This is a genomic window from Enterobacter cloacae complex sp. 370H10, from assembly GCF_050031535.1.
Lineage (GTDB): Bacteria > Pseudomonadota > Gammaproteobacteria > Enterobacterales > Enterobacteriaceae > Enterobacter > Enterobacter intestinihominis.
The window spans coordinates 5005655-5181994 of sequence record NZ_JBLGWG010000001.1; the positions used below are offsets into that span (position 1 = coordinate 5005655).

Sequence of the window (176340 nt, forward strand, 5' to 3'; positions counted from 1 at the left end):
AGCTGAATGCCGCGGTTCGGAATGTCGATTTCGATCAGGTCGCCATCTTCGATGATCGCGATATTGCCGCCGCTTGCCGCTTCCGGGGAGACGTGGCCAATGGAGAGGCCTGACGTGCCGCCAGAGAAACGACCGTCGGTGATCAGCGCGCAGGCTTTGCCGAGGCCCATCGATTTCAGGAAGGTAGTCGGGTAGAGCATCTCCTGCATGCCCGGACCGCCTTTCGGCCCTTCGTAGCGAATGACCACCACGTCGCCTTCCACCACTTTGCCACCGAGGATAGCGTCTACCGCCTCGTCCTGGCTTTCATACACTTTTGCCGGACCGGTGAATTTGAGAATGCTGTCGTCCACGCCTGCGGTTTTCACGATGCAGCCGTTTTCCGCAAAGTTACCGTACAGCACGGCCAGACCGCCGTCTTTGCTGTAGGCATGTTCCAGCGAGCGGATGCAGCCTTCGGCGCGATCATCATCCAGCGTGTCCCAGCGGCAATCCTGCGAGAACGCCTGCGTGGTGCGAATACCTGCCGGACCGGCGCGGAACATCTTTTTCACCGCGTCGTCTTTGGTCAGCATCACGTCGTACTGGTCCAGCGACTCCGGCAGCGTCAGGCCGAGCACATTTTTCACGTTGCGGTTCAGCAGCCCTGCGCGATCCAGCTCGCCGAGGATACCGATGACACCACCAGCACGATGCACGTCTTCCATATGGTACTTCTGGGTACTCGGCGCGACTTTACACAGCTGCGGCACTTTGCGGGAGAGCTTGTCGATGTCGCTCATGGTGAAGTCGATTTCGGCTTCCTGCGCGGCGGCCAGCAGGTGCAGAACGGTGTTGGTGGAACCGCCCATGGCGATATCCAGCGTCATGGCGTTTTCGAACGCCGCTTTACTGGCGATGTTGCGCGGCAGCGCGCTGGCGTCGTCCTGCTCGTAGTAGCGTTTGGTCAGTTCAACGATGCGCTTGCCCGCGTTAAGGAACAGCTGCTTACGGTCGGCGTGGGTCGCCAGCAGCGAGCCGTTACCCGGCTGAGAAAGGCCCAGCGCTTCGGTCAGGCAGTTCATGGAGTTGGCGGTGAACATCCCGGAACAGGAGCCGCAGGTCGGACACGCGGAGCGTTCCACCTGGTCGCTCTGCTCGTCAGAGACTTTCGGGTCCGCGCCCTGGATCATCGCATCGACCAGGTCGAGCTTGATGATTTTGTCGGAAAGCTTGGTTTTACCCGCTTCCATCGGGCCGCCGGAAACGAAGATCACCGGAATGTTCAGGCGCAGGGAGGCCATCAGCATCCCCGGGGTGATTTTGTCGCAGTTGGAGATACAGACCATCGCATCGGCGCAGTGGGCGTTAACCATGTACTCCACCGAGTCGGCGATCAGCTCGCGCGACGGCAGTGAATAGAGCATCCCCCCGTGGCCCATTGCGATACCGTCATCCACCGCAATGGTGTTGAACTCTTTCGCCACGCCGCCGGAGGCTTCGATTTGCTCGGCAACCAGCTTACCGAGATCGCGCAGGTGCACATGGCCCGGCACAAACTGGGTGAAGGAGTTCACCACGGCGATAATTGGCTTGCCGAAATCGGCGTCGGTCATTCCGGTGGCGCGCCACAGTGCGCGGGCCCCCGCCATATTACGGCCGTGGGTGGTGGTGGCTGAACGATACTTAGGCATGCTTTATTTACTCCCGTCTGACTATTAAATGGGACGGTGCGTGCCGTCCCAAATTTATATTTAGTGATTAACCTGATCCAACCAGCCGTATTTGTCTTCTGTTTCGCCGGTGAACAGGCCGAAGAAGGCTTGCTGAATGCGTTTGGTGACCGGACCACAGCGGCCTTCGCCCACCTGAATGCCGTCGACGCTACGCACCGGTGTAATTTCAGCCGCGGTACCGGACATGAACACTTCGTCAGCCAGGTACAGGGATTCGCGGGACAGCACCTGCTCGCGTACTTCGATACCCAGATCTTTTGCCAGCTTGATGATGGCGTCGCGGGTGATGCCCGGCAGCGCGGACGAGGTGAACGGCGGGGTGAACAGAATGCCGTCTTTCACTTCAAACAGGTTTTCGCCCGCACCTTCGGAGATGTAGCCATTTACATCGAGCGCGATACCTTCCTGGTAACCGTGACGGCGCGCTTCGCTGCCGACCAGCAGTGAGGAAAGGTAGTTACCGCCCGCTTTAGCCGCGGTCGGGATAGTGTTTGGTGCCACGCGGTTCCAGGAAGAAACCATTGCGTCGATCCCCTGATCCAGTGCTTCCGCGCCCAGGTAGGCGCCCCACGGGAACGCAGCAATGATCACATCGGTGTTATAGCCAGCGGGCGGATTGACACCCATGCCGACATCACCCACGAAGACCAGCGGACGAATATAGGCACTGGTCAGTTTGTTCTGGCGGATCACCTCGCGGCAGGCTTCCATCAGCTCATCAACGCTTTGGGAGACCGGGAAACGATAAATTTTGGCTGAGTCATGCAGACGCTGCATGTGTTCGCGATGGCGGAACACCACTGGTCCTTTGTGAGAATCGTAGCAACGGATGCCTTCAAACACGGAGGTGCCGTAGTGCAGCGCGTGGGACATCACGTGAACTTTCGCGTCTTCCCAGCGAACCATCTCACCATTGAACCAAATGTAATCAGCTTTTTTTGTCGTCATTTTTTTCGTCCTGTCACGCTTAAGCGCGGATTTGTTGTGATGTGGTTGTGCTCTGGCAGATGGCAACATGGGCAACGTCTACCAGTTTTGATAACTGACTAAACAGTAAGTCGACCGGCCGCGGGCTGGCAACGGTTAATTCGATACTGATATTTTGTGCATCCGTGGCCGTTTCCATATTCATAGAGCAAACCTGAAAACCACGGTGACGGACCACACGCAATACGCGTTCTAACGTTTCCGGGTTGAAGCGAGCCTGCACGGCGACCTGATGTTGCATCATGATAATTTCTCCAGCATTTGTGAGTTACTGGCACCGGGCGGTACCAACGGCCAGACGTTCTCAAGCTCGTCGATTGAGACATGAAGCAGGTATGGCCCTTCGCTTGACAGCATGGTGTCGAGTGCCGCTTCAACCTGGTCTTTACGGGTGATGTGCTGGCCAGGAATGCCGAAGGCGCTGGCCAGGGTGAGGAAATCGGGGTTGTCGGTCAGGGTCGTTTCGCTGTAACGCTCCTGGAAGAACAGCTGCTGCCACTGGCGAACCATGCCTAAACGCTGGTTATCGAGCAAAACGATTTTCAGCGGTAACTGCTTACGCTTCACGGTGCCGAGCTCCTGGACGTTCATCATGAAGGAGCCGTCACCGGAGATACAGATAACGGTATCGTTCGGGCGGGCAACCTGTGCGCCCACGGCAGCGGGCAGGCCGAAGCCCATCGTGCCTAAGCCGCTCGAGGTGATGAAGTTCTCCGGGCGGGTGTAGGTCATGTGCTGGGCTGACCACATCTGATGCTGGCCGACATCCGTCGTCACCACGCTGTCTGCGGGTTTGCGGTCGGACAACTGTTTCAACAATAGCGGCGCATAGATGGCCTCGCCGGGGTGATCGTAACGCCAGGCGTGTTCAGCGCGCATATCGGCGGTGTGCTGACGCCATGGGTTGATATCCAGCGGCTGCTCCAGCGCCGGTAACAGCGCGTTGAGATCGCCCTGCAACGCGACATGCGCCTGACGCAGTTTGTTCATCTCCGCCGGGTCGATGTCCATATGGATCACTTTGGCGTTCGGCGCAAAGGTGTTCAGCTTGCCGGTGACGCGGTCGTCAAAACGGGCGCCGACGGCGATGAGCAGGTCACACTCCTGCACTGCCAGGTTTGCCGCTTTGGTGCCGTGCATCCCTAACATGCCCAAATAGTATGGATAGTCCGCGTCGACCGCGCCCAATCCTTTCAGCGTGCAGGTGGCGGGCATTTGCGTTACTGCGATAAATTCGCGCAGGGCAGGAACAGCCTGCGCCATGCCCACGCCGCCGCCTACATACAGCATCGGCTGTTTCGCCTGCGCCAGCATCTGGCGAGCCTCTTCAACCTCCGCATGGGGAAACACGTTTTCGCTTTCAACGGTGGAGAAGTGCGGTTCCAGATCGCCGAGTGCAACCTGAATATCTTTCGGGATATCTACCAGAACCGGGCCAGGACGGCCAGAGCTGGCAACCTCGAACGCTTTGGCCATCACGCGCGGCAGCTCTTCGAGAGACTGAACGAGGAAGCTATGTTTGGTGCAGGCAAGCGATAAACCGAGCACATCCACTTCCTGGAAAGCATCGGTGCCGATGAACGGAGAGGCCACCTGGCCGGTGATCGCCACCACGGGTACGGAATCGAGCAGCGCGTCAGCCAGGCCGGTGATCAGGTTCGTTGCGCCCGGACCGGAGGTGGCCATACAGACGCCGGTTTTACCGGTCGCACGGGCATAACCGATGGCGGCCATCGCTGCGCCCTGCTCGTGTCGGCACAAGAGGTGTTCCACGCCGCCGTCATACAGTGCATCGTAAATCGGCATAATTGCGCCACCCGGATAACCGAATACGGTTTCGACTCCCTGCGCGCGCAACGCATGTACTACCCATTGTGCCCCATTCATAGTTAGTTCCCCGTCATAAATCTGGAGAAACAGAATTTTGTGCTAGTCGTCATTCTCTGCTCCTCATTTAAGTTTTTTAGTCATAAAAAAACCCCCGGACCTTTCGGTGCGGGGGTCTTAGTTCGTTAAGGCTTGATTTCTAAGCCTTTCCTCGTCCAAGTGCAGCCCCGCACGGTGGGATAATAATCACCACCACGCTAATCACGACCAGGCTAATCACTCGTAGAAGGGCTGTCATTTTCAGTTCTTTTTGCATCTTGTTCGAAGGAATACCTAAAGAGTTACCACAGATATTTCATCTGACACAAGATTTTTTTATGACCCATTTCTGTAGCAGGCGAACTATTTATTTCAAAATCGTTGTTTTATATAGGGAAAAAATAGAAATGAAGATTTTTCATTTTTTTGTCCTGTTTCATCAGGCAAGGCGCGCATGATTTCTTTTCTGCGAGGCCGATTCCACCGACATGTAATGATTACATTTAGGCGCTAAAAGGGTGGAACGAGCGCCGTAATTCAGTGAATTAGCGCTAAACAGGAAAAAATGATGCTGGCATAGTCACCGCCAAGGAGGGGCTTATGTCACTGTCAGTTGTTTATACACGCGCGGCCATCGGCGTGAAGGCACCGCTTATTTCTGTAGAGGTTCATTTAAGTAATGGACTGCCCGGACTGACGCTGGTCGGCTTACCCGAAACGACCGTTAAGGAGGCCAGGGATCGCGTGCGCAGCGCAATTATTAATAGCGGTTATGCTTTTCCGGCGAAGAAGATCACCATCAACCTTGCGCCCGCCGATTTGCCAAAGGAGGGAGGGCGATATGATTTACCTATTGCTATAGCGCTTCTCGCGGCTTCTGAACAGCTCAATACGCCAGGGTTAAGCTCGTGCGAGTTCGTGGGTGAATTAGCGCTTACAGGCGCGTTAAGAGGCGTTCCCGGAGCAATCTCGGGTGCGCTTGAAGCCATACGCGCGGGAAGGCAAATCATTGTGGCCAATGAAAATGCCTCTGAAGTCAGCCTTATCGCCGAAAAGGGGTGTCTTGTCGCGGGACATTTGCAGGAGGTTTGCGCCTGGCTGGAAGGCCGACATGAGCTTGCCGAGCCGCAGGAGAATGAGGAGGTAGTGGCATATTCACCCGATGACCTCAGCGATATTATGGGTCAGGAACAGGGTAAGCGGGCGTTAGAAATAACGGCCGCGGGTGGGCATAACCTGCTACTGATAGGTCCGCCAGGCACGGGGAAAACGATGCTGGCGAGCAGGTTGAGCGGCCTGCTGCCCCCCCTCAATAATCACGAAGCGCTGGAAAGCGCCGCGATATTTAGCCTGGTCAGTTCAATATCGCTGCATAAACAGTGGCGCCGCCGTCCTTTCCGCTCGCCACACCACAGTGCGTCTCTTACCGCGATGGTGGGCGGGGGCTCAATTCCCGGACCGGGTGAAATCTCACTGGCACACAACGGCATTCTGTTCCTGGATGAATTGCCAGAGTTTGAACGCCGCGTGCTGGATGCGTTGCGGGAGCCGATTGAATCCGGCGAAATCCATCTGTCTCGTACACGCGCCAAAATAAGCTACCCTGCGCAGTTTCAGCTGGTCGCCGCGATGAACCCTAGCCCAACGGGCCATTATCAGGGCAACCATAACCGCTGTACGCCGGAGCAGACGCTGCGCTATCTGAGTAAGCTGTCCGGCCCCTTCCTCGACCGTTTTGATTTATCTCTCGAGATCCCCCTGCCACCGCCCGGTCTGCTGAGGCAAACCGGTATCAAAGGCGAAAGCTCAGCAGTGGTGCGAGAACGGGTTATTGCGGCTCAGGCGCGGCAGTATGCCCGTCAGAACAGGCTGAATGCCCGGCTGGATAACAGCGGGATCCGACAGTTTTGCTCTCTCAACGCCGAAGATGCAGGCTGGCTGGAAGAGACACTGACGCGGTTTGGGCTATCCATTCGCGCGTGGCAGCGTTTGTTGAAAGTTGCGCGCACGGTCGCTGACGTGGAGGGCTGCCCCGGAATAGAGAGGCGACATTTGCAGGAGGCATTAAGCTACCGTGCGATCGATCGGCTGCTGTTGCATCTGCAAAAAATGCTGGCATAAAAAAAGGGGCCGTAGCCCCTTCTCTTCTTAATCGTCAGACTCGGTGTAGTCTTCTGCACCTTCCATCTGCGGCTTGCCGCCAGACAGCGTATGGAAACGCTTAGGACGCTTAATGCGAGCCATATACTTGATCCATACACGTTCTGCATCAGACTGCGGCTCACGCTCACCACGACAAACAGAGACAAATTGTTTTTCATCTTCGGTTGCCGGTTCGCGCTTACCCAGATCCAGCTCGTTAAAGGCATAACCATGGCGCTCAAGAAGTTGAGCTTCTTTGATAGTGAAATCGCCGTGACGAGAGAACCCGCGCGGATAATGTTTATTATCGAAAAAACGATTAGTCGTCGTAAAGCTTTCCGCCATCCTACACGCTCCTAATTCTTTGGCCGAGCTATTTATGGCGCGGAGTATTAGTTACGCTTGACAGAGTGTAAAACAAAACATTTAAATCATAACGACAAATAATTTTGTGGAGAAAGATGTGGATACGGAATTGCTAAAAACTTTCCTCGAAGTGAGCAGAACGCGACACTTTGGGCGAGCAGCTGAAGCCCTCTACCTGACGCAGTCAGCAGTCAGTTTTCGTATTCGACAGCTGGAAAATCAACTGGGTGTGAACCTTTTTACCCGCCATCGCAACAATATTCGTCTAACCCCGGCCGGTGAAAAGCTATTGCCTTATGCAGAAACCCTGATGAATACCTGGCAGGCAGCGCGAAAGGAGGTTGCGCACACATCCCGGCATAATGAATTCTCGATCGGTGCCAGCGCTTCACTATGGGAATGCATGCTCAGCCAGTGGCTTATGCGGCTATATCGCACACACAACCATCTGCAATTTGAGGCGAGGATTGCGCAACGCCAGTCGCTGGTTAAGCAACTCCACGAGCGGCAGCTTGATCTGCTGATCACCACAGAAGCCCCCAAGATGGATGAATTTAGCAGCCAGATTGTTGGACAGTTTAGCCTGGCGCTCTATGCATCCGAGCCTGCAATGATGAAGGCCGACCTGAATTATTTACGCCTGGAATGGGGGCCTGATTTTCAGCAGCACGAGACGGGGTTAATTGCCAGCGATGATATCCCGCAACTCACGACAAGCTCTGCGGAGATCGCATGCCAGCATCTTCCCACACTGAAAGGCTGTACATGGTTACCTGTTCGCTGGGCGGATAATAAACCTGCACTCCATGTTGTCACCGATTCAACAACGCTCTCCAGGCCGCTGTATGCCATTTGGCTGCAAAACAGCGATAAGCAGTCGCAGATAAAAGATCTGTTAAAAACCAGCATACTGGATTAACGCAAAAGCCTGCGGAAACGCAGGCTGCTTATTCTTCAGGAAGGTGTTGAGCCGTTTTACAGGCAAAAAAAAATCCTTTGCCGAAGCAAAGGATTCTATATGGCAGGGGCGGAGAGACTCGAACTCGCGACACCCGGTTTTGGAGACCGGTGCTCTACCAACTGAGCTACGCCCCTAAATTTTTTTGCCATTAAGCCTGCCCTTTGGGCAGGCTTAATGTCTTAATAAGTGGCGGAACGGACGGGACTCGAACCCGCGACCCCCTGCGTGACAGGCAGGTATTCTAACCGACTGAACTACCGCTCCACCGAATACTTCTGTAACCACCGGATTAATGCACCGGCTTACTACTTAATTTGATGCCTGGCAGTTCCCTACTCTCACATGGGGAGACCCCACACTACCATCGGCGCTACGGCGTTTCACTTCTGAGTTCGGCATGGGGTCAGGTGGGACCACCGCGCTAAAGCCGCCAGGCAAATTCTGTTAATCTGTATCAGGCTGAAAATCGTGTCTGTCTCTCTTCGCCAAAACAGCTTCGGCGTTGTAAGGTTAAGCCTCACGGTTCATTAGTATCGGTTAGCTCAACGCATCGCTGCGCTTACACACCCGACCTATCAACGTCGTCGTCTTCAACGTTCCTTCAGGAGACTTAAAGTCTCAGGGAGAACTCATCTCGGGGCAAGTTTCGTGCTTAGATGCTTTCAGCACTTATCTTTTCCGCATTTAGCTACCGGGCAGTGCCATTGGCATGACAACCCGAACACCAGTGATGCGTCCACTCCGGTCCTCTCGTACTAGGAGCAGCCCCCCTCAATTCTCCAGCGCCCACGGCAGATAGGGACCGAACTGTCTCACGACGTTCTAAACCCAGCTCGCGTACCACTTTAAATGGCGAACAGCCATACCCTTGGGACCTACTTCAGCCCCAGGATGTGATGAGCCGACATCGAGGTGCCAAACACCGCCGTCGATATGAACTCTTGGGCGGTATCAGCCTGTTATCCCCGGAGTACCTTTTATCCGTTGAGCGATGGCCCTTCCATTCAGAACCACCGGATCACTATGACCTGCTTTCGCACCTGCTCGCGCCGTCACGCTCGCAGTCAAGCTGGCTTATGCCATTGCACTAACCTCCTGATGTCCGACCAGGATTAGCCAACCTTCGTGCTCCTCCGTTACTCTTTGGGAGGAGACCGCCCCAGTCAAACTACCCACCAGACACTGTCCGCAACCCGGATTACGGGTCTACGTTAGAACACCAGCCATTAAAGGGTGGTATTTCAAGGTTGGCTCCACGCAGACTGGCGTCCACGCTTCAAAGCCTCCCACCTATCCTACACATCAAGGACCAGTGTTCAGTGTCAAGCTATAGTAAAGGTTCACGGGGTCTTTCCGTCTTGCCGCGGGTACACTGCATCTTCACAGCGAGTTCAATTTCACTGAGTCTCGGGTGGAGACAGCCTGGCCATCATTACGCCATTCGTGCAGGTCGGAACTTACCCGACAAGGAATTTCGCTACCTTAGGACCGTTATAGTTACGGCCGCCGTTTACCGGGGCTTCGATCAAGAGCTTCGCGTTGCCGCTAACCCCATCAATTAACCTTCCGGCACCGGGCAGGCGTCACACCGTATACGTCCACTTTCGTGTTTGCACAGTGCTGTGTTTTTAATAAACAGTTGCAGCCAGCTGGTATCTTCGACTGATTTCAGCTCCGCCCGCAGGGGCTTCACCTACCTATCAGCGTGCCTTCTCCCGAAGTTACGGCACCATTTTGCCTAGTTCCTTCACCCGAGTTCTCTCAAGCGCCTTGGTATTCTCTACCTGACCACCTGTGTCGGTTTGGGGTACGATTTCGTGTTACCTGATGCTTAGAGGCTTTTCCTGGAAGCAGGGCATTTATCACTTCAGCACCGTAGTGCCTCGTCATCACACCTCAGCGTTAATAAGGTACCGGATTTACCTGGAACCTCCGCCTACATGCTTAAACCGGGACAACCGTCGCCCGGCTGACATAGCCTTCTCCGTCCCCCCTTCGCAGTAACACCAAGTACAGGAATATTAACCTGTTTCCCATCGACTACGCCTTTCGGCCTCGCCTTAGGGGTCGACTCACCCTGCCCCGATTAACGTTGGACAGGAACCCTTGGTCTTCCGGCGAGCGGGCTTTTCACCCGCTTTATCGTTACTTATGTCAGCATTCGCACTTCTGATACCTCCAGCACCCCTCACAGGACACCTTCAACGGCTTACAGAACGCTCCCCTACCCAACAACGCATAAGCGTCGCTGCCGCAGCTTCGGTGCATGGTTTAGCCCCGTTACATCTTCCGCGCAGGCCGACTCGACCAGTGAGCTATTACGCTTTCTTTAAATGATGGCTGCTTCTAAGCCAACATCCTGGCTGTCTGTGCCTTCCCACATCGTTTCCCACTTAACCATGACTTTGGGACCTTAGCTGGCGGTCTGGGTTGTTTCCCTCTTCACGACGGACGTTAGCACCCGCCGTGTGTCTCCCGTGATAACATTCTTCGGTATTCGTAGTTTGCATCGGGTTGGTAAGCCGGGATGGCCCCCTAGCCGAAACAGTGCTCTACCCCCGAAGATGAGTTCACGAGGCGCTACCTAAATAGCTTTCGGGGAGAACCAGCTATCTCCCGGTTTGATTGGCCTTTCACCCCCAGCCACAGGTCATCCGCTAATTTTTCAACATTAGTCGGTTCGGTCCTCCAGTTAGTGTTACCCAACCTTCAACCTGCCCATGGCTAGATCACCGGGTTTCGGGTCTATACCCTGCAACTTAACGCCCAGTTAAGACTCGGTTTCCCTTCGGCTCCCCTATACGGTTAACCTTGCTACAGAATATAAGTCGCTGACCCATTATACAAAAGGTACGCAGTCACCCCATAAAGAGGCTCCCACTGCTTGTACGTACACGGTTTCAGGTTCTTTTTCACTCCCCTCGCCGGGGTTCTTTTCGCCTTTCCCTCACGGTACTGGTTCACTATCGGTCAGTCAGGAGTATTTAGCCTTGGAGGATGGTCCCCCCATATTCAGACAGGATACCACGTGTCCCGCCCTACTCTTCGAGTTCACAGCAAGTGTGCTTTCGTGTACGGGACTATCACCCTGTACCGTCGGACTTTCCAGACCGTTCCACTAACACACAAGCTGATTCAGACTCCGGGCTGCTCCCCGTTCGCTCGCCGCTACTGGGGGAATCTCGGTTGATTTCTTTTCCTCGGGGTACTTAGATGTTTCAGTTCCCCCGGTTCGCCTCGTTAACCTATGTATTCAGTTAACGATAGTGCAACGGATTGCACTGGGTTTCCCCATTCGGACATCGCCGGGTCAAAGGTTCATATCACCTCGCCGGCGCTTTTCGCAGATTAGCACGTCCTTCATCGCCTCTGACTGCCAGGGCATCCACCGTGTACGCTTAGTCGCTTAACCTCACAACCCGAAGATGTTTCACTTCTGATTGCGAAAATTTGAGAGACTCGAACACACATGAGCTGTGTGTCGTTTCAATTTTCAGCTTGATCCAGATTTTTAAAGAGCAAAACTTCGCAGTGCACCTTTTCAGGTTCACTCTGAAGTTTTCTTGTGTTCGCAGTAAAGGATGGTGGAGCTATGCGGGATCGAACCGCAGACCTCCTGCGTGCAAGGCAGGCGCTCTCCCAGCTGAGCTATAGCCCCATCGTTTGTAATCTCTGTACCGCTCATCCTTTAAAAGGAGTTTGGTAGGCCTGAGTGGACTTGAACCACCGACCTCACCCTTATCAGGGGTGCGCTCTAACCACCTGAGCTACAAGCCTGCAGAGATTTTTTACTGCTGTTTTTCATCAGACAATCTGTGTGAGCACTGCAAAGGCAGGTTCTTTAAGGTAAGGAGGTGATCCAACCGCAGGTTCCCCTACGGTTACCTTGTTACGACTTCACCCCAGTCATGAATCACAAAGTGGTAAGCGCCCTCCCGAAGGTTAAGCTACCTACTTCTTTTGCAACCCACTCCCATGGTGTGACGGGCGGTGTGTACAAGGCCCGGGAACGTATTCACCGTGGCATTCTGATCCACGATTACTAGCGATTCCGACTTCATGGAGTCGAGTTGCAGACTCCAATCCGGACTACGACGCACTTTATGAGGTCCGCTTGCTCTCGCGAGGTCGCTTCTCTTTGTATGCGCCATTGTAGCACGTGTGTAGCCCTACTCGTAAGGGCCATGATGACTTGACGTCATCCCCACCTTCCTCCAGTTTATCACTGGCAGTCTCCTTTGAGTTCCCGGCCTAACCGCTGGCAACAAAGGATAAGGGTTGCGCTCGTTGCGGGACTTAACCCAACATTTCACAACACGAGCTGACGACAGCCATGCAGCACCTGTCTCAGAGTTCCCGAAGGCACCAAAGCATCTCTGCTAAGTTCTCTGGATGTCAAGAGTAGGTAAGGTTCTTCGCGTTGCATCGAATTAAACCACATGCTCCACCGCTTGTGCGGGCCCCCGTCAATTCATTTGAGTTTTAACCTTGCGGCCGTACTCCCCAGGCGGTCGACTTAACGCGTTAGCTCCGGAAGCCACGCCTCAAGGGCACAACCTCCAAGTCGACATCGTTTACGGCGTGGACTACCAGGGTATCTAATCCTGTTTGCTCCCCACGCTTTCGCACCTGAGCGTCAGTCTTTGTCCAGGGGGCCGCCTTCGCCACCGGTATTCCTCCAGATCTCTACGCATTTCACCGCTACACCTGGAATTCTACCCCCCTCTACAAGACTCTAGCCTGCCAGTTTCGAATGCAGTTCCCAGGTTGAGCCCGGGGATTTCACATCCGACTTGACAGACCGCCTGCGTGCGCTTTACGCCCAGTAATTCCGATTAACGCTTGCACCCTCCGTATTACCGCGGCTGCTGGCACGGAGTTAGCCGGTGCTTCTTCTGCGGGTAACGTCAATCGACAGGGTTATTAACCCTGTCGCCTTCCTCCCCGCTGAAAGTACTTTACAACCCGAAGGCCTTCTTCATACACGCGGCATGGCTGCATCAGGCTTGCGCCCATTGTGCAATATTCCCCACTGCTGCCTCCCGTAGGAGTCTGGACCGTGTCTCAGTTCCAGTGTGGCTGGTCATCCTCTCAGACCAGCTAGGGATCGTCGCCTAGGTGAGCCGTTACCCCACCTACTAGCTAATCCCATCTGGGCACATCCGATGGCAAGAGGCCCGAAGGTCCCCCTCTTTGGTCTTGCGACGTTATGCGGTATTAGCTACCGTTTCCAGTAGTTATCCCCCTCCATCAGGCAGTTTCCCAGACATTACTCACCCGTCCGCCACTCGTCAGCAAAGCAGCAAGCTGCTTCCTGTTACCGTTCGACTTGCATGTGTTAGGCCTGCCGCCAGCGTTCAATCTGAGCCATGATCAAACTCTTCAATTTAAGTTTGATGCTCAATGAATTAAACTTCGTAATGAATTACGTGTTCACTCGTTGAGACTTGGTATTCATTTAGTGTCCGAGGACATTAAGAATCCATGTCACTTTGAGTGCCCACACAGATTGTCTGATAAATTGTTAAAGAGCAGTGCAACGCGGCTTTTGCTCACCGTTGCGAGGTCCCGTATATTACGTTTTCCTCATTCAGAGTCAAGCAATTATTTTCACTTTTCTCTGTTGGCGTTCATCTCTGAACCCCGCTGTCCCGGCGGCTTGTAAGCCGTTGTTCCGTGTCAGTGGAGGCGCATTATAGGGAGTTCTCCGACGTTGACAACCCCTCTTTGAAAAAAAACGTTCAACCGTCTCTTTTTTGCTCAAAACCGTGCTACAGCGCCAGTTTTTCGAGCGTTTCGAAGCCATAACGACGTAAAACGGGCAAAAGTTGTTCGGTTTCTTTTGTTATCGCCATACAGAAAGCGATGTTCGCATCCGCTGATTTCGCATCCGGCGCCTCGTGCTCCAGTAGCCAGGCCGTCCGACGCGCAATCGCAGCACCGGAATCCACCAGCCGGGTCCCTTCAGGCAAAACCTTTAACAGCTCTTCCTGTAATAGCGGGAAATGGGTGCAGCCGAGAACAACCGTATCCGGTGGTTCCTGCATCCGCAGCCATGGACGCAGAATGCGACGCAGCTCTTCAAGCGATACCGTCTCGCCGTGCAGTTTCGCTTCCGCCATTTCCACCAGCTCCGCGGAGCCGAGCATGGCGATCTGGCATTCATTGGCAAAGCGCTCAATAAGCTCACGCGTATAAGGACGTTTTACCGTACCGCGTGTCGCCAGCAACCCCACGATACCGTTCGCCGTCAGACGCGCCGCAGGTTTGATTGCCGGGACAACGCCCACAACCGGGAACGGGAATTTTTCGCGCAGGGCAGGAAGAGAGACCGTGCTTGCTGTATTACAGGCAATAACCGCCAGCGCCAGGGGATAGCGCTTTTGTACCGCAGTGACGATTTCAATCACACGCTCAACGATAAAGTCTTCACTCTTTTCCCCATACGGGAACGCGACGTTATCGAAGGCGTAGATGTAATGGAGATCCGGCAGGAGCTGCCGAATCTCATCATAGACCGAAAGCCCACCGACGCCGGAATCAAACACCAGCACGGTGGGACGCGGATCAGAAGGTGTAGCTGCCAGACAAGGTGTATTCCCGTCCTGCAGTTTGGTAGCCATAAACTGTCTCGTAATCTTTATCGAACAGGTTGGCTATTTTACCACGAACTGTGAGATGTGAGGTGACAGGATATGAAACCGCGACGTCCCACAGGCTGACGCCGCCCATTTTAACTTTCTCTGACGGATAGGTTCCAAAGTCGGTGTCGTAGCGCGTGCCGAGATAGTGATACGTCAGGCTCCAGTCAACATCATAGATCTGCGTATCAAGCTGATATTTCACCTGCTGTTTAGCACGACGGTCCAGAAGTTGATTGGTTGCCGCATTGCGGGCATCCACATAGTCGTAGCCCACAGTATGCGTCAACGGACCCGTATCAAACGACGCTGTCGCTTCTACACCTTTAATGCGTGCTTTGCCGACGTTGTAATATTGCTGCAGGTTATTGTTGAAGTCGATGAGATTATCAACGTCATTACGATAGCCGGATACGCGCCAGCTTACGCCTGCCGTCAGGCCTTCAAACGCCCCTTCCCACTGCTTGCTCTCTTCAGGATCAAGATGGGTATTGCCGTAGAAGCCATAGAGCTGACCCAGATTCGGCGCTTTATAGGCCGTGCCATAAGAGGCTATGAAGCGGTAACCGTCAACGAACTCCCAGGCTGCGCTACTTTGCCAGGTACCATGGCGACCAAACTGAGAGTTGTCATCGCTGCGGGCTGCCGCCTCCAGAGTGAAATCTCCAAACTGCTGCAACCCAGTCAGGTAGACGCCAGTGTTACGCAGGTCATAGGCGTTGGTTACGTAGTTGGTACCCGGCTCGGTGCTCTGTTTCTGCCAGTCAACGCCCGCGCCGATGTTGCCATGTCCCACGTCAACTGAGTTAGTCCACTGAACATTATACTGTTTGATTTCATCCAGGGTTGCTGTGGAGTCATAGCGTCCAAGGTGCGGATCGTAATTGTAGTCTTTGCTGTGACTGTAGCTGGAGAGCAACTGTGAATGGAAAATATCCCGGTTAAACCGCAATCCGGCATCCCAGGTCTGGCTATAGAGTTGGCGGGTATCAACCAGCACATCAGGGGTAAATGAACTGTAATAGCCGTCATAGGCGGTACGGTTGCTGTAACCATAGCCGCGAACGAAACCACTCCATTGCTCAGAGAAAGCATGCTCCAGTGCGCCGTAGAGCGTTTTATTCATAAAGCCGTCGCGATCGGTCTGGGCAAGGCCGCCGTTATTACCGTCAGCAACGACGTCAAAGCCTTTTGTGTAGGTGTAATCCCCCGCCAGCGTAACGCGCGTACTTTCACCCAATGTTTGCTGGGTGCTGCCACCATAATTCTGGAAGCCGTGTGTCCCAACGCCAGCATTCAGCGTTGTGCCATCCTTCGCACGCGTAGTGATAATGTTGACTACACCACCGATCGCATCCGAGCCGTACACCGCCGAACGCGGTCCACGAAGATATTCGATGCGCTGCACCAGGGAGATCGGAAACTGGCTGAGATCGGACGACCCCGTGACGCCCGCCTGGTTAAGGCGGATCCCATCGACGAGAATCAGGACATGGCTGGAGTTCGTACCGCGTATAAAGAGAGAAGAGAGCTGCCCCATCCCGCCATTTTGTGCCGTATCTACGCCAGGCAGGCGACGCATGACATCCAGAACCGTGGTGGATTGCCAGCGGTCGATATCGGCCCGCGTCACGACAGAAGTCGCAGCCAGAACAGATTTTTCAGGTTGTTCGAAACGGTTTGCTGTCACCACCAACGAGTCGGCGCTTTCCTGCGCCCAGCCCGAAAATGCCGTGACGGAAAACGCCGTCAACAGCGATACTTTTTTAATCATTGTTAAAGCATCCACAATATAAGAAGGATGCCGCAGGCCTCATCGATAGCACGCGATGATGAAACCAAATGCGACGTGATCCCGGCAGGTCTTCGGGCTGGGTGGCGTTATACGGATGAAGACTTCCCGTTTTCACAGTGTCTACAACTCTCATCCCGCCAGTCTTTACCGCTGCGCGTCAGCTCCAGATTTGCACTGGATTCCCTTTTCACTCTCAGGAGACCGGAAACAGAATGCTACAATTAGACACGTATAGATGTCCAGATAGCTATTAGCCATTAAATCTGGACATCCACTGCACAATCCCTACAATCCCCGCGTAATTCTTTATCACTCAGGACGCATCATGACCCCCGAACACCTCCCGACAGAACAGTACGACGCACAGCTGGCAGAAAAAGTTGTCCGCCTGCAAAGTATGATGACGCCTTTCAACGCGCCCGTTCCCGAGGTGTTTCGTTCTCCGGTCAGCCACTACCGTATGCGCGCTGAGTTTCGCATCTGGCACGATGGCGATGACCTGTACCACATCATTTTCGATCAGCAGACGAAATCCCGGATTCGCGTAGACAGTTTCCCGGCGGCGAGTGAGCTTATCAACCAGCTAATGACGCTGATGATCGACGGTGTGCGCACTAATCCGGTGCTGCGCAACAAGCTGTTCCAGATTGACTACCTGACCACCCAAAGCAATCAGGCCATTGTCTCTCTGCTCTATCACAAAGCGCTGACCGACGAGTGGCGCGAGCAGGCAGAAGCCCTGCGCGATGCGCTGCGCGCGCAGAACATCAACGTGCACCTGATTGGCCGCGCGACCAAAACCAAAATCATGCTGGACCAGGATTACATCGACGAGCGTTTGCCGGTGGCAGGAAAAGAGATGGTTTACCGTCAGGTGGAGAACAGCTTCACCCAGCCGAATGCGGCAATGAACGTGCAGATGCTGGAGTGGGCGCTGAATGCGACGGAAGGGTCGACGGGGGATCTGCTGGAGCTCTACTGCGGTAACGGCAACTTCTCGCTGGCGCTGGCGCGTAACTTCGAACGCGTGCTGGCGACGGAAATCGCCAAACCGTCGGTGGCCGCCGCGCAGTACAACATCGCCGCTAACCATATTGATAATGTGCAGATCATTCGTATGGCGGCAGAAGAGTTTACCCAGGCGATGAACGGCGTACGTGAGTTTAACCGCCTGCAAGGGATTGATTTGAAGAGCTACCAGTGTGAGACAATTTTTGTCGATCCGCCGCGCAGTGGCCTGGACAGCGAAACCGAGAAGATGGTGCAGGCGTACCCGCGTATTTTGTACATCTCCTGTAACCCGGAGACGCTGTGCAAGAATCTGGAAACATTAAGCCAGACGCACAAGGTTGAACGTCTGGCGCTGTTCGATCAGTTCCCATATACGCACCATATGGAGTGCGGCGTACTGCTCACGGCGAAGTAATGTGGGCCTTGTAGGGCAGGTAAGCGAAGCGCCACCTGCCAAAAAAGCCGGATGGCGCTTCGCTTATCCGGCCTACAATGACAAAACCCTTTACTCTGGTAACTGGCTCTTGCGGCTACGCATGCGCGAGCCAATCCAGAACACCAGCGCCACAGACAGCACCGCAGGCAGGAAGTTAGAACCGATATCCGGATACTCTGCACGCACCACGGTGCTGTACAACAGTACACCCAGAATAAAACAGGCTGCGGCCAGCCCCGGTAACCCAACCGGCATGGTGCGGTTCAGATAACGTTGATGCAGGCAATACACCGTCAGCACCAGCGCGATAATCGGGAAAATCGAGAACGGTACAATTGAGCTGAAAACCGCCGCAAACGTACCATTGATGGATAAGCCAGCGATCAATGCCAGCAACAGCGTTCCTTTATCCTGACCTGACTGTTTCATTACTCACCTTCACTCATCGTTTTGATGTGCCAACTTCTCTTGTTCACGGCGATACCAGTAGTACGCACCTTTAGAAATCATTCGCAGCTGCAATACCAGTCGCTCTTCGAGTTGCTTACGTTGTTCAATGCTGACATCCAGCGCTTCGGCACCCGCACTGAAAACAATGGTCACCATCGCCTCGGCCTGTGCTTCAGTAAACGCACGCGGCATATGGTTTTCGAGTTCAAGATAGTCGGCAAGTTCCGCGATGAAATGCTGAATTTCACGCGCGACGGCGGCACGAAACGCCGCCGACGTGCCAGAGCGCTCGCGCAGCAAAAGGCGAAACGCGTTAGGGTTATTGCCGATAAATTCCATAAATGTCGACACGGAGGTGCGGATCACGCTGCCGCCTTTGGCAATACGCTGACGCGCCTGACGCATAAGCTGGCGCAGCATCAAACCGCTCTCGTCGACCATGGTCAGGCCCAGTTCATCCACATCACGGAAATGACGATAGAAGGACGTTGGCGCAATCCCGGCCTCGCGCGCCACTTCGCGCAGGCTTAAACTGGCAAAACTCCGCTCAGCACTCAGTTGACTGAATGCGGCTTCCACCAGCGAACGCCGGGTTTTCTCTTTTTGTTGTGCTCTTACGCCCATCACGATAGTTGAATCCTTCCAAAGGCCCGTTGGCACTATACCAGAGAATAAAATTAATCTGTTTACCTGGCTTTGTGAATGATTGTTTACGCGCGGTTTGTGCTCCACTGCCCGAAAAAAGCACAACGATAATTGGGTTACCCAGGCAATGATGTTATGATTCTGTTGCTTTTATGTATAAGAACAGGTAAGCCTTGCCATGCCACATTCCTACGATTACGACGCAATAGTTATTGGTTCCGGCCCCGGCGGCGAAGGTGCTGCTATGGGTCTGGTAAAACAGGGAGCCAGAGTAGCGGTTATTGAGCGCTACCATAATGTCGGCGGCGGTTGCACCCACTGGGGCACCATCCCTTCGAAAGCCCTCCGCCACGCCGTTAGCCGCATTATCGAATTTAACCAGAACCCTCTTTACAGCGACCACTCCCGACTTCTTCGTTCTTCTTTTGCCGATATCCTGAATCACGCAGACACGGTCATTAACCAGCAGACGCGCATGCGTCAGGGTTTCTATGAGCGCAACCACTGTGAAATTCTGCAGGGTAACGCGCATTTTGTGGATGAACACACCCTGGCGCTGGAGTGCCGCGACGGTTCGGTTGAGACGCTCACCGCTGAAAAATTTGTGATCGCCTGCGGATCGCGCCCATATCATCCGGCAGACGTGGACTTCTCTCATCCACGCATTTACGACAGCGACTCCATCCTCAGCCTGCACCACGAGCCACGCCATGTGATCATCTATGGCGCGGGCGTGATTGGCTGTGAATATGCGTCGATTTTCCGGGGAATGGAGGTCAAAGTTGATTTGATCAACACCCGCGACCGGCTGCTGGCGTTCCTCGATCAGGAGATGTCAGATTCCCTCTCCTACCACTTCTGGAACAGTGGCGTGGTGATTCGCCACAACGAAGAGTACGAGAAAATCGAAGGCTGCGACGACGGTGTGATCATGCACCTGAAATCTGGTAAGAAGCTGAAGGCGGACTGCCTGCTGTACGCCAACGGCCGTACCGGCAACACGGATTCATTGCAGCTGGAGAATATCGGGCTTGAAACCGACAGCCGCGGTCAGCTCAAGGTCAACAGCATGTACCAGACTGCGCTGCCGCACGTTTACGCGGTCGGCGACGTTATTGGTTACCCAAGTCTGGCCTCCGCTGCTTACGATCAGGGCCGCATCGCCGCACAGGCGCTGGTGAAAGGTGAAGCGACGGCGCATCTGATCGAGGACATCCCGACGGGCATCTACACCATCCCGGAAATCAGTTCTGTCGGCAAAACCGAGCAGCAGTTGACGGCCATGAAGGTGCCTTACGAGGTGGGTCGTGCCCAGTTTAAACACCTGGCGCGCGCACAAATTGTGGGGATGAGCGTGGGTACGCTGAAGATCCTGTTCCATCGCGAGACGAAAGAGATCCTCGGTATTCACTGCTTTGGTGAACGTGCCGCGGAAATCATTCATATCGGCCAGGCGATCATGGAGCAAAAAGGTGGTGGCAACACCATCGAGTACTTCGTTAACACCACCTTTAACTACCCGACCATGGCGGAAGCCTATCGGGTAGCTGCGCTGAACGGCTTAAACCGCCTGTTTTAACGCGTTGTCGAAATGGCCATCCATTGCACCACGGATGGCCTCTGCCAGCTGCTCATAGCGGCTGCGCAGCGGTGAACCCGGACGATAAACCAGGCCGATCGTGCGACGCGGCTCTGGCTTAATACACGGCAGATAGACCACGCCATCACGCTTACGCTCGCGCGGCACGGCCAGCGCAGGCAGCAGCGTAATGCCACTTCCCGCCGCGACCATGTTACGCAGCGTTTCCAGGCTGGTTGCGCGGAAATGGGTATCTTCATCTGCACCCGCTTCGAAGCAGAAGCCCATCGCCTGATCGCGCAGACAGTGGCCGTCTTCCAGCATCAGCAGCTTTTCTCCGGCCAGATCGGCCATCGGCACGCGATCGCGGTTCGCCCACGGGTGATCTTCATAGATCGCCAGCATCATCGGCTCATCGAACAGCGGTACTTCAATAAACGCTTCACTCTCTTTGACCAGCGCCAGGATCGCGCAGTCGAGCTTGCCGCTGTCTAACTGCGCCAGCAGCTGATGGGTTTGCGCTTCATGCAGGTACATTTCGAGTTTCGGGAACGTCTGGTGCAGCAGCGGAATGATTTGTGGCAACAGATACGGGCCAACGGTTGGGATCAGGCCAATATGCAGCGGGCCGGACATCGCCTCCCCCTGCTGGCTTGCCATTTCCTTGAGCACTTTGACCTCGCGCAGTACGGTGCGCGCCTGATCCACCAGCAGCAGACCTGCCTGCGTGAACAGTACCTTACGACTGGTGCGCTCCAGCAGCATCACGCCCAGCTCATCTTCCAGCTTGCGGATCTGACCGCTCAGCGTTGGCTGGCTGACGTGGCAGGAGTCTGCCGCGCGGCGAAAATGGCGATGCTCAGCTAACGCTACCAGGTATTCAAGATCACGAATATTCATTATTCATCCTCCGTCGCCACGATAGTTCATGGCGATAGATAGCATAGCAACGAACGATTATCCCTATCAAGCATTCTGTTGAATAATACATCACATAGACGAGGCGGCACGTGTTTGACCCAAAACGACCCCGCACCGTCAGCGAGTTTCTCTCAAAACTCGAAAAACTAAAGCCAACGTGAACTTTTGCGGACCCCGTGGTCCGCTTTTTTTTGCGTATAAAAAAGCCCAGCACTAAGCCAGGCTCCGTTTTTCTCCCTCTCCCTGTGGAAGAGGGCCGGGGTGAGGGCACCAGCCCGCACAAATCAAACCAACCGGTTTTTCGCGTCCGCAATCGCCTGCGCTACCTGCTTCGGCGAGACTCCACCTTTCGCCGCACGCTTATCCAGGCAGGATTGCAGGGCCAGAATCGGGTAGACATCCTCCTCAATAACCGCACTGAATTTCTGCAGGTCGGCAAGCGCCAGCTCTTCAAGGGCTTTACCCTGACGAATCGCTTCCACTACCGCTTCACCCACAATATGGTGCGCCTCGCGGAACGGTACGCCTTTCGCCACCAGGTAGTCCGCCAGCTCAGTTGAGTTAGCATATCCCTGCTGCGCCGCTTCCTGGCAGCGAGGACGTTTCACCTGAATGCCGTCCAGCACCAGCGCGCCCATATGCAGACAGTCCAGCCAGGTGTCGAGCGCGTCGAACAGCCCCTCTTTGTCTTCCTGCATGTCTTTGTTGTATGCCAGCGGCAGCCCTTTCAGGGTCATCATCATGCCGGTCAGCGCGCCCTGCACGCGGCCACACTTACCGCGGATCAGCTCCAGCGCATCCGGGTTTTTCTTTTGCGGCATCAGGGAGGAGCCGGACGTCACACGGTCGGACAGCTCCACAAACCCGGCTTCGCCAGAGTTAAAGAAGATCAGGTCTTCGGCAAAGCGCGACAGGTGCACCATCCCGATAGAGGCATTCGACAGCAGCTCCAGCACGTGGTCACGGTCAGAGACGCTATCCAGGCTGTTGCGGGTGGCGGAAGCAAAGCCCAGCCAGCCTGCCAGCTGCTCACGGTCGATTTCATAAGCCGTACCGGCCAGCGCGCCGCTGCCCAGCGGGCTGACGTCCAGACGCGTTAAGGTATCCTGTAAACGGCTCTCATCACGCGCCAGCATCTCAACGTAGGCCAGACACCAGTGCGCAAAGGTCACCGGCTGTGCGCGTTGCAGGTGGGTATAACCCGGCATCACCGCATCCTGATTGTTCTGCGCAGTGTCCACCAGCGCGCTCTGCAGCTGACGATTCGCCGCCAGCAGTTCGCCGACGGTCTCTTTACACCACAGCTTCAGGTCGGTCGCCACCTGGTCATTACGGCTACGCCCGGTATGGAGCTTTTTACCCAGCTGGCCGACTTTGTCGATCAGTTTGCCTTCCACCCAACTGTGAATATCTTCGGCATCGCTCTGGAGGATTTGCTGCGGATCCAGACGCACCTCTTCCAGCAGATTATTCAGCGCCTCTTCCAGCTGCTGCTGTTCCTCTGCGGTCAGCACGCCCACGGTCACCAGCGCTTTGGACCAGGCCACAGAGCCGACAATATCCTGTTCGGCCAGGCGGTAGTCGAAGCGCAAAGAGTCGTTGAACTGTTTGAACCGCTGATCCGCTGCCTGTGTAAAACGCCCACCCCAAAGTGCCATAACGAATTTCCTTAATGATGATATTTTTGCCCGGTGGCGCTGCGCTTACCGGGCCTACAAAATTCACGTAGGCCGGATAAGCGAAGCGCCATCCGGCACAGAATCTTAAGCCAGAATACGCGTACCAATCGGCGTACCGTTAAACAGCGCCGGGAGTTGCTCCGCGTGACGCCAGGAGGCGATATCCACCGGACGACCCAGCGTGCGCGCGGCATCCAGCGCCGCGTTCACCTTAACGATCATGCCGTCGGTGATAATGCCCTGATCGATCAGCTGTTCGGCTTTTGCGGCGGTCATTTCCGCTATACGCTGGCCTTTGCCGTCCAGAATACCGCTCACGTCGGAGAGCAGGATCAGGTCTGCGCCCAGCGTGGCCGCCAGCGCGGTTGCCGCCTGGTCCGCATTGACGTTCATCAGCTCGCCCTCTTCGGTCACGCCGATTGAGCTCACCACCGGCAGGAAACCACCTTCCAGCAGGGTGTTAATCAGCTTAGGCGAACCTGGCTGCGCCAGTCCAACATGGCCAAGCGCTTCGTCGAGCTGGGTCACTTTCACGCAATCGCCATCGCCCAGACAGAGGCCAACGGACGCGATGTGGTGCTTCTTCGCCCACGCCAGCAGCGTTTTGTTCGCCGTCCCCGCCAGCGCACCAGTAATAATGTCAATCTGGTCGGCAGGCGTGACGCGCAGGCCATTTTTCTTAATCACCGGCAGGTTGAGCCCTTTCATCAGCTCGTCCACCACACAGCCGCCGCCGTGGACAATCACCAGCGGACGTTGATGTGATTCACGATAGTTCACCAGCGCGGTAAACAGGCGCTCCAGCGCTTCTTCGCTGTCCAGCAGTACACCACCGAGTTTGATAATTAATGGGTTCATCATCACACCTTAAATAAGAGCCTGCGTTTCAGGGAAGCCGAAACGAATATTTGCACACTGCATTGCCTGTGCGGCAGCGCCTTTGAGTAAGTTATCTTCTGCGGCGACCACAATCAGGTGCTCGCCCTGCACGGCAAAGCCGATGTCGCAGAACGGCAGGCCGACCACGTTTTTTAGCGCTGGTACGCCTTTGTCATACAGACGCACCAGTGGTTTATCCGCATACGCCTGCGTGAAGACTTCGCTCACCTGTTCTTTGGTCACACCCGGCTTCAGGCGGCAGGTAATGGTTTCAAGGATCCCGCGCGGGAAGCTACCGAGGTGCGGGGTGAAGATCACCTCCGCGCCCAGATGGGTGGTGATTTCAGGGTGATGACGGTGATTAAACACGCCATACGGCTGAAGGCTCACTTCGCAGAAACTGTTGGAGATCGCGGCCTTGCGCCCGGCGCCGCTCACGCCGCTGGTGGCGTTGATCACCGGCCACTGGTCAAGATCCAGCAGACCCGCGTCGATCAGCGGCTTAAGGGAGAGCTGCGCCGCCGTCGGGTAACAGCCAGGCACGGCAATCAGATTCGCTTCTTTCAGTTTATCTGCGCTCCACTCCGCCAGGCCGTAGACCGCTTGCTCAAGCAGTTCCGGGTGCTGATGGGTGAAGCCGTAATATTTTTCGTAGAACGCGCTGTCGTTAACGCGAAACGCGCCGGAGAGATCGAAGACCACGCAACCGGCTGCCAGAAACTGCGGCGCCAGGTCGTGACTGACCTCGTGTGCGGTGGCTAAAAACACCACGTCAACGCCGTCGGTAAACTCGCTGATGTCAGACATGGCCTGCAAAGGCAAATCAACCACGCCCTTAAGTTGTGGATGCAAATCGGAAATTAACTTTCCGGCATCATTGCTTTGCGCTGACACGGTCAAAGCGGTTATGGTCATATGTGGGTGGCGATTCACGTAGCTTACAAGCTCTGCGCCCGCATAACCGCTAGCGCCTACAATCAGCGTATTCAACATCGGGTTCCTTTATGCTCAACGTTAATGTATTTTTATTCACATTTATTGCATGAATATTGATACTATCACGACCTAAGGTGTGTCAACAATGAAAATGAACTTACCGCCATTTATCGAGATTTACCGCGCCCTGATTGCCACACCTTCCATCAGCGCAACGGAAGAAGCGCTGGATCAGAGCAATGAGTCTTTAATCAATCTGCTGGCGGGTTGGTTTAGCGATCTTGGGTTTAACGTTGAGGTTCAGCCCGTCCCCGGAACACGTCACAAATTTAACCTGCTCGCCAGCACCGGACATGGCGCTGGCGGCCTGCTGCTGGCTGGTCACACTGACACCGTGCCGTTTGACGATGGCCGCTGGACCCGCGATCCGTTCACCCTGACAGAGCACGACAACAAGCTCTACGGTCTCGGCACGGCGGACATGAAAGGCTTCTTTGCTTTTATCCTCGACGCGCTGCGTGACGTGGACGTGACAACGCTGAAAAAGCCGCTCTACATTCTGGCGACCGCCGATGAAGAGACCAGCATGGCGGGCGCACGGTATTTCTCTGAAAACACGTCGATTCGCCCGGACTGCGCGATCATCGGTGAACCTACCTCTCTGCAACCGATTCGGGCGCACAAAGGCCATATTTCTACCGCAGTGCGCGTGCTGGGCCAGTCTGGTCACTCTAGCGATCCGGCGCGCGGCGTGAACGCCATTGAGCTGATGCATGACGCGATTGGCCGCATCATGACCCTGCGCGACGATCTGAAAGAGCGCTATCACTACGAGGCGTTCACCGTGCCGTATCCGACGCTGAACCTCGGCAGCCTGCACGGCGGTGATGCGTCCAACCGTATCTGCGCCTGCTGCGAACTGCATATGGATATCCGTCCTCTGCCGGGTATGACGCTGAGCGATCTGGATGGCTTACTGAACGAAGCGCTGGCCCCGGTCAGCGAGCGCTGGCCGGGACGTCTGACGGTCTCCGAACTGCATCCGCCGATTCCAGGCTACGAATGCCCGCCTGACCACCAGCTGGTTCAGGTGGTGGAAAAACTGCTCGGAGAGAAAACCGACGTGGTGAACTACTGCACCGAAGCGCCGTTTATTCAGACCCTGTGCCCGACGCTGGTTCTGGGCCCTGGCTCCATCAACCAGGCCCACCAGCCGGACGAATATCTCGAAACCCGCTTCATCAAGCCCACCCGCGAACTCATTACCCAGGTTGTGCATCACTTCTGCTGGCATTAAAACGGCCCCTCACCCTGCCCTCTCCCCAAAGGGGAGAGGGTATTCAAGTTCCCTCTCCCCTTTGGGGAGAGGGTTAGGGTGAGGGGAGTAAATCCCGCGATCTCCGTCACATTCCCATAAGCATCTCTTATCTGACGCAATACGAATTAAATTTCGTAAATTGCCCGCATTTATTCATCTGCTGAACCGTTTTCGCAGCAATTGACGACGGGGGTTTTACGTGGCTTTATAAAGGGAGGTGACAAAATAATGTCCAGAAAATTTTCGCCTGGGCATAAACAAAAATGATGGGGTGACTGGGTTTTTATGAACGAACAATATTCCGCGTTGCGTAGTAATGTCAGTATGCTCGGCAAAGTGCTTGGAGATACCATCAAAGATGCGTTGGGGGAGAACATCCTCGACCGTGTTGAAACCATCCGCAAGCTGTCCAAATCTTCCCGCGCCGGTAACGAGGCCAATCGTCAGGAGCTGCTCACCACCTTGCAGAACCTCTCTAATGATGAGCTACTGCCCGTTGCCCGCGCCTTCAGCCAGTTTCTGAACCTGGCAAACACCGCTGAGCAATACCACAGCATTTCGCCAAAAGGCGAAGCGGCCAGCAACCCGGAAGTCATTGCCCGCACCCTTCGTAAACTCAAAGACCAGCCCAACCTCAACGAAGCGACCATCAAAAAAGCGGTAGAATCCCTTTCGCTGGAGCTGGTGCTGACCGCACACCCAACCGAAATCACGCGTCGTACGCTGATCCACAAAATGGTGGAAGTGAACAACTGTCTGAAGCAGTTGGATAACAAAGACATTGCCGACTACGAACGTAACCAGCTTATGCGCCGCCTGCGCCAGCTGATTGCTCAGTCCTGGCACACCGATGAAATTCGTAAGCATCGCCCAAGCCCGGTCGACGAAGCCAAATGGGGCTTTGCGGTGGTGGAAAACAGCCTGTGGGAAGGGGTGCCAAACTACCTGCGCGAGCTGAACGAACAGCTGGAAGAAAATCTGGGCTATCGCCTGCCGGTCGACTTTGTGCCGGTTCGCTTCACTTCCTGGATGGGCGGCGACCGCGACGGCAACCCGAACGTGACGGCGGAAATCACCCGTCACGTCCTGCTGCTGAGCCGCTGGAAAGCAACCGACCTGTTCCTGAAAGATATTCAGGTGCTGATCTCCGAGCTGTCGATGGTAGAAGCGACGCCGGAACTGCGCGCGCTGGCCGGTGAAGAAGGCGCCAGTGAGCCGTACCGTTTCCTGATGAAAAAACTGCGCGGTCAGCTGATGGCCACGCAGGCCTGGCTGGAAGCGCGCCTGAAAGGCCAGCGCCTGCCGAAGCCGGAAGGTCTGCTGAGCCAGAACGAACAGCTCTGGGAACCGCTGTACGCCTGTTATAAATCGCTTCAGGCCTGCGGGATGGGCATCATTGCCAATGGCGAACTGCTCGACACCCTGCGCCGCGTGAAGTGTTTCGGCGTGCCGCTGGTGCGTATCGACGTCCGTCAGGAAAGCACCCGTCATACCGAAGCGCTGGGCGAGCTGACCCGCTATCTCGGCATTGGCGACTATGAAAGCTGGTCCGAAGCCGACAAACAGGCGTTCCTGATCCGCGAGCTGAACTCCAAGCGCCCGCTGCTGCCGCGCAATTGGGAGCCAAGCAATGACACCCGCGAAGTGCTCAACACCTGTAAAGCGATCGTGGATGCCCCGAAAGGATCGGTGGCCGCCTATGTGATCTCCATGGCGAAAACCCCGTCCGACGTGCTGGGCGTTCACCTTCTGCTGAAAGAAGCGGGCATCGACTACGCTCTGCCGGTAGCACCGCTGTTTGAGACTCTCGACGACCTGAACAACGCCAACGACGTGATGACCCAGTTGCTGAACATCGACTGGTATCGCGGCTTTATTCAGGGCAAGCAGATGGTGATGATTGGCTATTCCGACTCCGCGAAAGATGCGGGCGTGATGGCAGCCTCCTGGGCGCAGTATCAGGCGCAGGATGCGCTAATTAAAACCTGCGAAAAAGCCGGTATTGAACTGACCCTGTTCCATGGACGCGGCGGCTCCATTGGTCGTGGCGGTGCGCCTGCACACGCGGCGCTGCTCTCCCAACCACCAGGAAGCCTGAAAGGCGGACTGCGCGTGACCGAGCAGGGCGAGATGATCCGCTTCAAGTACGGCCTGCCGGAAGTGACCATCAGCAGCCTGTCGCTCTATACCAGTGCGATCCTGGAAGCCAACCTGCTGCCGCCGCCGGAGCCAAAAGAATCCTGGTGCCGGATTATGGACGAGCTGTCTGACATCTCCTGCGATCTGTATCGCGGCTACGTGCGTGAAAACAAAGACTTTGTGCCTTACTTCCGCTCAGCCACGCCTGAGCAGGAGCTGGGTAAACTGCCGCTCGGCTCGCGCCCGGCCAAGCGTCGTCCTACTGGCGGCGTTGAATCCCTGCGCGCCATTCCGTGGATCTTTGCCTGGACGCAAAACCGTCTGATGCTGCCAGCCTGGCTGGGTGCCGGTGCGGCGCTGCAAAAAGTGGTGGAAGACGGTAAGCAGAGCGAACTGGAAACCATGTGCCGCGACTGGCCATTCTTCTCTACCCGTCTGGGCATGCTGGAGATGGTCTTCTCGAAAGCCGACCTGTGGCTGGCGGAATACTACGATCAGCGTCTGGTGAAACCCGAGCTGTGGGCGCTGGGTAAAGAGCTACGCGAGCTGCTGGAAGGCGACATCAAAGTGGTGCTGGATATCGCTAACGACTCCCACCTGATGGAAGACCTGCCGTGGATCGCCGAGTCTATCCAACTGCGTAACATCTACACCGACCCGCTGAACGTTTTACAGGCTGAACTGCTGCACCGTTCGCGTCTGGCGGAAGAGGAAGGTAAAGAGCCGGATCCGCGCGTTGAACAGGCGCTGATGGTGACGATTGCGGGCGTTGCGGCGGGGATGCGTAACACCGGTTGATCGGTTTTGCCGGGTGGCGCTTACGCTTACCCGGCCTACAATAGGCTTTTCGTAGGCCCGGCAAGCGCCAGCGCCGCCGGGCAATACCCTGGTATCCACACCATGCACCACGATATCCCCCACATCCTGAATGACCTGATCAACGGCACCTTGCCGCTGCGTCAGGTGCATTTCCCCCCTTCGGCTAAACCGCTCCCCCGAACGTCACCTTGCCTCGTGCTTAGCTTTGATACGGCCTGCGAAGCGTTATTTTTTTCATCCGGTAATATTCCGCTTCAACCCGCCTTTTCGCTCAACATCAGCTTCGGCAAGCAACAACTGACTCTTCAGCTCGAGCGCGACAACACGCTTTTGCAACAGCAACAGGTTGCCAGACGCGGGCCGCGAGTGGGCGCATTCCTTTTGCAGACGCTCGCTGAATTGCAAATGCAGCCAGACGATCGGGAAACGGCCAGACTGGTGGTATTAAGTTTGCTCAGCCACTGTCGCGATCTGCTGGGCAGCGATATCCATACCGCCAGCCGCAGCCGTGCATTATTTGAAGCGATTCGTCACTACATCGAAGAACATCACGCCTCTGCACTGACCCGTGAATCGGTGGCGCAGGCGTTTTATATTTCACCGAACTACCTTTCTCATCTTTTTCAAAAAACAGGCAGCGTGGGGTTCAACGAATATCTTACGCAAACACGCCTAGAGCACGCGCGTCAGCTTCTTAAAGGCTACGAGTTTAAAATCAAAGATATCGCTGCAAGCTGCGGATTTACGGACAGTAACTACTTTTGCCGTCTCTTTCGCAAGCACACTGAACGTTCCCCTTCCGAATATCGACGCCAGTATCACAGCCAGCTGATCGCCAAAAAGTAGCATTGTGATCGCTCTCTCACTTCGCCAGGGACATTACATTTATCCAGTATTTGGCAAAATTGACCTGTATTCGCCGCGACTGGGTGCGCCGTATCCTTTATTCAACCTTTCTGACTTAAGGAAAAATAATGGAACTGTACCTGGATACTGCCAACGTGGCAGAAGTTGAACGCCTGGCGCGCATTTTTCCCATTGCGGGCGTGACCACCAACCCAAGCATCGTAGCCGCCAGCGGCGAATCTGTCTGGGAGGTGTTGCCGCGCCTGCAGCAGGCTATCGGCCCGGAGGGCAGGCTGTTTGCCCAAACCATGAGCCGCGACGCCGAAGGAATGGTGGCGGAAGCAAAACGGCTGAACAATGCCCTGCCGGACATCGTGGTAAAAATTCCCGTCACTGCACAGGGGCTCATCGCGATTAAAACGCTGAAGAAAGAGGGAATTACCACGCTGGGAACCGCCGTTTACAGCGCCGCTCAGGGGTTACTGGCCGCGCTGGCAGGAGCGAAATATGTCGCACCGTATGTAAACCGCGTCGATGCGCAGGGCGGTGACGGAATTCGCACGGTACAGGAACTGCAATCCCTGCTGGAACAGCATGCGCCAGAGAGCATGGTGCTGGCTGCCAGCTTTAAAACGCCGCGCCAGGCGCTGGATTGCCTGTTGGCAGGATGTGAGGCAATTACGCTTCCCTTAGACGTAGCGCAACAAATGCTCGGCACGCCAGCGGTAGAGTCAGCCATAGAGAAGTTTGAGCAGGACTGGAAAAACGCGTTTGGTAACCTCAACCTCTAAGGGAGAAATGTTATGGACCGTATCATTCAATCGCCGGGGAAGTACATCCAGGGCGCTGATGTTCTCACTCGTCTCGGCGACTACCTGAAGCCGCTGGCGGCTCGCTGGCTGGTGGTAGGCGATAAATTTGTGCTGGGTTTTGCCGAAGAAACCCTGCGTCAGAGTTTTAAAAAAGCCGGACTCCATGCCGAAATTGCACCGTTTGGCGGCGAATGTTCGCAAAATGAAATCGATCGCCTGAAAAAACTGGCCGACAGTACCGACTGCCTGGCGGTGCTGGGTATCGGGGGCGGAAAAACGCTGGATACCGCCAAAGCGCTGGCGCACTTTATGGACGTGCCGGTGGCTATTGCCCCGACCATTGCCTCCACCGATGCGCCGTGCAGTGCCCTTTCCGTGATTTATACCGACAGCGGCGAGTTCGATCGCTACCTGATGCTGCCGCACAACCCGAACATGGTGATTGTCGATACCAGGGTGGTGGCGGGCGCACCTGCGCGCCTGCTGGCCGCCGGGATTGGCGATGCCCTGGCAACCTGGTTTGAAGCGCGCGCCTGTTCGCGTAGCGGCGCCACGACCATGGCGGGTGGCAAGTGCACGCAGGCAGCGTTAGCGCTGGCTGAACTGTGCTACAACACGCTGGTTGAAGAGGGCGAGAAAGCGATGCTGGCGGCGGAACAACACGTGGTGACGCCTGCTCTGGAACGCATTATTGAAGCCAACACCTATCTGAGCGGCGTGGGCTTTGAAAGTGGCGGGCTGGCGGCGGCACACGCCATTCACAATGGCATGACGGCGGTGCCGGATGCGCACCATTTCTACCACGGTGAAAAAGTGGCATTTGGTACGCTGACGCAACTGGTACTGGAGAACGCGCCGGTAGAAGAAATCGAAACCGTTGCGGCGCTGTGCCATAGCGTCGGGCTGCCAATTACGCTGGCGCAGCTGAATATCAAAGAGGATATTCCGGCTAAAATGCGGCTGATCGCGGAGGCGTCCTGTGCCGAAGGGGAAACCATTCACAACATGCCTGGCGGCGTAACGCCGGATCAGGTCTATGCGGCGCTGCTGGTGGCGGACCAGTATGGACAGCGATTCTTGCAGGAGTGGGAGTAATAGAAAAACCGGGTGGCGCTGCGCTTACCCGGCCTACATGGCACTTTAATTTGTAGGCCGGGTAAGGCGTAGCCGCCACCCGGCACAAGGGTTACTTCACGTCAAACCGATCCAAATCCATCACTCGCGCCCATGCGGCAACGAAGTCGCGGACAAACTTCTCTTGTGCATCGCTGCTGGCGTAAACTTCGGCCAGCGCGCGGAGGACAGCGTTGGAACCGAAGACCAGATCGGCGCGGGTGGCGGTATATTTCACTTCCCCGCTGGCGCGATCGCTACCGGCAAACAGCTCGTTTGAGTCGTCGGTCGCTTTCCACTGGGTGTTCATATCCAGCAGATTGACGAAGAAGTCGTTGCTCAGCACGCCCTCGCGGTTAGTAAACACGCCATTCTTGCTGCCATCGAAGTTTGCACCCAGTACGCGCAAACCGCCGATCAACACCGTCAGTTCCGGCGCGGTCAGGGTCAACTGCTGGGCTTTGTCGATCAGCAGCGACTCCGTGGTGGACACATCCACCTGCGCGCGATAGTTACGGAAACCGTCGGCAATCGGTTCGAGCAGGTTAAACATCTCGATATCCGTCTGATCCTGACGCGCATCCACACGACCTGGAGTGAACGGTACGTTGACGTAAACGCCTGCCGCTTTCGCCGCCTGCTCAACGCCCACGACACCCGCCAGCACAATGATATCGGCCAGTGACGCTTTGTTGGTGGTGCGCTGGATCGCTTCCAGAGCCGGTAATGCCCGCACCGCCGCGGCGTTAACGTCCCAGTCGCGCTGAGGTGCCAGCGCCAGACGCGCGCCGTTAGCGCCGCCACGCTTGTCGCCGCCGCGGAAGGTCGATGCCGACGCCCAGGCCACGGAAACCAGCTCGCTCACGGAGAGACCCGAGGCCGCGATTTCCGCTTTCAGGCTTTCAATATCTTCCTGCGTCGGATGGAACACCGGCTGAGGCAGCGGATCCTGCCAAATCAGATCTTCTTTCGGTACTTCCGGGCCGATGTACCGCGCTTTTGGCCCCATATCGCGGTGGGTCAGCTTGAACCACGCGCGCGCAAAGGCTTCGTTGAAGGCCTGCGGATCGTTCAGGAAACGACGGGAAATTTTCTCGAATTCCGGATCAAAACGCAGCGTCAGGTCGGTGACCAGCATGGTTGGCTTGCGTTTTTTCGACGGGTCGAACGGGTCAGGCATAATTTCCGGCGCATCCACGGCTTCAAACTGAATTGCGCCCGCCGGGCTACGCGTCTGCACCCATTCGTATTTGAACAGGTTCTCGAAGAAATAGTTGCTCCACTGGGTTGGGGTTTGAGACCAGATAACTTCCAGCCCGGAGGTGATGGCGTCAGCGCCAATACCGGTGCCGTGCGTGCTGGCCCAGCCCAGGCCCTGCGCTTCAATAGGCGACGCTTCAGGGTCAGTGCCCACGTGCGTGGCTTCGCCTGCACCGTGCGTTTTACCGAGCGTATGGCCGCCTGCAATAAGCGCAACGGTCTCTTCGTCATTCATGCCCATGTTGCCAAAGGTAGCGCGGATCGCCGCCGCCGCAGACAGCGGTTCACCACTGGCGTTTGGCCCTTCCGGGTTAACGTAAATCAGGCCCATTTCTGTGGCGGCCAGCGGGCGCTTCGCCAGCGCTTCCGGGTCACGGTGAGTCAGCCAGGCTTTTTCATCGCCCCAGTTCACGTCCAGATCCGGTTCCCAGACGTCTTCACGCCCGGCACCGAAACCAAAGGTGCGGAAGCCGGAGTTCTCCAGCGCCACGTTACCCGCGAGGATAAACAGGTCGGCCCAGGAGATTTTTTGTCCGTATTTTTGCTTAATTGGCCACAGCAGACGGCGAGCCTTATCCAGGCTGACGTTGTCAGGCCAGGAGTTCAGCGGCGCAAAACGCTGCTGACCGCGACCGGCACCGCCGCGACCATCAACGGAGCGATAGGTACCCGCACCGTGCCAGGCCATACGGATAAACAGGCCCGCATAGCTGCCCCAGTCGGCAGGCCACCACGGTTGTGAGTCGGTTAACAGTGCTTTGAGATCGCCCTTAAGGGCGGAATAGTCGAGCTTACTGAATTCTTTGCGGTAGTCGAAGTCTTCACCCAGAGGGTTTGAACGGCTGGAGTGTTGATTAAGTAAATCGATGCGGAGTTGTTTAGGCCACCACTCTTTGCTGCCGGTACCTGCACCCGCGCTGTGATCGACGCCGCCCTGGTGGAACGGACATTTGCCGGCGGATGCCGCGTTATTGGTCTCGTCTGACATGCTCATCGCTATGCTCCCTTTACAGTGTTACCGTTACGATATACACCACTAGCGATAAGAGATAGTTGAATTAATCCACAGATTCGATAGCTAATACCTTTTAACTTTCTGTTCGAGTAAAAAACCCTCACTTTATGAGGGATTTTTACTTTATAACGCCGGGCGGACACCCAGCGTATGGCAAATGGCGTAACTCATCTCCGCGCGGTTAAGCGTATAGAAGTGGAAATCCTTCACCCCTTCACGGCTTAAAATCTTCACCATATCCATCGCGATATTGGCCCCCACCAGCTTGCGTGTTTCCGGGTCATCGTCCAAACCTTCGTACATTTTGGACATCCACAGCGGAATGCGCACGTTGGTCATATCCGCGAATTTCTTCGCCTGTTTGAAGTTCGAGACCGGCAGAATGCCAGGGATGATTTCGACATCAATACCCGCCGAGACGCAGCGGTCGCGAAAGCGTAAATAGCTTTCCACATCAAAGAAGAACTGAGTAATGGCGCGATTGGCACCTGCGTCCACCTTACGCTTCAGGTTAAGCAGATCCGCCTGGGCGCTTTTCGCTTCCGGGTGAACTTCCGGGTAAGCGGCAACGGAAATATCAAAGTCAGCAACGTCTTTCAGCAGGGCAACCAGATCGGTGGCGTACATGTCCGGCTTACCGCTCCCCGGCGGCAGGTCGCCGCGCAGGGCAACGATATGACGAATGCCGTTGTTCCAGTAGTCCTGAGCAATCGCGCGCAGTTCATCAGGGGTGGCGTCGATACAGGTGAGGTGCGGTGCCGCTTCCAGACCGGTTCGGTCTTTAATGCCCTTAATGATGCTGTGCGTGCGGTCACGCTCACCGGAGTTGGCGCCGTAGGTCACGGAGACGAACTTCGGCTTCAGGCTGCTCAGGCGATCGATAGAGCTCCACAGGGTTTGCTCCATTTCACTGGTGCGCGGCGGGAAAAATTCAAAAGAGACGTTAATCTGGCCGTTTACTTCGGCCAGGCTCTGATTCAGGGCTTCCCGCTGGTTGGCGTGAAAAAAGCTCATACCTTACCTCTATCTTTCGCGTGTCATTGTTTGTTGTGTTGTGAACTTCTATACGTTTAGACGTCCAGATGTAAAAATGACGGAAAAGCGGGATGACGTCAACAGAAATAATCAACATTAACGGTGAGGTTTGTTCAGGGAAGATGAAGGGGATTCATGATGGGGGGTGAGAAGGCCCCTCACCCCAGCCCTCTCCCCAAAGGGGCGAGGGGGGAAAGACCGCACCGAGCAGTCCCCTCTCCCCTAAGGGGAGAGGGTTAGGGTGAGGGGTTACAGTAGCTTAGCCAGGCGATTAATGTCGGACTGAATGGCTCCGGCGGTCACATCGCGCCCCGCACCCGGGCCACGGATCACCAGCGGGTTATCGCGGTACCAGCGGCTTTCGATGGCGAAGACGTTATCGCACGGCAGCAGCGCCGCCAGCGGATGTTCAGGACGTACCGCCTCCACGCCCACGCGCGCTTTACCGTTCGCCTCGAAGCGCGCCACGTAACGCAGCACCAGGCCCATCTCGTTTGCCGCTTCCAGACGTTGCACCATCTGCTCGTTCAGCTCGTCGCCGTTCTCAAAGAAGTGATCGACAGATCCTTCCTCGCAGCCCGCAGGCACCAGAGACTCAACGCGAACCTGGCCAGGCTCAATGTCGTAGCCCGCTTCACGCGCCAGGATCACTAGCTTGCGCATCACGTCTTTACCGGCAAGGTCGACGCGCGGATCCGGCTCGGTTAAGCCCTGCTGCCACGCCTGATCCACCAGGTCGGTGAACGGCACGGTACCGTCAAATTGCAGGAACAGCCAGGAGAGCGTGCCGGAGAAGATCCCGCTCAGCGCCAGAATGCTGTCGCCGCTATCAATCAGATCGCGCACGGTATGGTTAACCGGCAGACCTGCGCCAACGGTGGCGTTATACAGCCAGTGACGACCCGTTTTTTCGAACGCGTCGTGGATCTGGCGATATTTATCAGTGCTGCTCGCGCCTGCCAGCTTGTTGGCGCTGATGACGTGGAACCCGTGGCTGGCAAAATCCAGATACTGATCGGCCAGTTGCTCGCTGGCGGTAACGTCCAGCACCACCAGATCGTCGTACGGGTGCGCGCGCATCCACAGGAACAGCGACTCTTCGTCCTGCTCAACCGCTTCATCGTTAAAGAAGGCCAGCGCCCGACTGGCGTCCAGCCCTTCGTAGTTCAACAGGCTGCGGCGGCTGTCCACCACGCCTGCCAGAATAAACTCAAATCCGGTACGCGCCGAAAGCGTCACCTGCTCGCGGGCGAACAGCTCCAGCCAGCGGGAACCGATGTTCCCTTTCCCGAACAGTACCAGGCCGATGCGTTTTTCCGCGCGGAACAGGGAGGTGTGCAGGCCCTGAATCAGGCTTTCGGTTGGCCCCTTGCGCAGAACGGCAACCAGGCTGATGCCCTCTTCCGACTGCCAGGTGAACTCCACCGGCTGCCCTTTCAGCTGCTGCCAGAAGCGGTGGCAGTGCAGCGGGTTACGGGTGACGCCCGCGCCCACCATTGCCACCAGCGCCAGTCCCTGACGCAGGCGAAGCTCGCCCGGCAGTCCCGCTTCATCCAGAATCTTCAGGGCGCTGTCCACCACTTCAGCGGTATAGCAGAACTGCAACAGCTGGCGATCGTTATGCACGCCAACGGCCAGCGGACGCACCTGGGCACGTTTCAGGATGGTGTCGATATCTTTGTGCGCCAGTTTGAAATCCTGGCCCGCAGGTACCTGGAACTCAATCAGGCAGATGTCATCGTGGCTGGTGACAATGCGCGCGCCCGTACCGGATGCCAGCACGCGCTCGATGCGAGTGGAACCCTGATCCGGCGTGTAGCTACAGCGTAGTTGCAGGTCGATGTCGCTGCCGGAAACCGGCTGTAGCGTGCGCGCGTGCAGCACTGGTGCCGCCAGACGCGCCAGCTCGCTCGCTTCGTCGAGACGCAGCAGCGGCAGCAGGCAGGCATCTTTTACTTTGCGCGGGTCCGCGCTGTAGACACCGGCCACGTCGCTCCAGATGGTGACGCGGGACACGCCCGCCAGGGCGCCAATCTGCGTTGCCGAGTAGTCAGAGCCGTTACGGCCCAGCAGTACGGTTTCACCTGCGTTGCTGCGACTGATAAAGCCGGTCACTACAATACGTTTACCCGGATGTTGCACCAGCAGCTGTTGCAGCAGCGGGTAGGACAACCCTTCGTCTACCTGCGGCTGTGCGGCGCGTTCGGCACGCAGGAAATCACGCGCGTCGAGCCAGGCGGCTTCCACGCCAAGATGTTGCAGCACGGCGGCCATCAGGCGCGCAGACCACACTTCACCATGGCCAACCACTTCCGCATACACCGCATCGGTAATGCCGCTGTCCAGCAGAGCTGCCAGACGCTCAAGGTCGTGAGTAAAGGCGCTTATCAGCCCGTCCGCCACGTCCGCAGGCAGCAAACCGGCAATCAGTTCACTCTGGTAACGACGTAAGGACTGTTGCACCTGATGCGCAGAGAGGCGATCGGTCTGGCTCAGTTTCAGCCAGCTAATCAGCTGGTTGGTGGTGCTGCCCGCCGCAGAGACAACCATCATGTCCCCCGGCTGTGAATACTCGGTCATGATCCCTGCGACACGCAGATAACATTTCACATCAGCAAGACTACTACCACCAAACTTGTGCAGCTGACGACCCTTCGCCCCTGCCTGCGCTATCACACTCATGATTACCCCTTGGCTGCGACCCGGAAGCCATTTTCCAGATCGGCAATTAAATCTTCAGAATCTTCAATACCGGTCGAGATACGCAGCAGCGTCTCGGAAATCCCGGCGGCGGCACGTGCTTCGGGTGCCATACCTGCGTGCGTCATGGTTGCGGCGTGGGAGATCAAGCTTTCTACTCCCCCTAAGGATTCCGCCAGCGTAAACAATGACAACCCGCTCAGGAAGCGACGCAGCGTTTGCTCGTCACCGTCCAGTTCAAAACTTAACATCGCGCCAAATCCTTTCTGTTGGCGCGCGGCAATCTCGTGCCCCTGGTTTTCCGGCAGCGACGGGTGATAAAGCTTCTTCACCAGCGGCTGGGTTTTCAGGAAATCCACGATCGCCTGGGCATTACGCTGCGCCACGTCCATACGCGGTGACAGGGTGCGGATACCGCGCAGCAGCAAATAGCTGTCGAACGCGCCCGCGGTGACGCCAATGTTATTGGCCCACCATGCCAGTTCAGTGACAACATCAGGATCTTTGGCAATCACCACACCCGCTACCACGTCAGAATGGCCGTTCAGATATTTCGTGCATGAATGCAACACCAGATCGGCACCCAGTGCCAGTGGGTTCTGAAGGGCCGGACTGAGGAACGTATTATCCACTACACTTATCGCTCCCGCATCCCTTGCGAGCTGACAAATTTTCGCAATATCGACTACGCGCAACAATGGATTGCTTGGACTTTCCACCAGAACCAGCTTCGGCTGTTCGGCTAACGCCTGTTTCAGCGCCTGTTCGTCGTTTTGATCGACAAACAACACGCGGTAGCAGCCACGTTTCGCCAGGCTATCAAACAGACGATAGCTGCCGCCGTAGCAGTCGTGCGGCGCCACCAGCAGATCGCCAGGTTTCAGGAACACCGTGGTTACCAGGTGAATGGCAGACATGCCGGTATTGGTTAATACCGCCCCTGCGCCGCCTTCCAGTTCCGCCAGCGCGCGCTGGGTAACGTCACGCGTAGGATTGCCGCGACGCGAGTAGTCATGCGCGCGAGGTTCATTAAATCCGGTGAAATTATAGGTGCTGGAGAGATGAATTGGCGGGACAACGCAGCCGTACTGCTCGTCATCATTCAATCCGCTACGCACTGCGATGGTGGCCTGTTTACGCGTCATGGTGAGGCTTCCTGGCGAATGAGGTGAAAAGTCAGGCACCAGAGTAAACATTGAAAGTATGGACGTCAATACATCTGGACATCTAAACTTCTTTGCGTATAGATTGAGCAATGCGCAAATAGCCGTTAAAATTATATGCTTTAGGACACGCTACAGCGGCAATATCCGTGCCTCGGTATCGTCTCTACGGTAAACTACGAAAGATTACGGTTCAAAACTGATGGTTACCGGTTTTGCACCTTTAGATTAATGACTGAGAGGATTAAAGGTATCTCATGGCTGAATGGAGCGGCGAATATATCAGCCCATACGCTGAGCACGGTAAGAAGAGTGAGCAAGTCAAGAAAATCACGGTGTCCATTCCTCTGAAGGTGTTGAAGATCCTCACCGATGAACGTACGCGTCGTCAGGTGAACAACCTGCGTCACGCCACCAATAGCGAACTGCTGTGCGAAGCGTTCCTGCATGCGTTTACCGGCCAACCGTTGCCGAACGATGACGATCTGCGCAAAGAGCGCAGTGACGAAATTCCAGAAGAGGCGAAGGTGATCATGCGTGAACTGGGTATCGACCCGGATACGTGGGAATACTGATAAGCGGATACAAAAAAGGCACCTTGCGGTGCCTTTTTTTCGGGAAACTTATTTAGCGCCCGGGATGCTGAAACGCTTGTTGAAGCGGTCAACACGGCCACCGGTTGCAACATCACGCTGCTTACCAGTGTAGAACGGGTGGCATTTGCCGCACACGTCCAGGTTCAGATCGTGACCCACGGTAGAGCGGATCTGGATAGAGTTACCGCAAGAGCAGTTTGCAGTAATCATTTCGTATTTCGGGTGAATATCTTTTTTCATGGGAGAACCTCAGTTAAGGCCGCGTCGCTCTTCCAGCCCTAACGCCAGACACCACGCGATGTTGAATGTAAGTTCTTTGGCGTAAAGTACACCAAAGGCGGCGAATCATACAGAATTTAACCAACGTATGCAAACTGATCCGCACGCCGCTTTCACTAATGTGTATACTAACGCGCCACTTTTCAAGTCAGGAAGATTCGATGCCCGTCGCTCACGTTGCCCTGCCCGTTCCGCTTCCCCGCACCTTTGACTACCTGCTGCCCGACAGCATGAGCGCCAAAGCGGGCTGTCGCGTGACCGTGCCGTTCGGTAAACAGCAGCGCGTGGGGATCGTCGTCTCCGTCAGCGATAAAAGCGAGCTGCCGCTTACCGAGCTGAAATCGATCGTTGAAGTGCTGGACGATGAACCTGTTTACTCTCACAGCACCTGGCGACTGCTGTTGTGGGCGGCAGATTATTATCACCATCCTATTGGCGACGTATTGTTCCACGCCCTGCCGATTATGCTGCGTCAGGGTAAGCGCGCCAGCCATGCGCCAATGTGGTACTGGTTTGCCACCGAGCAGGGTCAGGCGGTCGACATTAACAGCCTGAAGCGCTCGCAAAAACAACAGCAGGCGTTGGCCGCGCTACGCCAGGGGAAAATCTGGCGCCATCAGGTCGACGAGCTCGAGGTGAGCGAAACCGCGTTGCAGGCATTAAGGAAGAAAGGGCTGAGCGAGCTGGCCAGCGAAGCACCTGCCCTTCACGACTGGCGCGACGGCTTTTCCGTCTCGGGCGATCGCCTGCGTCTGAATACCGAACAGGCCACCGCCGTGGGCGCGATTCACAGCGCCGCCGATCGTTTCTCCGCCTGGCTGCTGGCGGGCGTCACTGGCTCCGGTAAAACCGAAGTGTATCTAAGCGTACTGGAAAATGTGCTCGCGCAGGGTAAACAGGCGCTGGTAATGGTGCCGGAAATCGGCCTGACGCCGCAAACCATCGCCCGTTTCCGTGAACGCTTTAATGCGCCCGTTGAGGTTCTGCACTCCGGCCTGAACGACAGCGAGCGCCTCAGCGCCTGGCTGAAAGCGAAAAACGGCGAAGCGGCGATTGTGATTGGCACCCGTTCCTCACTCTTTACGCCGTTTAAAAATCTCGGCGTTATCGTGATCGATGAAGAGCATGACAGCTCCTATAAACAGCAGGAAGGCTGGCGCTATCACGCCCGCGACTTAGCCGTGTACCGCGCCCACAGCGAGCAAATCCCCATTATTCTGGGGTCCGCCACCCCCGCGCTTGAAACGCTGCACAACGTTCGCCAGCGTAAATACCACATGCTGCGCCTGACGCGCCGCGCGGGGAATGCCCGTCCGGCCATTCAGCATGTGCTGGATCTGAAAGGCCAACAGGTGCAGGCCGGGTTAGCGCCTGCGCTGATTAGCCGCATGCGCCAACATTTGCAGGCGGGCAACCAGGTGATCCTGTTTCTGAACCGCCGCGGCTTCGCGCCTGCGTTGCTGTGCCACGACTGCAGCTGGATTGCCGAGTGCCCGCGCTGCGATCACTACTACACCTTCCACCAGGCTCAGCGCCATTTACGCTGCCACCACTGCGACAGCCAGCGTCCGGTACCCCGTCAGTGCCCGTCCTGCGGCTCAACGCACATCGTGCCGGTGGGTCTGGGGACGGAGCAGCTCGAACAGGCGCTGGCACCGTTCTTCCCTGATGTGCCCATTTCGCGTATCGACAGGGACACCACCAGCCGCAAAGGGGCACTGGAGCAGCAGCTGGCGGAAGTGCATCGCGGCGGCGCGCGCATCCTGATTGGCACTCAAATGCTGGCGAAAGGGCATCACTTCCCGGACGTGACGCTGGTCGCCCTGCTGGACGTCGACGGCGCGCTGTTCTCCGCGGATTTTCGCTCCGCCGAGCGTTTCGCACAGCTTTATACCCAGGTTGCTGGTCGCGCCGGTCGAGCGGGTAAGCAGGGCGAAGTAGTGCTGCAAACGCACCATCCTGAGCACCCGCTGCTGCAAACGCTGCTGCACAAAGGCTATGACGCCTTCGCCGACCAGGCGCTGGCCGAACGTCAGACGATGCAGCTTCCTCCGTGGACCAGCCACGTCATCATCCGTGCGGAAGATCATAACAACCAGCAGGCGCCGCTATTCCTGCAACAGCTGAGAAATCTCCTGCAGGCCAGCCCACTGGTGGATAATCAGCTGTGGATTTTAGGCCCGGTACCCGCGCTCGCCCCGAAACGCGGCGGCCGTTTCCGCTGGCAACTCTTACTTCAGCACCCTTCGCGTATCCGTTTACAGCAGATCGTCAGCGGCACGCTGGCGCTGATTAATACCCTGCCGGAAGCACGAAAAGTGAAGTGGGTTCTGGACGTCGATCCGATTGAAGGCTGAAGACGGATCGAAAAATTTAATGCGCCTCACACTTTTTATGAAAATTCTGTAACCGATTCCATTAACTATCTGTAAAAATGGTGCGGTCCGCAGTTCGGTGTTCAGGCGAGGAGAAGACGTTGAAGTCCAGGAAAGAGGTTGCCTCGGCGACCATGAAAGACGTTGCCGAGAAAGCACAAGTCTCAACAGCAACCGTGTCCCGCGCATTGATGAACCCTGACAAAGTCTCCCAGGCGACCCGAAACCGGGTTGAAAAGGCGGCGCTTGAGGTCGGTTATTTCCCGCAAGCCATGGGGCGCAACGTTAAACGCAACGAATCCCGCACCATCCTGGTGATCGTGCCGGACATCTGCGATCCCTTCTTCAGCGAAATCATCCGCGGCATTGAGGTCACGGCCGCCGCCCAGGGCTATCTGGTGCTGATTGGTGATTGTGCCCACCAGAACCAGCAGGAAAAAACGTTCATCGACCTGATCATCACCAAGCAGATTGATGGCATGCTGCTGCTTGGCTCACGCCTGCCGTTTGATGCCAGCATTGAAGAACAGCGCAATTTACCGCCAATGGTCATGGCGAACGAATTCGCGCCGGAGCTGGAGCTGCCGACCGTTCATATCGATAACCTCACCGCCGCGTTCAACGCCGTGAACTATCTTCAGGAGCTGGGGCATAAGCGTATCGGTTGTATTGCCGGACCAGAAGAGATGCCGCTGTGTCATTACCGGTTGCAGGGCTACGTTCAGGCGCTTCGCCGTACCGGGGCTGTTGTCGATCCGCACTACATTGCGCGCGGTGATTTCACCTTTGAAGCGGGCGGGCAGGCGCTGGAAAAATTGCTTGCCTTGCCAGAACCGCCTACCGCGGTCTTCTGCCACAGCGACGTGATGGCGCTGGGGGCGTTATCCTACGCCAAACGTCACGGCCTGCGCGTGCCAAAGGACCTGTCGATAATCGGTTTTGATAATATTTCGCTTTCGGAGTTTTGCGATCCGCCGCTTTCGACTGTTTCGCAGCCGCGGTATGACATTGGCCGGGAAGCGATGCTGCTTTTGCTGGATCAGTTGCACGGTCAAACAGTTAGCAGTGGGTCACGACTACTGGATTGTGAGCTGATTGTGCGCGGCTCTACCCAGGCATTAACTTAAAGTAAATACCTTTCGACACCCTTATCTGGTCAAAGCCCCGTCGCTTAAGTAACATGGCGGGCTGACGAACGAATAAATACAGCGAAACGATAGTGGCACAACGAGATTATGTACGTCGCGGCCAGCCGGCACCTTCGCGACGCAAAAAGAGTAGTTCAAAAAGCAAGCAACGTAGCCTGTCTGCTGTCTCCCCAGCCATGGTCGCCATTGCTGCGGCTGTGCTGGTGGCCTTTATTGGCGGCCTCTACTTCATTACGCATCATAAAAAAGAAGAGTCTGAAGCCCTTCAGGGTAACAAGGTCGTCGGCAACGGCCTTCCTCCGAAGCCTGAAGAGCGCTGGCGTTACATTAAAGAACTGGAAAGCCGCCAGCCTGGCGTACGTGCGCCTACCGAGCCTTCTGCCGGGGGTGAAGTGAAGAATGCCGATCAGCTGACGGACGAACAGCGCCAGTTGCTCGCTCAGATGCAGGCGGACATGCGCCAGCAGCCTACGCAGCTGAACGAAGTACCGTGGAACGAACAAACCCCGGCGCAGCGTCAGCAAACGTTGCAGCGCCAGCGTCAGGCACAGCAGCAAACGCAACAGCAGCAGTGGACGCAGACGCAGCCGGTACAACAGCCGCGTACACAACCGCAGCAGCAGACGCGTACCGTACAAACGCAGCCTGTTCAGCAGCAGCCGAAAGCCCAGCCGCAGAAGCAAACAGCACAGCCGTATCAGGATCTGTTGCAGACGCCTGCACATACCACTGCGCAACAGCCAAAAACGCAGCAGGCTGCGCCGGTCACTAAAGAGACCGAGGCACCAAAGCAGACGGCTGAGAAAAAAGATGAACGCCGCTGGATGGTTCAGTGCGGTTCGTTTAAAGGCGCTGAGCAGGCAGAAACGGTGCGAGCTCAGCTGGCATTTGAAGGATTTGACTCACGCATTACCACCAATAACGGCTGGAATCGCGTGGTGATTGGACCGGTCAAAGGCAAAGAAAACGCAGACGGCACCATTTCCCGTTTGAAAGTGGCTGGCCACACAAACTGCATTCGACTCGCCTCCGGGGGTTGAAACCCCCAAAATCCCCCCCATCTATCATTTAATTCAGCCCTGAGCACAGGCTCAGGGCTTCTGTTTCCCGAATCTGTAACCAGGGGGTCTGCTCGTGACAACAATAGTAAGTGTACGCCGTAACGGCCAGGTGGTAATTGCCGGTGATGGCCAGGCCACGCTGGGTAATACCGTCATGAAAGGCAACGTGAAGAAAGTACGTCGTCTTTATAACGACAAAGTGATCGCCGGTTTCGCAGGCGGCACGGCTGATGCCTTCACGCTGTTTGAACTGTTTGAACGCAAACTGGAAATGCATCAGGGACATCTGGTGAAAGCCGCCGTTGAGCTGGCAAAAGACTGGCGTACCGACCGCATGCTACGCAAGCTCGAAGCGCTGCTGGCCGTTGCTGACGAAAACGCCTCGCTGATCATCACCGGTAACGGCGACGTGGTTCAGCCTGAAAACGACCTGATTGCCATCGGCTCTGGCGGCCCGTACGCCCAGGCCGCAGCCCGTGCGCTGTTGGAAAATACCGACATGAACGCGCGCGATATCGCGGTGAAAGCGTTGGATATTGCAGGTGATATCTGCATCTATACCAACCACAATCACACCATCGAAGAATTGACCTCCAAAGCGTAAGGATCGCCCATGTCTGAAATGACCCCACGCGAAATTGTCAGCGAACTGAACAAACACATTATCGGCCAGGACAACGCCAAGCGCTCCGTGGCTATCGCACTACGTAACCGCTGGCGTCGCATGCAGCTCGACGAAGAGCTCCGCCATGAAGTGACGCCAAAAAATATTCTGATGATCGGCCCGACCGGGGTGGGTAAAACCGAAATCGCTCGTCGTCTGGCCAAACTGGCTAACGCGCCGTTCATCAAAGTTGAAGCCACCAAGTTCACCGAAGTGGGCTATGTGGGTAAAGAAGTGGACTCCATCATCCGCGACCTGACCGATTCAGCGATTAAGATGGTGCGTGTCCAGGCGATTGAGAAAAACCGCTATCGCGCCGAAGAGATGGCCGAAGAGCGTATTCTCGACGTGCTGATCCCACCGGCAAAAAATAACTGGGGACAGGCTGAACAGCAGCCTGAACCTTCTGCTGCGCGTCAGGCATTCCGCAAAAAACTGCGCGAAGGCGAGCTGGACGACAAAGAGATTGAGATCGATCTCGCTGCCGCGCCAATGGGCGTTGAAATCATGGCCCCTCCGGGCATGGAAGAGATGACCAGCCAGTTGCAGTCCATGTTCCAGAACCTGGGCGGGCAGAAACAGAAAGCGCGTAAGCTGAAAATCAAAGACGCGATGAAGCTGCTGATTGAAGAAGAAGCCGCGAAGCTGGTTAACCCGGAAGAGCTGAAACAGGACGCTATCGACGCGGTTGAGCAGCACGGTATCGTGTTTATCGACGAAATCGACAAAATCTGTAAGCGCGGCGGCAACAGCTCCGGCCCGGATGTTTCCCGCGAAGGCGTTCAGCGCGACCTGCTGCCGCTGGTGGAAGGTTGCACCGTCTCTACCAAGCACGGCATGGTGAAAACTGACCACATTCTGTTTATCGCGTCAGGTGCGTTTCAGGTTGCCAGCCCATCCGATCTCATTCCGGAACTGCAGGGTCGTCTGCCAATCCGCGTTGAGCTGCAGGCGCTGACCACTGAAGATTTCGAACGTATCCTGACTGAGCCAAACGCTTCTGTGACCGTACAGTACAAAGCGTTGATGGCGACCGAAGGCGTGAATATCGAGTTCACCGACGATGGGATCAAACGCATCGCTCAGGCCGCATGGCAGGTCAACGAAACCACCGAAAACATCGGTGCGCGTCGTCTGCACACCGTGCTGGAACGCCTGGTGGAAGATATCTCTTACGATGCGAGCGACCTTAACGGTCAAACCATTACCATTGACGCAGAGTATGTGGGCAAACACCTGGATGCGTTAGTGGCAGATGAAGATCTGAGCCGTTTTATTCTATAATCGCGTTCAATGCATTTTCATCACTGTTGATGGGGGCTATGGCCCCCATTTTTATTGGCTAAATAACTATGACTGATATCAGCCGTACGCAGGCGTGGCTCGAAAGTCTGCGTCCAAAAACGCTTCCTCTGGCTTTTGCCGCCATTATCGTCGGTACCGCACTTGCCTGGTGGCAGGGGCATTTCGATCCCCTGGTGGCTGGTCTGGCGCTTGTCACCGCCGGGCTACTGCAAATCCTCTCTAATCTCGCCAATGATTACGGCGATGCGGTAAAAGGCAGCGATAAACCTGATCGTATCGGGCCGCTGCGCGGGATGCAAAAAGGGGTGATTACCCAGGCACAGATGAAGCGGGCGCTGATTATCACCGTGGTGTTGATTTGCCTGTCCGGCCTGGCGCTGGTGACGGTCGCCTCGAAAACCACCAGCGATTTCATTGGCTTCCTGGTGCTGGGCTTGCTCGCCATTATTGCAGCAATTACCTATACCGTCGGGACGCGTCCTTACGGGTATATTGGTCTGGGCGACATCTCCGTACTGGTGTTCTTCGGCTGGCTGAGCGTCATGGGAAGCTGGTACTTGCAGGCGCATACGGTGATCCCCGCTCTGTTCCTGCCCGCGACCGCCTGCGGTCTGCTGGCGACGGCGGTGCTGAATATCAATAACCTGCGCGACATCGACAGCGACCGTGAGAACGGTAAGAACACGCTGGCCGTGCGTCTGGGCCCGGTGAATGCCCGCCGCTATCACGCCTGCCTGCTCATCGGCGCGCTGGTCTGCCTGGCGCTGTTCAATCTGATCTCTCTGCACAGCCTGTGGGGCTGGCTGTTTGTGCTCGCCGCACCGCTGCTGGTTAAGCAGGCCCGCTATGTCATGCGTGAACTCAGCCCGGCTGCCATGCCGCCGATGCTGGAGCGCACGGTAAAAGGCGCGTTGCTGACTAACCTGCTGTTCGTCATCGGGATTGTCTTAAGCCAGACGCTGAGTTAGCTGACAAATATCAATTAACAATTGATGATTTTGCCAACAAGGCATTTCGCACGATATACTGAACACATTCGCAGCAACAGAGCGTTAAACCTATGAAATACGATACCTCCGAGCTTTGTGACATCTACCAGGAAGATGTCAACGTCGTTGAACCCCTGTTCTCCAACTTTGGTGGACGGTCGTCGTTTGGCGGACAAATCATCACGGTGAAATGTTTCGAGGACAACGGGTTGCTGTACGATCTGCTCGAAGAGAACGGCCGTGGCCGCGTTCTGGTGGTCGACGGCGGCGGTTCCGTGCGCCGTGCATTGATTGATGCTGAACTGGCGGGAATTGCCGTCCAGAACGAGTGGGAAGGCATTGTGGTGTACGGTTCCGTGCGTCAGGTGGACGATCTCGAAGACATGGATATCGGGATTCAGGCCATCGCGGCCATACCGGTAGGCGCAGCGGGCGACGGCATCGGCGAAAGCGACGTGCGCGTCAATTTCGGCGGCGTGACCTTCTTCTCGGGCGACCACCTTTATGCTGACAATACCGGCATTATCCTTTCCGAGGATGCGCTGGACATTGAGTAGTTAATCGATAAGCGAGATGCATAAAAAAACCGCCAACAGCAATGTGGCGGTTTTTTTGTCCCTCGGGATTCGCGGTCCGTTGGGTGATATTGCAACCTTTAACCAGGATTTTTATCTTACCCTGATTCATTCCTCAGGTAACCCCTGTCGACCCTTTATGAATTCCTAATTATGTGTGGAAACCTTAACTCCGCAGCTGTTGCTCATTATGATGCTGTGTCCCTTTCCGCCATCTCGCAAATGGGCGCCGGTCCAGGGAAAGGTGTATTCACAACCGTAAAGCAACCTTTAACCGGGCTTGTGTCCACCGACTTATCACCGGTGGTGAACGGTGGAGCGGTAAGCAGCAGGGACCGCATAATGAAACGCTATTTATGTATCGCGTTCATTGTCGCCAGCGTACTCGTTGTAAAGAGCGATGAACCTGTTGGGTTTGTTGCTTTTGCTACGACAGCGCAGGACAAGTAGCGTTAAGGCCGCCTCAGGCGGCCTTTTTTATGGTTTGATATCGGTTAGCGAAAACCATAAAAAAGCCGGGTGGCGGCTTCGCCTTACCCGGCCTAATCAGTTAACCCCACCGGAATTAAACTTCTTCCATACGTCCCAGCAGTGCCTGCAGGCGATCCTGCCAGCCGTTCTGCTGTTCGCGCAGCTGGTTGTTTTCGCGCTCCAGTTCTTCACGGCTGTGCTGAGCATTCTGAACTTCCTGGGACAGGGAGTTGTTTTTCTCTTTCAGCTCTTCAATTTCCATCTGCAGCAGGGTGATGGTGTCGATCGCCTGCTGTACTTTCGATTCCAGTTTCTCAAACACTTCTAAAGACATGATGCTACCTCTCCTGAATTGCAAGGCGACGCTTTAACGTAAACGCGCACGACATATACCGTCGATTGTATGGAGCGCGGCGCTCTGTGTCCAGCGACACACCGCGCAGATCGCGGTTTGCAACACTTTTAGGTCTGGTCCTGGTGCGTTCGCGGCATATACCCCTAAATTGTTAACTCTTTAGTTAATGAAATGATTCAGCTCACATTATACCGTTGATGCAAAAACGCGCTTTATGGCGCGAAAACGCTCATTTTATTGACACAGACCACACATTTTGATTTCGATATTTCTCGTTTGTGCTCGTTAACGATAAATTAACACTATGTCTACAGGACATCGTGGCTGTCACGGGCGGTCACGCAAACAATAAACATTACTCTTTTGCAGGATTCCGATTATGAGTCAGACATCAACCTTAAAAGGCCAGTGCATTGCCGAGTTCCTGGGTACCGGGTTGTTGATATTCTTCGGAGTAGGCTGTGTCGCTGCACTGAAAGTGGCAGGTGCCAGTTTTGGTCAGTGGGAAATCAGTATTATCTGGGGTTTGGGCGTGGCGATGGCCATCTACCTGACCGCAGGGGTTTCCGGCGCACATCTTAACCCGGCGGTGACCATCGCGTTGTGGCTATTCGCGTGCTTTGACGGACGCAAAGTTGTCCCTTTCATCATTTCACAATTTGCCGGCGCCTTTTGCGCAGCGGCGTTAGTTTACGGGCTTTATTACAATCTTTTCACCGACTTCGAACAGACGCATCATATGGTGCGTGGCAGTGTCGAAAGTCTGGATCTGGCAGGCATTTTCTCAACGTATCCGAATCCGCATATTAATTTTGTGCAGGCGTTCGCAGTTGAAATGGTGATTACCGCTATTCTGATGGGCGTCATTATGGCGCTGGGCGACGACGGAAACGGCATTCCGCGCGGCCCGCTGGCACCACTTTTGATTGGCCTTCTGATTGCGGTAATTGGCGCATCAATGGGTCCGCTGACCGGCTTTGCGATGAATCCGGCGCGTGACCTGGGTCCAAAAACCTTCGCCTTCTTTGCAGGATGGGGCGATGTCGCCTTTACCGGCGGCAAAGACATTCCTTACTTCCTGGTTCCGCTGTTCGGGCCAATCGTAGGGGCGGCGCTGGGCGCATTCGGCTATCGCAAATTAATTGGTCGCCACTTACCGTGCGACACCTGTGTGGAAGAGGAAAAAGAGTCGACTTCCACCACACAACAAAAAGCTTCGCTGTAATCTGACTACGGGACACATACCATGACCGAAAAAAAATATATCGTTGCGCTCGACCAGGGCACTACCAGCTCCCGCGCTGTCGTAATGGATCATGACGCGAACATTGTCAGCGTGTCTCAACGCGAATTTGAGCAAATCTATCCGCGTCCAGGCTGGGTTGAACACGACCCGATGGAGATCTGGGCGTCACAAAGCTCCACGCTGGTGGAAGTGCTGGCGAAAGCCGACATCAGTTCTGACGAGATTGCCGCTATCGGTATCACCAACCAGCGTGAAACCACCGTTGTCTGGGAGCGCGAAACCGGTAAGCCCATCTACAACGCCATTGTCTGGCAGTGCCGCCGCACCTCAGAGATCTGCGAAAAACTGAAGCGCGACGGAATGGAAGAGTACGTGCGCAGTACAACCGGTCTGGTCATTGACCCGTATTTCTCCGGCACCAAAGTGAAGTGGATCCTCGATCACGTGGAAGGTTCACGCGAACGTGCACGACGCGGCGAGCTGCTGTTTGGCACCGTCGATACCTGGCTTATCTGGAAGATGACTCAGGGACGCGTTCACGTCACCGACTACACCAACGCCTCGCGCACCATGCTGTTCAACATCAACACTCTGGAGTGGGATGACAAGATGCTGGACGCGCTGGACATTCCGCGTGCGATGCTGCCAGACGTGCGCAAATCTTCAGAAGTATACGGCCAGACCAACATCGGCGGTAAAGGCGGCACCCGTATTCCTATCGCCGGTATTGCCGGTGACCAGCAGGCGGCGCTGTTCGGCCAGCTGTGCGTCAAGGAAGGGATGGCGAAGAACACTTACGGCACCGGCTGCTTTATGCTCATGAACACCGGCGAGAAAGCGGTGAAATCAGAAAACGGTCTGCTGACCACCATCGCCTGCGGCCCACGCGGTGAAGTGAACTATGCCCTGGAAGGGGCGGTATTCATGGCGGGTGCCTCCATTCAGTGGCTGCGCGACGAGATGAAGCTGATCAGCGATGCGTTTGACTCCGAATACTTCGCGACCAAAGTGAAAGACACCAACGGCGTATACGTGGTGCCAGCGTTTACCGGTCTGGGCGCACCGTACTGGGATCCGTACGCCCGCGGCGCGATTTTCGGCCTGACGCGCGGTGTGAACTCAAACCACATTATTCGTGCGACCCTGGAATCCATCGCCTACCAGACGCGCGACGTGCTGGAAGCGATGCAGGCGGACTCCGGCATTCGTCTGCACGCCCTGCGCGTGGACGGCGGTGCGGTAGCCAACAACTTCCTGATGCAGTTCCAGTCCGACATTCTGGGTACCCGCGTTGAACGTCCTGAGGTGCGAGAAGTGACGGCGCTGGGCGCGGCGTATCTGGCAGGTCTGGCGGTTGGCTTCTGGCAAAACCTTGACGAGCTTCAGGAAAAAGCGGTGATCGAACGCGAATTCCGTCCAGGCATCGAAACCACCGAGCGCAACTACCGCTACAGCGGCTGGAAGAAAGCGGTGAAACGTGCCCTGGCATGGGAAGAGCACGACGAGTAAGACAGACTCACCCCTCACCCTAACCCTCTCCCCTTTGGGGAGAGGGCCGGGGTGAGGGGCTCAGACCGCACCCCCCCTCCCCCTCCCCACTCTGTGATAAACTTCGTGCAATTCCTTTTGATTGTACGAGTACCTCATGAAACGTGAACTTGCTATCGAGTTTTCCCGCGTCACCGAAGCTGCCGCCCTCGCAGGCTACAAGTGGCTGGGCCGTGGCGACAAAAATACCGCAGACGGCGCAGCCGTCCACGCCATGCGCATTGTGCTTAATCAGGTCAATATCGATGGCACTATCGTCATTGGCGAAGGCGAAATCGACGAAGCCCCGATGCTCTTCATCGGTGAAAAAGTCGGGACGGGCAAAGGCGATGCGGTGGATATCGCGGTCGACCCGATCGAAGGCACGCGCATGACGGCGATGGGCCAGGCCAACGCGCTGGCGGTGCTGGCGGTGGGCGATAAGGGCTGCTTCCTCAACGCGCCAGATATGTACATGGAAAAGCTGATTGTCGGTCCTGGTGCTAAAGGCGCTATCGACCTTAGCCTGCCGCTGGATGCCAACCTGCGCAATATCGCAGCGGCGCTGGGTAAACCGCTCAACGAACTCACCGTGACCATCCTGGCGAAACCGCGCCACGACGCCACCATCGCTTATCTGCAAGCACTCGGCGTGCGCGTATTTGCCATTCCTGATGGCGACGTTGCCGCCTCTATTCTGACCTGCATGCCGGACAGCGAGGTCGACGTGCTTTACGGCATCGGCGGCGCGCCGGAAGGTGTGGTCTCTGCGGCAGTGATCCGCGCGCTGGACGGCGATATGCAGGCGCGTCTGCTGCCACGCAATGAGGTCAAAGGCGACAGCGACGAGAACCTTCGCATTGGTGAAGACGAACTGGCGCGCTGTGCGGCGATGGGCATCGAGGCCAATAAAGTGCTCGCGCTGAACGAGATGGCTCGCAGCGATAACGTGGTCTTCTCCGCAACCGGCATCACCAAAGGCGATCTGCTGGATGGCATCACCCGCAAGGGAAACATGGCCACCACTGAAACCCTGCTGATCCGCGGCAAATCCCGCACCATTCGCCGCATTCAGTCCATTCATTATCTCGACCGCAAAGACCCGGACGTACAGACGCACATTCTGTAAAACCGTTTGATCGATAGAGCTTTCCGGCCCGAATGGGCTGGAAATATTTCCCACAAGTACGGAAGATAGAAGAGAGAAACAGCACAGGAGAAGATCATGGCGGACTGGGTAACAGGTAAAGTCACAAAGGTACAGTTCTGGACCGATGCGCTATTTAGCCTCACGCTGCACGCTCCCGTTCATCCGTTTACCGCCGGGCAGTTTGCCAAGCTCGGGCTGGATATCGACGGTGAACGCGTACAGCGCGCCTACTCTTACGTTAACGCGCCTGATAACCCGGATCTCGAATTCTATCTGGTCACCGTCCCGGACGGTAAGCTCAGCCCGCGCCTCGCCGCGCTGAAACCGGGCGATGAGGTGCAGATTGTCTCCGACGCGGCGGGGTTCTTCGTGCTGGATGAAATCCCCGACTGTGACACGCTCTGGATGCTGGCGACCGGCACGGCCATCGGCCCGTATCTCTCTATCCTGGAGTACGGCAAAGATCTGGAGCGCTTTAAGAATATCGTGCTGGTCCACGCCGCGCGCTACGCCGCAGACCTGAGCTATTTGCCGCAGATGCAGGCGCTGGAACAGCGATATGGCGGGAAGTTAAAAATTCAGACGGTGGTCAGCCGCGAAACCGCAGCTGGCTCGTTAACCGGTCGCGTTCCGGCGTTGATTGAAAGCGGCGCGCTGGAAGAGGCGGTGGGTTTACCGATGAATACCGAAACCAGCCACGTGATGCTGTGCGGTAACCCGCAGATGGTGCGCGATACGCAGCAACTGCTGAAGGATACCCGGCAGATGACGAAACACCTTCGCCGCCGACCGGGCCATATGACCGCCGAACACTACTGGTGATCAGCGGTACTTCACCTCAAGGGTATCTTTTCCGTATTTGTTCTCGCTCTGGGTGCCAATAAACGCGCCCAGTTCGACAACCATCATCACAAAGATAACCGTCGGCAGCAGTCTGCCCACCACCCACGGGAGGATGGAGGGCAGCATTGACCAGTTCCCCGCCACCAGCATCCACGCCAGAATAATCAGAAAAGCCCAAGCGCCGGAGCGACCGCGATCGTGCAGACGTTTCACCACCACGGCGGCGGTTGGCCACAGTAAACAGACCAGCGCAAAAGCCGCAGTTTGCGTGCTCAGCCAGGCGTTATAGGCAACAAAAAACAGAAGCAGCATGGCGACAACCCACGCTGCCATCCAGATCCAGAAGTCACGGCGTCCAATACGCCCTTTGAATGAAAACAACCACTGCTGTATGGTCATGTAAGGTTCCTTATTATTGTTTAGCCCGCATTTTACCCTGGAGTTGTGACCTTTTGACAAGCCGACCAGATATCGTTTTAATCATGGGCAATAACGGCCAGGGGCAATGTTGATGAAAAGTTCGGCACACTCTCTTTATTTGTGTTTAGCGATGCTGAGCGCCAGTTTTTCTCTGCACGCCGCGGAACCGGCTTCCCCGGTCACCGCCCCCTACCTTCTGGCGGGCGCCCCCTCTTTCGATCAATCTATCAGCCAGTTCCGCGAAGCCTTCAATAAAGAAAACCCCTCGCTTGCGCTGGGGGAGTTCCGTGCGATTGACGGTGCCCGCGATACGCCAACCCTGACCCGCGCTGCCAGCAAAATTAACGAGAATCTATATGCTTCCACTGCCCTTGAGCGCGGAACGTTAAAAATCAAAAGCATGCAGATCACCTGGCTGCCGATTCAGGGCCCAGAGCAGAAAGCGGCGAAAGCGAAAGCGCTGGAGTATATGAGCGCTATTCTGCGCGCCTTTACCCCCACCTTCACGAAAGCGCAAAGCCAGCAAAAGCTGCAAAAACTGCTTACCGCCGGGAAAAACAAACGCTATTACGCCGATACGGAAGGTGCCGTTCGCTATGTCGTCGCAGATAACGGCGAAAAGGGGCTGACCTTCGCGGTTGAACCGATTAAGCTGGCCCTATCAGACGCACTCGAGGGGGCGAATTAATGACAAAAAGCAAAGCCTTTCGAGGGAAAATCTCTATACTGATTCACAGACCATGCTGCCCTTAAGGGCGGCCATATTCCTTAATTCGCTTATTGAGCGTGGAGAATTGAAATGCGACATCCTTTAGTGATGGGTAACTGGAAACTGAACGGCAGCCGCCACATGGTAAACGAACTGGTTGCTAACCTGCGTAAAGAGCTGGCTGGCGTGACCGGCTGCGCGGTTGCTATCGCTCCGCCGGATATGTACCTGGATCTGGCTAAACGTGCCGCTGACGGCAGCCACATCATTCTGGGCGCGCAGAACGTTGACGTTAACCTGTCTGGCGCGTTTACCGGTGAAACCTCCGCTGAAATGCTGAAAGACATCGGCGCGAAATACATCATCATCGGCCACTCTGAGCGTCGCACCTACCACAAAGAATCTGACGAGTTCATCGCGAAGAAATTCGCTGTGCTGAAAGAGCAGGGTCTGATCCCGGTTCTGTGCATCGGTGAAACCGAAGCAGAAAACGAAGCGGGTAAAACCGAAGAAGTGTGCGCACGTCAGATCGACGCTGTGCTGAAAACCCAGGGCGCGGCAGCGTTCGAAGGCGCGGTTATCGCTTACGAGCCAGTCTGGGCGATCGGTACCGGCAAATCTGCAACTCCAGCGCAGGCACAGGCGGTGCACAAGTTCATCCGTGACCACATTGCAAAAGCAGACGCGAAAGTGGCTGAGCAGGTCATCATTCAGTACGGCGGTTCCGTTAACGCATCAAACGCAGCTGAGCTGTTCACCCAGCCAGACATCGATGGCGCGCTGGTTGGCGGCGCATCCCTGAAAGCAGACGCTTTCGCGGTGATCGTTAAAGCGGCAGAAGCGGCTAAGCAGGCGTAATTGCCTTTGGGGCGGGTGGCGCTTCGCTAACCCGCCCTACAAAACCACTACAAACGTCCTAATACGCTAAACCACAAATAATCCAGCGGCAGCAGTACCAGATACGTCGCAATCGCCAGCGCCAGGCAGAGCAGCATCCCCGCCTTCGCAGGCACTTTCCCTAAGCCCATCGCCACCACAATCGGCGACGCCTGATACGGCAGCAGCGGCGTGGAATACCCCAGCACCTGAATCATGATCACCGACAGCAGCGGGAAGCCGGTCGCGTCGGAGAAGCTCTGCGCCAGCGTGGTGTACAGCGCCGGAACGCCGTTGGCGGTCATAATGAAGTTGAGCGCCGTGGTGATCCCCGTCAGCGCCAGGAAGCTGGTAAACGGGCGGTCTGCATCCAGCGGCATGATATGGAGCAACGCCTCGCCTACGGCCGCACCGATACCGGTCTGCGTCACCGTAATGGCCAGCCCGAGTATACCCGCGACGTAAATACAGGTGCGCATATTCACCCCCGCCGAGAACTCCTCGCCGGTGATAAATCCGATGCGCGGCAGCATAACGATGACCGAGGCCGCCAGCCCTGTCCACGCTGGGCCCACGCCATGCCAGCTCTCCGTTACCCACATCGTCAACACCACCGCCAGCAGCCAGGCGAGTCGTTTTTCGTCACGCCCCATCGGTTCAGACGGCGTCAGATCCTTCGCTGGTTTCGGGCTACCGGGGAACAGCCAGCAGATCAGGCCAATCAGAATCAGGCCTTTGAGAATACCCAGCACCGGCGTGTGCAGCAGCAGATACGGGACATAGTTGAGGTGGATACCGTATGAGCCCTCCGCCGCGCCGCTCATCACCAGGTTTGGCACGTTAGCGGGCAAAATAGTGGCTGAGAGCTGGAAAGTGCCAAACCCGACCGCCAGCGCCAGGCCAAACCAGGCCCGCGAGCCATCAGGAATGCAGGCCCGCTTCGCCATCGCGGCGACAATCGGCATCAGCAGCGCAATACGTCCCATGTTCGACGGCATCACGAATGCCAGGGCATAGCTCAGCAGCACAACGCTTGCCACCATCAGCACCCAGGAGTCGGTAAGCTTTGCCGACAGCGCCCGGGCGGCCCTGTCCGCCAGGCCGGTTTTCCGAATCGCCACGCCCAGCACAAAGCCGCTGAACACCAGCCAGAAGGCTGACGAGGCGAAGCCGCCAAAGATCACTTCCGGCGGGGCGATTCTGGCGGTCATCGCCGCCGTAAAGAACAGCAGCGCGGTGATAAATTCCGGCAACAGCGACGTCGCCCACAGCACGATGGTGACGCCGACGATCAGCGAGGGAAGCAGCAGAGGATGCGTTAACCAGAGCGACATACCTGTCTCCTGTAGAATTTTTCAGCAAGTCTACGGCGACAGGCAGGGCGAGTAAACGCTATTTATGGTGGGGTCACTTCAGGATATCGCATTGATGATCCTGCAATTCCTCAGCCGACGCACGGTTAAAGGTCAGCAGGTTACGCTCCGTCGCCAGCAGTACAAACGAGCCGTCTGACTGCTGCGCCATCGCCAGCGCGAAGCGTCCCATATGGTCGCGCGCTTCCGGCAGCTCTTCCGCCAGCATCATAAACGGGCTGCGCTGCACCAGTTCGTTCTCCGTCACCCGACGGGCAAGGTACTCATGCCCTTCCAGCCCGCCCGGAAGCGGTAGCCACTGGGTGCTGATTTGCCCCTGCGCCGCGTTCAGCTTCTCGCGCACGTCCGGGCGCAGGCAGGAGATGTGGATATGAAAATGGTTCTGCGTGCGCCCGGTCGGGGAGTTGATGGTCAGAGAAACAGCGCTGTCAGGCACGTCGGCTCCCCGTTTCATGCTCATAAAATGACGAGACTGCCATGCCAGCCAGAAGAAATTCGGTGTCTGAGGCTCAGTCAGCAGCGGGCTTTCGGTGCCGTTGATACGGTACGTGGGCATCAGCAGGTATTGCAGCGGTCCGTTGCGGTCCTTGAACACCACGTAGCCCGCATCTGGCATCACCTGCGCACACGGTGCCGGGTTACGGTTATGCAGCTGGTTGGGCACACACTGGTCGAGAACGATATGACGCAACGCATTCGGATTACCCGCTTTCATCCAGTACACGCCGCCTGCGGCAAGGGCGATAACGATCAGAATCAGTAAGATAATTTTTTTCACAACGCGTTCCCTGTTTTCAATAGAGGCAAAAGAGTAACGCAAAATGATGACCAAATAAAAAACCCGGTGGATTTCTCACACCGGGTTACCGTGTCGTTCTTTGTAAAACGCTTAGCGCTTGCTGATCTGGTCGAAGGTGCCGCCGTTAGAGAAGTGCTCTTTTTGCGCTTTGGTCCAGCCGCCAAAAACATCATCGATAGTGAACAGCTTCAGTTTCGGGAAGGCGTTTTCGTATTTCTTCGCGACGGCCTCATCGCGCGGGCGGTAGAAGTTTTTCGCCGCAATTTCCTGCCCTTCCGGTGAGTAGAGGTACTTCAGGTAGGCTTCCGCCACCGCTTTGGTGCCCTTCTTATCAACAACCTTATCGACGACGGAGACGGTCGGCTCAGCGAGGATGGATTCGCTCGGGGTCACGATCTCGAACTTGTCTTTACCCAGCTCGTTGGTCGCCAGCAGGGCTTCGTTTTCCCAGGCAATCAGCACGTCGCCGATACCGCGCTCGACGAAGGTGTTAGTTGCGCCGCGCGCGCCGGAGTCCAGCACTTCGACATTTTTAAACAGCGCTTTCACGAATTCCTGCGCTTTAGCCTGGTCACCGTTGTTGTGGTGCAGGGCGTAGCCCCAGGCCGCCAGGTAGTTCCAGCGTGCGCCGCCGGAGCTTTTCGGGTTCGGCGTGATGACAGACACGCCCGGCTTAATCAGGTCGTTCCAGTCTTTAATCTGTTTCGGGTTGCCTTTGCGCACCAGGAAGACAATGGTCGAGGTGTATGGCGCAGAGTTGTCCGGCAGGCGCTTGATCCAGTTTTTGTCGATACGGCCACGCTCCGCGATCGCGTCTACGTCATAAGCCAGCGCCAGGGTAACCACATCGGCTTCAATGCCGTTGATCACCGATGTCGCCTGCTTACCTGAACCGCCGTGAGACTGGCGAACCACCACGTTATCGCCGGTTTCCTGTTTCCAGTGCGCCGCAAAAGCTTTGTTGTACTGGTCGTACAGTTCACGCGTCGGATCGTACGACACGTTCAGTAACTGAATGTCCTTTGCCAGAACGCTGGTCGATGCCAGCAATAATGTTAACCCCACGCCCCATTTATTCATCGCCCGGCTCTCTTGTGTAGTGTTTTGATGAATGCAGCGTGCCAGAAAGCTAACCGATGATTAAAGAATAAAAAAAGATTGGCTATAACGTGGAGGAATAAAAAAAGGATGGGCACAAAAAAGCCGGGTGGCGGCTACGCCTTACCCGGCCTACGATCCGTGCTTTTGTAGGCCCGGTAAGCGCAGCGCCACCGGGCAACAGAGCCGATCAGTACAGTTTTTTCGCGCAGTCCAGCCAGTCACCTTTGAACGGACGCTTCATGTTTTCAATGGCGTCGATGATGTCATGGTGAACCAGTTTCTCGTTCTGAATACCGACGCAGCGGCCGCCGTGGCCCTGTAGCAGCAGCTCGATCGCGTACGCACCCATGCGGGACGCCAGGATACGGTCGTACGGGCCTGGGGAACCGCCACGCTGAATGTGACCCAGAACGGTCGCGCGGGTTTCGCGTTTGGTTTCGGTTTCGATGTACTTCGCCAGCTCGTCAACGTCACAGATGTGCTCGGTGATAGCAACGATGGCGTGTTTCTTACCTTTCGCGATGCCGGCTTTGATCTCTGCGACCAGATCTTCACGGCTGAACTCTACTTCCGGAACTACCACGAACTCACAGCCACCGGCAATGGCCGCTGCCAGGGTCAGGTCACCGCAGTAACGGCCCATCACTTCAACAATGGAAATACGCTGGTGAGAGGAAGAGGTGTCACGCAGGCGGTCAATCGCTTCCACAACGGTACCCAGCGCAGTGAAGTAACCGATGGTGTAGTCAGTGCCTTTGATGTCGTTGTCGATGGTGCCAGGCAGGCCGATGCACGGGAAGCCCATTTCAGTCAGACGTTTTGCACCCATGTACGAGCCGTCGCCGCCGATAACCACCAGCGCATCCAGACCCCGTTTTTTCATGTTTTCGATAGCCACTTCACGGATGTGTTCGTCACGGAATTCCGGGAAGCGCGCGGAACCGAGGAAAGTACCGCCACGGTTGATCATGTCAGACACGCTGTAGCGGTCGAGCTGAACCATGCGGTCTTCATACAGACCCAGGTAACCGTCATAGATACCAAAAACTTCCAGACCTTCCGTCAGCGCTGCACGGACAACCCCACGGATTGCCGCGTTCATGCCCGGCGCATCACCGCCGCTTGTCAACACACCGATTTTCTTAATCATGACTACCTCTGAACTTAGGAATGCAAAATTGAAATCTGCTGCCGGAAGAAACTGTTCAACCGTCGAATACTGCAAATAGTATATCAATCCCTTCCAGCTGAATTGATTCAGGTCAGGCCATATGGTGGTAATTTATCCACAAAATGCTGGTCTGGCTCACTTTTTTACAACGAATTACGAAAGCTCAAAACGCCCTGGGGACGACAGAGCACGGATCCTGGTGAATAATGACGTCTGACCCAGGGAAACGCTGCAAAATCGCCTGCTCCACCTGTTCAGCGACCATATGCGCCTGAACCAGTGGCAGGTTGTCTTCCATTTCCAAATGAATCTGAATAAAGCGGGTCGGCCCTGACTGCCGCGTACGAAGATCGTGAGCACCACTGACGCCAGGCCAGTGGGTCACGATGGCATAAATTTCATCACGTTCTGCATCCGGAAGCGCACGGTCAAGAAGCGACTGTACCGCGTCATACCCCATCCGCAACGCGCTGTATAAAATATAGATCCCTATCCCTAACGCAAACAACGCATCGGCACGATGCCAGCCATACCAGGCCAGACCGAGCGCAATAAGAATTGCCCCATTCATCATAACATCAGACTGATAATGAAGCATATCGGCCCGTACAGCCTGGCTTTGTGTTTTGCGTACAACCCAGCGCTGGAACGTTACAAGAACAAGTGTGCTTATAAGTGCAACTACGGTTACGACCACACCAACGCCCGGATCGTTCATCGGAGAAGGCGAAATAAGATGCTGAATGCCGGTCAAAAACAGGAAAAGCGCGGAGCCAGAAATAAACATACTTTGTGCCAGCGCGGCCAGCGATTCCGCTTTGCCGTGGCCAAAGGTATGCTCTTCATCCGCCGGTTGCAGCGAATAGCGCACCACCAGCAGGTTGGTCAGCGAGGCGGCAATATCCACAAGTGAATCCACCAGCGCCGCCAGAATACTAACCGACCCGGTGTACCACCACGCGAAAATTTTAATAATCAGCAAACACGACGCCGTCACCGTCGCGGCTATTGCGGCCCGGCTTACCAGCCGTCCATAGGATTGATTCATAAACACTCCTGTCATGCCATGGCGCTAGTATAACGGATGGCGGTGGAGTGAAAGGATGAATAAAGCGTTAACAACACTGAACGATGGGCAAAAAAAACCCCCACATCATGTGGGGGAAGACAGGGATGGTGTCTATGGCAAGGAAAACAGGGTTTACTGGTTACTACGGGTACTGCTATTGCTACTGAAAAGCGTCATATCTGAGCTTCGCTGCATCCGTGCAACCTCACGCAACTGGTTCATACGTTGCTGATGTTTGGTATTCAAAACCGCTTGCTGCTCGGGCGTTAGCAGGTGGAACATCTGGTTACGAACCTTCGCCATTTCTACCTGGCGGGCAACCTGTTCCTGCGCCATTTTTTCTGCCTGAGCGCGTACAGCGCTTTCGTCAAAATTTTCTGCGGTGACAAGGCGATGCATTGTCTCCATTTCGCTAACATTAACAGGGGGCTGGTCGTGTCGTGCCCTCTGCATCAGATCTCGCATCTGTTGACGCTGATGTTCGGTTAAACTTATGCCGTCAAACATATGGCTTTGGCTGCTGTGCTGCGTTGCGCCCTCTACTGAGGAACCGTTATCGCTGTTGATAGCTACAGCAGCCTGGCTAAACGCACAGAAGGCCAGCGTTGAGGCCATGACGGCAGCGGTAACTTTGCGCATCACTTGCTCCCAAAATCTTTCGTGTCGCGATTCAACGAGAGACAGTCTACGATTCAGGCTGCAAACATGCGTCAGGGGGTGTAAAACAACGTAAAGTCATGGATTAGATAGCCTTGATGTCGTAATTTCTGCCTCGGAGGTATTTAAACAATGAATAAAATCCTGTTAGTTGATGATGACCGAGAGCTCACATCTCTTTTAAAGGAGTTGCTCGACATGGAAGGTTTCAACGTCCTGGTTGCCCACGATGGGGAACAGGCGCTGAGTCTCCTTGACGACAGCATCGATTTACTTTTGCTCGACGTCATGATGCCGAAGAAAAATGGTATTGATACGTTGAAAGAGCTTCGCCAGACACACCAGACCCCCGTCATTATGCTGACCGCACGCGGCAGCGAGCTTGACCGCGTACTCGGCCTTGAGCTGGGTGCGGATGACTATTTACCTAAGCCGTTCAACGACCGTGAACTGGTGGCCCGTATTCGCGCGATCCTGCGCCGCTCTCACTGGAGCGAGCAGCAGCAGAATACCGACAACAGCTCACCTACGCTGGAAGTGGACTCCCTGAGCCTGAACCCGGGCCGCCAGGAAGCGAGCTTCGACGGTGAAACGCTGGAGCTAACCGGCACCGAGTTCACCCTGCTGTATCTGCTGGCGCAGCATCTCGGCCAGGTGGTGTCGCGTGAACACTTGAGCCAGGAAGTGCTGGGCAAACGCCTTACCCCGTTTGACCGCGCCATCGATATGCATATCTCGAACCTGCGCCGTAAACTGCCGGAGCGTAAAGACGGTCACCCCTGGTTTAAAACTCTGCGTGGTCGCGGTTATCTGATGGTTTCCGCTTCATGATAGGCAGCTTAACCGCCCGCATCTTCGCCATCTTCTGGCTGACGCTGGCACTGGTTTTAATGCTCGTTTTGATGTTGCCAAAACTCGACTCACGCCAGATGACGGAGCTGCTCGACAGCGAGCAACGTCAGGGCGTGATGATCGAGCAGCACGTGGAAGCGGAGCTGGCAAACGATCCGCCGAACGATTTAATGTGGTGGCGCAGGCTGTTTCGCGCTATCGACAAGTGGGCGCCCCCCGGACAACGTCTTTTACTGGTCACCAGTGAAGGCCGCGTGATTGGGGCCGATCGCAATGAAATGCAGATTATCCGCAACTTTATTGGCCAGGCGGATAACGCCGATCACCCGCAGAAAAAGAAATATGGTCGGGTAGAAATGGTGGGCCCTTTCTCGGTGCGGGATGGGGAAGATAACTACCAGCTCTACCTGATTCGCCCCGCGAGCAGTTCCCAGTCCGACTTCATCAACCTGCTGTTTGACCGTCCGCTGTTGCTGTTGATTGTCACCATGCTGGTTAGTTCCCCACTGCTGTTATGGCTGGCGTGGAGCCTGGCGAAACCGGCGCGTAAGCTGAAAAACGCGGCGGACGAAGTGGCGCAGGGCAACCTGAGGCAGCATCCGGAGCTGGAATCCGGGCCGCAGGAGTTCCTGGCCGCCGGAACCAGTTTTAACCAGATGGTGAGCGCGCTTGATCGAATGATGACGGCCCAGCAACGTCTGCTGTCGGATATCTCCCACGAGCTGCGTACGCCGCTCACGCGTTTACAGCTGGGTACCGCCCTGCTGCGCCGTCGCAGCGGTGAGAGCAAAGAGCTGGAGCGTATTGAGACGGAAGCGCATCGCCTGGACAGCATGATCAACGATCTGCTGGTGATGTCGCGCAATCAGCAGAAAAACGCGCTGGTGAGCGAAACGGTGAAAGCCAATCACCTCTGGCATGAGGTGCTGGATAACGCGGCCTTCGAAGCGGAACAGATGGGCAAATCCTTCACCGTCAATTTCCCGCCGGGCCCGTGGCCGCTGTACGGTAACCCCAACACGCTGGAAAGCGCGCTGGAGAATATCGTGCGTAACGCCCTGCGCTACTCGCACACGAAGATTGAAGTGGCGTTTTCGGTGGATAAAGACGGGATCACTATCATCGTGGACGACGACGGTCCAGGCGTCAGCCCGGAAGATCGCGAGCAGATTTTCCGTCCGTTCTACCGTACCGACGAGGCGCGCGACCGTGAATCTGGCGGTACGGGGCTGGGTCTGGCGATTGTTGAAACCGCCATGCAGCAGCACCGTGGCTGGGTGAAAGCCGATGACAGCCCGCTGGGCGGGCTGCGGCTAACGCTGTGGCTGCCGCTGTATAAGCGTTCGTAATCCCCTCACCCTAACCCTCTCCCCATAGGGGAGAGGGGACGGCTCGGTGCGGTCTTTTCACCCTCGCCCCTTTGGGGAGAGGGCCGGGGTGAGGGGCAATTATTTCCCCCACAATCTCCGCGAACTGCTCTCGATCTTGCCGCTTATCCGCCGCTTCTGCATCGTTCTGGTCCAGCTAGTGGATAATCCTGCCGCTGACAGCAGGCGGTGAAACTGTTCATCGTCGAAGGGCATATGCCAGGCAATGGCACAGGCCTCGAATACCGACACCTCACTCAGGCGCGAAGCCAGCTCAATCGGCGCATCCGCCGAAACCTGTCCCGCCTGCACAACGCGATACAGCCAGCCGGTTTTACCCGCGTTTTGCAGCTGGGCCGACATATCCTGAATGCCAAAATGGTAGTTAAGTTTGAAGCACGGCGAGCGCGGCTGGGTGACCTGAATCAGAGCATCGCCCCAGCGATAAATATCGCCAATAAAGACGTTCTTCTCCGTCAGCCCTTCCGTTGAGAGATTTTCGCCAAACGCGGGGGCGACGAAAAGGTCCGCCTGTTCAGGAAATTCGGTTTTCCAGTGCTGATAGTGCTCGCGCGGATAGTGGCACAGCGCGCGATCGGGCCCGCCGTGGATTTTCTTTTCGGCCTGCTGGTCGCCCGCCAGACCAAGCTCGGTAAGCGTCAGCTCACCGTCGACCTGCACTTTGGCGATAGCGCTCGGGCGACTGCCTTCGTACTCCCTTACCTTGCCTGTAAACACATTCACCGGGTAATGCATCTCCACTCCTTCAGATACAAAAAAAGCGAGTCATCAGACTCGCTTCTCACAGGCGTCAATGCAACCTTATTTTTTAGCGGCGAAACGCGCTGCTGCTTCGTCCCAGTTCACTACATCCCAGAAGGCTTTGATGTAGTCAGGGCGACGGTTCTGGAACTTCAGGTAGTAAGCGTGTTCCCACACGTCCAGACCCAGAATTGGGAAGCCGGATGCGCCAGAGATAGCTTCACCCATCAGCGGGGAGTCCTGGTTTGCGGTTGAAACGACCGCCAGTTTGTCACCTTTCAGGACCAGCCACGCCCAGCCAGAACCGAAACGGGTTGCAGCGGCTTTTTCGAATTCCGCTTTGAAGTTGTCAACGGAACCGAAGTCACGCTCGATAGCCGCTTTCAGGTCGCCCTGAAGGGTGGTGCCGGTTTTCAGGCCTTTCCAGAACAGGCTGTGGTTAGCGTGACCGCCCGCGTTGTTGCGCAGCACGGTTTTCTTGTCTGCTGGCAGCTGGTCCAGTTTGGTGATCAGCTCTTCAACAGGCAGATTAGCGAACTCTGGCAGGCTTTCCAGCGCAGCATTCGCGTTATTCACGTAGGTCTGGTGGTGTTTAGTGTGATGGATTTCCATCGTCTGCTTGTCGAAATGCGGTTCCAGTGCGTCGTAGGCATACGGCAGGGATGGCAGTGTATAACTCATAATCCTCTCCATTATTGTCGGGCGGCACAGCTGTTAATGCCGCGTAAGCAGTTGGTTCATTATAGTTAATTAAATGATATTGAAAATGATTATCAATGCCGTAGTTTTTATAAGGTTATTCGGTTTTTGAGAAATGAAGGAATTGTGAGTCTGCTCACGCGGTTAACGTGCTGATTGCCATTCAAAACAAAAGTGCGGCAACCTTCTGAAGGTTCCCATACCGCCTAATTTTTACACTCATCAAGTCGGCGGGAAGCCTCCGGCTATAAAAACGATGAGGATGTAAAAATGAATCATGCGATTACGATGGGTATTTTCTGGCATTTGATAGGCGCGGCCAGTGCAGCCTGTTTCTATGCCCCGTTTAAAAAGGTGAAAGGCTGGTCATGGGAAACCATGTGGTCCGTTGGCGGTACTGTGTCCTGGCTGATTTTGCCGTGGACAATCAGCGCCATGCTGCTGCCCGATTTCTGGGGTTACTTCTCCTCCTTCAACGCCTCCACCCTGCTGCCGGTATTCCTGTTCGGCGCGATGTGGGGTATCGGTAATATCAACTACGGCCTCACCATGCGCTACCTCGGAATGTCGATGGGGATTGGCATCGCGATCGGCATTACGCTGATTGTTGGCACCCTGATGACGCCAATCCTCAACGGCAACTTCGATGTGCTGATCAACACCCAGGGTGGGCGAATGACGCTGCTGGGCGTGCTGGTAGCGGTGATCGGCGTGGGAATTGTCACCCGCGCGGGCCAGTTGAAAGAACGCAAGATGGGCATCAAAGCCGAAGAGTTCAACCTGAAGAAAGGGCTGCTACTGGCGGTGATGTGCGGCGTCTTCTCGGCGGGCATGTCGTTCGCGATGAACGCCGCCAAACCGATGCACGACGCCGCTGCAGCGCTGGGCGTCGACCCGCTGTACGTTGCCCTGCCAAGCTACGTGGTGATCATGGGCGGCGGCGCACTGGTAAACCTCGGCTTTTGCTTCATTCGTCTGGCAAAAGTGAAGAATCTGTCGGTAAAAGCCGACTTCTCGCTGGCAAAACCGCTGATCGTCACCAACGTCCTGCTTTCCGCCCTCGGCGGTCTGATGTGGTATCTGCAATTCTTCTTTTACGCCTGGGGTCACGCCAGTATTCCGGCGCAGTATGACTACATGAGCTGGATGCTGCACATGAGCTTCTACGTGCTGTGCGGCGGGCTGGTTGGGCTGGTGCTGAAAGAGTGGAACAACGCCGGGCGTCGTCCGGTTGGCGTGCTGAGCCTGGGCTGCGTGGTGATTATTATTGCGGCCAATATCGTCGGCCTCGGCATGGCGAACTGATTACGCTGCCTTTCGACTGCGATGACGCCACTGAACCGGCGTCATCCCCACCTCACGGTTAAACACCACCGAAAAGTAGTTACTGTCCTCAAAGCCGCAGCGCATCGCCACTTCACTCACCATCAGCTCCGTATGCTGTAACAGATACTGAGCGTGGCAGATGCGCAGCTGGCGCAGATAGTGGTTTACCGTCATCCCCGTCTGGGTGCGGAACTGCTGGCGCAGCGCGCGCTCGCTGCACTGCTCCTGCTCGCAGAATTTTTCCAGCACGAAACTCTTGTTAAGACTGCCCGCAAGCCGGGTGATGAGCTTATCCAGCAGCGCTTCCTGCGTGGTGGCAGAGGGATTATCCGTAGCGTAACGATGGCGCTTCAGGGTCATCACCAGCTGGGCAAAAAGCAGCTCCGACATCTGGTTTGCCACCGGATCGCTCTTCTGGCTCTCCTGCTCCAGCTGGGAAATCGTCTGGCGCACCTGAGCCATGCCGTTGCTGCTTAAGCGCCAGTGCGGTTCGCCTCTGGCATCATGTAAACCGGGGATATTGCCCGCCCAGTCGACATTCAGTTTAAGCCTGTCAGGGCAGTAGATGACGTTCTGCAACACCAGATCGTTAACCGAGGCGTAAGAGTGTTTATCTTCGGCGCGGATGTAGAACAGGTCTCCGCGCGTGATGCGGTAGGGACGGTCGTTGAGGACGTGCAGGCCGTTGCCCCGCCACACCAGCACCAGCTCGCAGAACTCGTGGGTATGCTCGGCAAAGACGTTTTGCGGATAGCGATCCGCCACCGCGACGGCCTGACTCGCGGAGGCAAAAAAATCATCTTTACGAAGAATTAACTGAGCAGCCACACCACAACCTCGACGGCGAATAACCGGACATTATTAGCCTTTCTGCGGTAAAAAAACGGTGACTGCCCTCGCGTTACTGAAGCAACGCGTCTTTCCCCTGACGGATATCGCGCGGCGACCAGCTAAACTCCCGGCGAAACAGCGTCGAAAAGTGGTTACTGTCGCCGAAACCGCAGCGATAGGCGATATCGGTGACGCTTTCATCCGTGTGCCTTAAAAGGTGACGCGCTTTGATCAGGCGCAGACGGTTGAGGTAGCGCTGCGGCGTCAGCCCGGTATGCTGCTTGAGCTGACGATGCAGCGTGCGCAGCGAGAGCGAAAAGTCATCCGCCAGCGTTTCCCAGCAGACATCTTCGGCAAAATGATCTTCCAGCCAGGCCATCAGCTGATTCAGGCGCGCGTCGTTATTTTCCAGCCCTTCCACCAGGCTGCTGCGCCGCAGCAGCACTAGCAGCTGCATAAACAGCAGCTCGCGGGTAGCAATGGCGTGCGTCTCCTGTCCATCCTCGCTCTGCTCCATCTGGCTCACCAGCTGACGCACCTGCTGCAACGTGGACTGATTCACCCGCCAGTGCGACGGGTAGTGGCCGTCCTTCTCCTGCGGCAGCAGCTGATTCAGCCCGGAGAGAAACTGAAACGCATCCGGAGAACGATAGAGCACATTGGTCAGGCACAGGTTATCGGTATGTTCATACAGGTGCCTGTCGTGATCGCGCACGAAGCACACCGTACCGCCGCTGATGGTATACGGCTGACCATTAAACACGTGGATGCCCGTTCCGTGCTCAACAATCACAATTTCATGAAAATCATGATGATGTTCCGGGAACGCAGCCTGAGGCAGCCGTGGCTCAATCGCAACCGGCGAAGCCCCCGAAGGAAAAAAATCGACGCTGTGCAGTACGGTCATAACGGCCTCTACCAATGAGAAAAGTTCTCAAAATAGTAATTAAGGCCTTCCCCGCTCACCTTAAATTTTTGACAGCAAACCGCGCAAAAGCTGCCGGTTTTTCAAGAAACAGGCGGAAAGATCGGGAAATGCGGTCAGCGTCACACTGCCTGCAAACCCCGCGATTACTGGAAACTGTGAACTCCCTCACGTTCATCTTTGCTTTCTTGCCAGCGCGAGATTTGGGCTGTCAGTGGCGAGAAGGTGGCTATTTCTTCCCTTTCTTACACTCCTCGCTAATGACTTAAGAAAGGACCCGACCATGACTTTTCGCCATTGTGTGGCTGTCGATTTAGGCGCATCCAGCGGCCGTGTAATGCTCGCCACCTGGGACTGCGACCTGCACACCCTTACGCTTCGCGAAATGCACCGTTTCGCCAATTGTCTGCAAAAACAGGACGGTTTTGTTACCTGGGATATCGACGCCCTGGAAGCAGAGATCCGCACCGGACTTCACAACGTCTGCGAAGACGGTATTCGCATCGACAGTATCGGCATTGATACCTGGGGTGTGGATTACGTGCTGCTGGACAGTCACGGCGAACGCGTCGGCCTGCCGGTCTCCTACCGCGACAGCCGCACCGATGGGCTGATGGCGCACGCCATCGCGCAGCTTGGCAAGGAGAACATCTATGGTCGCAGTGGCATCCAGTTCCTGCCGTTTAACACGCTGTATCAGCTACGTGCGCTGGTTGAGCAACAGCCTGAGCTGGTCGAAAAGGTGGCGCATGCGCTGCTGATCCCGGACTACTTAAGCTACCGTCTGACCGGCAATATGAACTGGGAATACACCAACGCCACCACCACGCAGCTGGTCAACATCAACACCGATAACTGGGATGAACATCTGCTGGCCTGGACGGGCGCCTCGCCGTCCTGGTTCGGCGCGCCAACCCATCCGGGCAATGTGATCGGCCACTGGCTTTGCCCGCAGGGGAATGAAATCCCTGTTGTCGCCGTCGCCAGTCACGACACCGCGAGCGCGGTCATTGCCTCGCCGCTCGCCGACAAAGATGCGGCCTATCTCTCTTCCGGCACCTGGTCGCTGATGGGCTTCGAGAGCAAAACCCCGTACACCAGCGATGCCGCGATGGCGGCGAACATCACCAACGAAGGCGGTGCCGAAGGCCGCTACCGGGTGCTGAAGAACATTATGGGGCTGTGGCTGCTCCAGCGGGTGCTGAAAGAGCAGAACATCACCGACCTGCCCGCGCTTATCGCGGAAACCGAAACGCTGAAGGCCTGCACCTTCCTGATCAACCCGAACGACGATCGCTTTATCAACCCGGTGCACATGAGCGCCGAAATCCAGGCCGCCTGTTTTGAAGCGGGACAGCCGGTACCTTCCCGCCCCGCCGAGCTGGCACGCTGCATTTTTGACAGCCTCGCCCTGCTGTATGCCGACATCCTGAGCGAGCTGGCTGACCTTCGCGGCAAACCGTTCACACAACTGCATATCGTGGGCGGCGGCTGCCAGAACCAGCTGCTGAACCAGCTCTGCGCGGATGCCTGCGGCATTACCGTGGTGGCAGGTCCGATTGAAGCCTCCACGCTCGGCAATATCGGCATTCAGCTGATGACCCTGGACGAACTTTCAAACGTCGACGATTTCCGTTCGGTGGTGACGGCGAATAACAGCCTGACCACCTTCACCCCCCATCCCTGCCATGAAATTGCCCGCTACCGGGCGCAGTTTCAGCAAAAACGACTGACTAAGGAGCTTTGCGCATGACCACTCAACTTGAACAAGCCTGGGATCTGGCTAAACAGCGTTTCGCCGCCGTCGGCGTGGATGTCGAAGAGGCGCTGCGCCAGCTCGACCGTCTGCCCGTCTCCATGCACTGCTGGCAGGGTGATGACGTCGCCGGTTTCGAGAACCCGGGCGGTTCCCTGACGGGGGGTATTCAGGCCACGGGTAACTACCCGGGCAAAGCGCGCAACGCCACCGAACTGCGTGCGGATCTGGAGCTGGCGCTGAGCCTGATCCCCGGGCCAAAGCGCCTGAACCTGCACGCCATTTATCTCGAATCCGACGAGCCGGTCGCGCGTAACGAAATCAAACCGGAACACTTTAAGAACTGGGTGGAGTGGGCGAAGGCCAACCGGCTGGGTCTGGATTTTAACCCGTCCTGCTTCTCGCACCCGCTGAGCGCGGACGGGTTTACCCTTGCGCACGCCAACGACGAAATCCGCCAGTTCTGGATCGACCATGTCAAAGCCAGCCGCCGCGTCTCGGCGTATTTCGGCGAGCAGCTTGGCACGCCATCGGTAATGAATATCTGGATCCCGGACGGCATGAAGGACATCACCGTCGACCGACTGGCCCCGCGTCAGCGTCTGCTGGCCGCGCTGGATGAAGCTATCAGCGAAAAACTGGACCCGGCGCACCACATCGACGCCGTCGAGAGCAAGCTGTTCGGCATTGGCGCAGAGAGCTACACCGTGGGCTCAAACGAGTTCTACATGGGTTACGCCACCAGCCGCCAGACCGCGCTGTGCCTGGATGCCGGCCACTTCCACCCAACCGAGGTGATCTCCGACAAAATCTCCGCCGCCATGCTCTACGTGCCGCGTCTGCTGCTGCACGTCAGCCGCCCGGTTCGCTGGGACAGCGACCACGTGGTGCTGCTGGATGACGAAACCCAAGCCATTGCCAGCGAAATCATCCGCCACGACCTCTTTGACCGTGTACACATTGGCCTCGACTTCTTCGACGCCTCCATCAACCGCATCGCGGCGTGGGTTATCGGCACCCGCAACATGAAGAAAGCCCTGCTGCGCGCGCTGCTGGAGCCTGTCGCCGCCCTGAAACAGCTGGAAGAAAACGGCGACTACACCGCGCGCCTGGCGCTGCTGGAAGAGCAGAAATCCCTGCCGTGGCAGGCGGTGTGGGAGATGTACTGCCAGCGTCACGATGCGCCTGCGGGCAGCCAGTGGCTGGACAACGTGCGGGCGTATGAGGAAGACGTGTTGAGTCAGCGCGGGTAACTGCCCCCTCACCCCTGCCCTCTCCCCAAAGGGGAGAGGGAGCAAACCATCCCCTCTCCCCTTTGGGGAGAGGGTTAGGGTGAGGGGTTCAACCTCACCGCGATAACTGGAAATGAAAACTATGCAGACCATCACCACTTCCTGGTTCGTCCAGGGCATGATCAAAGCCACCTCTGACGCCTGGCTCAAAGGCTGGGATGAGCGCAACGGCGGCAACCTGACGCTACGCCTGGACGACGCGGATATTGAGCCATTTGCCGCCGATTTCCACCAGAAGCCGCGCTATATCGCCCTGAGCCAGCCGATGCCGCTGCTCGCCAACACGCCGTTTATCGTCACCGGTTCCGGGAAGTTCTTCCGCAACGTCCAGCTCGACCCGCAGGCCAACCTTGGCGTGGTGAAAGTGGACAGCGACGGCGCGGGCTACCACATTCTGTGGGGGCTAACGGACGACGCGGTGCCTACCTCTGAACTGCCAGCGCACTTCCTCTCCCACTGCGAGCGCATCAAGGCGACCAATGGCAAGGACCGCGTGATCATGCACTGCCACGCCACCAACCTGATCGCCCTGACCTACGTGCTGGAAAATAATTCTGATTTCTTCACCCGCAAACTGTGGGAAGGCAGTACCGAGTGTCTGGTGGTGTTCCCGGACGGCGTCGGCATTCTGCCGTGGATGGTGCCGGGCACCGACGAAATCGGTCAGGCAACCGCAACGGACATGCAGAAGCACTCACTGGTGCTGTGGCCGTTCCACGGCGTCTTCGGCAGCGGCCCGACGCTGGATGAAACCTTCGGCCTGATCGACACCGCCGAGAAATCCGCGGAAGTGCTGGTGAAGGTCTATTCCATGGGCGGCATGAAGCAGACCATCACCCGGGAAGAGCTGATCGCCCTGGGCAAACGCTTTGGCGTCACCCCCATGCAGTCGGCGTTAGATCTGTACCAATAACAACATCGCGCCCCGCTCATTGAGACGGGGCGAAAACCACCTGCAATCCCTACAACTAACTCAAGTCAGTGGAGTAAAAGCAATGAAAATAAAAGCAAGCTTGATCCTCACCGTTGCCGCTCTGGCGTTGTCCGGTTCCGCTTTAGCAGAAGTGAAAATCGCCCTGGTGGCGAAGTCCTTAGGAAATGGATTCTTCGAGGCAGCGAACGTCGGCGCGCAGGAGGCGGCCAAAGAGTTAGGCGATGTGAAAGTGATTTATACCGGCCCGACCACCACCACGGCGGAAGCGCAGATCGAGGTATTGAACGGGTTGATCGCCCAGGGCGTGGATGCGATCGCGATTTCCGCGAACGATCCGGACGCCGTCGTGCCGGTGCTGAAAAAAGCGATGCAGCGCGGCATTAAGGTTGTGTCGTGGGACTCCGGGGTGGCGAAAGCCGGACGCCAGATCCACCTCAACCCGTCCAATAATGCCCTGATTGGCGAAACCAACGTGAAGCTCGCCGCCGACGCGCTGAAAGCGCTGAACGTGGAGAAGGGCGACGTGGCGGTGCTGAGCGCCACGCCAACCTCCACCAACCAGAATACATGGATTGCGGAGATGAAAAAGGTGCTGCCGAAGTACCCGTCCGTCAATCTGGTGACCGTGGCCTACGGAGACGATCTCTCTGACAAAAGCTACCGCGAAGCGGTCGGCTTGCTGAAAACCTACCCCGAACTGAAAGTGATTGTTTCGCCATCGTCCGTGGGCATTGTGGCCGCTGCGCAGGCGGTGAAGGACCAGGGCAAGATTGGCAAAGTGTACGTCACCGGTTTAGGCCTGCCGTCCGAGATGGCGGGCGCGGTGAAGTCCGGCGCGAGCAAGAGCTTTGCCATCTGGAACCCGATCGACCTCGGCTATGCGGCAACCTACCTGGCGGATGACCTGGTGAAAGGCACGGCCACGAAAGGCGAGGCCAGCATGGGCAGACTGGGCAAAGTGAAGCTGGATGCTGACGGCAACGGCGCGATGGCCGAGCCGTTCGTCTACGATGCCAGCAATATTGATAAGTTCTCGAAAATCTTTTGATGCAATTTGTAGGCCGGATAAGCGTAGCGCCATCCGGCAAAAGGCGGGTGGCGCTGCCGCTTACCCGCCCTACAAATTCCTCTGTCCAGGAGAACTATCATGACCCCATTGCTACAGCTTTCTGGCATCACCAAGGTGTTCCCCGGCGTGCGTGCTCTTGAGAACGTGCAGCTTGCGCTGTGGCCCGGCAAAGTGACGGCGCTTATAGGCGAAAACGGCGCGGGCAAGTCGACGCTGGTCAAAGTGATGACCGGCATTTACCAGCCCGACGAGGGCGAAATTCTCTATAAAGCGATCCCCGTTCATCTCCCGACGCCGGAGTCGGCGCATAAAATGGGCATCACCGCCATTCACCAGGAAACCGTGCTGTTTGATGAACTCTCGGTCACCGAGAATATTTTTGTCGGTCAGTACCTTCACAAAGGCTTCCTGAAAAAGCTCGACTGGCCGGAAATGCACCGCCGGGCGCAGGCGATCCTCACGCGGCTGGAAGTGCAAATCGACCCGCGCGCGACGCTGAAAACCCTGAGCATCGCCCAGCGTCACATGGTGGCGATTGCCCGCGCGCTGTCGTTTGAGGCGCAGGTGGTGATCCTCGATGAACCGACGGCGGCGCTGTCGCAGCATGAAATCCTCGAGTTTTACCAGATTGTGGAGCGCTTAAAGCAGGAGGGCAAAGCCATCCTGTTTATCTCCCACAAGTTCGACGAGATTTTTGAGCTGGCGGACCATTACACCATTTTGCGCGACGGCGCGTTCGTCGGCGCAGGTGCAATAAATGAGATCACCGAGGAGCGCATGGTGTCGATGATGGTCGGGCGCGCCATTACCCAAACTTTCCCTAAAATCGACTGCGAAAAAGGCGAGACGGTGCTGGAGGTGAAAAACCTCTGCCATCCGACCGAGTTTGCGCATATCTCGTTCTCCCTGCGTAAAGGAGAAATCCTCGGCTTTTACGGGCTGGTGGGGGCCGGGCGTACCGAGCTGATGCAGGCGCTTTCCGGCGTCACGCGGCCATCGTCCGGGGAAATTATCCTCAACGGACAGCCCCGGCGCTTCCGCCAGCCTGCGGATGCGATCAAAGCTGGTATCGTCTGCGTGCCGGAAGAAAGACAGAAACAGGGGGCGATTATCGCCCTGCCGATTGCCCAGAACATCAGCCTGCCTCAGCTCAGCAAGCTCAATCCGAACGGTGTGCTGCATGACGACCGTGAATGGAAGCTGGCGGACGAGTACGCCAAACGCCTGCAAGTGAAAGCCTTCAGTTGGAAGCAGGCGGTGGAGACCCTCTCTGGCGGCAACCAGCAAAAGGTTGTGATCGGCAAATGGCTGGCGACGCACCCTGACGTGATTATCCTCGATGAGCCGACAAAAGGCATCGATATCGGCTCAAAAGCAGCCGTGCATCAGTTTATGTCCGAGCTGGTCAGTCAGGGGCTGGCGGTAATTATGGTCTCGTCCGAACTGCCGGAAGTGATGGGCATGGCGGATCGCATTATCGTCATGCACGAGGGGCTGATGGTGGCCGAGTACCAGGCGGGAGACGCGACGGCGGAAACCATCGTCAGCGCCGCCAGCGGTGCAAAACAGGAGGCGGCATAATGCTTAGCTCACTCTTAAAACACCGCGAAGCCCTGCTGGGCGCGGTGATTATCCTGATGATCGTCGCCATTGGCAGCCGCGTGCCATCGTTTATCGCGCCGGGCAACCTGGTGGAGATGTTTAACGACACCGCCATTCTGATCGTCCTCGCGCTCGGGCAGATGATGGTGCTGCTCACGAAAGGCATCGACCTGTCGATGGCGGCCAATCTGGCCCTGACCGGGATGATTGTCGCCCTGATTAATTTCCATTACCCGGACGTGCCCGTCTGGGCGCTGCTGATCCTTGCCAGCGTGCTTGGGCTGCTGATGGGCGCGATAAACGGCCTGCTGGTGTGGAAGCTGGGCATTCCGGCGATTGTGGTAACGCTCGGTACTATGAGCATCTACCGTGGAATGATCTTTTTGCTCTCCGGCGGCGGCTGGGTGAACTCAAACCAGATGGGTACAGATTTCCTCGGCCTGCCACGTGCGTCAGTGCTGGGCTTGCCGGTGCTGAGCTGGTGCGCCATCGCCGCGCTGCTGCTGGTGGGCTACTTCCTGCGCTACAGCCGCACCGGACGAGCGCTCTACACCGCAGGCGGTAATGCCACGGCAGCGTACTACACCGGGATCAACGCCGGAAAAATGCAGTTCATTAGCTTCTGCCTTTCCGGTCTGCTGGCCGGGTTCTGCGGCTACCTGTGGATATCGCGCTTTGCCGTTGCGTATGTTGACGTCGCTAACGGTTTTGAATTGCAGGTGGTGGCAGCCTGTGTGATTGGGGGGATCAGCACCATGGGCGGTACCGGGCGCGTGCTCGGCTGTCTGTTTGGCGCACTGTTCCTCGGGGTGATTAACAACGCCCTGCCGGTGATCGGCGTCTCCCCGTTCTGGCAGATGGCGATTTCCGGCACGGTAATTGTGATAGCAGTGCTGCTGAACGAGCGCGGCAATAAACGTAAAGGCCGATTGATACTACGCGATGCGGCGCTGGCACGTCAGAAACTGGCGGTGAAATCATGAGCAAAATGATGACATCTGAAGCAATCAAACCCACTTCTGCGCCGGGCATCTTCCAGCGTCTGCTGTGCTGGGAGGGGTTCCTGCTGGCGGTGACGCTGGCGGTGTTTGTGGTGAACGCGCTCGCCTCACCCTACTTCCTCAATATCTGGAACCTCTCCGACGCGACGTTCAACTTCACCGAAAAAGCGATCATCGTGTTGCCGATGGCGATGCTGATTATCGCCAGGGAAATTGACCTGTCGGTAGCCTCCACCATCGCGCTCAGCTCCACGGTGATGGGCTTTTGCGCGGCGGCGGGCGTCGATACGCCGCTGCTGGTCTGCGTCGGATTAGGCGTCGGGCTACTGTGCGGGCTGTTCAACGGCATTCTGGTGACGCGCTTTAACCTGTCGTCCATCGTCATCACCATCGGCACCATGAGCCTGTACCGCGGGATCACCTACATCCTGCTCGGGGATCAGGCGCTGAACAGCTACCCGGAGAGCTTCGCCTGGTTCGGCCAGGGCTACGTCTGGGGCGCGCTGTCGTTTGAGTTTGCGCTGTTTATCGTGCTGGCCGCTCTGTTTGCCTTTGTGCTGCACCGCACCAACTTTGGCCGCCGCACCTACGCCATCGGCAACAACCCGACCGGCGCGTGGTACTCCGGCATCAACGTGAAGCGCCACAATCTGATGCTGTTCGCGCTGGTGGGACTAATGTCCGGCCTGGCGTCAGTGCTGCTTACCTCGCGTCTGGGCAGCACTCGCCCGACGATTGCGATGGGCTGGGAGCTGGCGGTGGTGACGATGGCGGTGCTCGGCGGCGTCAATATTCTCGGTGGGTCCGGCAGCATGGTGGGCGTGATTATCGCCGCCTTCCTGATGGGGCTGGTGACCTTCGGCCTGAGCCTGCTCAACGTGCCCGGCATTGTGATGTCGGTGATTATCGGCGCGATGCTGATCGTGGTGATTTCGCTGCCGATTATTACCCGCCGGATGATGCAGCGAAGACGGAATTAAATTGCCCCTCACCCCTGCCCTCTCCCCTGAGGGGAGAGGGTGAAAAGCCGCACCGAGCAGTCCCCTCTCCCCTCCGGGGAGAGGGTTAGGGTGAGGGGAACGGATTACCTCAAAAGCATATTAAGGAGAATTATCATGAGCTTTATGTTGGCACTCCCCAAAATCAGCCTGCACGGCGCGGGCGCGATCGGCGATATGGTCAATCTGGTGGCAAACAAGCAGTGGGGAAAAGCGCTGATTGTCACCGACGGCCAGTTGGTGAAGCTGGGCCTGCTCGACAGTTTGTTTTCCGCGCTCGACGCCCATCAGATGTCGTATCACCTGTTCGATGAAGTATTCCCGAATCCGACGGAAGCGCTGGTGCAAAAAGGCTATGCGGCATATCAGGATGCAGAGTGTGATTACCTGATTGCCTTTGGCGGCGGCAGCCCGATTGATACCGCCAAGGCAATCAAAATCCTCACCGCCAACCCCGGTCCGTCAACCGATTATTCCGGCGTCGGCAAGGTGAAAAACGCGGGCGTGCCGCTGGTGGCGATCAACACCACCGCAGGCACGGCAGCGGAGATGACCAGCAACGCGGTGATCATCGACGCCGCGCGTCAGGTTAAAGAGGTGATTATCGACCCGAACATCATCCCGGATATCGCCGTGGACGATGCCAGCGTGATGCTCGATATTCCGGCCTCCGTGACCGCCGCAACCGGCATGGACGCGCTAACCCACGCCATTGAAGCTTACGTCTCCGTGGGCGCACACCCGCTGACCGATGCCAACGCGCTGGAAGCCATTCGCCTGATCAACCTCTGGCTGCCGAAAGCGGTCGAAGACGGTCACAACCTGGAAGCGCGCGAGCAGATGGCCTTTGGGCAGTATCTGGCGGGCATGGCGTTTAACAGCGCCGGGCTGGGGCTGGTGCATGCTCTGGCGCACCAGCCGGGCGCGACGCACAACCTGCCGCACGGCGTCTGCAACGCCATCCTGCTGCCGATCATCGAAAACTTTAACCGCCCGAACGCGGTCGCCCGATTCGCCCGTGTGGCACAGGCGATGGGCGTTGACACGCGCGGCATGAGCGATGAAGCGGCCAGCATGTCAGCCATTCAGGCGATTCGTGACCTGAGCGCCCGGGTCGGCATTCCGTCCGGATTTAGCCAGCTCGGCGTCACCAAAGCCGATATTGAAGGCTGGCTGGATAAAGCCCTCGCTGACCCGTGCGCGCCGTGCAACCCACGTACCGCCAGCCGCGATGAGGTCCGCGAGCTGTACCTGGAGGCATTATGATCCGCAAAGCGTTTGTGATGCAGGTAAACCCGGATGCGCACGAGGAGTATGCGCGCCGCCACAACCCGATCTGGCCTGAGCTGGAAGCGGTGCTGAAAGCCCACGGCGCGCACCACTACGCCATTTACCTCGACAAAGCCCGCAACCTGCTGTTTGCGACAGTGGAGATTGAATCGGAAGAGCGCTGGAACGCGGTGGCAAACACCGACGTCTGCCAGCGCTGGTGGAAACATATGGCTGACGTTATGCCGTCTAACCCGGACAACAGCCCGGTGAGTGCGGAGCTGAACGAGGTGTTTTACCTGGACTGATGTGTTAACGCTGCTGCCCCTGCGGTAGCAGCTATCTCCCGCCTGCCACTCAGCGTAAACGCCGACACAACCGTAATCGCCAGCACGAAGCAGCCCAGCATCAGGTACGTCTCCTGGAAGCCGACCCGGTCATACATATTCCCGGCAAAGGCGGAGAGGAAAATCGCCGCCGACTGTTTGGCAAACTGGAAGCCAATCAGGTAGATGGTGGCCGACAGGCGCGTATCAAACACCCCGGTGATGTACTTGAATGCCCCCACCAGCAGGAACGGGACTTCCAGCGCGTGCAGCATCTTCAGGGCAATCACCTCCACGGCGGTTGTGGCAAACGACGATCCGATAATGCGCGTCGCCATGATCACCCCGGCAATCAGCAGCGTGTTTTTCGCACCGATGCGGTTAATGATCCACGGCGAGCAGAACATGATGATCGCGTTACAGATTTCCCCCGCTGTGGTGGCGAAACCAAAGGCGCGGGTCCCCTCCTGCGGCGTGGCGAAGAAGGTTTTGAAGAAGGTAGCAAACTGCTGGTCGAAGACGTCATATACGCAGGCCACGCCAATCACGTACAGGATGAACATCCACATTCTGCGCTGGCGGAACAGGTTGAACACGGTTTTAGCAGTGATCTGCCGCTGGTTCGCGCCCAGGGCGTTCATGACCTGCGCCGTCTGGTTGGGCTTCGGTTTCGCGACCATCAGCAGCAGCATCAGCAACAGCGCCGCCGCCGATCCCATCCAGAAAACATATGACGGATCGATGCCGAACAGGATGCCGCCCGTTGAGGCGCACAGCCCCCAGCCGAGACAGCCGAACATGCGCGCCTTGCCGTACTCAAAAAAGCTGTTGCGGCTCACGCGTTCAATGTAGGCCTCAATCGCCCCCGAACCCGCTGAGAAGACAAAGCCGATATACAACCCACCGCTCAGCGCCCCCAGCCAGATATTGGTTTTCAGCAACGGGGCGAAGACGTACAGGAAGAACGGCGCGAACAGGAACAGCAGCACCGAAATGATCCACAGCAGGTGTTTTTTCAGCCCCAGCTTGTCCGAAATGACCCCCAGCACCGGCTGGAAGGCAATGGCCGACAGCGAGATGCAGGAGAACACAATCCCGGTATGGGTTTTGTTCAGGCCAATGATGTCCGACAGCCAGATCGGCAGGAACGGAAAGCAGGTGGCCATGATGAAGAAGTAGAGAAAGAAGAACAGCCCGAAGATCCAGAAGTTAGGGTTGTCTTTGTGGGTACAGGTTGTTGTGTTCATTATTTTTATCCTCAACGGAGGGCCGGTTGCCCGGCCCGTCACCCTTACACGCGTTTCACACCAATCAGAATGGCGGTTTCCGGATCCAGAATCGGCAGCGCTATGCCCGCCTGCATCAGCCACTCACCGCTCACAGTTTGCGGCGTTTCCATCCATGCTGGCAGCTTGCGCATGGTGTGCCCGCCCTCGCCCGTAATCTGAATGTTCGGATGATCGAGCAGCGTGATGCGGTACTGCGCGCTGGCGTCTAACCCCGGCATGCGCAGCGGCATCATCAGGGTGTAATCCGGCATCGCGAGCTGGCTGACCAAAAACAGCCCCTGCGTCTTGTCTTCGCTCACAATACCCTGCGCCAAAGTGGTGGCGTCCGGCATATCCACACGCCACTGGGTGCCGCGATGAATGACCTCGCGCCACCGCTTATACAGCGCGGCGTAATGGCGATAGCCTTCACGCTCCTGCGCATCGACGGTGAGCGGATCCAGCTCCAGCCCCATGTGACCAAACAGCGCCGTCAGCCCGCGGAACTGAATGCTGTGCTGGCGGAAGGTGGCGTGACATTTATGATGACCGATATGCGCCCCCATCACCTCCGGTGGGAAGAAGTAGCTCATGCCGCGCTGGATAGTGTTGCGCTCCAGCGCGTCGTTATTGTCGGACGCCCAGAAGCGGTGGCAGCGGGTCAGCACTTCATAATCGATTCGCCCGCCACCCGACGAGCAGGATTCAAACTCAATGTGCGGGAAACGCTCGCCCAGCACGTCCAGCAGGCGATAAAACTGGCGGGTCTGGGCATCGGCGGCGGCTTTGCCCTTGTGCCCTGGCTGCACCAGCTCGCGGTTCATGTCCCACTTCACGTAGTCGACCGCATGCTCGCCCAGCAGCCAGCTCATGCGCTCGACCAGATAATCAAAGGCCTGCGGAATATTAAGATTGAGCACCAGCTGATGTCGCCCGGTCGCCTGGGCGTAGCCCGGCAGCGCCAGCACCCAGTCAGGGTGCGCGCGGTACAGATCGGAATCCGGGTTAATCATCTCCGGCTCAACCCAAATACCAAACTCCATGCCAAGCTGTTTAACGTGATCGATCACCGGCTTAAGGCCGTTCGGGTATTTTTTCTCGTCCAGATACCAGTCGCCCAGCGCCGCGTGGTCATCGTTGCGGCCTTTGAACCAGCCGTCGTCGATAATAAAGCGCTCCACGCCCAGCTCTGCGGCCTCGTCGGCCATGCGCATGATGTAGTCCGGATCGTGGTTGAAGTAGATCCCCTCCCAGGTGTTGAGGTGCACCGGGCGCGGTTTATCTTCCGGGAAGCGGATAACGTTGTCGCGCAGATAACGGTGGAACTGCTGGCTCATGCCGTTCAGCCCGTGCGGGGAGTGGCTGGCATACAGGCGCGGCGTCCAGAGCGTTTCCCCCTCTTCAATCGCCATTTCACCCGGCAGGTAGAGCGCTTCGGCCTGCATATAGCGGCGGCCATCGGTTTTCGCTTCCGCGCGCAGGCGGTGGTTGCCGCTCCAGCCCAGATGCACGCCCCAGACGTCGCCCTGCATTTCGCTGAACGATGGCGTACCGGCGATCAGCGCCGGGAAATGTTCGTGGGAGGTTTTACCCCGGCGGTTTTCAATCACAAAGCTGTCATGTTCAAGCATCACGCGGTGCGGCTGAAACTCCCTGATCCAGCGTCCGTGGAAGGCCATCACCTCCTGCGCGCGCTCGGCAATCGGGAGCGTCACGGCAAAGCGATCCACCTGCCACGCCAGCGTTTTCAGGTTGGTTAACCCATGGCGCACCACCAGTACGCCGCTGGCATCCAGCGTTAATTCACTGGTCAGGCGCAGGCCCGCCTGTTTATCTTCCGCCGTTACCGTCAGGGTTTGCCCCTGCTGTTGTACGCCTGTGGTGGTGAAGACAGGCGATCCGTCCAGCCCCTGACGATGCCCATCGATGCCGGGCGAACCAAACAGGCCGTGCCCCAGCTCTGCCATCAGCGTGACGGGGGAGTCGACGTCCAGCCTGCCGTTAGCAACCGGGCGCGCAATACTCAGCACATCCTGCGGCGAGAAGTGCTGAAGGTGCGGCCCCCAGTAGAGAATTTCGGCGAACGGGTGGGCTTTTAGCACCACGTCAACCGTATTGCTTTCAAGTCGAAAAATGGCATCTTGCATCGGACATCTCCTGTCATCGGGATGTCCTGAGTGTTGATCCGAAACGTTTCGGATATAAACCACAACGTTTCGGATCTGTGATCGAGTTTTGAATTTTTGGTGTAATCAGGCCGTCTGGCCTGGGGAAAATTCCGGCTGCCAGAGCACCTGAAGCGTATCAATGTCGTCGCCGTTAATCAGCTGGCGCACCATATCGGCAATCTGTTTCCCGACGCCCTGACGGGTAGACTGGATCACCGCCGCGACGTCGATATCGACAATGCTGTCCTGCGGTAAACCGTCATAGACCACCAGCGAGACGGCATTTTCACCGGTTAAGCGCCCCATCTGCGCCAGAGCCATCGCTGCGCCGTCGCCGTGAGTGTTGCAGTCGGTAATGATGGCCGTGGGCGGCTGCGGCAGGGAGAGAAGTTCTTGCGTGGTGGCATACCCCACGCGGCGCGAAGGGGGCATGGCGCGCAGCCATTCGCTGGAAAGACCGGCTTCCCGCAGCGCGTCCAGGAAGCCCTGGCGACGCTGGGTGATGAATGCCTGGTTGTTGCTTTCGCCCAGCAGCGCAATGCGCTGATGGCCTTTCTCGATCAGCCAGCGGGTGGCCTGATACGTACCGGCATAGTTGTCGAAATCGAACCACGCGTACGGCTGCGGCAGCTGGCTGCGGCCGAGCGCCAGGAACGGGAACCCGGCGGCCTGAAGCTGCTCAAGACGCGGATCGTGATCCAGCGTATGCGCCACTATCAGCGCATCCACGCGTCGGCTCTGCACCATGCGCATATAGCTGTGTTTGTCCGCCAGATCGTCGTCAGCGATGAGCAGCAGGTCAATCTCATGTCGCGCCAGTTCGTGGCTAATTTCGCCGACCATGTCCATAAAAACGCTGTTATTGAGCGGAACAGGATGCACCGGAAACACCAACCCGACGGCGTCGATTTTGCCCATCTTCAGGCGACGGGCAAAGGTATTTGGTCGGTAGCCACGGCGCTGGGCCTCCGCTTCCACGCGGGCGCGCGTCTCAGCAGAAACGTCGTCATATCCGTTGAGGGCGCGGCTGACGGTGGTAACAGACAGCCCCAGTTCTTTGGCAATGGCTTTAAGCGACATGATTTTCCGTATCTTCGTTAGTTTTGTTCCGCCACCAGCAGCGCGTGCGTATCTGGCTCCAGCGCCTTAAAGATATGCGGCTGGTCAGCAGGGTAGCAAATGTAATCTCCCGGGCCGAGCTCTTCTGCCGCGTCGATCAGGCCGACCATCGCCCGCCCCTGGGTCACGATAATATGCTCAACCGACCCAGGCGGATGCGGCTGGGAAATACGGTCTGCCCCCGGCTGAGTCAGCAGCAGGTAGATATCACGACGCGCCCCCGGCGGACACGCCGCGAGCAAAATCGCCTCGTAGTTCGCCTGCCCGGCGACAACTTTTGTGCCCTCGCCGCGGCGGATCACCTGCGTGACGGGCTGCTGCGGCTCCAGTAACCGGGCAAACGGAATATCCAGCGCCACGCAAAGCGACCAGAGCGTTTCCAGGCTAGGGTTGCCGTTGCCAGACTCCAGTTGTGAAAGCGTGGATTTAGCGATCCCGGCACGGCGGGCAATTTCCGCCAGCGAAAGTCCGGTTCGCAGGCGTTCGCGCACCAGGCTTCTGGCGATTACGCTGATTGGCTGCGTCATAATAACGGCCTCATTCTCTCTATAACGAACGAATCGTTCGCCTTGTAAAACGTTTTTGATGCGTTCATTATAATGGAAATACGTTCGATATGGCTAAAATGGTATGAAGAATCATCTCTCTTGCCTGAAAGGCGACACGATAAAAGCGATCGTCCTGGTCTGCCTCGCGGTGGGCGTGGTCGGCATGTCTTATGGCTCACTGGCGATGGCCTACGGCTTCCCGCTGTGGGTGCCGTTTGTTCTCTCACTCACGGTGCTGGCAGGCGCATCCGAGTTTATGTTCATCGGCATCGTGGCGAGCGGCGGCAATCCGCTGGCGGCGGCCGCAGCCGGTTTACTGGTAAACGCGCGCCATGTGCCGTTCGGCGTGACGGTGCGTGACCTGGTGGGCAAGCGCGGCCTGAGCTTTCTGGGCTGTCATATCATGAACGATGAAAGCGTGGTGTTTGGCCTGTCGCAAAAAACCGCCGAGCAGCGTAAAGCGGCCTACTGGCTGTGCGGGTTAGGCGTGGCAATCATCTGGCCGCTGGGCGCGGTGCTGGGGGCGATGGTCGGCAAGCTACTGCCAGACCCGGAAACCATCGGGCTGGACGCGGTGTTCCCGGCGATCCTGCTGGCGTTAGTGGTGCCGGCATTTAAAAACCGTACCACGCTGATCCGCGCCTGTAGCGGCGCGGTGTTGTCGCTGGCCGCCGTACCGTTTGCGCCGGTTGGCCTGCCGGTGCTGCTCTCTTTGCTCGGCCTTGCCGCGAGGAAAAAATAATGGAAAACATGACGGTCTTTATTCTCGACATCGCCATTCTTTCTGCCGGAACCTATCTGATGCGTCTCGGCGGGGCAAAACTCGGCAGCCGGCTGGCGCTTTCTGAACGGTCGCAGGCGCTGCTTTCAGATGCGGCTACCGTTTTGTTGTTCTCCGTCGCGCTGGCGACAACGTTTTATGAAGGGGACCATTTTGCCGGGATGGCGCGCGTGCTGGGGGTGGGGTTCGCGGTGTTTTTGGCCTGGCGCAAAATGCCGTTAATTGTGGTGATCGTCGCGGCGGCGGTGGTGACGGCGCTGCTGCGTCTGGCGGGCATAAACTAAAAAAGCGCCCCAGGGGCGCTCTTTCGACGGTACTGCGAAATTATTTGTTCAGTTCAGCGGTCATGTGTACGCGGTTACCGGTGAATGCCTGAGTAATTTTGTAGGATGACGCGCCCGCTTCCTGAGCCTGTGCGGCGATTTTAGCTTCTGCACCGTCCAGCGTAGAGGCGGATGCGGTCACAGTCTGCGCAGCGAAAGAACCGAAAGATGTTGCCAGAGCGATTACTGCGACAAAAGTTTTGATGCTTTTCATGAGATAAATCCTTTCGTTAAGTTGTTTAGATAAGGCGCCGTGCCTTGATGAGATAAATATTAGACCTCATCATGAACAACTAAAAGCGGAAGGATTTGCTATACTCATTCAAAATTACTGATCAACTATCAATCGCTGCGGATGGGTGTAAATAGTTGCTCTACCCGGCTTGCAGAACCCCACCAGCGTCAGGTTGCAGCGCTCCGCCACTTCCACCGCCAGCGTGGTTGCCGCTGACACCGCAAACAGAATTTCCACGCCGCACATGGCGGACTTTTGCACCATCTCATAGCTGGCGCGGCTGGAGACTAACGCCGCGCCCTGCTGCCAGACGTTGCTTTCCCGAGCGCGGCGACCTAACAGCTTATCCAGCGCGACGTGGCGGCCCACATCTTCATGACCGCCGGCAATGTTGCCTGACGGCAATATCCATGCCGCCGCGTGGGTACAGCCGCTGAGCTGACCGATGGGTTGCACGTCGTTCAGGTGCTCAAGCGCCCGATCAAGGTGCGCCAGATTGAACGTCTGGGTGAACGGCAGCGGGATAATGGGTTTGCCGATATCGTTAAGCTGTTCAACGCCGCACACGCCGCAGCCGGTACGTCCGGCCAGCGCCCGGCGGCGCTCTTTCAGCCCCATAAAGCGGCGGCTGGAGAGTTCGATTTGCACTTCAAGACCATTACAGGCATGAACCACATCCATGCCGTAGATCTCCTGCGGATGCGCAATGATGCCTTCCGAGAGGGAAAAACCTATGGCGAACAGCTCCAGATCTTTCGGCGAGGCCATCATCACCACATGCGAAATACCGTTGTAAACCAGGGCAACGGGGACCTCTTCCGCCAGAAAATCCGGCGTGGCATGTGAAATGTGAGGCGGTCTGTGTACCGACAGTTCCACAATGCCCGCAGGCAGTGGCGACGCGTGGGTAGCACGGTTTTGTTTAAACACGACGGTATTCCTGAACAACCACGGAAGTGAGCCTGCTATTGCACCACAAACAGCGGACCTTACGCATAGTATGGATCAACTTTTCAGCATCCATTCTCCTACTCAATTCGGAGGGGTGCAACCGGTCATCTGCTACACACCCTTAACATCCGCAGAGAGAAATGTGATTGATATCACACTTTATAATCAATGCCGTGATAATACGTTCACTTTGTTTTAACGCCGTTGGAACAGGCGTACCGACATTGTGGTATTCTGGGCTTATCCCTCGGAGAAATGAGGGATTAACGCAAATTTTTCTCCTTTGCGGTTAATTCTCAACCGCAAAGTAAAACTACATAGCAATGTCGTAATGAACCAAGGAGTGACCCATGCAGGTCAGCAGAAGGCAGTTCTTTAAGATCTGCGCTGGCGGTATGGCAGGCACCACGGCGGCGGCACTGGGCTTTGCGCCCGGCGTAGCGCTGGCGGAAACTCGGCAGTATAAACTGCTGCGCACCCGCGAAACCCGTAACACCTGTACGTACTGCTCCGTCGGCTGTGGGCTGTTAATGTATAGCCTCGGCGACGGTGCGAAAAACGCCAAAGCATCTATTTTCCACATCGAAGGCGATCCGGATCATCCGGTCAACCGTGGTGCGCTGTGTCCGAAAGGGGCCGGTCTGGTAGATTTTATCCACTCCGAAAGCCGCCTGAAGTTTCCTGAGTACCGCGCTCCCGGCTCTGACAAATGGCAGCAAATCACCTGGGAAGAGGCGTTCGATCGCATCGCTAAGCTGATGAAAGAAGACCGCGATGCCAACTTTATTGCGAAGAATGCCGAAGGCACCACCGTTAACCGCTGGCTCTCCACCGGCATGCTGTGTGCTTCAGCGTCCAGTAACGAAACCGGCTATTTAACCCAGAAATTTACGCGCGCACTCGGTATGCTCGCGGTCGACAACCAGGCGCGTGTCTGACACGGACCAACGGTAGCAAGTCTTGCTCCAACATTTGGTCGCGGTGCGATGACCAACCACTGGGTCGACATCAAGAACGCCAACCTTATTGTGGTGATGGGCGGTAACGCCGCTGAAGCGCACCCTGTCGGGTTCCGCTGGGCGATGGAAGCCAAAATCCACAACGGCGCGAAGCTGATTGTGATCGATCCCCGCTTTACGCGTACAGCGTCAGTGGCGGATTTCTACACCCCTATTCGTTCAGGTACTGACATCACTTTCCTGTCAGGCGTATTGCTGTACCTGATGACCAACGAAAAATATAACCGCGAGTACACCGAAGCCTATACCAACGCCAGCCTGATCGTGCGTGAGGATTACCACTTCGAAGATGGCCTGTTCAGCGGTTATGACGCCGAAAAACGCAGGTACGACAAAACCAGCTGGAACTACGAGCTGGACGAAAACGGCTTTGCGAAGCGCGACACCACCCTGCAACACCCGCGCTGCGTGTGGAACCTGCTGAAAGAGCACGTGTCCCGCTATACGCCAGAGGTTGTCGAAAACATCTGTGGGACGCCGAAGGCGGACTTCCTGAAGGTGTGCGAGTTGATTGCGGAAACCAGCGCGAAAGATAAAACCGCGTCGTTCCTGTATGCACTCGGCTGGACGCAGCACTCCATCGGCGCGCAGAACATCCGCACCATGGCGATGGTTCAGTTGCTGCTCGGCAACATGGGGATGGCAGGCGGCGGCGTTAACGCCCTGCGCGGTCACTCCAACATTCAGGGTCTGACCGACCTTGGCCTGCTGTCTCAGAGCCTGACGGGTTACATGAACCTGCCGAGCGAGAAACAGACTGACCTGCAAACCTATCTGACGGCCAGCACGCCAAAACCGCTGCTCGAAGGCCAGGTAAACTACTGGGGCAACTATCCGAAGTTCTTCGTCTCGCTGATGAAAGCCTTCTACGGCGACAAGGCGACGGCGGAAAACAGCTGGGGCTTTGACTGGCTGCCGAAGTGGGACAAAGGGTACGACGTCCTCCAGTACTTCGAAATGATGCACCAGGGCCAGGTCAACGGCTATATCTGCCAGGGCTTTAACCCGGTGGCGTCGTTCCCGAACAAGAACAAGGTAGTCGAGTCTCTGTCGAAACTGAAGTACCTGGTGACGATTGACCCGCTCAATACCGAAACCTCGACGTTCTGGCAGAACCACGGTGAGTCGAACGATGTCGACCCGTCGAAGATTCAGACCGAAGTGTTCCGTCTGCCGTCCACCTGCTTCGCGGAAGAGAACGGCTCTATCGTCAACTCTGGCCGCTGGTTGCAGTGGCACTGGAAAGGTGCGGACGCCCCGGGCATCGCCCTGAACGACGGCGAGATCCTGGCCGGTATCTTCTTACGCCTGCGTAAAATGTACGCGGCTGAAGGCGGCGCAACGCCTGAGCCGGTGCTGAACATGACCTGGAACTATTCGACGCCGGAAAACCCTGCGCCGGAAGAAGTGGCCATGGAGAGCAACGGTAAGGCGCTGGCGGACGTTATCGACCCGGCGACCGGCACCGTGCTGGCGAAGAAAGGCGATCAGCTCAGCACCTTCGCACACCTGCGTGACGACGGTACGACGTCAAGCGGCTGCTGGATCTTTGCCGGTAGCTGGACGCCGAAAGGCAACCAGATGGCCAACCGCGATAACGCCGACCCGTCGGGCCTCGGTAATACGCTGGGCTGGGCATGGGCATGGCCGCTTAACCGCCGCATCCTCTATAACCGTGCCTCTGCTGACCCGCAGGGCAACCCGTGGGATCCGAAGCGTCAGCTACTCAAGTGGGACGGCGCGAAATGGGGCGGCGTGGATATTCCGGACTACAGCACTGCCGCACCAGGCAGCGATGTCGGGCCGTTTATCATGCAGCCTGAAGGGATGGGGCGCCTGTTTGCTATCGATAAGATGGCGGAAGGTCCGTTCCCGGAACACTATGAGCCGTTTGAGACGCCGCTGGGTACTAACCCGCTGCACCCGAACGTGGTCTCTAACCCGGCAGCCCGTATCTTCAAGGGCGATTTTGAAGCGCTGGGTAAAAAGGACAAGTTCCCGTATGTCGGCACCACCTACCGTCTGACCGAGCACTTCCACTACTGGACCAAGCACGCGCTGCTTAACGCCATCGCGCAGCCGGAACAGTTTGTGGAGATCGGCGAGAAGCTGGCGGACAAGCTCGGCATCGCCCATGGCGATACCGTGAAGGTCTCCTCTAACCGCGGCTACATCAAAGCCAAGGCGGTGGTGACCAAGCGTATTCGCACGCTGAACGTTCATGGTCAGCAGGTGGATACCATCGGCATCCCAATTCACTGGGGTTATGAGGGCGTGGCGAAGAAAGGGTTCATTGCGAATACCCTGACGCCGTTCGTCGGTGATGCGAACACGCAGACGCCGGAGTTTAAGGCCTTCCTCGTGAACGTGGAAAAGGTGTAACGGAGACGACTTATGGCTTATCAATCTCAAGACATTATCCGTCGTTCCGCGACTAACGGTTTCACGCCCGCGCCTCAGGCGCGGGACCACCAGCAGGAAGTGGCGAAGCTTATCGACGTGACCACTTGTATCGGCTGTAAAGCCTGTCAGGTGGCTTGTTCAGAGTGGAACGACATCCGTGACGAAGTGGGTCACAACGTCGGGGTGTACGACAACCCGGCGGACCTGACCGCCAAGTCCTGGACGGTAATGCGTTTCTCGGAAGTGGAACAGAACGACAAACTGGAATGGCTTATCCGCAAAGACGGCTGTATGCACTGTGCGGATCCGGGCTGCCTGAAGGCGTGTCCGTCAGAAGGGGCTATCATTCAGTATGCCAACGGCATCGTCGACTTCCAGTCTGAGCAGTGTATTGGCTGCGGCTACTGCATCGCGGGCTGTCCGTTCGACGTGCCGCGCATGAACCCGGAAGACAACCGCGTCTACAAATGTACGCTGTGCGTTGACCGCGTAAATGTCGGTCAGGAGCCAGCCTGCGTGAAGACCTGCCCAACCGGCGCTATCCACTTTGGCTCTAAAGAGGATATGAAAACGCTGGCGGCAGAGCGCGTGGGCGAGCTGAAAACCCGTGGTTACGATAACGCGGGCCTGTACGATCCGGCCGGGGTTGGCGGTACGCACGTGATGTACGTGCTGCACCACGCCGACAAGCCGAATCTGTACCATGGCCTGCCGGAGAACCCGGAAATCAGCGCCACCGTGAAGTTCTGGAAAGGTATCTGGAAACCGCTGGCCGCGGTCGGTTTTGCGGCCACCTTTGCAGCGAGCATCTTCCACTACGTCGGCGTTGGTCCGAACCGCGCGGAAGAGGAAGACGATAACCTGCATGAAGAGAAAGACGAGGTGCGCAAATGAGAAAACGTGACACCATCGTGCGCTACACCGCGCCGGAACGCATCAACCACTGGGTCACCGCCTTCTGCTTCATGCTGGCGGCGATAAGCGGGCTGGGGTTCTTCTTCCCCTCCTTCAACTGGCTGATGCAGATACTGGGCACGCCGCAGCTGGCGCGCATCCTGCACCCGTTCGTGGGTGTGGTGATGTTTGCCTCGTTTATCATCATGTTTTTCCGCTACTGGCACCATAACCTAATCAATCGGGATGATATCTTTTGGGCGAAGAATATTCGTAAGATCGTCGTCAACGAGGAAGTGGGTGATACCGGGCGTTATAACTTCGGCCAGAAATGCGTATTCTGGGCGGCGATTATCTTCCTGGTCCTGTTGCTGGTGAGCGGCGTGATCATCTGGCGTCCGTACTTTGCGCCTGCTTTCTCAATCCCGGTGATCCGATTTGCGCTGATGCTGCATTCATTTGCCGCAGTGGCGTTAATTGTGGTTATCATGGTGCATATCTACGCCGCCCTTTGGGTGAAAGGCACCATTACCGCGATGGTGGAAGGATGGGTAACCAGTACGTGGGCGAAGAAACATCACCCGCGCTGGTACCGTGAAGTCCGCCAGAAACAGGAAAAGTCATCTGAATGAGTATTCGCATAATCCCGCAAGATGAGCTGGGGTCGAGCGAGAAACGCACGGCGGATTATATTCCGCCGTTGTTGTTCCCCAGACTCAAGAACCTCTACAACCGCCGCGCAGAGCGTCTGCGCGAGCTGGCAGAGAACAACCCGCTGGGCGATTTTCTGCGTTTTGCCGCGCTGGTCGCCCATGCGCAGGAAGTGGTGCTATACGACCACCCGCTGCAAATGGATCTGACCGCACGCATCAAAGAAGCCAACGCGCAGGGCAAGCCGCCGCTGGACATTCACGTTCTGCCGCGCGACAAGCACTGGCATAAGCTGCTGCATTCGCTGATTGCCGAGCTGAAGCCCGAAATGAGCGGCACGGCGCTGGCGGTCATTGAGAACCTGGAAAAAGCCTCAGAGCAAGAGCTGGAAGAGATGGCGAGCGCGCTGTTTGCCTCCGACTTCTCGCTGGTGAGCAGCGATAAAGCGCCGTTCATCTGGGCTGCGCTGTCGCTCTACTGGGCGCAAATGGCGAGCCTGATCCCGGGTAAAGCCCGCGCTGAATATGGCGAAGCGCGCCAGTTTTGCCCGGTGTGCGGCTCAATGCCGGTCTCCAGCATGGTACAGATTGGTACGACGCAGGGGCTGCGCTACTTGCACTGCAACCTGTGTGAAACCGAGTGGCACGTGGTGCGCATCAAGTGCAGCAACTGCGAACAGACCCGCGATCTGAACTATTGGTCGCTGGAAAACGAAGACGCGGCGGTGAAAGCCGAAAGCTGCGGCGACTGCGGGACCTACCTGAAGATTCTGTATCAGGAAAAAGACCCGAAAGTCGAAGCGGTAGCCGACGATCTCGCCTCGCTGATCCTGGACGCGAAGATGGAGCAGGAGGGCTTTGCCCGTAGCTCGATCAACCCGTTCCTGTTCCCGGGGGAAGGGGAGTAATTTCCACTAAAGCCCGGCGAGCCTCTGTGCAACCGGGCTATTTACTGCGATAGGGCTGGGATGACATGTTGAGGGTCGTTAGCAATGGCGCGCAATAGCGCTTTAGCGGGGCCTGTAGGTGAGCGTCTGCCTTGTTCCCAGTTACGCAACGTATCAACGCTAACTGAGATTAAGTTCGCGAATTTACTCTGCGACAACCCGGACGCCTGACGAATTTCTTTTATTTTCATCGCATCAATTTGAAACGTACGCGACGGCTCTCGTTGGCCCTCGGCAATTTCGTTGATTTGCGCAATGCTTTGGGTTAATCGCTCAAACAGCGCCTTATCCATTTACCACCTCTCAATCATCTTTTTCAGTATGGCTTTTTCACCCGCGGAGAGGTCATCTTTGATCCCTTTGCGATAGATGAGCAGCAACCTGATTTCACACTCACGCGTACGGTGAAAATAGATAACTCTGACTCCACTACGCTTTCCCTTACCGCCAGCAAGCCAGCGAATCTTTCGCAAGCCTCCCGTATTCTGGATCAGATCGCCGTAATCCGGTTGCGTTGCCAGGAATATTTGGAACCTATGATATTCGTCGTCATCCAGTAACGTTTTGACGTCTTCTGTAAAAATATCCGTTTCAATGAATAGCATAAATCATACGCCATTGGCTTATAGTAGCAAACATCCAATGTACGTCAATGACGTACCCCTAGCTGATTACGTTAATGGGATACGCTGAATAAAGCGAAGTATAATTCCTGCTACGTTGTGTATTTGCGAGCCGCTTTCCAGACGACTGCTACTCCTCCTCGTTCCCGCCCTCTTCATACGCGCCATACGGCTTCGCAGGCAGAACGATATAGGTGCCTTCAAACACCGCGCCCGGCGTTTCATCGCCGAACAGCTCAACCTGCATTTGTACGCGTGCTTTACGCCCACGCGCCAGACGGTCGAGATCGCCACCCAGTGCGCCCAGGTCAGCTACCGCGCTCGGCTTGCCGCTGATCGGCGCGCTGTAGCGGATATGGGCATCGGCCAGAATAATGGTGCCGCCGAGATGACGTTCGCGCAGCATCAGCCAGATCAGTCCCCAGCCGGTGAGCGTGGCGAGTGAAAACAGGCTACCGGCAAACAGGGTATGGTGTGGGTTCTGGTTGCCGGTTTCCGGCATGGTGGTAATAAATTTTTGCCCGGTATATTGCTGAATACGCACGCCCATTTTTTCACTGAGCGGAATGTGCTGATACCACGCCTGCTGGAGCTGCCCGCACCAGTCGGCACGATGGAGAATATCGTCCAGGGTGGCGATGGGTTTGATCATCAAAAAGTGACGAATCGGCGTAGTTTGCGGGGCGGTGATTTCCCCCTGATTCACGAAACCAAGCTTGGCAAAGAACTCAACGGCATCTTCACGGGCGCTACAGGTGACGCGCTTGACCCCTTCCTGACGGGCGACGGATTCCAGCGTCATTGCCATCAGCGTTCCGAGGCCTTTGTCCTGCACGGAGGGGTGAACGGCCATAAAGCGGATTGAAGCTTCGTTGTCGGCATTGATATACAGACGCCCCACGGCAACCAGATTGCCCTCTTCATCAACCACCATCTGGTGGTGCGCCATCGCGTCCCAGGCGTCGCGTTCAGACCCTTTCGGTTGATGCAGTGGCTTGCGCAGCATTTCCCAGCGGAAATGGTAATAAACCTCTAACTCTTCTTCCGTTTGCGGTACTCGAAGGTGATACATAGCTGTACTCTCTCTTGTTACCCGCGGCCAGGCCGCCAGTTGGCTCATACCTGGAGCCAGAATGTGACGGGGCCATCGTTCACCAGCGAAACCTGCATATCCGCAGCGAATCGTCCGGTTTGTGTATTCATGTCCTGTTGGCGACAGCGCTCAACAAAGTACTCGTAAAGGGCTTCTGCGCGATCCGGTGCCGCGCCCTTCGAAAAACTCGGCCGCATGCCGCGTTCGGTATCCGCAGCCAGCGTAAACTGGGACACCACCAGCACGCTGCCGCCCGCCTGCTGAACGTTCAGGTTCATCTTGCCTTCCGCATCGCTGAAAATGCGGTAGCCCAGCACGCGCTCACACAAGCGGTTGGCTTTTTGTTCGTCGTCATCCTTTTCGACACCCAGGAGCACCAAAAGTCCTGGGCCGATTTCACCCGTCACCTCATCCGCCACGGTGACGCTGGCACGGGTTACGCGCTGAATCAATGCAATCATGGTTGGTCTGCTTCTTGTTGTTTTTCAGCTTCTGCTGCTTTTTTAAGTTCGCGGTAGACCCCGAGAGTGACAGTTATTTCGGCGCCAAGCAAGACGATGCACCACGTCCAGTAGACCCAGACAAACAAAATGGGGATCACCGCCAGTACGCCGTAAATCAGCTGATAAGAGGGGAACATGGTGATATAAAGCGCGAATCCTTTCTTGCCCAACTCAAAGAGCAACGCCGCGACCAGCGCACCCACCACGGCATCCCGGTTGGGTACGCGCGTAGTTGGCACCACGCTATAAAGCAGCCAGAACGAAAGCCACGATAAAATCAGCGGGAAGATGCGCAGCACGTTATCGATCACGCTGTTTAAATCGCTCGCCCAGCGCAGCGAAAGAAGGTAAGAGCTGATCGCCAGGCTCGCCCCCGCCAGCAAGGGGCCGAGGGTTAAAATCATCCAGTAGACGGCAAAGGAATAGACCTTTGGGCGGACTTTTTTGCTCCGCCAGATAGTGTTGAGCGCACTGTCGATGGAGTACATCAGCAGCAGCGCGGTAACAATAAGCCCACACGCCCCCACCGCCGTCATCTTGCTGGAGTTAGCGACAAACTGTTCAATGTAGTTCTGGATCACATCGCCGGTGGCAGGTATAAAGTTTGCGAAAACAAAATGGCGAAGCTGCATGCTCACATCGGCAAACATCGGAAACGCCGAAAAAAGCGCAAAAATCACCGCCACCAGCGGAACCAGCGAGAGCAAGGACACGTAAGCGAGATTGCCCGCCAGCGTGGTCATGTTGTCCTCATCAATGCGATGCCAGAGGAGTTTCAGCCACGCCCTCAGCGGGCGCGTGTGGTGATTGGCTTTTTGATGAACGGTTTTTAGCATAACTGCTTCGCAAAGTAGTTCGGTATCGTCTCTTTTCCGGTCACCAGAATGGAGGTGATACCTAACTGATTAGCCCCTTCTATATTATCGACGTTGTCGTCAAAAAAGACCGCATCCGCTGCCGTGAATCCTTCTTCCTGCAATACCGCCTGATAGATGCGCGCCTCAGGTTTACGCATCCCCATCTCCTGGGAGAGATACACTTTATCTGCCGCCGCGTGAATTTCAGGGTATTCATCCGGCCAGAAGGTGGTATGCAGGCGGTTGGTATTAGACAGCACGACAACGCGATGCCCCTGCTCGCGCAGCTTGTGCATGATGTCGATCACTTCGGGGCGGATCGCGACAAATATGGCCTGCCAGCCGTGGGAAAATTGCTCGTAACTTAACGAGAGACCCATTTCCTGACAGAAACGCTCTGCGAACGCTTCGTCGCTGATCTCACCGCGCTCGTGCAAATGGAAAGTCTCACCCATCGCGAAATTCTGCTTTAACGTCGCCAGCGGAACACGGCTAAAATCGCTCCATGCGCCCAGCACCCGGTTAAAATCGATATCGACGATTACATTTCCTAAGTCAAAGATATAAAGCATGTTTATCTCCTTTCGCCGTGGAAAAGTAACTGTAGCGGGAAAGAGAAAGTTTAGCTATGCGCCAGATTCAGCTTAGAGAAAGGAAAGGCCCGAATCGCAATATCGGGCCATAAGACGATCAGCCAGCCTGCTGCTCTTCTCCGGAATTCACTTCGACAACCTCAACCTTGCTGGATTTTAGGTGACTTTGCAGCGCCGGGCCGGGCAGCTCATCGGTGAACAGCGCCGTCGCCTGCGCCACGTTGCCAATTTCAACCGCCGCGGAGGCGTGGTATTTCGTATGATCGGCCGCCAGTAAAATGTGACGGGAGTGGGCAATCATGGTTTTCACCACGCTGGCTTCGTTAACGTCAAATTCCATCATCGCGCCGTCGTGCTCTATCGCCCCCACGCTGGTCACGAGGTAGTCCGCCCGGAAGCCAGACACAAACGCCGTTGCCGCAGGCCCGATAATGCCGCCGTTATGCGGGCGCAGCGTACCGCCAGGTACCATCACCTCAAAACGCGGATTCTTATAAAGAATGTGCGCCACCCGCAGGCTGTTGGTGATGATGCGCAGATGATTATGGTTAAGCAGTGCCCGGGCAACGTGCTCCACGGTCGTCCCGATAGTGATAAAGATGGTCGAGCCATCCGGGATATAGTCCGCAATCGCTTCGGCAATCGCCCGTTTCTCTTCGGTAAGCGAAACTTCACGCTGTTCGAACGCCGTATTGACCACGCTGGATGCCCTGCCCGCACCGCCGTGATGACGGGTGATCAGCCCCTGCTCGCTGAGCTTACGGATATCCCGGCGCACGGTTTGCGTCGACACATCCAGCAGCTGCGCCAGTTCATCAATGTTCATATAGCCGCGATCGGCAATCAGCGTCAGCAGCTGATCGTGACGCGGGTTGCCGGTCAGTTCGGTAAGGCTCATGGGCTGTCCTCTGAAAACCATCACGCCCCGCATTTTATACAAAAAGTGACAAAAAAGAGCGGGTTTGATCACAGTCGGGTATACCCGCGCGCCCGCCGGGCTTTGTGCATTTCAGTGCTGCGACGGCGCTGGCAAAACGCACGGCGTCTGCGGCGGGCAATTTCTGCCCCAGGCTGACCGCCAGCGCACCGTGGAACACGTCGCCCGCGCCGGTGGTATCAATGACCTTCACTTCAAAACCAGGCTGATGACATAGCGCGCCGTTTTCCAGCCAGAAACAGCCGTCTCGCCCCTGCGTGACATACACATGTCCATTTGTGAGCATTTGTGCTTTTTTTAATGCGTCTTCTGTTTCATCCAACTGCGTTAAACGCCGCAGCCCAGGCGCAGAGAAGGCCGCGTGATCGCTTAAGGCGATCAGCTCCACGATATCCTGCGGGGTAACATCCGCATCCAGCAACGTCGGAACGCCCTGCTGACGGGCCAGGGTAAATGCCTGTTTTGCCCCGTCATGCCAGCGCACGTCGGCTAAGACAATGTCCCACTGAGAGAAGTCGATTTCATGCAGCCAGCCTGCCTCGGCGGGCAGATCGGGGCTGGGGTAGTTGGCAATCACTCTTTCCCCACCTGCGTCCACCAGCACCGCCGATTGCGACGATCGGGCCCCCTTAACTACGCGCGTATAGCGGGTGTTCACCCCCAGGGATTCCAGCTCCGCAAGCAACCGTCTGCCGGTATCGTCGTCCCCCACCCGACCAATAAAATCCACTTCCGCGCCCAGTTTCGCGGCTGCCACTGCAGCCGTTGCCGCCGGGCCGCCGCCCACTTCCGTGTAGTCTTTTGCGACATATTTCCCACCTTCTTTTGGTAAATCCTCGAGATACCAGATGCGATCCAGCACGGTAATGCCGACACAAACGATGCGAGTCATGGTGATTCCTTCTGCGATTTCTGATGCCTTCATTTTAATTTCACCAAATGTTTAAAAAGTGACCCGTGTCAATTTTTTGACTATAAATTACAAATACGATCAAAAACAGACACCACAAACGCGCAAAAATTGACACGATGTGACAGGAGAGAGGCATGTCAGCAATCGCATTTATCGGCTTAGGACAGATGGGCGCGCCCATGGCGAAGAATCTGTTGAAACAGGGCCACCAGCTTAACGTTTTTGATGTGAACCCGCAGGCGGTTCAGGCGCTGGTAGAGAGCGGCGCCCGGGCGGCGGCAACGCCCGCACAGGCAGCAACGGATGCCGAATTCGTGATCACTATGCTGCCAAACGGCGACCTGGTGCGCAGCGTGCTGTTCGGCGAGCACGGCGTGTGCGAAGGATTATCCCGCGACGCACTGGTCATTGATATGTCCACCATTCACCCGCTGCAAACCGACGCGCTGATCCGCGACATGGCTGAGCAAGGCTTCAGCCTGATGGACGTGCCCGTCGGGCGCACCTCTGATCATGCCATCGCCGGTACGCTACTCCTGCTGGCAGGCGGCACGGCAGAGCAGGTTGAGCGTGCCACCCCCGTCTTAATGGCGATGGGTAATGAACTGATTAACGCCGGCGGGCCGGGAATGGGCATCCGCGTCAAGCTCATCAATAACTACATGAGCATCGCCCTGAACGCCCTTTCCGCCGAGGCCGCCGTACTGTGCGAAGCGCTTGGCCTCTCCTTTGACGTGGCGCTCAAGGTGATGAGCGGCACACCTGCGGGCAAAGGCCACTTCACCACGTCATGGCCGAACAAGGTGCTGAAAGGGGATCTTTCACCCGCCTTCATGATCGACCTTGCGCATAAGGATCTGGGGATCGCCCTCGACGTGGCCAACCAGCTGCATGTCCCAATGCCGCTGGGCGCGGCTTCACGCGAAGTTTACAACCAGGCACGCGCCGCCGGGCGCGGGCGCGAAGACTGGACAGCCATTCTTGAACAGGTTCGCGCATCTGCCGGGCTGAAAAAAACACACTGATACGAAAGGACTGAGGAATGACGATGTACACCCTGAAAGATATCACCCGACCTTCCGGCGGTTTTGCGATGCTGGCCGTGGATCAGCGCGAAGCGATGCGCCTGATGTTTGCGGCGGCAGGCGCGCCGGTACCGGTAACCGACCAGCACCTGACCGATTTTAAGGTCAACGCGGCAAAAATTCTGTCGCCGTACGCCTCTGCCATTCTCGTCGACCAGCAGTTCTGCTATCGCCAGATTGTCGAGCAGCGGGCCGTGGCCAAAAGCTGCTCGATGATTGTGGCAGCCGACGAGTTTATTCCGGGGAACGGTATTCCGGTCGACAGCGTGGTGATCGACAAGAGCATTGACGCGCAGGCGGTCAAACGCGACGGCGGCAAGGCGCTGAAGCTGCTGGTGCTGTGGCGCAGCGATGAAGATCCGCAGCAGCGCCTGGAGATGGTGAAAGCGTTCAATACGCTGTGCCACGATAACGGTCTGTTGAGCATTATCGAGCCGGTTGTGCGTCCACCGCGCCGCGGCGCCGCGTTTGACCGCGAGCAGTCGATTATCGATGCGGCCAAAGAGCTGGGCGACAGCGGTGCCGACCTCTACAAAGTGGAAATGCCGCTGTTTGGTAAGGGCACGCAGCAGGAGCTGCTGGCGGCCTCGCAGAAGCTGAACGAGAACATCGCCATGCCGTGGGTGATCCTCTCCTCCGGCGTGGACGATAAGTTATTCCCGCGCGCGGTGAGCGTGGCGATGCAGGCGGGGGCATCGGGCTTTTTAGCCGGTCGCGCCGTCTGGTCCTCTGTGATTGGCCTGCCGGACACCGAGCTGATGCTGCGTGATATTTCCGTACCAAAACTTCAGCGTCTGGGTGAGATCGTCGACGAAATGATGGCTCGCCGTTAAGAAAGGATCCGAACATGAAATGGTTTAATACCCTGAGCCATAACCGCTGGCTCGAACAAGAGACCGACCGCATTCTCGATTTCGGTAAAAACGCCGCCGTACCGACCGGCTTTGGCTGGCTGGGCAATAACGGGCAGGTGCGTAGCGATATGGGCACCCATCTGTGGATCACCGCCCGCATGCTGCACGTTTACGCGGTGGCGGCGAACATGGGACGTCCTGGTGCGTACGCCCTGGTTGAGCACGGCATTAATGCCCTGAACGGTCCGCTGCGCGACAAACAGCACGGCGGCTGGTACGCCTGCGTAAACGATGAAGGCGTAATTGATGCCTCCAAGCAGGGCTATCAGCATTTCTTCGTCCTGCTGGGCGCGGCGAGCGCCGTCACCACTGGCCATCCGCAGGCACGCAAGTTGCTGGACGACGCCATCGAGGTGATTGAGCGCTACTTCTGGAGCGAACAGGAGCAGATGTGCCTGGAGTCCTGGGATGAAGCCTTCAGCAAAACGGAAGATTACCGCGGCGGTAACGCCAACATGCACGCCGTGGAAGCCTTCCTGATCGTTTATGACGTGACCCACGACCGTAAATGGCTCGACCGCGCCCTGCGCATCGCCTCGGTGATTATTCACGACGTGGCGCGCAAAGGGGAGTACCGCGTTAACGAGCATTTCGACACCAACTGGAACCCGATCCGCGATTACAACATTGATAATCCCGCCCACCGCTTCCGCGCCTACGGCGGCACGCCGGGGCACTGGATTGAGTGGGGTCGCCTGATGCTGCACCTGCACGCCGCCCTGGAAGCGCGCTTTGAAACCCCGCCGGAATGGCTGCTGGAAGATGCGAAAGGCCTGTTCCACGCCACCATCCGGGACGCCTGGGCACCCGACGGGGCCGATGGATTTGTCTATTCCGTGGGCTGGGACGGCAAGCCAATCGTCCGCGAACGCGTGCGCTGGCCAATCGTCGAAGCGATGGGTACGGCTTACGCGCTCTACACCGTCACCGGTGAGGCGCAGTACGAAGCCTGGTATCAGAAGTGGTGGGATTACTGCATCAAGTACCTGATGGATTACGAAAACGGTTCATGGTGGCAGGAGCTGGACACCAATAACGAAGTGACCACCAAAGTCTGGGACGGCAAGCAGGATATTTACCATCTGCTGCACTGCCTGGTGATCCCCCGCCTGCCGCTGGCGCCGGGCTTAGCGCCTGCCGTAGCCGCCGGATTACTGGATAGCCTGGCCAAATAATAAAGACGGAGTTTTTATGCGTACCCTACACAATATTGACCTGAAAAATAACGAAAGTGGTTTTACCCTGCGCTGGCAGGACCGTCTGATTTTATCCCACTCTGCGGATGCCCCTTGCCTGTGGATCGGCGCAGGTGAGGCGGATATCGAGATGTTTCGCGGCAACTTCAGCATCAAAGACAAGCTCAACGAAAAGATTGCCCTGACGAACGCGACCGTTACGCAGCAAAGCGCGGGCTGGGCAATCCGCTTTACCCGCGGCGACGCGGTGAGCGCGACACTGCTGGTGGGCGTAGATGCTGAAGGCCGTCTGGAGCTGAAGCTGAAAAATGACGCCGCCAGCCATAACCGCATCTGGCTGCGGCTGGCAGCTCAGCCTGACGATCATATTTACGGCTGCGGCGAGCAGTTCTCGTATTTCGATCTGCGCGGCAAGCCGTTTCCGCTGTGGACCAGCGAGCAGGGCGTGGGCCGCAATAAGCAGACCTATGTCACCTGGCAGGCCGACTGCAAAGAGAACGCGGGCGGCGATTACTACTGGACCTTCTTCCCGCAGCCTACCTTCGTGAGCACCCAGAAGTACTACTGCCACGTGGATAACAGCTGTTATATGAACTTCGACTTCAGCGCGCCGGACTTCCACGAGCTGGCGTTCTGGGAAGATAACGCCACGCTGCGCTTCGAATGCGCAGAAACCTACGTCGATCTGCTGGAAAAACTGACCGGCCTGCTGGGGCGTCAGCCTGAACTGCCGGACTGGGTTTACGACGGCGTGACGCTGGGTATTCAGGGTGGCACCGAGGTGTGTCAGCAGAAGCTCGACGCCATGCGCGAGGGCGGCGTGAAGGTGAACGGCATCTGGGCGCAGGACTGGTCCGGCATCCGGATGACCTCCTTCGGCAAACGCGTGATGTGGAACTGGAAGTGGAACAGCGCGCTCTATCCGCAGCTTGATGAGCGGATTGCGCAGTGGAAACAGGAAGGCGTGCAGTTCCTCTCCTATATCAACCCGTACGTCGCCAGCGATAAAGATCTCTGCGAAGAGGCGGCGAAACGCGGCTATCTGACCAAAAACGCCAACGGCGAGGATTACCACGTTGAGTTCGGCGAATTCTACGCGGGCGTTATCGACCTGACCAACCCGGCAGCCTACGGCTGGTACAAAGAGGTCATCAAAAAGAACCTGATCGAACTGGGCTGCGGCGGCTGGATGGCCGATTTCGGGGAATATCTGCCGACCGATACCTTCCTGCACAGCGGCGTTAGCGCGGAGATCATGCATAACGCCTGGCCTGCCCTGTGGGCGAAATGTAACTACGAAGCACTGGAGGAGACCGGCAAGCTCGGGGAGATCCTGTTCTTCATGCGCGCGGGCTACACCGGCAGCCAGAAGCACTCGGTGATGATGTGGGCGGGGGATCAGAACGTCGACTGGAGCCTGGACGACGGTCTGGCGTCCGTCGTACCGGCGGCGCTGTCTCTGGCGATGACCGGGCACGGGCTGCACCACAGCGACATTGGCGGCTATACGACGCTGTTCGAGATGAAGCGCAGCAAAGAGCTGCTGCTGCGCTGGTGCGACTTCAGCGCCTTTACGCCGATGATGCGTACCCACGAGGGCAATCGCCCTGGCGACAACTGGCAGTTCGACGGCGACGCCGAAACCATCGCGCACTTCGCGCGCATGACCACCGTGTTCACCACTCTGAAGCCGTACATCAAAGCGGCGGTTGCGCAGAACGCGAAAAGCGGCCTGCCGGTGATGCGTCCGCTGTTCCTGCACTACGAGGACGACGCGCGCGCCTACACGCTGAAATACCAGTACCTGTTTGGCCGCGATCTGCTGGTGGCCCCGGTTCATGAAGAGGGACGCCGCGACTGGTCGCTCTATCTGCCGCAGGACAGCTGGGTCAATGCGTGGACGGGGGAAATCTGCCGGGGCGGTGACGTGACCGTTGATGCCCCGCTCGGCAAACCGCCGGTCTTCTATCGCCAGCAAAGCGAATGGGCAGATCTGTTTAGCACCTTACGTCATATCTGATAAGGCTCGCCCGCGGGGAAACCTGCGGGCAGACGGAGAACAATAATGAGTCAACATACTTCTGACCCGGCAACCCTGCGCCTGCCGTTTAAAGAAAAACTCGCCTACGGGATGGGCGATCTCGGCTCTAACATCCTGCTGGATATCGGCACGCTGTATCTGCTGAAGTTCTACACCGACGTGCTGGGGCTGCCCGGTACCTACGGGGGGATTATCTTCCTGATTGCGAAGTTTTTTACCGCCTTCACCGATATGGGCACCGGGATCATGCTCGACTCCCGGCGCAAGATTGGCCCGAAAGGGAAATTCCGCCCGTTCGTGCTGTATGCAGCCTTCCCTGTGACGCTGCTGGCGATTGCCAACTTCGTCGGCACACCGTTTGAGATGACTGGCAAAACGGTGATGGCAACGGTGTTGTTCATGCTGTACGGCTTGTTCTTCAGCATGATGAACTGCTCTTACGGCGCGATGGTGCCCGCCATTACCAAAAACCCGGACGAGCGAGCCTCGCTGGCGGCCTGGCGTCAGGGCGGCGCCACGCTCGGCCTGCTGCTCTGTACCGTGGGCTTTGTCCCGGTGATGAACCTCATTGAGGGCAATGACCAGCTTGGCTACATCTTTGCCGCCACCCTCTTCTCGCTGTTCGGGTTGTTCTTTATGTGGTGGTGCTATAAAGGCGTAACCGAGCGTTACGTTGAGACGCAACCTGCTAACCCGGCGCAGAAACCGGGGCTGTTGCAGTCGTTTCGCGCCATCGCCGGGAACCGTCCGCTGTTTATCCTGTGCATCGCTAACCTGTGCACGCTGGGTGCCTTTAACGTCAAACTCGCCATTCAGGTCTACTACACGCAGTACGTGCTGAACGACCCGATCCTGCTGTCGTACATGGGCTTCTTCAGCATGGGTTGTATTTTTATCGGCGTCTTTATGATGCCCGGCGCGGTGCGGCGCTTTGGTAAGAAAAAGGTCTACATCAGCGGGCTGGCAATTTGGGTGGCAGGCGATCTGCTTAACTACTTCTTCGGCGGCGGCTCGGTGAGCTTTGTGGCGTTCTCCTGTCTGGCGTTCTTCGGTTCCGCGTTCGTGAACAGCCTGAACTGGGCGCTGGTCTCCGATACCGTGGAGTACGGCGAGTGGCGCACCGGCGTACGCTCCGAGGGGACGGTCTATACCGGCTTTACCTTCTTCCGCAAGGTATCGCAGGCGCTGGCGGGCTTCTTCCCGGGGATCATGCTTACGCAGATTGGCTATGTGCCCAATGTGGTGCAATCCGCCGGCACGGTTGAAGGGCTGCGGCAGCTGATATTTATCTACCCGAGCCTGCTGGCGGTCATCACCATCGTGGCGATGGGCTGCTTCTACAACCTCAACGAGAAGATGTATGTGCGCATCGTGGAAGAAATTGAGCTGCGCAAACGTACGGCATAAATGACGTGATTGAGCGCCCTGCGGGGCGCTTTGAGGATCGACCATGACACACAATACTGATCCGTTAACCCTCAAATTGAGCCTGCGAGAGAAGTGCGCCTACGGGATGGGCGATTTTGGCTCGAACCTGATGCTGTGTATTGGCACGCTGTATCTGCTGAAGTTTTACACGGACGAGCTGGGCATGCCCGCGTTCTACGGCGGCATCATTTTTCTGGTCGCCAAGTTCTTTACCGCGTTTACCGACATGCTGACCGGGGTGCTGCTGGACTCCCGGCGTAATATCGGCGCGCGGGGGAAATTCCGGCCATTCATTCTCTACGCCTCCGTCCCGGTGGCGCTGGTGGCCACGGCGCAGTTTATGGCCAACGACTTTAGCCTGACGGTGAAAACGGCCCTCGCCACCGTGCTCTTCATGATGTTTGGCCTCTGCTACAGCCTGATGAACTGCGCCTACGGTGCAATGGTTCCGGCCATCACCAAAAACCCGAACGAGCGCGCGCAGCTTGCGGCGTGGCGTCAGGGCGGCGCAACGGTAGGACTGTTGCTCTGCACCGTCGGCTTTATGCCGATTCAGGCGCTGTTCGTCAGCCAGCCCTCACTCGGCTATCTGGTGGCCGCGCTGGTGTTCGTCACCGGGGGGCTGTTCTGCATGTGGTGGTGCTACAGCGGGGTGAAAGAGCGCTACGTCGAGCTTACGCCCGATCACCATAAGCCCGGCATTCTGAAATCATTCTGCGCAATTTTCCGCAATCCGCCGCTGCTGGTGCTGTGCATCGCCAACCTCTGTACCCTCGCCGCGTTTAACATCAAGCTGGCGATTCAGGTCTACTACACCCAGTACGTGCTGAACGATCTGCATCTCCTGTCGTGGATGGGCTTTTTCAGTATGGGCTGCATTCTGATTGGCGTGTTTCTGGTGCCTGGCGCGGTAAAGCGCTTTGGCAAGAAACCGGTCTATCTGGGCGGGCTGGCGCTGTGGGCGGTGGGCGACGTGCTGAATTTCTTCTGGGGAACCAGCTCCCTGCTGTTCGTGCTCTTTTCCTGCATGGCCTTCTTCGGCACGGCGTTTGTGAACAGCCTGAACTGGGCGCTGGTGCCGGATACGGTTGATTACGGCGAGTGGAAAACCGGGATTCGCGCCGAAGGGTCGGTGTATACCGGCTATACCTTCTCGCGCAAAATCTCCGCGGCGCTCGCCGGTTTTCTGCCCGGCATCATGCTGACCCAGATTGGCTACGTTCCCCATGCCGTGCAGAGCGCGGGCACGCTGCTGGGTTTGCGTCAGCTGATTTTCCTCTGGCCGTGCGGCCTGGCGATCGTTGCTGCCGTGACCATGGGGCTGTTTTATAAACTCAACGAAGCGCGCTTCGCCTTTATTATCGAGGAGATTGGAAAACGGAATCTATGGTCACTCCCGTTTTTGCAACACCGATTTTGACGATAAATTGGCTTGCTTGAATCTATCCGGCGTCTGAATGGGATTTTATTCCCGCGCCTCGATGAGTTCCGCGCCTGATGAACCTCCAGAAAATATACGGCTTCAATGAGCCTTTCCGTTTTACAGGTTCCTCAACAGGCCGGTGGGCCGTTAGTATCATCAATATCAGTATTCGCAAAACCAGATCAGTGATTCTTTAAACCGGTGTATTTCTGCCGTTATGCTACATAAGTTTGCTGTCGTGCCGTTAGGGCCCAGGCTATTCTGGCCAGCTTGTTTGCCAGAGCACAAGTGACGACAAAGTTGCTTTTCCTACACAGTAGATCCCTGACCCAATCGGCCAATTTGCCAGACTGGTGTTCCAGTTTTTGTATGAATACCCTGGCACATTGAACCAACAAAGTTCGGATCTTTTTGTTACCTCGCTTACTAATTCCCAGCAATGTCGTCCGACCTCCCGTGCTGTACTGTCGAGGCACTAGCCCTGTTGCCGCCGCAAAGTCACGACTGCTGGCGTACTGCTTCCCGTCGCCAATCTCAGTTGAAATAGTACTCGCTGTCAGTGTTCCGACGCAGGGAATGCTCAGCAAGCGCTGTCCAATCTCATCTTCGTCCAACTTTCGTTTCAACTGGGATTCCAAATCTTTAATCTGCTCAACAAGATAGTGATAATGCTGTTGTAATTTCAGCAATAACTGGCTGAGGTATAGAGGCAAACTATTGTCCTCAAGAAGGGTACTCAGTCGGCTAATAACGGCAGCTCCTCGTGGAACGCTGATGCCAAATTCCAGCAGAAAAGCATGCATCTGATTGGTTGTTTTTACCTTATCCTGAACCAGGGATTCACGGACACGATGCAGCGCACGCATTGCCTGCTGAGATTCAGTTCTGGGCTGTACAAAACGCATAGACGGACGCGATGCAGCTTCACAAATAGCTTCGGCGTCGACAAAGTCGTTTTTGTTACTTTTAACGAATGGACGGACAAATTGTGGTGATATCAGCTTAGGAAAATGCCCCAACTCTTCCAACTTGCGTGCCATAAAGTGAGAGCCACCACAGGCTTCCATTGCGATGGTTGTAGCGGGGCATGTCGCCAAAAATTCGATTAACTTTGGCCGTGTAAATTTTTTACGGTAAACAGCCTTGCCGCGACGATCCTGGCAATGAATATGGAAAGAGTTTTTACCCAGATCGATACCAATGAGCGCAATGTTTTCCATGATAGTTCTCCGAATGAAAGCCTGTCCTCAGCATAGTACCGGGAAGGAGGGAGTGACCATCTCATTAAAAACAGACAGCAAATACCCCTGAGATAACCACCAACAATAAAGCGTCAGCAGTCACTTTATAACTATAAATCCGGCCAATATGTCCTTCCTGTTAATCAGGAGGGAGGCCTTTCTGTACCTGATACATGGACAAATTATGAATAGAATCATCACCGTACTGATCGTGTCGTCTGTGTCCTGCCCGGTTTTTGCCGGGGCCTATGTCGAAACGCGCGAAGCGTACAATACGGCCTCTGAGCTGCACGAGGTGATCCTGCGTGCGGGCTATAACTTCGATATGGGCGCGGGGCTGATGTTCACCAACGCTTATAACGTGGGGAAATGGGACGAACTGAAGCACAGCTATAACGAAATCGAGGGTTGGTATCCGCTCTTCAAACCGACCGACAAACTCACCTTCCAGCCCGGCGGGTTAATTAACGACAGCAGCGCAGGATCGGGTGGAGCGCTCTATTTAGATACTAACTATAAATTTACGGACTGGTTTAATCTGACGTTCCGCTATCGCTATAACCATAACAATTACGATACGCCGGACTATAACGGGCAGATGGATAAAAACGACACGCACGAATTCGCCAACTACTGGAATTTCAAAGTGACGGATGCGTTTTTCTACACCTTTGAGCCGCACTTTTTCCAGCGGGTGAATGATTACCACAGCAAAAATGGCAAAGATCATCACTGGGAAATTACCAACAAGTTCAGCTATAAAATCGACAGAAACTGGCTGCCGTATCTTGAGCTACAGTGGCTGGACCGATGGAATGATTACAACCGCGAGCAGTACCGGATCCGTTTAGGGTTACGTTATTCGTTCTAATAAAAAAGCCGCTGATCGCTCAGCGGCTTTTCGTTGCCAGGTGGCGCTTACGCTTTACCCGGCCTACGGCATAACCGAATTACTCTTCTTTCGCACCGCGCATAGCACGTTTACGATCGTTCTCGGTCAGGTGACGTTTACGGATACGAATTGACTGAGGCGTCACTTCTACCAGTTCGTCATCATCGATGAATTCCAGAGCCTGCTCCAGCGTCATCTTGATCGGTGGAACCAGAACCGTTGCTTCGTCAGTACCGGACGCACGCATGTTGGTCAGTTTCTTACCGGTCAGGCAGTTTACCGTCAGGTCGTTAGAACGGCTGTGAATACCGATGATCTGGCCTTCGTAAACTTCAGCACCGTGACCCAGGAACAGCTTACCGCGATCCTGCAGACCGAACAGCGCAAACGCAACCGCTTTACCCTGACCGTTGGAGATCAGTACGCCGTTGTTACGCTGGCCCACTTCGCCCGGACGGATGTCGTCATAGTGGCTGAAGGTGGAGTACAGCAGGCCGGTACCGGAGGTCATGGTCATGAACTCAGAACGGAAGCCGATCAGGCCACGGCTTGGGATCACGTAGTCGAGACGTACGCGGCCTTTGCCATCTGGATTCATGTTTTTCAGGTCGCCTTTACGCTCACCCAGTGCCTGCATGACAGAACCCTGGTGCTGCTCTTCAACGTCCAGCGTTACGTTTTCGAATGGCTCTTGTTTACGGCCATCGATTTCGCGGAAGATAACTTTCGGACGGGATACCGCCATCTCGAAACCTTCACGACGCATGTTCTCAATCAGAACAGACAGGTGCAGCTCACCACGACCGGAAACGCGGAATGCATCAGCGTCTTCGGTTTCTTCAACGCGCAGCGCAACGTTATGCACCAGCTCTTTGTTCAGGCGGTCAAGGATCTGACGAGAGGTAACGAACTTACCTTCTTTACCACAGAACGGAGAGGTGTTGACGTTGAAGAACATGGATACGGTTGGTTCATCAACGGACAGGGCTGGCAGCGCTTCGACGTTCTGCGGATCGCAGATGGTGTCGGAGATGTTCAGTTCACCCAGACCGGTAATAGCGATGATGTCGCCCGCTTCAGCGATGTCGCTCTCGATACGCTCAAGACCCAGGTGAGTCAGAACTTTACCGACTTTACCGTTACGGGTTTTGCCTTCGCTATCGATGATAGTGACCTGCTGGTTAGGCTTCACTTTACCGCGCTTGATACGACCAATGCCGATTACGCCAACATAGTTGTTGTAGTCGAGCTGGGAGATCTGCATTTGCAGGGTGCCTTCCAGGTCAACGTTTGGCGCAGGAACGCGGTCAACAATCGTCTGGTACAGCGGAGTCATGTCTTCCGCCATGTCTTCGTGATCCAGACCGGCGATACCGTTCAGCGCAGACGCATAAACGATAGGGAAGTCCAGCTGTTCGTCGGTCGCGTCGAGGTTAACGAACAGGTCGAAGACCTGGTCAACAACCCAGTCAGGACGCGCGCCAGGACGGTCAACCTTGTTGATCACAACGATAGGTTTCAGGCCGTGGGCAAATGCTTTTTTGGTCACGAAGCGCGTTTGCGGCATAGGGCCATCAAATGCGTCAACCACCAGCAGCACGGAATCCACCATGGACATCACGCGCTCAACTTCACCACCGAAGTCGGCGTGCCCTGGGGTATCAACGATGTTGATACGGTAGTCATTCCATTTGATAGCGGTGTTTTTGGCGAGGATGGTAATCCCACGCTCTTTCTCCAAATCGTTGGAGTCCATCACACGCTCTTGAGTTTCGGCACGAGCATCAAACGTACCGGACTGCTGTAGCAGCTTGTCAACCAGGGTAGTTTTACCATGGTCGACGTGCGCGATGATGGCGATATTACGCAATTTTTCGATCACAACTTTGCCTCAGGCATTTAGAAATAGCGCGTTATTGTACACGGATTAATCGCACTACAAAACAGGATCACAAACATCCCCCGCAAACAAGTATTGCAGAGATGCTTTGTGATCGCTTTCACGGAGCGGTAAAAGGGCACTTTAACGTAAATTGCACCAATATGGTGCTCAATGTTCACACTGAAGCACTATAATGGTGCAACGAATCCAATGTGGTGCAGCCCTTCTGCACTATGGTGCGCATGATAACGCCTTTTTGGGGTGTTTTAAAAGTTGGCACAGATTTCGCTTTACAGAAATACAGTAAAAATATGGCAGCCCAGCCGATTTGAAGACCTCGTTACCACGACGACAATGACCAATCTGGAGAGTTAAGTATGTCCGCTGAACACGTTTTGACGATGCTGAACGAACATGAAGTGAAGTTTGTTGATCTGCGCTTCACCGATACCAAAGGTAAAGAACAGCACGTCACGATCCCTGCTCATCAGGTGAACGCCGAATTCTTTGAAGAAGGCAAAATGTTTGACGGCTCCTCCATTGGCGGCTGGAAAGGCATTAACGAATCCGACATGGTTCTGATGCCAGATGCAACCACTGCGCTCATTGACCCGTTCTACGAAGAACCTACGCTGATCATCCGCTGCGATATCCTGGAACCTGGCACGCTGCAAGGCTATGACCGTGACCCACGCTCCATCGCAAAACGCGCTGAAGAGTACCTGCGTTCTACCGGTATTGCAGACACCGTTCTGTTCGGGCCAGAGCCAGAGTTCTTCCTGTTCGACGACATCCGTTTTGGTGCTTCCATTTCTGGTTCCCACGTCGCTATCGATGACATCGAAGGCGCATGGAACTCTTCCACCAAGTACGAAGGTGGTAACAAAGGTCACCGTCCGGGCGTGAAAGGCGGTTACTTCCCGGTTCCTCCGGTCGATTCTTCACAGGACATCCGTTCTACCATGTGTCTGATCATGGAAGAGATGGGCCTGGTTGTTGAAGCGCACCACCATGAAGTGGCAACGGCTGGCCAGAACGAAATCGCCACCCGCTTCAACACCATGACCAAAAAAGCGGACGAGATTCAGATCTACAAATACGTTGTGCACAATGTTGCGCACCGTTTCGGTAAAACCGCGACCTTCATGCCAAAACCCATGTTTGGCGACAACGGTTCCGGCATGCACTGCCACATGTCCCTGTCCAGGAACGGTACTAACCTGTTCTCTGGCGACAAGTACGCGGGTCTGTCCGAGCAGGCGCTGCACTACATCGGTGGTGTTATCAAACACGCTAAAGCGATCAACGCCCTGGCGAACCCAACCACTAACTCCTACAAGCGTCTGGTCCCTGGCTACGAAGCACCAGTAATGCTGGCGTACTCTGCCCGTAACCGTTCTGCTTCTATCCGTATCCCGGTGGTGGCATCTCCGAAAGCGCGTCGTATCGAAGTGCGCTTCCCGGACCCGGCGGCTAACCCATACCTTTGCTTCGCAGCACTACTGATGGCCGGTCTGGACGGTATCAAGAACAAGATCCACCCGGGCGAAGCCATGGACAAAAACCTGTACGACCTGCCGCCAGAAGAAGCGAAAGAGATCCCACAGGTTGCCGGCTCTCTGGAAGAAGCCCTCCAGGCGCTGGACGCAGACCGCGAGTTCCTGACCGCTGGCGGCGTGTTCACCGATGAAGCTATCGACGCTTACATCGCGCTGCGTACCGAAGAAAACGACCGCGTTCGCATGACGCCGCACCCGGTTGAGTTCGAACTGTACTACAGCGTTTAATTGATTTGTTTTACCCGGCGCATACGCGTCGGGAGTCGTTGCCGTGGAAACTTTAGCCCATCTTCGGATGGGCTTTTTTCTCCACCAACAACCTGATCTCACGCGCTTTTTACCTCTAAAACGCTATACTGCACTAAAATAGTGCAACGACTCCAGGAGACTGCTGAATGGCAACTGGCACGCTGCCCGATGCTGGGCAGATCCTCAATTCTTTAATTAACAGTATTTTGCTGGTCGACGACGAGCTGGCGGTGCATTACGCCAACCCGGCGGCGCAGCAGCTGCTCGCCCAAAGCGCCCGTAAACTGTTTGGCACGCCGCTGCCAGAACTGCTGAGCTATTTCTCGCTGAATATTGGCCTGATGCAGGAGAGTTTGCAGGCGGGTCAGGGCTTCACCGATAACGAAGTGACGCTGGTGATTGACGGACGCTCGCATATTTTGTCCCTCACCGCACAGCGTCTGCCAGATGGCATGATTCTGCTGGAAATGGCGCCGATGGATAACCAGCGTCGTCTCAGCCAGGAGCAGCTTCAGCATGCGCAGCAGATTGCGGCGCGCGACCTGGTGCGCGGGCTGGCCCATGAGATCAAAAACCCGCTGGGCGGCTTACGCGGCGCGGCACAGCTTCTGACCAAAGCGCTGCCTGACCCTGCCCTGGCGGAGTATACCAACGTCATTATTGAGCAGGCGGACCGTCTGCGTAATCTGGTCGATCGCCTGCTCGGGCCGCAGCAGCCAGGGATGCACGTTTCAGAAAGCATTCACAAGGTCGCGGAGCGGGTGGTGAAACTCGTCTCGATGGAGCTGCCGGATAACGTCACGCTGGTGCGTGACTATGACCCAAGCCTGCCGGAGCTGGCGCACGATCCGGACCAGATTGAACAGGTGCTGTTGAACATTGTGCGTAACGCGTTGCAGGCGCTGGGCCCGGAGGGTGGCGAAATTATTCTGCGTACCCGCACCGCGTTCCAGCTGACGCTGCACGGCGTACGTTATCGTCTGGCAGCACGTATTGATGTGGAAGATAACGGACCGGGGATCCCGCCGCATCTCCAGGACACCCTGTTCTACCCGATGGTCAGCGGTCGCGAAGGCGGCACCGGGCTGGGGTTATCCATAGCCCGAAATTTGATTGACCAACACTCCGGCAAAATTGAATTTACCAGTTGGCCGGGACATACCGAGTTTTCGGTTTTCCTGCCGATTAAAAAATAAAGGTGACGTTTATGCAACGAGGGATAGTCTGGGTAGTCGATGACGATAGCTCCATCCGTTGGGTGCTTGAACGCGCGCTCACAGGAGCGGGATTAAGCTGCACGACGTTTGAGAGTGGCAGCGAGGTGCTCGACGCACTCACCACCAAAACGCCGGACGTTCTGCTCTCGGATATTCGCATGCCGGGAATGGACGGACTGGCGCTCTTAAAGCAGATCAAACAGCGCCACCCTATGCTTCCGGTCATCATAATGACCGCCCACTCCGACCTGGATGCTGCCGTCAGCGCGTACCAGCAGGGCGCGTTTGATTACCTGCCAAAACCGTTTGATATCGACGAAGCCGTTGCGCTGGTTGAGCGCGCTATCAGCCACTATCAGGAGCAACAGCAGCCCCGCAATGCCCCCGACTTTGGACCAACGACGGACATCATCGGTGAAGCGCCAGCCATGCAGGACGTGTTTCGCATCATCGGGCGTCTGTCGCGTTCGTCTATCAGCGTCTTGATTAACGGTGAATCAGGGACCGGTAAAGAGTTGGTCGCACACGCCCTGCATCGCCACAGCCCGCGGGCGAAAGCCCCCTTTATCGCCCTGAACATGGCAGCGATCCCTAAGGATTTAATTGAATCTGAGCTGTTCGGCCACGAAAAAGGGGCATTTACCGGAGCCAATACCATTCGTCAGGGACGCTTTGAACAGGCTGACGGCGGCACGCTTTTCCTGGATGAAATCGGCGATATGCCGCTGGATGTACAGACCCGACTGTTGCGCGTGCTGGCAGATGGACAGTTTTACCGCGTGGGCGGGTATGCGCCGGTGAAGGTGGACGTACGCATTATCGCCGCGACGCACCAGAACCTGGAGCTGCGCGTACAGGAGGGGAAATTCCGTGAGGATTTATTCCATCGTCTGAACGTGATCCGCGTCCACCTGCCGCCGCTGCGCGAGCGTCGGGAAGATATCCCGCGTCTGGCGCGCCATTTCCTGCAGGTGGCGGCCCGCGAGCTGGGCGTGGAAGCCAAGCAGCTTCATCCGGAAACGGATGCCGCCCTCACCCGTCTGGCGTGGCCGGGCAACGTGCGTCAGCTGGAAAACACCTGTCGCTGGCTGACGGTGATGGCCGCCGGCCAGGAAGTGCTGATTCAGGATTTACCAGCAGAACTGTTTGAAGCCACCGTGCCCGAGAGCACCGCAGGACATACGTTGCCGGATAGCTGGGCGACGCTGCTGGCGCAGTGGGCAGATCGCGCGCTGCGTTCCGGTCATCAAAACTTGCTTTCTGAAGCACAGCCTGAAATGGAGCGCACGCTGTTGACCACCGCGCTTCGTCATACCCAGGGCCACAAACAGGAAGCGGCTCGCCTGTTGGGATGGGGTCGAAACACCCTCACGCGCAAGCTGAAAGAGCTGGGAATGGAGTGATCGTACTCCGCTGTGTAAAGGTTACTAATTGAGCGCAAAGTGCCGTTATTTTGCGCTTTACTGTTCCGATGAGTTTTGTATGATCGTGCCCGGAAACTGGGGGGAGCATCATGCTGGAATCATTAGTGACCTTGCTTTCGAGCGGTGCAGCAGAAAGCCACACGCCACAAACTGCCGTTGCGGCGGTATTGTGTGCGGCACTGGTTGGGCTGTTTAGCTAACGAGCTGTCGATGAAAAGCCGGGTGGCGGCTTCGCCTTACCCGGCCTACATAGTTGCGAGTTGTAGGCCTGGTAAGCGAAGCGCCATCCGGCATTGCAACTTAAATCACGCGCGAGAACTGCTGTAAACGCGCTTTCTGGCGCAGATAGGCATCGAAGCACATGCAGATATTACGAATCAACAGACGCCCCTTCGGCGTGACGACCACCGCGCTCTCCGACACATCCACCAGCCCGTCTTTCGCCAGCGGCGCAAGAAGCTTCAGGTCTTCGGCAAAGTAATCGCTGAATCGCAGATCCCATTGCGACTCCACCTCGCGGAATTCGAGACGGAAGTTGCAGATAAGCGCCTTAATCACATCACGACGGATGCAGTCGTCGCGCGTTAACGCAATGCCGCGCCACAGCGCGTTGCCCGTTTCATCAACCTGCTGGTAATACAGCTTCAGCTCTTTTTGGTTCTGGGCGTAGCAGTCGCCAATCATGCTGATAGCGGAGACACCCATTCCGAGCAGATCGGTATCGCCCTGGGTGGTGTAACCCTGGAAGTTACGGTGGAGAACACCTTCGCGCTGGGCAATCGCCAGTTCGTCGTCAGGGCGGGCAAAGTGATCCATCCCGATAAACTGATAGCCGGTTTCGGTCAACGAGGCGATGGTCTCCTGCAAAATGTCCAGCTTCTGCTGGGCGGAAGGCAGTTCCGCATCTTTGATTTTGCGCTGCGCGGCGAACAGCGTCGGCAGGTGCGCATAGTTAAAGACGCTCAGACGGTCCGGGTTGAGCTCAGCCACGCGTTTAAGCGTGTAGGCGAAGCTCTCCGGCGTCTGCTTCGGCAGGCCGTAAATCAGGTCTATATTCGTTGAGGTAAAGCCGATCTCACGCGCATGGTTGAGTAAGGCAAAGATAAACGCTTCATCCTGCTCGCGGTTGACCAGGCGCTGTACTTCTTTGTTGAAGTCCTGTACGCCCATACTCAGGCGGTTGAAGCCTTCGGCGCGTAAATGATCCAGCACATCCAGCTCGATTTCACGCGGATCGACCTCGATCGAAATTTCAGCGTCGTGGTTAAAACTGAAATTGCCGCGCAGAAGCGCCATCAGGCGGCTGATCTGCGCTTTGTTCAGATAAGTTGGCGTACCGCCGCCCCAGTGAAGCTGGCTGACGTGACGGCCTTTAAACAGCGGTGCGCGGTGCAGAATTTCCTGTTCAAGCGCATCGAGGTATTGATCGGCTTTGTGCTGCTGGCGGGTAACGATTTTATTGCAGCCGCAGAAGTAGCAGAGCTTGTGGCAGAACGGAATATGGACGTAGAGCGACAGCGGGCGCTCGGGATAGCGCGCCACAGCATGCTGAAAATCCGCCTCGCCGAAAGCGTCAGAAAACTCCAGCGCGGTGGGGTATGAGGTATAACGCGGCCCGGAATAGTTATATTTCTGGATCAGGGCCAAATCCCAGTCGATAGATGGTACAGACATGCTCACTCCTTCCGTTGGTGTCGCGTTCGTATACGGCGGCCCGTTCTGGTCCCGTTGCGGGCCATCATTCGGGTGCGCAGCCACTTCTGTCGCCGCGACAACCGCCGTAGTTTAACGAATAACCACACCAGATAACATATAACCGGAAGGGTTATAAGCAGGACGAGTGTACCTGCCGGGTGCAAATGTTAGTTTCCACCTTTCAGCAGACGCATCATATCTTCCTGCTTTTCGTCTTCCTCTTCGTCTTCTTCATCATCGTAGGACAGACCCAGCTTCTGCATCAATTCATCAATGCGATCCAGTTTGGCATCTACCCAGGACTGCTCTTCAGCGGTCAGGGTTTCACCCTCTTCAAGACGTTCCAGCAGCGCATCCAGGCGCTCATCGTTCTCCAGCATATCCAGCTCAGCCTGCGGTGAAAGCATAGGTTTCTCGCTCTTTGGTTTGTGCTGCTTAGTGACCGGCGTGTCTGTCACGCCCAGTGGAATGGGAGTTTTACTGCCGATACGAGGATCTTTCTGCTGTTTGCCTTTTGCAGAAGCGCCTGCGGCACCGCCACCGTTAGCACGGCTACCCGCAGTATGGCCACGATGCTTTTTATCGCGTTTGCGATCGCGCGCTTCCTGATTCAGTTCTTCGCGCGTTTTGCGGCGGGCTTTTGCAGGGCGTTTCGCGCCCGCAGCGGAGGTCGGTTTTTTCATGATGTTTTATCTTTAAGTCGTTTTCTTCAGTATAGAATTGCGGCGAAATCTAGCAGAAAGCAAGCAAAGAAAAAAGGCGACAGAGCAATCTGTCGCCTTTTTTCCTGACTCACAACCCTTAACGGGTCAGACATTCCCTGTTTGCCTTCAACAAACCCTGTTTATCCCTTGGCTACTACCGTCCGTGATACGGTTCCGTTTCCTGTTAAAAACGCCTCCAGGCGCCGGTCGTCCTGACAATCCTGAGTCTTCGCCTCCTGGCGCTCCTGACCCTTATCCTTAAGTCGTTTTCCTGCTGGCATCCTCGCCTTGACGCACACTTTACCTTGTTCTCTTAAACTAACAAGCAACGAAAAGGTACTAAACCGGATTTTCAGATAATTACTCATTAATAACTCTTTGAATTTTAATATTTTGAGTTTTTTAGCGCCTGCGATTTCTCTTAAATTTCTCATACGCTTAAGGGCAGATCTCTTACATTCCATAGGGCTTTCACTTACACGTCAATGACGAAGGGAAAAGCCTTTTGCCCGCATTCAGGTATAATCCCCCGCAGATTACGATTTTTGGAGACGACCACGTGACTACCTGGAACTACCAACAGACGCATTTTGTCACCAGTGCGCCCGATATTCGCCACCTGCCCTCAGACACAGGGATTGAAGTGGCATTTGCTGGCCGCTCCAATGCGGGAAAATCCAGCGCCCTGAATACGCTGACCAATCAGAAAAACCTGGCGCGTACCTCAAAAACACCTGGCCGTACTCAGCTGATTAACCTGTTTGAAGTGGCTGAAGGCAAACGCCTGGTCGATTTACCGGGCTACGGTTACGCGCAGGTACCGGAAGAGATGAAGATCAAATGGCAGCGTGCGCTGGGTGAATACCTGGAAAAACGCATGTGTCTGAAAGGTCTGGTGGTGCTGATGGATATTCGACACCCGCTAAAAGATCTCGACCAGCAGATGATTGACTGGGCGGTGGCAAGCGATATTGCGGTGCTGGTGCTGCTGACAAAAGCGGATAAGCTGGCGAGCGGCGCGCGCAAGGCGCAGGTGAACAAGGTACGTGAAGCGGTGCTGGCATTCAACGGTGATGTACAGGTTGAACCGTTCTCCTCGCTGAAAAAGCAGGGTGTGGACAAACTGCGACAGAAGCTAGACAGCTGGTTTAACGATCTGGAACCGGCGACAGAAGCGGAAGCAGAGTAACAACAGGCGCGGCGATGACCGCGTTTTTTTCGCCCGAAACTTTCCTTTCCGCAATAAAAAACGCCCCAGTCATTACTGACTGGGGCGGCTAAAATATTCAGCCAAATCCGATTACGTGAAGTAAAAGGTCTGAAAGATAGAACATCTTACCTCTGTACCCTACGTCGTTAACTCTACTCCTATTTTGTCTCTTGAAAAAGCACTTTTTGTAGTTTTTTTTCATTCTTTACATAGGGAATTCTAATGATCGTCACAAAACGCGCGTACTTATGTTGCTTACTTACATAAAACGCGCGTTATTCCGATAACGCTTAGTGAGCCTGATCCCAGTTTTCGCCGCTACCCACTTCCACCAGCAACGGAACGTCCAGCTTCATGCTGTTTTCCATCAGTTCATGGATCTTCTGAGAGACCTTTTCCAGGTCGTCTTTATGGACTTCAAATACCAGTTCATCGTGTACCTGCATGATCATTTTCACGCGCGGTTTCTCTTTTTCCAGCCAGGCATCAACGGCGATCATCGCGCGTTTGATGATGTCTGCCGCAGTGCCCTGCATCGGGGCATTGATAGCAGCACGTTCAGCGCCAGCACGGCGCGCGGCGTTGCTGGATTTGATGTCCGGAAGGTAAAGACGACGGCCATCCAGCGTTTCAACGTAGCCTTTCTCTTTCGCCTGCGCGCGGGTACGCTCCATATATTCCAGCACGCCCGGATAGCGCTCAAAGTAGAGATCCATATACTTCTGCGACTCTTTACGCGGAATGTTGAGCTGGCGTGAAAGGCCAAATGCGCTCATGCCGTAAATAAGGCCAAAGTTAATCGCTTTAGCGCTACGACGCTGTTCGTTTGTCACGCTGTCCAGCGGCAGGCCAAACACTTCGGCAGCTGTCGCCCGGTGGATATCCTTCCCTTCGGCAAATGCCGTCAGCAGGCCTTTGTCACGCGACAGGTGCGCCATAATACGCAGTTCGATTTGCGAGTAGTCTGCGGAGACAATCAGATAATCCTCTGGCGCAATGAAAGCCTGGCGTATACGGCGGCCCTCTTCATTACGCACCGGAATGTTTTGCAGGTTAGGATCGGTTGACGAAAGCCGCCCGGTCGCCGCTACAGCCTGGTGATAGGAGGTGTGCACGCGACCCGTTTTCGGGTTGATCATCAACGGCAGTTTGTCGGTATAGGTCGATTTCAGCTTGGCCAGACCACGGTACTGCAGGATAACTTTTGGCAGCGGATAGTCCAGCGCCAGCTCTTCCAGCACCTCTTCAGAGGTTGAAGGCGCGCCGCCCGGCGTTTTCTTCAGCGGTTTAATACCCTGCTTTTCAAACAGGATGGTTTGCAGCTGTTTCGGTGACGACAGGTTAAATGCCTCTCCAGCAAGCTCATGCGCTTTCTGTTCAAGCTCGGTCAGGCGCTGCGCCAGCTCGCCAGAGTGATTATGCAGCACCGTTGGGTCGATTTTGACGCCGTTACGCTCAATGCGGGACAGCACAGGCACCAGCGGCATCTCAATGTTCTGGAAAACATTCAGCGGCCCTTCGTGCTTCTGCAATTTCGGCCACATTTTGAGATGCAGCTGTAGCGTGACGTCAGCGTCTTCCGCGGCGTAGCGGCCTGCTTCTTCCAGCGCGATCTGGTTAAAGGTCAGCTGATTTTTGCCCTTACCGGCAATTTCTTCAAAGGTGATGGTTTTGTGTTTCAGCCAACGATCGGATAAGGAATCCATATCATGGCGGCCCGCCACGCTGTCCAGAATGTAAGATTCCAGCATGGTGTCAAAAGCGATACCACGCAGTTCAATGCCGTAGTTTTGCAGAATACCGCGGTCGTACTTCAGGTTTTGCCCGACCTTCAGCGCTTTCTCGTCTTCCAGAATCGGCTTCAGCAGTTCTAAGGCGCGCTCGCGCGAGATCTGCTCCGGCGCATCCAGATAGTCATGCGCTACCGGAACATAGGCTGCCATACCCGGCTCCGTCGCGAATGACAGACCTACCATATTGGCAGATATGTTATCGAGACTGTCCGTTTCGGTATCGAACGCAAATACCGGTGCTTTTTTCAGCTTTTCAATCCAGGCGACGAGCTGCGACTCTTCAAGGATGGTTTCATAGTTATCGAATGAGAGCGCTGCCGCTTCTTCTTCTGCCTGCTCTTCGGCATCGACAACGATAGTTTCTTTCGGCTTCGCCGCAGCTTTTGCCCCTTTCGCCTGAAGCCATTTCCCGGCTTCGACATCCGTGGTCCAGCGTTTAAATTCGTATTTTCTGAACAGGCCAAGCAGTTCTTCTGCGGCGGGTTCCTGCACTTCAAGCTGGTCGCAGGTAAGCTCCAGCTCGACGTCGGTTTTGATGGTGGCTAACTGATAAGAGAGGTAAGCCACCTCTTTGTTATCGGCGAGCTTTCCGGCCATGGTTTTTGCACCACGGAAGGTAAGTCCGGCAATTTTGTCGGACTCAGCGTACAGCGTATCCAACCCACCTAACCCTTGCAGCAGCGCCTGAGCTGTTTTTTCGCCCACGCCCGGCACACCAGGGATGTTATCCGAGGAATCCCCCATCAGGGCGAGGAAATCAATAATGAGTTCTGGCGGCACGCCATATTTGGCAACCACTTCTTCCGGGCCAAGAATGGTGTTGGTCATGGTATTAATCAGCGTGATCCCAGGTGTTACCAGCTGCGCCATGTCTTTATCACCGGTACTGATCAGCACCGGGCGGCCAGCCTTTTCAGCTTCGCGCGCCAGGGTGCCAATAACGTCGTCAGCCTCAACGCCCGAGACAGCCAGCAAAGGCAGCCCCATCGCTTTGACCATAGCGTGCAGCGGTTCAATCTGCGCACGCAGATCGTCAGGCATGGGAGGACGGTGAGATTTGTAATGCTCAAATAATTCATCGCGGAAGGTTTTCCCCTTCGCATCAAACACCACGGCCGCATGGGTTGGGTGGTATTGCAGAATCAGGCTGCGTAGCATATTCAGCACGCCGTACATTGCGCCGGTAGGTTCCCCTGCGCTGTTGGTCAGAGGAGGAAACGCATGATACGCCCGATAAAGGTAAGAAGAGCCATCGACGAGTATAAGTGGGTTTTCTGGGATCTGAACCATAATGTCCGTGCCTTTAATTAATTTATGGGTAAAGGATGCCACAGAAGGATGAAAACATCAGGTTTTAGCGCTTTATACAGAAAAAGATTTTGCGATCGTGAAGATCGCTCGCAAAAACAAACTGTGGATAAGTTTGTGTATATTTTTAATACAGGTGAATAACAGTTCAATAAAACTGATACTGAAAAATTATTTATCAAATAAAATCAATCACTTGAAATCAGATCACTTAAGATCCCATCCCACTGATGGTTATTTAGTCTATGTGGATATAAGACGTAAGCACCCTGTCTATATAGAAAATTTCGCTGCATGGCAGGAAAAGCCGCAGCCTCTTCGTGTGAAAGCGCCCTGGTCTGTGCCAATATCTGATAAGATCGGCGCCCAGCACCGGATAGCCGGCTGCTTAATTACAGCTAACTATCTGAAAAAATTCATTATGTCGAAAATACTCGCTGCGATAACCTTATTGCTAAGCGTCATTTTAACTATTCTGGTTACCATCGCCTGTTCTGTGCCAATCATCGTTGCCGGAATAATTAAGCTCCTGCTGCCCGTCCCTCCGGTATGGCGTGCAGTGTCTGCTTTTTGTAATTTTATGATGTACTGCTGGTGTGAAGGGCTGGCGATCCTGTTGTATCTGAACCCCTGGTTAAAGTGGGACGTGCAGGGCCTTGAGAAGCTGAATAAAAAGAACTGGTATCTGCTGATCTGCAATCATCACAGTTGGGCCGACATCGTTGTATTGTGCGTGCTGTTTCGCAAACATATTCCGATGAACAAATACTTTCTGAAACAGCAACTGGCATGGGTGCCTTTCATTGGTCTGGCCTGCTGGGCGCTGGATATGCCGTTTATGAAACGCTATTCACGCAGCTATCTGATTCGTCATCCGGAACGCCGCGGTATGGACGTGGAAACTACGCGCCGTTCTTGCGAGAAGTTTCGCGCGCATCCCACCACCATAGTTAATTTCGTCGAAGGTTCGCGCTTTACCGAAGAGAAGCGCCAGCAGACTCGCTCTCCGTATCAGCACCTGTTGCCGCCAAAGGCAGCGGGTATCGCAATGGCCCTCAACGTGCTGGGTGAGCAGTTTGATAAATTGTTGAACGTAACGCTCTGCTATCCGCAAAACGACAGGACGCCGTTCTACGATATGCTCAGCGGCAAGCTGACGCGTATCGTAGTCCGCGTTGATCTGTTGCCCATCGATACGGAACTGCACGGTGATTACGTTAACGATAAAAACTTCAAACGTCGTTTCCAGCTTTGGCTCAATACACTCTGGAAAGAGAAAGACGAACAGATAGCGGAGTTAAAATCTTCATACAAAAACGCCGGTCAATGACCGGCGTTTTCTTTATGTTTGTTACTTCATCTCAACCAGGTGTTTCACGGTATCAGCGTACTGTTGTACGAAGATATCCATACTGGTGGTGTCCATACCACGCATATTTACCTGGTATTTACCGTTAACATACATCGCTGGCACGCCCTGCAACTGGAAGTCAGCGGCAGCTTTTTCCTGCTGTGCCACGAGAGATTTCACCACAAAACTGTTCCAGGCAGCGTCGTAGTCTTCACCTTTCACACCGGCATCAACAAACACTTTACGGATATCTGCCGTAGTTTGTACGGTCTGGGTTTTCTGTACGGCTTCAAACATAGGCGCGGTGATCTTATCTTCCACACCCAGCGCAATCGCAACCGCCCATGCCTGAGTCAGATCTTTACCCAATGGGCCAAGGAACTCAACGTGGTATTTCGTCATTTTGGTGCCTTCCGGCAGCTTTTTCTTCACGTTGTCAGAAACATGAAGTACCTGCTCAAACTCGTAGCAGTGCGGGCAGTAGAAGGAGAAGAACTCCAGCACCTGAGGCTCGCCAGCTACAGGCTTGTCCAGCGTAATGTACTGCTTGCCGTCGGTAAACTGCGCAGCAGTTGCGCTAAATGCCAGAATCATACCAGCCAGCGCCAGCCAAATTTTTTTCATGATTAACTCTCTCCTGGGTGTGTCCAATTAATACATCGGCGTTAATTGCAGAGGGGGTTCCTGTAGAACCTTAACCTGCTCGGTAAATGTGGATATCTGGTTGCGCCAGTAATCCTCCCCGGTAAGCCAGGGGAAATTTCGGGGAAAAGCCGGGTCTTCCCAACGCCTGATTAACCACGCGAGATAATAAACAAATCGCATCGCACGTAAAGGCTCTATCAGGGCAATTTCGTCTGAATTAAAGGGGCTAAATTCTTCATAAGCTTCAATTATGGTCTCAAGCTGCATGCGCTGCTCGGCTTTATCACCGTTCAGGAGCATCCACAGATCCTGCACCGCAGGTCCCATACGAGCGTCATCAAGATCGACAAATAGCGGGCCGTCGCGCCAGAGAATATTCCCGGCGTGGCAGTCACCGTGCAGGCGTAGAGCGGTAATATCATCCCGCCAGCAGGCTTTTACAGCATCAATAAGCTTATCGGTCGCCGTGAGGAAATTATCCTTAAGCGCCTTTGGGATCAGCGCCGATGTTTCGAATACCTCTCGCGGCTCAATAAGATATTCCTGAACACCAATCGTCGGTCGGGCAACAAACGATTTTTTACGTCCCGTCTGATGAATGCGCCCCAGATAACGGGCAACCCATTCCATCTGATCGATATTATCTGCCTCAAACTGTCTTCCGCCCAGGCTCGGAAATACCGCGTAGTAAAAACCCTGATGGGTCAGCAGCGTTTGGTTATTAAATTTGAGCGGTGCCGCAACGGGAACATCGTCATCCAGCAGATCGTGGGCAAACTGATGCTCTTCCTGAATTTGTTCTGCGGACCAGCGCTGTGGCCGGTAAAACTTTACGACAAAGCGCTGGCGCTCTTCGTCCTGAAATTGGTAGACACGGTTTTCGTAGCTGTTTAAAGGGGTTAACCCGGAATCCACCCGAATACCCTGCTCGAACAGCGCATCCATAATGGTATCCGGGTGTAGTGTCTGGAAAGTAAAAGCCTGGTCGTTCATCCGATCATCCGGAAATTATACGAATGATTCAGGATATCATCTTGTGGCGATTTCGGTGGCTCCGCTTACAAGCTTTTACTCTTTAATTACGCCTCGGGCGCGCAGTAATGCGGTTTTAAAATCCTCTTCATAATCTTTCTGAATACCAGGAATAACAGCATCTTTAGCCGAGTCACGCATTTTGAGGTGGTAGATCAGGATGTCGTCAGAAAGGTCTGCCAGTTCGCCATCAAAACCTGACTCTTTCGCCAGTTTCTGTAAAAATTGCATCAGATTCAGCTCTGGCTCTTTTTGCCAGGCCGGCTGGAGAAGCTCAATGACTTCATTAAGACGTTTACATTTCATGGTAGTGCTCCTTTCATTTAGAGAGACACGTTAGCAGGGTCAATCCCACAATAAAAGAGGCGATATTCGTGAATCAATGCCAGGAAATCATCGGGGTCGTTCTTGCCGGAGGCAGGGCAACGCGAATGGGCGGAAAAGATAAAGGTCTTCAGCTCCTGAACAACACCCCCTTATGGCAGCATGTTGCTGATACCCTGGCAAATCAGGTGTCGTCGATGGCGATCAGCGCTAACCGACATGTTGATATTTATCAGCGCAGTGGATATCCGGTTTATCAGGATAAGCTTGTGGACTACCCCGGCCCGCTGGCGGGAATGCTTTCCGTTATGCAGCAGTCGCACGGAGAGTGGTTTCTCTTTTGTTCATGTGATACGCCCTTCATCCCGTCCTGTCTGGTTGAACGTCTGGTGCAGCGGTGCGAGGGTGCTCCCGTCGTCTGGGTACACGACGGCGAACGCGACCATCCGACGATCGCATTGATTAATCGCTCGTTAATATCTGCGCTGGAAGATTACCTGGCCGCAGGAGAGCGACGCGTCATGGTATTTATGCGCCAGTCAGGAGGGCATTCCGTTGATTTCAGCGACATGAAATCGGCGTTTGTGAATGTAAACACGACGGAAGATTTGCAGATGATGCAGGAGAAGAAATGATACCCGTATTAGCGATCTCTGCCTGGAGCGGCACCGGGAAGACTACGCTGCTAAAAAAGCTGATACCTGCACTTTGCGCTAAAGGTATTCGTCCCGGATTGATTAAGCACACGCACCATAACATGGATGTCGATAAGCAGGGGAAAGATAGCTATGAGCTGCGTAAGGCTGGCGCTGCACAAACGATGGTGGCGAGTAACCAGCGCTGGGCGTTAATGACAGAAACTCCGGATGAAGCACCGCTGGATCTCGCTTATCTTGTCAGCCGGATGGATCATTCCACGCTGGATCTGGTGCTGGTTGAGGGGTTTAAGCACGAGGCTGTTGCGAAGATCCTGCTGTTCAGAAACGGTGCCGGGCATGATGTAAGTGAGTTAACGCTGGATGAACATGTGATTGCTGTGGCCAGTGACGCTGCGTTGACGCTGGAAGTACCGGTTCTGGATTTGAATAATGTGGAGGGGATTGCAGAGTTTATTTTGGCGTGGTGTGCAGTCTGAAAGCTGCCGGGTGACGGCTTCGCCTTACCCGGCCTATCGTTTTTCGACGTACAAACGCAAAAAGGCCATCCTTGCGGATGGCCTCTTCACTTGTTTGATGCCTGGCAGTTCCCTACTCTCACATGGGGAGACCCCACACTACCATCGGCGCTACGGCGTTTCACTTCTGAGTTCGGCATGGGGTCAGGTGGGACCACCGCGCTAAAGCCGCCAGGCAAATTCTGTTAATCTGTATCAGGCTGAAAATCGTGTCTGTCTCTCTTCGCCAAAACAGCTTCGGCGTTGTAAGGTTAAGCCTCACGGTTCATTAGTATCGGTTAGCTCAACGCATCGCTGCGCTTACACACCCGACCTATCAACGTCGTCGTCTTCAACGTTCCTTCAGGAGACTTAAAGTCTCAGGGAGAACTCATCTCGGGGCAAGTTTCGTGCTTAGATGCTTTCAGCACTTATCTCTTCCGCATTTAGCTACCGGGCAGTGCCATTGGCATGACAACCCGAACACCAGTGATGCGTCCACTCCGGTCCTCTCGTACTAGGAGCAGCCCCCCTCAATTCTCCAGCGCCCACGGCAGATAGGGACCGAACTGTCTCACGACGTTCTAAACCCAGCTCGCGTACCACTTTAAATGGCGAACAGCCATACCCTTGGGACCTACTTCAGCCCCAGGATGTGATGAGCCGACATCGAGGTGCCAAACACCGCCGTCGATATGAACTCTTGGGCGGTATCAGCCTGTTATCCCCGGAGTACCTTTTATCCGTTGAGCGATGGCCCTTCCATTCAGAACCACCGGATCACTATGACCTGCTTTCGCACCTGCTCGCGCCGTCACGCTCGCAGTCAAGCTGGCTTATGCCATTGCACTAACCTCCTGATGTCCGACCAGGATTAGCCAACCTTCGTGCTCCTCCGTTACTCTTTGGGAGGAGACCGCCCCAGTCAAACTACCCACCAGACACTGTCCGCAACCCGGATTACGGGTCTACGTTAGAACACCAGCCATTAAAGGGTGGTATTTCAAGGTTGGCTCCACGCAGACTGGCGTCCACGCTTCAAAGCCTCCCACCTATCCTACACATCAAGGACCAGTGTTCAGTGTCAAGCTATAGTAAAGGTTCACGGGGTCTTTCCGTCTTGCCGCGGGTACACTGCATCTTCACAGCGAGTTCAATTTCACTGAGTCTCGGGTGGAGACAGCCTGGCCATCATTACGCCATTCGTGCAGGTCGGAACTTACCCGACAAGGAATTTCGCTACCTTAGGACCGTTATAGTTACGGCCGCCGTTTACCGGGGCTTCGATCAAGAGCTTCGCGTTGCCGCTAACCCCATCAATTAACCTTCCGGCACCGGGCAGGCGTCACACCGTATACGTCCACTTTCGTGTTTGCACAGTGCTGTGTTTTTAATAAACAGTTGCAGCCAGCTGGTATCTTCGACTGATTTCAGCTCCGCCCGCAGGGGCTTCACCTACCTATCAGCGTGCCTTCTCCCGAAGTTACGGCACCATTTTGCCTAGTTCCTTCACCCGAGTTCTCTCAAGCGCCTTGGTATTCTCTACCTGACCACCTGTGTCGGTTTGGGGTACGATTTCGTGTTACCTGATGCTTAGAGGCTTTTCCTGGAAGCAGGGCATTTATCACTTCAGCACCGTAGTGCCTCGTCATCACACCTCAGCGTTAATAAGGTACCGGATTTACCTGGAACCTCCGCCTACATGCTTAAACCGGGACAACCGTCGCCCGGCTGACATAGCCTTCTCCGTCCCCCCTTCGCAGTAACACCAAGTACAGGAATATTAACCTGTTTCCCATCGACTACGCCTTTCGGCCTCGCCTTAGGGGTCGACTCACCCTGCCCCGATTAACGTTGGACAGGAACCCTTGGTCTTCCGGCGAGCGGGCTTTTCACCCGCTTTATCGTTACTTATGTCAGCATTCGCACTTCTGATACCTCCAGCACCCCTCACAGGACACCTTCAACGGCTTACAGAACGCTCCCCTACCCAACAACGCATAAGCGTCGCTGCCGCAGCTTCGGTGCATGGTTTAGCCCCGTTACATCTTCCGCGCAGGCCGACTCGACCAGTGAGCTATTACGCTTTCTTTAAATGATGGCTGCTTCTAAGCCAACATCCTGGCTGTCTGTGCCTTCCCACATCGTTTCCCACTTAACCATGACTTTGGGACCTTAGCTGGCGGTCTGGGTTGTTTCCCTCTTCACGACGGACGTTAGCACCCGCCGTGTGTCTCCCGTGATAACATTCTTCGGTATTCGTAGTTTGCATCGGGTTGGTAAGCCGGGATGGCCCCCTAGCCGAAACAGTGCTCTACCCCCGAAGATGAGTTCACGAGGCGCTACCTAAATAGCTTTCGGGGAGAACCAGCTATCTCCCGGTTTGATTGGCCTTTCACCCCCAGCCACAGGTCATCCGCTAATTTTTCAACATTAGTCGGTTCGGTCCTCCAGTTAGTGTTACCCAACCTTCAACCTGCCCATGGCTAGATCACCGGGTTTCGGGTCTATACCCTGCAACTTAACGCCCAGTTAAGACTCGGTTTCCCTTCGGCTCCCCTATACGGTTAACCTTGCTACAGAATATAAGTCGCTGACCCATTATACAAAAGGTACGCAGTCACCCCATAAAGAGGCTCCCACTGCTTGTACGTACACGGTTTCAGGTTCTTTTTCACTCCCCTCGCCGGGGTTCTTTTCGCCTTTCCCTCACGGTACTGGTTCACTATCGGTCAGTCAGGAGTATTTAGCCTTGGAGGATGGTCCCCCCATATTCAGACAGGATACCACGTGTCCCGCCCTACTCTTCGAGTTCACAGCAAGTGTGCTTTCGTGTACGGGACTATCACCCTGTACCGTCGGACTTTCCAGACCGTTCCACTAACACACAAGCTGATTCAGACTCCGGGCTGCTCCCCGTTCGCTCGCCGCTACTGGGGGAATCTCGGTTGATTTCTTTTCCTCGGGGTACTTAGATGTTTCAGTTCCCCCGGTTCGCCTCGTTAACCTATGTATTCAGTTAACGATAGTGCAACGGATTGCACTGGGTTTCCCCATTCGGACATCGCCGGGTCAAAGGTTCATATCACCTCGCCGGCGCTTTTCGCAGATTAGCACGTCCTTCATCGCCTCTGACTGCCAGGGCATCCACCGTGTACGCTTAGTCGCTTAACCTCACAACCCGAAGATGTTTCACTTCTGATTGCGAAAATTTGAGAGACTCGAACACACATGAGCTGTGTGTCGTTTCAATTTTCAGCTTGATCCAGATTTTTAAAGAGCAAATATCTCAAACATGACTCGCAAGTCAGTTTTGAGATATGACGGCAGGTGACTTTCACTCACGAACCAGCAAGTGGCGTCCCCTAGGGGATTCGAACCCCTGTTACCGCCGTGAAAGGGCGGTGTCCTGGGCCTCTAGACGAAGGGGACGTACAGTCTCAATCGCAAGACGCCTTGCTATTTACTTTTCATCAGACAATCTGTGTGAGCACTACAAAGGCAGGTTCTTTAAGGTAAGGAGGTGATCCAACCGCAGGTTCCCCTACGGTTACCTTGTTACGACTTCACCCCAGTCATGAATCACAAAGTGGTAAGCGCCCTCCCGAAGGTTAAGCTACCTACTTCTTTTGCAACCCACTCCCATGGTGTGACGGGCGGTGTGTACAAGGCCCGGGAACGTATTCACCGTGGCATTCTGATCCACGATTACTAGCGATTCCGACTTCATGGAGTCGAGTTGCAGACTCCAATCCGGACTACGACGCACTTTATGAGGTCCGCTTGCTCTCGCGAGGTCGCTTCTCTTTGTATGCGCCATTGTAGCACGTGTGTAGCCCTACTCGTAAGGGCCATGATGACTTGACGTCATCCCCACCTTCCTCCAGTTTATCACTGGCAGTCTCCTTTGAGTTCCCGGCCTAACCGCTGGCAACAAAGGATAAGGGTTGCGCTCGTTGCGGGACTTAACCCAACATTTCACAACACGAGCTGACGACAGCCATGCAGCACCTGTCTCAGAGTTCCCGAAGGCACCAATCCATCTCTGGAAAGTTCTCTGGATGTCAAGAGTAGGTAAGGTTCTTCGCGTTGCATCGAATTAAACCACATGCTCCACCGCTTGTGCGGGCCCCCGTCAATTCATTTGAGTTTTAACCTTGCGGCCGTACTCCCCAGGCGGTCGACTTAACGCGTTAGCTCCGGAAGCCACGCCTCAAGGGCACAACCTCCAAGTCGACATCGTTTACGGCGTGGACTACCAGGGTATCTAATCCTGTTTGCTCCCCACGCTTTCGCACCTGAGCGTCAGTCTTTGTCCAGGGGGCCGCCTTCGCCACCGGTATTCCTCCAGATCTCTACGCATTTCACCGCTACACCTGGAATTCTACCCCCCTCTACAAGACTCTAGCCTGCCAGTTTCGAATGCAGTTCCCAGGTTGAGCCCGGGGATTTCACATCCGACTTGACAGACCGCCTGCGTGCGCTTTACGCCCAGTAATTCCGATTAACGCTTGCACCCTCCGTATTACCGCGGCTGCTGGCACGGAGTTAGCCGGTGCTTCTTCTGCGGGTAACGTCAATCGACAGGGTTATTAACCCTGTCGCCTTCCTCCCCGCTGAAAGTACTTTACAACCCGAAGGCCTTCTTCATACACGCGGCATGGCTGCATCAGGCTTGCGCCCATTGTGCAATATTCCCCACTGCTGCCTCCCGTAGGAGTCTGGACCGTGTCTCAGTTCCAGTGTGGCTGGTCATCCTCTCAGACCAGCTAGGGATCGTCGCCTAGGTGAGCCGTTACCCCACCTACTAGCTAATCCCATCTGGGCACATCCGATGGCAAGAGGCCCGAAGGTCCCCCTCTTTGGTCTTGCGACGTTATGCGGTATTAGCTACCGTTTCCAGTAGTTATCCCCCTCCATCAGGCAGTTTCCCAGACATTACTCACCCGTCCGCCACTCGTCAGCAAAGCAGCAAGCTGCTTCCTGTTACCGTTCGACTTGCATGTGTTAGGCCTGCCGCCAGCGTTCAATCTGAGCCATGATCAAACTCTTCAATTTAAGTTTGATGCTCGTGAATTAAACTTCGTAATGAATTACGTGTTCACTCAGAGACTTGGTATTCATTTTTCGTCCGAGGACGTTAAGAATCCATGTCACTTTGAGTGCCCACACAGATTGTCTGATAAATTGTTAAAGAGCAGTGCCGCTACGTTTTCGCTGCGGCGCGGGGTGTGCATATTACGCTTCCCCGCTTCAGAGTCAAGCGTTTATTTTGCTTTTCTCTGCTGACCCGGCGGCTTGCGTGCCGTTGTTCCGTGTCAGTGGAGGCGCATTATAGGGAGTTCTTCTGAAGTGACAAGAGGTAATTTAAAAAAAGTTTCTGACCGTGTTTTTTTTCACCAAAAGCGATGAGATCAAGCTACAAATTGTTCTAATTGATGTATCTGCAACCACAATCACACCTGAGATGGCATAATTAGCCGCATCAATATTTAAGGAATAAAAGCGATGCCATTAAGCGCACAACAGCTGGCAGCTCAAAAAAACCTGTCCTATGTGCTGGCAGAAAAGCTGGCTCAGCTGATCTTAGCGGGTAAATATGCCCCAGGTAGCATCCTGCCCAGCGAGATGGAGCTGGGGGATCAGTTTGGTGTAAGCCGTACCGCCGTTCGCGAAGCGGTAAAAACATTAACGGCGAAAGGGATGGTGCTTCCACGCCCGCGCATTGGCACCCGCGTTATGCCTCAGGGGAACTGGAACTTTCTCGATCAGGAGTTACTCACCTGGTGGATGACCGAAGATAACTTTAATCAGGTCGTCGATCACTTTCTGGTCATGCGCAGCAGTCTTGAGCCTCAGGCCTGTCTGCTTGCCGCCACGCTCGGCACAGCAGAGCAAAAAGCGCAGCTCAATACTTTTATGGAAGAGATGGTGGATCTGAAAAAGCACTTTAACCGCGAGCGCTGGATAGAAGTCGATATGGCCTGGCATGAACATATCTATAATATGAGCGGAAATCCTTTCCTGACCTCCTTTGCTTCTTTATTCCATTCTGTGTACCACACTTACTTTGCCTCTATCACACAGGATGAGGTGGTGAAGCTGGATCTGCATCAGGCGATAGTCGATGCCATTCAGGAAAGCGACGGGCAGCGAGCCCTGAGTGCGTGCCAGGCGTTGCTGGCCGCGCCAACCCACCAGCAGGTAAATAAATGACAGAGAAAAAAGCACGCAGTATGGCCGGATTGCCGTGGATTGCAGCCATGGCGTTCTTTATGCAGGCACTGGATGCCACTATCCTCAATACCGCCCTTCCCGCAATAGCCCAAAGCCTTAACCGCTCCCCACTGGCGATGCAATCCGCCATCGTCAGTTATACCCTGACGGTGGCGATGCTCATTCCGGTCAGCGGCTGGCTGGCCGATCGTTTCGGCACGCGCAAAGTGTTTATGCTGGCGGTGACGCTGTTCACCCTCGGTTCTCTGGCTTGCGCCCTTTCTACCTCTCTGACGGAACTGGTTATCTTCCGCGTTCTACAGGGGATAGGCGGCGCGATGATGATGCCCGTCGCGCGTCTGGCGTTATTGCGCGCCTATCCGCGCAGCGAACTGCTCCCGGTGCTCAACTTTGTGACTATGCCGGGGCTGGTCGGCCCGATACTTGGCCCGGTTCTCGGCGGCGTACTGGTGACCTGGGCAAGCTGGCACTGGATCTTCCTGATTAATATTCCGATTGGTGTGGCAGGGCTAATCTATGCCCGCAAATATATGCCGAACTTCACCACACCACGACGCAGCTTCGATATGGGCGGCTTCTTCCTGTTTGGCCTGAGCCTGGTCCTGTTCTCCAGCGGGATGGAGCTGTTTGGCGAGAAAATCGTAGCGACGTGGCTGGCGCTGGCCATCATTCTTAGCGGTATTCTGCTGTTCCTTCTATATATCCGTCATGCGCGTCGCCATCCGACACCGCTTATCTCTTTATCTCTGTTTAACACCCGAACGTTTTCCGTCGGGATCGCGGGCAATATTGCCTCGCGTCTGGGCACGGGCTGCGTACCGTTCCTGATGCCGCTGATGCTCCAGGTCGGTTTCGGCTATCCGGCCCTGATTGCTGGCTGCATGATGGCCCCCACAGCGATGGGCTCAATTCTGGCAAAATCGACGGTCACGCAGGTGCTGCGCTGGTTTGGCTATCGTAAGACGCTGGTTGGCGTGACGATCTTTATTGGATTGATGATTGCGCAGTTCTCCCTGCAATCTGCGGCGTTACCCATCTGGATGCTGATCCTGCCGCTGTTTGTGCTGGGTATGGCCATGTCGACGCAGTTTACGTCGATGAACACCATCACCCTTGGGGACCTCACCGACGAGAATGCCAGCAGCGGCAACAGCGTACTGGCGGTCACTCAACAGCTGTCGATCAGCCTCGGGGTTGCCATGAGCGCGGCGGTACTGCGGTTTTATGAAGGGTTTGACGGTACAAATACCGTTGAGCAGTTCCACTATACCTTTATCACCATGGGCGCGCTTACCGTGGTATCGGCGGTGGTCTTTATGTTGTTAAAACCAAAAGACGGCCGGAACCTGATTAAAGAGCGTCATAAAGAGAAGGCTAAACCGAACCGCGTTCCATCAGAACAGGAGTAAGCTGCAAACGTTGCTGTTGCAGCGTGGGCTGAGCCATGCGGTGGATCAACACATCGATAGCCAGCTCACCCAGTTCATCCTTCGGCTGATGAATGGTGGTCAGCGGCGGCGTCATGTAGCGCGCCAGTTCGATATCATCATAACCGACGATCGCCATGTCGTCCGGAACACGTAATCCCGCCTGATACAGCGCCTGATAAGCTCCGAATGCCATCGCATCGTTACCGATAAACACCGCCTGCGGGCGCGGCTCTTGCGCCAGCAGTTTCTGCATTGCTTCAAATCCACCGTTAAATTCGAAATCGCCGGTGATGCGATAGCCATCAGGAATGGCAAGCCCCGCCCGTTCCATGGCCGAAAGATAGCCTTCCAGACGCAAGCGCGCCGGGGTTTTATCCAGCGGGCCGGTAATACAGGCGATGCGGGTATGGCCTTTATCTATCAGATGCTGGGTCGCCATATCGCCACCCAGCAGCGAGTTATCCTGGATCAGATCGCTGGTGCCATCGAACGGCGCCCAGTCCATCATGACCGTAGGAATAGAAGGGTAGCGCTGAATGATCTCTTTCGAGGGTTGATGCGTTTCGGTACAGAGCAGCAGCAGCCCGTCGACGCGTTTTTGCATCAGCGTCTCCAGGTTTCGGTTCATGCGCTGCTCATCGCCTTCGGTATTGCACAGCACCAGGCTGTAGCCGCGCTCGAAGCAGCTGCGCTCCACGCCGCGCACCAGTTCAGAATAAAAAGGGTTGGTACTGGCGGTGATCAGCATGCCGATGGTGCGCGTCTGGTTAAGCTTCAGGCTGCGGGCCAGCGCAGACGGCGCATAGTTGAGTTCTTTAATTGCAGCGTCAACTTTCTCCCGAATCGCCTCGCTGACGAAGCGATCCTTATTGATAACGTGGGAGACAGTCGAGGTAGAAACGCCCGCCATACGGGCGACATCTTTCATTGTGGCCAAGCGTTACCCCTGCTGACTTAAGAATTCATCAATCTCTTTACGCCATGGAACAGAAGGCTGAGCGCCTTTACGCGTTACCGCAATCGCGGCGGCGGCATGCGCGAAGCGAATCGCGTCATCCATTGCTTTTCCTTCCAGCAGCGCCGTTACCAGCGCACCGTTGAAGGTGTCACCTGCGGCGATGGTATCAATGGCTTTGACCTTAAAGCCCGGTACGCGACGGCCTTCGCCATTGACGCTAGCCCACACCCCACGGCTGCCGAGGGTGATGATCACGGTGCCGATGCCTTTATCATGCAGCGCAAGCGCGGCACGCGCGGCATCGTCATCATTTTCGACACGGATACCCGTCAGCTTTTCCGCTTCGGTTTCGTTCGGGGTGATGATATCCACCAGCGCCAGCAGCTCGTCTGATAATACACGGGCAGGCGCCGGGTTAAGTACGACAGACGTATGATTTTCATGCGCAATTTTCGCAGCGGCCAGCACGCTTTCAACCGGTGACTCCAGCTGCATCAGCAGGGCTTCCGCTCCGGCGATGATCCCACGCTGCGCTTCGACGCGTTCAGTCGTTAACGCGGCATTAGCCCCCGCATGAATACCGATGACATTCTCACCTTCCGCATTGACGAAAATCAGCGCCACGCCGGTAGATTCCCCTGCAACCACGCTGACGGGTGCGATGTCGATTTTGTCGCTTGCCAGCTGTTTGCGTACGCGCTCGCCGGTATCGTCATCACCCGTACAGGCGATAAACGCGATATTTGCCCCGCTGCGTCCGGCGGCAACTGCCTGGTTTGCACCCTTACCGCCGAACGCGACCTGATACTGATTGCCGGTGACGGTTTCGCCCGGAGTGGGGAACGTTTCAAGGTTAAGAATGTGATCGGCATTGATACTGCCAAGGACGACGAGGTTGCCTGCGGTTTTCATGTATTGAGGTGTCCATCTGAGAGCGCCACCGGTATTACCCGGTGGCGTATGCCACACTTTTCTTTTATTTGGTGTCCCTCAGGCAGCCAGCGACTGCCTGAATCGCCTTTACTGCTTAATGACCAGTTTCAGGTCAACAGGATATTTGGCCTGAACTTTTTCGCCCTTCAGCACTTTATCGGCAGTTTGCACGCCAGTCGCGCCAATCTGCTCAGGCAGCTGAGCGATGGTCGCAGCCAGTTTGCCATCATTTACTGCTTTTTCACCATCCGGCGTGCCGTCAAATCCGACAACCATCACATCTGATTTACCCGCAGTCTGGAGCGCACGCAGCGCACCGAGCGCCATTTCGTCGTTCTGTGCGAATACCGCCTGCACATCAGGATGCGCGGTCAGCAGGTTCTGCATGACGTTCAGACCCTTTGTACGGTCGAAGTCTGCCGGCTGGCTCGCCAGCACGTTAAATTTGTGCGCCGCTACAGCCTGCTGGAAACCTTCACCACGTTCACGGGCCGCGGAAGTCCCGGCGATACCCTGCAACTCGATCACTTTCGCGCCTTCACCTGCTTTCTTCGCGATGTAGTCACCGGCGATTTTACCGCCCAGTACGTTATCAGACGCAATATGGCTAACAACGTCGCCTTTGGTCGCCTGACGGTCCAGGGTGATTACCGGGATCTTCGCCTGGTTTGCCATCTTCACGGCGTTACCGACCGCGTCGGAATCGGTTGGGTTGATCAGCAGGATTTTGGTACCACGAACGGTTAAGTCCTGAACGTTAGCCAGCTCTTTCGCCGGGTTGTTCTGAGAATCCAGCACCACCAGGTTGTAACCCAGTTTGTCTGCTTCTTTCTGCGCGCCATCCTTCAGGGAGACGAAGAACGGGTTGTTCAGGGTAGAGACAACCAGCGCGATGGTGTCCTTCGCCATGGCGTTAGCACTTACGGTTGCGCTCAGCGCGACAGCAGAAACCAGGGTAGCCAGTTTTTTCATGTTCATATCTAAGATGTCCTGTAGTGTCGTCAGTTACTGTTTTTTGTTGTCTACCAGTACCGCCAGCAAAATCACCACTGCCTTAACGATCATCTGGTAATAGGAGGAAACACCTAACAAATTCAAGCCATTATTCAGGAAACCGAGGATCAGTGCGCCGATCAATGTCCCAACAATGCGACCTTTACCGCCCGCAAGGCTCGTACCACCCAGAACCACTGCCGCGATGGCATCCAGCTCATAGCCCGTACCCGCCGTTGGCTGAGCGGAAGAGAGGCGCGCCACTTCGATGATGCCCGCCAGAGATGCCAGCAGACCGCACAGGGAGTAAACGATAATTTTAACTTTGTTGACGCTAATACCGGACAGACGCGTTGCCGATTCGTTACCGCCCAGCGCATAAATATAACGACCCAGACGGGTATGATGCAGCATGTACCATGCCGCCAGGAAGACGATAGCCATAATCCAGACTGGCGTCGGGATACCCAGCGGGCGTCCGATACCAAACCAGCCAAACAGATCGGCGTTTTCGGTAAAGCCGGTATTCACCGGGCTACCGTTGGTGTACACCATGGTGACGCCGCGCAGCAGCAGCATCATCACCAGCGTGGCAATAAACGCCTGTACGCGGCCTTTTGCCACAATCACGCCGGTTACCGCGCCAATTGCCGCACCTGCCACCAGCGCAGCAGCAACGGCCACCAGCGCGTTGACCTCAATACCGACAATCGACGCGGCAATCGCACCGGTGAGCGCCAGCAGGGAACCGACGGACAGATCGATACCCGAGGTCAAAATCACCAGCGTCATCCCCACCGCCATAATGGCGTTGACGGAGGTCTGCTGAAGAATGTTGAACAGGTTATTGACGGTAAAAAAGTTCGGGCTCATGGTCGAGACAATCGCGATCAGCACCAGCAGGGCAATCAGCGATTTTTGTTCCATCAGCCATGCCTTTGTGAAATAGCGGCGACCAGAAACAGCCTGGGTAGTCATCTTCTTACTCCTGATTCACGCGATTAAGCTTGCCCACAGCGGCAGCCATCAGAACTTCCTGGGTGGCCTGCTCGCGAGTGAATTCACCACCGAGATGCCCTTCATGCATGACGATAATGCGATCGCTCATGCCTAATACTTCTGGCATCTCGGAAGAGACCAGAATCATGCTCAGACCGTCGGCCTTGAACTGGTTAATCAGCTGATAGATCTCTTTTTTCGCGCCCACGTCAACGCCGCGAGTTGGCTCATCGAGGATCAGTACTTTCGGGCGCGTCATCAACCCGCGGGCAATCGCCACTTTCTGCTGATTACCGCCGGACAACAGGCCAATCGCCTGCTCCATCGATGGGGTTTTAACGTTAAAGAGACGGATAAAATCGCTGACCGCCTGCTGCTCATCTTTGTGTTTCAGGCTGCCGCCGCTGCGGCTGAAATAGCGTAGCGCGGTCAGGGACATGTTCTCTTTTACCGACATGCCCAGCACTAAGCCGTCACGCTTACGGTCTTCGGAGATATAGACAATGCCGTTCGCCAGGCCATCCTGCGGCGAGCGGGTGACCACCTCATGGCCGTCAAGGGTAACGTAGCCGCTGGTGCGCGGCAGTGCGCCATAGAGCACTTTCATCAGTTCGGTACGTCCCGCGCCCATCAGGCCCGCGACGCCAAGGATCTCGCCCTTGCGCAGGGTAAAGGAGACGTCATCCACGCCCGGCCCGCAGAGGTTATCCACCTTCAGGCGGATCTCTCCTGGCGCTTTGTCCAGACGCGGATACTGGTCTTCGAGCTTACGTCCCACCATCATTTCAATCAGCGAATCTTCGGTCAGCGTGGCCACTTCACGCTCGGCAATGAACTGCCCGTCGCGGAAGACGGTGACGTCGTCGCAGATCTCGAAAATTTCTTTCATGCGGTGAGAGATATAGACAATGCCGCGCCCCTGGGATTTCAACTCACGGATCACGCGGAACAGGGATTCGGTTTCGGTATCGGTCAGGGCGTCGGTCGGTTCATCCATAATGATGACCTTCGACTCGAAGCTCAGCACCTTCGCGATCTCCACCATCTGCTGATCGCCGATGGAAAGGTCGCCCACCAGTCGGTCGCTCTTAAAGCGCAGATTCAGCTTCGCCAGCAGTTTGTCCGCTTCGGCATACATGGTTTTCCAGTCGATTTTGCCAAACCGGTTCACGAACTCACGGCCGAGGAAGATGTTCTCCGCAATGGTGAGCTGCGGGATCAGATTCAGCTCCTGGTGGATGATGCCAATGCCCGCTTCCTGAGAGGATTTCGGGCCGTTGAAGGTGGTCTCTTTACCCAGCCACAGCAGCGAACCGGCATCGCGTTGATAGATACCGGTCAGCACTTTCATCATGGTGGATTTGCCCGCGCCGTTTTCGCCCACCAGCGCCATTACGCGCCCGGAATAGACGTTCAGCGCCGCGCCGGAGAGGGCTTTAACGCCCGGGAACGACTTATCGATCCCTTTGAGTTGCAGTAATGCGTCCATGATGGCCTCAGAAGGTGACGCCAGCACAGAGAATGATATTCGCATACGGGGAACACTCCCCGCTGCGAATCACCGCCTGACTGTCTGCGGTTTGTTGTTTGAACTGCTCGTGCGTTGTGTAACGAATTTCTATGGTGTTTCCCTGGTGCTGTTGCAGTTGCTCAATGTGGCTGAGCAACGTTTCGTGGAGTTGCGGATTATGTTGTTTGATTTCCGCCGCGAGAATGGCCGCCTCAACCTGCATCTCCGCCGTCACGACTTCCAGTACCTGCATGAACGAGGGTACGCCCTGCGTTAACGCCATATCGATACGGGTTGTGCTGCGCGGAACCGGTAAGCCTGCATCGCAAACCACCAGCGTATCGGTATGCCCAAGACGGGAAATTACCGATGATATTTCTGAGTTGAGTACTGTGCCTTTCTTCATTTTTTGCTCCACTAGCGAAACGTTTCGCTAAAAACAGTGTAGCCGCAGAAGTGTTCAGAAAACCATCATGACGTAACGGATTTGTGATCGGCGTCGAAACGTTTCGCTAAGTGAAATGCAAAGGAGGTAAATGCAAAACGGTAACCGTCAGGTTACCGTTTTTTATGTTTGCGCCCTCTCCCTGTGGGCTGAGGGTTCCCCACAAATTAATGCGAGCACTGAGCAATCCCCTCGCCCCTCCGGGGAGAGGGTTAGGGTGAGGGGAACATACGGCGGTGGTGGTCATTCCGTTCACTTTATGTTCCTTGCTACTCTGTAACGACATGACCGGTGAACGTGCCAGGGTGGCTCAGTCGCCACCACCCTGGCGACCCGGGCTCCCGGCGGTAAATCGCCGCTTCGCGGTGCCCTCGGCTTATTCCTTCCGGCTTATCGGGTACGGGCGGAGGCAACGTCCCTGTAAAGCCGCCCTCTCGGCGCATCCCTGCGCCTCGCCCCGGCCGGAAGGCAAACGCCTCAGCGATTTACAGCCGGACCAGGGCATCGCTGACAGCCCTCAGTCATTTAGAAAGCAACTTTATTGCTTCTGCATAAAAAAATTACTGGGGATCCCTCAGCCCTGTGGGAGAGGGGCTGGGTGAGGGCATCAGGCCGCACTGAGAATTAAATCTCGACCTGCGTCCCCAGCTCAATCACGCGATTGGGCGGGATCTCAAACTGGTCAGGCGCACGCAGGGCGTTACGTTGCAGGATGAGATACAGCTTACCGCGCAGACGCAGATACCATGGGCGCTTGCCGATGATCAGCGACTCGTGGGACATAAAGAACGATGTCTCCATCATGCGGCAGCTCAACCCTTCCAGACCGCAGCGGTGGAATACCTCTTCCACATTCGGCGTTTCGCGCCAGCCGTAGCTTGCCACCACGCGCCAGAAGGTTGGCGACAGCTGCTCAATCTGTACGCGTCGCACATTGTGAACATACGGCGCATCTTCGGTACGCAGCGTCAGCAGGATCACGCGCTCGTGCAGCACTTTGTTGTGCTTAAGGTTATGCATCAGCGCAAACGGGATCACGTTCAGCGCACGAGACATATACACCGCCGTACCCGGCACTCGCACCGGCGGGGATTTCTCCAGCGAGGCGATCATCGCCTCCAGAGAATTACCGTGCTCATGCATACGACGCAGCAGGCGGAAACGTTCGCTCTTCCACGTCGTCATCACGATGAACATCACCAGACCCAGCGTCAGCGGCAGCCAGCCACCGGAGACAATCTTATCGAGGTTCGCAGAGAACAGCGGTACGTCGATACAGAGGAAGCCAACCAGGATCAGCCCCACGAGGAACTTATTCCAGTGCCAGTTACGGTACGCCACGGTGGTGGAGAGAATAGAGGTCAACACCATCGTTCCGGTTACCGCGATACCGTACGCCGCCGCCAGGTTACTGGAGTGCTCGAAGCTGACGATAACAATCACCACCGCGAAATAGAGCAGCCAGTTGACGAACGGAATGTAGATCTGACCTGACTCCATCTCAGAGGTATGGATAATGCGCATCGGCGAGAGATACCCCAGACGCACGGCCTGACGCGTCAGGGAGAATACGCCGGAAATGACAGCCTGAGAGGCAATGACCGTCGCCAGCGTCGCCAGGATCAGCATCGGAACCAGCGCCCAGTCCGGCGCCAGCAGGAAGAACGGGTTTTTAATCGCTTCAGGATGGGCAAGCAGCAGCGCGCCCTGGCCGAAGTAATTCAGCACCAGTGAAGGCAGAACAACGCTAAACCAGGCGACGCGAATTGGGAGTTTCCCGAAGTGGCCCATATCTGCATAAAGCGCTTCAACACCGGTAATGGAAAGCACTACCGCGCCCAGCGCCACAAACGACACCACTTTATATTCCAGGAAGAAATGCACCGCCCACATTGGGTTCAGCGCGTGCAGGACATCCGGGTTGGCAATAATACTGCGTAAGCCCAGCGCCGCCAGGATCAGGAACCAGGCCAGCATAATAGGCGCGAACAGCTTACCCACCAGCCCGGTACCGTGTTTTTGTATAGCAAACAGCAACGTCAGCACGATAATAGCGAGTGGCACCACCCACGTATCAAGCTGAGGCGCGACAATCTCCAGCCCCTCTATGGCCGACATCACCGAAATCGCTGGCGTAATCACGACTTCCCCATAGAAGAAGCTGCCGCCAATCAGGCCAATGATGACCAGCACGGAGGTCATTCTTGCAGACGTATTGCGCCCAGCAAGGGACATCAGGGTCAGAATACCGCCCTCGCCCGCGTTATCAGCCCGCATAACGAAAGAGAGATACTTAAGGGAGACCACCAGGATCAGCAGCCAGAAGATGAGCGAGAGGAAACCAAATACGGCGTCACGCTCTACACCAAAACCAAACTGACCGGACAAACATTCACGAAGCGTATAAAGCGGGCTGGTGCCGATATCACCGTAGACAACCCCGATCGCTGCAAGCGTTACTGCGGGTAATGATTGCTTATTATCAGTGCTCATAGACTAGTCTTTTCGTTTGAATAACAAATGTGTGCTTAGTCCCTTGGCCCACAAAAAGCGCACAGTATGCACGATTCAATGCAAAATCGTACCCCTAAATGCAGCCGCATTAATGTAGCGCAAAGAAAATAGCGCCGCACTTCAGCCTATTACCAGGCCAGACCGAAACGTCTATACTCGCTTCAATTAGCCGCCACGACGGCGAAAGGATGCAAAACTATTATGGCTCACTCACATTTATTAGCAGAAAGAATTTCCCGCCTCAGCAGTGCGCTGGAGAAAGGCCTTTACGAGCGTAGCCACGCCATTCGCCTCTGTTTACTGGCGGCGCTGAGCGGGGAAAGCGTGTTTCTGCTGGGTCCGCCGGGCATTGCCAAAAGTCTGATCGCACGCCGCCTCAAATTCGCTTTCCAGAACGCTCGCGCATTCGAGTATTTGATGACGCGTTTCTCCACGCCGGAAGAAGTTTTCGGCCCGCTCTCCATTCAGGCGTTAAAAGATGAGGGACGCTATGAACGTCTGACGGCGGGCTATCTCCCGGAAGCGGAAATCGTCTTTCTTGATGAGATCTGGAAAGCCGGCCCGGCCATTCTGAATACCCTGCTGACGGCAATCAACGAACGCCGCTTCCGCAACGGCGCGAGCGAAGAGAAGATCCCCATGCGGTTGCTGGTGGCCGCGTCTAACGAACTTCCCGAAGCCGACAGCAGCCTGGAAGCGCTGTATGACCGCATGCTGATCCGCCTGTGGCTGGATAAAGTCCAGGACAAATCGAACTTCCGCTCAATGCTGGTAAGCCAGCAGGACGAAAACGAAAATCCGGTGGCACCATCATTACAGGTCACGGACGAAGAGTATGACCAGTGGCAGGAAGAGATAGGCAAAATTAAGCTGCCCGATGCTGTCTTTGAGCTGATCTTCATGCTGCGCCAGCAGCTTGATTTATTGCCCTCCGCGCCGTACGTCTCCGACCGTCGCTGGAAAAAAGCCATTCGTCTGCTTCAGGCAAGCGCCCTGTTCAGCGGCCGCGATGCTGTCGCCCCCATCGATCTGATCCTGCTGAAAGACTGTCTGTGGCACGACGCAGAAGGGATGAATCTGATGCAGCAGCAGCTGGACGTTTTGATGACCGGGCACGCGTGGGGTCAGCAATCCATGCTTAATCAACTGGGGGCGATTGCCCAACGTCGTCTTCAGCTTCAGCAGCAGCAAAGTGACAAAACCGCGCTGAAGGTGAACCGTCTTGGCGGGATGTTTGCCCGTAAACCGCACTATGAACTGCCAGCCGAGCTGACTGACGCCTCGCTCACGCTTCTTCTTCAGCAGCCGCTGAAGCTTCATGATATGCAGGTGGTGCACGTGACGATCGAACGCGTTGCGCTGGTTCAGTGGCTGGATAAGGGCGGCGAGATCCGCGGTAAACTCAACGGTATCGGCTTTGCACAGCCGCTGTCGATGGAAGTCGACAGCAGCCAGCACCTTGTGATCCGCGACGTCAGCCTTCAGGGATCGCGCCTGGCGCTGCCGGGCACGGCCTCTGACAGTCTTCCGGAGGAGATCAAACAGCAGCTCGAAGCGCTGGATAACGAATGGCATCAGCAGCACACGCGCTTCAGCGAGCAGCAGAAATGCCTCTTTATCCATAGCGACTGGTTAGGTCGCATTGAAGCCAGCTTGCAGGATGTCAGCGCGCAGATTAAACAGGCGCGTCAATGCTAACGCTGGACACGCTTAACGTCATGCTGGCGGTTAGCGAGGAAGGGTTGATCGAAGAGGTCGTCATTACCCTGCTCGCTTCACCGCAGCTGGCGGCCTTCTTTGAAAAATTTCCGAAGCTCAGAAAAGCAATGACGGACGATCTTCCCCGCTGGCGCGATAACCTGCGCCAGCGGTTTAAGGAGACGGAAGTCCCGCCGGAACTGACAGAGGAAGTGGCTGGTTACCAGCAGTGCCAGCGGCTTTCAACGCCGCAGTTTATTGCCCAGCTACAGCAAACCCTGACGCTGCTAGATAACGTTCACTCCCCGTTTGCCAGCCAGGCCAGAGCGCTGGTCACGGACAACCCCAGCTTTACTCCCGCCCTGCATACGCTGTTTTTACAGCGCTGGCGGCTCAGTCTTGTCGTTCAGGCCACCTCTCTCAACCAGCAGTTGCTGGACGAAGAGCGCGAACAGCTGTTAAGCGAAGTTCAGGAGCGGATGACGTTAAGCGGCCAGCTAGAACAGGTGCTGGTGGAGAATGAAAACGCCGCCGGTCGACTCTGGGATATGAGTGCCGGTCAGTTAAAACGTGGCGATTATCAGTTGATCGTGAAGTACGGCGACTTTCTGGCACAACAGCCGGAGCTGATGAAGCTTGCTGAACAGCTTGGTCGTTCCCGGGAGGCCAGGTCAGTTCCAAAGAAAGATGCGCCGATGGAAACCTTTCGTACGCTGGTACGCGAGCCGTCCACCGTACCGGAGCAGGTGGACGGCTTACAGCAAAGCGATGATATCCTGCGCCTGTTGCCTACGGAACTCAGCACGCTGGGAATGACCGAACTGGAGTATGAGTTTTATCGCCGTCTGGTGGAAAAACAGCTTCTTACCTATCGGTTGCATGGCGAAGCCTGGCGCGAAAAAATCAGCCAGCGCCCGGTGGTGCATCAGGACTTTGATGAGCAACCGCGCGGTCCATTCATTGTTTGCGTAGATACGTCCGGATCGATGGGGGGATTTAACGAGCAGTGTGCAAAAGCGTTCTGCCTGGCTCTGATGCGCGTGGCGCTCGCCGATCGTCGTCGCTGCTACATCATGTTATTTTCCAGCGAAGTGGTGGGGTATGAACTGACCAGCCCACAGGGGCTGGAGCAGGCGATCCGCTTTTTAAGCCAGCGCTTTCGCGGCGGCACCGATCTGGCCAGCTGTTTTCGCAGCATCATTGAGCGCATGCAGGGCGGAGACTGGTACGACGCGGATGCGGTGGTGATTTCCGATTTTATTGCCCAGCGGCTGCCGGACGACGTCGTGAATAAAGTGAAGGAGATGCAGCGCGTGCATCAGCACCGCTTCCATGCCGTGGCGATGTCTGCACATGGAAAACCCGGCATCATGCGCATCTTCGATCACATCTGGCGCTTTGATACCGGGTTGCGTAGCCGCCTGCTCAGACGCTGGCGACGTTAATTAAAGAAGAGAACCGACGCTCTCACGTACCTGCTGCGGCCAGACCCCACACTGTACCTGGCCAATATGAGAGAGTTGCAGCAGCAGCATGGTCAGACGAGACTGGCCAATACCACCGCCGATGGTCTGCGGCATTTCACCGCGCAGCAGCGCCTGGTGCCACTCCAGTTGCAGACGATCTTCATCACCGGTCACGGCCAGCTGACGCTTCAGTGCTTCAGCATCCACGCGGATCCCCATCGAAGAGAGTTCAAACGCATCTTCCAGAACCGGGTTCCAGACCAGAATATCGCCGTTCAGACCGGCATATTCGCTCTCGCCCACGGTGCTCCAGTCATCGTAATCCGGCGCACGGACGTCGTGACGTTTACCATCAGACAATTTCCCGCCAATGCCGATCAGGAATACCGCGCCCAGCTCTTTGGCGATCGCGCGTTCACGGCCTTTGGCATCCAGATCCGGGAAACGGCTCAGCAACTCCTGGCTGTGAACAAAGTGGATCGTTTCCGGTAGGAACGGTGCCAGACCAAACTCTTTGCTCACGGCCGCTTCGGTCGCTTTGATCCCGGCGTAGATCGCCTCAACGGTGGATTTCAGTGTACCGACGTGACGCTCGCCGTCACCCATTACGCGCTCCCAGTCCCACTGGTCAACGTAGACAGAGTGAATGGGGGAGAGGCGGTCTTCATCGGGGCGAAGGGCTTTCATATGCGTGTAAAGCCCTTCGCCCGCGCTGAAGTCGTGTTGTCCCAGGGTTTGACGCTTCCACTTCGCCAGGGAATGAACCACTTCGAACTGGGCGTCTGGCAGTGTTTTCACTTTTACCTGTACCGCTTTTTCGCAACCAGACAAGTTATCCTGCGTCCCGTCACCCACGCGGCTCAGAATCGGCGCCTGCACTTCAATAAGGCCAAGCTTCTCTTCCAGCTGGCGAGAAAAATGGGATTTAACGAAACTGATCTGGCGTTGTTTTGCGATGTAAGCGGTTTTCATTATTTATACTCCTGCGTCCTGTTAATACTGATTAAGCAACAGAACAGGCACTTAATTCAATAACCAATCAACAAAAAGTCACCTTCACTTTTGATTCGTTAAAATAAGGCGCTAGAATAGAAGGAATCATTAATCTTCATAAGAAAAACCTATGGAAAATTATCAGATCGACAATCTGGACCGCGGCATTCTGGAAGCGCTCATGGCCAACGCACGCACCGCGTATGCCGAACTGGCGAAACAATTTGGCGTCAGCCCGGGGACTATTCACGTTCGCGTAGAGAAAATGAAGCAGGCCGGGATCATCACCGGCGCACGCATTGATGTCAGCCCGAAGCAACTCGGCTACGACGTCTGCTGCTTCATTGGCATTATTCTGAAAAGCGCCAAAGATTACCCCTCCGCGCTGGAGAAGCTGAACGCGCTGGATGAAGTCACTGAGGCGTACTACACCACCGGGCACTACAGCATCTTTATAAAGGTCATGTGCCGATCCATCGACGCCCTCCAGCAGGTACTTATCAACAAGATCCAAACAATCGATGAAATTCAGTCCACCGAAACCCTGATCTCCCTGCAAAACCCGATCATGCGTACTATCCGCCCGTGATCGGGCAATTTCATTCCCACATTTTCCACAGGTAGATCCCAGCTCGTTCACAGCGTACAATGGCCGCCTCTTTATCTGAGCGAGCGATCAATGGCGGACATTACTCTTATCAGCGGCAGCACCCTGGGCGGTGCGGAATATGTAGCGGAACATCTGGCTGAGAAGCTGGAAGACGCGGGCTTTTCTACACAAACGCTGCACGGACCGCTGCTGGAAGATCTCCCGACTGACGGGGTCTGGCTGCTGATCACCTCCACGCACGGCGCGGGCGATCTGCCGGATAACCTGCAACCTTTATATGACGAACTGCTGGAACAACAGCCCGATCTGTCAAACGTCCGGTTTGGCGCTGTAGGGATCGGCAGCCGTGAATATGACACTTTCTGTGGCGCCATAGAGAAAGTAGAAGCTGCGGTGACCGCCTGCGGAGCAAAACAGCTGGGTGAAACGCTGAAGATCAACATCCTCGATCATGATATTCCCGAAGATCCAGCCGAGATCTGGCTCGCGGAATGGAAAAATTTACTCAAAAACGATTAAAGATCGTGCGATTAGATGTGGATAACTCTGGTTAAAAGCTCGTATTAACCCGTAGTTATCCAAAGAACAACGTTAGTTTAGTTTTTGACCTGTGTATAAAGTGCCGATCTGATCCCAGCTTATACGGTCCAGGATCACCGATCATTCACAGCAAACGATCCTTCCTAACTGCATGATCTTATTTATGGGATCGGACTTATCCACAAAGGTCTGCGATCCTAATAAGAGATCACAATAGAAAAGATCTCTAAATAAAAAGATCTTCTTTTTAATAGCCCAGGATCCCAATGCTTTCTCGAAAGACTAAAGTTGAGTAGAATCCACGGCCCGGGCTTCAATCCATTTTCATACCGCTTTACGCGAGGCAGACCACCATGTTTTATCAGGATCCTTTTGACGTCATCATCATTGGCGGGGGTCACGCAGGCACTGAGGCCGCAATGGCCGCAGCGCGAATGGGTCAGCAGACCCTGCTTTTGACACACAATATCGACACGCTGGGACAAATGTCCTGTAATCCGGCGATTGGCGGCATTGGGAAAGGACACCTGGTAAAAGAAGTGGATGCACTTGGCGGCCTGATGGCGAAAGCGATCGATCATGCGGGTATCCAGTTTAGGATACTAAACGCGAGTAAAGGTCCGGCTGTTCGCGCCACCCGTGCACAGGCAGACCGCGTGCTTTACCGTCAGGCTGTGCGCACCGCGCTGGAAAACCAACCGAACCTGATGATCTTCCAGCAGGCTGTAGAAGATCTTATCGTGGAAAACGATCGTGTTGTTGGCGCCGTGACCCAGATGGGTCTCAAGTTCCGCGCAAAAGCGGTGGTGCTGACGGTCGGGACATTCCTGGACGGTAAAATCCATATTGGTCTGGACAACTACAGCGGTGGCCGTGCGGGCGATCCGCCGTCGATTCCGCTGTCTCGTCGTCTGCGTGAGCTGCCGCTGCGCGTAAGCCGCCTGAAAACCGGTACGCCGCCGCGAATTGATGCGCGTACCATTGATTTCAGCGTTCTGGCACAGCAGCACGGTGATAACCCGATGCCGGTATTCTCGTTCATGGGCAATGCGGCGCAACATCCGCAGCAGGTGCCGTGCTACATCACGCACACCAATGAAAAAACCCATGACGTGATCCGCAATAACCTCGATCGCAGCCCAATGTACGCCGGCGTGATCGAAGGGATCGGCCCACGTTATTGCCCGTCGATCGAAGATAAAGTGATGCGCTTTGCCGATCGTAACCAGCATCAGATCTTCCTCGAACCTGAAGGACTGACCTCGAACGAAATTTACCCGAACGGCATCTCCACCAGCCTGCCGTTCGACGTGCAGATGCAGATTGTGCGTTCAATGCAGGGGATGGAAAACGCGAAGATCGTTCGTCCTGGCTACGCTATTGAGTACGATTTCTTCGATCCGCGTGACCTGAAGCCGACGCTGGAAAGCAAATTCATCCAGGGTCTGTTCTTCGCAGGCCAGATTAACGGCACCACCGGGTACGAAGAAGCTGCCGCACAAGGACTGCTGGCCGGTCTGAACGCCGCTCGCTTCTCTGCCGAGAAAGAGGGCTGGGCACCGGCGCGTTCTCAGGCTTACCTGGGCGTTCTGGTCGACGATCTCTGCACGCTGGGGACCAAAGAACCGTACCGCATGTTTACTTCTCGTGCGGAATATCGCCTGATGCTGCGCGAAGACAATGCCGATCTGCGTCTGACCGAGGTGGGCCGCGAATTGGGTCTGGTGGATGACGAACGCTGGGCGCGCTTCAACGAGAAGCTGGAGCGTATCGAACAGGAACGTCAGCGCCTGAAAACCACCTGGGTGAATCCGCAGGCGGAAACTGCTGCTGAAGTGAACGCTCACTTAACTGCGCCGCTTTCGCGCGAAGCCAGTGGTGAAGATCTGCTGCGCCGTCCTGAAGTCACCTACGAGAATCTGGTCAAACTGACCGCGTTCGCACCGGGCCTTGAAGACGCTGAAGCGGCTGAACAGGTCGAGATTCAGGTGAAATACGAAGGTTACATCGCGCGTCAGCAGGATGAGATCGAAAAACAGCAGCGCAACGAAAATACGCTGCTGCCGGAAATGCTGGACTATCGTCAGGTGACGGGGCTTTCCAACGAAGTGATCGCTAAGCTGAACGATCACAAACCTGTGTCGATTGGCCAGGCCTCACGTATCTCCGGTGTCACACCTGCCGCGATTTCGATTCTGCTGGTGTGGCTGAAAAAGCAGGGTATGCTGCGCCGCAGCGCGTAATTAACATTGTTTTTGGGCGGGTGGCGCTTCGCTTACCCGCCCTACTTAATCGTAGGCCCGGTAAGCGGCAGCGCCACCGGGCGAAAAATCTCTCAACAGGTATCCACCGTGCTCAATAAACTCTCTCGTCTGCTGGAACAGGCAGGTATTTCGCTCACCGATCACCAGAAAAATCAGCTGGTGGCCTATGTCGATATGCTGAACAAATGGAATAAAGCGTACAACCTCACCTCCGTACGCGATCCCAACGAGATGCTGATTCGCCATATTCTCGATAGCATCGTTGTGGCGCCGTATCTTACCGGTGAACGTTTTATCGACGTGGGCACCGGTCCGGGCTTGCCGGGCGTTCCGTTGTCTATTGTTCGACCGGAGAGTCATTTCACGCTGCTGGACAGTCTGGGCAAGCGCGTACGCTTTTTACGACAGGTTCAGCATGAGCTGAAGCTGGAAAACATCACGCCCGTGCAGAGCAGGGTAGAGGAGTTCCCGGCAGAGCCACCGTTTGACGGCGTTATCAGCCGCGCATTTGCCTCACTCAATGACATGGTGAGCTGGTGCAAACACCTGCCGGCGAATAAGGGCCGTTTTTATGCGCTGAAAGGACAACTTCCGGGGGACGAAATAGAGCAGCTTCCGGACGGTTTTGCAGTGGAATCCATTGAAAAACTCCAGATCCCTCAGCTCGAAGGTGAGCGTCATCTGGTGATAATTAAGCCAAACACCTTTTAAAAAATTAATAAAAAATGTGGAATTTGTGCTGTTCTGATGGTGTTAAAAAGCAGCACATCCAGTCTGATTTGGCCGTAGTTAATTTAACCTTGTTGTCACCATGGATTTTCTTATGGTTAACCTGAAGTGATTCGTTCACCCTGAAGATAGTCAACCATGAAAATATCAGCCTGCTAAAAGTGGGTAAAGGCAACAAGAATGAAATGTTAAATATTTATTAAGAATGTCAATAAAAGGTTTTTGTTGTATACGGCTCTGTTTTAAAAATAGTTGCGATTTTTTTGCTTTAATTTCAATCGGATGAAATAAATCGTTTTACGTCTTTGATAAATACCACTTTATCGCAAATGTGTATTTTGTGATCTCGTGCACGCTTTATCACCAACGTTTCCGCGCTGTTTGCAGTTTTGCCTGAAGGTTGGCACTGAGTTCAAAAGTTGAAAAATAGGACTGGGGAAAAATATTTAAACATTTATTCACCTTTTCGCTACTTAATGTTTGAAATCACGGGTACGCACCGTATAATTTGACCGCTTTTTGATGCTTGACTCTGAGCCTTAAAGGACGTTTTATACGACACGCGGCATACCTCGAAGGGAGCAGGAGTAAAAACGTGATGTCTGTGTCGCTCTTGAGTAGAAACGTTGCTCGTAAGCTTCTGTTCATTCAGTTTCTGGCTGTGATAGCAAGTGGACTGCTGTTTAGCCTCAAAGACCCCTTCTGGGGCATCTCCGCCGCGTGCGGAGGTTTGGCGGTGGTTCTGCCAAACGTGTTGTTTATGATTTTTGCCTGGCGTCATCAGGCGCATACACCCGCCAAAGGCCGCGTGGCCTGGTCCTTCGCTCTCGGCGAAGTGTGTAAGGTGTTGCTGACCTTTGCTCTACTGGTGATGGCGCTGGCGGTTTTGAAAGTGGTATTCATGCCGCTGATAGCAACGTGGGTTTTGGTGCTGGTGGTACAAGTTCTGGCTCCAGCTGTAATCAATAACAAAGGGTAAAAGGCATCATGGCTTCAGAAAATATGACGCCGCAGGATTACATAGGTCACCATCTGAATAACCTTCAGCTGGACCTGCGTACATTCTCGCTGGTGGATCCACATAACCCCCCGGCCACCTTCTGGACGATCAACATCGACTCCATGTTCTTCTCGGTGGTTTTGGGTCTTCTGTTCCTGGCCATGTTCCGCGGTGTTGCTAAACGAGCGACCAGCGGTGTTCCAGGGAAATTCCAGACGTTCATCGAGATGATCATCGGCTTCGTCCATGGCAGCGTCAAAGACATGTACCATGGTAAGAGCAAGCTGATTGCTCCGCTGGCCCTGACCGTGTTCGTTTGGGTCTTCCTGATGAACCTGATGGACCTTCTGCCTATCGATTTCCTGCCGTGGATCGGCGAGCATGTCTTCGGTCTGCCTGCCCTGCGCGTGGTTCCGTCTGCCGACGTGAACATCACCCTGTCGATGGCGCTGGGCGTATTTATCCTGATTCTTTTCTACAGCATCAAAATGAAAGGCGTAAGCGGCTTTGTGAAAGAGCTTACCTTGCAGCCGTTCAACCACTGGGCGTTTATTCCGGTCAACCTGATCCTGGAAGGCGTTAGCCTGCTGTCCAAACCTGTTTCACTGGGTCTGCGACTGTTCGGCAACATGTATGCGGGTGAGCTGATTTTCATTCTGATCGCGGGTCTTCTGCCGTGGTGGTCACAGTGGATTCTGAATGTGCCATGGGCCATTTTCCACATCCTGATCATTACGCTGCAAGCCTTTATCTTCATGGTTCTGACGATCGTCTATCTGTCGATGGCGTCTGAAGAGCACTGATTTTTTACCAACACTACTACGTTTTAATTGAAACAAACTGGAGACTGTCATGGAAAACCTGAATATGGATCTGCTGTACATGGCTGCCGCTGTGATGATGGGTCTGGCGGCTATCGGTGCTGCGATCGGTATCGGCATCCTCGGGGGCAAATTCCTGGAAGGCGCAGCGCGTCAACCTGATCTGATTCCTCTGCTGCGTACTCAGTTCTTTATCGTTATGGGTCTGGTGGATGCAATCCCAATGATCGCTGTAGGTCTGGGTCTGTACGTGATGTTTGCTGTCGCGTAGTAGTTGTTTTAAAACCCCAAGCCACAGAAATTTAAGAGGTATTGTGCTGTGAACATGAACGCAACAATCCTCGGCCAGGCCATCGCGTTTATTCTCTTTGTCTGGTTCTGCATGAAGTATGTATGGCCGCCTTTAATGGCTGCCATCGAAAAACGTCAGAAAGAAATTGCTGACGGTCTGGCTTCCGCAGAACGCGCTAAGAAAGATTTGGACCTTGCACAGGCCAACGCGACAGACCAGCTGAAAAAAGCGAAAGCTGAAGCTCAGGTAATCATTGAACAGGCTAACAAACGCCGTTCTCAGATCCTGGACGAAGCCAAAGCTGAAGCAGAACAGGAACGTACTAAGATCGTGACACAGGCTCAGGCTGAAATTGAAGCTGAGCGTAAACGTGCTCGTGAAGAACTGCGTAAGCAGGTTGCGATTCTGGCTGTTGCTGGCGCCGAGAAGATCATCGAACGTTCCGTGGATGAAGCTGCTAACAGCGACATCGTGGACAAACTTGTCGCTGAACTGTAAGGAGGGAGGGGCTGATGTCTGAATTTGTTACGGTAGCTCGCCCCTACGCCAAAGCAGCTTTTGACTTTGCTGTCGAACACCAAAATGTCGATCGCTGGCAGAATATGCTGGCGTTTGCCGCTGAGGTGACGAAAAACGAACAAATGGCCGAGTTGCTTTCTGGTGCGTTAGCGCCTGAAACCCTCGCCGCGTCGTTTATCGCCGTGTGCGGAGAGCAACTGGATGCCAACGGCCAGAACCTGATTAAGGTGATGGCGGAAAATGGTCGTCTCCGTGTGCTCCCGGATGTTCTCGAGCAGTTTGAGCACTTACGTGCCCTTAGTGAAGCTACCGCTGAAGTTGAAGTAACTTCCGCGACTGAACTGAGTGATGAACAGCTTGCGAAAATCACCGCCGCGATGGAAAAACGTCTGTCACGCAAAGTTAAGCTGAATTGCAAAATCGATAAGTCTGTAATGGCAGGCGTAATCATCCGTTCGGGTGATATGGTCATTGATGGCAGCGTACGCGGCCGTCTTGAGCGCCTTGCAGACGTCTTGCAGTCTTAAGGGGACTGGAGCATGCAACTGAATTCCACCGAAATCAGCGAACTGATCAAGCAGCGCATTGCTCAGTTCAGTGTTGTGAGTGAAGCTCACAACGAAGGTACTATTGTTTCTGTAAGTGACGGCGTTATCCGCATCCACGGCCTGGCCGATTGTATGCAGGGTGAGATGATTTCCCTGCCGGGTAACCGTTACGCTATCGCACTGAACCTGGAGCGCGACTCCGTAGGTGCCGTTGTGATGGGTCCATACGCTGACCTTGCCGAAGGCATGAAGGTTAAGTGTACTGGCCGTATTCTGGAAGTGCCGGTTGGCCGTGGCCTGCTGGGTCGCGTTGTTAACACCCTGGGTGCGCCAATCGACGGTAAAGGTCCGGTTGAGCACGATGGCTTCTCTCCAATCGAAGTTATCGCACCAGGCGTTATCGACCGTCAGTCCGTTGATCAGCCAGTGCAGACGGGTTATAAGTCCGTTGATGCCATGATCCCAATCGGTCGTGGTCAGCGTGAACTGATCATCGGTGACCGTCAGACCGGTAAAACCGCGATGGCAATCGACGCCATCATCAACCAGCGTGATTCCGGCATCAAATGTGTGTACGTGGCTATCGGCCAGAAAGCGTCCACCATTTCCAACGTGGTTCGTAAACTGGAAGAGCACGGCGCACTGTCTAACACCATCGTTGTGGTAGCTACCGCGTCTGAATCTGCTGCACTGCAATACCTGGCACCATACGCTGGTTGCGCAATGGGCGAATACTTCCGTGACCGCGGTGAAGATGCGCTGATCGTATACGATGACCTGTCTAAACAGGCTGTTGCTTATCGTCAGGTTTCCCTGCTGCTCCGTCGTCCACCAGGACGTGAAGCATTCCCAGGCGACGTATTCTACCTCCACTCTCGTCTGCTGGAGCGTGCTTCCCGCGTTAATGCGGAATACGTCGAGAACTTCACCAAAGGTGAAGTGAAGGGTAAAACAGGTTCTCTGACCGCTCTGCCGATCATTGAAACCCAGGCGGGTGACGTTTCTGCGTTCGTTCCGACCAACGTAATCTCCATTACCGATGGTCAGATCTTCCTGGAAACCAACCTGTTTAACTCCGGTATTCGTCCGGCGGTTAACCCGGGTATCTCCGTATCCCGTGTGGGTGGTGCTGCTCAGACCAAGATCATCAAGAAACTGTCCGGTGGTATCCGTACCGCGCTGGCACAGTATCGTGAACTGGCTGCGTTCTCTCAGTTCGCATCCGATCTGGACGAAGCAACCCGTAAACAGCTGAGCCACGGTCAGAAAGTGACCGAGCTGCTGAAGCAGAAACAGTACGCGCCAATGTCTGTTGCTCAGCAGGGCCTGGTACTGTTCGCGGCTGAACGCGGTTACCTCGAAGATGTGGAACTGGCGAAAATCGGTAGCTTCGAAGCCGCTCTGCTGGCTTACGTCGACCGTGATCACGCTCCGCTGATGCAAGAGATCAACCAGACCGGTGGCTATAACGACGAAATCGAAGGCAAGCTGAAAGCTATCCTCGATTCCTTCAAAGCAACCCAATCCTGGTAATCGTCCGGCGGCTTGTCTCAGGACAAGCCGTCTGGCATTGAGGAGAAGCTCATGGCCGGCGCAAAAGAGATACGTAGTAAGATCGCAAGCGTCCAGAACACGCAAAAGATCACTAAAGCGATGGAGATGGTCGCCGCTTCCAAAATGCGTAAATCGCAGGATCGCATGGCGGCCAGCCGTCCTTATGCAGAGACCATGCGCAAAGTGATTGGTCACCTTGCAAACGGTAATCTGGAATATAAACACCCTTACCTGGAAGAACGCGACGTTAAGCGCGTGGGCTACCTGGTGGTGTCGACTGACCGTGGTCTGTGTGGCGGCTTGAACATTAACCTGTTCAAAAAACTGCTGGCGGATATGAAAGGCTGGTCCGATAAAGGCGTTCAGTGCGATCTGGCACTGATTGGCTCTAAAGGCGTCTCTTTCTTTAACTCCGTTGGTGGCAACATTGTCGCTCAGGTGACCGGTATGGGTGATAACCCGTCCCTGTCCGAACTGATCGGCCCGGTTAAAGTGATGTTGCAGGCCTACGATGAAGGCCGTCTGGACAGACTGTACGTTGTCAGCAACAAATTTATTAACACCATGTCTCAGGTGCCTACGCTCACTCAGATGCTGCCGTTACCGGCATCAGAAGATGACGAGCTGAAACAGAAAGCCTGGGATTACCTGTATGAACCCGATCCGAAACCGCTGCTGGATACCCTGCTGCGTCGTTACGTTGAATCTCAGGTTTATCAGGGCGTTGTAGAAAACCTGGCCAGCGAGCAGGCCGCACGAATGGTGGCGATGAAAGCCGCGACCGATAATGGCGGCAGCCTGATTAAAGAGCTGCAGTTGGTTTACAACAAAGCTCGTCAGGCCAGCATTACTCAGGAACTCACCGAGATCGTCTCGGGGGCCGCCGCGGTTTAACCAGGTTTACGAATTACGTAGAGGATTCAAGATGGCTACTGGAAAGATTGTCCAGGTAATCGGCGCCGTGGTGGACGTCGAGTTCCCTCAGGACGCCGTACCACGCGTGTACGACGCGCTTGAGGTACAAAATGGTAACGAGAGCCTGGTGCTGGAAGTTCAGCAGCAGCTCGGCGGCGGTATCGTGCGTACCATCGCCATGGGTTCTTCCGACGGTCTGCGTCGTGGTCTGGAAGTGAAAGACCTTGAGCACCCGATCGAAGTCCCGGTAGGTAAAGCAACACTGGGTCGTATTATGAACGTATTGGGTCAACCAATCGACATGAAAGGCGACATCGGTGAAGAAGAGCGTTGGGCTATCCACCGCGCGGCACCTTCCTACGAAGAGCTGTCCAGCTCTCAGGAACTGCTGGAAACCGGCATCAAAGTTATCGACCTGATGTGCCCGTTCGCGAAGGGCGGTAAAGTTGGTCTGTTCGGTGGTGCGGGTGTAGGTAAAACCGTAAACATGATGGAGCTGATCCGTAACATCGCGATCGAGCACTCCGGTTACTCCGTGTTTGCGGGTGTTGGTGAACGTACTCGTGAGGGTAACGACTTCTACCACGAAATGACCGACTCCAACGTTCTGGATAAAGTATCCCTGGTTTACGGCCAGATGAACGAGCCACCAGGAAACCGTCTGCGCGTTGCGCTGACTGGCCTGACGATGGCTGAGAAGTTCCGTGACGAAGGCCGTGACGTTCTGCTGTTCGTTGATAACATCTACCGTTACACCCTGGCCGGTACTGAAGTATCTGCACTGCTGGGTCGTATGCCTTCAGCGGTAGGTTATCAGCCTACGCTTGCGGAAGAGATGGGTGTTCTTCAGGAACGTATCACCTCTACCAAAACTGGTTCTATCACCTCCGTTCAGGCGGTATACGTACCTGCGGATGACTTGACTGACCCATCTCCAGCCACCACCTTTGCTCACTTAGATGCAACCGTGGTACTGAGCCGTCAGATCGCGTCTCTGGGTATCTACCCGGCCGTTGACCCGCTGGACTCTACCAGCCGTCAGCTGGATCCACTGGTTGTTGGCCAGGAACACTACGACACCGCGCGTGGCGTACAGTCCCTGCTGCAACGTTACCAGGAACTGAAAGACATCATCGCCATCCTGGGTATGGATGAACTGTCTGAAGAAGACAAACTGGTGGTAGCACGTGCGCGTAAGATCCAGCGCTTCCTGTCCCAGCCGTTCTTCGTTGCGGAAGTATTCACCGGTTCTCCAGGTAAATACGTTTCCCTGAAAGACACCATCCGTGGCTTTAAAGGCATCATGGAAGGCGAATACGATCACCTGCCAGAGCAGGCGTTCTACATGGTTGGTTCCATCGAAGAAGCCGTGGAAAAAGCCAAAAAACTTTAACGCCTTAATCGGAGGGTGATATGGCAATGACTTACCACCTGGACGTCGTCAGCGCAGAGCAACAAATGTTCTCTGGTCTGGTCGAGAAAATCCAGGTAACGGGTAGTGAAGGTGAACTGGGTATTTTCCCGGGTCACGCACCGCTGCTCACCGCCATTAAGCCTGGTATGATCCGCATCGTTAAACAGTTCGGTCATGAAGAGTTTATCTATCTGTCCGGCGGCATTCTTGAAGTGCAGCCAGGCAGTGTGACCGTTCTGGCCGATACCGCTATTCGTGGCCAGGATCTCGACGAAGCGCGAGCCCTGGAATCGAAGCGTAAGGCTGAAGAGCACATTAGCAGCTCTCATGGTGACGTGGATTACGCTCAGGCGTCTGCGGAGCTGGCCAAAGCGATCGCGAAACTGCGCGTTATCGAGTTGACCAAAAAAGCGATGTAACACCGGCTTGAAAAGCACAAAAGCCAGTCTGGATCCCAGGCTGGCTTTTTTTTTCGGCCTTAATTCATGATGAAAAAGATGTAGAATTTTAAGCATCAAACGTTTTTACTTCTCACACAAACTACCGTCAGGATGCGTATGTTAAACAGTGCGATGAGCGTGGTGATCCTTGCTGCAGGCAAAGGTACCCGCATGTATTCCGATCTGCCTAAAGTGCTCCACACGCTGGCAGGAAAGCCAATGGTGCAGCATGTTATTGATGCAGCTAATGAATTAGGCGCCAGCCAGGTGCATCTGGTTTATGGACATGGCGGCGATCTGCTGAAAAAAACGCTGCGTGACGACAATCTCAACTGGGTGCTACAGGCAGAACAGCTGGGTACGGGTCATGCAATGCAGCAGGCTGCACCCTTCTTCGCTGATGATGAAGACATCCTGATGCTCTACGGCGACGTCCCGCTGATCTCCGTTGAAACCCTCACTCGCCTGCGTGAAGCCAAACCGCAGGGTGGCATTGGGTTGTTAACCGTCGTGCTGGACGATCCAACCGGCTATGGCCGCATTACGCGTGAAAACGGCAAGGTAACCGGGATTGTTGAGCATAAAGATGCCACTGACGAACAGCGTCAGATTCAGGAGATCAACACCGGCATCCTGATTGCGAACGGTGCGGATATGAAGCGCTGGCTGTCCAAACTCAATAATAACAACGCGCAGGGTGAATACTACATCACCGACATCATTGCGATGGCGTACCAGGAAGGGCGTGAGATTGCTGCCGTTCATCCGGCGCGTATCAGCGAAACGGACGGGGTAAACAACCGTCTACAGCTGTCACGCCTGGAGCGTATTTACCAGTCCGAGCAGGCAGAAAAACTGTTGCTGGCGGGCGTTATGCTGCGCGATCCGGCGCGTTTCGATCTGCGTGGCACGCTGACCCACGGGCGCGACGTTGAAATAGATACTAACGTTATCCTGGAAGGTAACGTCACGCTGGGCAACCGCGTCAAAATCGGCACCGGCTGTGTGATTAAAAACAGCGTGATCGGTGACGACTGCGAAATCAGCCCGTACAGCGTGGTAGAAGATGCGCGTCTGGATCCCGCCTGTACCATCGGCCCGTTTGCGCGTCTGCGCCCGGGCGCTGAGCTGCTGGAAGGCGCTCATGTAGGTAACTTCGTGGAAATGAAAAAAGCACGTCTCGGTAAAGGCTCGAAAGCCGGTCATCTGACCTATCTGGGCGATGCGGAAATTGGCGACAACGTAAACATCGGTGCAGGGACGATTACCTGTAACTATGACGGTGCCAATAAGTTTAAAACCATCATCGGTGATGACGTGTTTGTAGGTTCCGATACCCAGCTGGTGGCGCCTGTTACCGTGGGCAAAGGCGTGACCATTGCCGCCGGGACAACCGTTACGCGCGATGTGGCCGAGAACGAGCTGGTGTTAAGCCGCGTTCCGCAGGTCAGTAAGCAGGGCTGGAAACGCCCGGTGAAGAAAAAGTAACGACAATATACACCCCTCACCCTGACCCTCTCCCCAAAGGGGAGAGGGGAACTGAATGGTGCGGTTTTCATCCTCTCCCCTTTGGGGAGAGGGCCGGGGTGAGGGGATAACATAATCCTCCCCCCACCAGCAGTACCCATAAAAATAACCCCACTCTCTACAAGGCTCGGGGTGCCCGGAAAGGGCAAATACAGGTCAGCGACAACGCATGGCATAACGCCATAATCAGGAAATCTAACTATGTGTGGAATTGTTGGCGCAGTTGCGCAGCGTGATATTGCTGAAATCCTTCTCGAAGGTTTACGTCGTCTGGAATACCGTGGTTATGACTCAGCCGGTCTGGCTGTCGTCGATGCAGAAGGTCATATGACCCGTCTGCGTCGTCTCGGTAAAGTGCAGATGCTGGCCCAGGCGGCGGAGGAACATCCGCTGCACGGTGGCACCGGTATTGCGCATACCCGCTGGGCGACTCACGGTGAGCCATCTGAAGGCAACGCACACCCGCATGTGTCTGAACACATTGTGGTGGTGCATAACGGCATTATCGAAAACCACGAACCGCTGCGTGAAGAACTGAAAGCGCGCGGCTATACCTTCGTCTCTGAAACCGACACCGAAGTAATTGCTCACCTGGTGCACTGGGAGCTGGCACAGGGCGGTACGCTGCGTGATGCGGTGCTGCGCGCTATCCCTCAGCTGCGTGGTGCTTACGGTACGGTGATCATGGATTCCCGTGACCCGTCCACGCTGCTGGCCGCGCGTTCCGGTAGCCCGATGGTGATTGGTCTGGGCATGGGTGAAAACTTTATCGCTTCCGACCAGCTGGCGCTGCTGCCGGTTACCCGTCGCTTTATCTTCCTGGAAGAGGGCGACATTGCCGAGGTGACACGTCGCAGCGTGACCGTATTCGACACGAAAGGCGAGCAGGTTAAGCGCCAGGAAATCGAATCAAACCTGCAATACGACGCGGGCGACAAAGGTGCTTATCGTCACTACATGCAGAAAGAGATCTACGAACAGCCAAACGCCATTAAAAACACCCTGACCGGGCGCATCAGCCATGGTGAAGTGGATCTGAGCGAGCTGGGCGCCAATGCCAACGAAATGCTGAGCAAAGTCGAGCACATTCAGATCGTGGCCTGCGGTACCTCTTACAACTCCGGTATGGTCTCTCGCTACTGGTTTGAATCCCTGGCGGGCGTGCCGTGCGACGTCGAAATCGCATCTGAGTTCCGCTATCGTAAATCCGCTGTGCGCCGTAACAGCCTGATGATCACTCTTTCCCAGTCTGGCGAAACGGCCGATACCCTGGCGGCGCTGCGTCTGTCTAAAGAGTTGGGTTACCTGGGTTCGCTGGCCATCTGTAACGTACCGGGCTCCTCGCTGGTGCGTGAATCCGATCTGGCGCTGATGACTAAAGCGGGCACCGAAATCGGCGTCGCTTCCACCAAGGCGTTCACCACTCAGTTGACCGTTCTGCTGATGCTGGTGGCGAAACTGGCACGTCTGAAAGGTCTGGATGCTTCCGTTGAACACGACATCGTGCATGGCCTTCAGGCGCTGCCGAGCCGTATTGAGCAGATGCTGTCTCAGGACAAACGCATTGAGGCGCTGGCTGAAGATTTCTCTGACAAACATCACTCCCTGTTCCTGGGGCGTGGCGATCAGTATCCGATTGCGCTGGAAGGGGCGCTGAAGCTGAAAGAGATCTCTTACATTCATGCTGAAGCTTACGCGGCAGGTGAACTGAAACATGGCCCGCTGGCACTGATCGATGCGGATATGCCAGTTATCGTGGTGGCACCTAACAACGAACTGCTGGAGAAACTGAAATCTAACATCGAAGAGGTGCGCGCCCGTGGTGGTGTACTGTACGTCTTTGCGGATAAAGATGCCGGTTTTGCCAGCAGCGACAACATGCACATCATCGAGATGCCGCATGTGGAAGAGGTGATTGCGCCGATCTTCTACACCGTACCGCTGCAACTGCTGGCTTACCACGTCGCGCTGATCAAAGGCACCGACGTTGACCAGCCGCGAAATCTGGCGAAGTCCGTTACCGTAGAATAATCCTTCCAGGCTCCGCCATCCGGTGGAGCCTTTTTTTATGACAATCCGTCATTTTCAGCTATTTTATCAGTGTCACATAAAGAAAATATTACTGAAAACAAGCTGTCATAATAATCATTAAGCTTATGATTTATTTATGGATTTTTGCTTAATTTTAAGTGAAATTTTCTTTGTCATAAAACTGTCATATTTCGTACATTTATCTGTCACCTGTTTGTCCTATTTTGCTCATCGTAGCCACTTAAACAATGATTTACGAAATCCTTGCAGGAGACATTATGAAAGTTATGCGTACCACTGTCGCAACTGTTGTCGCCGCGACCTTATCTCTGAGCGCTTTCTCTGCTTTCGCAGCAGCAAGCCTGACTGGCGCTGGTGCAACCTTCCCTGCGCCGGTGTATGCCAAATGGGCGGATACCTACCAGAAAGAGACCGGTAACAAGGTCAACTATCAGGGTATCGGCTCCTCCGGTGGCGTAAAACAAATTACCGCGAATACCGTTGATTTCGGCGCATCCGACGCTCCGCTGTCTGATGAGAAACTGAATCAGGAAGGCCTGTTCCAGTTCCCGACCGTGATCGGCGGCGTTGTGCTGGCTGTTAACATCCCTGGCCTGAAATCAGGCGAGCTGGTGCTGGACGGCAAAACCCTGGGTGATATCTACCTGGGCAAAATCAAAAAATGGGATGACGAAGCCATCACCAAACTGAACCCGGGCGTTAAGCTGCCTTCGCAGAATATCGCGGTGGTTCGTCGTGCTGACGGCTCTGGTACCTCTTTCGTGTTCACCAGCTACCTGGCGAAAGTGAACGAAGAGTGGAAATCTAAAGTCGGTTCCGGCTCTACCGTTAACTGGCCAACCGGTCTGGGCGGTAAAGGCAACGACGGTATCGCTGCCTTCGTACAGCGTCTGCCTGGCTCTATCGGCTACGTAGAGTACGCCTACGCTAAGCAGAACAACCTGGCTTACACCAAACTGGTTTCTGCTGACGGCAAACCGGTTAGCCCGACCGAAGAGAACTTCGCTAACGCCGCAAAAGGCGCTGACTGGAGCAAATCCTTCGCTCAGGACCTGACCAACCAGAAAGGCGACGATGCATGGCCTATCACGTCTACCACCTTCATTCTGGTCCACAAAGAGCAGAAGAAGCCTGAGCAGGGTGCTGAAGTGCTGAAGTTCTTCGACTGGGCATACAAAAACGGCGGCAAACAGGCGAATGACCTGGATTACGCCAGCCTGCCAGACAGCGTGGTTGAGCAGATCCGTGCTGCATGGAAAACCAACGTGAAAGACAGCAGCGGTAAAGCGCTGTACTAACAGGATATTTTTGACGAAGATGGCGGGTGGCGCGCAGCGATCCCGCCCTACGGTTCATCCTGTAGGCCCGGTAAGCGCCAGCGCCACCGGGCATATTCGTAAGACGTCTCATAAAGAAGAGTAATTTATGGCTGCAACCAAGCCTGCATTTAACCCTCCGGGTAAAAAAGGTGACATGATTTTCAGCGCGCTGGTGAAACTGGCTGCGCTGATTGTGCTATTGCTGCTGGGCGGCATTATCGTGTCCCTCATTTTCTCCTCCTGGCCGAGCATTCAAAAATTTGGTTTCGCCTTCCTGTGGACCAAAGAGTGGGATGCGCCGAACGATATCTACGGTGCGCTGGTGCCGATTTACGGCACGCTGGTGACCTCTTTTATCGCTCTGCTGATTGCGGTGCCGGTAAGCTTCGGTATTGCCCTGTTCCTGACGGAGCTGGCGCCGGGCTGGCTGCGACGTCCGTTGGGTATCGCCATTGAACTGCTGGCGGCCATCCCAAGTATCGTTTACGGCATGTGGGGCCTGTTTATCTTTGCTCCGCTGTTTGCGACGTACTTCCAGGAGCCGGTGGGTAATGTTCTCTCCGCCGTTCCGTTTGTGGGGGCCCTGTTCTCTGGCCCGGCATTCGGTATCGGTATTCTGGCGGCTGGCGTGATACTCGCCATCATGATTATTCCGTACATTGCGGCGGTCATGCGCGATGTCTTCGAACAAACCCCGGTGATGATGAAAGAGTCGGCCTACGGCATCGGCTGCACCACCTGGGAGGTTATCTGGCGCATCGTCCTTCCGTTCACCAAAAATGGGGTGATCGGCGGCATCATGCTGGGCTTAGGCCGCGCGCTGGGTGAAACCATGGCGGTGACCTTTATCATCGGCAACACCTACCAGCTCGACAGCGTGTCGCTCTACATGCCGGGGAACAGTATTACCTCTGCGCTGGCGAACGAATTTGCCGAAGCGGAATCCGGGCTGCACGTCGCAGCGCTGATGGAACTGGGCCTGATCCTGTTTGTTATTACCTTTATTGTGCTGGCTATCTCCAAGCTGATGATTATGCGTCTGGCTAAAAACGAGGGGGCACGCTAATGGCGACTCTCGACATGCAAAACACCGCTCAGTTTGCGGAATCTCGTCGTAAAATGCAGTCAAAGCGCCGGATTAAAAACCGCATTGCGCTGACGCTTTCCATGGCCACGATGGCGTTCGGCCTGTTCTGGCTGATCTGGATCCTGATGTCCACCATCACCCGTGGTATTGATGGAATGTCCCTGGCGCTGTTCACCGAGATGACGCCGCCGCCAAACACGGCGGGTGGTGGTCTGGCAAACGCCCTGGCGGGCAGCGGCCTGCTGATCCTGTGGGCGACCGTTTTCGGTACGCCGTTGGGCATCATGGCGGGTATCTATCTGGCGGAGTATGGCCGCAAGTCCTGGATCGCTGAAGTCATCCGCTTTATTAACGACATTCTGCTTTCTGCCCCGTCGATTGTGGTAGGTCTGTTTGTTTACACCATCGTGGTGGCGCAAATGGAACACTTCTCCGGCTGGGCGGGTGTGATTGCGCTGGCGCTGTTGCAGGTGCCTATCGTTATTCGTACCACTGAAAACATGCTGAAACTGGTGCCGGACAGCCTGCGTGAAGCGGCTTACGCACTGGGCACGCCGAAATGGAAAATGATTTCGGCGATCACCCTGAAAGCGTCCGTCTCGGGGATCATGACCGGTATCCTGCTGGCTATCGCCCGTATCGCTGGTGAAACCGCACCGCTGCTGTTTACCGCCCTCTCCAACCAGTTCTGGAGTACGGACATGATGCAGCCGATCGCCAACCTGCCGGTGACGATCTTTAAATTTGCGATGAGCCCATTCGCGGAATGGCAGCAGCTGGCCTGGGCCGGGGTGCTGATCATCACCCTTTGCGTACTGTTGCTGAACATTCTGGCGCGCGTCATTTTCGCGAAGCAGAAACACGGTTAAATTTTTGCGGCGCGGCACATCGCGGCGCCGAATGAGGAAATGAGTCAATGAGTATGGTTGATACTGCCCCGGGTAAGATTCAGGTTCGTGATTTGAACTTCTACTACGGCAAATTCCATGCCCTGAAGAATATCAACCTGGATATCGCGAAGAACCAGGTCACGGCATTTATCGGTCCGTCTGGCTGTGGTAAATCCACGCTGCTGCGCACCTTTAACAAAATGTATTCGCTCTATCCGGAGCAGCGCGCAGAAGGTGAAATTCTGCTGGACGGTGACAACATCCTGACCAATACCCAGGATATCGCCCTGCTGCGTGCGAAAGTGGGGATGGTGTTCCAGAAACCCACGCCGTTCCCGATGTCGATCTATGACAACATCGCCTTTGGTGTGCGTCTGTTTGAGAAGCTCTCCCGTGCGGATATGGACGAGCGCGTGCAGTGGGCATTGACCAAGGCCGCATTATGGAACGAAACCAAAGATAAACTTCACCAGAGCGGGTACTCTCTCTCCGGTGGACAGCAGCAGCGTCTGTGCATTGCGCGCGGTATCGCCATTCGCCCGGAAGTCTTGCTGCTGGATGAGCCGTGCTCAGCCCTGGACCCGATCTCAACCGGGCGTATCGAAGAGCTGATCACCGAGCTGAAGCAGGATTACACCGTGGTGATCGTCACTCACAACATGCAGCAGGCTGCCCGTTGTTCTGACCACACGGCGTTTATGTACCTGGGCGAGTTGATTGAGTTCAGCGATACGGACGCGCTGTTCACCCGTCCTGCGAAGAAACAAACCGAAGATTATATTACTGGCCGCTACGGTTGATTTGCCTTAGTGCATGTGGAGAAACCATGGACAACCTCAATCTTAATAAACACATTTCCGGCCAGTTTAACGCAGAGCTGGAAAGCATTCGCACCCAGGTGATGACCATGGGCGGCATGGTCGAGCAGCAGCTTTCTGATGCGATTACGGCAATGCACAACCAGGACAGCGAGCTGGCGAAGCGCGTTATCGAAGGCGATCACAACGTCAATATGATGGAAGTCGCCATCGACGAAGCGTGCGTGCGCATCATTGCCAAGCGTCAGCCAACCGCGAGCGACCTGCGTCTGGTAATGGCGATCATCAAAACTATCGCCGAGCTGGAGCGTATTGGTGACGTGGCGGATAAAATCTGCCGCACCGCGCTGGAGAAATTCTCCCAGCAGCACCAGCCGCTGCTGGTGAGCCTGGAGTCTCTCGGTCGCCACACCGTGCAGATGCTGCACGATGTGCTGGACGCTTTCGCGCGCATGGATCTGGACGAAGCGGTCCGTATCTACCGTGAAGATAAGAAAGTTGACCAGGAATACGAAGGCATAGTGCGTCAGCTAATGACCTACATGATGGAAGATTCCCGTACCATTCCAAGCGTGCTGACCGCGCTGTTCTGCGCGCGCTCAATTGAGCGTATTGGCGACCGCTGCCAGAACATTTGCGAATACATCTTCTACTTCGTGAAGGGACAGGATTTCCGTCACGTGGGCGGCGACGAGCTGGACAAGCTGCTGGCGGGTAAAGATCCGAAAGAGTGATGTGTGTGGCGGGTGGCGCTATCGCTTACCCGCCCTACAATCCTTGTAGGCCGGATAAGCGTTAGCGCCATCCGGCTTTGTTTTTTCAGCGAGTAATATCCCACCCGCGCGCCTTCCACAGTTCCGGCAGCTGCGCCAGGTCTGTAAAGGTCGTCACTTTTGGATGATCGATCGGCTTGTTGTGCGGATCGGCGCAGAAGTAAAACACCTCCATCCCCGCATCAATCCCCGACTGCGCGCCCGCAGACGAGTCATCCACCAGGATGCAGTTCTCCACGTTGACGTTCATCGCCTTCGCCGCGTGGAACATCAATGCCGGATCCGGCTTCCAGCGCTGGATATCGTAGCCGCTGAACAGTTTTTCCGGGAAGTGGTGCAACATGTCCAGCTTGCCGAGTGAGTGCTGCATTTTGCTGACCGGGCCGTTAGAGACCACGCAGATCGGCACCGTCATCGCATCCAGCAGCGCGTTAGCGCCGGCGATAACTTCCAGCTCGGCGTCGAAGAGGCGTGCGACCTCGGCGCGGTACACCGGTTCCAGATCCGCTTTCGCCAGATCCACCCCGTGCTCTTCGTTAATGATGTCGATGATCTCGTACAGCTTCACGCCCTTAAAGCGTTTAAACACCTCTTCGAGATCGAGCGTAATGCCAAATTCCTGGAACATGGCGACATACGCGCGGGAACAAATGACCTCACTGTCGACCAGCGTACCGTCACAGTCGAAAAATACCGCTTCAATTCCGGACATGCCTTTCCCTTTTAACAAGTTTAACGTTTACGTACGACAGTTTAACGAGACGCAATCGTTGCCGTATAAGCAAAATCAATGAAAAAAGTATCCCGTAACCGCCACTATTGTCGCATTTTGGTATAGGATAGCGACGAATTTTCCCTCCTTGTTCGGAAATTGATGATGAGTCAACAACACACTACCCAGACATCTGGTCAGGGGCTGCTTGAGCGCGTGTTCAAACTGCGCGAGCACGGCACAACGGCACGCACCGAAGTGATCGCCGGTTTTACTACCTTCCTGACGATGGTCTATATCGTTTTCGTTAACCCGCAAATTCTGGGCGTGGCTGGCATGGACACCAGCGCCGTCTTTGTTACCACCTGTCTGATCGCGGCCCTTGGCAGCATCCTGATGGGCGTTTTCGCTAATCTGCCCGTGGCACTGGCCCCGGCAATGGGTCTGAATGCGTTCTTTGCGTTCGTGGTGGTTCAGGCGATGGGCCTGCCGTGGCAGGTCGGGATGGGCGCTATTTTCTGGGGCGCGGTCGGCCTGCTGCTGCTGACCATCTTCCGTGTGCGCTACTGGATGATTGCGAACATTCCCGTGAGCCTGCGCGTGGGCATCACCAGCGGTATCGGTCTGTTTATCGGCATGATGGGGCTGAAAAACGCTGGCGTAATCGTGGCGAACCCGGAAACGCTGGTGAGCATTGGTAACCTGACCTCTCACAGCGTGCTGCTGGGCGTGCTGGGCTTCTTTATTATCGCGATCCTGGCGTCGCGTAACATTCACGCTGCGGTGCTGGTCTCTATCATCGTGACCACGCTGCTGGGCTGGATGCTGGGTGACGTGCATTACAGCGGTATTGTCTCTGCGCCACCGAGCGTTTCTACCGTGATTGGTCACGTTGATCTGGCGGGCTCGCTGAACCTGGGTCTGGCCGGAGTGATTTTCTCCTTCATGCTGGTCAACCTGTTTGACTCCTCCGGTACGCTGATTGGCGTGACGGACAAAGCGGGTCTGGCGGACGAGAAAGGCAAATTCCCGCGCATGAAGCAGGCGCTGTATGTGGATAGCATCTCGTCCGTTGCGGGTTCTTTCATCGGCACCTCGTCTGTTACCGCTTACATTGAATCCTCTTCCGGCGTGTCCGTGGGCGGCCGTACTGGCCTGACGGCGGTAGTCGTGGGTCTGCTGTTCCTGCTGGTGATCTTCCTCTCTCCGCTGGCGGGGATGGTGCCACCGTACGCGGCAGCTGGCGCGCTGATCTACGTCGGCGTGCTGATGACCTCGAGCCTGGCGCGCGTGAAGTGGGAAGATCTGACGGAAGCCGTTCCGGCGTTTATTACCGCGGTGATGATGCCGTTCAGCTTCTCGATCACCGAAGGTATCGCGCTGGGCTTTATCTCGTACTGTGTGATGAAGATCGGTACCGGCCGTTTCCGCGAACTCAGCCCGTGCGTGATGATTGTGGCGCTGCTGTTTGTGCTCAAGATTGTGTTTATTGACGCGCACTAAGGTGCGGTTTGTGGTGTCAGGTGGCGCTTCGCTTACCTGACCTACTGACGAGTGTAGGCCCGGAAAGCGCTAGCGCCACCGGGCTTTTTTATCAGGTTTTAACCCGCTTAATATAATCCCCAAACGCAGTCAGCTGACCAGAGAGATGGTCACGCGTACTCTGATCCACCACTTCACCCGTCTGCGGGTCGACTTTGTTCTGAATCACGCCGCCCATAAATTCCGGCTTGTTCATCACCATCGCATCCAGGAACACCAGGATCTGTCGCAGGTGATACTGGCAGCGCGCACCGCCGATGGCGCCCATTGAGCTGGTCTGGATCAGCACCGGTTTGCCTGACAGCGGCTGCTCCGGTAAACGGGATAACCAGTCAATCGCGTTCTTCAGACCACCCGGAACCGAGTAGTTATATTCTGGCGTTACAATCACTACACCATCAGCCTGACGGATCTGCTCGGCTATCTCCTCCACGCTGTGCGGGAACCCTTCTTCCTGCTGAACGTCAGCATCATAAAGCGGGATGTCGCCAATAGACGGCAGGGCGCTGATCTCCATTCCCGCAGGCGCCAGCTGTGGCAGCGTGCGCGCTACCATCCCGTTAAACGAACCTTTGCGCAGGCTTCCCAGTAACGTAACAACTTTCAACGTATCAGACATGATTACTCCTGTTTCATCATGATGACCCTGGACGGATCAGCTATGGGTGTATGCTTTTTCTGCCGGTAAACTGGTTAATCGCATCAGGCGCGCGGCGGGCTCGTTGGCGCGCTCAGGTACATCCGGAAGACTACGCCAACCGCGAATACTGTCAAACTCCCAGATTTTCAGCCGTTCGATGGCGGGGCTCACCGCAACGGACCAGATCAGTACGTCCTCAGCGTCGCTGAGCGCCTCTACCAGCGACGCTTTCGCGGCACGCAGGCGTCCGGAGCCGGGAAGCAGCTGCAACAGGCTGGCGTCGTCTGATGCCGCGCCGCTCAGTTTACGGATGCTCTGGCGAAGGGTGATGAGCTGCGCTCTGGCTTCAACGGGATCGTTCTGGTTACGTATCCACAGCTTTTCATTGCTGGAGAGCGGGTATTCATCGAGCGCGTTAGCACCATGGAAGCTGCGCGTGACGCGTTGCAGCTCCATATCCAGGCCGCAATCACCTTCAGTCGTCAGCGCGACGCCAACAATGTTGCCGGTATACGCAATGGAAAAATGGGGGAGTGCCGGGTCCGCAAAAACCGGGCGACCTTCTGGCTGGGTGAGTATGTCCGGTAATTCGCTGGTGCCGTACAGCATAAAAAGCAGTTCTGCGAGGAGCGCTCTGGAGGCTAAAAACCGCGTCCTGCGGTGTTCAGGTAGTTTGAGCGCCTCACTGTGACAGGCTGAAGAAATTCTGGCCGATACGAGATGCCCTTCCGTTAATGTTCCTCGTGCAAAGTGCGTAGCCATTTTTCGCTCCATGATAATGGTCGTAGTCGGTTAAACGGTTACATGATTATCGCTTAACTCAGCTTCTGTTTTAATCAGTAAATAGAAATAAGAGAAGCCTGAGGACCGAACTTTACATTATCTTAGGCAAAAACCTGACCTGGCGCGGTATACAGGGCTTTTATAGTTTCGCGCAGCCAGATAATTTTCGGATTATGGCTGTTCCGCTTATGCCAGATAAGCGTGAAGGGTACGGTCAGCTTTTCTGCCTGCGCCTCATCGATGGGAATGGGAAGGCAGACCAGATTACGCTGGTGGAGTTGATTGTAGTGATGGCAGTAGTAGGGCGCAGTGGCAATGTAGTTGTGGTCCGGCTGAGCCGCCATAAACATCGACTGTTCAAAGCCGGGCAGGCTCATGGCGACGTTGCGCTCCCGGCCCATCTCTTTTAGCACTTCATCAAGCGCCCAGGTATCGCTGCGCTCCCAGAAGATGCTGATATGCGGGTAGCGCAGAAACGTCTCAAGGTTCCACGCTTCGTGAAGTGCCGGATGATCTTCTCGCAGATAGACGCACGGACGGTCGCTGAACAGGATTTCGTAGTCAATAAACCACGGCATCAGCTTTAGCAGCTCGCGGGAGCGCGGGTGCGTTTCGCGGCCGGTAAAACCGAGATCGACCTCCCCGCGCGTAATGGCGTCCAGCGAATCATAATCCCACTGGCGCAACTTCACCGTCGCCTGTGGGTAGCGCTCATTCACCTGCTCCAGCAGGGTGTTGAAGCGAATCAGCATCAGCGGCGTTTCGGCGGCGAGCACAAACTTGAGCCCGCCTGGAGAGCTATGGTGGAATTTATCGACGATCTGATTGCCAATCTGCATCCAGTCGGCCAGATCCTGTTCCAGACTCACCGTTAGCGGTGTGGGCAGTAGCCCTAAAGGCGTTTTCACAAACAGCGGATCGTCGAACCAGTCGCGCAGCTTCGCCAGCGATTTACTCACCGCGGACGGCGTCACGTTCATTCGCTTCGCGGCTTTGGTGACGCTGCGCTCCTGCAACAACAACTGCAGGCAAAGTAAAAGATTAAGATCGAGACTGCTGATGGGCTTCTTCATAGTGCGCCGCGGGCTGGATGACCATAAGTAAGGTAATGCAGAGTATGCTACAGCCAATCAGAACCCCGATCAGCATATTCAGCGCGTTAAGGCCGATCACCGCCGCCAGCCAAATCCACAGCGACGAACCGCAGACCTGCGCAATGCCCAGCACCGAGCTTGCCACGCCTGCCCGCAGTGAGAACGGGCCAAGCGCCTGACTCATCGCCACGCCGAAGCCGCCGGAGAATCCGGCGCAGATCAGGGTCATACCCACCAGCATCAGCGCATGTGAGGTGGCGGTCGCCAGAATCACGCCTGCGGCGAGAAACAGCGTCTGTGAAGTGAGCATCAGCGTGCGCTGGCGGAAGATATTGAGCGCAAAGGGCATCGAGAATGAAACCGCCATGCTGACCATCGCATTGAGCGCCATCACCGTCGAATACTCACCGCGATCGAAGCCTATCGTCTCCATCAGTAACACCGGGGAAACGTTTACATAGGTGAGGATCACCGCCACGCTGAGCGTGATGATGGCCAGGCGGCTCAGGAAAAAGCGATTCAGAAGCTTTTCAGCCGGATGAATGGTAGCAGCGTGGTGCGTCTGCTGCGAACCGGGATGGGTCTCTTTCAACACCGTCACGGACAGTATAAAGACGATGGCGCCCATTGTGGCCATGGTCCAGAAAAGGCTCTGCCATGGAAATTTCAGCATGATCAGGTAGCCTACAACCGGTGCCAGCACCGGGATGATGCAGGTAATGCCGTTCAGCATCGACAGCACCCTGGCGCGGCGCTGGGCGCTCAAGGTATCGCGCAGAATGGCAAACGCCACCACGTAACAGCCGCCCGCGCCAATGCCTTGGATAAAGCGCCCTGACAGGAACATTGTGCTTTCCTGAGCCATTGAACACAGTACCGATGCCAGCGTAAAGATAACCGCCCCCGTAATGGCGACGGGTTGACGGCCGGCTCTGTCCGCGATTTTCCCGGCAAATACCATCGACGACGCCATTCCCGCGAGGTAGGCCGAAAACGCGATGTGCAGTTGCGCCTCGCTGGCACCCAGATCGCGTGCAATATGCGGTAGCCCCACCAGATACATATCAATGCCGGACGGATACAGCAGAACTAATGCGAAACTACAAAACAGAAAACGAGCCATAAATCCCCCATAGATGCAGGCAAGCAGGATAGGGGGCATGGGGGGATTAAGCGAGTTGCCATTGGGACAATGGTGATTTCCCTGGAGGAAATCACCATGTTCTATCGGGGATTACTTACCAATACAGAAGCTTGAGAAAATTCGTCCAAGCAGATCGTCCGACGTAAACTCCCCGGTGATCTCGCTCAGGTTCTGCTGCGCCAGACGCAGTTCCTCCGCCAGCAGCTCGCCGGCCCAAGCGCCGATCAGCTGGGCTTTACCCTGCTCAAGGTGGCGAGCCGCCTCTTCCAGCGCCTGCAAGTGACGACGACGCGCCAGGAAGCCGCCCTCCATACTGGTGTCGAAGCCCATGCTCTGTTTGAGATGGTTACGCAGGGCTTCCACGCCTTCCCCGGTACGGGCCGACAGGCGAATAAGTGAGTGACCATTCACATCGCTGATGCCCAGCGTTTCGCCGGTAACGTCGGCCTTATTGCGCACCACGGTGATCGGCAGTTTGGCCGGGAGACGGGCGATAAAGTCTGGCCAGATTTCAGCCGGGTCAACGGCGTCGGTCGTGGTGCCGTCCACCATAAACAGCACGCGGTCGGCCTGCTCGATCTCCTGCCAGGCGCGTTCGATACCGATACGCTCGACTTCATCGCTCGCATCGCGCAGGCCAGCGGTATCGATGATGTGCAGCGGCATGCCGTCGATATGGATATGCTCGCGCAGAACATCGCGGGTGGTACCGGCTATGTCGGTCACGATCGCCGCTTCACGGCCCGCCAGGGCGTTCAGCAGGCTTGATTTCCCGGCGTTGGGGCGACCAGCAATCACCACCTTCATGCCCTCACGCAGCAGGCTGCCCTGGCGCGCTTCGGCGCGAACGGCATCCAGATCGTTCATCACCTGGTTGAGTTGGGCTTCGATTTTGCCGTCAGAAAGGAAGTCAATCTCCTCGTCCGGGAAGTCGATAGCCGCTTCAACATAGATTCGCAGGTGAGTAAGTGCTTCCACAAGGTGATTCACGCGTGCGGAAAATGCCCCCTGCAACGAGTTCAGCGCGGAGCGGGCTGCCTGTTCGGAACTGGCGTCGATCAGGTCGGCAATCGCTTCGGCCTGAGCCAGGTCGAGCTTATCGTTCAGGAAGGCACGCTCGGAGAACTCACCCGGCTTCGCAATGCGCAGGCCAGGCAGGGTCAGAATACGTTTTAACAGCAGGTCGAGGATCACCGGGCCGCCGTGACCCTGAAGCTCCAGCACGTCTTCGCCAGTAAAGGAGTTTGGGCCGGGGAACCACAGCGCAATGCCCTGGTCCAGCGAGGTGCCGTCGGCATCTTTAAATGGCAGATAATCAGCGTAGCGCGGCTTTGGCAGTTTACCCAGCACCGCTTCGGCCACCTCACGCGCCTTCAGGCCGGAGATGCGCAGAATGCCTACACCACCGCGTCCCGGTGGGGTTGCCTGGGCGACGATAGTGTCGTTATGGCTCATGGTTGCTCTCGTTCAATACAAATAAAAAAGGCGGTCAATCGACCGCCCTTATTTTAGCGTTAAGTTACCGAATCAGGACTTTTTCTTTTCGCGGCTATGCAGGCCACGTTTTTCCAGACCACGGTAAATCAGCTGCTGCTGGATGATGGTCACCAGGTTGCTGACGATATAGTACAGCACCAGACCTGACGGGAACCACAGGAAGAACACGGTGAAGATGACCGGCATAAAGGTCATGATCTTCTGCTGCATCGGGTCAGTCACGGTGGTCGGAGACATCTTCTGGATGAAGAACATCGTCACGCCCATCAGGATCGGCAGGATGTAGTACGGGTCCTGTGCGGACAGGTCATGGATCCACAGGGCGAACGGCGCGTGGCGCAGCTCAACGGAACCCATCAGCATGTAGTACAGCGCAAGGAAGATTGGCATCTGAATCAGCAGCGGGAAGCAACCACCCAGTGGGTTCACTTTTTCTGCTTTATACAGGGCCATCATCTCCTGGCTCTGACGCTGTTTGTCATCGCCCAGACGCTCACGCATAGCCTGAATCTTCGGCTGTAGCATACGCATCTTCGCCATGGAGGTGTACTGCGCTTTAGTCAGCGGGTACATGATGCCACGAACGATAAAGGTGATAACGATGATGGAGAAGCCCCAGTTACCCAGGAAGCTGTGGATGAACTTCAGCAGCTTAAACAGCGGCTGAGAGATGAACCACAACCAACCGTAATCAACGGTCAGATCCAGGTGCGGCGCAACGGCAGCCATTTTATCCTGGATTTCCGGGCCGACCCACAGGGTGCTTGCCAGCTTACCGGTTTGACCCGGCTGCACCAGAACCGGCTGAGATTTGTAGCCGATGGCTGCAATACCGTTGCCGAGGTTCGCGGTGTAGAAGTTGTTCGTACCGTCGTTATTCGGTACCCACGCCGTCGCGAAATACTGTTGCAGCATTGCGACCCAACCGCCTTTAGAGCTGACGTTCAGGTTTTCGTTATCGGCAATGGTGTCGAATTTGTATTTCTCGTACTTGGTATCTGGCGTGGAGTAAGCCGCGCCACGGAAGGTATGCAGCGCAAAGTTGCTGCTTCCGGTGTCACGGTGAGACGGCAGATTGATGGACTGCTTCAGCTGACCAAAGGTAGAGATTTCCAGCGGTTTCGCACCGGTGTTCTGTACGCTGTAGCCCACGTTCACCGCATATTCACCGCGTTTCAGGGTGAAGGTTTTGGTGAAGGTGTTGCCTGCCGCGTCGGTGTAGGTCATCGGAATAACCAGTTCGTTCTGGCCATCAGCCAGCACAAAGGTGTCATTCTCGACGTTATACAGTGGACGCGCACCGTTCGCCGGGTTATCCGGGCCATCACGACCGGTCAGGCCGCTCTGTGCCTGGTAGATAAACTCAGGCGTGGTTTCCAGTAACTGGAACGGTTCGGTAGACTTCAGCTCTTTCGGGTAGGTCAACAGCAGCGCCTGCTCAACATCACCACCACGGGTGTTGATAGTCAGCTCAAGCACATCGGTCTTAACCGTAATCTGTTTCCCCTGGCCACTGGCCGGTACGCCCTGGTCGGCGGCGCTACCCGCTGCGGTGGTCGTGGTCTGCGTGGTCTGCTGCTGGGGTTGAGGATTTTTATCCTGCTCCCATGCCTGCCAGATCATGAAAGACACGAACAACAAAGCGATGATAAGAAGATTGCGTTGCGAATCCATCGTTAGTGTTCTCTGGTATCAAAAGGTCCTGGAGGGACGGGGTCGTCTCCACCTGGGTGTAAAGGGTGGCATTTTAATACGCGTTTCACCGTCAACCAACTGCCTTTTATCACTCCAAACCTGCGCAATGCCTCAATTCCGTAGCTTGAGCATGTTGGCGTGAAACGGCAATGTGGCCCGAGTAGCGGACTAATCAGGCGTTGATAGACCCGAATGAGGGCTATCAGGACCCGCGAGCCAGGCGACAGTGGCGGCGCCATAATTTTTCCAACGCTTCCGAGAGAGCACGGTTATCGAGGTCGGCAACCCCTTTTTTAGCCACCACCACGAAATCCATTGAAGGCAGTTCGTGCTGACGTAAACGGAAGCTTTCACGCGTCAGACGTTTAATCCGGTTGCGTTCATGCGCACGCTTAACGTTTTTCTTGGCGACTGTGAGACCGATGCGGGGATGCCCCAGCGAATTTTGGCGGCCGAGGATGGTGATTTGCGGCGTGCCAGCCCGTAGTGGCTGCTGGAAGACGAAAGTGAAATGAGTGGGAGTTAACAAACGTAACTCCCTGGGAAATGCGAGCTTAACCACTCAGGGGTTAGCTTTATTACTTGGAAACGGTCAGACGAGCGCGGCCTTTAGCACGACGACGTGCCAGAACCTGACGACCATTTTTAGTAGCCATACGAGCACGGAAGCCGTGAGAACGGTTGCGCTTCAGTACAGACGGTTGAAAAGTGCGTTTCATGGCGATTTCTACCTAAACTTGAATAAATTCACTGACTTTTGCGTATACCCGAACGAGATTCGAACGACTAACGCCTCAGCGTGGGTGATTAAAGAGGCCGGATTGTAATAATTGTACACTCCGGAGTCAATTCTCTTTCCTTAAATCCCTGCGTATTTCCGCACGATTTCGCGTGGAAAATGAGCAACGAACGACGCAGGAAGATGAGCATCACGCGCCGGGTCGAGGATTATACGGGCTCGCCAACAAAGCGCAAGGATCCTCCTGGATCTTCGTTAGATCATTTAAGCCCAAAATTGTCTGTGCTCATTAAATTTTCCAATATGCGGCCTAAATCGCGAGGCACTCGCGTCAGGATCGTTTACACTTACCCGATTCCGGATCTTCCTGTGGATAAATCGGGAAGAATCTGTGAGAAACAGAAGATCTCTGGCTCAGTTTAGGCTATGATCCGCGGTCCTGATCGGGATCCAGCGATCCTGGCCGGACATAAACACAACATCGTTCAGGCTGTATCAACGATAGCGTGTATAACCGCAGATAGCGGTTCGCACATCACCCTGATGGGGTCATGTCGATGTGCGCCAACAATCATGAATATTCAATAGTTTTCTTTTATTGTTCGAGTGGAGTCCGCC

Annotated in this window: 154 protein-coding genes, 5 tRNA genes, 6 rRNA genes and 1 riboswitch (1 of these 166 running past the window's edge); of the genes, 81 read left to right on the top strand and 84 right to left on the bottom strand. The window is 55.6% G+C overall.

Annotated elements, in window-relative coordinates; all coding sequences use genetic code 11:
• From ilvD to ilvL, 6 genes are all read right to left on the bottom strand, one after another.
• Nucleotides 1–1673, bottom strand: the 5' portion of a protein-coding gene (gene ilvD, locus ACQG2Q_RS24645) for a dihydroxy-acid dehydratase (RefSeq protein ID WP_022649775.1). Its footprint begins 178 nt before the window's first position; the window shows 1673 of its 1851 coding nt (coding positions 1–1673); its start codon is at nt 1671–1673; its stop codon lies beyond the left edge, outside the window.
• Between the two features lie 60 nt (nt 1674–1733).
• Nucleotides 1734–2663, bottom strand: coding sequence for a branched-chain-amino-acid transaminase (gene ilvE, locus ACQG2Q_RS24650; protein ID WP_003860182.1), 930 nt, complete (start codon nt 2661–2663; stop codon nt 1734–1736).
• Nucleotides 2664–2682: 19 nt separating this feature from the next.
• A complete protein-coding gene (ilvM, locus tag ACQG2Q_RS24655; protein ID WP_063147041.1) occupies nt 2683–2946 on the bottom strand; it encodes an acetolactate synthase 2 small subunit in 264 nt (87 codons plus the stop codon).
• Entirely contained in the window at nt 2943–4589 is a 1647-nt protein-coding gene (gene ilvG / locus ACQG2Q_RS24660) for an acetolactate synthase 2 catalytic subunit (RefSeq protein WP_063850265.1), read from the bottom strand. Before ilvG ends, ilvM begins: the two co-directional genes overlap by 4 nt.
• Before the next feature lie 2 nt (nt 4590–4591).
• Nucleotides 4592–4642 carry a peptide IlvX gene (ilvX, locus tag ACQG2Q_RS24665; protein ID WP_166792073.1) on the bottom strand — a complete coding sequence of 17 codons (51 nt, stop codon included), beginning with the start codon at nt 4640–4642 and terminating at the stop codon, nt 4592–4594.
• An 86-nt stretch (nt 4643–4728) separates the two neighbouring features.
• The gene (gene ilvL / locus ACQG2Q_RS24670; RefSeq protein WP_001311244.1) at nt 4729–4827 is read right to left on the bottom strand and encodes an ilv operon leader peptide; all 99 of its coding nucleotides are present in this window, start codon (nt 4825–4827) and stop codon (nt 4729–4731) included.
• A 341-nt stretch (nt 4828–5168) separates the two neighbouring features.
• Here ilvL and ACQG2Q_RS24675 point away from each other — a divergent pair, with 341 nt between their 5' ends.
• Nucleotides 5169–6689, top strand: a complete 1521-nt coding sequence (locus tag ACQG2Q_RS24675; RefSeq protein WP_063850263.1) for a YifB family Mg chelatase-like AAA ATPase — start codon at nt 5169–5171, stop codon at nt 6687–6689.
• A gap of 27 nt (nt 6690–6716) precedes the next feature.
• Here ACQG2Q_RS24675 and ACQG2Q_RS24680 read toward each other — a convergent pair whose 3' ends face one another.
• Entirely contained in the window at nt 6717–7055 is a 339-nt protein-coding gene (locus ACQG2Q_RS24680; RefSeq protein WP_006808641.1) for a DUF413 domain-containing protein, read from the bottom strand.
• A gap of 118 nt (nt 7056–7173) precedes the next feature.
• Here ACQG2Q_RS24680 and hdfR point away from each other — a divergent pair, with 118 nt between their 5' ends.
• Nucleotides 7174–7995: an HTH-type transcriptional regulator HdfR gene (gene hdfR, locus ACQG2Q_RS24685; RefSeq protein WP_022649779.1), complete on the top strand. Its 822-nt coding sequence runs from the start codon at nt 7174–7176 to the stop codon at nt 7993–7995.
• A gap of 100 nt (nt 7996–8095) precedes the next feature.
• Here the strand turns inward: hdfR and ACQG2Q_RS24690 are convergent.
• From ACQG2Q_RS24690 to btuB, 9 genes are all read right to left on the bottom strand, one after another.
• Nucleotides 8096–8171 (bottom strand) — tRNA-Trp (locus tag ACQG2Q_RS24690).
• A 53-nt stretch (nt 8172–8224) separates the two neighbouring features.
• A tRNA-Asp gene (locus ACQG2Q_RS24695) sits at nt 8225–8301 on the bottom strand.
• 55 nt (nt 8302–8356) lie between these two features.
• Nucleotides 8357–8472, bottom strand: a 5S ribosomal RNA gene (gene rrf, locus ACQG2Q_RS24700).
• A 71-nt stretch (nt 8473–8543) separates the two neighbouring features.
• Nucleotides 8544–11449: ribosomal RNA gene (locus ACQG2Q_RS24705) — 23S ribosomal RNA — on the bottom strand.
• Nucleotides 11450–11619: 170 nt separating this feature from the next.
• Nucleotides 11620–11695 (bottom strand) — tRNA-Ala (locus tag ACQG2Q_RS24710).
• Nucleotides 11696–11737: 42 nt separating this feature from the next.
• Nucleotides 11738–11814: transfer RNA gene (locus ACQG2Q_RS24715), tRNA-Ile, on the bottom strand.
• 70 nt (nt 11815–11884) lie between these two features.
• A 16S ribosomal RNA gene (locus ACQG2Q_RS24720) occupies nt 11885–13426 on the bottom strand.
• Together the 16S, 23S and 5S rRNA genes with 4 tRNA genes alongside form the textbook arrangement of a ribosomal RNA operon.
• A gap of 382 nt (nt 13427–13808) precedes the next feature.
• Nucleotides 13809–14660 (bottom strand): glutamate racemase, encoded by an 852-nt coding sequence (murI, locus tag ACQG2Q_RS24725; RefSeq protein ID WP_023298885.1) that lies wholly within the window; start codon nt 14658–14660, stop codon nt 13809–13811.
• A complete protein-coding gene (gene btuB, locus ACQG2Q_RS24730) occupies nt 14605–16452 on the bottom strand; it encodes a TonB-dependent vitamin B12 receptor BtuB (RefSeq protein WP_023298886.1) in 1848 nt (615 codons plus the stop codon). The genes murI and btuB overlap by 56 nt, the downstream gene beginning before the upstream one ends.
• Nucleotides 16453–16518: 66 nt before the next feature.
• Nucleotides 16519–16694, bottom strand: a riboswitch (cobalamin riboswitch).
• Between the two features lie 104 nt (nt 16695–16798).
• Between btuB and trmA the strand changes: the two genes are divergently transcribed.
• Complete coding sequence (gene trmA / locus ACQG2Q_RS24735) at nt 16799–17899, top strand: tRNA (uridine(54)-C5)-methyltransferase TrmA (RefSeq protein WP_023298887.1); 1101 nt, start codon at nt 16799–16801, stop codon at nt 17897–17899.
• 90 nt (nt 17900–17989) lie between these two features.
• On the opposite strand, the gene ACQG2Q_RS24740 is transcribed toward trmA, so the two are convergent.
• Complete coding sequence (locus ACQG2Q_RS24740; protein ID WP_017383113.1) at nt 17990–18349, bottom strand: YijD family membrane protein; 360 nt, start codon at nt 18347–18349, stop codon at nt 17990–17992.
• 9 nt (nt 18350–18358) lie between these two features.
• The gene (gene fabR / locus ACQG2Q_RS24745; RefSeq protein ID WP_003862059.1) at nt 18359–18997 is read right to left on the bottom strand and encodes an HTH-type transcriptional repressor FabR; all 639 of its coding nucleotides are present in this window, start codon (nt 18995–18997) and stop codon (nt 18359–18361) included.
• A gap of 196 nt (nt 18998–19193) precedes the next feature.
• On the opposite strand from fabR, the gene sthA reads away from it, so the two are divergent.
• The gene (gene sthA / locus ACQG2Q_RS24750; RefSeq protein WP_063850077.1) at nt 19194–20594 is read left to right on the top strand and encodes a Si-specific NAD(P)(+) transhydrogenase; all 1401 of its coding nucleotides are present in this window, start codon (nt 19194–19196) and stop codon (nt 20592–20594) included.
• Here the strand turns inward: sthA and oxyR are convergent.
• From oxyR to argC, 4 genes are all read right to left on the bottom strand, one after another.
• Entirely contained in the window at nt 20577–21494 is a 918-nt protein-coding gene (gene oxyR, locus ACQG2Q_RS24755) for a DNA-binding transcriptional regulator OxyR (protein WP_022649783.1), read from the bottom strand. The two genes, sthA and oxyR, sit on opposite strands and share 18 nt — an antisense overlap.
• A gap of 305 nt (nt 21495–21799) precedes the next feature.
• A complete protein-coding gene (gene argH / locus ACQG2Q_RS24760; protein WP_063850080.1) occupies nt 21800–23173 on the bottom strand; it encodes an argininosuccinate lyase in 1374 nt (457 codons plus the stop codon).
• Nucleotides 23174–23278: 105 nt separating this feature from the next.
• Nucleotides 23279–24055, bottom strand: coding sequence for an acetylglutamate kinase (gene argB, locus ACQG2Q_RS24765; protein ID WP_096216668.1), 777 nt, complete (start codon nt 24053–24055; stop codon nt 23279–23281).
• Between the two features lie 6 nt (nt 24056–24061).
• A complete protein-coding gene (gene argC, locus ACQG2Q_RS24770) occupies nt 24062–25066 on the bottom strand; it encodes an N-acetyl-gamma-glutamyl-phosphate reductase (RefSeq protein ID WP_063850082.1) in 1005 nt (334 codons plus the stop codon).
• Between the two features lie 88 nt (nt 25067–25154).
• Between argC and argE the strand changes: the two genes are divergently transcribed.
• From argE to gldA, 5 genes are all read left to right on the top strand, one after another.
• Nucleotides 25155–26306, top strand: a complete 1152-nt coding sequence (gene argE / locus ACQG2Q_RS24775; protein WP_015569956.1) for an acetylornithine deacetylase — start codon at nt 25155–25157, stop codon at nt 26304–26306.
• A 306-nt stretch (nt 26307–26612) separates the two neighbouring features.
• Nucleotides 26613–29264, top strand: coding sequence for a phosphoenolpyruvate carboxylase (gene ppc, locus ACQG2Q_RS24780; protein WP_022649787.1), 2652 nt, complete (start codon nt 26613–26615; stop codon nt 29262–29264).
• A gap of 102 nt (nt 29265–29366) precedes the next feature.
• Nucleotides 29367–30131 carry a helix-turn-helix transcriptional regulator gene (locus tag ACQG2Q_RS24785; protein WP_023298892.1) on the top strand — a complete coding sequence of 255 codons (765 nt, stop codon included), beginning with the start codon at nt 29367–29369 and terminating at the stop codon, nt 30129–30131.
• A 128-nt stretch (nt 30132–30259) separates the two neighbouring features.
• Complete coding sequence (gene fsa, locus ACQG2Q_RS24790) at nt 30260–30922, top strand: fructose-6-phosphate aldolase (protein ID WP_038416924.1); 663 nt, start codon at nt 30260–30262, stop codon at nt 30920–30922.
• Nucleotides 30923–30934: 12 nt separating this feature from the next.
• The gene (gene gldA, locus ACQG2Q_RS24795) at nt 30935–32038 is read left to right on the top strand and encodes a bifunctional L-1,2-propanediol dehydrogenase/glycerol dehydrogenase (RefSeq protein WP_023298894.1); all 1104 of its coding nucleotides are present in this window, start codon (nt 30935–30937) and stop codon (nt 32036–32038) included.
• Nucleotides 32039–32129: 91 nt separating this feature from the next.
• Here the strand turns inward: gldA and katG are convergent, their stop codons facing one another.
• The 4 genes from katG to metB form a co-directional block, all read right to left on the bottom strand.
• On the bottom strand, nt 32130–34310 hold the full coding sequence (katG, locus tag ACQG2Q_RS24800; RefSeq protein WP_023298895.1) for a catalase/peroxidase HPI: 2181 nt from the start codon (nt 34308–34310) through the stop codon (nt 32130–32132).
• Nucleotides 34311–34454: 144 nt separating this feature from the next.
• The gene (metF, locus tag ACQG2Q_RS24805; RefSeq protein WP_022649792.1) at nt 34455–35345 is read right to left on the bottom strand and encodes a methylenetetrahydrofolate reductase; all 891 of its coding nucleotides are present in this window, start codon (nt 35343–35345) and stop codon (nt 34455–34457) included.
• 270 nt (nt 35346–35615) lie between these two features.
• Nucleotides 35616–38048, bottom strand: coding sequence for a bifunctional aspartate kinase/homoserine dehydrogenase II (locus ACQG2Q_RS24810; RefSeq protein ID WP_023298896.1), 2433 nt, complete (start codon nt 38046–38048; stop codon nt 35616–35618).
• Between the two features lie 2 nt (nt 38049–38050).
• Nucleotides 38051–39211, bottom strand: coding sequence for a cystathionine gamma-synthase (metB, locus tag ACQG2Q_RS24815; RefSeq protein ID WP_017383102.1), 1161 nt, complete (start codon nt 39209–39211; stop codon nt 38051–38053).
• Nucleotides 39212–39486: 275 nt separating this feature from the next.
• Here metB and metJ point away from each other — a divergent pair, with 275 nt between their 5' ends.
• Nucleotides 39487–39804, top strand: coding sequence for a met regulon transcriptional regulator MetJ (gene metJ / locus ACQG2Q_RS24820; protein WP_006179183.1), 318 nt, complete (start codon nt 39487–39489; stop codon nt 39802–39804).
• Nucleotides 39805–39852: 48 nt separating this feature from the next.
• Here metJ and rpmE read toward each other — a convergent pair whose 3' ends face one another.
• The gene (gene rpmE, locus ACQG2Q_RS24825) at nt 39853–40065 is read right to left on the bottom strand and encodes a 50S ribosomal protein L31 (RefSeq protein WP_003862040.1); all 213 of its coding nucleotides are present in this window, start codon (nt 40063–40065) and stop codon (nt 39853–39855) included.
• 200 nt (nt 40066–40265) lie between these two features.
• On the opposite strand from rpmE, the gene priA reads away from it, so the two are divergent.
• From priA to rraA, 7 genes are all read left to right on the top strand, one after another.
• Nucleotides 40266–42461 (top strand): primosomal protein N', encoded by a 2196-nt coding sequence (priA, locus tag ACQG2Q_RS24830; protein ID WP_063850088.1) that lies wholly within the window; start codon nt 40266–40268, stop codon nt 42459–42461.
• 119 nt (nt 42462–42580) lie between these two features.
• The gene (cytR, locus tag ACQG2Q_RS24835) at nt 42581–43606 is read left to right on the top strand and encodes a DNA-binding transcriptional regulator CytR (protein ID WP_022649794.1); all 1026 of its coding nucleotides are present in this window, start codon (nt 42581–42583) and stop codon (nt 43604–43606) included.
• A 92-nt stretch (nt 43607–43698) separates the two neighbouring features.
• Nucleotides 43699–44667, top strand: a complete 969-nt coding sequence (gene ftsN, locus ACQG2Q_RS24840; protein WP_017383099.1) for a cell division protein FtsN — start codon at nt 43699–43701, stop codon at nt 44665–44667.
• A gap of 94 nt (nt 44668–44761) precedes the next feature.
• Nucleotides 44762–45292, top strand: coding sequence for an ATP-dependent protease subunit HslV (hslV, locus tag ACQG2Q_RS24845; protein ID WP_022649795.1), 531 nt, complete (start codon nt 44762–44764; stop codon nt 45290–45292).
• A gap of 9 nt (nt 45293–45301) precedes the next feature.
• Complete coding sequence (gene hslU / locus ACQG2Q_RS24850; RefSeq protein ID WP_022649796.1) at nt 45302–46636, top strand: HslU--HslV peptidase ATPase subunit; 1335 nt, start codon at nt 45302–45304, stop codon at nt 46634–46636.
• A 62-nt stretch (nt 46637–46698) separates the two neighbouring features.
• Entirely contained in the window at nt 46699–47625 is a 927-nt protein-coding gene (gene menA / locus ACQG2Q_RS24855) for a 1,4-dihydroxy-2-naphthoate polyprenyltransferase (RefSeq protein WP_088581795.1), read from the top strand.
• Between the two features lie 92 nt (nt 47626–47717).
• Entirely contained in the window at nt 47718–48203 is a 486-nt protein-coding gene (gene rraA, locus ACQG2Q_RS24860) for a ribonuclease E activity regulator RraA (RefSeq protein WP_022649798.1), read from the top strand.
• A gap of 583 nt (nt 48204–48786) precedes the next feature.
• Here rraA and zapB read toward each other — a convergent pair.
• Nucleotides 48787–49026 carry a septal ring assembly protein ZapB gene (gene zapB, locus ACQG2Q_RS24865; protein WP_022649799.1) on the bottom strand — a complete coding sequence of 80 codons (240 nt, stop codon included), beginning with the start codon at nt 49024–49026 and terminating at the stop codon, nt 48787–48789.
• Between the two features lie 400 nt (nt 49027–49426).
• Here zapB and ACQG2Q_RS24870 point away from each other — a divergent pair, with 400 nt between their 5' ends.
• The 4 genes from ACQG2Q_RS24870 (at nt 49427) to fpr (ending at nt 53792) form a co-directional block, all read left to right on the top strand.
• The gene (locus tag ACQG2Q_RS24870) at nt 49427–50272 is read left to right on the top strand and encodes an MIP/aquaporin family protein (protein WP_022649800.1); all 846 of its coding nucleotides are present in this window, start codon (nt 49427–49429) and stop codon (nt 50270–50272) included.
• Between the two features lie 21 nt (nt 50273–50293).
• The gene (glpK, locus tag ACQG2Q_RS24875; protein WP_022649801.1) at nt 50294–51802 is read left to right on the top strand and encodes a glycerol kinase GlpK; all 1509 of its coding nucleotides are present in this window, start codon (nt 50294–50296) and stop codon (nt 51800–51802) included.
• A gap of 136 nt (nt 51803–51938) precedes the next feature.
• Entirely contained in the window at nt 51939–52949 is a 1011-nt protein-coding gene (gene glpX, locus ACQG2Q_RS24880) for a class II fructose-bisphosphatase (protein WP_096216918.1), read from the top strand.
• Nucleotides 52950–53045: 96 nt separating this feature from the next.
• Nucleotides 53046–53792, top strand: coding sequence for a ferredoxin--NADP(+) reductase (gene fpr, locus ACQG2Q_RS24885; RefSeq protein WP_022649803.1), 747 nt, complete (start codon nt 53046–53048; stop codon nt 53790–53792).
• On the opposite strand, the gene ACQG2Q_RS24890 is transcribed toward fpr, so the two are convergent.
• On the bottom strand, nt 53793–54212 hold the full coding sequence (locus ACQG2Q_RS24890) for a DUF805 domain-containing protein (protein ID WP_022649804.1): 420 nt from the start codon (nt 54210–54212) through the stop codon (nt 53793–53795).
• 112 nt (nt 54213–54324) lie between these two features.
• On the opposite strand from ACQG2Q_RS24890, the gene ACQG2Q_RS24895 reads away from it, so the two are divergent.
• The gene (locus tag ACQG2Q_RS24895) at nt 54325–54921 is read left to right on the top strand and encodes a DUF1454 family protein (protein ID WP_022649805.1); all 597 of its coding nucleotides are present in this window, start codon (nt 54325–54327) and stop codon (nt 54919–54921) included.
• A gap of 111 nt (nt 54922–55032) precedes the next feature.
• Nucleotides 55033–55800, top strand: a complete 768-nt coding sequence (gene tpiA, locus ACQG2Q_RS24900) for a triose-phosphate isomerase (RefSeq protein WP_003862019.1) — start codon at nt 55033–55035, stop codon at nt 55798–55800.
• 47 nt (nt 55801–55847) lie between these two features.
• On the opposite strand, the gene ACQG2Q_RS24905 is transcribed toward tpiA, so the two are convergent.
• From ACQG2Q_RS24905 to cpxP, 6 genes are all read right to left on the bottom strand, one after another.
• Nucleotides 55848–57152, bottom strand: coding sequence for an SLC13 family permease (locus ACQG2Q_RS24905; RefSeq protein ID WP_063850093.1), 1305 nt, complete (start codon nt 57150–57152; stop codon nt 55848–55850).
• Nucleotides 57153–57225: 73 nt separating this feature from the next.
• Complete coding sequence (locus tag ACQG2Q_RS24910) at nt 57226–57969, bottom strand: CDP-diacylglycerol diphosphatase (protein WP_022649807.1); 744 nt, start codon at nt 57967–57969, stop codon at nt 57226–57228.
• A gap of 111 nt (nt 57970–58080) precedes the next feature.
• On the bottom strand, nt 58081–59070 hold the full coding sequence (locus tag ACQG2Q_RS24915; protein ID WP_023298902.1) for a sulfate ABC transporter substrate-binding protein: 990 nt from the start codon (nt 59068–59070) through the stop codon (nt 58081–58083).
• 208 nt (nt 59071–59278) lie between these two features.
• Nucleotides 59279–60241, bottom strand: coding sequence for a 6-phosphofructokinase (gene pfkA, locus ACQG2Q_RS24920; RefSeq protein ID WP_003862009.1), 963 nt, complete (start codon nt 60239–60241; stop codon nt 59279–59281).
• Between the two features lie 184 nt (nt 60242–60425).
• Complete coding sequence (gene fieF, locus ACQG2Q_RS24925) at nt 60426–61310, bottom strand: CDF family cation-efflux transporter FieF (RefSeq protein ID WP_023298903.1); 885 nt, start codon at nt 61308–61310, stop codon at nt 60426–60428.
• 153 nt (nt 61311–61463) lie between these two features.
• On the bottom strand, nt 61464–61970 hold the full coding sequence (gene cpxP / locus ACQG2Q_RS24930; RefSeq protein WP_023298904.1) for a cell-envelope stress modulator CpxP: 507 nt from the start codon (nt 61968–61970) through the stop codon (nt 61464–61466).
• 150 nt (nt 61971–62120) lie between these two features.
• Between cpxP and cpxR the strand changes: the two genes are divergently transcribed.
• Entirely contained in the window at nt 62121–62819 is a 699-nt protein-coding gene (gene cpxR, locus ACQG2Q_RS24935) for an envelope stress response regulator transcription factor CpxR (RefSeq protein WP_003862004.1), read from the top strand.
• Entirely contained in the window at nt 62816–64189 is a 1374-nt protein-coding gene (cpxA, locus tag ACQG2Q_RS24940) for an envelope stress sensor histidine kinase CpxA (RefSeq protein WP_022649811.1), read from the top strand. The genes cpxR and cpxA overlap by 4 nt, the downstream gene beginning before the upstream one ends.
• Before the next feature lie 99 nt (nt 64190–64288).
• Here cpxA and yiiM read toward each other — a convergent pair whose 3' ends face one another.
• On the bottom strand, nt 64289–64963 hold the full coding sequence (gene yiiM, locus ACQG2Q_RS24945) for a 6-hydroxyaminopurine reductase (protein ID WP_038416933.1): 675 nt from the start codon (nt 64961–64963) through the stop codon (nt 64289–64291).
• 66 nt (nt 64964–65029) lie between these two features.
• Complete coding sequence (gene sodA / locus ACQG2Q_RS24950; protein ID WP_003861999.1) at nt 65030–65650, bottom strand: superoxide dismutase [Mn]; 621 nt, start codon at nt 65648–65650, stop codon at nt 65030–65032.
• A gap of 288 nt (nt 65651–65938) precedes the next feature.
• Between sodA and rhaT the strand changes: the two genes are divergently transcribed.
• Nucleotides 65939–66973: an L-rhamnose/proton symporter RhaT gene (rhaT, locus tag ACQG2Q_RS24955; RefSeq protein WP_022649813.1), complete on the top strand. Its 1035-nt coding sequence runs from the start codon at nt 65939–65941 to the stop codon at nt 66971–66973.
• Here the strand turns inward: rhaT and rhaR are convergent, their stop codons facing one another.
• Nucleotides 66974–67822, bottom strand: a complete 849-nt coding sequence (gene rhaR / locus ACQG2Q_RS24960; protein ID WP_022649814.1) for an HTH-type transcriptional activator RhaR — start codon at nt 67820–67822, stop codon at nt 66974–66976. It lies immediately after the preceding gene.
• A gap of 73 nt (nt 67823–67895) precedes the next feature.
• Nucleotides 67896–68732, bottom strand: coding sequence for an HTH-type transcriptional activator RhaS (rhaS, locus tag ACQG2Q_RS24965; RefSeq protein WP_006808693.1), 837 nt, complete (start codon nt 68730–68732; stop codon nt 67896–67898).
• 301 nt (nt 68733–69033) lie between these two features.
• Here rhaS (ACQG2Q_RS24965) and rhaB point away from each other — a divergent pair, with 301 nt between their 5' ends.
• The 9 genes from rhaB to rhaM all read left to right on the top strand — a co-directional run bounded on the left by rhaB (nt 69034) and on the right by rhaM (nt 78979).
• Nucleotides 69034–70503, top strand: coding sequence for a rhamnulokinase (gene rhaB, locus ACQG2Q_RS24970; RefSeq protein ID WP_063850095.1), 1470 nt, complete (start codon nt 69034–69036; stop codon nt 70501–70503).
• Nucleotides 70500–71759 (top strand): L-rhamnose isomerase, encoded by a 1260-nt coding sequence (gene rhaA / locus ACQG2Q_RS24975; RefSeq protein WP_022649817.1) that lies wholly within the window; start codon nt 70500–70502, stop codon nt 71757–71759. The genes rhaB and rhaA overlap by 4 nt, the downstream gene beginning before the upstream one ends.
• Before the next feature lie 121 nt (nt 71760–71880).
• Nucleotides 71881–72711 (top strand): rhamnulose-1-phosphate aldolase, encoded by an 831-nt coding sequence (gene rhaD / locus ACQG2Q_RS24980; RefSeq protein WP_022649818.1) that lies wholly within the window; start codon nt 71881–71883, stop codon nt 72709–72711.
• 82 nt (nt 72712–72793) lie between these two features.
• Complete coding sequence (rhaS, locus tag ACQG2Q_RS24985) at nt 72794–73780, top strand: rhamnose ABC transporter substrate-binding protein (protein WP_023298909.1); 987 nt, start codon at nt 72794–72796, stop codon at nt 73778–73780.
• Between the two features lie 99 nt (nt 73781–73879).
• Nucleotides 73880–75382, top strand: coding sequence for a sugar ABC transporter ATP-binding protein (locus tag ACQG2Q_RS24990; RefSeq protein ID WP_023305095.1), 1503 nt, complete (start codon nt 73880–73882; stop codon nt 75380–75382).
• Nucleotides 75382–76386, top strand: a complete 1005-nt coding sequence (locus ACQG2Q_RS24995; RefSeq protein ID WP_023305096.1) for an ABC transporter permease — start codon at nt 75382–75384, stop codon at nt 76384–76386. Before ACQG2Q_RS24990 ends, ACQG2Q_RS24995 begins: the two co-directional genes overlap by 1 nt.
• Nucleotides 76383–77384 carry an ABC transporter permease gene (locus tag ACQG2Q_RS25000; protein WP_063152739.1) on the top strand — a complete coding sequence of 334 codons (1002 nt, stop codon included), beginning with the start codon at nt 76383–76385 and terminating at the stop codon, nt 77382–77384. The genes ACQG2Q_RS24995 and ACQG2Q_RS25000 overlap by 4 nt, the downstream gene beginning before the upstream one ends.
• 135 nt (nt 77385–77519) lie before the next feature.
• Nucleotides 77520–78668 (top strand): lactaldehyde reductase, encoded by a 1149-nt coding sequence (fucO, locus tag ACQG2Q_RS25005; RefSeq protein WP_063850098.1) that lies wholly within the window; start codon nt 77520–77522, stop codon nt 78666–78668.
• Nucleotides 78665–78979 (top strand): L-rhamnose mutarotase, encoded by a 315-nt coding sequence (rhaM, locus tag ACQG2Q_RS25010; protein ID WP_022649824.1) that lies wholly within the window; start codon nt 78665–78667, stop codon nt 78977–78979. The genes fucO and rhaM overlap by 4 nt, the downstream gene beginning before the upstream one ends.
• Here the strand turns inward: rhaM and ACQG2Q_RS25015 are convergent.
• The 4 genes from ACQG2Q_RS25015 to ACQG2Q_RS25030 form a co-directional block, all read right to left on the bottom strand.
• A complete protein-coding gene (locus ACQG2Q_RS25015; protein ID WP_045308719.1) occupies nt 78967–80244 on the bottom strand; it encodes an MFS transporter in 1278 nt (425 codons plus the stop codon). The two genes, rhaM and ACQG2Q_RS25015, sit on opposite strands and share 13 nt — an antisense overlap.
• A 44-nt stretch (nt 80245–80288) precedes the next feature.
• A complete protein-coding gene (locus tag ACQG2Q_RS25020; protein WP_045308720.1) occupies nt 80289–82412 on the bottom strand; it encodes an alpha-galactosidase in 2124 nt (707 codons plus the stop codon).
• Nucleotides 82413–82517: 105 nt separating this feature from the next.
• A complete protein-coding gene (locus ACQG2Q_RS25025; protein WP_045308721.1) occupies nt 82518–83513 on the bottom strand; it encodes a LacI family DNA-binding transcriptional regulator in 996 nt (331 codons plus the stop codon).
• Between the two features lie 17 nt (nt 83514–83530).
• Entirely contained in the window at nt 83531–84079 is a 549-nt protein-coding gene (locus tag ACQG2Q_RS25030) for a helix-turn-helix domain-containing protein (RefSeq protein WP_023305101.1), read from the bottom strand.
• A gap of 103 nt (nt 84080–84182) precedes the next feature.
• On the opposite strand from ACQG2Q_RS25030, the gene ACQG2Q_RS25035 reads away from it, so the two are divergent.
• Nucleotides 84183–84842 carry an AzlC family ABC transporter permease gene (locus tag ACQG2Q_RS25035; RefSeq protein ID WP_003861971.1) on the top strand — a complete coding sequence of 220 codons (660 nt, stop codon included), beginning with the start codon at nt 84183–84185 and terminating at the stop codon, nt 84840–84842.
• Nucleotides 84842–85165, top strand: a complete 324-nt coding sequence (locus ACQG2Q_RS25040; RefSeq protein ID WP_426759275.1) for an AzlD domain-containing protein — start codon at nt 84842–84844, stop codon at nt 85163–85165. The genes ACQG2Q_RS25035 and ACQG2Q_RS25040 overlap by 1 nt, the downstream gene beginning before the upstream one ends.
• 40 nt (nt 85166–85205) lie before the next feature.
• Here ACQG2Q_RS25040 and ACQG2Q_RS25045 read toward each other — a convergent pair whose 3' ends face one another.
• Nucleotides 85206–85418, bottom strand: a complete 213-nt coding sequence (locus ACQG2Q_RS25045; RefSeq protein WP_003861966.1) for a DUF1471 domain-containing protein — start codon at nt 85416–85418, stop codon at nt 85206–85208.
• Between the two features lie 114 nt (nt 85419–85532).
• Nucleotides 85533–86369, bottom strand: a complete 837-nt coding sequence (fdhD, locus tag ACQG2Q_RS25050) for a formate dehydrogenase accessory sulfurtransferase FdhD (protein WP_063150745.1) — start codon at nt 86367–86369, stop codon at nt 85533–85535.
• A 371-nt stretch (nt 86370–86740) separates the two neighbouring features.
• On the opposite strand from fdhD, the gene fdnG reads away from it, so the two are divergent.
• Genes fdnG through fdhE form a run of 4 tightly spaced genes read left to right on the top strand, consistent with a single transcriptional unit; the run spans nt 86741 to nt 92264 of the window.
• Nucleotides 86741–89791 (top strand): formate dehydrogenase-N subunit alpha, encoded by a 3051-nt coding sequence (fdnG, locus tag ACQG2Q_RS25055; RefSeq protein ID WP_096216868.1) that lies wholly within the window; start codon nt 86741–86743, stop codon nt 89789–89791.
• Between the two features lie 12 nt (nt 89792–89803).
• Entirely contained in the window at nt 89804–90706 is a 903-nt protein-coding gene (gene fdxH, locus ACQG2Q_RS25060) for a formate dehydrogenase subunit beta (RefSeq protein WP_003861960.1), read from the top strand.
• Nucleotides 90703–91338: a formate dehydrogenase cytochrome b556 subunit gene (fdoI, locus tag ACQG2Q_RS25065; protein ID WP_006808711.1), complete on the top strand. Its 636-nt coding sequence runs from the start codon at nt 90703–90705 to the stop codon at nt 91336–91338. Before fdxH ends, fdoI begins: the two co-directional genes overlap by 4 nt.
• Nucleotides 91335–92264 carry a formate dehydrogenase accessory protein FdhE gene (fdhE, locus tag ACQG2Q_RS25070; RefSeq protein ID WP_022649835.1) on the top strand — a complete coding sequence of 310 codons (930 nt, stop codon included), beginning with the start codon at nt 91335–91337 and terminating at the stop codon, nt 92262–92264. Before fdoI ends, fdhE begins: the two co-directional genes overlap by 4 nt.
• A gap of 41 nt (nt 92265–92305) precedes the next feature.
• On the opposite strand, the gene nadS is transcribed toward fdhE, so the two are convergent.
• From nadS to ACQG2Q_RS25110, 8 genes are all read right to left on the bottom strand, one after another.
• On the bottom strand, nt 92306–92596 hold the full coding sequence (gene nadS / locus ACQG2Q_RS25075) for a NadS family protein (RefSeq protein ID WP_032626927.1): 291 nt from the start codon (nt 92594–92596) through the stop codon (nt 92306–92308).
• Nucleotides 92597–92908, bottom strand: coding sequence for a hypothetical protein (locus ACQG2Q_RS25080; RefSeq protein WP_022649837.1), 312 nt, complete (start codon nt 92906–92908; stop codon nt 92597–92599). It lies immediately after the preceding gene.
• A gap of 148 nt (nt 92909–93056) precedes the next feature.
• Nucleotides 93057–93998, bottom strand: coding sequence for a fatty acid biosynthesis protein FabY (gene fabY, locus ACQG2Q_RS25085; RefSeq protein WP_022649838.1), 942 nt, complete (start codon nt 93996–93998; stop codon nt 93057–93059).
• 44 nt (nt 93999–94042) lie between these two features.
• On the bottom strand, nt 94043–94480 hold the full coding sequence (gene dtd, locus ACQG2Q_RS25090; protein ID WP_015569909.1) for a D-aminoacyl-tRNA deacylase: 438 nt from the start codon (nt 94478–94480) through the stop codon (nt 94043–94045).
• Nucleotides 94477–95358, bottom strand: a complete 882-nt coding sequence (locus ACQG2Q_RS25095; RefSeq protein WP_023298923.1) for a virulence factor BrkB family protein — start codon at nt 95356–95358, stop codon at nt 94477–94479. Before ACQG2Q_RS25095 ends, dtd begins: the two co-directional genes overlap by 4 nt.
• A complete protein-coding gene (gene yihX, locus ACQG2Q_RS25100) occupies nt 95352–95951 on the bottom strand; it encodes a glucose-1-phosphatase (protein WP_023305109.1) in 600 nt (199 codons plus the stop codon). Before yihX ends, ACQG2Q_RS25095 begins: the two co-directional genes overlap by 7 nt.
• A 118-nt stretch (nt 95952–96069) precedes the next feature.
• Nucleotides 96070–96870, bottom strand: a complete 801-nt coding sequence (locus ACQG2Q_RS25105) for a DeoR/GlpR family DNA-binding transcription regulator (protein ID WP_023298924.1) — start codon at nt 96868–96870, stop codon at nt 96070–96072.
• A 34-nt stretch (nt 96871–96904) separates the two neighbouring features.
• Nucleotides 96905–97801 carry a sugar kinase gene (locus tag ACQG2Q_RS25110; RefSeq protein WP_063850100.1) on the bottom strand — a complete coding sequence of 299 codons (897 nt, stop codon included), beginning with the start codon at nt 97799–97801 and terminating at the stop codon, nt 96905–96907.
• A 155-nt stretch (nt 97802–97956) separates the two neighbouring features.
• Between ACQG2Q_RS25110 and yihU the strand changes: the two genes are divergently transcribed.
• Genes yihU through ACQG2Q_RS25140 form a run of 6 tightly spaced genes read left to right on the top strand, consistent with a single transcriptional unit; the run spans nt 97957 to nt 105906 of the window.
• Nucleotides 97957–98847, top strand: a complete 891-nt coding sequence (gene yihU / locus ACQG2Q_RS25115; protein WP_063850102.1) for a sulfolactaldehyde 3-reductase — start codon at nt 97957–97959, stop codon at nt 98845–98847.
• Nucleotides 98848–98864: 17 nt separating this feature from the next.
• Nucleotides 98865–99740, top strand: a complete 876-nt coding sequence (gene yihT, locus ACQG2Q_RS25120; protein WP_063850103.1) for a sulfofructosephosphate aldolase — start codon at nt 98865–98867, stop codon at nt 99738–99740.
• A gap of 14 nt (nt 99741–99754) precedes the next feature.
• Entirely contained in the window at nt 99755–100996 is a 1242-nt protein-coding gene (gene yihS / locus ACQG2Q_RS25125; protein WP_063850105.1) for a sulfoquinovose isomerase, read from the top strand.
• Nucleotides 100997–101012: 16 nt separating this feature from the next.
• Nucleotides 101013–103037, top strand: a complete 2025-nt coding sequence (locus ACQG2Q_RS25130) for an alpha-glucosidase (RefSeq protein ID WP_096216866.1) — start codon at nt 101013–101015, stop codon at nt 103035–103037.
• Between the two features lie 45 nt (nt 103038–103082).
• Nucleotides 103083–104465 carry an MFS transporter gene (locus ACQG2Q_RS25135; RefSeq protein ID WP_022649848.1) on the top strand — a complete coding sequence of 461 codons (1383 nt, stop codon included), beginning with the start codon at nt 103083–103085 and terminating at the stop codon, nt 104463–104465.
• Nucleotides 104466–104508: 43 nt separating this feature from the next.
• Nucleotides 104509–105906 carry an MFS transporter gene (locus ACQG2Q_RS25140; RefSeq protein WP_032676786.1) on the top strand — a complete coding sequence of 466 codons (1398 nt, stop codon included), beginning with the start codon at nt 104509–104511 and terminating at the stop codon, nt 105904–105906.
• A 218-nt stretch (nt 105907–106124) separates the two neighbouring features.
• Here ACQG2Q_RS25140 and ACQG2Q_RS25145 read toward each other — a convergent pair whose 3' ends face one another.
• On the bottom strand, nt 106125–107129 hold the full coding sequence (locus tag ACQG2Q_RS25145) for an IS110-like element IS4321 family transposase (protein ID WP_000427620.1): 1005 nt from the start codon (nt 107127–107129) through the stop codon (nt 106125–106127).
• 205 nt (nt 107130–107334) lie between these two features.
• On the opposite strand from ACQG2Q_RS25145, the gene ompL reads away from it, so the two are divergent.
• Nucleotides 107335–108021 (top strand): porin OmpL, encoded by a 687-nt coding sequence (ompL, locus tag ACQG2Q_RS25150; protein WP_032626918.1) that lies wholly within the window; start codon nt 107335–107337, stop codon nt 108019–108021.
• Nucleotides 108022–108100: 79 nt separating this feature from the next.
• Here ompL and typA read toward each other — a convergent pair whose 3' ends face one another.
• Nucleotides 108101–109924, bottom strand: a complete 1824-nt coding sequence (gene typA, locus ACQG2Q_RS25155; RefSeq protein ID WP_022649851.1) for a ribosome-dependent GTPase TypA — start codon at nt 109922–109924, stop codon at nt 108101–108103.
• Between the two features lie 377 nt (nt 109925–110301).
• Here typA and glnA point away from each other — a divergent pair, with 377 nt between their 5' ends.
• The 4 genes from glnA to ACQG2Q_RS25175 all read left to right on the top strand — a co-directional run bounded on the left by glnA (nt 110302) and on the right by ACQG2Q_RS25175 (nt 114573).
• Nucleotides 110302–111711 (top strand): glutamate--ammonia ligase, encoded by a 1410-nt coding sequence (gene glnA, locus ACQG2Q_RS25160; RefSeq protein WP_023298930.1) that lies wholly within the window; start codon nt 110302–110304, stop codon nt 111709–111711.
• Nucleotides 111712–111878: 167 nt separating this feature from the next.
• Nucleotides 111879–112928 carry a nitrogen regulation protein NR(II) gene (glnL, locus tag ACQG2Q_RS25165; protein ID WP_003861923.1) on the top strand — a complete coding sequence of 350 codons (1050 nt, stop codon included), beginning with the start codon at nt 111879–111881 and terminating at the stop codon, nt 112926–112928.
• An 11-nt stretch (nt 112929–112939) separates the two neighbouring features.
• The gene (glnG, locus tag ACQG2Q_RS25170) at nt 112940–114352 is read left to right on the top strand and encodes a nitrogen regulation protein NR(I) (RefSeq protein ID WP_022649852.1); all 1413 of its coding nucleotides are present in this window, start codon (nt 112940–112942) and stop codon (nt 114350–114352) included.
• Nucleotides 114353–114462: 110 nt separating this feature from the next.
• The gene (locus tag ACQG2Q_RS25175; protein ID WP_017382667.1) at nt 114463–114573 is read left to right on the top strand and encodes a YshB family small membrane protein; all 111 of its coding nucleotides are present in this window, start codon (nt 114463–114465) and stop codon (nt 114571–114573) included.
• 100 nt (nt 114574–114673) lie between these two features.
• Here the strand turns inward: ACQG2Q_RS25175 and hemN are convergent, their stop codons facing one another.
• From hemN to ACQG2Q_RS25190, 3 genes are all read right to left on the bottom strand, one after another.
• Nucleotides 114674–116047: an oxygen-independent coproporphyrinogen III oxidase gene (hemN, locus tag ACQG2Q_RS25180; protein ID WP_063850109.1), complete on the bottom strand. Its 1374-nt coding sequence runs from the start codon at nt 116045–116047 to the stop codon at nt 114674–114676.
• A gap of 188 nt (nt 116048–116235) precedes the next feature.
• Nucleotides 116236–116751: a Der GTPase-activating protein YihI gene (yihI, locus tag ACQG2Q_RS25185; RefSeq protein WP_022649854.1), complete on the bottom strand. Its 516-nt coding sequence runs from the start codon at nt 116749–116751 to the stop codon at nt 116236–116238.
• A 161-nt stretch (nt 116752–116912) separates the two neighbouring features.
• Nucleotides 116913–117236, bottom strand: a complete 324-nt coding sequence (locus tag ACQG2Q_RS25190) for a hypothetical protein (RefSeq protein WP_139154183.1) — start codon at nt 117234–117236, stop codon at nt 116913–116915.
• Nucleotides 117237–117331: 95 nt separating this feature from the next.
• Between ACQG2Q_RS25190 and yihA the strand changes: the two genes are divergently transcribed.
• A complete protein-coding gene (yihA, locus tag ACQG2Q_RS25195; protein ID WP_003861913.1) occupies nt 117332–117961 on the top strand; it encodes a ribosome biogenesis GTP-binding protein YihA/YsxC in 630 nt (209 codons plus the stop codon).
• A 311-nt stretch (nt 117962–118272) separates the two neighbouring features.
• Here yihA and polA read toward each other — a convergent pair whose 3' ends face one another.
• Nucleotides 118273–121065, bottom strand: a complete 2793-nt coding sequence (gene polA / locus ACQG2Q_RS25200; protein ID WP_045308732.1) for a DNA polymerase I — start codon at nt 121063–121065, stop codon at nt 118273–118275.
• Nucleotides 121066–121504: 439 nt separating this feature from the next.
• Between polA and ACQG2Q_RS25205 the strand changes: the two genes are divergently transcribed.
• Nucleotides 121505–122413 carry an acyltransferase gene (locus ACQG2Q_RS25205; protein WP_063850112.1) on the top strand — a complete coding sequence of 303 codons (909 nt, stop codon included), beginning with the start codon at nt 121505–121507 and terminating at the stop codon, nt 122411–122413.
• Between the two features lie 21 nt (nt 122414–122434).
• Here ACQG2Q_RS25205 and dsbA read toward each other — a convergent pair whose 3' ends face one another.
• The 3 genes from dsbA to ACQG2Q_RS25220 form a co-directional block, all read right to left on the bottom strand.
• Nucleotides 122435–123058 (bottom strand): thiol:disulfide interchange protein DsbA, encoded by a 624-nt coding sequence (gene dsbA, locus ACQG2Q_RS25210; RefSeq protein ID WP_022649858.1) that lies wholly within the window; start codon nt 123056–123058, stop codon nt 122435–122437.
• Between the two features lie 27 nt (nt 123059–123085).
• A complete protein-coding gene (locus tag ACQG2Q_RS25215; RefSeq protein WP_022649859.1) occupies nt 123086–124072 on the bottom strand; it encodes a serine/threonine protein kinase in 987 nt (328 codons plus the stop codon).
• Nucleotides 124073–124147: 75 nt separating this feature from the next.
• Nucleotides 124148–124417: a YihD family protein gene (locus tag ACQG2Q_RS25220; RefSeq protein WP_003861904.1), complete on the bottom strand. Its 270-nt coding sequence runs from the start codon at nt 124415–124417 to the stop codon at nt 124148–124150.
• Between the two features lie 68 nt (nt 124418–124485).
• Between ACQG2Q_RS25220 and mobA the strand changes: the two genes are divergently transcribed.
• Both mobA and mobB read left to right on the top strand, forming a co-directional pair.
• Entirely contained in the window at nt 124486–125070 is a 585-nt protein-coding gene (gene mobA / locus ACQG2Q_RS25225; protein ID WP_022649860.1) for a molybdenum cofactor guanylyltransferase MobA, read from the top strand.
• Entirely contained in the window at nt 125067–125570 is a 504-nt protein-coding gene (mobB, locus tag ACQG2Q_RS25230) for a molybdopterin-guanine dinucleotide biosynthesis protein MobB (protein ID WP_063850111.1), read from the top strand. The genes mobA and mobB overlap by 4 nt, the downstream gene beginning before the upstream one ends.
• Before the next feature lie 99 nt (nt 125571–125669).
• On the opposite strand, the gene rrf (ACQG2Q_RS25235) is transcribed toward mobB, so the two are convergent.
• The 4 genes from rrf (ACQG2Q_RS25235) to ACQG2Q_RS25250 all read right to left on the bottom strand — a co-directional run bounded on the left by rrf (ACQG2Q_RS25235) (nt 125670) and on the right by ACQG2Q_RS25250 (nt 130646).
• A 5S ribosomal RNA gene (gene rrf / locus ACQG2Q_RS25235) occupies nt 125670–125785 on the bottom strand.
• A 71-nt stretch (nt 125786–125856) separates the two neighbouring features.
• Nucleotides 125857–128762, bottom strand: a 23S ribosomal RNA gene (locus ACQG2Q_RS25240).
• A 182-nt stretch (nt 128763–128944) separates the two neighbouring features.
• A tRNA-Glu gene (locus tag ACQG2Q_RS25245) sits at nt 128945–129020 on the bottom strand.
• An 84-nt stretch (nt 129021–129104) separates the two neighbouring features.
• A 16S ribosomal RNA gene (locus ACQG2Q_RS25250) occupies nt 129105–130646 on the bottom strand.
• A gap of 450 nt (nt 130647–131096) precedes the next feature.
• On the opposite strand from ACQG2Q_RS25250, the gene ACQG2Q_RS25255 reads away from it, so the two are divergent.
• Both ACQG2Q_RS25255 and mdtD read left to right on the top strand, forming a co-directional pair.
• The gene (locus ACQG2Q_RS25255) at nt 131097–131804 is read left to right on the top strand and encodes a FadR/GntR family transcriptional regulator (protein ID WP_023298937.1); all 708 of its coding nucleotides are present in this window, start codon (nt 131097–131099) and stop codon (nt 131802–131804) included.
• Nucleotides 131801–133234: a multidrug transporter subunit MdtD gene (gene mdtD / locus ACQG2Q_RS25260; RefSeq protein WP_063850469.1), complete on the top strand. Its 1434-nt coding sequence runs from the start codon at nt 131801–131803 to the stop codon at nt 133232–133234. The genes ACQG2Q_RS25255 and mdtD overlap by 4 nt, the downstream gene beginning before the upstream one ends.
• On the opposite strand, the gene rbsR is transcribed toward mdtD, so the two are convergent.
• From rbsR to kup, 7 genes are all read right to left on the bottom strand, one after another.
• Nucleotides 133200–134192: a ribose operon transcriptional repressor RbsR gene (gene rbsR, locus ACQG2Q_RS25265; protein WP_072202236.1), complete on the bottom strand. Its 993-nt coding sequence runs from the start codon at nt 134190–134192 to the stop codon at nt 133200–133202. The two genes, mdtD and rbsR, sit on opposite strands and share 35 nt — an antisense overlap.
• 3 nt (nt 134193–134195) lie before the next feature.
• On the bottom strand, nt 134196–135125 hold the full coding sequence (gene rbsK / locus ACQG2Q_RS25270; RefSeq protein WP_022649865.1) for a ribokinase: 930 nt from the start codon (nt 135123–135125) through the stop codon (nt 134196–134198).
• 108 nt (nt 135126–135233) lie between these two features.
• The gene (gene rbsB / locus ACQG2Q_RS25275; protein ID WP_003862397.1) at nt 135234–136124 is read right to left on the bottom strand and encodes a ribose ABC transporter substrate-binding protein RbsB; all 891 of its coding nucleotides are present in this window, start codon (nt 136122–136124) and stop codon (nt 135234–135236) included.
• Nucleotides 136125–136151: 27 nt separating this feature from the next.
• Nucleotides 136152–137117, bottom strand: coding sequence for a ribose ABC transporter permease (gene rbsC / locus ACQG2Q_RS25280; RefSeq protein WP_063850468.1), 966 nt, complete (start codon nt 137115–137117; stop codon nt 136152–136154).
• 4 nt (nt 137118–137121) lie between these two features.
• The gene (gene rbsA, locus ACQG2Q_RS25285; RefSeq protein WP_063850467.1) at nt 137122–138627 is read right to left on the bottom strand and encodes a ribose ABC transporter ATP-binding protein RbsA; all 1506 of its coding nucleotides are present in this window, start codon (nt 138625–138627) and stop codon (nt 137122–137124) included.
• 7 nt (nt 138628–138634) lie between these two features.
• Nucleotides 138635–139054 carry a D-ribose pyranase gene (gene rbsD, locus ACQG2Q_RS25290; RefSeq protein WP_003862392.1) on the bottom strand — a complete coding sequence of 140 codons (420 nt, stop codon included), beginning with the start codon at nt 139052–139054 and terminating at the stop codon, nt 138635–138637.
• Nucleotides 139055–139717: 663 nt separating this feature from the next.
• Complete coding sequence (kup, locus tag ACQG2Q_RS25295) at nt 139718–141586, bottom strand: low affinity potassium transporter Kup (RefSeq protein WP_006808744.1); 1869 nt, start codon at nt 141584–141586, stop codon at nt 139718–139720.
• 222 nt (nt 141587–141808) lie between these two features.
• On the opposite strand from kup, the gene ravA reads away from it, so the two are divergent.
• Nucleotides 141809–143305, top strand: coding sequence for an ATPase RavA (gene ravA, locus ACQG2Q_RS25300; protein ID WP_022649869.1), 1497 nt, complete (start codon nt 141809–141811; stop codon nt 143303–143305).
• Complete coding sequence (gene viaA / locus ACQG2Q_RS25305; protein ID WP_048966198.1) at nt 143299–144750, top strand: ATPase RavA stimulator ViaA; 1452 nt, start codon at nt 143299–143301, stop codon at nt 144748–144750. Before ravA ends, viaA begins: the two co-directional genes overlap by 7 nt.
• Here viaA and asnA read toward each other — a convergent pair whose 3' ends face one another.
• Nucleotides 144751–145743: an aspartate--ammonia ligase gene (gene asnA, locus ACQG2Q_RS25310; protein WP_003862385.1), complete on the bottom strand. Its 993-nt coding sequence runs from the start codon at nt 145741–145743 to the stop codon at nt 144751–144753. It lies immediately after the preceding gene.
• Between the two features lie 151 nt (nt 145744–145894).
• Here asnA and asnC point away from each other — a divergent pair, with 151 nt between their 5' ends.
• The 20 genes from asnC to phoU all read left to right on the top strand — a co-directional run bounded on the left by asnC (nt 145895) and on the right by phoU (nt 165837).
• Nucleotides 145895–146353, top strand: a complete 459-nt coding sequence (asnC, locus tag ACQG2Q_RS25315; RefSeq protein WP_003862383.1) for a transcriptional regulator AsnC — start codon at nt 145895–145897, stop codon at nt 146351–146353.
• A 90-nt stretch (nt 146354–146443) separates the two neighbouring features.
• Nucleotides 146444–146893 (top strand): FMN-binding protein MioC, encoded by a 450-nt coding sequence (gene mioC, locus ACQG2Q_RS25320; RefSeq protein WP_003862381.1) that lies wholly within the window; start codon nt 146444–146446, stop codon nt 146891–146893.
• Between the two features lie 374 nt (nt 146894–147267).
• Nucleotides 147268–149157 carry a tRNA uridine-5-carboxymethylaminomethyl(34) synthesis enzyme MnmG gene (gene mnmG / locus ACQG2Q_RS25325; RefSeq protein ID WP_003862379.1) on the top strand — a complete coding sequence of 630 codons (1890 nt, stop codon included), beginning with the start codon at nt 147268–147270 and terminating at the stop codon, nt 149155–149157.
• 108 nt (nt 149158–149265) lie between these two features.
• Complete coding sequence (rsmG, locus tag ACQG2Q_RS25330; protein ID WP_023305125.1) at nt 149266–149889, top strand: 16S rRNA (guanine(527)-N(7))-methyltransferase RsmG; 624 nt, start codon at nt 149266–149268, stop codon at nt 149887–149889.
• 616 nt (nt 149890–150505) lie between these two features.
• Complete coding sequence (gene atpI / locus ACQG2Q_RS25335) at nt 150506–150886, top strand: F0F1 ATP synthase subunit I (protein WP_003862375.1); 381 nt, start codon at nt 150506–150508, stop codon at nt 150884–150886.
• Nucleotides 150887–150894: 8 nt separating this feature from the next.
• Nucleotides 150895–151710 carry a F0F1 ATP synthase subunit A gene (gene atpB / locus ACQG2Q_RS25340; RefSeq protein WP_022649873.1) on the top strand — a complete coding sequence of 272 codons (816 nt, stop codon included), beginning with the start codon at nt 150895–150897 and terminating at the stop codon, nt 151708–151710.
• 49 nt (nt 151711–151759) lie between these two features.
• Nucleotides 151760–151999, top strand: a complete 240-nt coding sequence (gene atpE / locus ACQG2Q_RS25345; RefSeq protein ID WP_000429386.1) for a F0F1 ATP synthase subunit C — start codon at nt 151760–151762, stop codon at nt 151997–151999.
• 48 nt (nt 152000–152047) lie between these two features.
• Entirely contained in the window at nt 152048–152518 is a 471-nt protein-coding gene (gene atpF, locus ACQG2Q_RS25350) for a F0F1 ATP synthase subunit B (RefSeq protein ID WP_003862370.1), read from the top strand.
• A 14-nt stretch (nt 152519–152532) separates the two neighbouring features.
• The gene (gene atpH, locus ACQG2Q_RS25355; RefSeq protein WP_003862369.1) at nt 152533–153066 is read left to right on the top strand and encodes a F0F1 ATP synthase subunit delta; all 534 of its coding nucleotides are present in this window, start codon (nt 152533–152535) and stop codon (nt 153064–153066) included.
• A gap of 12 nt (nt 153067–153078) precedes the next feature.
• Nucleotides 153079–154620, top strand: a complete 1542-nt coding sequence (gene atpA, locus ACQG2Q_RS25360) for a F0F1 ATP synthase subunit alpha (RefSeq protein WP_006808751.1) — start codon at nt 153079–153081, stop codon at nt 154618–154620.
• A 51-nt stretch (nt 154621–154671) separates the two neighbouring features.
• Nucleotides 154672–155535 carry a F0F1 ATP synthase subunit gamma gene (gene atpG, locus ACQG2Q_RS25365; protein WP_003862364.1) on the top strand — a complete coding sequence of 288 codons (864 nt, stop codon included), beginning with the start codon at nt 154672–154674 and terminating at the stop codon, nt 155533–155535.
• Nucleotides 155536–155566: 31 nt separating this feature from the next.
• Nucleotides 155567–156949, top strand: coding sequence for a F0F1 ATP synthase subunit beta (gene atpD, locus ACQG2Q_RS25370; protein WP_003862362.1), 1383 nt, complete (start codon nt 155567–155569; stop codon nt 156947–156949).
• 20 nt (nt 156950–156969) lie between these two features.
• Entirely contained in the window at nt 156970–157389 is a 420-nt protein-coding gene (locus ACQG2Q_RS25375; protein WP_006177560.1) for a F0F1 ATP synthase subunit epsilon, read from the top strand.
• 138 nt (nt 157390–157527) lie between these two features.
• A complete protein-coding gene (gene glmU, locus ACQG2Q_RS25380; RefSeq protein ID WP_022649874.1) occupies nt 157528–158898 on the top strand; it encodes a bifunctional UDP-N-acetylglucosamine diphosphorylase/glucosamine-1-phosphate N-acetyltransferase GlmU in 1371 nt (456 codons plus the stop codon).
• A 240-nt stretch (nt 158899–159138) separates the two neighbouring features.
• Nucleotides 159139–160968 carry a glutamine--fructose-6-phosphate transaminase (isomerizing) gene (gene glmS / locus ACQG2Q_RS25385; protein ID WP_063849877.1) on the top strand — a complete coding sequence of 610 codons (1830 nt, stop codon included), beginning with the start codon at nt 159139–159141 and terminating at the stop codon, nt 160966–160968.
• Between the two features lie 278 nt (nt 160969–161246).
• On the top strand, nt 161247–162287 hold the full coding sequence (gene pstS / locus ACQG2Q_RS25390) for a phosphate ABC transporter substrate-binding protein PstS (protein WP_022649876.1): 1041 nt from the start codon (nt 161247–161249) through the stop codon (nt 162285–162287).
• Between the two features lie 127 nt (nt 162288–162414).
• Nucleotides 162415–163374 (top strand): phosphate ABC transporter permease PstC, encoded by a 960-nt coding sequence (gene pstC, locus ACQG2Q_RS25395; protein ID WP_022649877.1) that lies wholly within the window; start codon nt 162415–162417, stop codon nt 163372–163374.
• The gene (gene pstA / locus ACQG2Q_RS25400; protein WP_063849878.1) at nt 163374–164264 is read left to right on the top strand and encodes a phosphate ABC transporter permease PstA; all 891 of its coding nucleotides are present in this window, start codon (nt 163374–163376) and stop codon (nt 164262–164264) included. The genes pstC and pstA overlap by 1 nt, the downstream gene beginning before the upstream one ends.
• Before the next feature lie 47 nt (nt 164265–164311).
• Nucleotides 164312–165085, top strand: a complete 774-nt coding sequence (gene pstB, locus ACQG2Q_RS25405; protein WP_003861154.1) for a phosphate ABC transporter ATP-binding protein PstB — start codon at nt 164312–164314, stop codon at nt 165083–165085.
• A gap of 26 nt (nt 165086–165111) precedes the next feature.
• Nucleotides 165112–165837 (top strand): phosphate signaling complex protein PhoU, encoded by a 726-nt coding sequence (gene phoU / locus ACQG2Q_RS25410; protein WP_003861153.1) that lies wholly within the window; start codon nt 165112–165114, stop codon nt 165835–165837.
• Between the two features lie 85 nt (nt 165838–165922).
• On the opposite strand, the gene yieH is transcribed toward phoU, so the two are convergent.
• Nucleotides 165923–166588, bottom strand: a complete 666-nt coding sequence (yieH, locus tag ACQG2Q_RS25415; RefSeq protein WP_022649879.1) for a 6-phosphogluconate phosphatase — start codon at nt 166586–166588, stop codon at nt 165923–165925.
• 165 nt (nt 166589–166753) lie between these two features.
• On the opposite strand from yieH, the gene adeP reads away from it, so the two are divergent.
• On the top strand, nt 166754–168091 hold the full coding sequence (gene adeP, locus ACQG2Q_RS25420; RefSeq protein ID WP_139152660.1) for an adenine permease AdeP: 1338 nt from the start codon (nt 166754–166756) through the stop codon (nt 168089–168091).
• Nucleotides 168092–168182: 91 nt separating this feature from the next.
• Here adeP and ACQG2Q_RS25425 read toward each other — a convergent pair whose 3' ends face one another.
• From ACQG2Q_RS25425 to rpmH, 9 genes are all read right to left on the bottom strand, one after another.
• Nucleotides 168183–168749 carry an NADPH-dependent FMN reductase gene (locus tag ACQG2Q_RS25425; RefSeq protein WP_063849879.1) on the bottom strand — a complete coding sequence of 189 codons (567 nt, stop codon included), beginning with the start codon at nt 168747–168749 and terminating at the stop codon, nt 168183–168185.
• A gap of 36 nt (nt 168750–168785) precedes the next feature.
• Nucleotides 168786–169532, bottom strand: coding sequence for a 4'-phosphopantetheinyl transferase family protein (locus ACQG2Q_RS25430; protein ID WP_023298947.1), 747 nt, complete (start codon nt 169530–169532; stop codon nt 168786–168788).
• A 122-nt stretch (nt 169533–169654) separates the two neighbouring features.
• Nucleotides 169655–170626, bottom strand: coding sequence for an HTH-type transcriptional regulator YidZ (gene yidZ, locus ACQG2Q_RS25435; RefSeq protein WP_022649883.1), 972 nt, complete (start codon nt 170624–170626; stop codon nt 169655–169657).
• A complete protein-coding gene (locus ACQG2Q_RS25440) occupies nt 170595–171770 on the bottom strand; it encodes an MFS transporter (protein ID WP_032677160.1) in 1176 nt (391 codons plus the stop codon). The genes yidZ and ACQG2Q_RS25440 overlap by 32 nt, the downstream gene beginning before the upstream one ends.
• A 111-nt stretch (nt 171771–171881) precedes the next feature.
• On the bottom strand, nt 171882–173246 hold the full coding sequence (gene mnmE, locus ACQG2Q_RS25445) for a tRNA uridine-5-carboxymethylaminomethyl(34) synthesis GTPase MnmE (RefSeq protein ID WP_022649885.1): 1365 nt from the start codon (nt 173244–173246) through the stop codon (nt 171882–171884).
• A gap of 72 nt (nt 173247–173318) precedes the next feature.
• Nucleotides 173319–174962 carry a membrane protein insertase YidC gene (gene yidC / locus ACQG2Q_RS25450; RefSeq protein WP_023298949.1) on the bottom strand — a complete coding sequence of 548 codons (1644 nt, stop codon included), beginning with the start codon at nt 174960–174962 and terminating at the stop codon, nt 173319–173321.
• 2 nt (nt 174963–174964) lie between these two features.
• A complete protein-coding gene (gene yidD / locus ACQG2Q_RS25455; RefSeq protein ID WP_001307474.1) occupies nt 174965–175222 on the bottom strand; it encodes a membrane protein insertion efficiency factor YidD in 258 nt (85 codons plus the stop codon).
• Nucleotides 175186–175545, bottom strand: a complete 360-nt coding sequence (gene rnpA, locus ACQG2Q_RS25460) for a ribonuclease P protein component (protein WP_006808764.1) — start codon at nt 175543–175545, stop codon at nt 175186–175188. The genes yidD and rnpA overlap by 37 nt, the downstream gene beginning before the upstream one ends.
• 16 nt (nt 175546–175561) lie before the next feature.
• Complete coding sequence (rpmH, locus tag ACQG2Q_RS25465) at nt 175562–175702, bottom strand: 50S ribosomal protein L34 (RefSeq protein ID WP_000831330.1); 141 nt, start codon at nt 175700–175702, stop codon at nt 175562–175564.
• Between the last annotated feature and the right edge of the window lie 638 nt (nt 175703–176340).

Bases quoted from the DNA above. Each gene is read 5' to 3' on its own strand.
- ilvE (WP_003860182.1), bottom strand. From the start codon at position 2,663: ATGACGACAAAAAAAGCTGATTACATTTGGTTCAATGGTGAGATGGTT.
- ilvM (WP_063147041.1), bottom strand. From the start codon at position 2,946: ATGATGCAACATCAGGTCGCCGTGCAGGCTCGCTTCAACCCGGAAACG.
- ilvG (WP_063850265.1), bottom strand. From the start codon at position 4,589: ATGAATGGGGCACAATGGGTAGTACATGCGTTGCGCGCGCAGGGAGTC.
- ilvL (WP_001311244.1), bottom strand. From the start codon at position 4,827: ATGACAGCCCTTCTACGAGTGATTAGCCTGGTCGTGATTAGCGTGGTG.
- ACQG2Q_RS24675 (WP_063850263.1), top strand. From the start codon at position 5,169: ATGTCACTGTCAGTTGTTTATACACGCGCGGCCATCGGCGTGAAGGCA.
- ACQG2Q_RS24680 (WP_006808641.1), bottom strand. From the start codon at position 7,055: ATGGCGGAAAGCTTTACGACGACTAATCGTTTTTTCGATAATAAACAT.
- murI (WP_023298885.1), bottom strand. From the start codon at position 14,660: ATGGCTACCAAACTGCAGGACGGGAATACACCTTGTCTGGCAGCTACA.
- btuB (WP_023298886.1), bottom strand. From the start codon at position 16,452: ATGATTAAAAAAGTATCGCTGTTGACGGCGTTTTCCGTCACGGCATTT.
- trmA (WP_023298887.1), top strand. From the start codon at position 16,799: ATGACCCCCGAACACCTCCCGACAGAACAGTACGACGCACAGCTGGCA.
- ACQG2Q_RS24740 (WP_017383113.1), bottom strand. From the start codon at position 18,349: ATGAAACAGTCAGGTCAGGATAAAGGAACGCTGTTGCTGGCATTGATC.
- sthA (WP_063850077.1), top strand. From the start codon at position 19,194: ATGCCACATTCCTACGATTACGACGCAATAGTTATTGGTTCCGGCCCC.
- oxyR (WP_022649783.1), bottom strand. From the start codon at position 21,494: ATGAATATTCGTGATCTTGAATACCTGGTAGCGTTAGCTGAGCATCGC.
- argH (WP_063850080.1), bottom strand. From the start codon at position 23,173: ATGGCACTTTGGGGTGGGCGTTTTACACAGGCAGCGGATCAGCGGTTC.
- argB (WP_096216668.1), bottom strand. From the start codon at position 24,055: ATGATGAACCCATTAATTATCAAACTCGGTGGTGTACTGCTGGACAGC.
- argC (WP_063850082.1), bottom strand. From the start codon at position 25,066: ATGTTGAATACGCTGATTGTAGGCGCTAGCGGTTATGCGGGCGCAGAG.
- argE (WP_015569956.1), top strand. From the start codon at position 25,155: ATGAAAATGAACTTACCGCCATTTATCGAGATTTACCGCGCCCTGATT.
- ppc (WP_022649787.1), top strand. From the start codon at position 26,613: ATGAACGAACAATATTCCGCGTTGCGTAGTAATGTCAGTATGCTCGGC.
- ACQG2Q_RS24785 (WP_023298892.1), top strand. From the start codon at position 29,367: ATGCACCACGATATCCCCCACATCCTGAATGACCTGATCAACGGCACC.
- fsa (WP_038416924.1), top strand. From the start codon at position 30,260: ATGGAACTGTACCTGGATACTGCCAACGTGGCAGAAGTTGAACGCCTG.
- gldA (WP_023298894.1), top strand. From the start codon at position 30,935: ATGGACCGTATCATTCAATCGCCGGGGAAGTACATCCAGGGCGCTGAT.
- katG (WP_023298895.1), bottom strand. From the start codon at position 34,310: ATGAGCATGTCAGACGAGACCAATAACGCGGCATCCGCCGGCAAATGT.
- metF (WP_022649792.1), bottom strand. From the start codon at position 35,345: ATGAGCTTTTTTCACGCCAACCAGCGGGAAGCCCTGAATCAGAGCCTG.
- ACQG2Q_RS24810 (WP_023298896.1), bottom strand. From the start codon at position 38,048: ATGAGTGTGATAGCGCAGGCAGGGGCGAAGGGTCGTCAGCTGCACAAG.
- metB (WP_017383102.1), bottom strand. From the start codon at position 39,211: ATGACGCGTAAACAGGCCACCATCGCAGTGCGTAGCGGATTGAATGAT.
- metJ (WP_006179183.1), top strand. From the start codon at position 39,487: ATGGCTGAATGGAGCGGCGAATATATCAGCCCATACGCTGAGCACGGT.
- rpmE (WP_003862040.1), bottom strand. From the start codon at position 40,065: ATGAAAAAAGATATTCACCCGAAATACGAAATGATTACTGCAAACTGC.
- priA (WP_063850088.1), top strand. From the start codon at position 40,266: ATGCCCGTCGCTCACGTTGCCCTGCCCGTTCCGCTTCCCCGCACCTTT.
- hslU (WP_022649796.1), top strand. From the start codon at position 45,302: ATGTCTGAAATGACCCCACGCGAAATTGTCAGCGAACTGAACAAACAC.
- rraA (WP_022649798.1), top strand. From the start codon at position 47,718: ATGAAATACGATACCTCCGAGCTTTGTGACATCTACCAGGAAGATGTC.
- zapB (WP_022649799.1), bottom strand. From the start codon at position 49,026: ATGTCTTTAGAAGTGTTTGAGAAACTGGAATCGAAAGTACAGCAGGCG.
- ACQG2Q_RS24870 (WP_022649800.1), top strand. From the start codon at position 49,427: ATGAGTCAGACATCAACCTTAAAAGGCCAGTGCATTGCCGAGTTCCTG.
- glpK (WP_022649801.1), top strand. From the start codon at position 50,294: ATGACCGAAAAAAAATATATCGTTGCGCTCGACCAGGGCACTACCAGC.
- glpX (WP_096216918.1), top strand. From the start codon at position 51,939: ATGAAACGTGAACTTGCTATCGAGTTTTCCCGCGTCACCGAAGCTGCC.
- fpr (WP_022649803.1), top strand. From the start codon at position 53,046: ATGGCGGACTGGGTAACAGGTAAAGTCACAAAGGTACAGTTCTGGACC.
- ACQG2Q_RS24890 (WP_022649804.1), bottom strand. From the start codon at position 54,212: ATGACCATACAGCAGTGGTTGTTTTCATTCAAAGGGCGTATTGGACGC.
- ACQG2Q_RS24895 (WP_022649805.1), top strand. From the start codon at position 54,325: ATGAAAAGTTCGGCACACTCTCTTTATTTGTGTTTAGCGATGCTGAGC.
- tpiA (WP_003862019.1), top strand. From the start codon at position 55,033: ATGCGACATCCTTTAGTGATGGGTAACTGGAAACTGAACGGCAGCCGC.
- ACQG2Q_RS24905 (WP_063850093.1), bottom strand. From the start codon at position 57,152: ATGTCGCTCTGGTTAACGCATCCTCTGCTGCTTCCCTCGCTGATCGTC.
- ACQG2Q_RS24915 (WP_023298902.1), bottom strand. From the start codon at position 59,070: ATGAATAAATGGGGCGTGGGGTTAACATTATTGCTGGCATCGACCAGC.
- pfkA (WP_003862009.1), bottom strand. From the start codon at position 60,241: ATGATTAAGAAAATCGGTGTGTTGACAAGCGGCGGTGATGCGCCGGGC.
- fieF (WP_023298903.1), bottom strand. From the start codon at position 61,310: ATGAATCAATCCTATGGACGGCTGGTAAGCCGGGCCGCAATAGCCGCG.
- cpxP (WP_023298904.1), bottom strand. From the start codon at position 61,970: ATGCGCAAAGTTACCGCTGCCGTCATGGCCTCAACGCTGGCCTTCTGT.
- cpxR (WP_003862004.1), top strand. From the start codon at position 62,121: ATGAATAAAATCCTGTTAGTTGATGATGACCGAGAGCTCACATCTCTT.
- cpxA (WP_022649811.1), top strand. From the start codon at position 62,816: ATGATAGGCAGCTTAACCGCCCGCATCTTCGCCATCTTCTGGCTGACG.
- yiiM (WP_038416933.1), bottom strand. From the start codon at position 64,963: ATGCATTACCCGGTGAATGTGTTTACAGGCAAGGTAAGGGAGTACGAA.
- sodA (WP_003861999.1), bottom strand. From the start codon at position 65,650: ATGAGTTATACACTGCCATCCCTGCCGTATGCCTACGACGCACTGGAA.
- rhaT (WP_022649813.1), top strand. From the start codon at position 65,939: ATGAATCATGCGATTACGATGGGTATTTTCTGGCATTTGATAGGCGCG.
- rhaS (WP_006808693.1), bottom strand. From the start codon at position 68,732: ATGACCGTACTGCACAGCGTCGATTTTTTTCCTTCGGGGGCTTCGCCG.
- rhaB (WP_063850095.1), top strand. From the start codon at position 69,034: ATGACTTTTCGCCATTGTGTGGCTGTCGATTTAGGCGCATCCAGCGGC.
- rhaA (WP_022649817.1), top strand. From the start codon at position 70,500: ATGACCACTCAACTTGAACAAGCCTGGGATCTGGCTAAACAGCGTTTC.
- rhaD (WP_022649818.1), top strand. From the start codon at position 71,881: ATGCAGACCATCACCACTTCCTGGTTCGTCCAGGGCATGATCAAAGCC.
- rhaS (WP_023298909.1), top strand. From the start codon at position 72,794: ATGAAAATAAAAGCAAGCTTGATCCTCACCGTTGCCGCTCTGGCGTTG.
- ACQG2Q_RS24990 (WP_023305095.1), top strand. From the start codon at position 73,880: ATGACCCCATTGCTACAGCTTTCTGGCATCACCAAGGTGTTCCCCGGC.
- ACQG2Q_RS24995 (WP_023305096.1), top strand. From the start codon at position 75,382: ATGCTTAGCTCACTCTTAAAACACCGCGAAGCCCTGCTGGGCGCGGTG.
- ACQG2Q_RS25000 (WP_063152739.1), top strand. From the start codon at position 76,383: ATGAGCAAAATGATGACATCTGAAGCAATCAAACCCACTTCTGCGCCG.
- fucO (WP_063850098.1), top strand. From the start codon at position 77,520: ATGAGCTTTATGTTGGCACTCCCCAAAATCAGCCTGCACGGCGCGGGC.
- rhaM (WP_022649824.1), top strand. From the start codon at position 78,665: ATGATCCGCAAAGCGTTTGTGATGCAGGTAAACCCGGATGCGCACGAG.
- ACQG2Q_RS25015 (WP_045308719.1), bottom strand. From the start codon at position 80,244: ATGAACACAACAACCTGTACCCACAAAGACAACCCTAACTTCTGGATC.
- ACQG2Q_RS25020 (WP_045308720.1), bottom strand. From the start codon at position 82,412: ATGCAAGATGCCATTTTTCGACTTGAAAGCAATACGGTTGACGTGGTG.
- ACQG2Q_RS25025 (WP_045308721.1), bottom strand. From the start codon at position 83,513: ATGTCGCTTAAAGCCATTGCCAAAGAACTGGGGCTGTCTGTTACCACC.
- ACQG2Q_RS25030 (WP_023305101.1), bottom strand. From the start codon at position 84,079: ATGACGCAGCCAATCAGCGTAATCGCCAGAAGCCTGGTGCGCGAACGC.
- ACQG2Q_RS25035 (WP_003861971.1), top strand. From the start codon at position 84,183: ATGAAGAATCATCTCTCTTGCCTGAAAGGCGACACGATAAAAGCGATC.
- ACQG2Q_RS25040 (WP_426759275.1), top strand. From the start codon at position 84,842: ATGGAAAACATGACGGTCTTTATTCTCGACATCGCCATTCTTTCTGCC.
- ACQG2Q_RS25045 (WP_003861966.1), bottom strand. From the start codon at position 85,418: ATGAAAAGCATCAAAACTTTTGTCGCAGTAATCGCTCTGGCAACATCT.
- fdxH (WP_003861960.1), top strand. From the start codon at position 89,804: ATGGCTTATCAATCTCAAGACATTATCCGTCGTTCCGCGACTAACGGT.
- fdoI (WP_006808711.1), top strand. From the start codon at position 90,703: ATGAGAAAACGTGACACCATCGTGCGCTACACCGCGCCGGAACGCATC.
- fdhE (WP_022649835.1), top strand. From the start codon at position 91,335: ATGAGTATTCGCATAATCCCGCAAGATGAGCTGGGGTCGAGCGAGAAA.
- nadS (WP_032626927.1), bottom strand. From the start codon at position 92,596: ATGGATAAGGCGCTGTTTGAGCGATTAACCCAAAGCATTGCGCAAATC.
- ACQG2Q_RS25080 (WP_022649837.1), bottom strand. From the start codon at position 92,908: ATGCTATTCATTGAAACGGATATTTTTACAGAAGACGTCAAAACGTTA.
- fabY (WP_022649838.1), bottom strand. From the start codon at position 93,998: ATGTATCACCTTCGAGTACCGCAAACGGAAGAAGAGTTAGAGGTTTAT.
- dtd (WP_015569909.1), bottom strand. From the start codon at position 94,480: ATGATTGCATTGATTCAGCGCGTAACCCGTGCCAGCGTCACCGTGGCG.
- ACQG2Q_RS25095 (WP_023298923.1), bottom strand. From the start codon at position 95,358: ATGCTAAAAACCGTTCATCAAAAAGCCAATCACCACACGCGCCCGCTG.
- yihX (WP_023305109.1), bottom strand. From the start codon at position 95,951: ATGCTTTATATCTTTGACTTAGGAAATGTAATCGTCGATATCGATTTT.
- ACQG2Q_RS25105 (WP_023298924.1), bottom strand. From the start codon at position 96,870: ATGAGCCTTACCGAACTGACCGGCAACCCGCGTCACGATCAGCTGCTG.
- ACQG2Q_RS25110 (WP_063850100.1), bottom strand. From the start codon at position 97,801: ATGACTCGCATCGTTTGTGTCGGCATTACCGTGCTGGATCGCATCTGG.
- yihU (WP_063850102.1), top strand. From the start codon at position 97,957: ATGTCAGCAATCGCATTTATCGGCTTAGGACAGATGGGCGCGCCCATG.
- yihT (WP_063850103.1), top strand. From the start codon at position 98,865: ATGACGATGTACACCCTGAAAGATATCACCCGACCTTCCGGCGGTTTT.
- yihS (WP_063850105.1), top strand. From the start codon at position 99,755: ATGAAATGGTTTAATACCCTGAGCCATAACCGCTGGCTCGAACAAGAG.
- ACQG2Q_RS25130 (WP_096216866.1), top strand. From the start codon at position 101,013: ATGCGTACCCTACACAATATTGACCTGAAAAATAACGAAAGTGGTTTT.
- ACQG2Q_RS25135 (WP_022649848.1), top strand. From the start codon at position 103,083: ATGAGTCAACATACTTCTGACCCGGCAACCCTGCGCCTGCCGTTTAAA.
- ACQG2Q_RS25140 (WP_032676786.1), top strand. From the start codon at position 104,509: ATGACACACAATACTGATCCGTTAACCCTCAAATTGAGCCTGCGAGAG.
- ACQG2Q_RS25145 (WP_000427620.1), bottom strand. From the start codon at position 107,129: ATGGAAAACATTGCGCTCATTGGTATCGATCTGGGTAAAAACTCTTTC.
- ompL (WP_032626918.1), top strand. From the start codon at position 107,335: ATGAATAGAATCATCACCGTACTGATCGTGTCGTCTGTGTCCTGCCCG.
- glnA (WP_023298930.1), top strand. From the start codon at position 110,302: ATGTCCGCTGAACACGTTTTGACGATGCTGAACGAACATGAAGTGAAG.
- glnL (WP_003861923.1), top strand. From the start codon at position 111,879: ATGGCAACTGGCACGCTGCCCGATGCTGGGCAGATCCTCAATTCTTTA.
- glnG (WP_022649852.1), top strand. From the start codon at position 112,940: ATGCAACGAGGGATAGTCTGGGTAGTCGATGACGATAGCTCCATCCGT.
- ACQG2Q_RS25175 (WP_017382667.1), top strand. From the start codon at position 114,463: ATGCTGGAATCATTAGTGACCTTGCTTTCGAGCGGTGCAGCAGAAAGC.
- hemN (WP_063850109.1), bottom strand. From the start codon at position 116,047: ATGTCTGTACCATCTATCGACTGGGATTTGGCCCTGATCCAGAAATAT.
- yihI (WP_022649854.1), bottom strand. From the start codon at position 116,751: ATGAAAAAACCGACCTCCGCTGCGGGCGCGAAACGCCCTGCAAAAGCC.
- ACQG2Q_RS25190 (WP_139154183.1), bottom strand. From the start codon at position 117,236: ATGGAATGTAAGAGATCTGCCCTTAAGCGTATGAGAAATTTAAGAGAA.
- polA (WP_045308732.1), bottom strand. From the start codon at position 121,065: ATGGTTCAGATCCCAGAAAACCCACTTATACTCGTCGATGGCTCTTCT.
- ACQG2Q_RS25205 (WP_063850112.1), top strand. From the start codon at position 121,505: ATGTCGAAAATACTCGCTGCGATAACCTTATTGCTAAGCGTCATTTTA.
- dsbA (WP_022649858.1), bottom strand. From the start codon at position 123,058: ATGAAAAAAATTTGGCTGGCGCTGGCTGGTATGATTCTGGCATTTAGC.
- ACQG2Q_RS25215 (WP_022649859.1), bottom strand. From the start codon at position 124,072: ATGAACGACCAGGCTTTTACTTTCCAGACACTACACCCGGATACCATT.
- ACQG2Q_RS25220 (WP_003861904.1), bottom strand. From the start codon at position 124,417: ATGAAATGTAAACGTCTTAATGAAGTCATTGAGCTTCTCCAGCCGGCC.
- mobB (WP_063850111.1), top strand. From the start codon at position 125,067: ATGATACCCGTATTAGCGATCTCTGCCTGGAGCGGCACCGGGAAGACT.
- ACQG2Q_RS25255 (WP_023298937.1), top strand. From the start codon at position 131,097: ATGCCATTAAGCGCACAACAGCTGGCAGCTCAAAAAAACCTGTCCTAT.
- mdtD (WP_063850469.1), top strand. From the start codon at position 131,801: ATGACAGAGAAAAAAGCACGCAGTATGGCCGGATTGCCGTGGATTGCA.
- rbsK (WP_022649865.1), bottom strand. From the start codon at position 135,125: ATGAAAACCGCAGGCAACCTCGTCGTCCTTGGCAGTATCAATGCCGAT.
- rbsB (WP_003862397.1), bottom strand. From the start codon at position 136,124: ATGAACATGAAAAAACTGGCTACCCTGGTTTCTGCTGTCGCGCTGAGC.
- rbsC (WP_063850468.1), bottom strand. From the start codon at position 137,117: ATGACTACCCAGGCTGTTTCTGGTCGCCGCTATTTCACAAAGGCATGG.
- rbsA (WP_063850467.1), bottom strand. From the start codon at position 138,627: ATGGACGCATTACTGCAACTCAAAGGGATCGATAAGTCGTTCCCGGGC.
- rbsD (WP_003862392.1), bottom strand. From the start codon at position 139,054: ATGAAGAAAGGCACAGTACTCAACTCAGAAATATCATCGGTAATTTCC.
- kup (WP_006808744.1), bottom strand. From the start codon at position 141,586: ATGAGCACTGATAATAAGCAATCATTACCCGCAGTAACGCTTGCAGCG.
- ravA (WP_022649869.1), top strand. From the start codon at position 141,809: ATGGCTCACTCACATTTATTAGCAGAAAGAATTTCCCGCCTCAGCAGT.
- viaA (WP_048966198.1), top strand. From the start codon at position 143,299: ATGCTAACGCTGGACACGCTTAACGTCATGCTGGCGGTTAGCGAGGAA.
- asnA (WP_003862385.1), bottom strand. From the start codon at position 145,743: ATGAAAACCGCTTACATCGCAAAACAACGCCAGATCAGTTTCGTTAAA.
- asnC (WP_003862383.1), top strand. From the start codon at position 145,895: ATGGAAAATTATCAGATCGACAATCTGGACCGCGGCATTCTGGAAGCG.
- mioC (WP_003862381.1), top strand. From the start codon at position 146,444: ATGGCGGACATTACTCTTATCAGCGGCAGCACCCTGGGCGGTGCGGAA.
- mnmG (WP_003862379.1), top strand. From the start codon at position 147,268: ATGTTTTATCAGGATCCTTTTGACGTCATCATCATTGGCGGGGGTCAC.
- atpI (WP_003862375.1), top strand. From the start codon at position 150,506: ATGTCTGTGTCGCTCTTGAGTAGAAACGTTGCTCGTAAGCTTCTGTTC.
- atpB (WP_022649873.1), top strand. From the start codon at position 150,895: ATGGCTTCAGAAAATATGACGCCGCAGGATTACATAGGTCACCATCTG.
- atpE (WP_000429386.1), top strand. From the start codon at position 151,760: ATGGAAAACCTGAATATGGATCTGCTGTACATGGCTGCCGCTGTGATG.
- atpH (WP_003862369.1), top strand. From the start codon at position 152,533: ATGTCTGAATTTGTTACGGTAGCTCGCCCCTACGCCAAAGCAGCTTTT.
- atpA (WP_006808751.1), top strand. From the start codon at position 153,079: ATGCAACTGAATTCCACCGAAATCAGCGAACTGATCAAGCAGCGCATT.
- atpG (WP_003862364.1), top strand. From the start codon at position 154,672: ATGGCCGGCGCAAAAGAGATACGTAGTAAGATCGCAAGCGTCCAGAAC.
- atpD (WP_003862362.1), top strand. From the start codon at position 155,567: ATGGCTACTGGAAAGATTGTCCAGGTAATCGGCGCCGTGGTGGACGTC.
- ACQG2Q_RS25375 (WP_006177560.1), top strand. From the start codon at position 156,970: ATGGCAATGACTTACCACCTGGACGTCGTCAGCGCAGAGCAACAAATG.
- glmU (WP_022649874.1), top strand. From the start codon at position 157,528: ATGTTAAACAGTGCGATGAGCGTGGTGATCCTTGCTGCAGGCAAAGGT.
- glmS (WP_063849877.1), top strand. From the start codon at position 159,139: ATGTGTGGAATTGTTGGCGCAGTTGCGCAGCGTGATATTGCTGAAATC.
- pstS (WP_022649876.1), top strand. From the start codon at position 161,247: ATGAAAGTTATGCGTACCACTGTCGCAACTGTTGTCGCCGCGACCTTA.
- pstC (WP_022649877.1), top strand. From the start codon at position 162,415: ATGGCTGCAACCAAGCCTGCATTTAACCCTCCGGGTAAAAAAGGTGAC.
- pstA (WP_063849878.1), top strand. From the start codon at position 163,374: ATGGCGACTCTCGACATGCAAAACACCGCTCAGTTTGCGGAATCTCGT.
- pstB (WP_003861154.1), top strand. From the start codon at position 164,312: ATGAGTATGGTTGATACTGCCCCGGGTAAGATTCAGGTTCGTGATTTG.
- phoU (WP_003861153.1), top strand. From the start codon at position 165,112: ATGGACAACCTCAATCTTAATAAACACATTTCCGGCCAGTTTAACGCA.
- yieH (WP_022649879.1), bottom strand. From the start codon at position 166,588: ATGTCCGGAATTGAAGCGGTATTTTTCGACTGTGACGGTACGCTGGTC.
- adeP (WP_139152660.1), top strand. From the start codon at position 166,754: ATGAGTCAACAACACACTACCCAGACATCTGGTCAGGGGCTGCTTGAG.
- ACQG2Q_RS25425 (WP_063849879.1), bottom strand. From the start codon at position 168,749: ATGTCTGATACGTTGAAAGTTGTTACGTTACTGGGAAGCCTGCGCAAA.
- ACQG2Q_RS25430 (WP_023298947.1), bottom strand. From the start codon at position 169,532: ATGGCTACGCACTTTGCACGAGGAACATTAACGGAAGGGCATCTCGTA.
- yidZ (WP_022649883.1), bottom strand. From the start codon at position 170,626: ATGAAGAAGCCCATCAGCAGTCTCGATCTTAATCTTTTACTTTGCCTG.
- ACQG2Q_RS25440 (WP_032677160.1), bottom strand. From the start codon at position 171,770: ATGGCTCGTTTTCTGTTTTGTAGTTTCGCATTAGTTCTGCTGTATCCG.
- mnmE (WP_022649885.1), bottom strand. From the start codon at position 173,246: ATGAGCCATAACGACACTATCGTCGCCCAGGCAACCCCACCGGGACGC.
- yidC (WP_023298949.1), bottom strand. From the start codon at position 174,962: ATGGATTCGCAACGCAATCTTCTTATCATCGCTTTGTTGTTCGTGTCT.
- yidD (WP_001307474.1), bottom strand. From the start codon at position 175,222: ATGGCGCCGCCACTGTCGCCTGGCTCGCGGGTCCTGATAGCCCTCATT.
- rpmH (WP_000831330.1), bottom strand. From the start codon at position 175,702: ATGAAACGCACTTTTCAACCGTCTGTACTGAAGCGCAACCGTTCTCAC.